This window comes from Mycoplasmoides gallisepticum (genome assembly GCF_900476085.1).
GTDB lineage: Bacteria > Bacillota_I > Bacilli_A > Mycoplasmatales > Mycoplasmoidaceae > Mycoplasmoides > Mycoplasmoides gallisepticum.
Genome location: NZ_LS991952.1, coordinates 519,042 through 749,727 on the forward strand (window position 1 = coordinate 519,042; position 230,686 = coordinate 749,727).

At 32.0% G+C, this 230,686-nt stretch carries 175 protein-coding genes, 4 tRNA genes and 4 pseudogenes (2 of these 183 only partly in view); 30 read left to right on the forward strand and 153 right to left on the reverse strand.

Features of this window, described 5'->3' with window-relative positions; genetic code table 4:
• The 7 genes in view from dnaG to D2833_RS02235 are tightly spaced (at most 8 nt apart) and all read right to left on the reverse strand, a layout consistent with a single transcriptional unit that may run on beyond the window.
• Positions 1 to 1,879, reverse strand: the 5' portion of a protein-coding gene (gene dnaG / locus D2833_RS02205) for a DNA primase (RefSeq protein WP_011113636.1). Its footprint begins 110 nt before the window's first position; the window shows 1,879 of its 1,989 coding nt (coding positions 1–1,879); the start codon lies at positions 1,877 to 1,879; the stop codon falls past the left edge of the window.
• Positions 1,872 to 3,263 carry a glycine--tRNA ligase gene (locus tag D2833_RS02210; protein WP_011113637.1) on the reverse strand — a complete coding sequence of 464 codons (1,392 nt, stop codon included), beginning with the start codon at positions 3,261 to 3,263 and terminating at the stop codon, positions 1,872 to 1,874. Before D2833_RS02210 ends, dnaG begins: the two co-directional genes overlap by 8 nt.
• Before the next feature lie 7 nt (positions 3,264 to 3,270).
• Complete coding sequence (gene recO, locus D2833_RS02215; protein WP_027333174.1) at positions 3,271 to 3,996, reverse strand: DNA repair protein RecO; 726 nt, start codon at positions 3,994 to 3,996, stop codon at positions 3,271 to 3,273.
• Positions 3,984 to 4,886, reverse strand: coding sequence for a GTPase Era (gene era, locus D2833_RS02220; RefSeq protein ID WP_011113639.1), 903 nt, complete (start codon positions 4,884 to 4,886; stop codon positions 3,984 to 3,986). Before era ends, recO begins: the two co-directional genes overlap by 13 nt.
• Positions 4,850 to 5,344: an rRNA maturation RNase YbeY gene (gene ybeY, locus D2833_RS02225; protein ID WP_011113640.1), complete on the reverse strand. Its 495-nt coding sequence runs from the start codon at positions 5,342 to 5,344 to the stop codon at positions 4,850 to 4,852. The genes era and ybeY overlap by 37 nt, the downstream gene beginning before the upstream one ends.
• 8 nt (positions 5,345 to 5,352) lie before the next feature.
• Positions 5,353 to 5,778, reverse strand: coding sequence for a hypothetical protein (locus D2833_RS02230; RefSeq protein WP_011113641.1), 426 nt, complete (start codon positions 5,776 to 5,778; stop codon positions 5,353 to 5,355).
• Positions 5,714 to 7,711, reverse strand: coding sequence for a cysteine peptidase family C39 domain-containing protein (locus tag D2833_RS02235; RefSeq protein WP_011113642.1), 1,998 nt, complete (start codon positions 7,709 to 7,711; stop codon positions 5,714 to 5,716). Before D2833_RS02235 ends, D2833_RS02230 begins: the two co-directional genes overlap by 65 nt.
• A 367-nt stretch (positions 7,712 to 8,078) precedes the next feature.
• Here D2833_RS02235 and D2833_RS02240 point away from each other — a divergent pair, with 367 nt between their 5' ends.
• Positions 8,079 to 8,624 (forward strand): hypothetical protein, encoded by a 546-nt coding sequence (locus tag D2833_RS02240; protein ID WP_011113643.1) that lies wholly within the window; start codon positions 8,079 to 8,081, stop codon positions 8,622 to 8,624.
• A gap of 414 nt (positions 8,625 to 9,038) precedes the next feature.
• Here the strand turns inward: D2833_RS02240 and D2833_RS02245 are convergent, their stop codons facing one another.
• The 9 genes from D2833_RS02245 to D2833_RS02285 all read right to left on the reverse strand — a co-directional run bounded on the left by D2833_RS02245 (position 9,039) and on the right by D2833_RS02285 (position 17,715).
• Positions 9,039 to 10,424: an FtsZ/tubulin family protein gene (locus tag D2833_RS02245; protein WP_011113644.1), complete on the reverse strand. Its 1,386-nt coding sequence runs from the start codon at positions 10,422 to 10,424 to the stop codon at positions 9,039 to 9,041.
• Positions 10,424 to 11,713: a hypothetical protein gene (locus D2833_RS02250; protein ID WP_027333175.1), complete on the reverse strand. Its 1,290-nt coding sequence runs from the start codon at positions 11,711 to 11,713 to the stop codon at positions 10,424 to 10,426. The genes D2833_RS02245 and D2833_RS02250 overlap by 1 nt, the downstream gene beginning before the upstream one ends.
• Before the next feature lie 3 nt (positions 11,714 to 11,716).
• Positions 11,717 to 12,658, reverse strand: a complete 942-nt coding sequence (gene rsmH / locus D2833_RS02255) for a 16S rRNA (cytosine(1402)-N(4))-methyltransferase RsmH (RefSeq protein WP_011113646.1) — start codon at positions 12,656 to 12,658, stop codon at positions 11,717 to 11,719.
• On the reverse strand, positions 12,645 to 13,073 hold the full coding sequence (gene mraZ, locus D2833_RS02260; protein ID WP_011113647.1) for a division/cell wall cluster transcriptional repressor MraZ: 429 nt from the start codon (positions 13,071 to 13,073) through the stop codon (positions 12,645 to 12,647). Before mraZ ends, rsmH begins: the two co-directional genes overlap by 14 nt.
• Before the next feature lie 213 nt (positions 13,074 to 13,286).
• A complete protein-coding gene (scpB, locus tag D2833_RS02265; RefSeq protein WP_011113648.1) occupies positions 13,287 to 14,162 on the reverse strand; it encodes an SMC-Scp complex subunit ScpB in 876 nt (291 codons plus the stop codon).
• A 9-nt stretch (positions 14,163 to 14,171) separates the two neighbouring features.
• Positions 14,172 to 15,950: a segregation/condensation protein A gene (gene scpA, locus D2833_RS02270; protein WP_027333176.1), complete on the reverse strand. Its 1,779-nt coding sequence runs from the start codon at positions 15,948 to 15,950 to the stop codon at positions 14,172 to 14,174.
• Positions 15,951 to 16,081: 131 nt separating this feature from the next.
• On the reverse strand, positions 16,082 to 16,879 hold the full coding sequence (locus tag D2833_RS02275) for a lysophospholipid acyltransferase family protein (protein ID WP_011113650.1): 798 nt from the start codon (positions 16,877 to 16,879) through the stop codon (positions 16,082 to 16,084).
• Positions 16,879 to 17,214 (reverse strand): holo-ACP synthase, encoded by a 336-nt coding sequence (locus D2833_RS02280; RefSeq protein ID WP_011113651.1) that lies wholly within the window; start codon positions 17,212 to 17,214, stop codon positions 16,879 to 16,881. The genes D2833_RS02275 and D2833_RS02280 overlap by 1 nt, the downstream gene beginning before the upstream one ends.
• A 72-nt stretch (positions 17,215 to 17,286) precedes the next feature.
• Complete coding sequence (locus tag D2833_RS02285; protein ID WP_027333177.1) at positions 17,287 to 17,715, reverse strand: hypothetical protein; 429 nt, start codon at positions 17,713 to 17,715, stop codon at positions 17,287 to 17,289.
• A 68-nt stretch (positions 17,716 to 17,783) separates the two neighbouring features.
• On the opposite strand from D2833_RS02285, the gene D2833_RS02290 reads away from it, so the two are divergent.
• A complete protein-coding gene (locus D2833_RS02290; RefSeq protein WP_011113653.1) occupies positions 17,784 to 18,779 on the forward strand; it encodes a ribonuclease HIII in 996 nt (331 codons plus the stop codon).
• Between the two features lie 159 nt (positions 18,780 to 18,938).
• On the opposite strand, the gene D2833_RS02295 is transcribed toward D2833_RS02290, so the two are convergent.
• From D2833_RS02295 to D2833_RS02355, 15 genes are all read right to left on the reverse strand, one after another.
• Positions 18,939 to 21,221: an MSC_0775 family lipoprotein gene (locus D2833_RS02295; RefSeq protein ID WP_011113654.1), complete on the reverse strand. Its 2,283-nt coding sequence runs from the start codon at positions 21,219 to 21,221 to the stop codon at positions 18,939 to 18,941.
• Positions 21,166 to 22,035: an MAG4940 family membrane protein gene (locus D2833_RS02300; RefSeq protein ID WP_011113655.1), complete on the reverse strand. Its 870-nt coding sequence runs from the start codon at positions 22,033 to 22,035 to the stop codon at positions 21,166 to 21,168. Before D2833_RS02300 ends, D2833_RS02295 begins: the two co-directional genes overlap by 56 nt.
• A 213-nt stretch (positions 22,036 to 22,248) precedes the next feature.
• Positions 22,249 to 22,923, reverse strand: coding sequence for a LemA family protein (locus D2833_RS02305; RefSeq protein ID WP_011113656.1), 675 nt, complete (start codon positions 22,921 to 22,923; stop codon positions 22,249 to 22,251).
• 18 nt (positions 22,924 to 22,941) lie between these two features.
• Positions 22,942 to 25,539, reverse strand: a complete 2,598-nt coding sequence (locus tag D2833_RS02310; protein ID WP_027333178.1) for a hypothetical protein — start codon at positions 25,537 to 25,539, stop codon at positions 22,942 to 22,944.
• Positions 25,540 to 25,772: 233 nt separating this feature from the next.
• Positions 25,773 to 25,922, reverse strand: a complete 150-nt coding sequence (locus tag D2833_RS04085; protein ID WP_011113658.1) for a hypothetical protein — start codon at positions 25,920 to 25,922, stop codon at positions 25,773 to 25,775.
• Between the two features lie 111 nt (positions 25,923 to 26,033).
• Complete coding sequence (locus tag D2833_RS04260; RefSeq protein WP_011113659.1) at positions 26,034 to 26,411, reverse strand: hypothetical protein; 378 nt, start codon at positions 26,409 to 26,411, stop codon at positions 26,034 to 26,036.
• Positions 26,412 to 26,563: 152 nt separating this feature from the next.
• Positions 26,564 to 26,905, reverse strand: coding sequence for a hypothetical protein (locus D2833_RS04265; protein WP_011113660.1), 342 nt, complete (start codon positions 26,903 to 26,905; stop codon positions 26,564 to 26,566).
• A 56-nt stretch (positions 26,906 to 26,961) separates the two neighbouring features.
• Complete coding sequence (locus D2833_RS02320; RefSeq protein ID WP_011113661.1) at positions 26,962 to 27,255, reverse strand: hypothetical protein; 294 nt, start codon at positions 27,253 to 27,255, stop codon at positions 26,962 to 26,964.
• Positions 27,256 to 27,496: 241 nt separating this feature from the next.
• Positions 27,497 to 28,282 (reverse strand): 5'-methylthioadenosine/S-adenosylhomocysteine nucleosidase, encoded by a 786-nt coding sequence (locus D2833_RS02325; RefSeq protein WP_011113662.1) that lies wholly within the window; start codon positions 28,280 to 28,282, stop codon positions 27,497 to 27,499.
• A complete protein-coding gene (locus D2833_RS02330) occupies positions 28,236 to 29,330 on the reverse strand; it encodes a nicotinate-nucleotide adenylyltransferase (RefSeq protein ID WP_011113663.1) in 1,095 nt (364 codons plus the stop codon). The genes D2833_RS02325 and D2833_RS02330 overlap by 47 nt, the downstream gene beginning before the upstream one ends.
• Positions 29,331 to 29,337: 7 nt before the next feature.
• Complete coding sequence (gene yqeH / locus D2833_RS02335) at positions 29,338 to 30,435, reverse strand: ribosome biogenesis GTPase YqeH (RefSeq protein ID WP_011113664.1); 1,098 nt, start codon at positions 30,433 to 30,435, stop codon at positions 29,338 to 29,340.
• Positions 30,428 to 32,818, reverse strand: a complete 2,391-nt coding sequence (parC, locus tag D2833_RS02340) for a DNA topoisomerase IV subunit A (protein ID WP_011113665.1) — start codon at positions 32,816 to 32,818, stop codon at positions 30,428 to 30,430. Before parC ends, yqeH begins: the two co-directional genes overlap by 8 nt.
• Positions 32,818 to 34,707, reverse strand: coding sequence for a DNA topoisomerase IV subunit B (gene parE / locus D2833_RS02345; protein WP_027333179.1), 1,890 nt, complete (start codon positions 34,705 to 34,707; stop codon positions 32,818 to 32,820). Before parE ends, parC begins: the two co-directional genes overlap by 1 nt.
• 71 nt (positions 34,708 to 34,778) lie before the next feature.
• The gene (locus D2833_RS02350) at positions 34,779 to 35,078 is read right to left on the reverse strand and encodes an HU family DNA-binding protein (protein WP_011113667.1); all 300 of its coding nucleotides are present in this window, start codon (positions 35,076 to 35,078) and stop codon (positions 34,779 to 34,781) included.
• Between the two features lie 29 nt (positions 35,079 to 35,107).
• The gene (locus D2833_RS02355; RefSeq protein WP_027333180.1) at positions 35,108 to 37,519 is read right to left on the reverse strand and encodes a hypothetical protein; all 2,412 of its coding nucleotides are present in this window, start codon (positions 37,517 to 37,519) and stop codon (positions 35,108 to 35,110) included.
• 363 nt (positions 37,520 to 37,882) lie between these two features.
• Here D2833_RS02355 and D2833_RS02360 point away from each other — a divergent pair.
• Positions 37,883 to 37,956 (forward strand) — tRNA-Thr (locus D2833_RS02360).
• 209 nt (positions 37,957 to 38,165) lie between these two features.
• Here D2833_RS02360 and D2833_RS02365 read toward each other — a convergent pair.
• From D2833_RS02365 to D2833_RS02390, 5 genes and pseudogenes are all read right to left on the reverse strand, one after another.
• Positions 38,166 to 40,226, reverse strand: a complete 2,061-nt coding sequence (locus D2833_RS02365; protein WP_011113669.1) for an FIVAR domain-containing protein — start codon at positions 40,224 to 40,226, stop codon at positions 38,166 to 38,168.
• 278 nt (positions 40,227 to 40,504) lie between these two features.
• A complete protein-coding gene (locus tag D2833_RS02370) occupies positions 40,505 to 42,505 on the reverse strand; it encodes an FIVAR domain-containing protein (protein ID WP_027333182.1) in 2,001 nt (666 codons plus the stop codon).
• A gap of 306 nt (positions 42,506 to 42,811) precedes the next feature.
• Positions 42,812 to 44,860, reverse strand: a complete 2,049-nt coding sequence (locus D2833_RS02375) for an FIVAR domain-containing protein (RefSeq protein ID WP_011113671.1) — start codon at positions 44,858 to 44,860, stop codon at positions 42,812 to 42,814.
• A gap of 317 nt (positions 44,861 to 45,177) precedes the next feature.
• Positions 45,178 to 47,271, reverse strand: coding sequence for an FIVAR domain-containing protein (locus D2833_RS02380; RefSeq protein ID WP_027333183.1), 2,094 nt, complete (start codon positions 47,269 to 47,271; stop codon positions 45,178 to 45,180).
• A 352-nt stretch (positions 47,272 to 47,623) separates the two neighbouring features.
• Positions 47,624 to 47,884 (reverse strand): annotated as a pseudogene (locus D2833_RS02390) (hypothetical protein); the annotation flags it as partial.
• A gap of 302 nt (positions 47,885 to 48,186) precedes the next feature.
• Between D2833_RS02390 and D2833_RS02395 the strand changes: the two are divergent.
• The gene (locus D2833_RS02395) at positions 48,187 to 50,370 is read left to right on the forward strand and encodes a hypothetical protein (protein WP_231992395.1); all 2,184 of its coding nucleotides are present in this window, start codon (positions 48,187 to 48,189) and stop codon (positions 50,368 to 50,370) included.
• A 227-nt stretch (positions 50,371 to 50,597) separates the two neighbouring features.
• A pseudogene (locus tag D2833_RS02405) lies at positions 50,598 to 51,857 on the forward strand (IS256 family transposase).
• Positions 51,858 to 52,151: 294 nt separating this feature from the next.
• On the opposite strand, the gene D2833_RS02410 reads toward D2833_RS02405, so the two are convergent.
• The 6 genes and pseudogenes from D2833_RS02410 to D2833_RS02430 form a co-directional block, all read right to left on the reverse strand.
• Positions 52,152 to 54,416: a GA module-containing protein gene (locus D2833_RS02410; RefSeq protein ID WP_117274041.1), complete on the reverse strand. Its 2,265-nt coding sequence runs from the start codon at positions 54,414 to 54,416 to the stop codon at positions 52,152 to 52,154.
• Positions 54,417 to 54,807: 391 nt separating this feature from the next.
• On the reverse strand, positions 54,808 to 56,994 hold the full coding sequence (locus D2833_RS02415) for an FIVAR domain-containing protein (protein ID WP_027333299.1): 2,187 nt from the start codon (positions 56,992 to 56,994) through the stop codon (positions 54,808 to 54,810).
• A 44-nt stretch (positions 56,995 to 57,038) separates the two neighbouring features.
• Complete coding sequence (locus tag D2833_RS04355) at positions 57,039 to 57,173, reverse strand: hypothetical protein (RefSeq protein ID WP_265736593.1); 135 nt, start codon at positions 57,171 to 57,173, stop codon at positions 57,039 to 57,041.
• Positions 57,174 to 57,326: 153 nt separating this feature from the next.
• Positions 57,327 to 59,308, reverse strand: a pseudogene (locus D2833_RS02420) (hypothetical protein).
• Between the two features lie 559 nt (positions 59,309 to 59,867).
• Positions 59,868 to 60,563: a hypothetical protein gene (locus D2833_RS02425; RefSeq protein WP_011113680.1), complete on the reverse strand. Its 696-nt coding sequence runs from the start codon at positions 60,561 to 60,563 to the stop codon at positions 59,868 to 59,870.
• Between the two features lie 7 nt (positions 60,564 to 60,570).
• Positions 60,571 to 61,635, reverse strand: coding sequence for a hypothetical protein (locus D2833_RS02430; protein WP_011113681.1), 1,065 nt, complete (start codon positions 61,633 to 61,635; stop codon positions 60,571 to 60,573).
• Positions 61,636 to 61,793: 158 nt separating this feature from the next.
• Here D2833_RS02430 and D2833_RS02435 point away from each other — a divergent pair, with 158 nt between their 5' ends.
• Complete coding sequence (locus tag D2833_RS02435) at positions 61,794 to 62,465, forward strand: potassium channel family protein (RefSeq protein WP_011113682.1); 672 nt, start codon at positions 61,794 to 61,796, stop codon at positions 62,463 to 62,465.
• Positions 62,466 to 62,478: 13 nt separating this feature from the next.
• Positions 62,479 to 64,896, forward strand: coding sequence for a leucine--tRNA ligase (leuS, locus tag D2833_RS02440; protein WP_117274043.1), 2,418 nt, complete (start codon positions 62,479 to 62,481; stop codon positions 64,894 to 64,896).
• A gap of 91 nt (positions 64,897 to 64,987) precedes the next feature.
• Here leuS and D2833_RS02445 read toward each other — a convergent pair whose 3' ends face one another.
• The 3 genes from D2833_RS02445 to D2833_RS02455 all read right to left on the reverse strand — a co-directional run bounded on the left by D2833_RS02445 (position 64,988) and on the right by D2833_RS02455 (position 67,187).
• Positions 64,988 to 65,656 carry a YbhB/YbcL family Raf kinase inhibitor-like protein gene (locus tag D2833_RS02445; RefSeq protein ID WP_011113684.1) on the reverse strand — a complete coding sequence of 223 codons (669 nt, stop codon included), beginning with the start codon at positions 65,654 to 65,656 and terminating at the stop codon, positions 64,988 to 64,990.
• 21 nt (positions 65,657 to 65,677) lie between these two features.
• Complete coding sequence (locus D2833_RS02450) at positions 65,678 to 66,253, reverse strand: YbhB/YbcL family Raf kinase inhibitor-like protein (RefSeq protein WP_011113685.1); 576 nt, start codon at positions 66,251 to 66,253, stop codon at positions 65,678 to 65,680.
• Positions 66,254 to 66,347: 94 nt separating this feature from the next.
• Positions 66,348 to 67,187, reverse strand: a complete 840-nt coding sequence (locus D2833_RS02455; protein WP_011113686.1) for an aldo/keto reductase — start codon at positions 67,185 to 67,187, stop codon at positions 66,348 to 66,350.
• Positions 67,188 to 67,475: 288 nt separating this feature from the next.
• Between D2833_RS02455 and D2833_RS02460 the strand changes: the two genes are divergently transcribed.
• Positions 67,476 to 67,841: a hypothetical protein gene (locus tag D2833_RS02460; RefSeq protein ID WP_011113687.1), complete on the forward strand. Its 366-nt coding sequence runs from the start codon at positions 67,476 to 67,478 to the stop codon at positions 67,839 to 67,841.
• A 66-nt stretch (positions 67,842 to 67,907) separates the two neighbouring features.
• Here D2833_RS02460 and D2833_RS02465 read toward each other — a convergent pair whose 3' ends face one another.
• From D2833_RS02465 to D2833_RS02510, 10 genes are all read right to left on the reverse strand, one after another.
• Positions 67,908 to 68,318: a hypothetical protein gene (locus D2833_RS02465; RefSeq protein WP_011113688.1), complete on the reverse strand. Its 411-nt coding sequence runs from the start codon at positions 68,316 to 68,318 to the stop codon at positions 67,908 to 67,910.
• Complete coding sequence (locus D2833_RS02470) at positions 68,308 to 68,769, reverse strand: hypothetical protein (protein WP_011113689.1); 462 nt, start codon at positions 68,767 to 68,769, stop codon at positions 68,308 to 68,310. Before D2833_RS02470 ends, D2833_RS02465 begins: the two co-directional genes overlap by 11 nt.
• Positions 68,739 to 70,229, reverse strand: a complete 1,491-nt coding sequence (locus D2833_RS02475; protein WP_011113690.1) for a C1 family peptidase — start codon at positions 70,227 to 70,229, stop codon at positions 68,739 to 68,741. Before D2833_RS02475 ends, D2833_RS02470 begins: the two co-directional genes overlap by 31 nt.
• Positions 70,229 to 71,869, reverse strand: a complete 1,641-nt coding sequence (locus D2833_RS02480; protein WP_117274046.1) for a C1 family peptidase — start codon at positions 71,867 to 71,869, stop codon at positions 70,229 to 70,231. Before D2833_RS02480 ends, D2833_RS02475 begins: the two co-directional genes overlap by 1 nt.
• A gap of 7 nt (positions 71,870 to 71,876) precedes the next feature.
• A complete protein-coding gene (gene smpB, locus D2833_RS02485) occupies positions 71,877 to 72,308 on the reverse strand; it encodes an SsrA-binding protein (protein WP_011113692.1) in 432 nt (143 codons plus the stop codon).
• Entirely contained in the window at positions 72,308 to 73,048 is a 741-nt protein-coding gene (locus D2833_RS02490) for a hypothetical protein (RefSeq protein ID WP_117274049.1), read from the reverse strand. Before D2833_RS02490 ends, smpB begins: the two co-directional genes overlap by 1 nt.
• Before the next feature lie 5 nt (positions 73,049 to 73,053).
• Complete coding sequence (locus D2833_RS02495) at positions 73,054 to 74,115, reverse strand: aminopeptidase P family protein (protein ID WP_011113694.1); 1,062 nt, start codon at positions 74,113 to 74,115, stop codon at positions 73,054 to 73,056.
• Positions 74,115 to 74,276: a 50S ribosomal protein L33 gene (rpmG, locus tag D2833_RS02500; protein WP_011113695.1), complete on the reverse strand. Its 162-nt coding sequence runs from the start codon at positions 74,274 to 74,276 to the stop codon at positions 74,115 to 74,117. The genes D2833_RS02495 and rpmG overlap by 1 nt, the downstream gene beginning before the upstream one ends.
• A 1,435-nt stretch (positions 74,277 to 75,711) precedes the next feature.
• Positions 75,712 to 75,788 (reverse strand) — tRNA-Arg (locus tag D2833_RS02505).
• Positions 75,789 to 75,835: 47 nt separating this feature from the next.
• Complete coding sequence (locus D2833_RS02510) at positions 75,836 to 77,206, reverse strand: arginine deiminase family protein (RefSeq protein ID WP_011113696.1); 1,371 nt, start codon at positions 77,204 to 77,206, stop codon at positions 75,836 to 75,838.
• Between the two features lie 77 nt (positions 77,207 to 77,283).
• Here D2833_RS02510 and udk point away from each other — a divergent pair, with 77 nt between their 5' ends.
• Together udk and D2833_RS02520 are read left to right on the forward strand one after the other, a co-directional pair.
• A complete protein-coding gene (gene udk, locus D2833_RS02515) occupies positions 77,284 to 77,928 on the forward strand; it encodes a uridine kinase (protein ID WP_011113697.1) in 645 nt (214 codons plus the stop codon).
• On the forward strand, positions 77,918 to 78,202 hold the full coding sequence (locus tag D2833_RS02520; protein WP_011113698.1) for a hypothetical protein: 285 nt from the start codon (positions 77,918 to 77,920) through the stop codon (positions 78,200 to 78,202). The genes udk and D2833_RS02520 overlap by 11 nt, the downstream gene beginning before the upstream one ends.
• A gap of 2 nt (positions 78,203 to 78,204) precedes the next feature.
• Here D2833_RS02520 and obgE read toward each other — a convergent pair whose 3' ends face one another.
• The 4 genes from obgE to D2833_RS02540 all read right to left on the reverse strand — a co-directional run bounded on the left by obgE (position 78,205) and on the right by D2833_RS02540 (position 81,862).
• On the reverse strand, positions 78,205 to 79,509 hold the full coding sequence (gene obgE, locus D2833_RS02525; RefSeq protein WP_011113699.1) for a GTPase ObgE: 1,305 nt from the start codon (positions 79,507 to 79,509) through the stop codon (positions 78,205 to 78,207).
• Between the two features lie 4 nt (positions 79,510 to 79,513).
• A complete protein-coding gene (locus tag D2833_RS02530) occupies positions 79,514 to 80,116 on the reverse strand; it encodes an MPN565 family protein (RefSeq protein WP_011113700.1) in 603 nt (200 codons plus the stop codon).
• Between the two features lie 102 nt (positions 80,117 to 80,218).
• A complete protein-coding gene (locus tag D2833_RS02535) occupies positions 80,219 to 80,500 on the reverse strand; it encodes a hypothetical protein (RefSeq protein ID WP_011113701.1) in 282 nt (93 codons plus the stop codon).
• Between the two features lie 24 nt (positions 80,501 to 80,524).
• Positions 80,525 to 81,862 (reverse strand): leucyl aminopeptidase, encoded by a 1,338-nt coding sequence (locus tag D2833_RS02540; RefSeq protein ID WP_011113702.1) that lies wholly within the window; start codon positions 81,860 to 81,862, stop codon positions 80,525 to 80,527.
• A gap of 149 nt (positions 81,863 to 82,011) precedes the next feature.
• Between D2833_RS02540 and D2833_RS02545 the strand changes: the two genes are divergently transcribed.
• Positions 82,012 to 83,127 carry an SLAC1 family transporter gene (locus D2833_RS02545; protein ID WP_011113703.1) on the forward strand — a complete coding sequence of 372 codons (1,116 nt, stop codon included), beginning with the start codon at positions 82,012 to 82,014 and terminating at the stop codon, positions 83,125 to 83,127.
• A gap of 185 nt (positions 83,128 to 83,312) precedes the next feature.
• On the opposite strand, the gene D2833_RS02550 is transcribed toward D2833_RS02545, so the two are convergent.
• From D2833_RS02550 to D2833_RS02585, 8 genes are all read right to left on the reverse strand, one after another.
• On the reverse strand, positions 83,313 to 85,136 hold the full coding sequence (locus tag D2833_RS02550; RefSeq protein ID WP_027333212.1) for an FIVAR domain-containing protein: 1,824 nt from the start codon (positions 85,134 to 85,136) through the stop codon (positions 83,313 to 83,315).
• Between the two features lie 275 nt (positions 85,137 to 85,411).
• Entirely contained in the window at positions 85,412 to 87,160 is a 1,749-nt protein-coding gene (locus D2833_RS02555; protein ID WP_011113705.1) for an FIVAR domain-containing protein, read from the reverse strand.
• A 183-nt stretch (positions 87,161 to 87,343) separates the two neighbouring features.
• Positions 87,344 to 87,976: a diadenylate cyclase CdaM gene (gene cdaM / locus D2833_RS02560; RefSeq protein ID WP_011113706.1), complete on the reverse strand. Its 633-nt coding sequence runs from the start codon at positions 87,974 to 87,976 to the stop codon at positions 87,344 to 87,346.
• On the reverse strand, positions 87,967 to 90,141 hold the full coding sequence (gene rnr, locus D2833_RS02565) for a ribonuclease R (protein ID WP_011113707.1): 2,175 nt from the start codon (positions 90,139 to 90,141) through the stop codon (positions 87,967 to 87,969). The genes cdaM and rnr overlap by 10 nt, the downstream gene beginning before the upstream one ends.
• A 30-nt stretch (positions 90,142 to 90,171) precedes the next feature.
• Entirely contained in the window at positions 90,172 to 90,405 is a 234-nt protein-coding gene (gene secG / locus D2833_RS02570; protein ID WP_011113708.1) for a preprotein translocase subunit SecG, read from the reverse strand.
• Between the two features lie 44 nt (positions 90,406 to 90,449).
• Entirely contained in the window at positions 90,450 to 91,337 is an 888-nt protein-coding gene (gene whiA, locus D2833_RS02575; RefSeq protein WP_011113709.1) for a DNA-binding protein WhiA, read from the reverse strand.
• Positions 91,338 to 92,279 (reverse strand): thioredoxin-disulfide reductase, encoded by a 942-nt coding sequence (trxB, locus tag D2833_RS02580; RefSeq protein ID WP_011113710.1) that lies wholly within the window; start codon positions 92,277 to 92,279, stop codon positions 91,338 to 91,340.
• An 80-nt stretch (positions 92,280 to 92,359) separates the two neighbouring features.
• Positions 92,360 to 93,133: a helix-turn-helix domain-containing protein gene (locus tag D2833_RS02585; protein WP_011113711.1), complete on the reverse strand. Its 774-nt coding sequence runs from the start codon at positions 93,131 to 93,133 to the stop codon at positions 92,360 to 92,362.
• Between the two features lie 69 nt (positions 93,134 to 93,202).
• On the opposite strand from D2833_RS02585, the gene D2833_RS02590 reads away from it, so the two are divergent.
• Complete coding sequence (locus D2833_RS02590; protein WP_027333211.1) at positions 93,203 to 94,321, forward strand: hypothetical protein; 1,119 nt, start codon at positions 93,203 to 93,205, stop codon at positions 94,319 to 94,321.
• 81 nt (positions 94,322 to 94,402) lie between these two features.
• On the opposite strand, the gene metK is transcribed toward D2833_RS02590, so the two are convergent.
• The 25 genes and pseudogenes from metK to D2833_RS02725 all read right to left on the reverse strand — a co-directional run bounded on the left by metK (position 94,403) and on the right by D2833_RS02725 (position 126,566).
• Positions 94,403 to 95,527: a methionine adenosyltransferase gene (metK, locus tag D2833_RS02595; RefSeq protein ID WP_011113713.1), complete on the reverse strand. Its 1,125-nt coding sequence runs from the start codon at positions 95,525 to 95,527 to the stop codon at positions 94,403 to 94,405.
• 108 nt (positions 95,528 to 95,635) lie between these two features.
• Positions 95,636 to 96,598 carry a tRNA (adenosine(37)-N6)-threonylcarbamoyltransferase complex transferase subunit TsaD gene (tsaD, locus tag D2833_RS02600; RefSeq protein WP_011113714.1) on the reverse strand — a complete coding sequence of 321 codons (963 nt, stop codon included), beginning with the start codon at positions 96,596 to 96,598 and terminating at the stop codon, positions 95,636 to 95,638.
• A gap of 28 nt (positions 96,599 to 96,626) precedes the next feature.
• Positions 96,627 to 98,030 carry a type 2 periplasmic-binding domain-containing protein gene (locus D2833_RS02605; protein ID WP_225306267.1) on the reverse strand — a complete coding sequence of 468 codons (1,404 nt, stop codon included), beginning with the start codon at positions 98,028 to 98,030 and terminating at the stop codon, positions 96,627 to 96,629.
• A gap of 13 nt (positions 98,031 to 98,043) precedes the next feature.
• A complete protein-coding gene (locus tag D2833_RS02610) occupies positions 98,044 to 98,889 on the reverse strand; it encodes an ABC transporter permease (RefSeq protein ID WP_011113716.1) in 846 nt (281 codons plus the stop codon).
• Positions 98,882 to 99,811 (reverse strand): ABC transporter permease, encoded by a 930-nt coding sequence (locus tag D2833_RS02615; protein WP_197713252.1) that lies wholly within the window; start codon positions 99,809 to 99,811, stop codon positions 98,882 to 98,884. Before D2833_RS02615 ends, D2833_RS02610 begins: the two co-directional genes overlap by 8 nt.
• Positions 99,804 to 101,312, reverse strand: a complete 1,509-nt coding sequence (locus tag D2833_RS02620; RefSeq protein WP_027333210.1) for an ABC transporter ATP-binding protein — start codon at positions 101,310 to 101,312, stop codon at positions 99,804 to 99,806. The genes D2833_RS02615 and D2833_RS02620 overlap by 8 nt, the downstream gene beginning before the upstream one ends.
• Before the next feature lie 354 nt (positions 101,313 to 101,666).
• Positions 101,667 to 103,151: a hypothetical protein gene (locus D2833_RS02625; RefSeq protein WP_011113719.1), complete on the reverse strand. Its 1,485-nt coding sequence runs from the start codon at positions 103,149 to 103,151 to the stop codon at positions 101,667 to 101,669.
• 63 nt (positions 103,152 to 103,214) lie between these two features.
• Positions 103,215 to 104,996 carry an HDIG domain-containing metalloprotein gene (locus D2833_RS02630; RefSeq protein ID WP_014574543.1) on the reverse strand — a complete coding sequence of 594 codons (1,782 nt, stop codon included), beginning with the start codon at positions 104,994 to 104,996 and terminating at the stop codon, positions 103,215 to 103,217.
• Positions 104,997 to 105,013: 17 nt separating this feature from the next.
• Positions 105,014 to 106,069, reverse strand: a complete 1,056-nt coding sequence (recA, locus tag D2833_RS02635; RefSeq protein ID WP_011113721.1) for a recombinase RecA — start codon at positions 106,067 to 106,069, stop codon at positions 105,014 to 105,016.
• Between the two features lie 606 nt (positions 106,070 to 106,675).
• Positions 106,676 to 107,914: an IS256 family transposase gene (locus D2833_RS02645; protein ID WP_202795021.1), complete on the reverse strand. Its 1,239-nt coding sequence runs from the start codon at positions 107,912 to 107,914 to the stop codon at positions 106,676 to 106,678.
• Between the two features lie 3 nt (positions 107,915 to 107,917).
• Positions 107,918 to 109,177, reverse strand: a pseudogene (locus D2833_RS02650) (IS256 family transposase).
• 293 nt (positions 109,178 to 109,470) lie between these two features.
• A complete protein-coding gene (gene msrB / locus D2833_RS02660) occupies positions 109,471 to 109,932 on the reverse strand; it encodes a peptide-methionine (R)-S-oxide reductase MsrB (protein ID WP_011113725.1) in 462 nt (153 codons plus the stop codon).
• A gap of 102 nt (positions 109,933 to 110,034) precedes the next feature.
• Positions 110,035 to 111,639: a chaperonin GroEL gene (gene groL / locus D2833_RS02665; protein ID WP_011113726.1), complete on the reverse strand. Its 1,605-nt coding sequence runs from the start codon at positions 111,637 to 111,639 to the stop codon at positions 110,035 to 110,037.
• Positions 111,639 to 111,932 carry a co-chaperone GroES gene (groES, locus tag D2833_RS02670; protein ID WP_011113727.1) on the reverse strand — a complete coding sequence of 98 codons (294 nt, stop codon included), beginning with the start codon at positions 111,930 to 111,932 and terminating at the stop codon, positions 111,639 to 111,641. Before groES ends, groL begins: the two co-directional genes overlap by 1 nt.
• Before the next feature lie 9 nt (positions 111,933 to 111,941).
• Complete coding sequence (gene pyk, locus D2833_RS02675) at positions 111,942 to 113,468, reverse strand: pyruvate kinase (protein WP_011113728.1); 1,527 nt, start codon at positions 113,466 to 113,468, stop codon at positions 111,942 to 111,944.
• 8 nt (positions 113,469 to 113,476) lie between these two features.
• Entirely contained in the window at positions 113,477 to 114,475 is a 999-nt protein-coding gene (locus D2833_RS02680; protein ID WP_011113729.1) for an ATP-dependent 6-phosphofructokinase, read from the reverse strand.
• Between the two features lie 37 nt (positions 114,476 to 114,512).
• Entirely contained in the window at positions 114,513 to 115,508 is a 996-nt protein-coding gene (locus D2833_RS02685) for a lipoate--protein ligase (protein ID WP_011113730.1), read from the reverse strand.
• Between the two features lie 59 nt (positions 115,509 to 115,567).
• Entirely contained in the window at positions 115,568 to 116,953 is a 1,386-nt protein-coding gene (lpdA, locus tag D2833_RS02690) for a dihydrolipoyl dehydrogenase (protein ID WP_036447271.1), read from the reverse strand.
• A gap of 16 nt (positions 116,954 to 116,969) precedes the next feature.
• A complete protein-coding gene (locus D2833_RS02695) occupies positions 116,970 to 118,286 on the reverse strand; it encodes a dihydrolipoamide acetyltransferase family protein (protein ID WP_014574332.1) in 1,317 nt (438 codons plus the stop codon).
• A 157-nt stretch (positions 118,287 to 118,443) separates the two neighbouring features.
• The gene (locus tag D2833_RS02700) at positions 118,444 to 119,421 is read right to left on the reverse strand and encodes an alpha-ketoacid dehydrogenase subunit beta (RefSeq protein WP_011113733.1); all 978 of its coding nucleotides are present in this window, start codon (positions 119,419 to 119,421) and stop codon (positions 118,444 to 118,446) included.
• Positions 119,422 to 119,445: 24 nt separating this feature from the next.
• Positions 119,446 to 120,525 (reverse strand): pyruvate dehydrogenase (acetyl-transferring) E1 component subunit alpha, encoded by a 1,080-nt coding sequence (pdhA, locus tag D2833_RS02705; RefSeq protein ID WP_011113734.1) that lies wholly within the window; start codon positions 120,523 to 120,525, stop codon positions 119,446 to 119,448.
• Positions 120,526 to 120,585: 60 nt separating this feature from the next.
• A complete protein-coding gene (locus D2833_RS02710) occupies positions 120,586 to 122,004 on the reverse strand; it encodes an FAD-dependent oxidoreductase (protein ID WP_011113735.1) in 1,419 nt (472 codons plus the stop codon).
• A 169-nt stretch (positions 122,005 to 122,173) separates the two neighbouring features.
• Positions 122,174 to 123,340 carry an acetate kinase gene (locus D2833_RS02715; RefSeq protein WP_011113736.1) on the reverse strand — a complete coding sequence of 389 codons (1,167 nt, stop codon included), beginning with the start codon at positions 123,338 to 123,340 and terminating at the stop codon, positions 122,174 to 122,176.
• A gap of 120 nt (positions 123,341 to 123,460) precedes the next feature.
• A complete protein-coding gene (locus D2833_RS02720; protein ID WP_011113737.1) occupies positions 123,461 to 125,227 on the reverse strand; it encodes a TrkH family potassium uptake protein in 1,767 nt (588 codons plus the stop codon).
• 1 nt (position 125,228) lies between these two features.
• Positions 125,229 to 126,566, reverse strand: a complete 1,338-nt coding sequence (locus tag D2833_RS02725) for a hemolysin family protein (RefSeq protein WP_027333137.1) — start codon at positions 126,564 to 126,566, stop codon at positions 125,229 to 125,231.
• A gap of 176 nt (positions 126,567 to 126,742) precedes the next feature.
• On the opposite strand from D2833_RS02725, the gene D2833_RS02730 reads away from it, so the two are divergent.
• Both D2833_RS02730 and D2833_RS02735 read left to right on the forward strand, forming a co-directional pair.
• Positions 126,743 to 127,390: a deoxynucleoside kinase gene (locus D2833_RS02730; protein ID WP_011113739.1), complete on the forward strand. Its 648-nt coding sequence runs from the start codon at positions 126,743 to 126,745 to the stop codon at positions 127,388 to 127,390.
• Between the two features lie 2 nt (positions 127,391 to 127,392).
• Positions 127,393 to 128,019 (forward strand): deoxynucleoside kinase, encoded by a 627-nt coding sequence (locus D2833_RS02735; protein WP_011113740.1) that lies wholly within the window; start codon positions 127,393 to 127,395, stop codon positions 128,017 to 128,019.
• 54 nt (positions 128,020 to 128,073) lie between these two features.
• Here D2833_RS02735 and D2833_RS02740 read toward each other — a convergent pair whose 3' ends face one another.
• From D2833_RS02740 to D2833_RS02785, 10 genes are all read right to left on the reverse strand, one after another.
• On the reverse strand, positions 128,074 to 130,227 hold the full coding sequence (locus D2833_RS02740; protein WP_011113741.1) for an ATP-dependent Clp protease ATP-binding subunit: 2,154 nt from the start codon (positions 130,225 to 130,227) through the stop codon (positions 128,074 to 128,076).
• Between the two features lie 105 nt (positions 130,228 to 130,332).
• Positions 130,333 to 132,300: a ribonuclease III gene (gene rnc, locus D2833_RS02745; protein WP_117274053.1), complete on the reverse strand. Its 1,968-nt coding sequence runs from the start codon at positions 132,298 to 132,300 to the stop codon at positions 130,333 to 130,335.
• Between the two features lie 67 nt (positions 132,301 to 132,367).
• Positions 132,368 to 133,411, reverse strand: a complete 1,044-nt coding sequence (gene plsX / locus D2833_RS02750; RefSeq protein ID WP_011113743.1) for a phosphate acyltransferase PlsX — start codon at positions 133,409 to 133,411, stop codon at positions 132,368 to 132,370.
• Entirely contained in the window at positions 133,354 to 135,078 is a 1,725-nt protein-coding gene (locus D2833_RS02755; RefSeq protein WP_011113744.1) for a DAK2 domain-containing protein, read from the reverse strand. Before D2833_RS02755 ends, plsX begins: the two co-directional genes overlap by 58 nt.
• An 8-nt stretch (positions 135,079 to 135,086) precedes the next feature.
• On the reverse strand, positions 135,087 to 135,359 hold the full coding sequence (locus D2833_RS02760) for a hypothetical protein (protein ID WP_011113745.1): 273 nt from the start codon (positions 135,357 to 135,359) through the stop codon (positions 135,087 to 135,089).
• 21 nt (positions 135,360 to 135,380) lie between these two features.
• A complete protein-coding gene (locus D2833_RS02765) occupies positions 135,381 to 136,373 on the reverse strand; it encodes an RluA family pseudouridine synthase (RefSeq protein WP_011113746.1) in 993 nt (330 codons plus the stop codon).
• On the reverse strand, positions 136,343 to 137,182 hold the full coding sequence (locus tag D2833_RS02770; protein ID WP_011113747.1) for a TrmH family RNA methyltransferase: 840 nt from the start codon (positions 137,180 to 137,182) through the stop codon (positions 136,343 to 136,345). Before D2833_RS02770 ends, D2833_RS02765 begins: the two co-directional genes overlap by 31 nt.
• Positions 137,154 to 138,140: a DHH family phosphoesterase gene (locus tag D2833_RS02775; protein ID WP_011113748.1), complete on the reverse strand. Its 987-nt coding sequence runs from the start codon at positions 138,138 to 138,140 to the stop codon at positions 137,154 to 137,156. Before D2833_RS02775 ends, D2833_RS02770 begins: the two co-directional genes overlap by 29 nt.
• On the reverse strand, positions 138,125 to 139,315 hold the full coding sequence (thiI, locus tag D2833_RS02780; protein WP_011113749.1) for a tRNA uracil 4-sulfurtransferase ThiI: 1,191 nt from the start codon (positions 139,313 to 139,315) through the stop codon (positions 138,125 to 138,127). Before thiI ends, D2833_RS02775 begins: the two co-directional genes overlap by 16 nt.
• A 17-nt stretch (positions 139,316 to 139,332) precedes the next feature.
• Positions 139,333 to 140,184, reverse strand: coding sequence for an MPN551 family DNA-binding protein (locus D2833_RS02785; protein ID WP_036447267.1), 852 nt, complete (start codon positions 140,182 to 140,184; stop codon positions 139,333 to 139,335).
• 33 nt (positions 140,185 to 140,217) lie between these two features.
• Between D2833_RS02785 and D2833_RS02790 the strand changes: the two genes are divergently transcribed.
• Together D2833_RS02790 and D2833_RS02795 are read left to right on the forward strand one after the other, a co-directional pair.
• Complete coding sequence (locus tag D2833_RS02790) at positions 140,218 to 140,736, forward strand: hypothetical protein (RefSeq protein WP_011113751.1); 519 nt, start codon at positions 140,218 to 140,220, stop codon at positions 140,734 to 140,736.
• A gap of 49 nt (positions 140,737 to 140,785) precedes the next feature.
• Positions 140,786 to 140,862, forward strand: a tRNA-Arg gene (locus D2833_RS02795).
• A 219-nt stretch (positions 140,863 to 141,081) separates the two neighbouring features.
• Here D2833_RS02795 and D2833_RS02800 read toward each other — a convergent pair.
• The 4 genes from D2833_RS02800 to D2833_RS02815 form a co-directional block, all read right to left on the reverse strand.
• Positions 141,082 to 146,901, reverse strand: a complete 5,820-nt coding sequence (locus tag D2833_RS02800) for an EAGR box-containing protein (RefSeq protein ID WP_231992400.1) — start codon at positions 146,899 to 146,901, stop codon at positions 141,082 to 141,084.
• Positions 146,902 to 147,056: 155 nt separating this feature from the next.
• Complete coding sequence (locus D2833_RS02805; protein ID WP_011113753.1) at positions 147,057 to 148,427, reverse strand: DEAD/DEAH box helicase; 1,371 nt, start codon at positions 148,425 to 148,427, stop codon at positions 147,057 to 147,059.
• Between the two features lie 84 nt (positions 148,428 to 148,511).
• Positions 148,512 to 149,939, reverse strand: coding sequence for a phosphopyruvate hydratase (gene eno / locus D2833_RS02810; RefSeq protein ID WP_011113754.1), 1,428 nt, complete (start codon positions 149,937 to 149,939; stop codon positions 148,512 to 148,514).
• Between the two features lie 222 nt (positions 149,940 to 150,161).
• Positions 150,162 to 151,541: a hypothetical protein gene (locus D2833_RS02815; RefSeq protein ID WP_117274055.1), complete on the reverse strand. Its 1,380-nt coding sequence runs from the start codon at positions 151,539 to 151,541 to the stop codon at positions 150,162 to 150,164.
• A gap of 30 nt (positions 151,542 to 151,571) precedes the next feature.
• Here D2833_RS02815 and D2833_RS02820 point away from each other — a divergent pair, with 30 nt between their 5' ends.
• Positions 151,572 to 152,012 carry an HIT family protein gene (locus D2833_RS02820; RefSeq protein ID WP_011113756.1) on the forward strand — a complete coding sequence of 147 codons (441 nt, stop codon included), beginning with the start codon at positions 151,572 to 151,574 and terminating at the stop codon, positions 152,010 to 152,012.
• Here the strand turns inward: D2833_RS02820 and D2833_RS02825 are convergent.
• The 21 genes from D2833_RS02825 to D2833_RS02915 form a co-directional block, all read right to left on the reverse strand.
• Positions 152,009 to 152,665, reverse strand: coding sequence for a DUF5453 family protein (locus tag D2833_RS02825; protein WP_011113757.1), 657 nt, complete (start codon positions 152,663 to 152,665; stop codon positions 152,009 to 152,011). The two genes, D2833_RS02820 and D2833_RS02825, sit on opposite strands and share 4 nt — an antisense overlap.
• A gap of 3 nt (positions 152,666 to 152,668) precedes the next feature.
• Entirely contained in the window at positions 152,669 to 153,061 is a 393-nt protein-coding gene (locus tag D2833_RS02830; RefSeq protein WP_011113758.1) for a transcription antitermination factor NusB, read from the reverse strand.
• Positions 153,061 to 153,381 (reverse strand): hypothetical protein, encoded by a 321-nt coding sequence (locus tag D2833_RS02835; protein WP_225306271.1) that lies wholly within the window; start codon positions 153,379 to 153,381, stop codon positions 153,061 to 153,063. The genes D2833_RS02830 and D2833_RS02835 overlap by 1 nt, the downstream gene beginning before the upstream one ends.
• A complete protein-coding gene (gene efp / locus D2833_RS02840; protein WP_011113760.1) occupies positions 153,362 to 153,928 on the reverse strand; it encodes an elongation factor P in 567 nt (188 codons plus the stop codon). The genes D2833_RS02835 and efp overlap by 20 nt, the downstream gene beginning before the upstream one ends.
• A 689-nt stretch (positions 153,929 to 154,617) precedes the next feature.
• Positions 154,618 to 154,705: transfer RNA gene (locus D2833_RS02845), tRNA-Ser, on the reverse strand.
• Between the two features lie 28 nt (positions 154,706 to 154,733).
• Positions 154,734 to 155,282, reverse strand: coding sequence for a hypothetical protein (locus D2833_RS02850; protein WP_011113761.1), 549 nt, complete (start codon positions 155,280 to 155,282; stop codon positions 154,734 to 154,736).
• Positions 155,261 to 156,037, reverse strand: coding sequence for an ATP-binding cassette domain-containing protein (locus D2833_RS04415; protein ID WP_408633948.1), 777 nt, complete (start codon positions 156,035 to 156,037; stop codon positions 155,261 to 155,263). Before D2833_RS04415 ends, D2833_RS02850 begins: the two co-directional genes overlap by 22 nt.
• A gap of 329 nt (positions 156,038 to 156,366) precedes the next feature.
• Entirely contained in the window at positions 156,367 to 157,755 is a 1,389-nt protein-coding gene (locus D2833_RS04420) for an ATP-binding cassette domain-containing protein (RefSeq protein ID WP_408633949.1), read from the reverse strand.
• On the reverse strand, positions 157,748 to 159,079 hold the full coding sequence (locus D2833_RS02860) for an ABC transporter ATP-binding protein (protein ID WP_011113763.1): 1,332 nt from the start codon (positions 159,077 to 159,079) through the stop codon (positions 157,748 to 157,750). Before D2833_RS02860 ends, D2833_RS04420 begins: the two co-directional genes overlap by 8 nt.
• On the reverse strand, positions 159,079 to 160,218 hold the full coding sequence (locus tag D2833_RS02865; protein ID WP_011113764.1) for an ABC transporter permease: 1,140 nt from the start codon (positions 160,216 to 160,218) through the stop codon (positions 159,079 to 159,081). The genes D2833_RS02860 and D2833_RS02865 overlap by 1 nt, the downstream gene beginning before the upstream one ends.
• A 4-nt stretch (positions 160,219 to 160,222) precedes the next feature.
• Positions 160,223 to 161,146, reverse strand: coding sequence for an ABC transporter permease (locus D2833_RS02870; protein WP_231992401.1), 924 nt, complete (start codon positions 161,144 to 161,146; stop codon positions 160,223 to 160,225).
• A gap of 48 nt (positions 161,147 to 161,194) precedes the next feature.
• Positions 161,195 to 161,428: an ABC transporter permease family protein gene (locus tag D2833_RS04270; RefSeq protein ID WP_231992402.1), complete on the reverse strand. Its 234-nt coding sequence runs from the start codon at positions 161,426 to 161,428 to the stop codon at positions 161,195 to 161,197.
• Positions 161,429 to 161,547: 119 nt separating this feature from the next.
• Positions 161,548 to 164,241: an MG321/MPN456 family lipoprotein gene (locus tag D2833_RS02875; RefSeq protein ID WP_027333133.1), complete on the reverse strand. Its 2,694-nt coding sequence runs from the start codon at positions 164,239 to 164,241 to the stop codon at positions 161,548 to 161,550.
• A gap of 436 nt (positions 164,242 to 164,677) precedes the next feature.
• Positions 164,678 to 166,045, reverse strand: a complete 1,368-nt coding sequence (locus tag D2833_RS02880; RefSeq protein WP_011113769.1) for an ABC transporter ATP-binding protein — start codon at positions 166,043 to 166,045, stop codon at positions 164,678 to 164,680.
• Positions 166,046 to 166,047: 2 nt separating this feature from the next.
• Positions 166,048 to 167,232 carry an ABC transporter ATP-binding protein gene (locus tag D2833_RS02885; RefSeq protein ID WP_323749057.1) on the reverse strand — a complete coding sequence of 395 codons (1,185 nt, stop codon included), beginning with the start codon at positions 167,230 to 167,232 and terminating at the stop codon, positions 166,048 to 166,050.
• Positions 167,233 to 167,261: 29 nt separating this feature from the next.
• The gene (locus D2833_RS02890) at positions 167,262 to 168,338 is read right to left on the reverse strand and encodes an ABC transporter permease (protein WP_027333132.1); all 1,077 of its coding nucleotides are present in this window, start codon (positions 168,336 to 168,338) and stop codon (positions 167,262 to 167,264) included.
• A gap of 9 nt (positions 168,339 to 168,347) precedes the next feature.
• Positions 168,348 to 169,400, reverse strand: a complete 1,053-nt coding sequence (locus tag D2833_RS02895; RefSeq protein WP_011113772.1) for an ABC transporter permease — start codon at positions 169,398 to 169,400, stop codon at positions 168,348 to 168,350.
• An 8-nt stretch (positions 169,401 to 169,408) separates the two neighbouring features.
• On the reverse strand, positions 169,409 to 172,513 hold the full coding sequence (locus tag D2833_RS02900; RefSeq protein ID WP_117274058.1) for a periplasmic substrate-binding domain-containing protein: 3,105 nt from the start codon (positions 172,511 to 172,513) through the stop codon (positions 169,409 to 169,411).
• A gap of 38 nt (positions 172,514 to 172,551) precedes the next feature.
• Complete coding sequence (locus tag D2833_RS02905; RefSeq protein ID WP_027333130.1) at positions 172,552 to 178,053, reverse strand: PDxFFG protein; 5,502 nt, start codon at positions 178,051 to 178,053, stop codon at positions 172,552 to 172,554.
• 673 nt (positions 178,054 to 178,726) lie between these two features.
• Positions 178,727 to 179,698: a 30S ribosomal protein S2 gene (rpsB, locus tag D2833_RS02910; RefSeq protein ID WP_014886154.1), complete on the reverse strand. Its 972-nt coding sequence runs from the start codon at positions 179,696 to 179,698 to the stop codon at positions 178,727 to 178,729.
• Between the two features lie 99 nt (positions 179,699 to 179,797).
• Positions 179,798 to 180,391 (reverse strand): FMN-dependent NADH-azoreductase, encoded by a 594-nt coding sequence (locus tag D2833_RS02915; RefSeq protein WP_014886155.1) that lies wholly within the window; start codon positions 180,389 to 180,391, stop codon positions 179,798 to 179,800.
• A gap of 808 nt (positions 180,392 to 181,199) precedes the next feature.
• Here D2833_RS02915 and D2833_RS02920 point away from each other — a divergent pair.
• Positions 181,200 to 182,078, forward strand: coding sequence for an MG_279/MG_280 family protein (locus D2833_RS02920; protein WP_027333129.1), 879 nt, complete (start codon positions 181,200 to 181,202; stop codon positions 182,076 to 182,078).
• A gap of 69 nt (positions 182,079 to 182,147) precedes the next feature.
• Here the strand turns inward: D2833_RS02920 and D2833_RS02925 are convergent, their stop codons facing one another.
• A complete protein-coding gene (locus D2833_RS02925; RefSeq protein ID WP_027333128.1) occupies positions 182,148 to 183,389 on the reverse strand; it encodes an AAA family ATPase in 1,242 nt (413 codons plus the stop codon).
• Positions 183,367 to 184,188 (reverse strand): 16S rRNA (cytidine(1402)-2'-O)-methyltransferase, encoded by an 822-nt coding sequence (gene rsmI / locus D2833_RS02930; RefSeq protein ID WP_014886158.1) that lies wholly within the window; start codon positions 184,186 to 184,188, stop codon positions 183,367 to 183,369. Before rsmI ends, D2833_RS02925 begins: the two co-directional genes overlap by 23 nt.
• A gap of 64 nt (positions 184,189 to 184,252) precedes the next feature.
• On the opposite strand from rsmI, the gene D2833_RS02935 reads away from it, so the two are divergent.
• Positions 184,253 to 185,563, forward strand: coding sequence for a hypothetical protein (locus D2833_RS02935; protein ID WP_027333127.1), 1,311 nt, complete (start codon positions 184,253 to 184,255; stop codon positions 185,561 to 185,563).
• A 64-nt stretch (positions 185,564 to 185,627) separates the two neighbouring features.
• On the opposite strand, the gene D2833_RS02940 is transcribed toward D2833_RS02935, so the two are convergent.
• Positions 185,628 to 186,041 carry an OsmC family protein gene (locus D2833_RS02940; protein WP_027333126.1) on the reverse strand — a complete coding sequence of 138 codons (414 nt, stop codon included), beginning with the start codon at positions 186,039 to 186,041 and terminating at the stop codon, positions 185,628 to 185,630.
• 89 nt (positions 186,042 to 186,130) lie between these two features.
• A complete protein-coding gene (rpmB, locus tag D2833_RS02945) occupies positions 186,131 to 186,325 on the reverse strand; it encodes a 50S ribosomal protein L28 (protein ID WP_011113782.1) in 195 nt (64 codons plus the stop codon).
• Between the two features lie 77 nt (positions 186,326 to 186,402).
• On the opposite strand from rpmB, the gene D2833_RS02950 reads away from it, so the two are divergent.
• Positions 186,403 to 187,041: a hypothetical protein gene (locus D2833_RS02950; protein ID WP_027333125.1), complete on the forward strand. Its 639-nt coding sequence runs from the start codon at positions 186,403 to 186,405 to the stop codon at positions 187,039 to 187,041.
• 86 nt (positions 187,042 to 187,127) lie between these two features.
• Here D2833_RS02950 and D2833_RS02955 read toward each other — a convergent pair whose 3' ends face one another.
• The 6 genes from D2833_RS02955 to D2833_RS02980 all read right to left on the reverse strand — a co-directional run bounded on the left by D2833_RS02955 (position 187,128) and on the right by D2833_RS02980 (position 194,198).
• A complete protein-coding gene (locus D2833_RS02955) occupies positions 187,128 to 188,216 on the reverse strand; it encodes a hypothetical protein (RefSeq protein WP_027333124.1) in 1,089 nt (362 codons plus the stop codon).
• A 130-nt stretch (positions 188,217 to 188,346) separates the two neighbouring features.
• The gene (gene fusA, locus D2833_RS02960; RefSeq protein ID WP_014574525.1) at positions 188,347 to 190,428 is read right to left on the reverse strand and encodes an elongation factor G; all 2,082 of its coding nucleotides are present in this window, start codon (positions 190,426 to 190,428) and stop codon (positions 188,347 to 188,349) included.
• 14 nt (positions 190,429 to 190,442) lie between these two features.
• The gene (gene rpsG, locus D2833_RS02965) at positions 190,443 to 190,910 is read right to left on the reverse strand and encodes a 30S ribosomal protein S7 (RefSeq protein WP_011113787.1); all 468 of its coding nucleotides are present in this window, start codon (positions 190,908 to 190,910) and stop codon (positions 190,443 to 190,445) included.
• Positions 190,911 to 190,919: 9 nt separating this feature from the next.
• Positions 190,920 to 191,345, reverse strand: a complete 426-nt coding sequence (gene rpsL, locus D2833_RS02970; RefSeq protein ID WP_011113788.1) for a 30S ribosomal protein S12 — start codon at positions 191,343 to 191,345, stop codon at positions 190,920 to 190,922.
• Positions 191,346 to 191,364: 19 nt separating this feature from the next.
• The gene (gene rpsD / locus D2833_RS02975) at positions 191,365 to 191,988 is read right to left on the reverse strand and encodes a 30S ribosomal protein S4 (protein ID WP_027333123.1); all 624 of its coding nucleotides are present in this window, start codon (positions 191,986 to 191,988) and stop codon (positions 191,365 to 191,367) included.
• Between the two features lie 353 nt (positions 191,989 to 192,341).
• Entirely contained in the window at positions 192,342 to 194,198 is a 1,857-nt protein-coding gene (locus tag D2833_RS02980; RefSeq protein ID WP_027333122.1) for a hypothetical protein, read from the reverse strand.
• Between the two features lie 285 nt (positions 194,199 to 194,483).
• Between D2833_RS02980 and D2833_RS04275 the strand changes: the two genes are divergently transcribed.
• The 5 genes from D2833_RS04275 (at position 194,484) to D2833_RS04360 (ending at position 196,501) form a co-directional block, all read left to right on the forward strand.
• The gene (locus D2833_RS04275) at positions 194,484 to 194,681 is read left to right on the forward strand and encodes a hypothetical protein (protein WP_225306150.1); all 198 of its coding nucleotides are present in this window, start codon (positions 194,484 to 194,486) and stop codon (positions 194,679 to 194,681) included.
• On the forward strand, positions 194,668 to 194,832 hold the full coding sequence (locus D2833_RS04280) for a hypothetical protein (RefSeq protein WP_225306151.1): 165 nt from the start codon (positions 194,668 to 194,670) through the stop codon (positions 194,830 to 194,832). Before D2833_RS04275 ends, D2833_RS04280 begins: the two co-directional genes overlap by 14 nt.
• Positions 194,833 to 194,966: 134 nt before the next feature.
• Positions 194,967 to 195,584 carry a hypothetical protein gene (locus tag D2833_RS04285; protein ID WP_225306595.1) on the forward strand — a complete coding sequence of 206 codons (618 nt, stop codon included), beginning with the start codon at positions 194,967 to 194,969 and terminating at the stop codon, positions 195,582 to 195,584.
• A gap of 74 nt (positions 195,585 to 195,658) precedes the next feature.
• Positions 195,659 to 196,075, forward strand: coding sequence for a hypothetical protein (locus D2833_RS02995; protein ID WP_231992403.1), 417 nt, complete (start codon positions 195,659 to 195,661; stop codon positions 196,073 to 196,075).
• 291 nt (positions 196,076 to 196,366) lie between these two features.
• Positions 196,367 to 196,501: a hypothetical protein gene (locus D2833_RS04360; RefSeq protein ID WP_261974301.1), complete on the forward strand. Its 135-nt coding sequence runs from the start codon at positions 196,367 to 196,369 to the stop codon at positions 196,499 to 196,501.
• A gap of 152 nt (positions 196,502 to 196,653) precedes the next feature.
• Here the strand turns inward: D2833_RS04360 and D2833_RS03000 are convergent, their stop codons facing one another.
• Together D2833_RS03000 and dnaK are read right to left on the reverse strand one after the other, a co-directional pair.
• Positions 196,654 to 198,813 (reverse strand): MIP family Ig-specific serine endopeptidase, encoded by a 2,160-nt coding sequence (locus D2833_RS03000; protein WP_027333120.1) that lies wholly within the window; start codon positions 198,811 to 198,813, stop codon positions 196,654 to 196,656.
• Between the two features lie 282 nt (positions 198,814 to 199,095).
• Positions 199,096 to 200,877 carry a molecular chaperone DnaK gene (gene dnaK / locus D2833_RS03005; RefSeq protein ID WP_027333119.1) on the reverse strand — a complete coding sequence of 594 codons (1,782 nt, stop codon included), beginning with the start codon at positions 200,875 to 200,877 and terminating at the stop codon, positions 199,096 to 199,098.
• Positions 200,878 to 201,062: 185 nt separating this feature from the next.
• On the opposite strand from dnaK, the gene D2833_RS03010 reads away from it, so the two are divergent.
• The 3 genes from D2833_RS03010 (at position 201,063) to D2833_RS03020 (ending at position 204,747) form a co-directional block, all read left to right on the forward strand.
• On the forward strand, positions 201,063 to 202,226 hold the full coding sequence (locus D2833_RS03010) for a lysylphosphatidylglycerol synthase transmembrane domain-containing protein (RefSeq protein ID WP_027333118.1): 1,164 nt from the start codon (positions 201,063 to 201,065) through the stop codon (positions 202,224 to 202,226).
• 605 nt (positions 202,227 to 202,831) lie between these two features.
• Positions 202,832 to 204,031 carry a potassium channel family protein gene (locus D2833_RS03015; protein WP_027333117.1) on the forward strand — a complete coding sequence of 400 codons (1,200 nt, stop codon included), beginning with the start codon at positions 202,832 to 202,834 and terminating at the stop codon, positions 204,029 to 204,031.
• A 53-nt stretch (positions 204,032 to 204,084) separates the two neighbouring features.
• Positions 204,085 to 204,747: an MscL family protein gene (locus tag D2833_RS03020; RefSeq protein ID WP_011884781.1), complete on the forward strand. Its 663-nt coding sequence runs from the start codon at positions 204,085 to 204,087 to the stop codon at positions 204,745 to 204,747.
• Between the two features lie 54 nt (positions 204,748 to 204,801).
• On the opposite strand, the gene D2833_RS03025 is transcribed toward D2833_RS03020, so the two are convergent.
• The 4 genes from D2833_RS03025 to D2833_RS03040 form a co-directional block, all read right to left on the reverse strand.
• Entirely contained in the window at positions 204,802 to 206,556 is a 1,755-nt protein-coding gene (locus tag D2833_RS03025) for an APC family permease (protein WP_027333116.1), read from the reverse strand.
• A gap of 96 nt (positions 206,557 to 206,652) precedes the next feature.
• On the reverse strand, positions 206,653 to 207,018 hold the full coding sequence (locus D2833_RS03030) for a PTS sugar transporter subunit IIA (RefSeq protein WP_225306608.1): 366 nt from the start codon (positions 207,016 to 207,018) through the stop codon (positions 206,653 to 206,655).
• Positions 207,019 to 207,111: 93 nt separating this feature from the next.
• On the reverse strand, positions 207,112 to 207,936 hold the full coding sequence (locus D2833_RS03035; protein ID WP_027333114.1) for an NAD(+) kinase: 825 nt from the start codon (positions 207,934 to 207,936) through the stop codon (positions 207,112 to 207,114).
• A complete protein-coding gene (locus tag D2833_RS03040; RefSeq protein ID WP_014574510.1) occupies positions 207,893 to 208,372 on the reverse strand; it encodes a Spx/MgsR family RNA polymerase-binding regulatory protein in 480 nt (159 codons plus the stop codon). Before D2833_RS03040 ends, D2833_RS03035 begins: the two co-directional genes overlap by 44 nt.
• On the opposite strand from D2833_RS03040, the gene trpS reads away from it, so the two are divergent.
• Together trpS and D2833_RS03050 are read left to right on the forward strand one after the other, a co-directional pair.
• A complete protein-coding gene (trpS, locus tag D2833_RS03045; protein ID WP_080512219.1) occupies positions 208,358 to 209,497 on the forward strand; it encodes a tryptophan--tRNA ligase in 1,140 nt (379 codons plus the stop codon). The genes D2833_RS03040 and trpS overlap by 15 nt on opposite strands.
• 2 nt (positions 209,498 to 209,499) lie before the next feature.
• Positions 209,500 to 210,366, forward strand: a complete 867-nt coding sequence (locus D2833_RS03050) for a Cof-type HAD-IIB family hydrolase (RefSeq protein ID WP_011113805.1) — start codon at positions 209,500 to 209,502, stop codon at positions 210,364 to 210,366.
• Positions 210,367 to 210,744: 378 nt separating this feature from the next.
• Here the strand turns inward: D2833_RS03050 and D2833_RS03055 are convergent, their stop codons facing one another.
• The 10 genes from D2833_RS03055 to D2833_RS03100 all read right to left on the reverse strand — a co-directional run.
• On the reverse strand, positions 210,745 to 211,614 hold the full coding sequence (locus D2833_RS03055) for a Cof-type HAD-IIB family hydrolase (RefSeq protein WP_011113806.1): 870 nt from the start codon (positions 211,612 to 211,614) through the stop codon (positions 210,745 to 210,747).
• Positions 211,614 to 212,600 (reverse strand): MSC_0882 family membrane protein, encoded by a 987-nt coding sequence (locus D2833_RS03060; RefSeq protein ID WP_011113807.1) that lies wholly within the window; start codon positions 212,598 to 212,600, stop codon positions 211,614 to 211,616. Before D2833_RS03060 ends, D2833_RS03055 begins: the two co-directional genes overlap by 1 nt.
• Before the next feature lie 46 nt (positions 212,601 to 212,646).
• Entirely contained in the window at positions 212,647 to 218,556 is a 5,910-nt protein-coding gene (locus D2833_RS03065; protein ID WP_117274071.1) for an EAGR box-containing protein, read from the reverse strand.
• Positions 218,557 to 218,623: 67 nt separating this feature from the next.
• Positions 218,624 to 220,066: an MFS transporter gene (locus D2833_RS03070; RefSeq protein WP_011113809.1), complete on the reverse strand. Its 1,443-nt coding sequence runs from the start codon at positions 220,064 to 220,066 to the stop codon at positions 218,624 to 218,626.
• Positions 220,059 to 221,858, reverse strand: a complete 1,800-nt coding sequence (gene lepA, locus D2833_RS03075) for a translation elongation factor 4 (protein ID WP_011113810.1) — start codon at positions 221,856 to 221,858, stop codon at positions 220,059 to 220,061. The genes D2833_RS03070 and lepA overlap by 8 nt, the downstream gene beginning before the upstream one ends.
• Before the next feature lie 16 nt (positions 221,859 to 221,874).
• The gene (locus D2833_RS03080) at positions 221,875 to 222,681 is read right to left on the reverse strand and encodes a DUF1600 domain-containing protein (protein WP_011113811.1); all 807 of its coding nucleotides are present in this window, start codon (positions 222,679 to 222,681) and stop codon (positions 221,875 to 221,877) included.
• Between the two features lie 20 nt (positions 222,682 to 222,701).
• On the reverse strand, positions 222,702 to 223,499 hold the full coding sequence (locus D2833_RS03085; RefSeq protein WP_011113812.1) for a DUF1600 domain-containing protein: 798 nt from the start codon (positions 223,497 to 223,499) through the stop codon (positions 222,702 to 222,704).
• Positions 223,500 to 223,505: 6 nt separating this feature from the next.
• Entirely contained in the window at positions 223,506 to 224,198 is a 693-nt protein-coding gene (locus D2833_RS03090; RefSeq protein ID WP_231992405.1) for a DUF1600 domain-containing protein, read from the reverse strand.
• Positions 224,199 to 224,289: 91 nt separating this feature from the next.
• Entirely contained in the window at positions 224,290 to 227,865 is a 3,576-nt protein-coding gene (locus tag D2833_RS03095; RefSeq protein WP_011113814.1) for a DUF3713 domain-containing protein, read from the reverse strand.
• Between the two features lie 39 nt (positions 227,866 to 227,904).
• On the reverse strand, positions 227,905 to 230,686 hold the 3' portion of the coding sequence (locus D2833_RS03100; protein ID WP_117274074.1) for a DUF3713 domain-containing protein. It continues 671 nt past the right edge of the window; 2,782 of the gene's 3,453 nt are visible here — the last part of the coding sequence; its start codon lies off the right edge, out of view; it ends in the stop codon at positions 227,905 to 227,907.

Genomic DNA, 230,686 nt, shown 5'->3' on the forward strand with positions numbered 1-230,686 from the left:
CATATAGTTCTTTAAAACCATCGATCCCACTCGTACATGATTTTAAATAAGCATTTAACTCTTCTTCATTAACGAATTGATCATGGGCTAATGCAGCATACTTTGAATACTTAATATGAGATAATAACTCATTTTTCAACTTATGAAATAGATCCAAATTTAACCTGTTTTCAATATGTTTTTTCATCAAATAAACAGTATCATCAAACAATTTGAGCTTGATTTTATTGTAAATCCGATCATTTAAAGTATTTTGCTTAGCATTTAATAAATAAAGATCATTCACCTTTCTAAAGATTAGATCAGTAAAACCTTCAAGAAATCTTTTAGTAAAGTTGTAACAGAATAAGATCGCTTCTAACTGTTCATTGGTGGTTAAACTTTTCATCACTTGATTGGTTAGAGTGATCTGTAACATCGTATTAAATAAGTATCTTGTTGGTTTGTAAAGATTAATCTTACTTAAGATCTTCAATCTCACGTTTGATAGATCTTTGTAGGTGAGATATTTAAAACTAATTAAATAATAACGACAGATCTTGATTACTGCTTGGATAAAATTTCTTAACTGTTCAGTGATTCTTTTATCCAGATTGTAATCAATCAGTGTGGTGATATCAACCTGATCATCTTGTTCAGGTTTAATCTCATTTAGTTCTTGATACAGTTGGGTTGATAATTGTTTCTGATCATCATACTCAACGTTTTCTTGTTCTTTTTGGGTTGATAATTGCTTTTTAATCAACTCTTTAAGTTGATTTTCACCATCAGGTGAATGATAGATCTCATCAAGATCTTTTTGTTTAAGATCACTATAATCTAGTTGATAAAGATTATGAACTCTTTTTCTGGCTAATAACTTAATACATGTGATTGTGGCTTTTTTACCAGATTCATCATTATCTAAAGCTAATACGATCCTTTTAATTTGATTAAGTTTAGCTTTAATCAGTTCAATTTGTTGGTCAGTAAGCGCAGTACCCATGATTGCTACAGCATTCTTAATACCGATCTGATATAAAGCAATAACATCCATATATCCTTCACACAGATAAATGGTGGAATTATTCTCATCAAACTCTAATGAAGAATAATTATATAAGTTATGACCTTTGATGAAATAATCAGTTTCAGGGGTGTTTAGGTATTTAATTTCGTTATTTTCATCAATAGCTCTACCAGAAAAACCGACAACTTGCCCATCAGCATTTTTAATCGGAAAGATTACCCGGTTACTAAAATAACAAACGTTTTTTTCTGAAATGTATTTGATGTATCTAAGATTACTTAAGATGATCTGATCATCATAAGTTTTATTTAAATGTTTTTGATAAAAAACCTTTAAATCTTCCACTAATTTATTAAGTGAATAACTCTTGGGATGAAAGCCGATCTGGAAATTATTTAATAGTTCTTCATTGATCAACCCTCTTTTATTTAAGAACTCATTTAATTTGGGGTTGGTACTAAATTCTAGACGTAAGTTGCTATGAGCTCTTCAAGCTAAAAACTGATTTAACTTATAAAATTCTTGATCTGATTCATCAACAGCTTTTTGCTTATTAAAGTTTAATGAATAACCGATTGCAGCTAAATCGATCCCTTCAAGTTCTACGATCTTTTTAACTGCTTCAACAAAATTAAGGTTTTCTTTTTTTTGAACAAATTCAATCACCCCACCACTTTCATTACAACTAAAACACTTTCAAACCTGTTTAGTGTCATTAACACTAAAAGAAGGAGTGTTGTCATCGTGAAACGGACAAAGCGATTTATAATTTGATCCCTTTTTTTCTAGATCAAGATATTTTGAAATGATCGAAGATACACTGATCTTCTTACGTAAATATTTGGCTAATTGATTTAAATCATTACTCATGCAAATTATTTCTAATTCATTGCCTTAATTCAGAGATTGGTATTTTAATTTGTTCCATACTATCACGTTCTCTGATAGTGACAATACCTTTTTCTAAAGAATCAAAATCGTAAGTTAAACAGTATTTTGCACCGATTGCATCATATCTACGGTATCGTTTACCGATTGATCCAGCGCTATCAAAATCAAATCTTAAGTTTGCATCACTGATCTTTAATAAATCTAGATATAGTTGATAAGCTTGATCTTTTAGTTTATTAACTAATGGTAAGATTGCTAACTGATAAGGTGATAATGAAACGGGTAATCTTAAGACTTCTCTACTATCATTATCAGCTAATTGTTCGACATGATAATGAGCACAAAAAATCGCATATAAGATTCGTTCGATCCCTAAAGAAGGTTCAATCACATCAGGGATAATCTTAGTTTTTTCTATCTCATTATGATAATCAAGGGTTTTACCTGATTCATTTGAATGAGCAGTTAGATCAAAATTACCACGGTGAGCTAATCCCCATAATTCAGATCAGCCATGAGGAAAATTAAATTGGAAATCGATCGTTCGAGATGAATAGTGAGCTAATTCATCTTTAGCAATTTCATGACGCTTAATTAGTTGCTTATTAATTAATAGTTTATTAATTAAAAAATCTTCAATCTGGTTGATGTATCAATCAAACTTTTCTTTAACTAATTCAGGTTCTAGGAAATATTCAATCTCAAATTGTTCAAACTCTCTTGTTCTAAAGATGAAATTACCTGGGGTGATCTCATTTCTAAACGCTTTACCAATTTGTGCTACTCCAAACGGTAATTTCATTCTTTGCGTTCTAACAATATTCTTAAAGTTAATAAAGATCCCTTGAGCTGTTTCAGGTCTTAAATAAATTGTGTTAAGTGAATCCTCAACAACACCTTGAAACGTCTTAAACATCAGATTGAACTTTCTAATCTTAGTTCAATTAGTTGATTCACACTTCTTACATTCAACCTTCTTATCAACTAAGATCTGTTCTAAATAACTAGGGTCAGTATTTTCAGTGATCTTAATTGAATCATCATTCAATTCTTCAATTAACTTATCAGCTCGATAACGTGATTTACATTTTTTACAATCAACTAGTGGATCAGAAAAATTATCTAAATGACCTGATGCTTGTCACACTAAAGGATTTAAGATAATTGAGCTATCTAATAGTTTCATATCAGGTTGAGAAAACACGAAATGTTTTAACAACAACTGCTTAATATTATTTTTTAATAAAGCTCCTAAAGGCCCATAGTCCCATGAGTTGGCTAACCCATTATAAATCTCAGAAGACTGATAAACAAAGCCATAGTTCTTTAAGAAATTAACAATCTGATCTTGTTTTAATTCCATGATGCTATTATTTTAATTTAATTAAATAACTAAATACTGGTTCTAAATAAATGCCAGCATTATGATAAATTGCGCTGGCTAACCCCTTTATTAAAGATATATATTTTCTACTTTCTAAAGTAGAAACTTCATAGTCATTTTTATATATTAACCAAAAAATATTACGCATAAAGTTTTTGTCATACAAAAATTCATGTTGCTCATAAGCACACTTTTCACATAAGCCATACATCTTTTTAAATGATAAAGTGATTACTTGTTTACTATTACAGATCCCACAATTAAGTAGTTGGAAAGCAATCCCTTCAAGGTTGATGATATTTAATAAGATGTAGATAATAATCGTTTCGTCACTATATCTTTGCTTGATGACATAATTGATCACATCATCATAAAAGTTAAAAAAGTTATTTTCTAACTCACCACTTTTCTTATTCAAGTAGTAATGCATAATCACCATTGGTAAGGATTCACTAATCGTAGCGTCCTTAGTGTCAATCTCATGGATCTTTTTGAGTTTTGACAGTCGCTCAATTGAGCGCGCTTGAAAAAACTCAAAATCGTGTAATGATCCTAGTGTGATGTATCTCCCGTTTTTAGATAAGATCTTTTTACTGCCCACACTAATTAAACTAGTTAAGGTGTTATCATCAAATAAGATTTTGATAATCTGATCGTTCTCATTATGATCGAAGTGATCAATAATATAGCCTTTTTTGGTTATAGAACTCATTTTTTATGACCTAATGATTTTATTAAATAATCATCGTTACGTCATTCTTTTTCAACTTTAACAAAGAGTTTAAGATTAATCTTACAATCATAGATATTTAATAGTTCATTACGGGCTTGAGTACCAATCTTTTTGATCATCGATCCTTGTTTACCAATGATGATCTTTTTTTGAGATTCACGTTCAGTTACAATCGCACATTCGATATTAAACAACTTTTTTTCTTGATCATATTTCTTAGCTTCAATAATCACTGCTACTGAGTGAGGCACTTCTTGAAAAGTGTTGTTTAAGATTTTTTCACGGATAATTTCTTTAATTTCGAAATTATCTTTTTCATTTTCATCTAGTTCAGATTCTGGTAGTTGATAATTTTCATCTAATAGTTGTTCTAACCCTTCATCGATCTGATCATTTAAATGATCTGATAATAAATTAGCTTTGATCATTTTAACAACTTTAAACAATTCGTTGATTAATTGCTGTGCTTCATTAATGTGATCTTCATTTTTAATTAGGTCGATCTTTGAATAGATCACGATTAAATCGTTCATTTCGTATGATTTCATAATCTTTAACAGATTTATGAAATCATCAGTTGGTTTTTTGGTACTATCAACGATTAGAATACAAGCATGAGCATGTTTATAAGCTTGTTTAATCTCACTATTTAAAAATAAACTTAGCTTATTAAAGCTCTTATGAAATCCAGGGGTGTCTAATAATAAGTAATCGATCTTATCATGAACGATTTTGTGAGCAATAACATTTCTTGTTGTTTGATCATATTTTGATATGATCGCAACTTTGCTATTGGCAATCTTATTAATTAAGGTTGACTTTCCAACACTTGCTAACCCAGTAATGACAACAATTCCTGATTTTTTCATATCTTCTTTTTCGCTGTTTTAATCACCTTATTAACAATCTGTTCTTGAATCGTTAAAGTGACATATTCATAAGCATCGCTTTGTTCATGATCAAACTCTAATAGGTGCAATAATCCGTGAATAATCATTCTAATTAATAAGTATCAAAAATTAACATCATACTTAATTGCATCTTTAGCAATCTTTTTTGAACAAATAAAGATTTCACCTAGTAGTGGGGTTATGATTTCAGCATTTTCTCATAAACAAACACTAATTATATCAGCCACGTACTCTTTATTTCTTAATGAAGAGTTAAGTTGTAAACTTTGTTTTTCACTAACAAAACTAAGTTCGTAAAATAGATTATTTTTAACTTTAAAATGTGATGAAAAACACTGATTAATAATCTTTAATATCTCACTAAAATCTTCTTTGATACTTGGTGGAACTTTTTTTAAATCAAAATGATTAATCATATCGTTAATTATAGATTAATCCATTTTATTAGATGATGATACAACGGGCTTTTACCTAGATAAAAGCTAATCGTTCCCACATTCTGATCGATTGCTTGGTTAGATAATAAAATTGTTTGGTTTTTATTATTTTCTTCAATCATGAACTTAAGAGCGTTTGAGTTATTTTTATAATAGCCAATCAAGTATTTGGCTTTGTTGGTTTGAATAAATTTGGCTAACTGTGAATCTTGAGTGAGATTGACTTGAATTTTCTGATCTTGTTTGTGAAAAACATAACTTTCATAAAGGTTGATTCTCACAAGAAAGATGATCGCTAAAAAAGTAAGTAAAACAATAAACAAACTAATAATCGTGCTGTTAATAATCTTATTGGTATTCATGTAGGTTAATCTGTTTTTTAAAGTATTTACTAAAGCTATGATCATGTTCAATCATAATCGTTAGATTATTTTTGATGATCTGTTTAATCACGATCTGAAAAACTTGATGTTTGATCGCTTCATCGATGTTATTTAACACCTCATCTAGTAAGAACAATTTATTCCTAGAGTTATATGAATGTAAGAGTTTTAATACTTGATTTTGCCCTGAACTTAAATTGTATTTATCAGCATCAAAAAGTTTAAAATACTCGACAATTTCTAATAATTCAGGTCGTTTATTCTTCTTAAGAAATTCTATTAATCATTCATTACTAAGCTCTACATTACTTTTTTGATCTGATAGATAGATCACATTATTTAACAACCACTGATTAGAATATTTATTAATATCCATTTCATTAATAAAGATCTCACCAGAAGACAACAATTGGCGTTTAATAATCGATTTAATTAAAGTTGATTTACCACTAGCGTTTCTAGCAGATAGAAAAACTGGTTCATTGATCATTAAATTCAGATCATTAAAGATCGGTTTAGCGTCAAAAAATAAGTAAACATTTTTAAACTGAATCGATTTAATCTTTTTAGAGTAATTTATTAAAAATTGCGGTTCTTTTTGCAATAAAAGAATATTGTGAATATTAGTTTTAGCAATCCTGAATTCGTATGATTCATTAATAAATTTAATCAGCCCATCAATACTACTAATTAATAAACCTTGTAACGTACTCACATAGATTAAAGTTGCTAAATCAATTGTGTTTAAATTAAGGATTAACGCAATTCCAGAAACTAAGGTAATACACGTTATAAAATATTTGATTAGTTCAAAAATTGCATTACTAAAATTTGCACTTTGATTTATCTTCTTATTTAAATTGAGATTATCACTAAATACCTCTTTTACATCTTTGATTCATTGTTGATAAAAACTTTGGTGTTGAGTGTTAATAATAGTTTTGTGAAACTCATATAAATAGGTTTGTTGTTTAATCTGCAATTCTCTAGCTTTTTGTTTGTATCCCTTGAATCAAAATAAGTTTAGGACTAAATAAACTAATGAAACAAAGCTTTGAAATAAAGTAATAAAAAGAAAGAAGATGTGAATTCTATAAAGCAAGATTATTGCGACAACAACAATTAAGATGTTGTTAATGAAAGCTGCAATCTTTTTTATATAGAACTCTAAACAATTTAATAAAAAGTCATCGTATTTATAGATCTTTCCGATATCATCTTTAATCAACTTTATTGTTTTAGGCAAACTAAAGGTTGATAGTAACTGCGATCATCAGTATTGATACTGATTCTTAATTAATTGTTGTTGCCAAATACTTAATAATCCTGATCCAGTTAGATTAATTACTTTAATCAAGATAAAAGTAACAATGATAACCAAAATGTTATTAATTACCGAAGTATTGATCACATCATTAATTAGAATCTTGAATAAAAACGTCAGACCAATACTAGTTGCAGTGATCAATAATTCAATCAGTAAAAAGATAAAAATATATTTAAAACTAATTATTCTTGTAAAGCTAAATTTGGTGTCATAATCAGGTTTTGTATAGTTAAGATAATCTGGACTAACTTTAATAATAATGCCAGCAAAGCGTTCTTCAAATTCTTTATAAGTAATTATCTGGACATTATTACTACCTGGATCAAAAACTACAAAGCTTGAGTTTTTCTTTTTAACAATAACAAAATGATTAAAATCTTCAGCTTTTAATAAACACACCAAATACTTTTCGTTTAGTTTTAACAGTTCATCAAAACTAGCCTGATAAGATTCGCATAATAAATGATGTTTACTAGCAATATTTTCAAACTGGTTGATATTAATACCACTACTAGAAATATGTGTGTTAGCCTTGATTAAAAAATCATTTAAGTCGTGATCGAAATAATGGTTGTATAGCATTCTGATTACAGCAATGCCGCAATCATTATTTTCTGTTTGCTTAATTAATCTCACTATTATCTTCTATACATAAGAAGATATGTCTTTTTTGTTTAAAAGAAAGAAAAAAATAATTTTAGTTGTTGAACTCGAATTTAACTTCAACCAGAGATAGAATTATTTTTACGCTTCAAATATATGTATTCTCAAAAAATACATCATTTTTACCGTATATTTTGCATGATTTATTCATTTTATTTGTTAACAAATTTCTCACGAAACGATTCACTTTCAAAACCACCCTCACCTAAATTTTCTAACTTTTATTTATCTTAAAAATCCCTCTACCAAAAACTAAACAATCTCACTAGCCTTTTTAAATCTTCACTTAATTTGGTATAATTTTATGCGTTAAATATCAAAAAGGATTTATCTAATTCTTATGTCAAATAACGATTCTGAAATTTTAAAGAATAATAACGACAACAAACAAGTTTCAAACAACCAACCATCACAACGAGCTCAAAATCCAAGAGTAAATGAACTAAAGGATTTTTTAAACCGTTATAAACGCCGAGTTCATAAACCAATCATTGTGTTCTTTATTTTACACATAATAGCTTTCTTATTCCTAGTTATTACTGCAGCTCTTGTAAGTGTTGGCGTTGTTAAAGCTGGTTCATCTGATAGTGACTCAGGTGTTACTGAATCTTTCAATAGATCAGTAATCGCTGGTGGATCTTTATCTCTTGTAAGCTTTGTTTTATTTGGGATCATAAGTTTTGCTTTTGTGATCTTATTCATCATGGGAGCTTTTTATACAGCGAACAAAAAAGTTGACGGATTAATGGGTTCAATGATCTTATTCATCATTGCGATCTTCTTCCCATTCCTAGGATCAATTTTAGGACTAATTTCATCAATCTTAGCTAAGAAAAATATCGAAAGACAGATTGCTGAACTTGAAGGTAACGTATCAGCTTTATAATTAAACCAATTAACTAATTAATAAAACCCATTAACCTTAAATGTAGTTAATGGGTTTTTCTTTTTAATTAACCTATCACAAACAATTAAAAAACCCATCACTCTTAAGCAAGATTAATGGGTTTTAGTTTATTGATGACCTTTAATTAATTAAAGGTTTAACTTTGGCTTTAGTTCTGACACACAACTGATCAACAAAGTGTTGTTATATACATAAAAATATAGAAAAATAATAATAATTAAGAAAGAAAATACATATGACAATTGAGGAAACATGAATAAACAATAAAAAACCAAAATAGAAAAATTTTAATCATCAATTGTTAATGTCAGCTTAATTTTAACCAAAGTTTAACTACAAAAAGGAGATTAATTTATTTATAAAAGGAGAATAAAGGTAATGCGAAAAAAGAAATTATTCGTCTTGATCCAGTAGATTTAAGATACTACTGGTTTCAATCTTACCGTCAGCACGATTAGTATTCTTAAACGTGTTTTGGGTTTGATCTTGATTAATTGCGGCTAGTTTTTGTTCTAACAGTTTAGCTTGGTTTCACAGATAATCATCTGTTATCACATTTTTAATCTGTTGATCAGGGCGACTGATTAAATTATATGGATCGTATGCTAAAGTGTTATTAGCATGGATCAAACTACTAGTTTTTTTGCCAAGAATCGTAATGATATTATCATCGCCATCAACATACTTTGACCCAAACACAATATGGGCGTTTCTGTTAACCGAAGCTTTGATCTTAGCATTAAGCTCATCATACAACTTTCCGGGTAATTGTTTGCTGAGTTGATAGATGACAATCAACTGGTTAGCATCTAATCAATCATCACTTAATAGTTTTTGGGCTACTAAGTTTTCTTGGCTACTTGAGAGTTTAATCTCTTTCACCAAGAACTCATAGGCTAACTGATCCTTCTTTTGGAAAAAAGTGATCAGATCAGCATAATCTAGGTTGTAAATCGTTTGTTCATTAATTAAATTAACGATCGTTTTAATCGACAAACCTATATTATTGCTGATCTCTTGGTTGCGTTCAACAACAGATAGATAATTCAAGTTCTTATTAATATCATCCATTCTTAGTTGACTGATCGCATTAGCATCTTTTAATAGATCATATAAAGCATCAGTCGCTTTTTCATAACTTAAACTACCTTCAGTATTTGGTGGGATCACTACATATGCTAAGGTGATGATTTTTTTAGTGGCTGCTTTATTAATAATATAAGTTGAACCAGCACTACCAGTTCCCTTACCAAGTCCTGCAATCACAATACAGATATCACACTCATTTAAGATCTCATCTACTTCTTTGTCAAAGTATTGTGAGATCGCTAATCTAGCTTTTTGAACATCACCACCAGCACCATGACCATCCGTATAAGGTGAATCAATCAGATATCTAATTGCTTTAGAACGGTTTCTAGCTAACAGGTTTAGGTGTTTGGAATCAGTATTTAGTTGATAAAACATTAAGTTTTCACTAACTAAATCAGGATATTGTCTTAAGATATCTTCAACGATATTATTCCCAGCACCACCGATCCCGATTACTTTAATCTTGTAGTTCTTTTTATACTTACTAACAAAATACTCGATCCTTTCTTCTTCAGGTTGAGCTTGTGGTTCTACTAAAAATTCTTGATCATCAAAATAACCTAATCTAATCTGATTAGCAGCACGATCTTTCATCAACACTGCTTGCATCTCTTTTTGCAGTTTGATTAACTCTTCTTGCATCTCTTCTAGACTTTTTTCAGGTTTTTTATCTCTTTGATCAAACATTATTTAAAGCTTATCTTAGCTAGGATATTATTTAATTCTTTGTTGATTGAAAGCAACATTGCTTTCTTATCACTTTCATGATCATAGTTGTAATCATGTGGTGTGATTACATAGTTATCAATCTTATTGATTGAACTATCAACTTCATATTGTTTTTTGATCGCTCAATAAGCTTGCATATATGAACTCTTAGCACATGAAAGTTTAGGTGAATACAGTTTACTGATCTCTACATCATTCACTAGTTCACTTTCTTTATTTAATAGGTTATTAGCAATCGCACTATTGCGATTGGTATTAACAATAATCTGCTTAATCGTCTTTTTAAAATCACGCTTGATTAGTTCTAACTCTTTATTGATGTAATCAATAATCTGAACTAATTGCTTTTGAATACAACTATCAAGGTCTTGTTTTGATAGGTATTGATAACTTAAGAATTGCACGTTAGTTTTAATTAATAAGTTATATGAACTATCTTCATTAAGTGTTAATAAGTTGTTATTAAAGTACTGATCAACGATCGTGATCAGATCTTCGTTACGGTTTTTAGCATTTAACTTATTAACGACATTTTGTTTAATCTGATTAATCCCAAGATTAATCTTCTTATTAATAATGTATCTGTTATTTAGATAAACACCAATATTTGTATGATCATCTAAGATATCAACCATTAATGTGTCGGTAATATCTTTTAGTTGTTGACTAGTTTGATAGTTCAACTCTTGAGTTGAGATATTAGTTATTGTTAGATTTAATTGATCTAATAGCTCACTGATCTGTTTAACTAATGATGATTTAGTCGTATAAATTAAGATTACTGCATAATAGTTTTGATCAGCCACTAATTCTTCAACTGGTTTTTTAGTTGTTTCATCAAGGGTTTGATAAACTTGATAGTTGACTAATTGTTCAGTATTACCATGTGATTTTTGGTGATTTAAAACAAACTTTTTAATTTCATTATCAAACTGCTGCGCATTTAAATAATTAATAGCACCACTATTAATCTGTTTTGATTTAAGATCATTAATTAAAGCATCAAAATTAAGAATTACTTTTTGGATCACTAGTTTATGACGTTGTGTGATCTGATCAATTTGGTTTTGGATCTTTTCAAGTAATAATCTTTGATTAAGGATCTTAGTGTTGTCATATAAGTTATTGTTCTCAATACTTACTTGACGTAATAAATGCATTGATTGGTCGTTATGTGTTGATAGGACTAGATCAATCTTTTGTTTTGAGAGGTTTAGGGTGCAGTAAGTTTGTTTTAAATTGTACATACTTTAATTATTGATCTTTTCAAGGACGAATAGTTTGGCTGAACGTGAACGACGGTTAGTCTCAAGTTCACTTTGAGTTGGACTTAGCCCTTTATTAAAGTGGTTGTGATATTTTTTAAGTAATTCGTTATTAATTGGCAGATTGTTAAGTGATGATATTGAAGCTAGGTGTCGAAAAACCTTTTTAACGATCTTTTCTTCAAGTGAATGAAAGGTGATGATTGCGATCTTACCACCTTTATTTAGATAAGAAGGAAGATAACTTAAGAGTTTTTCTAAGACTTCTAATTCATTATTAACAGCAATTCTTAGAGCTTGGAAATATCTTCTTGCAGGATGTTTGTTTGCATACAGTTCAGCTTTATTTACATGTTTTTTAATTAGTTCAACAACTTCAAGAGTATTTAATTCTTTTTTCTCAAATGCTTTTTTAAGAGCAACTACAACCCGATAAGGATCTTTAATCTCACCATAGTTTTTCATGATCTTAACTAGTTCACTTACTGTTGAATTCTGGATCAGTTTTGTCGCATCAACTGCTTTATTTTGATCCATTCTCATATCTAGTCGACCTAATGAATGGTAACTAAATCCGCGATCAGCTTGATCTAGTTGATAACTCGACACGCCCAGATCAATTAAACAACCATCGATGTTATCAATCTGCATTAGTTGCAGATGTTTTTTTAGATTAACGAAGTTGTCATTAATTAAGCTCACATTATTAAATTCACTAAATAATTGATTACAATGTGCGATTGCTTTTAGATCTTGGTCAAACCCGATCAATCTAGCTTTTTGATCTAATATCTTAATAATGTTGTAACTATGACCGCCAAACCCAATCGTGAGATCTAAATAAATTCCATCCTTTGTTGTGATTAAGTTTTCAATCACTTCCTTTAATAAAACCGGATAGTGAATCTGATTATTAATGATCATCATCCATTGATTCAGCTAGCTCATTAAACTTATCAAAGTTAGCTTCATTAAACTGTTCATAAGCATTAATATCTCACAATTCAATGTGATCACCCATTCCGATGATTACAACTTCTTTACTAAGATTTGCCATCTTCTTAAAGTTTGCTGGAATCAAGATTCGGTTGGCACTATCGATCTCCACTGTTAGTGAGTTAGCAAATAATAAACGTTTGTAATTACGGTTTTGTTGTTTATTATTTGATTGACTTAAAAATTTATTTGCGTAGTTTTCAAACTCTTGATTAGTACGTAATTCTAAACAGCCATCTAAACCTCTAGATAGCACAACACTATCTTGAATTAAACTTCTTAATTTAGAAGGAATGCTTAATCTACCCTTAGGATCGATATTATGTTGATAGTTGCCAATAAACATCTGTATCTCACCTCCTATTTGTAGAACTATTACGTACTAATAATATTTTAAATCATTTTTTCCCACTTTGTCACACTTTTTAACACTTTTCAATTTAGGTATTGTTAAAACCCTTTATTTTAAAGGGTATTAGACAAGAATTTAAGTGCTTAAAAACAATAAAAAATGACCGAATTTCGGTCATTTTTTCTTATTTGTGGGTTATGGTGGGAACTATTCGTTCTCATCATAACGGTTCGAGTCAAAGAAGTCACCTTCTTGATAAGAATCGGGATCAAAATGCTTGATTTGAGGAAGATCATCAATTGATTCAATCCCAAACAGATCAAAGAATTTTTCTGAAACATTATATAAGAAAGGACGACCAGGAGTATCAGCACGACCAACTTCAACAATCAACCCTTTTTCTAATAAGTTATCAACCAAACTTAATGAGTCTACCCCTCTGATCTCATTAATTCTTACTCTGGTACACGGTTGATTGTAAGCAACGATTGCTAAAACTTCCATTAAACTCTTGTTTAGTGGGTTTTTAAACCGTTCAGAAACATAGCGTTGCATATCTTTTTTAACAGCTGCTTTAGTTAAGATCTTATACCGACCACCATAGTTTTTAATCGTTAAACCAAAGTTCAGGTTTTGATCATAACTGTAGATCATCTCTTCTAACTCTTTAAACAACTGATCTTGATGGATCTTAGGTAAGATCTTATTTAACTCTTGAAGCGTCATCCCATTTCTTCCAGCCACATACAATGCTGCTTGGATAATCGCTTTAGCTGATAACTCTTTTTGTTCATATGAATTTTTAGTTAGTTCACTTTGATCTAAATCATCAACGATCTCACTGGTTTTTTCAATTGCATCCCTAACTGATTCATAGAACTTATCATTATCTGATGTTTCAAAATCAACGATTGAACTACCAATGTCTTCAAACGTTGGTTTTTGTTTTTTAGTCATTAACTTATCAACTGCTTGAGAAAACTCTTTTTGTTCTTCAATCAGCTCTTGAGTTGATAGTGGTTTGACTTCAGTGTCCTTTTTTAAGTTAAATTTCTTAGTTATCTTTTTGATCTTTGTTTTCATAGCTAGTGATTATTCTTCTTTAATTAGATCTTGTTCTTGTTCATCATCTAGTTTTATTAAACCAGTATGTAAAGCTTCAAGTTCAGCTTGGGAATCATAGTCTTCTTGCTGATCATTAATCAGATCATCAAGTTGTTTGATAATCAGATCAGCTTCATATAAGATCTGTTTGGCACTTGGTTTTTTTGTCTTTAGATCGATGATCTGATTATTTTCATCAACAAGGTTTTGGGCTTTAGCTTTATTAAGTTTTTCTTGTTCATCAATCTTGCGTTGGTTAATTCTGATATTGATCTTTTCTTCAGGTGTAAGCTTTTGATACTGTTCACGAGAAACATAATATTCACCATATTTCTTTTTTAAATATTCTTCACGTTGTTTAAAAAAGCTTTGCTTACGTTCTTCTTGGATCTGTTTGATCGATTCTTTTAAGGCTTTTTCGTCTTCTTGTTGACGTTGAATCACTTCTTGGATTGATTCTTGACTATTAACAATCTTAGTTGGATCAACTAAACAAGCAGAGATTGATTCATCATCGTTTTTTTGATTTAGATCAATCTTTTGTTCACGTACTAAGATTAATAAGCAAACAAAGCTTGTAACAAAGTACCGTAAGTTTAATTTCTTGGGATCAATCTGTTCAAAGATCTTTTCTAGATCAATAAAACGATCATATTGATTATTTAATAATTTCTTGATAATTGATAAGATCTCATTTTTAACATCTTCGATCGATAACTCTTCGATCACGATCTTGTGTTCGGTGATCGTTTTAATCTTAAGTTTTTCAAAGACGCGTTCCATCGCCTTTTTTAACTTCTTGGGATTAACATAATCTGGTAACGGAGCTTCTAGTAGATCATTACTAGTTAATTTGAAAACATCCCAATCATCTTCTTCTTTAGCAAACAGTGAAAACCGTTCTAATTGCATCTTTTGTAATGATGGTAATAGTTCTGAATAACGTTTGTATTCAATGATTCGTTTAACAATCCGATCACGCTCATCATCATTATTAAGATCAATCTTGGTCTCATCTTCAAAGTTGGGAATTGATAGATCAGATTTAATTCTTAACAGCTCACAAGCCATATATAAATAATCTGATACTAGATCAAGATTGATCATATGCTTATTGATATAAGCAAAATACTGGTTGGTTAGTTCAAATAGATCTAATGCCATAATATCCATCTTCTTATCTTTAATCAGATGAAGTAAGAGATCAAATGGCCCACTGAAGTGCTTAAATGATAGGTTTAAGAAATCATCATTTAAGTTGATATTTAATTCTTCAATTAGATCTTCTGGTTTTTTGGTGTTTGGTTTACGTTCTCAATACTCAACAACAAATTGGTCGTATTCTTTAGTTTGCACCAAACTAAAGTCATCATAATTAAGATTAACAAAAAGATCACAACCATAATCAGCATTAAGTTTGGAGATCACTAATTGATCTGCATACTTAATCGCTTGTTCGATTGTTTTCTTACCCCCAATAATAAATAGATCAACAATACTAAAATCAATTAAGGCTTTTTTCAGATCTGAATATAAGAATAATTCATTCTTATTTTTTAATTCGCGCTGATGTTTTTTACTGATCACAATATTAGCTTGGTTAGCTAAGATCTTGTTCATAGCAAGATAGGTATTATACCCCATGATGATCGGGTGATTGGTGGTAGTTTGATGGAAATGGTTTAGTTCCTCATCGATCTTTCAAGGGATTTGGTTGTTCTTAGCAATTCCATGATTAAGATCTTCACATCAGATAAGTTTGATCATAATTGTTAATTTGTTACTTAAATTTTTAACACATTATATTTTTAAAAATGGTGTAGCTTTTCCTATTTTTATTTATAAAAATAACAAAACAGTTACCAAGAGTCTTGATAACTGTTAAATTAATTTGTTGTTTATCTTTGGTTGTTAAATTCAGCTAGTTGCTTCTGATAGGTTTGCTGAATCAACTCCCTAATAATATTAATAATGAACGTTGATTCAGATCGAGAATAATCGATTGGTTTTAATGGTTTTAAGAACTCAATATAGATCTTATTAGTTCTAGCTTTTTGAAATCCCGGTTGTACTGGTCTGTCACGATCTGAGATCGTTTCCATTCTACCTTGGGTGTTAAATAAACTAAAGGGCACAATCGGACAGAACGCTTTGTATGCAGCTTTAATTGCTCCTGGTTTAAACTCACCTAGTTGATGAGAAAACACTCTAGTTCCCTCAGCAAAAACACAAACTGAAGTATTTTTTAATAGTTCAATCTCATTTAAAGTGGCTTTTGCGGTTTGTTTAATACTATTGCGATCAATAAAAATCACATCAATTAGTGACATGATCTTACCGATTGATTTATTTTTTAATTCTGCTTTAGCAACAAAAGTTAGTTCAGTAATATCTTTTAAATGGTTAGCTAACCAGATCATGACAAACGGATCGATATTTGATTTGTGATTGCCAATAAACAAAACTGGTTTTTTGGGAATCAGATCTGCGTTTTTGATCTCAATCTTTACACCCTTAAAAAAGATCACCCGACAAGCTAAGATATATACGGTCTTAAAGCGGTTTTCTTTGGTGTAAAATGACTCATTATTTTTATAGATATTAGCTTTAATTAAAGCAATCAGGTATCTAAAGATAAATTCAATACCGACAAAAGGAAAGATTAAAAAGCTTAATAAACGGAGAAAAAGCGGCATTAAATTCTTTCAGCTACTGCCATTGCTACTAATCTTTGACCTTCGTGAGAGATAGAAAGGTGTAGCTTAATTTTTTCGTTTAAAGAGCATTCATAAGCACCGTGAATTTTACGAATTTCTAATTGAGTGAATTCATCTCAAGTCTTAAGCGCTTTAAAAATCGCTTCTTTTAGTGATCATCTGATCGCTAAGAAGATGTTTTGGTTTGATTCACCAATAACAGTCTTATATTTGTTTTGTTCGTGTTCTGTTAAAAGTTTCTTGATGAATTCATCAGATTTCTTAGCTTGAAATCTATCAATACTTACAACGTCAATACCAACACCGATTATCATGTTTTTTTTCCTTATTTATGAAATATTTTTCTACTCTTATTATTATATAATAAACGACTTAATTCGTAAAACTTATCGCTGATGAGATAAAATTTTTTTAATCATGTCGACTTCACTAAAAATTCTGGATACCATATTCTCCATTCTAGTAACCTGACTTGCAATCGCAGATAAAGACATTAAAGACTTTTCTAACTGCGTTGTTTTATTCATGAAAGCAACGCGATCATAACCATTATCGCTCATCTCTTTAATCTGCACGCGTTGATCGCCATTGATTTGTTTTAATCTTTCGATGTCATCTTGCAGCTTTTTTACGTGTTGTTCGTATTGATCCAGTCGCTTAACTTGGTTTTCATAAAATTTCAAACTATCGATTACACAATCTAAGATTTTATCAACTTCTTGTAAATCATATTCACCTTCATTGTTATATTTAAAAGAAATTTTTTCTAATTCTCTAGCAGTAATTAAATCAATTTTTTTGTTGTTTTGAGCCATTTTAAATTTTAATTAATATAAACTTTTGTATATTTTAGAATATCAAAAATCTTTTTAGGATCAGATTTATGTCAAACAACACTTATTCAATTAAGAACTTGTCAAATGAGACAATCAAGCGTTTTGTTAATCAATTAAAAACCTATGAGATTGATAATAATAATGAATTAATTTACAAGCGGTTTAATTATTTAGACTACTTAATTATTAGTGTTTATAAATCAAATAGCATCCTAATTCAATTAACTAAATTAGCTAATTCATCGCACTTAGATGAATTTATTGATAAGTATTGTTTTTGAACGAATAGTAATCAAAATAAACAAGTTAAAAAAACCACTAATAATAAAAAAAGTAAACTAACCAATAATAAGCTGAATTTATCTAACGTAAGTTTGATTGGTTGTGATGAGGTTGGTGTTGGCGAATATCTCGGTCCGATCGTTACATGTTGTGCTTTAGTTAGTGATGATCAAATTGATCAAATCAATCGTCTTGGCGTAAAGGATTCTAAACTACTAACTGATGATAAGATTGTGAATATTGCTAATGAATTAAGAAAATTAATTAAGTTTCAAATCTTTTGTTTTGATCCTAAAAAAGGCGCGCTTGAATTTAACCAAATGTATGACCAACTAAAAAATATTAATGCACTAAAAGCATATATGCACAATGCAGGATTAATTTTATTTAAGCAAAAATACGGAATTAACAATATAATTGTTTTGGATCAATTTGTTAATGAAAAAAAATACTACGAGCACTTAAATAATTATAAAGTTACTCCGATGATTAAAATTGATGTGATGGAAGAAAAAGCTGAATCTAAGTATTTAAGTGTAGCAGTAGCAAGCATATTAGCTAGAGCTTATTATCTAGAATTATGTAAGAAGTTACTAGATAAGATCAATTATCAAGGCGATTATAAAAAGATGTTAGGCGCTGATAATAAAACCTTTGAGCTAATCAAAAAACACATTAAAGCTAACCCTAGTTATAACTGAAAAAAAGTCTTCAAAGTGTTTTTTAAGCCATTTCAAGAATTCTTAGAATCATTAAAATAATAATAACTTGCTATACAAGATATCTCTTAATTAACTAAAAGAAATAAAAAATCATTTAAATCAAATGATTTTTATTTTTTATAGCTAAGTTAAAGATCATAGTGCTTGATTTTTAAATGAAAAACAGACCTGTTGAACGTTAATTCAACAGGTCTGTTTTTATTCTTGTAATTTCGGTTCGTTTGGAAACGATTCTTTGAAATAATCTCTTAGTTTAGCAATGTAAGTATCTTGGTTTCTAAATTGGAAAAGCAAGTTTGGATCTAATAAACCTCTGGTTTCATAACTTTGGATATTAATATTCTGATCAATGAAGGGATCATTATTAACTAAAACTTTGGTTTGTTTACCATCAATTTCTTGCATTATCTCATTAGCGTTAGGATCGGTTTTATAATAAGTTGTTGATCCGATTCCAAAAGCAACGCCTGGTACTTGGAAGAAAGGACGTTTAGCAGGATTGTTAATTCGATCTAAATTTCTTGGACTTAAGTAATTATTTCGATCGGGATATACATATCCGTTAGGATCAGTTATTAAACTGCTATCAGCCATCAAAGCAATATGAGCATGAGGTAATCAACCACCATTTTGATCAGATTCGCCTACCACAGCAAACGCATCATTTGCTTTTAAACTAAGCGGGTTATCTAATGTAATATCTAAATAAGAATCCTTTTGGTTTTTATTGATTCAGTTTAATTGTCTATTCACATTAGCTTGATTATTTAAGATCTGGTTTAATTGGTTTTGTGTTTTTTGACCATCTAAATGAATAATACCTAGATAAACATATTCAGAAGAGGCAAAATAATCTTCATAAACACCTTGATCAATCATGTTACTTAGATCTTTTGCTTTAATTCTTAAAATCACAGATGTCCCAATACCTGCACCTATATTATCAGATTTGCGGTCAAACACACTAACGACATCAGCATCAACCGGTGATTTTAATAAGGTGTTAGCATTAACTAAAATATCTTCGCCTAAATGAAGTTGGGCTGGGGTTTTATTGCTAGCATAAAAACCTCTGATCTGTGCATAACCACCAGCAATTGCATTCGTATTATTTAAATATGTAAATAGATCACTACTAATCTTAGATAGTTGTTCTTGACCTAATAAACCTGTATGAAGATCATAGATCTTAGTTGATTGATCAACTTGTGGATCACTAAACAGATTAAGATGTTTTTTTACCCCATAGATTTGTTCTAAATCTAGGTTGTTAAGTTGTTGTAGATCAGAACTTGTTTTGACCTTAAATGTTGCATTTTTATTTTGAACTGAAGGGTTAATTGCTTGAATTATTTTAAATTTAATTAAATTTTCATTTTTAGAAAATGGATAGAAATCATCAACATTAAAGTTGGCAAAATCGTAGTTGGTGATTGATGAAAAATCAGCTAATTGAATATTAAGATTGGCTAAAGCAATTTTTTGATAATCTTGTTCAGTTAGCTTTAGCTCTTTATTAATATCTTGATCAAATTGCAGATCTTCACCATAAGAATTAAAATCATTATTTCATTGATATGAACTAAAACCATATGCGATTCTTATTGTGAAATGCAGTTTTTTTAGATCATCTGAAATCTTTACACTTTTAACAAAAGCACTATATTTTGGTGTAAATGTTTTCTTAGAACTATAAGTATTAGCTTGATCAATTTTTTCTTGATTACTTAAACCTTGATATAGATCAGAATTATTGAAATCTTTAAACTCAATTTTTAAACTCTTAAGTTTTGCTTGCGAATATCCTAATAAATCCCCGAGATCAAGATTGTCTAAATGAACTTTTTGAATTGGATGGGCTGCTTTAAACTCTTTAATTTTGTTTTTATATTCATCAAATCGAGCATACTTATTATCTGGTTTAAACCCAGCTAAGATAAGATTATATACATGACCTTGATATAGATTGCTAGAAGTTAAATTTGATAATTGCACTTTTCTTAATATTTCAGTGGGTACTACTAACTGATCGGGATTGTTGCGATCATAAAACACTTCATTGTACTTGATATCAAAGCTGTAATTAGCTAAATCATTTTGGCTAACTTTATAATCATCAGCTAGAATTTGTTTAATTTGATCAACTTTTAGTTGTAAATTATTCTTAATAAACTTATTTTTTAAGATATTACCAATTTCCATCTCTGAAGTTTTTGACTCAGGATCTTTTCATTCTAATAGATCAGTAGCATTGTTTAATTTATCAAAGCTAGCCAAATTTATCCCAATTTTTGGTTCTTTATTATTATCTTGTGGTGGTTTAGAATTGTCTTTGGGTGCATAACAACTAGCTAGTGTAGTAAAAGCGATTGGGCTCATAACTACTGCAAAAGATTTAAATAAAGTTCATATAATTTTTGATTTCTTAGATCGTAACACGGTGTTGTCCTTGGATAAAAATTTGATAAACGATGATTGCAAGAACTATTGCAATTACCAACGTAATAATTAATGAAATTAAAAAATGCAATCAGGTGTTTTTTAGCTCAGTTTTAATCGTCTGTTTGTCGCTATTCTGGTCAATTAATAAAAAGAATGTTGAAAAGATTGCAAAAGCAAACGACAATAAGATATCAAACGTATAGAATTCAAAAAACGATGATAAATAAATGATTACGAATAAAACGATCATACTAACTATTAGATAGTCGATTCGTCTTAATCCTGAAGCGACAGGATTGATCAAACTAATCATCGGAATAACTGCCGTATAAATTAAGATAAAAATAAAATCTTTAAAAGCAAAATAAACCGTTTTTTGATTATCGGTTTTAAATAAGATCTGATTAAAAGCAACTGTTTTGATATATGTTTGTTTACTTTTTGTTATCAAGATATAAAAGATATAAAAGCAAACAAAACCACTCAAAATTCCAACTAACTGCATTGGTAAGATATAACCAAGCCCTTTTAGTGAATCGGTTAAATGACTATTACTAGAGTTTTGTAAATTAACCATCTGCACAATTGCATCAAATATTACATTGATTGGGTTCAAATAAACAATTGGAAATGAGTCCATTAAAACTCTTGCTCATGCTCAGGTGGAGATTATGCTAATAAAAACGACAAAAACAAAAAATGAACTGATGACTAATTTGTTTTCGATCTTTTTACTACGAATAATCACGAAAACAAACATGATTAAAAACGCCAAAACAAAATTTGCACCAAATTCTGTGATTGCAGTTCCATAATCTCACGTTTTCGTAAGAATATTTAAGCTTCTCATCAAACTACCTTAATCTTTTTTTAACTTATAAACAGATTAAATTTATATTAAATTTAAAGCAACCTTATTATATACCCATCTAAAATAAAAGTTGTTTAAAAACAACAACTAAATAAAATTAAGGTTGCTCGTATTTAAACAAAATAAAAAAATGTGGTTATGAATTTAATCTATGTAAATTCATAACCAACTTAATTTAAGTAATTTAGAGCTTTTTTACAGATCAGATAAGCTATCCATTTTTACATCTTGTTTAGCTTCAACTGAAGCAACAAACAATGGTAATGAATGACAATTCATTTTCTTAGCTTTAACTGAAATAGGGAAACTTACGATCTCTTGGTTGAAATCAGTTACTTTAGTGTTATACAGTCTTCTGCTTGCTGAGATTTCAGCTTCAATGTATTGACTACTACTCATTAGTTCAGCCACGATTGAAGATGCTTTTAGGTTTGGGTAGTTTTCAAACTGCAAATTGATATCACGTGATACTGAGTTAATAATATTTTCAGCATCATTCATTTTGTTCACATCAGTTGTCCCATTAGATAATGAACGTAATTTGGTAATGTTTTCAAGAGTACCTTTTTCAAACTTCATGTAAGCTTTAGTTTGTTCTAGTAGCTTTAATAAAGTATCTTTTCTCTTAACTAAGTTAACATCAATACCACTAGCAGCTTGATTAATTTCAGTTTGCTTGGTTCTTAACATATTACCCCATTGGTATCATTTAACTGTTAAAATGATTCCTCCAATGATTGTTAACCATGATAAACAGTATAAAAACCATCATAAAGCAACATCGCCAGATGAAGCTTGCGCACTAAACGTGCTATTATCAACGTTGGGATTAAACCCTTCAGTAGTTTGTTTTGATGGATCTACTAACATATAATCTTATCTTTGTTATTAATTTTCTAACTCTCTTAATTCTAATAAATTGTTTTTTAATTTAGCAAGTGACTTCACAAAGTTTTCTTGTTCAAGCTCTTCTTGCTTAGCGCTATTAACAAAGATGAAATAACCATCATCATTAGCTTGAACGTGGATCTGATTACTACAGTTATTTTGGATCTGTTCTAATAGATCTAAATAAGCTTGGTTTTTAGGATCACTTAAAAACTGATAAGGGTTTTGTACCTCAATACTGGTGTGGGGATTTAACTTAATCTTATCAAGATTAATTATGGGGATATTAGCTTTTTGAGCTAGATCAAAAAAACCATCCCATTTTTTATTACTAATAATGAAATTGTTATTCTTAGCTCGATTCTTAGCTAAAAAATAAACCGTTTTAGGTTCAGAGATCGGGTAGTATCTTGTATAAGGCACAGGGATCGTTTGAGCACCAACATGAACTCCGACTACAACAACATAATCAATCTCTTTAACAGCACGATATGATTTATGGGTAATCTTATATTTTAAGAAGTGGTTTTCAAGATCAAGTTGGTTGATCTCAAACCAACTTTTAGTTGAAGCTTTATTCTGATTAAAGTAAACTAGATCATTCTGATAAACTTTTGATAATAGATAACTATAGCTTGGTTGTACTTTTGTTGATTCGTTATCATCAAAAATACCAGAATTAGCAATCTTATAATTATGATCTGATGAATATCATTCCCGGTTGATTACTGGAGATAATAAGAATGGGGTTACTTGTTCAGCTCAGTCACTAAGATAATATTTAGCTGTTTGTTTAAAGATCTCAATTAGTTCACTAACCGTTTGTTTTTTATTAGATACTAAATGTTTTAAACTGAACTTATTAATATGATAAGCCACATTTAGATCTAATGAACTGTAATCATATAAAGGGTTTTCTAAATGCTTCTTACTTGCTTTTTTAGGTGGTTGGGTTAGTGAATCTAATTCAGAAGCTGAATCAATATAATCATTAATTAAATAACGACCGTTTTTGGTGATATTAAATTCGTGGTTTAATTCTTTAGCTCACTTTAAGTAGTCTTCTTGAGATTTAATCGTAAAGAACTCTAATAGTTCAGCACTAATTTCGTTCTTATCATTAGTAATGCGCATCTTTTTTGAAAACTCTTTGTTTTCAAACATGATGAAGTTTTTAATCTTAGTCTTATCAGATTTTGTTTTTAGGTTGGTTGTGAAATTGAACTCTGGTTTAAAATTAGTTTTTAGTATCTGGAAGTGCTTATCATCAAAAAACGGTGTTTTTTCATTATGGTAACCAACTAATGTTTCATAGCGAGTTACTCTTCTAGTTGCTAGTTGTCCATTTGAAGTTGTGTAAGTTTCAAAGTCGATATAAGGAACTTGGATCGCATTCGAAGTTGTTACCATCCTTCATTCTTTATATGTAGCCACACAATCTGTGATCTCAGTATTTTTATATTTAAAGTTGAATGTACTATGTAGGTTTAAGAAGTTGTCCATACAGTGACTTATAAATTGATAAGTATCTTGTGAACAGTAATTACTAAACCCTAGATTAAGTTTATTTGTAATAAACTTAAGCATCTCATTAAAGTTTAGTCGTGAAGCAAACTGAAGACTTAAACTATAGCTTGCTCATCATAATTGATCTAATTCATTTTGTCTTATCGTTCTATAAGAATCAAACTCTTTAATAATCTTTTTATTTTTTAAAAAGATTGGAATTAATCCTAAACCAAAAATTAAGAAGAATGAGATGATGATAAAAACATTAGCCACCTTACGACCCAAAATCTTTTGGGTTTTATAAAGGTTCTTCATGTTTTTTTCAATATTCTCAGATTCAGTTATCAACACTTGTTGTTGTTTTAGCGGTTCATGGTTTTCATTAACAAGTGATTTAATATAATCATCGACTAATGGGTTAACTGAATCTACGATCTTTTGATAGAAGTTATTAATTGGATCAACAGTAACATTTGCATAATTCAGATGATATTTATCATCTGCTGCTTGTTGTGTGTTATTTGTATAGTTGTTAAAGGCACTAGGGACAGGAACTAATGCTACATTAGATTGATCTAATAATTTTTTAATACTTAATAAAGTTTTTTCATCTAATGCAGGAATCTCTTTAACAGCTTTTGTATCTTGAGTTTTTTCTATTTGTTCTTCAGCTTTAGATTCAGCTTTTTGATCTTGAGTTTCAGCATCAGCTTTTTGATTTTCAAAATTGGTTGCACCAGGCTCTGCTTCTAGTTTAGAATCAACCTTTTGCTCTTGGGGTTTAATTTCATTTTTTTCTACTGGTGCTGAAGTTTTTTGATCTTCTACTTTAGGAGTGTCAGCTTTAAGTTCTTGTAGATTAGTCTCAACTTTTTGAATCGGCGCACTCTTGTTAAGAAGTTCATTTTTCTCTTCTTGTTGGTTAACTAAATTGCTTTGACTAGAGCTCTTATTTGTTTGAATATAATCGAAAGTATAATCATCAGCTTGATGATTATTTTCTTTTTGTTCGTTAATCTGATTTGATTGATCAGTTTTTAAATCAAACTTATCTTCTTGTTCGTTGTTAGATCCAAATTGTTTATTCATAAATTCAATTCTTCATTAAGATATTTTATCTTAAAATTTCACCTAAAATAAATTTTCCATAAATATTTATAGAGATTAGCGAGTTTAAACTCATGAAAAATTTGACATAAATTTTTTGTTATAAGAGGCGAGAATTATAGGTAATTTCGTTTAACCAATAACTCTTTATTAGTTATTTCTAACTTAATTTATCCACGCTAATGAAGAGAATTTAACCTAAATTTTTACGAGGATTAATTACCTGATCTTTGTTCTAATTGCTCTTGTTTATTTTCAGTTCTACTAAGAACTTGTTTTTTAATAAAGAAGATTCAAGCAAAAGGAATTAAGATCACGATTTTGGTCCATCTAGAATAGATTCCAGATTTTAAATAAAGTAACAACCAATTTAAATAAAAGCTAGCAAATAATAAATTTGCTCATAATATTGCACTTGGGATTGTAGAGATGTAAAAACCACCACTATAAGTAAGTTGAGCTCAGGTTGTAGAAACTTAATCGTTTATGTCAAACTGATCACTTGGATAACCAAAGCTGCTAAAGTATTTTCACGCAAAAAAGATAAATAGTACTTGAACCAGTTCAATTATTACTAAAATAATTACTAATCTAACCTTAGTTTTTCTAATAGCATTAGCAAAAAGAAAAGTGTCATTATCTATAACTATTCCTATGAGAAACATAATGGATATAGCAACTAACAAAGTAAGAACAAAATTTTTCATTGTATCAAACAATAAAATATGTTCGTTGCTAGAAAGGCTTTGATAAATTAATGAATAAGCATCATCAACTGTATCTGAAGGTTTAATCAGATAACTAAACACATCAGTTAATGAGATATATGATCAAAAAGCTATAAACCCAACCATAGATCCAATGTAGATTAAGGTTAAATAAATAATTATAAATCTTAATTTGATCTTAAAAACAACTTGGTTTAAAAGTAACAGTTTTTGATACCATCTTAAGTCAGTTTTACGCTCGTTTTCTAAATTTAACTGATTTGGTTGGTTAGAGTTAATTAATTTAAAATTAGTCCTAAAAATGGAACTAATGACAAAACTCTTAGCTTAGATTTAAAGCTACTCAGTTTTAAATAAGGAAGTAACAAAGCAAGATATAAACTTACATAAATTATGTTTCAAAAAGTTAATGAATCCTTGTTATAAAAATAGGGTAAGATAGTTGCATAACTTAATAGTGAAAGTTTAAGATCAGCAAAGAAGTTATTGTTGATTTTGATAAAAGATGCTAAACCAGAACGAATTGATTTGTTAGCAAAATCTGCTTTAGCTACTTGTTCTTGATAAATTTGCGTAAGATTTTTATTAATCGGGTAAAAATAAGTAATTAAAAACAGCAAGAAGATTATCCAAGAAAATAGTTGAACAATTTCAATTAATAAAAATATTCCTTTAATTAAAATTTTCGACTTAAAAGTTTATCACCAAACTGATAACTTTCTTTACCTGACACTAGAATAAATAATGCAATTACAGAAACTAAAATAAAGAAAATCAGCGGTAAAAATAGCGGAATTTTAAATTTGTTTTTATCGTAAATTATGTAGTTATTCTGCCCATTAGCTGTTGTTTGATTCATTAAAATCAAAATAGATAAACTAGCAAAAATAATTGTGCCTAAAAATAGTAGCAAGATGGCTAATTTCCTTCTAGTGACATTAACAATTTTATAGATGTCTTTTATTCTCATTTTATCTTCTTATACATTAAAGGATTATTTTGAATTTATGATCAGTAAATTTCTTAAAAAAGTTTCGATTTTTGTTAATAGTATTTTTCAACAAATTAGCAACTTTCTTTGTTATACCTATTACTAAAATGTTTAAAAAATGCGGTAAATTTAGTAAAAAAAACTAAACTTAAATTTAAACTGTAAGGCTAAAATTTAAAAAAAGCCTAAACTAGCCAAATTTATTTTTAAATAAAAATCACTAACTTTTGTGATCAAATTTATCTTCAAACCAATTGAAGATAGTTTGATAAGCGTGATTAACTAATTCTTCACGGCTAACAAGAAGTTCTTGATTAGTTTTTTGATCATAGACTTTAAATCTAAAATCAACCTTATCTAAAACATATTCACTAAACTCATCAGATAATGGATTATGTGATTCATTTAGTTGAATATAATCAGATACTACTTTGTAAACCTTAAGGTTTTTAAAATTATTAAGATGGCACACTTGAGCTATAGCGCAAGCCTCCATCTCAAATAGATCTATGGGTTGATTTAATTTTTGAACAATCTCTTGATAATTAAACTTACTAATAAAACTATCTGTACTAACACAAGTAAATTCACCAGATTTTAAACTATAACTTTCAGGTAATTTGGGGATCTGACCAAACTGATAATTAAAATAGGTGACATCAACATCACCATAGATCAGCTTATTAACTTCAACTAGTTGGGCTGGTTTTAATTTTGGGTTTAAACTACCAGCTATACCAATATTAATAATCTGTTTATAACAATTTAGGTCAAGAATATTTTGAATGCAACTTGCTGCATTAGCTTTACCAATACCACTAATTGCTAGATCAACATCAGTTAATTCTGGTGAACTGTAAATAAAAATTGAATCACGTTCTTTTTGGTAGTGATACTTTTTAATAATTGCTTCAACTTCTTGACTCATTGCAGCAACAACTACATAACGTTTGGTTGGTTTATGATTCTTGTTTTTGACTAAGTTGAAGATATTTCCTAATTTCATCGTGTGTTAATTTAAATGCTTGATGAATGTTCTTAAAAGCCAAAGCTTTGGCTTTATTAATCTTAAAATAACGATTAATCTCTTGTTTAACCCGATCTGGTTCTAACTTATCAGCTAAATATACGATCTTATCTAATGGTGTGGGATCATCATTGATAATCGTGTGATAATAGATTGAATTAATTAGTTCACGATCGTCATAACCAAATTGATGCTCTAAGATTCAAGCGCCAACATAACCATGTAAAACTCGATAATTTAAATCTTTCTTATAAGGCTCTGGGAACAGTTTAGGATCAAACTGATCCCGATAACTTAACATCGTTTTTTCATCTAACTCTTTAGCTAAATCGTGATAACAACCCGCAATATAAGCTTTTTGAGCAAGATTGGGATAATTATACTGTGCTAGTTTTCTAGCCAGCTGACCAACCCTTAAACAGTGCTCAAACCGTTCATCTGATCTTAAAAAATGTTTTAAACGATCATTAATATATAACCCATGCTCGTTGATATAAGCCAGGTTTTTATCACTGACACAACCAATAACTTGTGTGCCATTTCTAATCTTGGTTGATGAGATCTGATAATTATCCCCATCGATTTTTAAGAAATTAAATTTCTTAATATTTTCATGATCACTAAACTGATTATCCCTAAGATAATACAACATCTGGCAATCTTTTGCCATCATCTCAGCTTCATCTCAGAGATGAAACTTCTCGAGATTATCACTACCGATTAAAAAGTAGATTTGAGCATTAGCAAACTTCTTTTTAAAATACTTAACAGTAAGATAACTCTTCTCATTTTGGATATTAAGTTCATACCAATTAAAATGAAACCGATCATTAAGTTTAATGATATTTTGAATCATCTTTTTTCGATGAATATCACTAATATTAAATGCTTGTTTAAACGTTGATTTATAGGTTGGTACAAAATAAATTCGATCAGCTTTAATCTGTTCTAACGCTTTGGTTGCAATATTGACATGGCCATTATGAATTGGATTAAAACTTCCACCAAAAATGATTATCTTTTTCATTGTTAATTTATATTAAGGCAGTTTTTAACAAATACGTATGAACTTTATCTTTTTGATAAAGTTCAACTTTATCAATCCCTTTATTAAACTTGATTAAGCAAACTCCATTAACTAATAAGTTATCTTGATTAAGTGTGATCTGATACGTATTTGTTTGATCGTTATTAAGATAACTAAACGTTTTAAGATCACTAAAGATCTGGGTTAGTTTTTGATCGATTGACTGTTCGTTCTTACTTGAAGTGCGATGGATCCTTAGTGCTGTAGGACAATAGAACGTAATCGAGGTTTTAGTAGTATCTTTTTTTAGATAGACTTTTAGTTTAAAAAAGTCTTCGCAATAAAAGATCTGATTAGAAGTAATCTGGTAAGTGACTGGGTTTTTTCACTGGTAAGAGACTAATCGTTTGATTCTTCTAGGAACAAGATCAAAAAAACCGTTCGTCTGATCTAAATACCCAGGGGTGTCAAGTAAACAAAAGTCCCGCCTTTTAATCTGGTTAATCTGTAGGGTAGTATTTAAGTAAGGTGAGGTGGTAAGGGCTAGTTTTTTATCAATATTATTTAGTTTTAATAACTTATTAATTAATGAAGATTTGCCAACATTTGATTGACCAAGAAAGATCGCTTTCTTACGTTTTTCATAAGCTTTTTTCATTAAGCGATCGATCTTTCTTAGGTCATAAGTTAGATAGATCGAATTAAATAAGATTTGGTTAGGACTAAAGTTAATCCCATGATCTTTGAAGTTATCAACTAACCGTGATTTAATCACGGATAGATTATTCTTTTTAGCTAAATAATCGATCTTATTAAAGATCAGATAAAACTGGTTAGCATTCATTGAGCGCTTGATCATCTCTAGATCAAAGATAAAGTTCGTGGGATCAACCAGATAAAAAACGCAATAGTTATCTAAAACTAAACTGTTTAGATAGTTTTCGATATCGGCTTTTTTAACAGTTAGTTTTTGATCGATCTTTTTGTAGTGTTTAAACTGAAAACAACGTTTACACAACTCAAACTTGCTGATGTCAAGACAATATCCTAGATCATTAGGATCAGTTGATAAATAGTTACCACAACCAACACACTTTTTATTCATAATTTAGCTTATTTAAGAAAAAACCCTTGAATTCATCTTTTCAATTATGATATTCAGATGATAAATTACCCACCATGATCTGGTTTAATTCTAGATTAACTAATTCATTATCACGATTAAAACCGTATAATGCAGCTTTTTTTGTGTTTAATAAATAACCATTTACTAGTGGTTTTTTATCCTTACCAAGCCCTAAGCTCTTACCTTGATTGGCTCGTGATTGGTTTTCAATCAATGAAACTTTGAGTTTTTTAATCTGCTTGTTTTTAACTAAAACTAACTGGTCAATTGAGTTTTTAATCTGATCAAAACCAATTACTTGATCATTGGTTTTAAGTTTAATTGCTCTCACCCCCATTGATTTAAGTCCAGTTAGATTAACTTCATTGATAAAAAATCTTAATGCGTAAGCATTTTTGGTAATGATGATCAGTTCAGCATTAGGATCACTAATCAGATTAGCACACACCAGCTCATCATCATCTTTTAGACTCATACAAGTTGTTGGTTTAGTCGATTTGATATTAACTAGATCATTAACACTGATCTGTTTAATCATCCCATACTTACTAACTAAAACGATCCGATCATTCTGATCTGATAACTCAACTAGTTTGACGATCTTTTCATTATCTTTAATCGTGGTTAGTTCATTAATATCCATCCCAATCTCACGTGGTTTAGCTTGCTTAATCTTATGGGCATTAATCACAACCACATTACCATAGTTCGTAATAAAAGCCACCTTATTAAGTGAACTAACTTTGATTAGATCACTTAAATAATCATCTTGTTTGATCTTTAAACTAGTTGGGTTTAATTGCTTATTTTGATCATAAGCAATCGTTTTGATCAACCCATCAACTGAACTGACTAAATATAATTCTTTCTTTTCAATGATCGAAGCTTCATTGATCACTAACTTTTCAATATTACCACCAATAGTCGATCTTCTTTTGGTGTTAAATAACTTCTTATAAGATCTTAAGATTTCTTTAAGATGATCGTTTAAAGCGTTTTGATCTTTTAATAATAACTGATACTGTTTGATATTAGTATCTAAACTCTTCTTTTCTTCTTTTAAAGCTAAGATATCAGTATTAGTTAACCGATACAATCTTAAAGAAACGATCGCTTCAGCTTGGATTGCTGAAAACTGATACTTATTGATCAGATTATTGATCGCATCTTGCTTATCTTTAGATTTTTTAATGATCAAGATAATCTGATCAATAATACTAGTAGCTTTAATCAACCCGTTGATCACTTCTAGGCGTTTTTGATCTTTTTTAAGATCAAAACTAATCGCGTTTCTTAAGATCGTATAAGCGTGGTTTAAATAACTATCCAAATAGTTAAAGATCGACATTTGGATCGGTTTTTTCTGATCAATTACAACGTTGTTAAAGCTGTAATTGATCTGTAGTTGGGTGTATTTGTATAGGTAGTTTTTAATCGTTGCTAACACCTTTTCATCTTTGGTGTTAGTTTGCAAAACAACCCTAATCCCAAACCGGTCAGATTCATCTCTAACTTCTTCTAGTTGGGGAAGTTTGTTTGCTTCTAAGATCTCTTCAATCGAACGAATAATACTTGCCTTATTCGTTTCAAACGGAATATCAGTAACAACTAATTGATCGTTCTCATTAACAATCTTAGCTCGAATCACGATCTTACCCTTACCAGTAAGATAAGCATTCTTGATCCCATCATCATCAAGAATGATCCCACCAGTGGGAAAATCTGGTCCTGGCATTAGTTTAAGGATTGATTCTAACTTACAGTTAGGTGAATCAATCCTGTGGATAATCACATCAATTAACTCTTTTAAGTTAAATGGTGGGATATTAGTTGCATACCCAGCAGCAATCCCAGTTGAACCATTAACGAGTAAGTTAGGTAATAAACTAGGTAAGATCGTGGGTTCAACTTCACTATCATCAAAGTTATTAACAAAGTTAACGGTCTCTTTGTTAATATTCTCAAGCATTAGATTACCATAATGTGATAATCTAGCTTCAGTATATCTCATCGCAGCAGCATTATCCCCATCGATCGAACCATTATTCCCTTGCATATCAATCAAGGGAATATTGTTCTTCCAACTTTGGGTCATTCTTACTAAAGCTTCATAGATCGATGAATCACCATGAGGGTGGAACTTCCCGATTACTTCACCAACGGTCGCAGCTGATTTACGATAAGACTTATTGTAGTACAATCCTAGATTGTACATCCCATACAAAACCCGTCTTTGGACGGGTTTTAATCCATCTCTGATATCAGGCAACGCCCGTTCTTGAATAATGTACTTAGCATACCGACCAAAGCTAAGTGACATGATATCATCAAGATCTTTTTGAAATACCTTTTTCTTATCCATTATTCTTCAATACTAAAATCAACGTTTTCGTTGATTCAATTTTTTCTAATTGAGGCATCATCACCCATTAAGATACTAACCTTCCGTTCAGCTTGGGCAGCGTTTTGAATTGAGACTTGGATTAGTTGGCGTTTAGATGGATCCATCGTTGTTGTCCATAACTGTTCTGAGTTCATCTCACCAAGTCCTTTATAACGTTGGACTTCGTATGAACCATACTTAGTTCTTAGTTCATCGAGTTGGTAATCATCCCAAGCAAAGGCTGATTTGTTTGAGTTTTTAGCACTAATCTTATAAAGTGGTGCTAAAGCAATATATACCTTACCTTGTTCGATTAGTTCTTTCATATAACGATAAAAGAACGTTAATAATAATACTTGGATGTGAGCACCATCTGTATCAGCATCGGTCATAATAATGATCTTGTGGTACTTTAGGTTTTTAATATTAAAGTTGTTGCCAATCCCACAACCTAAACAGCTAATGATTGATAAGATCTCTTCGTTTTTTAAGAGATCTTGTAACCGTGATTTTTCCACGTTCACCACCTTACCTCTTAAAGGTAAGATTGCTTGAAACCGTTTGTCTCGACCTGATTTAGCAGTCCCACCAGCTGAATCACCTTCGACTAAAAAGATCTCGTTTTGTAATGGGTTTTTTTGTTGAGCTGGGGTTAGTTTACCATACAACACCCGTTCAGATTTAGCACTCTTGAGTTTTTTGGTGTTCTCTTTAGCTTTTTTAGCTTCTTTAATCAGTTTAAACCGTTCGATTAACTGCTTAGCATCAGCTTGGTTTTCTTCTAAAAAATAAAACAGTTGTTGAGTTAAGATCTTAGCAACAGCCACCTTAACTTCTTGGGTAAATAACTTGTTTTTTGTCTGACCTTCATAAGCAATGATCTTCTCAGGGACTTGGACACTTAAAACCACACTTAACCCTTCTTTAAGATCACTCCAATCAAACCCCTTATCTTTGTTGTTGATTAACTTATATTTCTTAGAATAATCATTAATTGTTTCAAGCATTGCTTGCTTGAAACCATTCTCATGACTTCCACCTTCAGAGGTTTTTACTGAGTTAGCAAATGAAATAATTAGTTCAGATTCATTATCAGTGTATTGAAAACAACCATCAACTACGATCTTTTCATAATCACCTTTAAAAGGGATAATCTTTGAGATCGTTTTTTTATTTTCATTAACATATTTTAAGTATTCTAAGATTCCGTCTTTGGCAATAAATGTTTGAGATAGTTCAGGGTTATTCTCATCAACAAAAACGATCTTTAAACCCTTAAATAAGAACGATGATTCGTGTAACCGTTCTTTAATCATATAAGGGTTAAATTGGATATTTTTAAAGATCGTAGGATCAGGTCAGAACTGAATGATTGTGCCGTGTTTGGTACTACTTCCCATCTTTTTTAGGGGTTGGATAATCTTCCCACCATCTTGGTAGATCGATTCATACATTCCACCATCACGGTGCACGGTAACAATTAACTTTCTTGACAACGCATTAACCACAGAAGCACCCACACCATGTAAACCCCCTGAGACCTTATAAGCTTGGTCATCAAATTTCCCACCAGCATGCAGCACGGTATACACCGTATCAACTGTTGATAGGTTGGTAGCTAAATTTTTACCAACCGGAATCCCCCTGCCATTATCAGTAACAATGATTGAACCGTCTTTTTTGTGCACGACTTCAATCTTGTTAGCCGACCCATTTAAGGCTTCATCAACAGCATTATCAAACAATTCCCATACTAAGTGATGCAACCCACGAGTATCAGTTGATCCGATGTACATCCCTGGGCGTTTTCTAACTGGTTCTAGCCCTTTAAGTACTTTAATATGTTTTTCGTTGTAATTTGATACCATAAATCTTATTATAAAAAACAAATACTTTTAATGATCGCCTCATTAAAAGTATTATATAAGATCTTTATTAACTATTTGTGCGAATCTACTGCATCAGTTAAGATCTTTGAAACAGTTAGTTTGATTTTCTTCCCTGCTGGGATCTGAATCTTTTGTTTGGTTTTAGGGTTGATTCCAGTTCGAGGTTTAGTTGCAACTAATTTGAACTTACCAATATCAAATAATCTTACTTCACCAGTAGTAGCTAGTTCTTTAGCTAATACTTTTTGTAAAGAAGTAACAACTAAACGGATATCTTGAACCTTAAGGTTAGTTTCGTCTGCCATTTCTTTAAGGTATTCAGCAGCACTTAATGATTTGATTTTTGCCATAATATATATATTTTAGATTATTTTATAGATTATTGAATCCGTTTTGTTAATTTAATTTCGGGATTTCAACTTAATTCATCTTTTGCCATCTTTTGGTGGAAGAGATCGATCGTTGCTTGTTTTTTAGTTGATGGTGAAGTCGGTTGATCATTTAGTTCATTTTTATGGGTTAACTCTTCAGGTAAAGAACTAACTTCTTGATTAGTTTTCTTTAATCTAAACTTTTTAAACTTGTTTGATAAGTTAACTTTCTCTACTTGAACTTCTTCAGCTTTTTTACTCATCAATAAATGATCATTAATTGAAACAGTTTTTGCTAACTCTTCTTGGGGTTGATCAATTGCTTGTGCTGTTAGTTTTTGTTTAATTGTAGCCAATAATCTTGGGTACTTTCTTTGGATCAATAAGAAGTAGATCAATGCTGAAGCAATTAACAGTAAAACGACTAAAGCAATAATCACAACCGGAATAAACCACCGTTCAATTGATAACTTAAAGTTTTGATCAAACGTTAAGAAGTTATTACTTACAGTTGGTGAGACAATAGCAGCTTGAGTCACTAGATCATCTTTTTTAAAGTTAGCTTGGATACTATTATCTTTAATCGTTAAGAACTTAAAGATAAAAGTTATATTCCCTAAAACTGAACTATCTTTGATCTGAACATCATAAGGTAGTTGTTTATATTTAGGATCAAACCCGTACAGATCAAAGATCGCTTGTTTAGTTTCTAACACCGTTCTAGAATCATCTAATAACCGTTTGATCTCAGTTGGTGTTTTATCTAATAGTGGTGAGTTCTTATTGTAATTAACTTTAATATCACTAGCATTAACTTGTTCAAACCCAAATAAGTTCCGATCTAACAGATTAAGTTGTTTTTGTTCATACAATAACTTAATCTGTAGATTGATCGTACCTAAATTCTCATCGGCTTGATAAGATAGGTTTCAATAATTATCTTGATTAATCTTTGATTGGTTTTCAAGTTTCTTATAAAACTCAGGGATTACTAAGAACTGATCAAAGTCATGTTGACTTTGAGTTTTAGCATAAACTGATGCAAAACTACTTTGATAAGCACTAGCGTTCATCTCATCAATTAGTTTAACCTCATCAACATAGATGGGCACTACATCTGTGTATAGATCTGATTTGTTCTTAAAATCAGCTAAACTAAATTTAACCAAACCATCTGTGTAGATGTTGCTATTATAAAAGACCGAGAACGTTTGGTCTTTTTGATCAAAGACTAGATTGGTAATCTTATCATTATTCTGTTTAAAGAAGTCGTTCGTATAACTTGAAGCAACATCTTTAAACGTTGGTGCTGTTAAGATCCGGTCTTTTTCAAACGGGTATAGGGTTAGATTACTTTTTTGTTTATTCACCCCAACAATACCCTCACCTTTAATAAAGATTAGATCTGAGAAGTAATTCTCATTTGGGATCGTACCAATCTGACCAAATTGGTCGATTGGTGATACTGAATAATACCACATTCTTGTGGTGTTATCATTGCTAAAGTAATATTGAACATAGATCGCATTATGATCAGCGTCATAAACCATTGCATTAATCTGACGGTTAATATCAAAACTAGCACCACCAGGAACATACGTGCCATTTTTGATATTAATGATCTGTGAACCTACTAGTTGGTTATCAACATCATAGAAGTTAATCCCTGTAAATAATGAACCATTAATTGAATAAGATTTAACGATCTGGATATTATTAAATGCTTTGTTGATTGCTGGGATGTTTTGAACAACAAAACTACCATTTTGGTTATAAACAACCGCTTTCAGTTGGTTATTATCAACACTAAAGCTAACGATCCTAGCATTTCTAACTAGATCGTTTTGTTCATCACCCTGGGTTGAAAGATAAGCTGCAACATTACTAGCTGGTCTTTGGGTGGTGATGGCTCAACCATGCTCTTGGTCGATTAAACCAGTATTTAAATCAATCGGGTAATAAATCGCATTGTGTAGATCGTCTGTAGCAACAAATCCTTTGGTTGGATCATTATCATCAACAAAGTATAGGTGTTTATAATCATTTGTTAAAGTGATTGCTTGTAATTCGTTGTTTAACGAATCATAAACACCTACTGTTGTTTGTTGGACTAGTTTTCTTTGCTCATGATCAAAGACAACTGTATTATTTAATCTAATGTAGTTCTTACCTAAGAATAAGGTTTGATCGTTATCGATCTTCTTATATTTAGATAGGTCGTTACTTCATTTTTTTAGTGGTTGGTCTTGATTAGTAGAATCTTCAACTAAACTAACTGCTTGGTTAGTTAGATTGTAGTTGGTGTTAGTACTAGTTTTATTAACCATTAAACCAGCTGAGACACCAATTAGTGGTAGTGTTGCTAAACTACCTAATAAAATATTTTTTGCGATTTTTTTGATTTTCATACTTGTAATCATATGGTTGATCGTGTCATTATTATAATGTTGAAAAAATCGCTTTTCAAGGGGTTTTGCTTGGCTTTTTTTCTTAATAATATTAGATATATTATTAATATTTTGATCGTTAATTTAGCTTCAATTTATCAGATGTTTTCTGGTTAAATTTTCCTTCTCTATATAATTTAAGGAAGATAAATACCTCATAAATCTTGGGCTGGTGGTTGTGATTAACTAGTTATCTTGTTTTGGTTTTGTTTAAGCTAAAAGGTGGGTACTAACTTAAGAAAACAAGTTGCTTAAAATAGAAATCCTAGTTAAGCTTAAAAACTAAATCTTATCTAAAGTTAAATTAGTTATAATTAATTATCAAAATTAATTAGCGCCGAATTAGTTTAGTGGCAAAACAGATGCATGGTAAGCATCAAAGACAAGTTCGATTCTCGTATTCGGCACCATTATTTGATTAACTATTATTTAACCCATTCAGGTGTTCCTGAATGGGTTTTTGTTTTTGTATGGATGATAAGCTAGTAGTTTTGAATTTGTTTTTTAATTTAGTTAGGTATTTTGTTTTCTTTTTTGGTAAAGAAAAAAACATCAGACTAATCTGATGTTTAAATCTTGAATAACCTAACCAACTTAGCGTCTTATAACTATAAGAATTTTATTTTGCATGTTCAGTAGAAGTTCTTTCAGCAGGTGTGTTAGTTTCAGAATTAGGAGTTGTAGTCATTAACTTAAAAGTTAAATTACCAATGTCAGGAGTGTCGGTATTATTTGCTGTTCCCCCTGTAATCACAACTTTATTTAATCCTGATTTTAATTTTAAAGTTGTTTTGTTATTACTACCTTGAGTAACAGTAATACCTGTCATCATTGTCGATGTATCAAATTTTCCTAAGGTTTGTCAATTATCTTGTCTTAAACCAGTTATTGTAAGAACATTATTAGTTTCGCCTGTAGAAAATTTTAAATCTCTAGCTACATTTGTAAGGTAAGATCCGCTTATATAATACTCTCCTTCTACAGGTGCATTTATGTAGATTGCAAGGGTTCTTTGTTGTCCTTCTATTGACGGGTTTCTAATTATATTACTAACATTATCAACAGTTCTTTGTCCATGTCCTGCAATAAATCCTACTAAATAACTTGGCTTTCTTGTTTGTGAATCTGAAGCTGTTTGATTTGCTCCAGTTAGTCGTTTAAATTCTCCAACATATGTTGATCAACCAGAAGCAAGACTGTATCCTTTTAATAGATCAACAGTAACTGATGTAGAGCCATTACTTGTATTTCCAAAGATCTCATTATAAATTTTTCTTTGGTTCTGATCGTTTGAAGTAATATACATATTACCAATCATTGGAGCAACTTTAGAAGTACCCTCCTTAGCGGTTGTCGGAACACTAAATTCAATTGTGTTAGTCCCAAAATTTAAATTAGATAAAGTAACCTTAGCTATATTAATATCAGCTACAGTTGGAGTAGGATTCATTTCGTTATTCGTAGATGTAGCTTCATCAGCAACTAAAGTTTCAGAAGATGATCTATTTTCACTGCTATCTGTAGTTGTAGTTTCATTAGTAGTCGAATCAGCATTTGCAGGTTCTGTTCTAACTGGTTGAAAATTGATTAATTTTGGACTAGTATTATTTAAATTGTATTGAAGAGCTACTGAACTAGAGTCGGCACTTTTAACTAACTTATAAGGGAAATATAAAAATGCCGTTGATGGACCATAATAAGTAAACTCTAATGTGTATTTAGTACCTTGCCCGGTTAAACTGTAAATTCATGATACATCCGTTGGAACTGTAGGGTTAGCTACTAAATCGATAGAACCATTATTTCTAGCAGCCTCAGATGTTCAAACTTTTCTTTGAGCAAAATTTCAGTTCGGTAGATTTTGCGAATTACTAGCAGAACCAGTTGTTATATCAACACTATAACCTGCAAAACTTCAGTTTGCCGGTTGTTCTTGATTATGAGCTGAATCCTCTCCTGCAGATAATTGAGTTTTAGACAACGGTTTTTTCTCAAAATCGTTAAATTTATCTGCATTATCTTTTCAGTTCTTCAACGATTCAGGACTAATAGCCATTTTAATGCTATTGTTAGCTTCGTTCACTTTCTCTAAAGTAGGTCTTTCACCATTAGTAGGATCTAATGTTCTAGCTGTTATTGCACTACCTGCATCAAACATTTCGCTTACATGTTTTTTAATACTACTATATTTATTTTCAGATAATCCTTCTAAACTAGTAGTTTTAGATTGTAGTGTAGTTTTTAAATTATTATATGCAGTTACTAAAGGTTGATTAGCACTATCAAATGCACGTTTATCACTAGTAGCTTTATCAATAGCTGCTTGTAGTGTAGTTGATGCAGATCTTAAATTATCTAAAGTTGCACTTGTATTTTCTGATGCAGTTTTAGCTGTCATATAAGCAGTGCTTAAAGTACTTTGAATTTTGGCATAATCAGCATACAAGGCAACGTTGGTATTTTCTGTACCAAGTAGGTCGGTTAGCGTTTTTCTAGCAGCTGCTAATTGTTGTTCTGGTGTGGTGTTCCCTGGATTAGGATTGTCGCCCATCATACCACCACCATTACTAGGAGGGTTAGGTGTTGGTGTAGTTGCTGAAGTACAACTAGCTGCAGCCAACATCACAAATGAACCAATACCTAATAAACTAACAAACTTTAAAATGTTTTTTCTTTTCACTTAAAATTAAACTAATGAACTTACCAAAATGGCAAATTCTTAAACTAAAAAAATATATAAAGTTCAATAAATAATAAATCGCCATTATTTTCGCTTAAAAATAGTGGATCGGACTACAAAACAGATAGGAGTTTTTTTCTTCTTCTAGAAATAAAGGATTTTAACCGTTTTTTATTTTAATAAAAAATAAAAACATCAGTATTTTAGGTTACTGATGTTTTAACTTTAATAATTTTATTTAACTAACTTAGCGTTTGTTGATAATTTTTATTTTCTTATTAAGCACTTGGAGTTGCAGGTTTCATCAATGTAAATGTCAAGTTACCTAGATTCGGAGCTTTACCGCCATTTGTGCTTCTAATAACAACTTTATTTAAACCTTTATTTAAAGATATAGTTTGATTTGTTATTCTTGAATCTGTCATATTTGTAGTAAATGTTTTTAGTGTATTTCCAGGTCCAGAATTTAAGTTAACAAATTGCATAAAGTTATTTTCATTATTAGCTCATAATCTTAATGCTCTATTCGAACCAGTTGTGTAAATTCCACTCACATAATATTTACCTTCTGTAGGAGCATTTACATAAATTATAAGATTTCTTTTATCACCAATATTTAGAGGTGTATTCATCTGTGTTCCTGTACCACTATAAGTTCTTTTATTACTACTTCCAATGAAACCAACTAAATAGTAATCACCAGCATTCTCACCGTCTAAAGTCGCACCAGTGTATTTAGCAAAGAATGTTGAATAGTCAGCAGCTAGATTGTAACCTTTTAACAGGTCAACAGTTACAGAAGTTGATTCTTCTGATTTAGTAGTTTTGTTGCCAAAAATGTCATCATTAACTTTATCAAGATTATCTTCTGATGCAGTAATGTAAAAGTTACCAAACATAGGAGCTACTTTTTGAGCTGGAACAGTGAAATCAATTGTGTTTTCACCAAACTTAAGATTGGTTAAGATCGCTTTAGCTACATTAATAGTATCAACTGTTGGTGTAAGATTAGCTGTTGTTGCAGGAGTTGTCGTTTCTGGAGTTGTTTGCGTTGTACCAGCAGGAGAATCCATTTCTTCAGGATTCATTGTTGTTTGAGCTGTAAATTCTACAGATTTCGCTTCTGTGCCGTTTAATGAATAATTTAAACCAACAGTCGTACTTTGAGAGCTTTGAACTAACTTATAAGGAAAGTATAAATAAGCAGTTGTAGGTCCGTAGTAAGTGAATGATACAGTATATTTACTGCCATTATTTAAACTATATATTCATGATACATCAGTTAACGGAGCCGTATTGGCATCACCATTTTGATTATCAACTAGGGTGCCATTAATATTAAATACAGTTCTCTTAACGTAGTCTCATGCAGGCAGTGTTGAGCCTGAGCCGTTAACATCAACACTATAACCTACAAAGCTATAGTTTACTGGCTGCGAATTATCTGTAGGAGTTTCATGCTCCGTTTGTACTCCATCAGCCATCATAGGTTTTGGTGCAACTACGCCGCTTTTTACTAATACTTTTTTGCCAAATTTATTGAAGTACATATCAGCATTTTCTTTTCTAGAACCTAGATCGGCGACAGAAGCATTAATATTTGTATTCAAGTTAGTTACTTCATCCTTAGTGGGGCTCATACCTTCAACTGGTACTAATGTCTTTTTAACAACATCAGCTCCTATAGTATAGTAACCTTCTAGATTAGTTCTAATTGCACTATATTGAGTTGAATCTAATCCCATTAGATTATTATCTTTGTTATTTACATTGCTCTTCAACTCTTTGTATGCAGTAACTAAATCAGAATTTTGATCATCAAAGGTTTTTTTATCAGTCGAAGCTGTTTTAATTGCATTATCTAATGTTGATGTTGCTGTTTTAACTTGATCTAAAGTTGATGTTAAACTATCTGAAGTCGTTTTAGCAACTGTGTACGCAGAAGTCAAGTCAGCTTTAATTTTTGCATAGTCTGCATATAATTCAACAGTCTTAGATTCTTCACCAATTAAATCACTTAAAACTTTTTTAGCAGCAGTTAATTCTTGAGCTGCAGCATCCATCATATTTTGTCCACCACCTGGATTAGTATCTCCGCCATTCATACCACCACTAGGAGGGTTTGGCATTGGATCTGGTTTTGGTTCAGGCTTTGGATTAGGCTTTGGTTCAGGGTTAGGAGTTGGTGTAGCTGTTGAAGTACAACTAGCAGCTGCTAACATTACAAATGAACCAATACCTAATAAACTAACAAACTTTAAAATGTTTTTTCTCTTCACTTAAAGTTAAGCCAATAACTTACGTTCACCACGTCTATTATTGCCTAAAGAATATATAAAGTTCAGTAAGTAATAAATCGGGTTTATTTTCGCTCACTAGCTCAACCCGACACTCCTAAACTTCTAAGAACTTCTTCTTCTTCTTCTTCTTCTTCTTCTTCGAAAATAAAAGAATTCTGTAAATATTTATATCTAAACCAGATCTACATTTGCATCTTTTAATTAATAAAAAACCAGAACCGTTCGTCGTTCTGGTGCTAATAATTTTATTTAACTAACTTAGCGACTTATTCAGAGATAAGTGATTTATTGTTTAGGTTGAGAAGAAGCTGGAGCTTCACTTGTGCTATGTTCTGCATTTTCTTGTGTTGTTGTGTTTAAAGTAAATGTTAAATTACCAATATATGGAGTGTTGCCATTTGCAACTCCACTAATAACAATTTTGTTTAATCCTTTTTGTAAATTTAGGGTTTTCTTAGAATTTGTTGGTCTACTAGTTGTAGTCGTAGTATTAGAGGCTGTGTCAAAAGTTCCTAATGTTGTTCAATCAGTTTTTGCTGTAACTGAGATTGTAACAGAGTTATTTGACGTTCCATTGCTTCTTAAGAAGTTCAATGAACGAGCAGACGTTGTAGATATATATGAACCACTTATGTTATACTCACCTGCTGTTGGAGCATTTACATAAATTGTAAAGACTCTATCTTGATTATTAACCACAGGGAAGCTATTCACATTTTGAATAGACGGATCGTTCTTTCGAGCACCATTACCGCCAATTCAACCAACTAAATAAACAGGGTCTGTTGTATGAGCTTCTTGTAAACCAGTAAACCGGCGAATATATATAGAATAACTTGTTGAAAGACTATAACCCTTTAATAGATCAACTGTTATAGTATTATTATCAGCTATACTGTTACCAAAAATACTATTATAGATCTTGTCAGTATTTGCTGGATTAGAAGTCAAGTACATATTACCGATCATTGGAGCTACAATACCATCCCCGCTAGGAACACTGAATTCAATCGTATTTTCTCCAAAATTTAAATTAGATAAAGAAACTTTAGCAACTTTAATATCATTTACTGTTGGAGTTGGATTTGCTTCTTTAACAACAGCCATATCATTATTAGCGACTGACATTTCATTAGAAGAAGCCATTTCTGTTGGAGTGTGAGTAGGTTCAGAAACTGCGCTAGCAGGAGTAGTTGGCGCAAAGGTAATTGCTTGGACACTGCCTTCGTTTAATTTATATTGAAGACCAACTTTATCGCTTTGACTGCTGTTAACTAATTTATAAGGAAAGTATAAATAACCAGTTCTAGGGCCAAAGTAATTAAAAGTGAAACTGTATTTAGCTCCCGTACCTGTTAAATTATAAATTCATGAAACATCTGTAAGAGCTGGTTCTGGCTGAGCCCCATTTTCAGTTGTGGTTGTTGCTAATGGAGCTGTAGCTGAATCTCAAACTCTTCTTTGTGCAAAGTTTCAATTAGGAAGATTGTCACTAGCAGTTACCGCGTTAACACTAAAAGCAACAAAACTGTAATTACCTGGTTGATCGTTAGCAACTTGTGAATCGTTTCCTGCTGTTAAATTTGTTTTAACCAGTACATTTTTATCAAAAGCGGAAAAAAGATTTTCTGCGCTAGTTTTTCTAGCAGCTAATGAACTAACAGCACCCATCAATTCAGTATTAACCTTTTCTACATCTGTTCTCATAAGATCATTTCCAGTAGCAGGTATTAATGTTTTATTTACAATTTCACTAGCTGAATTATATAAAGAATTTAGGTTGTCTTTTATACCACTATACTGAGGATCATTTAGAGATTCTAAATTAGTAGTTTTACTCTGTAATTCTGTTTTTAGATTGTTGTAAAACTTAATTAATTCAGGATTCGATGCATCAAAAGTTTTCTTTTCACTAGCTGCTGCATCAATAGCTGTTTGTAAAGTTGATGTAGCACTTTTAACTTGCTCTAAAGTGGCGCTTGTATTATCTGATGTAGATTTAGCAGTTGTGTATGCAGCTGTTAAGTCATTTTTGATTTTGGCATAATCAGAATACATCTCAACATTTGCGTTCTTGCTAGCTAACAAACTAGTTAAAGCAGTTCTAGCAGCTGCTAATTGCTGAGCAGAATTATCCATTCCTCCGCCATTCCCTGGATTAGTATCTCCACCATTCATACCACCACTAGGAGGGTTTGGCATTGGATCTGGTTTTAGTTCAGGTGTTGGGTTAGGTGTTGGGTTGACCGATGTAGTACAGCTTGCAGCTGCCAACATTACAAATGAACCAATACCTAATAAACTAACAAACTTTAAAATGTTTTTTCTTTTCACTTAAAGTTGATCTGATGAATTCTTAAAAAATTAAAAATTCACAATGTAAGAATATATAAAGTTCAGTAAGTAATAAATCGGGTTTATTTTCGCTCACTTGCCCAACCCCATACCCCTAAACTTCTAAGAACTTCTTCTTCTTCTTCTTCTTCTTCGAAAACAAAAGGTTTTGTGAGTTTTTATAGTTAAAACCATCACAACTTATAACTCTTAACTTACTGAACAGAAAACCAGAACCGTTCATCGGTTCTGGACTAATAATTTTATTTAACTAACTTAGCTTCCAATGTTGATTTAACAACTTTAATTATTTGGGCTTAAGTACTAGAGCTATCTTGACTTGCATTTGTTGAAGAATTATTCAGAGTAAATGTTAAGTTACCAACAAATGGTGCATCACCACTATTAGTAGTTCCACTAGCAACAATAATTTTATTTAAACCTTTATTTAAGGTTAATGTTTTCTTCATCATATTATTTGCACCATCAACCTGAGTAGTTGTTTTTGATGTATCAAAGAAGCCTAGAGTAGTTCAATTATCTTGTTTTAGATTTGTTACTGTAACAACATTTTGAACCATGTCACCTGTTGAAAATTTTAAACCTCTTGGCTGTGTTGCGCCTGAAATATATGAACCACTAATATTATATTCACCACTTTGTGGAGCATTAACATAAATAGTAAGTGTTCGGTTAGAACCAGTTGTTAAAGGCCTTCTGGTTTGACTTCTTACATTATTAACATTACGAGGGTAACTGCCACCAATGAATCCAATTAAATAATTAGGTGTGTTTACTTGCGAATCTGTAGCTTGAGCACCAGCATTTGTTAAACTAGTAAATTGACCAACGTATACTGCAAAACTAGAAGCTAAACTATAACCTTTTAATAGATTAACTGTAACGCTTGATGAGGTTTGGTTAATTGTTTTGATATTTCCAAAAATATCATCATAAATATTTTCTTTACTAGAAAGATTTGAGGTAAGATACATATTACCAATCATAGGTGCTACTTTAGGACTTTGTTCTCCTGCAATTCTTGGAACACTGAATTCAATTCTGTTTTCACCGAACTTTAAATTAGATAAAGTAATTTTAGCAACGTTAATATCTCTAACTGTTGGAGTAGGATTCATTTCGTTATTAGCAGATGGAACTTCATCAGCTACTAAAATTTCAGATGATGCTGTATTTCCAGCATTACCAACACTTTCAGTTCGAGCGTCATTTGAACTAACATTTTCAGTTGCTCTTGTAGTTGGTCTGAAATTAATTTCCTTTGGACTTTCTTCATTTAAGATATATTGAAGTCCGACATTATCATTTTCATTAACTAATTTATAAGGAAAATATAAATTAGCTGTTGATGGACCATAATAAGTGAAATGAAGCGTATATTTAGCTCCTTCACCAGCTAGATTATAAATTCATGCTACGTCTGTTGATTCAGTAGGGTTTTGTACTAAATCAGTAGAACCATCAGCTCTAGCTGACCAAACTTGTCTCTGCGCAAAGTTTCAGTTGGCTAAATTTGTTTGATTACTAGAACCAGTATTTAAATTATTGCTATAACCTACAAAACTTCAGTTTCCAGGTTGTGTTTGGCTGTTTTCTGAAGAGAAATTTGCTCTTAAAAGAGATTTTTTTTCAAAATTGTTAAACTTATCTGCATTAGTTTTTCATTCCGTAAGTTTTGAAACAGCAGTCGTTATATCTTCGTTTGCTTTAGTAACAGACAGAACTTCAGGAACAGTTCCCATAGTAGGATCTAATGTTCTAGTTGTTATTGCACTACCTGCATCAAACAATTCGCTTACGTGGTTTTTAATACTACTATATTTATTTTCAGATAATCCTTCTAAACTAGTTGTTTTAGATTGTAGTGTAGTTTTTAAGTTATTATATGCAGCTACTAAAGGTTGATTAGCACTATCAAATGCACGTTTATCACTAGCAGCTTTATCAATAGCTGCTTGTAGTGTAGTTGATGCAGATCTTAAATTATCTAAAGTTGCACTTGTATTTTCTGATGCAGTTTTAGCTGTCATATAAGCAGTGCTTAAAGTACTTTGAATTTTGGCATAATCAGCATACAAGGCAACGTTGGTATTTTCTGTACCAAGTAGATCGGTTAGCGTTTTTCTAGCAGCTGCTAATTGTTGTTCTGGTGTGGTGTTCCCAGGATTAGGATTGTCGCCCATCATACCACCACCATTCCCTCGATTAGTATTTCCACCATTCATACCACCACCAGGATTTGGCATTGGATCTGGTTTTGGTTCAGGGTTTGGCTTTGGTTCAGGGTTTGGAGTTGGTGTAGTTGCTGAAGTACAACTAGCAGCTGCCAACATCACAAATGAACCAATACCTAATAAACTAACAAACTTTAAAATGTTTTTTCTTTTCACTTAAAGTCGAATTGACGAATTTGTAAAACGAACAAGTTCATCAAGAAAGAATATATAAAGTTCAATAAGTAATAAATCGGCTTAATTTTCGCCGATCAAACCAGCCCAAAACTCCAGAACTCCTAAGAACTTCTTCTTCTTCTTCTTCTTCTTCTTCTTCTTCTTCTTCTTCTTCTTCTTCTTCTTCGAAAACAAAAGGTTTTTATATTTTTTTTTAGTTAATCCACAATTAAATTCATTGCAATTTGAAACATAAAAAAACAACAAGATCATTTTAATAATCTAGTCGTTTAATAATTTTATGTAACTAACTTGGTGCTTTATTCAAATTTTTGGATATTCTGATTGGTTATTATGCTGCTGGGGCTGTATTATCGTTACTTTCAGAGGTATTGCTTGTTGTTTGAACATTGTTTAAAGTGAAGGTTAAATTACCAACAAATGGTGCATCACCATTATTAGTAGTTCCACTAACAACAATAATTTTATTTAAACCTTTATTTAAGGTTAATGTTTTCTTCATCATATTATCAGCTCCACTAACCTGAGTAGTTGTTTTTGATGTATCAAAGAAGCCTAAAGTAGTTCAATTATCATGTTTTACATTTGTCAATCCACAACCTAACCAAAATTCAGCTACCGAATCTCCAACTTCGCCATCTTCTCAGCCGTTACAAAGTTAATTAATACTAATATAAGATATCTAAAACTAGCTATTAAATAGTTTTTATCTTCAAATAGGCAATTCAGTATCCAAAATAAGAAAGATCATTTTAAAAATAAATATATTATTTTAAGCTAGATAGACAAATAACCGATTATCTGAATATAAATTTAATTAATTTTAATATTTCATTTTTATTTTAATAATTAGGTTTATATATAATATTTAAGTTAACGAAAAATATGAAAACGATGAAATATATAAGAATTGCTAGTTTGCTAGGTCTAGGTTCAATTATGAGTTTAGGGGTGACTAGTTGTTCTTTAGTCGTATCAAAAAGCATAAAGGCAATTAAAAAGCCGGATGACCCTTCTAATAAATTACCAAATAAAGATGACAATAATATCAATATTGACACTAATCAAATAACAGATTTACAATCTAATAAATTACCAAATAAAGATGACAATAATATCAATATTGACACTAATCAAATAACAGATTTACAATCTGCTAAGACTATTTTAAGAAATTTAATTACCAACCAATCAGCAACCACTGAATCATTTGATGATTATGCCAAGATAAAAAATTCATTATCTAGCGCATATACTTTAGCCAATAATGTTAGCAATAACTCATCTGCATCTGTAGATGAGTTGAAAAATGCAATTAGGGATTTGCAAGCAGCGATTAATTCGGCTAAAAATGAGAAGCAAGATTTTGATAATAAACATCCAAATCTAGTGCAAAGATACAATGCAATAAAAACATCTTTAAGTTATCAACAAGATATTTTAGATCGATTACAAGATGCAAACTATAGTTTGATAAAAGCTCATGTAACTAATTTATTTAGTCAAGCACAAGTAATTATTAATAATACCTTAGTTCCTGTGAATGATGCTGACGCACCGATTTTAGAAAACCTTCAATCATTAAATAATAAAATTTTATCATCAGCAAGACAAGAACTTATCACAACACAAATAAATAAGGTAGATAATTTAGTTAATAGATTCGAAAAGTTTGCATTAAATAAACAAGGTTTAAGCGGAGTTGATGCTACAAGAAACAATCCCCAACCTTGGAACTACGGATTTGGTGGATATAGTGTAGATCTTGGCACTGGAGAGCTAACTCAACCAAAATCTAATACAATAAGCACCAAATCAGTTCTTAATTATAGTTATTATAGAAGGATGTTTTGGCAAGATAATACAACATTATTATCAAACCAAGATGGTTTAACTGATGTTTCTTGAATTTATGGATTATTTGGTTCTGACGCTAAATATTCATTTACTTTTAACTACTATGGACCAATAACTACAGGCTATTTATATTTCCCATATAAGTTAGTTAAATCTGGTGATAGTGTTGCATTGCAATATAAGTTAAACAACTCTGATCCAATAAGTATTGATTTTAGTGGTCCAACAACTAATCCAGCACAGACGGGTGCTGGAGCTGCTGGCTCTGGAACTAGCAATAATGGATCTGCTTCTGCAAGTGGTAGAATGACCAGACAAGCTTCTTCAAGTGAAGCTTCTACAGAAACACCAGCTTCTACAAGTATGGTAAATCCAACCCCGACAGTTAGCAACATCGATGTAGCCACTGTTATGTTAACTAATTTGAGATACGGTTCTAACACTATTGAATTTAGTTTACCAGCTAATGATTCAACTAAAGTAGCTCCAATGATTGGTAATATGTACATTAGTGGATCGGCTAATAATAAAGATAAAGTGTACAATGATATCTTTGGTAATCAATCTGCGCAAGAAAGTAATAGTATTATAGTTAACTTTGCAACTGGTTATAATCTTGCATCTGATTATTCGACCTTCATAGTTCCATATACTAGTAATTTAGCAAATATCAGTAATTCGCAAACAACTAAACAATTTTTAATTGATTTTGTCGGTGGTTCAACTGTTAGAGGTTTATCTAACAACAATAGTAATAGTTGATATAATAATGGAATTAATCCGCAAAAAGCACCAAGTTCAACACGTGCTAATAGAACATTTATCTTTTATGTTAATGCACCTCAAACCGGTGATTATTCTCTAAGCGCTCCATACTATACATCAAGTACGAGAAATTTAAGTTTTTCAGTAAATAATCAAACGAGAGATAATAATCTGATAAATATAAACAACTTATTATCATCAAGACAAAAAAATCCATGAAGACGAAAAAATGGTGCTTTAAGACAGTTTGATACTAGTCAAGCAAATGGCGACGGAGATGCTAGACAAAGTGTTAGTGATTCTACTTTAACATTTTCTCATTCAACATTGCGCTTAACAAAAGGTATTAATAAGATTGTGGTTAATGGTGGTTCTAATGGTAATCATGCCCCGTCATTTGGTAATGTGACTTTTAGATACGTATCATCAACATCTAGAAATGGTGTTCGTTCATAGATGGTGGAATAACTTTAGATTAGGCTTACCAAGAAACTATGATTACAATAATTCAATTTAAAAAAAGAATTATTGTTTTTTTTATGTCAAATTTTTATTTATAAGGAACGAATTAGATTATTTTGAAGCATTGAAAGAAGTCAATGCACCTAATTTAATTTTGTATAAAATTGTCGATTAAATTTAAAAAAGAAAGGTAAATATAATTTAATAAACGGTAAACAAGAATAAATTCAAAAGACGAACAAATGAAACAGATTCAAAAATTAATTGTCGATTTGTTAAACAATTTGGTCCTAGTAGTGGAAAACAACTATTAAACATCACTGATTATATTGCTAAGCCTGTTTTACAGGCTCTGGTTGATGGTGAACATGTTGGCAAACTAGAGTTATTGAGAGAAAATGCTGACAATGATGAGAACGTGTATCAAAACGGCTCATACACTAGAAATGTTAAGTAAGGTCAAGAAGAAATTCCCATAAAAATGAAAAGAATTCGTGGTGAAAATCAAGACTCTCAAATTATCCCGAAATATCAAAGAATTATCCATGATAAGTTTATCTTAGATGTTCTTTCTTTAGCTTCTACTCGTTTGTCAAACAATCAAATCGCTGATCAAATAACGTCAATGTATGGGTTCAAAGTAAGTCCTAGCGTAATCTCAAATTGTATCCAAACTGTTCAAGATGAGATGCGCGATTGGCACGAAAGACCGCTAGAAAACAACTACCCAATCATAATGATTGACGGTAAGGTTTTTAAGATCAAAACTGAAGAAGGCGGACGCTCAAAGTACGTAAATAAAACGCTTTATGTCGTGGTAGGAATCAATGCGGATGGTCAAAAAGAGCTTATAGCACTATACGTAAGTAACACCGAATCTGCTACAGAATGAATGAACATTCTTGATAATTTGAAAGAACGCGGCTTGTCTGAAGCATGTATTATTGTTTCAGATGGTTTAAAGGGTTTGAAAGAAGCGATTGAAAACGTTTATCCAAAAGCAATGCATATTACTTGCACGGTTCATATGATTAGAAATGCTGCAAAATATGTATCTCATTCTATGAAGTCCGATTTTTTAAGAGACTTAAAAAACATATATGGAGCAGACAATTGAGAAAGTGCAAAATACAGCTTCGAATATTTAAAAAATAAGTGAGGCGGTTCGAACAAGCGCGCAGTTGAAGTTGTCGAAAGAGCGATGGACAACATAGAAAAACTCTTTAGCTTTTCTAAAGCTTTACGGACATTAGTTTATACCAGCAACATAGTTGAAAATTATAATTCAGTAATTGGGAGTTTCCTAGCTGCTAAAAAGTCTTTTAATAACATAAATCAGCTGTTATTAGACCTATATGTACATTTTGGTTACAATCCAAGATATAAAAAAACTAAATCAGAAAAGTAATAGAGTGAGAAATTGATATAGAATATATGAAGAGTTAATGGATGTATTTCCGAACTTACTTAATAAAAACTAAAAGTTCGAAAAAATCCAATTACACAAAATTAGCTTCGTTACCTTATTTTCGCGTAAAAACTGTTGATTATACTTCAAAACCAATAAGAGCTTCTATCTTCTTCTAGAAATAAAGGTTTTTGAACGTTTTAATATTTTATTCCAAAATAAAAGATTGTTTTTTTGTAAAAAAAACATCAGAATTTAACTCTGATGTTTGATATATATTTTGTTAACTAACTTGGCGTTTATTTTATTATCGATTTATTGTCGCGGTACACTATCACAAACTGCATTAGTTGAAAAACTAAAAACCTTATTGAGCTTCACTTGTTGAAGCTGCTCCTAATCTAACATCTTGTATAGGTCTTACAAATTTAGTTAATGGAATTCTAATTAAGAAAGTATTTAATCAACCTTCCCTGGTTACACCGTTAACTGCAAAATATACTGCACTTGAGTCTCCATTAACTTGTTGTAAGAATACGTTGTTGTCGTTTAAATTTCCTATTCTAAGTTCTTTGTTGTTATGAACTTTAGTTATAGCAACTCCGTCATTATCTGTTACAAGTCGAGCTTTAAATTTAGGGTCAAATTTGTTAACGTAGTTAATTATTGCTTGTAATAATGAAGTTTGAGTGTTATCTCTTACTAATAATTCTTTGAATTTAGTGTTAAGGTCACCATCTAAATTTGAGGTTCCGTTAATTGAAGTATTATTTTGAGATCCTACTTGAGGGAGCTCTGCATCTAACTCAATATTTGGCCCGGTGTAGTTTAAATACACATTAACATTTTTTATAACTGTTGCATTATTTGGTTCAGTTGGACTTCCTGGCGCTGCTGAAAATGAAGTTCCTTGTGTTGCAAATAAGTTTGTATTTGGATCTGTTGCTTTATATATATTTCTAATAGTTAGTGTAACTGTTTCAGAAGAATCACTTGCTTTTTTATAGCCTTCTTTAGGAGTTAAGGTAAAAGTTACTTTTGGTGTGAGAATAGTTCTTTGGTTCATGACTAATTCATCCCAAGAAATTGTAGGATTTGATAAAGTCATATTCTTGAACTTTTCTTCACCTAATTTTTTTGTCAGCTGCTCTGCTACAAGACTTAGTTTATCTTGGTTTTGATTAAATCATGTAGTTAATATTAATGCGTTTCTTACTTTTCAAAAAGGATACGCGCTAGTTGGAGATTCATTATATTCTCTATTCATTGTCGCAACAGCAGTAGGTAGAGCTGTAGTTACAATTTTAGGCATAAACCCGTCTCAATATAGTGTACGACCCTCAACTAGTTTGTAGTATGCTGTCTTATTAGTTGTAGTATCACCATTTAGTGCTGCAGTTTGCGTTTTAAGATTTGTATCTAAGGTTTTTAGATAAGAAACTGTTGATGCTAAATCAGCTGTTGGAGTTTGTGCTGCAGGAGCAGTTTGCATAGTTGAAGTTTCTTCTGTTCCTGTTGCAACTTTAACTATAGCTGATGCTGTCACGCTAGGTGAAGTTTGCGTTGTTGTTGGAGTAGCTGCTTGAGCTGGAGCCATTACGAAGTTTTGTAGTTTGAATTCTGATTTGTCTCTATCTTTGGTTCAAGCTCTAGGGTTTGGAAGCGCGTCTCCTTCTGGAGCAGGAACCATAATTGATTTAGCTGTTCATTGGAATGCTGGAAATACTGATGAAGCTTTTAATAATGCATCGTCAAATGCGCTTTTGTTATCTGCGTCATAGTATTTTTGTGGGTAGTCCACTTGCATTTTTAGACCATCTGATACTAAAGTTTGAAGAGATTCTAGTGATTCTTTTAACGATGTTAGGTTAGCTAACATTGTTGTAGCTTCAGTTGCATGATCTTTAGTTAAAGCATCTACTTGTGTTTGTAGTTCAGCTTTTAAAGCTGGGCTTACAAGAGATTCAAGTTCTGTAACTTTAGCTGCAGCGTTTGTTTTAGTTTTAGCAAAAGTAAGCTCTGGCATAAGTGCGCTAACTGCTGCATCTAGAGCTGATTTTGCAGATTCTAATGTAGCTTTTGTTGTGTCTAAATTGCTTGAAGCATCTAGATTTTTAAGTTTTGTTCCATCTTCTAGTAATGCTGTTGCTGCTGTTAATTTTGCTTCTAAAGTAGTTTTAAGATCTTGGCTTACATTTGTGTATTGTTCTTCAGCTTGAAGTGTTTTAGCAGCAGTAACCGATCCGCTTAATGCTTTTACAGCTGAAACAAGAGCTTCTGCTTTAGTTTTTAAATCTCTGGCTGCAGGTCCTGTTGTAGTTGCATCAACTTGTCTTTTTAATGCTTCTTTAACTGAATCTGATAATTCTGCTGAAGCATCAATAACAACTTTAGCTTCTGTTTTAGCAGCTGCTAATTGCTGAGCAGAATTATCCATTCCTCCACCATTCCCTGGATTGGTATTTCCACCGTTCATACCACCTATCATACCACCACCATTACTAGGAGGGTTTGGATTAGGTGTTGGGTTTGGAGTTGGTGTAGTTGCTGAAGTACAACTAGCAGCTGCTAACATTACAAACGAACCAATACCTAATAAACTAACAAACTTTAAAATGTTTTTTCTTTTCACTTAAAGTTAATCTGATAAATTTTTAAAAGACAAAAATTCATCAAGAAAGAATATATAAAGTTCAATAAGTAATAAATCGGCTTAATTGTCATCCATAAAAACAGCCTGAAAACTTAAAACTTCTAAGAACTTCTTCTTCTTCTTCTTCTTCTTCTTCTTCTTCTTCTTCTTCTTCTTCTTCTTCTTCGATGTTTAAAGGTTTTTAGCCATTTTATATAGTGAATACAACAACTAAATTGCTTGCTTAAACAGAACAAAAAAAACACCAGAACCGCTTTAACGATTCTGGGCTAATAATTTTATGTAACTAACTTAGCGACTTATTCAAATATAAGTATTTCTTTCTTACTTTTCAGTTTTATCATTTTGTTCTAAACCAACATAATTATGATTAAGCAGCAACTTGAACACCATTAGATGAAGGACTACCACTAGTTTCTGCTTCACTAGCCGTATTAGAATTAGAAGCAGGCATACTAGTACTTAATGTAAATACCAAGTTTCCAATATAAGGAGTGTCCTTATTATTAGTTCCTCTAATAATAACTTTATTTAAACCTTTATTTAGGCTAAAAGTTTTATTAGCTGTTTGCATACCAGTGTTTCCAGTAGTGCCATTCGTGATATTTGTATTATTAGCAGTATCAAAAGTTGCCAATGTGTTTCAATCACCTTTACCTTTAAGATTTATTTCCACAGCGTTATTATCGCTTGTTGAGAATCTTAAATCTCTATTATCTTTTGTAAGATATGAGCCACTAATAGAATAATTACCAGCTTCTGGTGCATTTACATAAATGATAAATGTTCTTTTATCACCGGTTTCGTTAGGAGTAGTAATATTTTTTGGAACACTATCAGCATCTGTGCGAGGTTCATTACCGCCAATTAACCCAATTAAATAAACGGTTGGAGATTTCATAGTAGCGTTTTCACTTACTTGAGTTTCTTTATTCAAATATGTAAATGCACGAATGTATTCTCGATAACTAGCTGCTAATCCATAACCTTTTAATAGATCTACTGTTACAGCATTGTTTTCAGCTACACTGTTACCAAAGATATCGTTGTACACTTTATCAAAATTATTAGGATTTGAAGAAAGGTACATATTACCAATCATTGGCGCTACTTTAGTAGAATCACCTGTTGGAACACTGAATTCAATTGTGTTTTGACCAAGCTTTAAATCTGTTAATGTAATTTTAGCTACATTAATACTATCAACTGTTGGAGCTTCGTTCATTGTAGTAGTTTCAGACATCGTCTTAGCAGCAGAACTAGAGCCTTGTTGGTTGGTTTCAGAAGCAGCTTCTGGTGATTGTTGTCCTGCAGGTGCTGCTGCTGGAGCTGATTGCTTTTGTTGTCCTGTAGAACCAGGAGAAGATGCTGAACTCGCATCTGAAGATCCTGATTGAGTTGTTGTTATTTCTTTGGTTGCTGCAGGCTTAAATTCAATAGCTTTAGGAGCAGTTCCATTTAATGAATATTGAAGCGCAACTTTATCCTCTTTTTTAACTAACTTATAAGGGAAATATAAATAACCATTTGATGAAGCACCATAATAATCAAATGTTAAAGTGTATTTAGCATTTGTACCACTTAAACTATAGATCCATGATACATCAGTTAAAGGAACTGAATTCTGAGATTCGTTGTCTAAAGGAAGATTATTACCACCTGTATTAGTTCACACTATTCTTTTAGCAAAACTTCAGTTAGGACGAGCATTATTAGAACCTGTTGTTACGTCAACACTATAACCAACAAAGCTGTAATTTCCAGGTTGTTCTTGATTATTAGTTGTATCAATTCCTGTTAATTTATTTTTAACTAAAACCTCTTTAACAAAACCTGTAGCTAAAGTATTAGCATTTGCTTTTCAGGTTTCAAGTTTTGAAACAGCATTACTAATATTAGTATTAGCTTGATTTACAACTTCAACTTGAGGGCTATTTCCCATCTTAGGCTGAAGTGTTCCTTCAACAAGCGTTTTAGCAGTTTGATATAAACTATCAAGATTGTTTTTAATTGCTGCGAATTCAGCAGCCATTACAGAATCTAAATTAGATTTTTCATTTTTTAATGTTTCTTTTAAAGCATAATATGCTTTGATTAATTCAGGGTTTTTTTCATCAAAACTGGTTTTTGAATTAGCAGCATTAGTTATTGCAGTTTCTAATTTTGTTTTAGCATTATTTACTTCTTGTAAAGTTGCATCAGATTTATCTGAAATTTCTTTAGCTGCAGTGTAAGCTTTTACTAAAGTATCTTGAATATTTGCATAGTCAGAGTACAAACCAACTTTTTCACTTTCGGTATTTAATAAAGTGGTTAAAGCAGCTTTTGCGTCTGCTAATTGTTGAGCAGCATTGTCCGTTCCTCCACCATTCCCTGGATTAGTATTTCCACCCATCATACCACCATCAGGATTTGGCATTGGATCTGGCTTTGGTTGAGGATTTGGTGTTGGGTTAGGTGTTGGGTTGACCGGTGTAGTACAGCTTGCAGCTGCCAACATTACAAACGAACCAATACCTAATAAACTAACAAACTTTAAAATGTTTTTTCTTTTCACTTAAAGTTAAGCCAATAACTTACGTTAAACACGTCTATTATTGTCTAAAGAATATATAAAGTTCAATAAGTAATAAATCGGCTTAATTTTCGCTGATCACAGGATTCCCAAACCCCATAACTCCTAAGAACTTCTTCTTCTTCTTCTTCTTCTTCTTCTTCGAAAATCAAAGGTTTCACTAATTTTTATAACAAATTCAGAGAAATGTTTTTTAAAAAAATTCAAAATAAAAAAACATCAAAATCCCGATTGATTTTGATGTTAAATGACAAACAAAATAACTTATGTAAAATACTTAACTAACTCAGCTTGATTATATATATTTTCTATTACTAAGATGGATTTGAAACATTAGTAGTTTTAGGTTGGCTTTCATTAAGAATGAATTCTAAATATCCAAAATTTGGAGCATTACCCATATCTGCAGTAGCTCCACTAACTACTATCTTATTTAATCCTTCTACTAGAGTTAATGTCTTTCTACCAGTAGGATCAGTTGTAACTTGGGTAGGTCCTGTTGTTGCAGAGGTATCAAAGGTTCTTAATGTAATAGTAGAATAATTACCTGTAGACAATTGTTTTACAGTTACATTATTATTATTAGAAAACATATCTCCGGTACTGAATTTAAGATCTCTACTAATCCCTGAAGTGAACACTCCTTTAATATAATAAGCACCTGCTTTTGGAGCATTTACATAGAATGTATAAGTTCTTGTTTTTGGAGTACTAGCTACTGGAGATCTTTGCTCGTTTGTTTTTTCTGTTATCCCAGTAACATTACGAGCGCCAGTATTACCACCAACATAACCGATTAGATAATATTTTTGATCAGGCATCATTTTTCCATCTAAGGTTAATTGTTGGTCTGTATACCTTCCAACAAATGTTGATCAATCAGAAGCTAAACTATAACCACTTAAAGCATCAACTGAAATTATTGTTCTATTATTTTCAGTTGTAACACTATTACCAAAAATACTATTTTCGATTTTTTGTTTATTAGCTTCATCAGCTGATGAAGTAAGATACATATTACCAATCATCGGAGCTACTTTTTCTGCAGGAACACTGAATTCAATTTTGTTTGCTCCAAAATTTAAATTAGATAAAGTAACTTTAGCTATATTAATACTATCCACTGTTGCAGTTGGACCGTTGGCATTTTGCATATTACCAAAAGTGATTGCTGTTTCAGTAGGAATATTATTTAACTTATATTGTAAACCAACACTATCACTATTTTTAACTAACTTATAAGGGAAATATAAATAACCTGTTGATGGTCCATAGTAGGTGAAATCTAGCGTATATTTAGCTCCATTACCTGCTAAACTATAAATTCAAGAAACATTTGATAAAGGTTGAGCTGGAGTTTCGTCTGAAGCTGCAGGAGTATCAATCTTAGTTGGTTGATCACCACTTGTGAAAATCGTTCTCTGAGCATAGTTTCAGTTAGGAAGAGCTGTTTCTGAACCAGGAGCTGTAGTAGTTCCAGTTACATCAACGCTATAACCTACAAAACTATAGTTTGCTGGTTGTGCTTGATTATGAGTATCATCAGTTCCCATAATTTTTTCTTTAACTATTGTATAAGCTTTGAAATTAGCAAACTGATCAGCGTTCTCTTTTTGCGACATAAGAGTTTCGCTATTTATTACTTTTTCGATATTAGCAGTTCCATCTGTAATCATCTTAGATGTTGGAATCTCACCACTAATTGGATCTAATGTTTCTTTTATGATCTTTTCAGCTTTTAAAGATGCAGAGTTAATTTCATTTAAAATTGCGCTATATTTTGAATCTTTTAACTCCATTACAACAGCATCTTTTTTACCAACTACAGTTTTTAAATTCTTGTAAGATGTTAGTAACTCGCTGTGATCTTGATCAAATTTTTGTTTATTGCTATTAGCTGTATTAATAGCTGTTTGTAAAGTTGATGTAGCGTTCTTTACTTGTTCTAGTGTAGCAGATGAATTTTGAGAAGTTTGTTCAGCAGTTGTGTATGCAGCTGTTAAGTCGTTTTTGATTTTGGCATATCAGAATACATCTCAACATTTGCGTTCTTGCTAGCTAACAAACTAGTTAAAGCAGTTCTAGCAGCTGCTAATTCTTGAGCAGCATTGTCCATACTTTCACCACCACCACCAGGATTTGGCATTGGCTTTGGTTCAGGGTTAGGTGTTGGATTTGGCTTTGGTTCAGGGTTTGGAGTTGGGGTAGTTGCTGAAGTACAACTAGCAGCTGACAACATTACAAATGAACCAATACCTAATAAACTAACAAACTTTAAAATGTTTTTTCTTTTCACTTAAAGTCGATCTGATAAATTTTTAAAAAATTAAAAAATTCACCAATTAAGAATATATAAAGTTCAGTAAGTAATAAATCGGGTTTATTTTCGCTGATCAAACCAACCCCAGACCATAGAACTCCTAAGAACTTCTTCTTCTTCTTCGAAAACAAAAGGTTTTACCTTGTTTTTATCGTACTTACAACTACTTATCTTGGTTAATTTTAAATAAATCATATAAGAACAATAGAACCGTTCCCATAACCTAAAAATAAAAATAAAAATAAAACGATAAGTTATCCCATTTTTTACTACCCTAACCATTTCTAAACCCACAACCTTAACTAGATCTATAGCTTAACTAAACCTTAAAAAACATCTAAAATAACAACCCTTTAACTCAACACCATCATAAAACAACCAGCCCACAACCTAAACATAACAATTGATAAACCTAAACTAACTATACACCAACCCAAACCACTCAACCAACTTAACAATCAAAAAATCACCTCAACCAACACCCTAATAAAAGCTTGGTCAAGGTGAAATCATTCTTAAGATCTAACTAGTTTTTCTAACTAAAATAACTCCTAGATCTAGCTGCTAATAACCTCTGGTTATTGCTAACATTCTTTTTCTTTAACTTCTTTTGTTTCTTCTCTAACTCTTTTAAATAAACCCCATCATCACATTGAAGCACAAAAGAGAAGAAAGAAAAAGGGTTAATCTGGTTACGGGTAATTCTAATCGTGTTAAAGACTACTTCTTTAAACTTTCGATAAACAAAACTATACCAATAGATTAAATACAGATAACTAAAGAATAAGAAGATCCCAAAATTACCGACCATAAATAATGAGATAAACCTTTTTTGGTTATTTAGATCACTAATCGGATAAAAGTTATCAGTTAAAAAGATTAATAAGGTTACCCAAATCACAAACGATAATCAAACTGATAGATAAAGAATTAAAAAGATTAACCAATTATCCCCACCTGATTTCAGGTATTGGTTTTTTAGTTTGTTATAAACTAATTTTTCATTAGCTTTCTCACTCTTAAGAATGAAATAAAAAAACCCAAAGATTGGTACAATAAAAAACCAATTAAAGATCGTTTGCCTTAAATAGTGCTTAGCTTGCTTATTAGCACTATGATAAAAAAACTGTTGCCAGTTTAGATGATCTGCTTTTTTGATCTTGGCTAACTTATTATCTTGCCAGATCTTAGGTAAACGATTATTAATTGGGACTAATCTTTGTGGCACCATATCAGCTTTATTTTTTTATTACATTCTGTTGTTCATAATAAGAAGCATTAAAGAAGTTAATTAATACAGGTATCACCCATTGATAAAAGTAATGCTTAATATCATTCTTTTCTAGTTGTTTATCATTAATGATACTATATAAGATTGATGTAATTGGAAAACTAGGAATCTCTTGGGTCTTGTGATCAGGTATTTCTTCACCTAGATAATCATAATAGTTCTTAGTATCTGGTGAGTTAGTTTTCACATAGATACTTGTATAAGGACTAAGTGCTCCAGCTGATGATTCTAAAAAGATACTTGCATTAGTTAGTACTAATCCTTTAGTATTAGGATCAATGATCAGTTGAGAGTTAGCTGCTGTTCGAATCGTGATTCCTACTTTAGTAGGCACATTACCAAACAGTTTATGTATCGCAATTAGATCAGCTTTAGTTACTGAACTAAAGGCGAAATTATTTTTATCAACATAATAAGCCCCATCGATCTCAGCATGGTACTGTTTAAAAAACCCACTAGTGATCCCAATCTTTTGGTACCTATATAATAAGATTCTTTGGGTTAGTTCACTTAACCATGATTGGTGATAGATCGGATAAAACGACATGAACGAGTTTAGTAGATCTAAAAATAGATCGCGATCCATATTTTTATAAATATATTCATTAAACTTAACCCAATCACTTGGATCAATATTAGCACTTTTTAACCGTTCAACTAATTTAAACGGGTAATTGTCATAAACCGTTTTAACAATTCCATTATTCTTATCACCATCAGTCTGGTTAGGTGAATGGAAGTCTTGAACGATATTTGGGATGATCGCGTGAGGGTTATCTTTTAATAACTTCTCTTTAGAAGCTGCTAAAAACAACTTCTCTTTAATAATTCTTTCGCGCGTCTCGTCGTTATTCTTTTTATTATTATACAACCCAAATAGCGGGATATTAGCTAACGGCACAGTCGTAGCAACCACTAAAAAACCCATCAATCCTAATGTCACCTTAACTGGTTTCTTAATCTTGTTTTTTCTAAGCTTTTTATTAGCTGATCTTTTAAACATAATGCTCATTGTTACTAATAACAGTTATTAAAAAAGGTTCAAGTTAATTTCCTTAAGATGTTAACGATAATGGTTGTCAATAGTTTTTGTTAAGATATCTTATTATATATAAAAATTAAGTAATCTACGATTTTTATTATATTAATATTTATAATATTATTTAGATTATGAAACGGGCAGATTATTGCGTAATTGGGATCGGTCGCTTTGGGATCAAAGTGGCCTCTAAACTAAAAGAATTAGGTTGTAAAGTACTAATTCTTGATAAAAGTAAAGAAAAGATTAATTTAGAAGCAAAACGGTTTGATTTTGCGATCCATTTAGATGCTACTGATATTATGTCGCTAGCAGATGTGGCAATTAATAACTTTGATACGGTGATCTTATCAGTTAGTAGTATTGAAGAATCAATTATTATTGCCACCAACCTAAGAGAGCTTAAGGTTAAAAATATTATTGCTAGAGCTAAAAACGATGTTCACAAACGGGTCTTAAAAACCTTTGGAGTCAAAGAAGCTGTGATCCCTGAAGAGATCGTGGGTGAAAATGTAGCGATGCGAGTAGTACACAGTATTAACAGTGAGATTATCTCGATTGATGAGGATATCTCTTTAGTTAGGGTGTATGCTAGCTCAAAAGATGTTGTTAATAAAAAACTAATTGATGTTGATGTAAGAAATAAAACTAAAGCCAACATCATCTCAATCACAAGAGAATACAAGAGTATCTATCCGATTACTGCTGATACAGTAATCTTAAAAAACGATCTGATTACAGCAGCTTGTAATAATGCTGATATCTCTAAGTTTTTAAAACTGATGAGTTCAGATAATTCATAACTAATTTGAATCGATGTACAACCATAATTTAATTGAAAAAAAATGAGCTAAGATCTGAAATGATCAGAAGATTTATTCTTTTCAGATTGATAAGAATAAACCTAAATATTACATCCTTGATATGTTTCCCTATCCTAGTGGAAAGGGTTTACACGTTGGTCATGTTAAAGCTTACATGGCCACTGATGTGATCTCAAGATGGAAAAACGCTTTAGGGTTTAATGTTTTACACCCCATTGGTTGGGACGCTTTTGGTTTACCAGCTGAACAGTATGCGATCCAAACTAATAACCATCCAGCTAAATTTACCCAAGAAAATATTAATAACTTCAGAACGCAATTAAAACGACTTGGGTTTAATTATGATTATCGTCTAGAAGTAGATACAACGAATAAAAACTACTTTAAATGAACCCAATGGATCTTTAAAAAGTTGTATGAACACGATTTAGCTTACCAAGCTGATATCGAAGTTAACTGGTGTGAACAGTTAGGAACAGTTTTAGCTAATGAAGAAGTACTAACTGATGAAAACGGGAATAAGATCTCTGAACGAGGATCTTATCCCGTAATTAAGAAAAAGATGCGTCAGTGAGTGCTGAAGATTACGGCTTTTGCTGATCAGTTAATCGATGATTTAGAAAACTTAAACTGACCTAATTCAATTAAGGCGATGCAAGTTAATTGAATTAATAAATCAGTAGGGGCTAGTATTAAATTTGAAATCGATCAGTTAGACAACCAAACGATCGAAGTATTTAGTTCACGAGCTGATACGCTATTTGGTGCTAGTTTTCTTGCATTAAGTTTTGATTATCCTTTAGTTAAGCAAAAACTAATCACAGATAAAAATAACGCGATCGAACAATTTATTAAAGATAATAGTATTGATCAAAGAGTAAGATATCAAGGGATCAATACTAATTATTTTGCTATCCACCCAATTACCAAGAAAAAGATCCCGATCTATTTGGCTGATTACATCCTCAGTGATTATGGTACTGGAGCAGTGATGGGTGTACCAGCTCATGATGAAAGGGATTATCAGTTTGCCAAGCAATATGATCTAGAGATCATCCCTGTGATTAAGGCTGATCAATATCCTTATCTATTAGATGGTGAACATATTAACTCTGAATTTAATAACGGGTTAAATAATGAACAAGCGATTCAAAAAACAATCGCTTATTTAAGAGAACATAATCTTGGTGATCAGAAGATTAATTACAAATTGCGTGATTGGATCTTCTCACGGCAAAGATACTGGGGTGAACCTTTCCCAGTTTTATTTGATGAAGAAGATAATATCTACTTATTAAAAGATAGTGAACTACCAGTAGAATTACCCCAGTTAAGTGATTTCTCACCAAATAAAGATGGTTTACCACCACTAGCTAATGCAGACGATCAATGGTTGCATCCAATCATTGATCAGAAGAAATACCGTCGTGAGATTAACACGATGCCCCAATGAGCTGGTTCTTGTTGGTATTATTTAGCTTACTTATTAAAGTTAACTGATCTAAATCAAGCTGATGGTGATCAAAACTATTTAGCTTTAAATAGTGAAAAAGCTAAAGAACTATTTGATCACTTTATGCCAGTTGATCTATATGTCGGTGGGCAAGAACATGCGGTCTTACACTTATTATATGCAAGATTTTGGTATAAATTCTTGCATCATATCAAGATCGTTAGTTCAACTGAACCATTTAGTCAACTAATCAATCAAGGAATGATCTTGGGTGAAGATAATACCAAGATGTCAAAATCAAAAGGGAATATTATTAACCCAGATGATTTAGTTTTATCTCATGGAGCTGATACGATTAGAACGTATGTGATGTTTATGGGTCCACTTAATGCTAGTCTAGCTTGGAACTCAAACGCACTAAATGGTACTAGAAAGTTTTTAGAACGAGTTTATAACTTATTTGATCGAGTGGAAATTAATGATTCAATTAATCAAAACCTAAATTATGATTATCATAATTTCTTAAAGAAGATAAACAAACACCTAGAAAACTTCGAATTCAACTTAGTTGTCAGTGAGATGATGATCTTTATTAATGCGTGTTATAAGCAAACCCAAGTTAATAAAGAGATGATTACTAACTTCTTGATTGTCTTATCATTCTTTGCTCCTTATTTAGCTGAAGAACTAAATAGCAAACTCAATAACCCAACCTTACTATATAAGATGAGATTAGCTCAATGAGATGAAGCTTATTTAGTTAAAAACACAACAACGATCTCATGCAGTATTAATGGTAAGTTTAAATTAGTTCATGAGTTTGATCTTGATAGTGATGAACAAGAAGTAGCCAACTACTTCTTGAATCAAGATCTAATAAAAAGAAATCTAGAAAACAAGAAGTTAGTTAAAACGATTTTTGTGAAAAATAAAGTAATTAACTTCATAATTAAATAAGAGCTAAAAAAAATATAAGCAGGTTTATCTGCTTATATTTTTTATTGTTTAATTTCTATTAGAAATTTGAAACCAAAGAAGGATAAATTAATTAACCAACTTTCTTGTATTTGAAGTGTAAGGTGTGCTTACCAACAACGTGTTTGTGAATTGCTTGCATGAAATCACCTACATAATACGGCTTGTTTAAGTGGTATTTTTGCGTTCGGTGGTTCTTGTGGTAAGTTAATTCACTAGCATCAACATCTAAACCATAAACAACTACGGTGTATGTGTGGTCAGCGTTTGGTGGATAACAACCAAAGTACATTAATGAATTTTCAAGTGATGTTGAAGTGAACCCTTCAGGTAAGATTCCCCCTAGATCTTTATTAGTTTTGTTGTTAGCTACCAAAGTCTTATTAACACTTGAGTTGTGACCTTGTCATAATAAGTTTTCACCGTATGCTGATTGCTTAGATTCTAATCACTTATTGTGGTCAAGATATGATTGGTTTTCAGCAATGTGGTTAGTTTTAATATTAACTGCGATCCAGTGAATGAAACTAAAACCAATTACTGCAGCTGCATCAAAGTCTTCAACGATCACTGCATAACTTTTCGCATTAGGGATCTTTTCTCATGATAGATCTAATGAGAAAGAAGGGAATGGTGTTTGGTTTTCATTCTTATGACCACCACCATGTAAAGCTAGATAACCATCTGCTCCAACCATCTTTGATCAGATCTTGCTATTATTACCAATTGAATATTTTTTCATTATTCTTATACCCCGTCTCTCTTAATTTGGTTTGTACCAGAAGTGTAGTTCATGTTCACCTACAGTGTGGCGGATGATCTTTTGGTTAAGATCTGTTAAACTAAAGTGTTTAGGTAGATCTACATGATCAACATCTAATCCGTACACTCTTAATGTGTATAGGTGAGTGTCATCTGGTGGTAGAGGTGGTAAGTAATCACTAGCAGCTTCAGCAGTGTTTTTAAACGCCCCTGGAACACACTCAATAATTACACCTTTAGAACTTTCAGTTTGTCCTTGTGCTGTTGAATTTAATCCTTGAACGATACTCTTATTATTAATATTAGCTGCATAAGCTAATTTATTTTCTTTTACATTAGCCACAACTCAATGAATGAATGATTGCCCAATTACACGAGATGCTTCGTAATCAACCATTACGACAGCATAGCTTTTAGCACCTTCAATTTTATCTCACGTTAAATCTAAACTTTCATAACGATTGTTATTTAATTTAACGGTTTCACTTTTTAAATAAACACCATCACCTGTTTCTGTAAAACAATTTGATCAAATGGCGTGTTTCTTTTTCATATCCATATTAATTATTCACCTCAAATAATTATCAAAATAATAATTTAAATTAAATATATAGCTTATATATTTTTTTATCTAAATATTGCTTGCTGTATAACTAATAAAGTTTGCTCAATTAAAAATCAACTTGATCAGGGTGTAAACCTAACCCACCACAATCGTTTAATTGATCAATTACTTTAAGATCAGCTTGGTTAATCCCGAAGTTAAAAACATCAAAGTTAGATCTAATCCGTTCTGGAGTTTTGGATTTAGGTAACGGAACGATATCTTTTTGGATGATCCAATTAAGGATCAATTGTGCTACGGTAACTTCGTATTTTTTAGCTAACTGAACTAGGGTTTTATTTTCTAGAACTTTTGATTGGGAAAACGGTGATCATGCTTGAACAACGATATTGTTCTTTTGGCAATATTCAACGATCTCAGGTTGTAAATACCCAGGGTGGAACTCTAATTGGTTCACCATTGGTAAGATCTTAGCACTTTTTTTAAGTGCTTCAATATGGTGAACTAAAAAGTTACTTAACCCAATTGCTTTAATTTTACCTTCGAGATAAAACTCTTCCATCGCTTTTCAAGTTTGGGCATTAACTTCTTGCCAATTATCTTTAAAACCCTTACCGATCGGTCAATGGATTAATAAGAGATCTAAATATTCAAGGTCAAGATCTTTTAAGATCTTATGAAAGGCTTTTTTGGTTGATTCATAACCCTTATCATCGTTTCAGATCTTTGAGGTGATAAAGATCTCTTTGCGATTAACACCTGATAACTTAATTCCTTGACTAACTGATAGTTGGTTTTCATAGATCTCAGCACAATCAAGATGACGATAACCAACTTCTAAAGCAGTTTTAACTGCTTCAACAGTTTGTTTACCATCCTCTAATTTGTAAGTGCCAAAACCAATGCTGGGCATCTTATAATTATTAGCTAATAGATTGTATTTCATTACTTTTATTTTCTTAGTGGTTAAATATATTTAATTTGTAACATATCATAAGTTTAAACCACTTAAAGGTTGCTAAATCATATTCAAATCTCATCTAGTAGATATTAGCTATAACTAAAACTTGGTATTATATAAGATTTATTTAAAAAAAATAGCAAATATCCTTTATAATAAATCAAGAAAGTTATTAAGTTATTGCTAAGTTTAGAATGATCTAGTTAAATTTTAGGTCTAAAATTTAATATTTAAATTTAGAAACAACTAATAATTAACTTATTAATCCCAACTATGGTCTTTAATAAATCTAAAGATTTACTAATCAGCAAACCCAGGATTTATATTAATTTAAAAAGTAATATGATCTCCAAACTTGTTCGGGTTGATTTGAATAGTGTGATCTTACAAATCGAGTACAACTGAGCTACTGAAAGAAAGCACAAAAGAAATCTAATAAAAAAGATCGATCGCTTAATTGATGAAAGTTGAAACAACGATCTAAAAAAAGTGATCAGTAAGTTTAAACGCTTACACCGTTGAGACCGTGATGAAATTGATTATTTCACCTCAAGAATTATCAACTTACAAAAAAACGAACTAAACTTATTCTTAAATAACCGTAGACCTGATCAGTTGTTAGCAAGAAAAAAGAAGTAAAATTAAATCAAGATAAAAAATATTAAGCCTTGTTTGGGCTTAATATTTTTTATTGTTTAAGAGCTCTTAAGATAAGTTCTTCTTATCTTTGGGAGCTGAGATTGGCTTATCTTCTTTCTCATCATCTGATTCAGCACCATAATCGTGATTGAAGATCGCATCCCCATACATACTTTGTAATTTTTCCATAAACTCAGCCATCTTTCTCACATCATCTGATGCTCTGGGGTCGTTGACAATATCTTCTTGGATCTTTTCAAAGATCCCATCAAAGCTATTGGCATTAAGGTTGTTTAAGTCGATCTGTTCAGATCCAACCAGGTTTTTAGTGTAGTTTAAAAGATCATTATAAGCAGCTATCTTATCAAAACCAAGTGCTAATAGTAGTTGTGATTCGCTGACATCATCTGAAACGTTAAGCCGTTCTTTTAACTCTTTTTTAGTCATTTTTAGTTTTTCAGCTAATTTATTTAACATCTTGATTGATACTACTTTCTTGAATTTCTTTAATTAAAGCTTTGGCAATAATTAGTTGTTTGATCTGGTATTTAGTTATTTTAAAAAAATAATTATGTTTTTTCAAGAATAAATTTGTTTTATAAGCCAGATCTTGAAAATTATTTCGTTCTTTGATGTGTATGAAAAACCCAATCATCACAAACCCAAAAATGATGATAAAAGCGATCAAAAACAACCTTGAAGCTGTTGATTGAATTGAGTTTTCTACTCTGGTGTTCATATCGTTTGTTTTTAAAGAACGATTAATATTATTTGAATCAGGATTAGATAAGCTAAGATAGATCCCAATGCCAAAAACGATCATCCCAATAATAAACCCAACCAAGATCAAGATCATTGGTTGTTTTTTATTCTTAATACTGTTGTTAATCTCGTCGATTATTTGGCTAGGGTTCCAATTGGATCTCATGGTTCTAATAATCTTACTGGTTTATCGAATTCTTTGGTTAGTTTTAATTGTTCAACTAGTTGGTTAAATAACTGTCGGTTGATTGCTACTTGATATGTGTATCTCTTGAAATAAGAATCTGAGATCACAAAATACCCAGCATGACCAAGATCTTGTCCCCAAGAGTTTTCAATCTTTCATTTATGAATAGTTAATTGATCCATATGTTCAACTAAATATTGGTAAGCTTGTTTAGTCTTATTAGCTTTAACTAACTGATTAAACTCTTGATCGATCTGATTAAATTTCTCTAAATCTAAATCAACCCCAGTAATTAACATCGCATGGTTGATTGATGACAATCAATAATCTAATTGATCGTTCTTAGATAATGATAGATCAATATTAAATAGGGTTTGATAATCAAATGATTGATCATCCCAGAACGTTTTAGCTTCGTTTAAGTAGATATTTTTAACTTCACAACCAAACCATACTGGTTGTTGGTTAACTAGTTGTTTAATCGTTAGATAACTAAATAATCCTTGTTCTAGATTGTAGTGTAAGATCTCATCTGATTCAATGACGTTGTTTAAATATTTAACACTGAAAGTTTGGTTAAATGGTTTGTTATTTGCTGGAGCATTAATAACTGAAACAAACCCTTGTTTTTCAACTAACTGCTTAAAGTATTTTTGATAAAAAGTTAATGGTGTGAAATTAGTTTCAACCACTTTCTTAGGTAAGTAATTAAAGTGTGATTCAGATCTATCAGCACTGTCTTTTTTAATTACTTTAGTGTAGCTAAAATCAAATTTAGTTGGTAACTCTCCATAGATTGAACTTAGTAGATAAAACACTTCATCCAAAGCTTTGGTTTTAATCTTATTTAGTTCAGCTACTGGTTTATCCTTATTATCAAGAATCTTACTTGCTGCTTGATTTAACTTCAAGTTAATCAAGTAGTTAAGTTGGTTTGTTGATGCGCTATTTGCAGTATCAGGCATTATAGATTTAGGCACTAAACCATACTTCTTAATTAAGTTGGTTAACATCGTTCACTGCCCACCATCAGCTACGCCATTCTTAAGGATAAATGATAAGGTTCGATCATTTACTTTCTTATCTCTTAATTCAGTAACTGTTTCTAAAAAGTAATTAGCTTTTTCAAACTTATCTCAGAATGCTAGATAACTTTGTGATAACTCTAGATCATCAATATTTAACTCTTTAGCTAGATGATATCTTAATAGATTAAGTCCAGCAAAGATCCAACATCTTCCCGTTTGGAACTGGTTGGTAATTGGTTGAGCACTTAGATCAAGATTAAATGATAATGAGTTCTTACTAAAGTTATAACCGTTATATGATACACTCTTAACACCAACGGTGTTTAAGATATTTGTTAGTTGTTTATTAAATTTTGAACGTGATAGGTTGTTTAGTTGTTTTAGTGAGTCTTTTAATTCTAATTTTGCCATTATTTAACTCCTTTGTTGTTAGCACCTAATGGGTCATAACCATCAATTAAGATCGGTTTAGTATCTAAACCAGCTTTTAAAATCTCTTTGGTTTTTAATTGTTTAACTAAACCAATTAAATCTGGATCGATAAATTTTGGGTTCTTAAAGAAATCATCAGCTGCTTTAGTTGAGATCACGATATCAATTAAATAATCATTAAATCATTGATCGTTCATGTAATAAAATCCTTTATTACCAACTTTTTCACCCCATGAGTTTTCAATCTTTCATTTCTTGAAAACAAAGGTTTGACTTAGATCTAAAACAAATTGGTACTGATCAAATTTTTTTAGGTTCTTATATTTTTTAACTAACTCTTTTTGTTTTAGTAAACTCTTAGCTTCGTCAAAATCAACCCCAGATAAAGTCATAGCATGGTTAGATGAGATAAAGTGCGATCTTACTTGTTTATTTCGATCAACACTAAAGTCGATATTAAATAGACTTTGATAATCAAATTTTTGATTATCAAATCCCCCGGTTTTATTGTTACGGTAGTGATTAACATCACAAGCAAATCACATCGTTTGTTTAGCTACTAAATTAGCTAAAGCAAAGAATTTAAGAATATTACGATCAACATTTAAGAAATTAAAATCACTAGCTTCAAAAAGATTATTTGAATCTTTTAAGCTATATCTTTGGTTAATTTTGTAATCAATAGTATTACCAATCGTTCATAGATCTAAGAAATCATATTCTTGGTAATTAACGTATTGTTTAAAGAATTCAAGCGGAGTAATTTGCTTGATAAAACTAAACTCGGTTTTAATCTCTTTTAATTCTTGTTTAGCTTTTTCTTCTTCTTGTTGAGCTGGGGTTTTTACTTCAGTCTTAGTCTTAGTTGATTTCTCTTCTTTATTAGCCAACTCTTTATTTTCTTCATCTTTTTTAGCATCAGCTACATATTGTCAATCAAATTTTGATGGAACAGGACCATATGCTAAAACTAGCATCTCTAGTACTTTTTTAAGGGTTGCATCAACAACTTCTTTTTGTTTTTGGCTTGCTTTTTTATGAGCACGAATCTCTTTAGTTGCTTTAATTAAAACAACTTGAAGTAGTTCATTAAGAATAAAAGTGTTGTGCCCAGAGAAACTATCAGGCATTACTTCTTGGGGAACTAAACCATATTTGTTTACTAGATTTTCAAAAAAACCATACCAACCACCATCTTGACCAGCTGATTGTAATTCAGCTTTCAGATCACGATCATCAAGCTCAACATCAGCTTTTTCAATCATTTTGTTTAAGAAAACATTAGCACGCTCATATTTGTCCCAAAAATCCATATAGGTTTGTGAAAAGACAAAATTAGATACTTTTAGTTTTTCAGCTGTTTGTCTTCTTAGTGGGTTTAATCCAGCAAAGATCCAACAACGACCACTCATATCTTGGTTGGTAATAGTTAATGTTGGTTTGTGAGCATCAACTAAAAACTCAGTAAGATTTTTATCAGGGTTAAAAACATTAGCTGCCATTAGATTAATATCATTAGCTACTAGTGCATTTCTTGTTAGTAAGTATTCGCGTTTTTTTTGATAACTTAAGTTTTTCTTTAAGTATTTTTGAAAATCGATTTTATTATTTTTATTCATATTTGATTTAATACTTTCTTATCTTTTTATTGATTTCGCGTTCTTTGATCGTTTGTCTTTTGTCGTAGCGCTTTTTAGGTCTAGCAAGATAGATACTGACCTTGATTTTGTTATTAACAAAATAGATCTGATAAGGAATGATCACAAGTGAATGTTGTTTTTTAATCAGATCGATCTTTAAGATCTCGCTTTTATGTAAAAGTAATTTTCTTGTTCTGGTTTCATTTAACACCTTAGAGGTGTCAAACTTATATTTGGGAATTAATAAATTAAGGAGATATGCTTCGTTCTTACGGATAATTACATAACTATCATCAAGCTTACCATGGTGTAGTGCTAATGATTTAACTTCATTACCACTTAAGCTGATGCCAGCTTCGTACTTATCAAGTAATTCGTAGTTGTATTTAGCCTTCTTGTTATTAACTAATAATCGCATTAATGCTTAGGTTGTTTCTTCTTAAATAGATGATCAGTTAGTTTAGTGTTAAGTTTGAAAAAACTGTAGATACTAGCAAGATTAAAAATGAAGAACAAAACAATTAATAAATAACCAAATAGATCGATTCCTAATTGATAAAGATTTGGTGATAATTCTTTAGTAATCTTAAAAGCATAACCAAATGATTGATTAATAGCAATTGGTCTAGAACTATCTGGAAACTGGGTAAAGTCAGTTACCACTAACCCAAGAATAAAGATGATCCCACTAACTAGGATAAAAAAGCTATAACCAAAAGCCTTGTAATTAAAGATCGTACGTGCTTTTTTATCTAAATTTAGGTAATTTTGATCTTTGAAACTATAACCATAATAAAATAGCACACTCACCATATTGATTAGAAATAAAGATAATACACTAATCCCATATGATGTTAATTGCAATGAAGCACTCGTACGCATGAATGTGCCAATTAATGGATCATTATTAGGTTGATAAATTCAAAATAAGCCAATCATGTTTTGGCTATTTGAAACAAACTGTTTGGGATAAACTACTCCAATAAATATTAATAAAGATAGGATTAATAAGCTTAAACTAAAGATAGCAGCACTGATAAACCTTCATAGATCAACTTTAAGAACAGTTAGTAACTTTGAAGGTTTTCTATTTTTTTCTAATTCTTTTTTTAGCTCACTAATCTTACTATCAATATCTTCGTGTTGGAATTTAAACATCTTAATTAAAGTTTCATTCTTTTAATATCTTTAGATAGCCAAATTGATTTATCTGCTTTGACTTGAATCATATCTTCGATTCTGATTCCACCAACATTAGGAATATAGATACCTGGTTCAATCGTAACTATTGAATCAACTCCTAATTTATCAGTATAAGAGGTTGCTACATTTGGCTTTTCGTGAATATCAATTCCCACACCGTGACCAGTTGAGTGAACAAAAAGACCCTTGAATTCAGTTTCATCAATGATCTTACGACAAACTGCATCAACTTCTTGTCCAGTCATATCAGCTTTAGCTGCTTTAATACCTGCTTGGTTAGATTTATCAACTAACTTATAAGCATTAATTAATCTTTGGTTTTTTGGTTTATTTAGTACTCAAGTTCTTGTAATATCTGAACAAAAACCTTGATAAATTGTTCCAAAGTCAACTGTTACAAAGTCACCATCTTTAAACTTACGATTAGTTGGATGGTGGTGTGGTTTAGCTCCATTTGGTCCAGATGCAACGATCGGATCAAATGAGTTTTTTTCACCTCCAGCATCAATTAAAGCAAAAGTTACTAATTTAGCTAATTGAATCTCGGTCATATCAACCTTCATCATACTAGTTAATTTATTACCAACTTCTTTGGTAATATCAATAACTTTTTTAAGTTTCTTAATTTCAGAAGGAGTTTTAATCGCTCTTAGACTTTGGGTCTCAATCGGTGTTTGTTTTTCACTAATACGATCTAATATTGATTGGTATTGATATGTTAGATAATCGCCTTCAATCAGTAAGTGTTTAATCTTTAATTTCTTAGCAACATCACTAAGTACATTAGCTGCTAATAACACTACTTCAGTGTGCTTGATTTCTTTGCTTGCAGCTAAGTAGTAACGAGAATCGATTACTAAAACTGATTTCGTGTTAGTAACTAATAAAAAACCAGCTGAAGATTTAAACTCTGTAAATCATAAACGGTTTTGATCAGATGTGAATAAGATAGCATCAGCTTTGTGTTGCTTTAATGCTTTTTTAATAATGTCATGCTTAAATTGAAAGTCTGCGGTTAACATTATTTACGTTTCACCTCTTTGTGAACTGTAGTTCCGCGGCATCTAGAACAATATTTGTTTAGACTTAGTTTTTCTGGGTTTTTCTTTGCATTCTTTCTAGTAATGTAATTAATTTCATTACAGTCATTGCAACCTAATCTGGTACCACGTTTTTGTGCCATATTTATAATATTTCCTTAATTGATTCTTATAATGTTATAAAACATTAGTATATTTTAATTTTTTATAAAAAAAATTGCAAACAAAACAACAGTAACAACTGGTTTACAGAAGTTAGTACAGTTTTATTTATCTTTATTTTATTAAATTAATCCAAATCGTTAAGGGATTTAAACTTCGTTAACTACTTGCATCATAAAAACATCTTATATTTTGCTCGTGATTAACAGCGACCTTTCTTGGGCAGTTAATGAATATAGATTAGAACGTATATCAAATAGTTCCTATCAAGGACTGTTTAAATCATCAGCATTTCGTTTATTAAACAACGAATAATGTAAACATATATTCGACTAATATACAGAATTATGGTTTTTATAATTTTTAGCTTTTTATATTAAATTTACCGTATATTTTAAATATTTTTAAAAAATTAATCATTTTTAGTAGTCTGTTATGGTATTAAATAACACTTATAGTTATGTGTTAAATTAATCAATATTTTAAACAATCTAGTTAAGGTTAAATCGTAAAAAAGCTTAACCGTAAATTCAAATATTCATAATTCTGATTAATTAGCTGATGATCAGTCGTATTTATAGCTTTGTTTTTTCTATAGTTGTTAATTAAAAGAAATGCTACAACTTTTTATCAGGACGTTTTAAATGTTTAATAGAATTTAAAGGTTAGTCTAGTCATAAAATTACGCTCATTGTTTTTAAAGTTGAATATAAAAAATAGTCATTTTTACCGTTTAATATGATTTTTTATAAATCTATCCTAGGGATTTTAAACATACTTTTTTTAAGCCGTAAATTCAAATTTATTCTTAAAAAAATATAAGCTTGTGCCTATGTATTGGTGTTAAATTAAGAAAACTCATTACTTACTTTTTAAAGCAAAAAATGGTTCTCTTTTCTGAAATAAAAAAAGTTGATTATAAATGCAACTACAAATACTCTTTTTACTTTAAATAAACTTACCCAGAAGATATCATAAGTTAGATTCATAATATATCTATTTTTTTATAACGTTTATAAACGATAATATCAATAAACCAATTTGTTAGAAAACTATTAGAACTTTTATCTTAGATGAGTTTGAGTATTTTTTGGACTAGTTTTCTAGCCTAATACGAACTCGCAATTATCTTGAATTACACTTCTTATACAAAACATAGTCAACTCTTCATTTCCAACAAAAATGCAAAATCCAGCGTAAAAACAATAAAAAAAGATTGATCTACATAAGAGATCAATCTTTATAAGAATAAAAAACGGCTGATTACTCAGCCGTGAAAATTAAAAAAACGAATTTAGAATATAAAATTTTATGACAACAATTACGATGACAATCGCAACTGCGATAACCACAAATAAAGAAAGGATTAATTAATAAATATGAACTGTGGTTTTAATTTAATTATATGAATTTTAATGGCGCGCCGAAAGGGATTCGAACCCCTGACAACAGGCTTAGAAGGCATGTGCTCTATCCAACTGAGCTACCGGCGCAAATAAGGTAATTTTATACCTCTAATATTATATATTATTTTGTCGTTTTATTCACGAATTAACGGGATTACAAGGTTATTTACACCAGCATTAGTCCGAGCCAATTCAGCTGATGGTAAGTAATGTACTACTAAACCTTGTTGTAGTAACAACTGATTGGTAATCTTATTACGATCATACACAATAACTTCAGTTGGTTTAATCATTAATACTTCTAGTGCTGAATTATTGGCTTCACTAATCCCATTAAGTTCATCGCCACCACCCGAAAGAATGAATTTAGGTCTTCTTTTAATAATTAATTCGATTAATGATTCAAAACTAATGTCGATCTCTTTGAACTCTAATTTGTTTAAACCATCAATATCTTTTTGTTCTGAATCTAATAATTCAAAAAAGACCATTTCACCAAGTGCTTTTTGGTGAACGATAAACTTATCATAATCAAGTGATGAGATCAATTGATTCATTCTAATAAATTGATCACTATTCTTTCTTGCACAAACAATAATTCTTAAGATCTTATTCTTAGGATCGTTGTATAGATTACGTGCAAAAACTTCGATCCCTAAGATATTAGTGTGCTCAGATACACTAATCAATAATGTATCTTGATTAATTAATAAGATATCATCGCTTGATAGATAACACTTATCAGTGTTTCTTGAGAAATACAGATTAACATTGTTAAATCTCGGGTGGAACTTAACTAAGTATTCATAAAACAATGTGTGACGGTTAAAGTAATCGTCATTGTGTTGGTAAATCACAACTCCATTACCAATCGTGCCAAAATATTTAGCTTGTAATAAGAAATCAGATAGTGGCTGGATATAATAAGCACTATCATCTAAAACTAAATCGCTAAAGCGATTAATAATTAATGAAGGTACTTCGTTTTTTCTTACCCCTGCAATCATCGCATTAATCATCTCTAGATTACTATCAAAGCTTCTAAAGTAATTAAATAAGGTGTTAAATGCAGATAAACTAGTTATCTTAGCTTCAAGAATAAAACGTTGGATAAACTCTTCTTTTAGTTGTTCATCTAACTGATCAAGAGCTGATGCTAACATTAAGTTTAAATATTGCACCTTAACATCATTCTTTTGTAAGATCGCACTTAAGATATCATGCTCTCTTTGAATTCGTTCTAAGTGCTTGGCACTACTAAAAGTAGTCTGATTTTTCTTGATGATACGTTCTACTTCAATCCCAGGACGGTAAATAATTACTTCTTTTAGTTTTGATGAATTATTATAAACATTAAAGTCTAGGGGTGTTTTTGCTTTTAGTCTTGCATCACGATCATCTAAAGTGGTTAATTGGTTATTAACTTTAACAATAGGTTGATTATCTACTTTTTTACTAGATACTTTAACTGATCGTTTTTCCGTTTTTTTCTTTTTAACTGCCACTTTTAAATCTTAATTATACAAATAACTTTATTATTATAGTATTATTAAAAATAAATAATAATAATACTTATTATTAGATGAAAAACGTGCAGCCAATGATCATTGCAATAGCTGGTGGTAGCGGTTCTGGTAAAACAACAATCACCCAATCAATTATTGCCAAGATTAAAAGTGATACCAACCTAAAAGTGGCAACTGTTTGTTTAGATAATTATTATAAACCGTTTAGTGATCTAAATCTTGAAGCTAGAAAAAAGCTGAACTATGATGATCCCAATAGTTTTGACTTTGATCAAGTTTATTATGATCTGTTAGCTTTAAGCAATAACCAAACAATCAAGATGCCAATCTATGATTATAAAAACTACACTAGATCAGATCAGTTTACTGAGATTGATCCATCTGATGTAATCTTATATGAAGGGATCTTATCTTTATATGATTCAAGGATCTTGGATCTATCAAAATTTAAGTTATTTATTGATACCCCTTCAGATGAACGATTAGCTAGACGGATCGAACGTGACTGTTTAGAGCGTGCTAGAGATATCAAACAAGTCTTAAACCAATGACGTTCACAAGTCAGAGTAATGCATCGTAAATACGTGCAAAAACAAAAAGAGGGCGCTAATCTCATCTTACCTTGGTACACCTTAAACCACGAGGGGATGAGTATTATTCAAAACGCAATTATTAAGATCGCACAAGGCAATGAATTTTAAACTTACTCACCACTCACGGATTAGAGCAGTTCAACGCTTAGTTTTACAAGAAAAAAGTGAACTTTTCATTGATCATGAGATCAATGAAATCTTAAGAGATCTAATCCCATATTATGTTGATAAGAAGAATTTTGCTTATTTTGAGATTCCCAAAAAATTCTTAATTGATCGCCATAAAAGAACATATGCCATTGTTGATCAGAACAACGGCATCATTACTAGTATTACACCGATCTCACCAAGTAAGTTTATTAAGATTTATAGTATGAATTAAAACTATTCATCAATTAAATATTCATAATCACAGATAACGATTACATCATTAGGTTTGGCACCCATCTTTTTTAGTTGGTCTTCAACACCTAATGATTTAATTTTTTGTCCTAATCTGGTGATATTATCTAATGTAGTTTGAGGGATCTTCTTAAATCAATAAGTTAGTTTTTTTGATGAAACGATCCAACGGTTTTCCCCGTCTTTAATTACATCTAAAGGATCGTCATCAATCGTTTTTTCACCATCGTAGTAATAAACTTTTTCAGCAACCATCGGGATCGAAAACGGATTGGTTTCAGTTGTTGTTGATAAGGTTTTTTGATAAAGATCAAAAACCCGATCAACTAAGTTATTGACATCGCCATTGATCGCTGAAATGGAACTGATATCAATCCCTTTTTTAGCTAAATAACTTCTTAGTTTATTGAAGTTTTCACTAGCACCTTCAACGTCCATCTTGTTAGCTACTACTAACATCTTCTTATTAACCAGTAGTTGGGAATATTTTCTTAGTTCAGTCATGATCTTTTCATAAGCATCGATCACATCATCATGGTCAAGTGGATTCATTGAGATTAAATGAATCAACACTTCACACCGTTCAACGTGACGTAAGAAATCATGACCTAATCCATAACCTTCACTGGCATTTTCAATTAATCCTGGGATATCAGCAAACACTAAGCGTTTGTCATTATTTTCAACGATCCCCAAGATTGGTACTAACGTTGTAAACTGGTAGTTAGCAATCTTTGGTTTGGCATTCGATAATTTGGAAATCAACGTTGATTTTCCCGCATTGGGATAACCCACAATCCCCACGTTGGCTAAATATTTTAGTTCTAACCTAACGGTTTTCTCTTCACCTTCATCACCTAACTCATATAAGTTAGGTGCGCGTAAGGTTGATGATTTAAAAGCCGCATTACCTCGACCACCCTTACCACCGTGACAGATAATATATTCTTGTTTATCTCTGATCAGATCAACGATTACTTCATTGGTTTGTTCATCATAAACGGTGGTACCAATCGGAACTTTAACATACTTATCCATCCCGTTTTGACCTGATGATAGATCTGGCTTACCATTATCACCATTACTTGCACGGATGATCTTTGAATATTTCAAACTTAATAAGGTTGATTGGTTGTGATCAGCTACCAGGATGATATTACCACCCTTGCCACCACTTCCACCAGCAGGTCCACCCTTATCATAGTGCGCTTCTCTTCTTCAGGCAATGATCCCATCACCACCATTACCAGCAATTAGTTTTATTTGACATCGATCGATAAATTGCATATTCTTATTTATTCTTATCAGAGATTGTTATCGTTGAACTTTCTGGTTTTTTTAATTGCTTAATCTGTTCACTACGTTTATTCTTATTTTGGTTTTCTTCAAGTAGATCATTAAGATAAACATAATCGTGTTTTAGATCTAATCTAATCATTAGTTTATTAATGATAAAAACCAAAAGAAAAAAACTGATACTAAATACTACGATCACCAACACGATCCGGCCAAAGATGATTAATCCTTGGTTGGCAAACTTAAATAGTCCAGATAAGATGATCGTGATTAAGGCAATACTAAAACTATAAGTTAATGGAATCAGATCATAAGCTGTTTGTTTGAACAGATATCTTATTAATAAGATTAATAAGAAATACACCCCAAGTGGGGGGAAGATAAAAGCCAAGATCAAGGGATTAAAATTACGTTGGTTAATCATCTGATCTTGGGTAATAATCACCCCTTCACCCAACAACCAATTCAGTTTTAAAAGATTAAACTCACCAAACAAAACTCAGATAACAACATAATAACCAACCACAAAAAACAATAAAAACAACGTAAGAATTAGGGGGTTGGTTTTTTTGTATAGCGAGCTTTTAAAATACTCCATAAAATACTTACTAATTATATAAAAATATCTGATCAAACTAGTAAGTTTGAAATGAAAAAAAAATCAATCGGCTTCTAGCTGATTGATTTTGTCTTAATTGGTTTAGCTTTGTTGAAGACCCATACTTCGCGCAGCCATCACAGCAAATACCGCACCAACAATACTTCCAACACATAATAAGATTAAAAAGATGATAATTAGAATCTTGGTTCATTTGGATAATTTATCAAGTTTAGAATTACTTTGGTATTCATAAACTTCATTGTGCTTATCTGTTTTTTTTTCAAGATCTAATTGTTCTTGTTCTTGAATTAATTTGGTGTGGCTTTGTTTTACCTGTTCAAGGTCAGGTTGATTAGTTGGCTCGTTGTGTTCTTTTAACATAGCTTATTTGTTTAAGGAATTTAATTACTTTTGGTTTTTTGCTTGTAAGTATAAAGCACGAATCATTGGTGATAAACCAAGTCCAGCTTTATCTGATCCAGTACCAGCAATATCACAGTGGATTAGATCAACACCTTCAGCAAATTCATTTAAGAACATTGCCGCTCTTGATGAACCAGCATATGGCGCATTAGTTGAGTTAGCAATATCAGCTAAAGGAGTTTTCAGCATTTCTAAGTAATCGTTGTGCATTGGTAATCTTCAAACCGCTTCACCAGCTGAGAACGCATTGTCTTCAAATTCTTTTCAGAACTTATCAGATGTTGAGAAAACACCAGTGTAAGTTTTACCTAGGATGTAGCTCATTAATCCAGTTAATGTTGCTACGTCAAAAATTCTAGTTGCTTTAACATCAAGTGCAGCATATGAGATCGCATCAGCTAACACTAAACGACCTTCTGCATCAGTGTTATCAATTTCAACAGTTTTCTTGTTGTAAGCAACTACGATATCATCAGGACGTTGTGCTTTTGGACCAATTAAATTTTCAGTTAATGGCGCAAGTGCCACAACATTAGTTTTAATTTTGTTTTTAGCTAACGCTAAAACTGTTGATACAACGATTGCTGCACCTGACATATCATATTTCATATGTCTCATGTGAGGACCAGTTTTTAAGTTCATCCCCCCTGAATCATAAGTAATTCCCTTACCAACGTAAGCAAATTTTTCTTTTGATGATTTGTTGTTTAAGTATTCAACAACTAAGAAACGGCATTCTCTTTCTGAACCTTTATTTACTCCGTATAAAAGGTTTAGTCCCATCTTTTTGATCTGTTCTTTGTTGTATACTGATAGCTTAACGTTCTTAAGGTCTTTGAATTCAGCTTTGAATAGATCAACAAAAGTTTCTGGGTATAACACATCAGAAGGAGTATCTTGTAATCTTCTTGATAATGTAAGAGCTTCAGCCACGTTTTTAGCAGCATCATAAGCAGCTTTAAATTCTTTAGAAACTTTAACAATAAAACTTGGTTTAGTATCTGGTTTAGTTTTTCTTGTAAACGGAATGACACTAGCATATTCAATTGCACAAGCAACTAATAATGCTACAGTTTCACTATCAGCATTAGTTGCTGTTAAAAAGCTATCAAGATCTACTTCAACTTTTTCTTTTTGTGAGCAGAACATCTCAACTAGTTTGTTGTACAACTTAACACCATCATAGTGTGAAGTAAATTCAAACAGCACAACCCCGCCTTCAGTTTTAAAAGTGTAATCTTTTAATTTGTTATTAACCTTGGCTTGAACTAATAACATCTTCTTTGAAGAAGAATGAGTTTTTTTCGTATTTTTTTCCATTATTTATCTTTCTATCAAATTAAATTATCAATGTGTGGTTATTTAATTTAAATTAAAATATATCTATATTTTATTAAAAATTTTAACATTTAAAAAACGTAAGTTGACATAATGATAATTAAATTTAAATAAAAATCGCGATTCATAAGATGTCAAAAAAACTGATTAGTAAAAAGTTCGAGCAAGTGCCACTAGCCTTGAGCGGACTGACGTTGGGTACGATTGGGCTTGGTTTTAGTTGAGAAGCACTACTTACCCACTTTAAACAGGTAAGTTCTGATCCTGAAACTTATAAAACAGCAACCTTAGTAGTGCTATTCATGTTGATGTTATTATCGCTACTATATGGAACGATCGTTGCTATTAAATATTTAACCAATAGAAAACAATTTGTTGGTTATTTAAGAACACCAAACCAAGCAGGTTTAGTCTTTCCTTTTTTTATGGCCTTGGGGTTATTTGGTAACTTTCTAGGTTATTTAAATGTCAATTATTTACAGACCAACTTTGCTTTTAGTGTGGTCATCAACATTATTGTTGTTTTTTCAACACTATGTCATGTTTTGTGTCTGATCTATTTTGTTAATGTTGTTTTAGCAAAACATGATCTTGAAAAAGATGAAGTTTACACTTCATGAAATATGCCATTAGTAGGCTTGGGAATTAGTTGTAGTTTTTATCCGAATTTAGGACTAAATAATGAATATTATTTAGCTTATTATCAGATCTTATGATTAATCTGTTCGTTCTTATTCGTAGGTTCTTATTTTTTATTTGGTTATAAACAATTATTTAAGGGTTTTGCCAACAAAGAAGATATTGGCACAATGTCAATTATGGCATCACCACCCAACTTATTATTAGTTGGGTTTTTAAAAATCTTTAACCCAGCAGTTCACCAACACGCATTACTAATTAACTTTTCAGTAACTGCATTTAATATCCTTACTTATAGTTTTATCTTCTTTTCAATGGTGGGATTATTTATTTACTTCTTAACTGCCATTAAGTTATTAGTAATGCGTAACTTTGGGTTTGCTTGAACTGCATTTACGTTTTCAGGCACAATCAATGCTAGAGCATTATTAGATACAGTTAATCAAGGCGGATTACCTGATAGTATCTATTACATCTTACTTGGCATTAGTATTGGTTTAATTAGTGTTGTTAGCTTAATAGTTAGCTTATTGACGATAAAAACCTTCTTCAATTTTAAAACCTGGTTTGAGTATGAAACTAAAGTTCATACAAGCGGAATGGTTTAATAGGTAATTTAAAAAAAATAAACCCAAGCTTTGAATATGATTCGAGCTTGGGTTTTTTATTGAACTAAAATCAAATCCTAGTAAGGCTCTCTTGATTACACCAACTTAGTTTTAAAGGGATAAAATAAAACACATCGAAATTAATTCGATGTGTTTTATTTTTTTTTGGTAAGTTTTGAAGATTCTTAAGAAGCTAATCTGAAAGTAATATTACCTAAATTAGGCGCAGCTTGACTATTTAATCCAGTTACAAGAATTTTATTTAATCCTTTGGTTAAGGTTAATACTCTATTAGTATCTTCAACTGTAGTTGTTTCAGTTTTTGCTGTATCAAAAGTTTTTAGGATGTTTTGTGCATCAGTTGATCCTGATGATAAGTTAGTAATCTTAACAACACTAGTTGATTGTGCTTGACCAGTTCCTGAAGTTGTTTTAAACTCCAACTCGCGACTATCAGATGAATTATAAATTCCTGAGATATTATAAGAACCAGCTTGTGGAGCATTAACATAGAACGTATAAGTTCTAGTGTTTGGACTGAACGTACGTAATGCGTTTCGTGATGCCCCTTCCCCGCTTTGGTCACTTCCACCTAAATTACCTATTAAATAGTATGGTTTATTTTGAGCTACACCATCTAATGTTAATGGTTTATTATTAACATTTGGATTAAATTGTCTCATTACAATCGTTGAACTACTTGCTAAACCATAAGCTTTTAATACGTCTACTGTAATCTCTCTTGGATTATCTGGAGAAACGATATTACCAAAGATATCATTATAAATCTTATCTAAAGCATTTGTATCACCATCTGGAGCTGATGAAAGATACATATTACCAACAACTGGGAATGGTAAATTCTTATGTGATCTAAGTGTAATCGTATTCATTCCATATCTTAGGTTAGTAATTGGTAATCTAATTACGCTAATACTATCAACACTTGGAGTTGGAATAATTAAGTGGTCTCTAAAACTGTTATCACTTGATTCTTGGTGGTTTAAAAGGTAATCAAAAACAATTCGGTTACTAAGTGAGTTAATTGATTTATAAGGGAAATATAGATAAGCTACTGATGATGGTCCGTAGTATTCAAAATTAAATTCGTATTTAGATTCAGCTTGTGCTGCTGGTGTTAAACTATAGATTCAACCAACATTGGTTAATTCGCTTGAATTACTAACGATCGCGCCTTCACTTCTGTTTGTAATCTCGTGCGGATAAACTCAAATCTTAGGAGTGGCAAAATTATATGAATAATTATTAATATTAGCACTATAAGCTACAAAGCTATACTCTTCTGGAACAGGACCAGTCTTAGCAAATGTCCCGATTAAGTTTTCTTTCTTAACATCAAAACGCTTGAAAACAGCATATTCATCAGCGTTTTGTTTTTCACTAACTAATTTTGAAATGCTCTGAGTAATATTTTCAATATTAGTGATCGTAGCTTTTTCGTTTTGTCCAAATGATTGTAAAGTGTTAGCGATAATTACCTTTGCTTGATCATAGATCGGTGTAATGTTAGTTTTAATCGCACTGTATTTTTCTTCATTTAGTGATGAGATGATTAAACTTGCACTTTGCATCTGTGCTTTTAGACGATTATAAGCCATCACTAATTCAGAATGTTGGTTATTAAAAGCAGTTTTATCAGCACTAGCTTTACCAATCGCATTACGAAGTGTTACAATCGCTGCTTCTAATTGTTCGGGTGTTGAATTATTACTATCACTAATGATTCTAGCAGCTTGATAAGCAGCATTTAACGTGTTGCGAATATTCTTGTAGTCTTCATACATTTGAAGGGTTGTAGGTTGACTATCAATTAAATTGTTTAGTTGTCTTTTTGTCTGCTCACCAGTGTTAAGCTCTGGTTGTCGATTGATTGGATCAACCGGTTTTTGTTCGACTGAATTTGACAGTGATGTACAACTAGACAGTATTAAGCCTAAAATCGAGCCAACACTTAAAAAGCTAACCACTTTTAATAAATTCTTTTTCATTGTTTCTAATTAATTACGATCTATGTACCATAAGGTTTTTTATTAAACAAATTTCAACTAATATTAATTAATCTTATATACATACATAACATATATATGTGAATTATAACACCAAAAAAATTGAAGCTGTTTTACACAATATTAGTTATTAAAAAATAAGAAGGCCAGAATTAGTTAATAATTCTGGTCTAATTTAAAGGTTGATGATTAGTTAAGATAACCCGGTTTTTGCTAAGTTAGCTAAAAATGGTATTTTTTGAGTTAAAAAACAATCATTAACCTTTGAATGTAAAGGTTACATTACCAAGGTTTGGCGCGTTACCTTCAAATGAAGTTCCGCCCATAACCACAATTCTATTTAAACCTTTTTGAAGGGTTAGAGTTTTATCATTACCCATTGTCGCTGTATCAAACTTAACTACTTTATTCTCACCACTATTCGGAAGACTGCTAAGAGTTAAAGTGTATGTTTGTTGTGGGTTTGGAGGAAGTGGAGCAGTTTTAAACACTAGATCACGAACTTCGTTTGCATTAGTATAACCACTAACATTATATGCACCTGATTTTGGCGCGTTGACATAGAACGTATAAGTTCTTGAAGTATTGTTGATCGCGTTGGCTGACATAGTATTATTACCAGCACTTCCACCTAATCAACCAATCACGTAGTACGAATTGCTTTCAGTAGAATCACCTAAAGTAGCACTAATTTGTCTTAGTAAAGTTTTTGAATTATCTGCTAATCCATAACCATCTAAGAAATTAACTGTTACTGAGTTCTTATCTTCTGACAAGGTGTTACCAAAGATTGAGTTATATACACTATCATCATTATGATCTGATGAGCTAATATAGAAGTTACCTACCATTGGTGTAGTTGTTCCTTCAATCGAACTAAAAGCAACTTTATTTCTTCCAAACTTTAAGTCATCTAATGGCACTTTAGCAACTTGAATACTATCAACTGTTGGTGCATTAATAATTACTTTTCGTTCAATGGCAGCATTTCGATCATTTAATGAGTAATAGAATGAAACTGTTTGATTTGTTTGTTTAGATAATTTGAACGGGAAGTACAATCACGCTTTTGAAGGTCCGTAATAATCAAAACTAAATTCATAACCATCATTAGCTTCTCGCCCAAAGTTGTAAATCCAACCAACATCAGTTAAAGCTTGAACTTCTTCAGAAGCATTAGTTGCATCGCCAACTTTAATCTTATTCTTTGCATATTTGTATGATGCATCAACTGCTACAGAAAAAGCAGAAAAGCCAAAATCACTAGGTTGTTGAGTGTTATCATTCGCAATCGGACCAACGAAGTTAGTAGGTGATAATGCAAACTTTTTAAAGTTAGCAAACTGATCAGCATTTTGCTTTCATTCTGGTAATTTTGCTAATGCTGCTGATAGATCACTACTAACCTTTGTTGCGTATGGCAAACTAACCGCTGAACCCCCAGCTGTTTGTAAACCGTTTTGTAATACAATTATTGCAGCTTGATAGATCGGTCTTAATTTAGCTCTAATTCCGCTGTATGCAGCTCGATCAAGTGATTCATTGATCCCTGAGATCTGTTCTTTAATCTGGTTATAAACCCCGATTAATTGAGCATTATTTTGATTAAAGCTATCTTTATTTCTTTCTGCTTGACTAATCGCATTTTCTAAAGCAGTTTTAGCTTCATTTAGTTGTTCAGAAGTTGAATTGGTATTATCAACAACTGCTTTAGCAGCTTCATAAGCACTTTTAAGTCCGGCTTGAATCTGTTTGTATTCGTTATACATACCAACTTGATTAGCTTGCTTATTTAACAATCCGCTTAGTTGGTTTCTAGTTTCACTTTGATTTGAAAGACCACCTTGATCACCGTCTTGGTTATTATTTGATCGGTTTGAATCATCTGGAACGGTCTCTGTGTGGTTAACTGAACGAATCAAAGAGTTACAGCTTGCTGGAACTACAGCTGCAAACGATCCTGCCCCGATCAGACTAGCTAGTCTAAATAAACTTTTCTTTTTCATTATATATGGTCTAATTTAATTAAGAATTTATTACTATATTAATTTGCAACAAATAAAATTCAAAATTAATTAAGTTTGTATTTTTCTTTAATTTTGAGTAATCAGTTATCTAAAACTGGTTGCTCTCACTACTATTATAATTATTGAAATAATTATTTTTTCTTTTTAACTACTAGATATAGCTTAAAAGAAGTCACGTGGTTTTTTATCATCTAAAAGCTTGATAATCTCATCAAATAACCTTTCGGGATTATTTGATAAGCGTTTAATCCGACCTTTTTGGGCCACTGAGATCTTCCCATTAGTTTCACTAACAATAAAAACGATCGCATCAGATTTTTCACTCAAACCCACCCCAGCCCGGTGACGGGCACCATAAGAAACATCTAATAACTGTTGTGTCATTGGGAAATAACTTGAGATCGACACCATCTTCATATCACGAATAATGATCCCACCATCGTGTAGGGGTGAGTTTTTGTTATAAAAAACCGAGATGATAAATTCGGGAGAAAACTCGCCCATAATCTTATAACCAACATTGATGTAATAATCTAAGTTGTCTTCTCGTTCAATCGCAATGATTCCACCAATCTTATCAGCTGATAATTTAAGTAGTGAGCTACTTAAATTATCATAAAAGTCGTTTAATGAGCGATCATCTTGTTTCTTTTTAAAGATCTTTTTAAAGAAATTAAAAAACGATTCTTTTTCAGCTTTTTTAGTGAAGATGAAGATAATAAATTGAATGATACTTATAACCATTATCACTAAAAAAGCTATTAAGATTAAGATCAGTAAAGTTGTTATTTGCATTTATTATCTTCGTGGATCGCAAAATCAATGCGTTTTAAACGCTTATCAGCTGATAATAATTTGACATCAACAGTATCACCGATCTGGTATTTCTTGTGGTTATTTCTTCCGATTAAACTATCAGTATTGGGATCATAACGGTAATAATCACCGTTAATATTATTCAGTCTTACCAAACCTTCAATCCCGTTATCTAATTCAACAAACATCCCAAAGTTGGTGATCGCGTTGATCGTTACGTTATGATATCAATTACCCAAGAAGTTACTCATATACTTAACGTATAAGAACGCATTAACATCACGTTCACAATCAACAGCTACTAACTCTTGCTTATTGATTAGATCACACCATTCAACTAGGTGTGATTTTAGTTCGTTTCTTTGTAGATCTGTGTATGCTTGTGGATCAAAAACAAACATCCACAAGATCCGGTGAACGATATTATCAGCATACCGTCTGATTGGTGAAGTGAAGTGGGTGTAGTGTTTTGAAGCTAACGAGAAGTGGCGGGTGTTTTCAACTGAATAGTACGCCTTATTCATTGAGCGTAATAAGAGCTTATTAATCAACTTGATCTGTTTGTGATCAGCATTATTAGTTAACCACTTTTGGATATCAGTTGATTTAATACTATTTAAATCACCAAAGATCTCAAACTCTAGTGTTCTAGCTCAGTTAGCAAAACTGTTTAGTTTGTGGACTGCTGGTTTGGGGTGAACTCTGTAGATGAAATCTAAATTGTATTTGCTAGCAAATAAACATACTGCTTCATTAGCTGCCACCATGAAATCTTCAATCATCTCTTGAGCTTCACCGTGTGGTTTTTTCAAGATATTAATCGGTTCAAAACGATCATCTAATTCGATTGAAGTTTCATCAACATCAAACTGTAAATAACCACGTTTTATCTTCATCCGTCTTAAGATCTTAGCTAACACCCTAGCTTCATCTAACATCTGACGGATTGATGGATCAACATCTTTTAGATCATTTGTAGCACTAAAATACTCATTTACTTCTTCATAACTAAAGCGTTTATGAGAGTTAATGATTGCGGGGTAAAACTCATGACTCATGATCTTACCAGTACCATCAATCATTAGGTCACCAACAATAACGAACTTATCAACCCCTGGGTTAAGTGAACAAAGATCGTTTGATAGTTCTTCTGGTAACATCGGAATCACCTTATTAGCCAGATACACTGATGTTGCTTTAGTTCTAGCCCCACGATCCATTGGCCCATCAAATTTAACATAGTGACAAACATCAGCGATCGCAACCTTTAAGTTGTAACTATCATCATCGATCTTTTTCACATAGATCGCATCATCTAAATCAAGTGCACTAGCTGGATCGATCGTAAGAAAACTAAGATCTCTTAGATCTTTACGGATCTCTTTTTGGTGATCATCTAATTCGTATTTTAAACTTTTAGCTTCATTAATGATCTCTTGACTAAAGGTTGGTTCGATCAGATGATTGTATGCGATCGCATCAATATCGATCCCTAGATCTTCTTTAGATCCGATCTTTTTAACTAAAGCTGCTCTAATCACACCTTGTTTGATCTCAATAATCTCAAACAAGATCCGGTCGTGTTCTTTTAGTTCTAAATAATGTCTATCTAAAACGACTTTATAGATTAATTTGGGATCATCAGGTAAAACTAAATATTCATCACCCGTATCTTCATAAGTACCAACATATCTAGTTCTAGCTCGTTCAAGCACTTTTAAGATACAAGCATCAGTCAGATCATGCTTGTATCAATCGTTTTGAACAGTTAAAGGGGCAAACTCAACTAAGTCGTTATTTAAAGCGTTATTAAGATTGGTGTTATGAACATAATATTTAGATAACTCTTCATTTTCTAACTTAATGAAGCCATTACCGTTTGTTCCGATTGCTAATCTTCCCACCATGATCTTACTTAGATCAGGTGCTGAATTCTGATAACCTAAGACAACCTTATTATTAGCTAACTTCTTTAATTCACCATTAGCTAACATCTTATCAATCTCTTTGTAGATTGCTGTTTTGGTGTACCTATTATCAAGTTTTTTAACAATGATCCCTGGTGGGATTGGTTTTTTATCTTCCAATCTTACGATCTGTAAGATATCATTAATTATCTTTCGCCTATTGTTGTTATTGTTCATATCAGCTCGTTTCTTGACAGATCATTATGATTATTTAATTACGAAATGATAAATTAGTCCCAGGATTAAAAATAGCAACATTAAAATAAACATCACGATCTGTAAGATCTTAATAATCCCACGGTCTTTGGTCTTTTTAAAGATCTCAAGATCTTGTCCAGATAATGAAGCTAATCCACCAGTTGTCCCAGAGTTAGACAGCCCCAGTCCGACGATTAAAGCGATGATTGCTAGTACAAAAAATGTTATTTCAGTTGGATTCATATCGTAATTAAAATTTATTTATTTCGATAAATAATTATAATAATTTAATTTTTTAATTGTTTATATAGCGTCCTGACTTTTTTGTTGTAGTGACCCAAACCCGTTCTTGTGATCTGATATCCTTGTTTAGTTAACAGTTCACTTAATTCAGCTAAAGAGGCTGAAGGGTGGTTAAGTTTAGTGTAACAATAGCTTTTAAACAATGGCTTTTGTTCGTGAAAAGCTTGATCATTAACGATCATTTCAATCATCGGAATCAGTTTATTGTTCAGATCGATCGTTTTAGTTAGATTGACAATATCAAGGTTATTAGATAGTTGGACTTTTCTTACCAATTTACGTTTAAGATTACTATCTTCATACCTAAACATACAACTAAAAGCGTTGATGTAAGCTAAAAAATCAATGATCTCTTGGGTCTTTTTTAGATACAAAATATACTTATTTTTACGCGTAATTAGTTTGAAATTACTAAACCCATTTTGCACCAACAAGTCGTGGGTTAATAGTGCTTTATGTTCATAATTGAAGATCAATTCTAAATGGTGATCTTTAGCACTAAACTTTGATAGATTTCCCACACTTAAAAACAACCCACCAAAAAAAGCCCTAAGCTGTTGTTCTTCTAGTTCGTGATTATCTAAACTTAATAAGCTTTTATCTAATTTAAAAATTAGTTCATACTCATGCTTTTTTAGTTGGTTAATCCGATGGGTGTGTCTAATCTCGTTTTTTAATTCTTGATTAAGTAAGATTAAGATCTTTTTTAAAAAGATGATCGTTTTTGGGTGTTGGGAAGTATAACTTTGGTAAGACTCATCAACCAGTTGCAACTTATCAAAGATCATCCCGTTTAAAAAATACTTAGCATTCTTCTCATCTAAGGATTGATCACAGATCTCACTTTTAACCTCTTGACTAAAGGTGACCATCTATTTGTGTAGTTTGAAAAAGTCATTAACAGCTAAAGCTGCAATTGTTCCATCTGAGATCGCAGTTGAGATCTGTCTAATCTTTTTATGCACACAGTCACCTGCAGCATATAAACCATCAACACTAGTTTTTTGGTTAGCATCAACTAAAACATAGCCTTCTTCATTTAAGATATTAAATGGTTTTAAGAAACTTGTGTTTGGCACTGCACCAATATAAGGGAATAAACAATCGATTGTTAGATCAGTTAGTTCATTATTTTTTAAGTTTTTAACTTTAATTCCTTTAAGTGTTTGATCGCCAAGATAACTATCAACAACGTGAGATAGTAAGAAATGGACGTTCTTCTTTTCTTTTAATTTAGCTACTGCATAACTATCAGCTCTAAATTCATCACGACGGTGAACTAAATACACCTTATTACAGATCCCTGATAGGTATAGTGATTCTTCAACAGCAGCATTACCACCACCAACCACAGCAACATCACGGTTCTTATAAAGTGGACCATCACAGATCGCACAATATGAGATCCCTTTAGTTTCAAATTTAGCTTCATTAGCTAAACCTAATTTACGTTCAAGTGTTCCTGTCGCTACGATTACAGCTTTAGAAAGTAAAGTCTTACTATCTAAATACGTAAAGAAGTAATTTTCTTGTTTTTCAATCGCATTTACTTGAGAATAGAAGATTGGAACTGATAAGCTGTTTAATTGGTTAAGCATATTTACAGCTAAATCAGGCCCTTTAATTGAACTATAACCTGGGTAGTTATCAATAAACCCAGTTTTTAAGATCTTCCCTCCAGGTGCTGAACCTTCAACAACACAAACATTAATGTTTGCACGCTTAGCATAGATCGCTGCTGAGATCCCAGCAGGACCGCTTCCTACGATCACTAGATCAAATAGATCGTTTTTTCCATCAACTCGATATGACATAATTTTCTATATTTTTACATTCTTTAAAAAAGCTTGAAGATTTTTAATTAAAAATCTTCATGGCTAGTTTGGATCTTAGTTTATTTACGACCGCGCTTAACTAACGTATCGTTTTTGATTTTAGATTCAATCCTTGATTGATAATCATGGAATTCTAACTTAACATCAAGACTGTTAATCTTAGAATCTGGTAACAAGTGGAAGATCTTAGAGATCGCTAAGATCTCGTTTTCAATATTAAAGTAAACAGAGTAGGTTACTAAATAGTTATTATTTAACTTATTTGGTTTAATAAACTCTTTTACTGGTCCCATATCAGTACACACCATTGAGATCTGTTTGTGTCTAACAATTGGTTGACCATTTTCAGCAAACATCACGAAGTCTTGGAACGACATTGCGTTAGTATTGTGATAAACCAGCAATTTACGGTTTAACAATACTTGGTTAACAAAGACAACTTCCTTATTTTGGTCATAATAAACCACTTGGTTAACCTTAGGGAAGGCTGATGATAAAAAGTCATCCTTATTTGATAACTCCTTAAACATATTGATATCGTACTGACTAAATGGGGTGCGATAAAGTTCTGTGTGATCAAAACTGATCACTTTATCAAAATCTAAGAAGTTAATAAAAAAACCTGTTTTATAATCTTTATGAACGAAATAACCAGGTTTTGTATTATTGTCCAAGACGTTGTAATTACATAAAACCGAGAATACCTTGCGAATCAGGTTGCGTGAAAGTCCAAATTTAATTGATAACTGACGCTCTGAAGGTATTCTCTTATTTGGTAGCCACTGCTTTGATTGAATCTTTAAATAGATATAAAGTAAAACAGTATTATACATGGTTTTTTAATGAAATATTGACAATTGCTGGTTAGATTATAAAATTATTTAGAAAAATTTTATCAATTTATGAATCCTTTCTCACAATGGATTAAATTAGTTGAAAAACTCCACTATGATAGTGGTTATGTTTTTTGTAATATCGTTGATTTAGTTTTAATAAATCACCTTAATTTTCATAAAGTTAGTACACCGTTAACATTTTTTTTGATCTATGATCAAAATTTAAATGAACTATCAATCTTTGATAATAGTAATGGTTTTAGTTATTACGAACTAATTAGTTTAAGTAATTTTTTTCAGGGTGATAACGAGCAATACCATGGGTATTTTCGCTCGTTAATTAAGTTAGCATACCAGTTCGAATTTTTTAACCAAAGTGCTAGTGAAGAGGTTGGTTATTACTTTAAACTACATAATGTTAACCAACAGTTAATCTTTAATGACCTAAAGCAGATTCAACGTGGGGAGTATTATAATCGCACTAGTTTTGCTAATGGGACATTAATCCGGCTAAAACAATTAAAAGCGCCTTATGAACTTAATGATTTTAAAGTTATTGCTAACCAATTAAAATTAATCTATCAAAAGTTTATTAACACGGATAAACTAAAGTTTTATATCTTATATAAAAAAGGTCAAGAATTCTTTGATCTTTCTACTAACCCGTTAAATAAACTAACTACTTTAGATAAAGCTAAATCACTAGCTAAAACTAAAAAACCAGCTCTAGCTAACCTAAAGAATGGGAAAAAACGGATCTTAATTCAAGAAACGATCGATTGGAACAACCAAAAGATCTACTTAAGTGGTTATCTAGGGGTTTTAAGTGAACCTGATTTTAAAAAAGCAGGACTTTATCTATATAACAATAACAAACTAGTAAAAGGGATTAATGTTTATGATCGTTATCGTCCTGAACTATTGTTTGGTAGTGCTAGCCACTTAAATAATGCTTATTTATATGGAGAACTAGAACTAGCTAACCTATCAACCGGTCTATCTAGCGACATATTTGAATACGACGCTAGATTTGAAAAACAACTACTTAAGATCTTATTAAGTATTGTTGGAGATCAACGTTATAATCAAACTGATAAGATTAGTGGGCTAATTAAGGCTTTAGCCAAACAAAAGAAGGCTAATCGTCCTCCCACTAAAGTTACCAACAAAGAAAAAATGAAATAAGTTGATCCTGCTTAAAGCTAAAGCAAGATTAAAAAACCACATTTCATTTATCGACAAATGAAATGTGGTTTTCTTTTATTCTTATTCTTTATTAACGATCTTTAAGATCTGATCAAGATAGATCGTATCTTCAAAACGGTATTGTTTTTCAGATTTACCAAAATGGCCATATACTGCTAACCCAGAATAATTCGTTGTTTTAAGTTTTAATAGTTCAATAATTGTGGCTAGATCATGATTGAAGATCTTTTTAACGATCTGATTAATTAAATCAAGCTCTACAGTGTGCGTATTAAAACAATTAACAACGATATCAAGTGGTTTGGTTAGTCCGATCGCTCATGAGATGATCACTTCACATTGACTAGCAAGTTTGGCTTTAACGATATGTTTAGCGATCCATCTTGCATAATAAGCACCGGAGCGATCCACTTTAGTGTAATCCTTACCACTATAAGCACCACCACCATGGTGAGCATAGATCCCAAAACTGTCTACTAACAGTTTTCTACCAGTCAAGCCCGTATCAGCAGTTGGACCACCACTAACAAACAATCCAGATGGGTTGATTAGTGCTTCATAGTTTTTGTTAAAACCATATTTTGTGGCAACTTCATCCATGATAAATTTTTTAACAAAAAGTTTAAAAACACTCAGATCAACATTCTCTTCATGTTGGATTGACATTAAGATTGTTTTTAATTCAACTTGGTTATTATCTAGATAATTCAAGCTCACTTGAGCTTTCATATCATATTTAGCATGATTAAAAGTCTTATTATCAATTAATTCTTTAGCTAAACGCACAAGATCGTGTGCCATCATTACGGCTAAAGGCATCTGATTTTTCGTTTCATCACAAGCATAACCAACAGTGATCCCTTGATCACCAGCACCGATCTTGTGATTTTTTTGATCAACTGATTGAGCAATCTCAGATGATTGCTGATTAATATTTGCAATGATCGTAAAATCACTACGATCATAACCAAATTGGTTAACGACTTTTCAAGCTGTACCAACATAATCAACACTAGCTTTGGTACTAATCTCACCTGCAATAATAATCAGGTGATTACAAGCCATAACTTCACAAGCAACACGACTGTTTTGATCTTGTTTTAAACAAGCATCTAAGATCGCATCAGCGATCTGGTCACATAGCTTATCAGGATGTGCACTACCAACACTTTCAGCAGTATACACACCTTTTCTGTTATGGTTTAAGTTAATAATATTCAGTGTGAAATACCCCTTAATTTTTCATAATTACGGATAAATTATAGGTTAATAAAAAAAATTTATTAAACGATTTTATTCGTTTAATAAATATTGTGCGTAATTAATGATCATAGCAGCATTATCACCTGAATAGATCGGTTTGGGAACAAGGGTTTTGATTGCTAATTCTTTTAGTTCAGATCTAAGATAACTATTAGCACTAACCCCACCACCTAATAAGATCGTTTGGTATTTTGAATCGGCTTTATTGATCACATTTTTAATCCGATCAATGAAATCATCGATGATGAATTTTTGGAACGATGAAACAGCCTGAACTAAATTAAAATCAGGTTGATTTTTATTTAGTTCGATATATCGTAAAACAGCTGATTTGAATCCCGAATAACTAAAAGCTGATAGTTTATTTGTTTTTAAAAACTCAACCGTTTCAGCTTGTTCTGGGTTGTATAACTGATCGATCTTAGCACCAGCAGGGTATTGCAACCCAAGCGCTCGGCCAACTTTATCATACACTTCGCCGATCGCATCATCTAATGTTTCATCTAATAAAGTGATCTTAGATGGTGATTGGACATCATAAATTGCTGTATGTCCACCACTTACTACGATCCCAAGTGCGGGGTAGATCAGATCACTTTTTTGATACAAACAATCACCATCATCAATCATCGGTGAAAAGATATGGCCATATAAGTGATTAATTCCTTGTGCGGGGATCTTTAGTAGATAACCTAAGGTGTTAGCAAACACCTTAGCTACATGTAAGCAGTTTAATAATCCCGGGTTTTCTGTATATGTAATCAGATCGATCTTATTGATCGTTAGATTAGCTTCAGTTAATGCTTCATTAAGAGTTTGATGCAAGATCTCTTCATGATAGCGTGCAGCAATCTCAGGGACAACACCACCATAATTAGCGTGAACACTTGATGATGATTTGGTTTTAGTTGTGACAATCTTATTATCAATCGCGATCGCGATTGATAAATCGTCACAACTAGATTCGATCCCCAAAATAACTTTGTAATACATAATTACTTATTTAGTTGTCTGTATTATTTTACCGCAATCAATTATTTTTAAATCGAGCAAATGCGTTAACTAAACTAGCTTTTTGGATATCATTAAGCGGAGCTTCGATGAAGTTAGTTACGTTTTTAATATCTTGGATAAAGTAAGCTGAATTAATGTTGTTTGATAGTTCTTCTTGGTCAGCAACTTCTAATCAACCTTCAACAGCCACCAAACCGTTCTCTGGATCTGAGATCTTTTTTAGTGGTGAGGTGTATTGAACGTAATTGAAATTCTCAAGCGGTCCGTTTTTATAAATTGTTTCAGGTTTTTCAGTTAACACTGCTTGAAAATCAGCTAACGTTTCATTAACCCCTTCAAGACCAACTTTTTTAATTACTTGATAAGCTTGATCTAAAAATCCAGGGAACTGTTCGATATTTAACTTGTTCACCACGATTAGATCTAATGCTAATGGGGTGTTAACTGGAGTAACGATGTGAAAATCTTCACTTTTTGGTTTTAGTGGATCATCCTTCTCTGCATGAAATTCCCCACCTTGTGCTGAAAAAATAGCATCCCCATTATACATGATCCCGCCATCGATTCTGCCACTATCTAAGTTGTTTAAAATCACACTTGAGTCAGAGTTTAATAAAGCAGTCGATCGGTTGTTAGTGGCAAGGTTACGATAATTAATCCCAGCATCTGCGATCTCTTGATAAACGTTATAAAAATCAGATAATGTCAGTTGACTTGGTGGCGGGTTTACTGTAACTGTCTGATTTTCTTTTGTTGTTTTAATCAGATTAGCAATCGAATAAAGTGAACGTTCGTCTTCAACGATCCCTAACTTATTGTTATTAAAACGATCACGGTACTGTTCACTACTAATCGTGCTTAAAATATCATACCAACTACTTTGATGATCAACTAAAGAATCGATCTTAGCCCCACGATAAGCAAAAACTAACGATTGAAAAAAGTAAGGCACAGCATAATCTAATAGATTAACTGGTTTATTATCAATTGAATAGCTTGTTAAGATCTCTTGAACTTCGTCAGTAAATAAACCTAATGCGTCATTAGCATTATGGATTGGCACTTCTTGATCTTGATCGTTTAGATAACTAAGATTGAATTTTGATCAATCTAATTTTTGCAAGATCCCTTGATGAATTAGATCTAAAACAGCATAAGTTGATAATGTCCCAATCGTATAAGTTTTATTCTTAAAATTGGTAAGTGCTTTTTCATTTGATGCAAAAGCATCAAATTGCAAATTATTATATGTTTGTCTTAATTCAGATTGCAAATTTGGTGACATGTAAGATTCAAAATTTGCATAAACGAAATTACGGTTTAATAAGTTTGCTCCCGCTTCACAACTAGTTACTAAAACTGATGATAAAGCTAAAGCAGAAACGATTAATTTTACGGGTTTTTTCTTCATTTTTATACATACATTAGTTGTGAATTGATCGAGCAACTTTTTCCTTATAATTAATTCTTTCAGTAATCGCTTTTTTAATTACTGAAATTGCTGTAGCCAAGATCCCAATGAAAACTAAGATTGCCCCAAATGCGATTGCTCAACCTTTAATTCCTTTCGCAATTGAATATAGTTCAGTTGCAATCGTTCTAGCTGAACCTCTTACATAAGAAGTGATAATGAAATCATCAAATGATGTGGCAAAAGCAATTAGACCACCAACAATTAGTGCGGGTGTTAAATAAGATAGAGTAATCTTAAAGAACGTTTGGATTTTGTTGTAACCTAAATCTTGTGAAGCTAAGATTAGATTTGGGTTCATCTTTAGCATTCTTGGATAGATTGATACTAGTGCAAAAGGGGTACTAATTGAGATGTGTGAGATGATAATTGTAAATAGACCAAGTGGTTGGGCTAGAGACACTCACACCGCAATAAAGAAGATAATTAAACTCAAACCAGCAATAATATCAGGAACAACGATCGAAGTGTTTGATGCTGAGATCATTAGTTTTTGATAAACCTTCTTATTTCTTCAGATCCCAAAAGCTGTAATCGTGGCAATAAACACTGAGATCGGTGTTGAAACAAAGGCAACGATCAATGAAGTCGTTAAAGGTGTTAAGAAATCACCTTCAGCTAAAGCTAAATAAGTTTCAAACGCCTTATTGGGGTCGAATTGACTAAACGTTACGTTAACGTTTCCTCTTTCAGTCACACCATTGAATGATAAAACCACAATGATTAATAGAGGTAAATAAATAAACAATAAGATGATAAAGATATAACTTTGTCTTAAGATTGATTTCAATTTATTCATTATGATCTACCGCTGCCTTAATTTTATTTTTTAGTACTGATCGTTTTTTCAGATAACCAAAAATCTTAGGAACTACAAAGAATAAAGTATAAAAGACTAAGATTAAGATTGCTAAAGTAAGACTTAATGCACTCGCTTGAGAGATCGCTACTCGTGATTCAAGTCCGTTAGCACCTAACGAAAGTAAATAACCACCGATCAGTTCAGCATTATTAGCATTATTAACAAACCGCCCGATCCCTGCTGTTGTAAATGAAGGCAATAATACTAATGTTACTCCTGAGATGATCGCATTCTTACAATAAGGAATCACGATCTTAAAAAAGCTCATGAAATAGTTATACCCCAAGTCTTGTGAAGCTAACATGTAGTTCTTTGGCATTGAGATTAATACGGTGTAGATTGGTAAGATCATAAATGGCATGAAGATATACACAAGCCCTAATAATGATCAACCATCACCAAACGTACTGTTAGCTTCACCAAAAATTAAATCTAATAAAGATTTAAGTCCAATTACTTTAATTAAGAAACTATTTCAAATTGGTGCAGTTACTAATGCAACCACACTGTATTTGAACAACTTGCTTTTAGTTATTGATAAGATGTAAGCAAATGGAAAAGCAATTACTAAACAGATAATCGTACAAGCAATAGCTAAACCAAAAGATTTAAGCATCTTAGTAATCGTAAAACTATCGATGATTGAAAAGTTTTCAGAAACATCAACAGGGATCGTTTTACCATCTTGGGTTTGCACACTAAAAGGTGAAAACGCATTAACTAAAACGATAATTAATGGGATGATAAAAAGAACCAATAATAATAAAGAATAGGGAAGAATTAACCAGGTTTTTTTAGGAGCCTTAAGGGTTTGGGCGATCGCATTAAAATTTTTGATTGATCGAAAATTTTTAAACATCTTCTTCTTCTTCTTTCCTCATCATGTGAACATCCATTTCGTCAAACTTTAATCCGACAATAGCTCCCACCTTAACTTCGTCGATGTTATCTACTTTGATCTTAGTTTTATCGCTCATTAAACATTCAACTTCTCATAAAACCCCTTTATAAGAAGTTTTAATTACTTCAACGTTGAAAAACCCTTGGTCTTTTTCAACAACGTCAAAGTCTTCTGGACGGATTAAAACACGAACGTTGTCACCTTTTTTGAATTCGTATTCTTCATCAGTGTCAATAATATCACCTGAGTTTAGTTCGATCTTATAGTCACCTAAATATTTACCATCAAAGATATTAGCAGCCCCAATGAATTTAGCTGTTCATTCGTTGATTGGTGAGTCATAGATTGCGTTTGGTTTACCAACTTGTTCAATATCACCTTGAGACATTACCACGATCTTATCTGATAGTGATAAAGCTTCTTCTTGGTCGTGGGTAACTAAGATAAAAGTAATATTTAATTCTTTATGAATTCTCTTAAGTTCGTTTTGTAATTGTTTTCTAACCTTAGCATCTAACGCACTTAATGGTTCGTCAAGTAATAAAGTTTCAGGTTCAATCACTAAAGCACGAGCTAAAGCAACACGTTGTTGCATCCCACCAGATAGTTCTGATGGGTATTTATCTTCTTTACCAGTTAAACCAACAAGTTTAATCATATTGTTGGCTCTTTCTTCGATCTCTTTTTTAGTTAAACGACGAGTTAACACTTTGTTTTCAAAGTGTTCTTTTTTCATAATTGGATAAGTTTCTCAATATGAAGTTCACCCATCAGCGTTTTCTAATTCTTTTAAGACCTTATCGTACCTATTATCGATTGGGATCTTCTTTTGGTAATTAGTTTTTAGTTCAACAATCTCTTGGTTAAGTTTATTGATTTCAGATTGTTCGTAAGCTTCAGATAATTGTGCTTCTAATTTGATCAATTCTTCTTGGTACTGAGCAAAACGCATTTCGTCGTTTTCTAGCATCCAATCATTTTTTTCGTATTCTTTACGAATCTTATCTAATTTGTTAGATAGATCATTTTTCTTTCTACTAAGATCCTTGATTTTGGCAGCAGCTTTCTTTTCAGCTTCTTTCTTAATATTTTCAGCTTCAACAGCTAATTTAGGGTCGGTATTTTCTTTAGGAACACGCATTATCTTAAGTCCATAACAAACGTTGTTATAAACAGTCATATTAGGGAATAATGCGTAGTCCTGAAAAACAGTCGCAAATGGACGTTTGTGAACGGGCATATCTTTGATATCAATCCCATTGATCTTTATCTGTCCATAAGTTGGTTGTTCGAACCCAGCTAATAATTTTAACGTTGTAGTTTTACCACATCCTGATGGTCCTAACAATGTTACAAATTCAGACTTATTAATATCTAGATTTAGATTTCTTACGGCAACAAAACCATCGTCGAAAGTTTTATTGACGTTTCTTAGCTGAATAAAAACCTTATCTTCCAATTCCAGTTAATCCTTTCAATTTATCTTTAAATTTTTCTTATTTGAAAATACAAATAAAATTATAAAGTTTTTTTTGCAAAAGATTTCAAAAAATATATAGAATTTTTTTTCTAATTTTTCTTGCAAAAAAAATAGTGACGAAAAAAACGGTTTAAAACCTTTTAAAATAAAGGTTTTGTTAAATTTTTTTATGATTCAATTTTTCAGCTTTTTTAAGAAAATTTTTACTTAATTTTTTGACAAAATTTTATGTTTATTTTTTAAACAAAAATTTAGAGGATTTTTTAGCTAAAATTTGAACGAAAATTTAACTTTAATTTTAGGAGATCTTTTTGTTGGAATTTGTTATCAAATTTATCTAGATCTATTTTGTAGTAGAAAAACAATAGCGAATAATATAGCCGCAATAGCGATCATAATTAATACTAAAACTAAGAATACTACTCAATTTATTCCACCATTTTTTCGCTTTCTAGCCTGTTTATTTCCTACGTTTCTTATAGGTATATGAGATTCTGCGTTTGTGTTTTGTATTGGTGGATCATAATCATTGGGATAAGATCTTTCTTTAACTTGTTTTTTTGGTTGTGCTTCTTTTTTGATTCGTTCATCAATATCTTTAAAAACTAAAGCGTTATTATCTTTTCTATTTAAAACCAGTTTTAATTCTTCAGAATCTGCTGCATCGGTTCTATGTTCAATGCTTTTATCTTTTTCTTGTTTATAAACAGTTTGCTTTAAAAAATTAGCAGTTGCTAAATTACTATTACCTGTTTTGATATAACGATAAAGATTACTTTTATCCCCATTAGTAATCTGATCAATATCGGATTCAATATTTTGCATATTCACTGTCATTTTTCTAGGAATAACAGCTGGATCATTCTCAAGAGAAAGTTGAATTCTTGAATTAGTTTCAGTTAAATCCTCATGCTCTTTTTGAAAACTGATCTCTTTGATTAAGTAATCGTCATCACCTAAATCAAAGTCAATCCCTGTAGTTTTTTCAAACTTATCGTCGCGATAATTTGGTTTACTAACTAAGATCTCTTTATTATTAAATTCTTTAATAATAGAAGAAGATTCAAAAATATTGTTTTTAGTAACTGGTTTACTAACTAAAGTATCAAGAGTTTTAGAATCAAAATCTAAATCATGATCCTTAAGGATCTGATCTTGTTTAACTGAATCAGATTGAAGCACTAAAGGGTTATTTAGCTTACTATTATCGTGATTAGTTGGCTCTAATTTAAACTCGACTGTACTTAACTTCTCAAAGTCAATCTCATCAAGAACCTTTTTCTTTTGGATTGGTTTATCAGCTTTTTGAATTACGGGTGGTTTAGCTGATTTGATAACCTTATGTAAGCTTGGAACAACTTCTTGGTTTTTTGGTGATAAACTAAAACTATTACTTTTTTCTAGATCTATTTCATTTCCACGTTTAACAAATGAAACATCATGAACACTCATCGTATTAAATGTTCCAGTATTTGGACTATATAGATCTGTGATGTGTTCAATATTTAAATATTCTGTAGCAGTTTTACTATGCTTTTTATCAGGAACGATAATCTCAGATGGCACATTCAATAAATCTTCATCATCATATTCTTCTGTGATTAAGATCCGATCTGTTGAGTCAAGTGGTTCAGAACTACCATTATTAAAAAATGAATCTTGATTAAAGCTTTCGCTAAAAGATCCATCTTTTAAATTTTCATCGTTTTTTTTGACATCTTCATCACTTAAAATATCATCTTCTTCAATTAAGAAGTCTTCAGTTCTATTGATTAATGCATCACCAATTAAGCGACTTTTTTTCTTGTTGTCATCCATAAAACATTACCAAAATTATAATATTTCAAAGAAATTTATCACCGTCTAAGGTACCAATTTTTATTAGATATCTTCATCTAAAAATTCAACTGTGCTTAACTCTTCATCGTTAACTAATTCAGCCTTGTCTTCTGAATAAATTTCAACAGTTTTTTTGGCATGAGCGATCGCATTTGTTGTTTCGCTTCTAGTAATATTTTGAACGTAAGTAATGGTGATCGGATATTTAGATAGTTCTTTATCAGATTCAATATCTTTTTTCAGATCAAGGGTTAATTGACTATATTCGCTTTCAGTTATATCTGGATTGATCATTAGATTAATGTTGTAACCATTTTTTAAAATCTTGTAAGTGCTAATGATCTTTTCATCAACGTACTTGGTTAAGATATTACTTATTGTGTCGAAACGTCTTTCAATATCATTATCTTTAACAAATCTTACACCAGGTCTAGCTGCTGATAAGAAATCGGCTATCTTTGTTATTTTTGCATAGAAATTTTTTGATTTTTCATAAATCTTTTTTCTACCGTGGTGACAGTTAATTGCATCGATAATATCAATATCAAACTTATAGTACTGAGCAATTGCTACACCAGCACTAACGTGGTCATTAGCTGCATATTTAAGGTTTTTTCATTTACCTTCACTACTAACACTTTCTTTATCGATTGCTTTACCGATATCATGCAGTAAGGCACAAACCTTGGCTTTTTCTTTATTTAGGTTAAGTTGATCAGCAATACTTTCAGCAATTTGAGCTGCTTCAATTGAATGAGTTAAAACGTTTTGGGTGTTAGAACCTCTAAATTTTAATCGACCAATGAATTCAGAAATTTCTTTTGTTGGGATAAAAGCAGATTCATATAAACCTAATTCTTTAAGCGTTTCTTCACCAATTCTCTTAGCTTCTGCTGAGAATTCATTTAGTGCTCCATATCAACTTTTTCTAATTAAACTTTCGTCTAAAACATGAGTTCCTTGATCATTTACAGCTTCAATAATTTTGTTTAATGCATTATAAGCAACCTCTAATTTAATCGTATTAAACGAAGAAATTGAGATTCTTGATGATTCGGGTTTAATAATAATTTCTACATTGAATAATCTTTCAATGTATTCTTTGTTTCTAGCTTCTTTACCAATTATCTTTCCAAAAAAATCGTCGGTAACTTTTTTAACCTTAATTGGATCAACATCGACGTATTCATACTTTATTGTTTTGACTGTGTTCATTCTTACAGTTTCTGTAAGTAAAGACACATTACCCATTGCATTAATAAGAAGTTTATTTAACTCATTTGTAATGGCATTTTTCTTATCGTTGGCAGCTTTTTCTTCTTCTTTAACCATCTTATCAAGATCATTTCTTACATAACCTCGATATTCTTCTAGAAGTCTTTTTTTAGCTTCTTCATGAGTTAGGTTCATCTCTTTTAATAATGTAATTTTCTCTTCGACTTTTTTTGCGTCTAGTTTTGTTTTAAGTTCTTCGTTTTCTTTTTTCTTTTCGATGATTTCATTAGACAATAACTTCTTTTTGTTTTCTAACAAAATCTTATCGCTTAATACAGCGATAAAGAAATTTCTAATCTCTCTTAGATCTCTTTTTGTAAAAACTTTGTGGTTACTTTGAAACAGATAATGTTCTTTTAGTTTTTCTTCAAGTTCTTCTTGCTTGTTAATCTTTAGAATTTCTTGTTCAAGTTCACGTTGATATGTTTCAGTTTGTTTAAAAAATCTGAATTCGTAAAATTTAAGTAAAATGAAGACAAAAATTAAAACTGTTAACGCGGTCAATAAGCCCACGATTAGGTACATTAATAATATAGAGATGGTTATCATATACCTAATATTATATATTATTGGCAATCTTTTAACTTATTTAATACCTCTGTCTTGATTAGTTTGTATAACTCTTCAGATTCACCTAATTTAGTGATTAAATTCGCTTTCCCTTGAGCTATTTTTTCTTTTTGGTATGAGAATCAACTACCTGATTGTTCAATAATTTGATAATCTATTGCTAGGTCAATAATTTCATTAACTTCACTGATTCCAGATTTGAAATAAAAGTCAATGTAAGTTGTAGTCATAGGTGTTGAAAGCTTGTTTTTAGTTATTGTCGCTTTTGATCTAATCCCTATTGCATTATTTGCAGCGTCTTTAATAATTTCAGCTCTTCTTAGTTCTAGTCTTGTTGACGAATAGAATTTCAGCGCTTTTCCACCAGTTGTAACCTCGGGATTACCAAACATAATTCCAACTTTTTCTCGTAATTGGTTAATGAAAATAACCGATACATTGTGTTTAGCTAATAATGGTTGAATTCTAGAAAGACCTCTAGACATCATTCTTGCATGTGTCCCCATTGTTTGGTCTTCCATCTTTCCTTCGATTTCAACTTTTGGCACTAAAGCAGCCACTGAGTCAACCACAATTAAATCGATTAGTTCAGTTTTAATTAAAGATTTTATGATTTCAAAACCTTGTTCACCATAATCTGGTCTAGCAATAATTAATTTTGTTAAATCTATTCCTAAACGTTTTACATATCTTAAATCTAATGCATGTTCAGCATCAATAAAAGCAACGCGCATATTTCTATCAATAGCCTGTTTAATTGTTGATAGAGCTAAAGTAGTTTTACCGCATGATTCGTTTCCATAAATCTCTACGATCCTACCTTTTATAAAACCATCTGTCCCTAGTGCATGATCTAATTTAATGCTTCCTGTAGAAATTGCTTCTAGGTCTTTTAACTCATCTTTTTCATTTAAATATATATTTGTTTTGCCAAATTTTTGTTGCAATAACTTTAACACATCGTAATTAGTTATATTTGTAATTCTGTCATTGTTTCTTTTACTGTTTTTAATGTTATTCATAATTTTGTCGTAATTCTTTTTATTAAACATATGTACAAAGTAACTTGTTAGGTAGGAAAAATTTTTGAATGCGTTCTGGTTAAAAAAAGATCAATTCTAAAAGCGATTAAAATTCAGGTCCTTGGATTTTTAAGGTTCTTTATAGAAGATCAAATTTAAGAAGAGTTTTTGATCTTATTAAATTCTTAACTATTTTATTAATTCCAAAAGAATAAACGGTAAAAATGTTCAAAAACAAAAAACTACATTTTTTGATCATTCTATGTGTGTATGTACCATTTTATAGATGACTCTTTAAATAAATATTTTAGAAATAGAAATACAATCATTTTAGATATAAAATCATTAAAATAATTAGTTGAAAAATCTCACTTTTACCGCACTTTTTTAAAATTTTTAGTTTTTTTTTAAAAAGTTTGTATTCATCTAAAAATAACTATATTTTTAAATTCAATTTTTTGATATTAAACTTCAGTGAACTAATATGATAAGATGTGGATTTAGTAGTTCTTAAAAAAATGGGCTTTTGAACATAAGGTGTTTTATTTACATAGTTCTTATCTTTAAAAAGAATTACTAACATAATCTCGAATCGGTAACGAAGCTAATTTTGTGTAATTGGATTTTTTCGAACTTTTAGTTTTTCTTAAGTAAGTTCGGAAATACATCCATTAACTCTTCATATATTCTATACCAATTTCTCACTCTATTACTTTTCTGATTTAGTTTTTTATATCTTGGATTGTAACCAAAATGTACATATAGGTCTAATAACAGCTGGTTTATGTTATTAAAAGACTTTTTAGCAGCTAGGAAACTCCCAATTACTGAATTATAGTTTTCAACCATGTTGCTGGTATAAACTAATGTCCGTAAAGCTTTAGAAAAGCTAAAGAGTTTTTCTATGTTGTCCATCGCTCTTTCGACAACTTCAACTGCGCGCTTGTTCGAACAGCCTCACTTATTTTTTAAATATTCAAAGCTGTGTTTTGCACTTTCTCAATTGTCTGCTCCATATATGTTTTTTAAGTCTCTTAAAAAATCGGACTTCATAGAATGAGATACATATTTTGCAGCATTTCTAATCATATGAACCGTGCAAGTAATATGCATTGCTTTTGGATAAACGTTTTCAATCGCTTCTTTCAAACCCTTTAAACCATCTGAAACAATAATACATGTTTCAGACAAGCCGCGTTCTTTCAAATTATCAAGAATGTTCATTCATTCTGTAGCAGATTCGGTGTTACTTACGTATAGTGCTATAAGCTCTTTTTGACCATCCGCATTGATTCCTACCACGACATAAAGCGTTTTATTTACGTACTTTGAGCGTCCGCCTTCTTCAGTTTTGATCTTAAAAACCTTACCGTCAATCATTATGATTGGGTAGTTGTTTTCTAGCGGTCTTTCGTGCCAATCGCGCATCTCATCTTGAACAGTTTGGATACAATTTGAAATTACGCTAGGACTTACTTTGAATCCATATATTGACGTTATTTGATCAGCGATTTCATTATTTGACAAACGAGTAGAAGCTAAAGAAAGAACATCTAAGATAAACTTATCATGGATAATTCTTTTATATTTCGGGATAATTTGAGAGTCTTGATTTTCACCACGAATTCTTTTCATTTTTATGGGAATTTCTTCTTGCCCTCACTTAACATTTCTGGTGTATGAGCCGTTTTGATACACATTCTCATCATTATCAGCATTTTCTCTTAATAACTCTAGTTTGCCAACATGTTCACCATCAACCAGAGCCTGTAAAACAGGCTTGGTAATATAATCAGTGATGTTTAATAGTTGTTTTCCACTACTAGGACCAAATTGGGTAACGAAGCTAATTTTGTGTAATTGGATTTTTTCTAACTTTTAGTTTTTCTTAAGTAAGTTCGGAAATACATCCATTAACTCTTCATATATTCTATATCAATTTCTCACTCTATTACTTTTCTGATTTAGTTTTTTATATCTTGGATTGTAACCAAAATGTACATATAGGTCTAATAACAGTTGGTTTATGTTATTAAAAGACTTTTTAGCAGCTAGGAAACTCCCAATTACTGAATTATAGTTTTCAACTATGTTGCTGGTATAAACTAATGTCCGTAAAGCTTTAGAAAAGCTAAAGAGTTTTTCTATGTTGTCCATCGCTCTTTCGACAACTTCAACTGCGCGCTTGTTCGAACAGCCTCACTTATTTTTTAAATATTCAAAGCTGTGTTTTGCACTTTCTCAATTGTCTGCTCCATATATGTTTTTTAAGTCTCTTAAAAAATCAGACTTCATAGAATGAGATACATATTTTGCAGCATTTCTAATCATATGAACCGTGCAAGTAATATGCATTGCTTTTGGATAAACGTTTTCAATTGCTTCTTTCAAACCCTTTAAACCATCTGAAACAATAATACATGCTTCAGACAAGCCACGTTCTTTCAAATTATCAAGAATGTTCATTCATTCTGTAGCAGATTCGGTGTTGCTTACGTATAGCGCTATAAGCTCTTTTTGACCATCCGCATTGATTCCTACCACGACATAAAGCGTTTTATTTACGTACTTTGAGCGTCCACTTTCTTCAGTTTTGATCTTAAAAACTTTACCGTCAATCATTATGATTGGGTAGTTGTTTTCTAGCGGTCTTTCGTGCCAATCGCGCATCTCATCTTGAACAGTTTGGATACAATTTGAAATTACACTAGGACTTACTTTGAACCCATACATTGACGTTATTTGATCAGCGATTTCATTGTTTGACAAACGAGTAGAAGCTAAAGAAAGAACATCTAAGATAAACTTATCATGGATAATTCTTTGATATTTCGGGATAATTTGAGAGTCTTGATTTTCACCACGAATTCTTTTCATTTTTATGGGAATTTCTTATTGCCCTCACTTAACATTTCTAGTGTATGAGCCGTTTTGATACACGTTCTCATCATTATCAGCATTTTCTCTCAATAACTCTAGTTTGCCAACATGTTTACCATCAACGAGAGCCTGTAAAACAGGCTTAGCAATATAATCAGTGATGTTTAATAGTTGTTTTCCACTACTAGGACCAAATTGTTTTACAAATTCAACAATTAATTTTTGAATCTGTTTCATTTGTTCGTCTTTTGAATTCATTTTTGATTACCGTTTATAAAATTATATTAACCTTTCTTTTTTGAGTTAATTAATTGTTTTACACAAAATTGAATTCGGTGCCCTCGAATCACAAGAATCTTTAATAAAACTATCAACAACTATATTTCTTCAAAAAACATCATAAAAAATAAAGTTGTTCTCTTTTAAAAATAATTAAAAACATGCGTAAAATCGATGTTTTTTTTGTTCTATAAAGTTCAGCTAAAAAAAAGATATTTGAATTAAAAAAAAGATCCATTTGTATGGATCTTTTTTTAGTATTAATTTGAATCTTAATGTTTTGCTTCTTGATCTAAGATGGCGATAAATTCTTCATAACCTGCCTTCTTTAAATCTTCGTAAGGGATAAACTTTAATGAAGCAGAGTTAATACAATATCTTAACCCACCCTTATCAGTAGGACCATCAGTAAATACATGACCTAGGTGACTGTCAGAGTTTTTTGCGCGCACTTCTACTCTAACCATATTATGTGATAAATCTTTAACTTCATTAATTAATGATTTAGCAATCGGGTGGCTGAATGCAGGTCAACCACAACCTGAGTCATATTTATCAGTTGATAAAAATAGTGGTTCACCAGTTGTAATATCAACATAGATCCCTTTTTTAAAATTCTGGTCATACTCATTAGTATAAGGACGTTCAGTAGCAGAATTCTGGGTTACATCAAATTGTAATGGTGTTAATTCTTTTTTCAGAACTTCAATTGGCTTTTTTTTGTATTTTTTCATCTTGTCTTTATTATAGGTTTGATTATGAAATAAAAAAAATTAATCTTTAAACAATACTTTGTTCAAAGATTAATTTGTTGATTGGAGATTAATTAATTCCTATTATAGGTGATTTAAGCTTGGTTTTTCTTCTTTTAATTCGTCATTAATAGCTACTTCAGTAGTAATTAGTAATGCAGCTACTGAACAAGCTTTTTCTAATGCAGTTTTGGTTACTTTAGTTGGATCAATAATTCCGTTATTAATCATATTAACAAATTCGTTGGTTTCAGCATTATAACCATAACCTAGTTGTTTACTATTTATGATGTTATTAATAATTTTTGAGCTATTTTGCCCTGCATTTTCAATAATTTGTCGTGCTGGAGCTGTTAATGAAGAACGAACGATCTCATAACCTAAAGCGATTTCAGGATTTGATTCTTTAACTTGTTTTAGTACTTCAATTGCATTCATTAATGCAATTCCACCACCAGCAACGATTCCTTCTTCAACTGCAGCCTTAGTTGAGTTTAGTGCGTCTTCAATTCTTAATTTTAGTTCTTTTTGAGCAACTTCAGTCGCACCACCAACGTGAATTACTGCTACTCCATTTGATAGGTTAGCAATTCTTTTAGTGATTCGTTCTTTATCATATTTAGAAGTTAAATTAGCTGATTTAGCTTTTAAATTATTTAAGTATTTAGCTAAAACATCTTTGTGACAAGCACCATTGATCACTGTAGTTTTATCTTTAGAGATGATCACTTTTTCCGCTGAACCTAGTTTGTTTAATTCAAGATCTTTGAATTCGATTCCTGCAGCACTATCAACTAAGATCGTATTAACACTGATTGCTAGATCTTCTAATGTGTTTTTTTGTGCTTCACCAAATTCAGCACACTTAACACTAACAACATTTAAAGTGCCGCGTAATTTGTTAATTGCTAATGCAGTTACTACATCTTCAGCAATATCACTAGCAACGATTAATAACGGTGCAGATGATTCAACACTAGCTTCAAGTAATGGTAAGATCTCTTTAACTGTATTAATCTTATTAAGTGAAACTAAGATCTTAGGATTAGCTAATTCACTTAACATCTTTTCAGAATCAGTTACCATATATGGTGAAGAATAACCACCCTTGAACTCTAAACCATCAGTTGTGTCTAAAGTGGTATCAAATGATTTGGCATCATCGATTGAGATCACACCACTTGGACCAACGATGTCCATTGCTTTAGCAATCAGTTCACCAATAAACTTTGATCCAGATGAGATCGCACCAACTTGGGTGATCTCATCGATTGATTTAATTGGTTTTGAAACACTTGTTAAGTATTCTGAAACTAATTTAGCCGCATTCTCGATCCCAATTCTTAGATTGACTGGGTTAGTGCCATTATTAATTGCTTCGATCGCTTTGTTAACGATCTCATGAGTTAAGATCGTAGCTGTTGTTGTTCCATCACCCGCAATATCATTAGTTGAGATCGCAGCTTCAGCAATCAGTTTAGCACCCATATTTTCAACGGGATCTTTTAGTTCGATCTCACGTGCAATCGTTACTCCATCATTAACGATTAATGGTGCACCGTATTTTTTTTCAATTAAAGCATTTCTTCCCTTAGGACCTGCTGTAATCTTTACTGCTTTAGCTAACTTATTAATTCCTTCTAATAATTTTGCTCTAGCTTGTTGTTCAAATGTTAATTCTTTTGCCATTATCTAATTACCCCAATGATTTCTTCATAACTTAAGATCTTATAAGTTTTATCATTAACTACGATCTCTGTCCCTGAATATTCCTTAAAATAAACATGGTCATTAACCTTAATTTGATAATCAACTTTTTGTTGTTTAGCATAGATCATCCCATCACCCAAAGCGATTACTAAACCTTTGGTTGATGTCGCTTTGTCAGGGTTTTGAATAGTTGTAATGATCCCTAATTTTGAAGTTTTTGCTTCAGCTAAAACTTCAACTAAAACATTATCGTGTAGTGGTTTAATATTCATATTAGTTTCTTATTTTAGTAATACAAAGTTAGTCTTATTATCTGGTTTAATTTCAAATAGTTCTGAATAGTGTAAGATTGCTTTCTTAGCAACTAGTTGGTAATTACTTAATGCTTTTGTAAGATCATCCACCTTATAAGTGAACACCCCATAATCAACACCATGACCTGTATATACGTTTTGATCATCAGTAACAATAATTACACTAGCAGCCAACTTAGCATTAGATAAAGCAAAGATCTCTTCACGGTTGTTGGTAAAATGCACTAAGAAGTGGGTTGAGAAATCTTCGTTTTCAATCTCACGATTTGGACAGATCTTTTTAGCTATATCTAAGACTCTTTCACCAAAAGCGGTCTTACATACATCTGTCATTGGGAAATAGTGAGTAATTGCACGTTTGTAGTCAAACAATAGTTCTGATTGCTTGTTGATCTTTTTCATTGTTTCAACAGCAATAATCGGATACATCCCATTCGCTGTTTCACCTGATAACATCGTTGCATCACAACCACGTTCAACAGCAAAGAAGACATCAGTTACTTCAGCACGAGTTGGTTGAACGTTTTTTTCTAGTGAATCTAACATTTGGGTGGCTACGATCACACGTTTATTCTTAAAACGGCAAGCTTTAATAATGTATTTTTCCCAGTAAGGTACTTCATAATAAGGGATCTCTAAACCAAGATCACCTCTAGCCACCATCACACCATCACTAACATCAATAATCTCATCAAGATTTTTGATTGCGTGACGTGTTTCAACCTTAGCGATCACTTGAACGTGTTCCATTCCATATTGTTTTAAGATCGCTTTAATCTCATAGATATCATCAGCACTATTAACAAATGATGCTGCAATATAATCAACTTTATTCTTTAGACCAAAGGTAATATCGTTGTAATCTTTTTGTGATAAGAATGGGATCGAATATTTAGCATTTGGTAAGTTGATACGCTTTTTGGTGATGATCTTATGTTCATTTTTAGCGATTGCTCTAATGTATGAAAAGTCTTCAGCCACCTCAATTACTTGTAAGGTTAATTTCCCATCATCAACTAAAACGATCGAACCTAAAGAAACATCTTTAGCCATATTGTATTTCTTAGATGAATCTGAGACAGAAAACTCAGTGGCATTACCAACGATCTCGCGATTAGTATAGATCTTAACGATCTGATCTTTTTTAACGGTATTGTCTGTTTCTGAGATCTGATTTAATCTGATCTCAGGACCGTTAGTGTCAAGCATAATTGAGATTGGTAAGTTTAATTCATTAGCCACACTTCTAGCTAAGATCATTCTTACAGCTTGCTCTTCTTGATTTCCGTGAGAAAAGTTTAAACGGACTGTGCTCACACCATTTAAGAACAGTTGTCTTAAATTTTCCTTAGCTTTTTGCACGATCTCTTGTTTTGATGGATCTTCAAGATCAGCTAAACTAAATAGTTTATATGTAATTGAAGGACCACAAGTGGCTACTATCTTTGTCTTTTTTAAAAAGTTTAAATCGAAATCTTTATGTTTCTTATTCATATCTTAAATTAAAAACCACCGTTTATTCTATTGCTTAAATTAATTAATTTGATTCTTGAAGGATTACGTTTATTTAGTGCTTCTTGGAAATTGTAAGCTACGATCTCATCCCCACTTAAACCTAAAACAACGCCGTATCTTTGTTCGTTAATACATTCAAACGCTTTAATCGCAAATTTCATGGCTAGAATCCGTTCCATCGGTGTGGGAACTTGACCACGTTGACCGTAGGTTAAGATATTAAGATTAGTTTTAATTCCTAACTGATCATTAATCTGTTGGGCGATCGTTTTTAAACTATCCCTGCCATCTTCACCATAAATATGTTCACAAACGATCACAGTAAATGTGCGTTTGTGATCTTGTAACATTCTTTTAGCAGCAAGATCTACGATCTCTTGGGTTGTTTTGATATTTTCTGAGGTAATTACTAGATCAGCTTTAGTTGCAAGTGCTGCATAAACTGCTAAATCCCCACAATGACGTCCCATCACTTCAGAGATCGATACCCGGTTGTGAGAAACACTAGTTGAGATGATCTCTTGAATCGTTCTAGTAATATGTTCTAATGCTGAATAAAAACCGATTGTGTAATCTGATGAAGATACATCATTATCAATCGTTCCAGGCATCACAATCACATTAATCCCCATCTCAGATAATAGTTTTGCGCCTTGATATGAACCATCACCACCGATCACTACTAACGTATCGATTTTTTTTGCTTTAAGGTTACTTACTGCTTTTTTTCTTACTTCAAGATCTTTGAATTCAACTAATCTTGCTGAATAAATAAACGTTCCCGAATCAAAGAAATGGTCGATCACTTCTTGTTGGTTAGCAAGAACGATCTGATCTTCAACTAAGCCTTTATAACCTTCATAAACTAAGTAAGGTTGAATATTATTAATGATCGCTTGTTGAACTAACCCATAAATTGCTGGATTCATTCCTGGAGAATCTCCTCCAGAAGTTAAGATCGCAATTCGTTGTGTTTGAATGGCCATAATATAATGTTTTTAATCCTTTTAAAATTATAATAAATTATTTGTTGTCAAACAATAAGCTCAACAATTCTTCTTTAGTGATAGTTCCTAAATAAAGCGGAAGATCAAATTGATCTAAAACTTGACTGAAACTTTGATAATCAAACTTGGTGTTTTGGAGTTTTTCTTCGATCTCTTCGATCTGTTTCACACTTAAAAAATCACCATTAAATTTAATCTGTTTAATCACACCTTGGTCGGTGTTTAAACTTAGTTCTAACTCACCTCCACTAAAGCGCTTTTTATTATTAAATTTGTATTCTTGTGATGAACCATAGATCCATTCCCAACTTTTGAAGTGGTTATTAGCACGATCTTTAATCCATTGTTTGGCTTGATCGTCTAAAACGATCTTAGTTAAGTTGTACTTTTTAAAGTAGAACTTAATTAGTTCATCAATAAATCAAGTAACTGATCTTTTTTCTTGTAAATGATCAATGATATTAGTAACGCGTTTTTTGATCGAATCAATCCCCTTAGCTTGGATCTTAGCTTTATCAACGTGTAAGTATTTAGCTAACTTACTCATATCAGTGTTATATAACAACGTTCCGTGATGTAAGATCTTATCTTGATAAAGGTATTGCGCTGTTCCTGAGAACTTCATTCCTTCGATCTCTAGATCGTTTCTTCCTTTGAACGTCGCATTAATCTTTAATGAATTTAAGAATTCAATAATCGGTTGAGCGAAGAACTGATAAGCGTTAGCACGTTTTTCATCTAAATAATCAATGTAAGAATAACAGATATTACCAAGATCTTGGAACACCGTTCCTCCACCTGAAAAGCGGCGGATTAGATTTATCTTATCTTTAGTAGTTTCGTTTGTATTAATCTGAGCTAACGTATTTTGGTTTCTACCAATAAAGATCGTATCAGCATTTTGCCAGATATAAATGATTGGTAAAGAAAGATTTAAGTGTTTTAATAAGTATTCTTCAGTTGCTGCATTAATATAGCAATTGTTAGAATCTGATAAGTAAAAATGGGCCATAACTGTTTATATTTGATAAAAAACCCTTGTGCAAGGGCCTTTTATCTGAATGATTAGTTTTAGTGTTTTTTGTTGAAGTGGTTATAAATTGCTTGTTTAGCACATTCTGAGATGATTTCAGCAATTGTTGGGTGTGGGTGAATTGCTTGTTCTAATTCGAACACTGTTAGTTCATTTTCCATTGCTAAAGCAATTTCAGAGATCATATCACTAGCAGTAGAAGCAATCAAGACACATCCTAAGATCTCACCATACTTCTTACCGAACATGAATTTAATGAATCCTTCAGTTGAACCATCAGCAATCGCTTTACCATTAACTGCCATTGGCATCTTAGAAACCACATATTCAATGTTCTTTTCTTTTAATTGTTGTTCAGTATAACCAATTGTTGCGATCTCTGGGTAAGTATAAATACATCCAGGAGTGGTTAGTGAACTTAATTTCTTTGTCTTACGATTTAAGATCGTATCAACAGCATATAATGCTTGGTGGTACGCATAATGAGCTAGCATGATCTGACCAGCAGCATCACCAATCACATAGATTGAATCAGTTGAAGTTTGTAACTTGTCGTTTAATTTAATGCGGTTGCGATCATCTCTTGCTACGTTGAATGATCCAAAAACTTGATCATTAACTACCCGACCAACTGATTCTAGGATATATTGAGAAGGTAGTTGGTAAGCTGTGCCATTATCTTCATAGATAATTGCGTTGTTTTGGTAACCTAAAATCTTGGCATTATAAACAACATTAACGCCTAATGATTTCATGCGTTTAGCAATGAAATCACTTGCATCTTGATCTAATAATTCGCATAAACGATCAACAGCTTGTAAGATCGTTACTTTAGTACCTAATGAAGCGTATAACATCGCAAATTCGATCCCAATTACACCCCCACCGATCACAACTAATGATTGAGGGATTTGTGGTAATTCAAGTGCTTTAGTTGACTCAATGATCACACCTTCAGCACGACCTTGGTCAAACCCTGGAAGTGGTAATTTTCTTGGTGAAGAACCAGTGGCAACGATAATATCTTTTGTTGTAAATGTTTGGTTGTTTACAGTTACTGTATGACCATCAACAATTCTAGCTTCACCTACGATCGTATCAGCTTTAGCTACTTTTAAGATCGTTTTTACCCCGTTAACTAGCTTATTAACAACAGCTTCTTTTCTTTTTAAGATATTTGCTCAGTTAACAGATAATTGATTATTAACTAAATCTAGTCCGTATTCAGCTGCTTTTTCAATGTAGTGTTTAACTTTAGAAGATTGTAGTAATGTTTTAGTTGGAATACAACCAACATTTAAACAAACCCCACCATAAGTTCCACGTTCAATTACTAAAGTTTTAAGACCGTTTTTTGCAGCATGTTCACCAGCTACATAACCACCAGGTCCAGCACCGATAACAATTAGATCGTAATTATACATATTAAGTACCAATTAATTAAATTAGTAAACCGTTAAGATTTTCAACGATTTCTTTTAATGTTTTAGCAAATCTACCGATATCAGCACCATCGATTCATCTGTGGTCAGCTGCAATTGTAATTGGCATAATTTGCTTAATTACGATTTGGTTTTCAGGAGTTCTTGCTAATTTTTCTTCTACTGTACCAGTAGCAATAATTGCAACTTCTGGGAATTTAATAATTGGTGTACCAAATAAAGCCCCGATTGAACCAAAGTTAGTTACACTGATTGTACCATCAGCTAAATCAGCTAAACCGATCTTCTTAGAACGAGCTTTTTCAGCTAAATTGTTTACTTCTCTAGCAAGTTCAATCACTGATTTGTCTTGTGCTGATTTAATGTTAGGAACCATTAAACCATCAGCAGTATCAACAGCAATACCTAAGTTAATCTTTTTCTTTAATACTAAACGGTTGCTAGCTTTGTCGTAGTGAGAGTTGAAAATTGGGTGAGCAACTACAGCTTTAGTAATTGCTTTCAATAAGAATGGTAAGAATGATAATTTAACGTTGTAGCTTGCTAATACAGCATCCTTAACTTGCTTACGGTATGATACTAATTTAGTTACATCAAAGTTGAATGTTAAAACAGTTGCTGGAATTTCTTCGTGAGCAGTAGTCATTGCTTTAGCAATTGCTTTTCTAATTGATGTAATTTCTTTGTAAGTTTCGTTATCGTTTGCAGCTACACTAGCAGCTGGTGAACTTTGTTGAGCTGATGCAAATACATCGCTTGAGAATATTTTAGCACCGTTAGCAGGTGTTACGTTGTGTAAATTTACATTTAAATCACTAGCAACAGCTTGAGCTAAAGGAGTCGCAACTGGAACTGGAGTTGGCGCAAAAGCTGGAGTAGGAGCTGGTGTTGGAGTACTTGCAGCGCGTTGATCACCAAATAATCCAAATAAAGTGTTTGAAACTTTAACTTCACCTACAACTGAAGCACCACCACCACCACCACTAGGAGCAGCTTCAGCAGGAGTAGGAGCTGGTGTAACAGCTGGAGTAGGAGCTACAAAAGCTGGAGTAGCAGGTGCAGCAGCTGGAGCTGATGAACCATCACCGTTTAAAACAAGCATCACTTCACCAACGTGAACAGTTTGTCCTACTGATGCAAGGATCGCAGTAACTTTTCCACCTTCAGGAGCTGGTAAGTCAGTTGTAACCTTATCAGTTTCAACTGAAAACATTGGGTCACCTTCTTTAATTGTGTCACCTACTTTAACATAGATTTGAGCAACAACACCTTCGTGTAGCCCTTCACCAACGTCTGTAAATTTATATTCAAACATGTTTGTTTTATCTTTCTATTTTTATATTATGAAAATTCTATTGTTAATTATAAATCAAATAATTATTTCGAGATTTATTTGCGACTTTTTTACGTAAACAAATATCGTTTTTATTAACGCGTGAGATTAATAAAAACGATAAATATTATTTAAAAAACTAAGCTAGTAATTCGTTAATTGCGTCAACTGTTCTCTTCTTAAGATCAAATTGAATTGCTTCACCTTTTGCTAAAGGAACAGTAATGTCAAATCCAGTTACACGAACTGGAGCTTTCTTTAAGCTGCTGTGTAGTGTTTCACTAACTCTAGCCATAATTTCAGCACTTACACTGAATGATTTAACAGCTTCGTGAACAACTAGTAAACGACCAGTTTTTTGTACTGAACCTAAAACTGTGTTTCAGTCAATTGGTGAGATTGTTCTTAAGTCGATTAATTCAAGATCACCTGCCGGGTATTGGTTAACGATTTCAAGAGTGTCAATTACATTAGCACCGTAAGTTACGATCGTTAATTTGCTACCTTGAGTTAATACGTTAGCCTTACCGATCTCAACAACGTATTCACCAGCTGGAATTTCTTGCTTGAATGAACGGTATAACTTCTTAGGTTCAAAGAACACAACTGGGTCTGGATCGTTAATTGCAGCTAACATTAATCCCTTAGTGTCATAAGGATTACATGGCATAACTACTTTAACACCTGGAATGTGAGCATAGATCGCTTCTAATGATTCAGAGTGGTGCTCTAAAGCTTTAATTCCTCCACCCATTGGCATTCTAATTACGATTGGAGCGTTAAGTTTTCCTCTACTTCTGTTTCTAATTCTTGCAGCGTGACAGAATAGTTGTTGCATTGCTGGGTAACTGAAACCAGAGAACTGAATTTCAACGATTGGTTTTAATCCAGCATATGAAGCACCAATAGCAGCACCAGTCATAGCAGCTTCTGAGATCGGAGTATCTCATACTCGATCAGCACCGTGTTTTTGTTGTAGGCCTTTAGTTGCTCTAAACACACCACCTTCAAAACCAGCGTCTTGACCGTATAATACCACACTCTTGTCTTTTGAAAGCGCAATATCTAAAGCGTTGTTTAAAGCTTCGATATTATTTACGATAATTTTATCACTCATTGTGTATATTCTCCAATTTAAGAATTATTTGTCTCCAAAGTATTTTTTAGCTACTGCTTTTTGTTCAACTAAGTTTTGTGGTAAAGTTGCGTAAGTGTGATCAAAAACGTCATCAACTGTAGTTTGAATGTGTTGAAGCATAACATCGTATTCCTCACTGATCTTAGCTTCGATCTGTTCAAACATTGTTTTTTCTTTAGCTTCGTCTCATAGACCTTTAGCTGTTAAGAATTTCTTAATTCTTGCGATTGGATCTGATTTCTTAGCTTCTTCTTCTTCTTGTTTAGTTCTGTAAACTGAAGGGTCATCTGAAGTTGTGTGAGGACCTTGACGGTAAGTTACAAATTCAACAAAGATTGGTCCCATACCACTTCTAGAGTATTCAATTGCTTCTAACATTGCATCATAACATGCTAATAAGTCGTTACCATCAACTCTTACTCTTGGCATATTAACAGCAATCGCTTTAGTTGATAGGTCACTAACTGCACTTTCTAAGTTAGTTCTTGTAGAGATCGCATATTGGTTGTTGTTTACACAGAAGACAGTTTGTCACTTGTGAATTGAAGCAAGGTTCATTGCTTCATAGAATTCACCTTCAGCAGTACCACCATCACCGATGAAAGTAACAGCAGCAGCTCTTTCTTTATTTTGTTTTAGTGCATAACCAATCCCTGCAGCTTGAGAGTATTGAGCACCAATAGTAATGTTAATTGGGATAACTCTTACACCTTCATCAAAAACGTTACCTTTTTCATTACCGTTTCAGTAAAGCATTAATTGGTAAGGCTTAACCCCTCTGTGAAGCATTAAAGCACCTGATCTGAAAGCTGGTACTAATCAGTCTTTCTTAGTCATTGCAAGTGATGTACCTAGTTGTAATGCTTCTTCGCCTATGTTAGGAGCTAATGTCAACATCTTACCTGAACGTTGTCAAGTTAACATCTTCTTGTCAAGTTCTCTTGATAAGTTCATGTAGTAGTAAGCTTCGATCACTCTTTCGTCTGATAGCTTTTGTACATAACTAGGATCGATTACCCGTCCTTCATTGTCAATTACTCTATGTAAAAGTTCAGGAATTTTGTTTTTAACAATAATTGCCATATCTTGTCTGTTTTCCTTAAGTTTGTATTAATTTAATTGTAATTTAATTATCTTTAAAACCTATTTTTTAATGCTTTCTTTGAAGTAATTTAATCCTAAAGCTTGTAGAATTGCACTAATGATAAAGTTAAATGGTTTGTTGTAGTGAGGTAAGAAGAATACATCAGCGAATGCAACATCAACTAATGTTAATTTTCTTTGAATTGCTAATGCTAATAAGTAAATAACTTCAGAGTGGTTATTTTTAGTTGAACCTACTTGAGCACCTAATAATCTTAGAGTTTTAGGATCATATACTAATTTAATCTTCACTCTGTCATAAGTGTTCATTCATTCTGGACGGTCAGCATCTTCAAAGTATGAAGCTACAGCTTGGATTCCACGAATTTTAGCAACTTCTTCTGAGATTCCAGTTGATGCTAAGTGGTGACCAAATACGTGGATCGCGTTTGTACCAACAACGTTTTCTAACTTAATGTTAGTCATACCATTAATGTGAGAAGCAGCTACCACACCAGTTTTAACTGCGTTAGTTGCTAAGTCGATGTTTTGGTATTCACCAGTTGCTGCGTTCATAATTGCAGCAGCACCACCGATTGCATATACATCTTTAACAGAAGTTTGACAGTATTGGTCAATAATTAAAGCACCGTTTTTCACTTTGTGAGCGTCAGCTAAAAGTGATGTGTTTGGTAAGAAACCGATACATTGAATTACTAAGTCAGCTTCTACTTTAGTTTGAACGCCATCTTTTTCTAAAGTAATTCCACGGATCACTTTTTTGCCACCTTCAGTGTCAACTAAGTATCCCATTACTTTAGTTCCGCATCTAACGTCAACTCCTTCTTTTTTCATAGTTGTCATTAGATCTGTACCAAATTCTTTATCAAAGTAGTTAGCTGCTGGTCTTGGTAACATATCAACTAATAATGTTTTCTTACCTTTTTGGTGAGCAGCTTCAACTAATTCAACCCCAATGTAACCTGCACCGATTACAACGATATTATTAACATCAGGTTTTTTGAATTGGTCAATAATTTCTAAAGCGTGTTGGTAAGTTTTACAAGCAACTAAACCTTCGATTCCACCACAGTATTTTTCAGTGAAAGGAAGACTAGCATCAGCTGTTGTAATTGGTCAAGCACCAGTAGCTAAGATTAGCTTGTCATAACTTTCTTCAAAAGTTGAGTTCTTTTCTAAATTACAAACAACAACAACCTTTCTATTGTGATCCACTGAAAGCACTTCGTGTTTCATGTGAACTTTTGCACCCATTGATCTAAGTTGTTCTGGGTTTGAGTAGAATAAATCAGTTGTATCTTTAACTACACCACTAACAGCTAAAGCAATACCACATCCTAAGAAAGAGATATTGTCATTGCGGTCGAATGCTACTACATCTAATTTAGGATTTTCCGCTAACATCGTGCGAATCGCAGACGTACCAGCGTGGTTAATTCCTACTACAATAACTTTCATTTTTTATTTTTTATCCTTGTGAATTTCTATTCTAATAAAATTTTAATAATAGATATACTAAATATAATTTAATATTATTTTTAAACTAGTTTTTTTCAAAACAAAGTATGAAAATTGGTAAAAGTATCTATCACCTTATTTTCTTATAGATATTGACAAATAAAATAATTTATTTAGACAAACGAACAACATCACGCATAATCATGATCTCTTCGTTTGTTCTTACTTGATAAACGTTCAGTTGACTCTTGTCATCAGATAGTTTTCTATAGTCTGAATACTTTTGTTCAAAAGCTTTTGGATCTAATGAAACTTTTAATAAATGAACTTTGTTAACAACTTCTTGGATGATTAAGCTTGCATTTTCTCCAACACCTGCAGTGAATACTAAACCATCGATCGATGCATTGATTTGGTTTGCATACTTAAGAATGTAATCAGCAACTCTTTGAGTGTAGACATCTAATGTTAGTTGGGTTTTAGGTAAGTTGCTAGTCACATCTCGCATATCAGCATAACTAGATAAACCTAATAGTCCTGATTTCTTGTTTAGATCATCAATTACTTGATCTAGTGTTTTATTTGTTTGCTTAGCAATGTATTGAACAACTGATGGGTCGATATCACCACTTCTAGTACCCATTACTAAACCTTCTAATGGGGTGAAACCCATTGAAGTGTTGATTGATTTTGAATCCTTGATTGCTGCAATTGAAGCGCCATTCCCTAAGTGACAAATTACTAAATTTACCGCTTTTTTATTTAATAATTGTTCAAAACGCTTAGTTACATAACGATAGCTTGTCCCGTGATAACCATATCTTCTAACTAAGTGTTTTTCTTTTCATTCACGAGGGATTGCATATTCATATGCAACTTCTGGCATTGATGTGTGGAATGATGTATCAAAAACTGCTACGTTCTTAGCTTTTGGAATTAGTTTTTGCACAACATCAATTACATCTGCCTCTGGCTTGTTATGTAGTGGCGCAAGCTTGGCTAATTCATAGATCTTTTCTAACACTTGAGGAGTAATTAAAGTTGAATCAGTTCAATAAGCACCTTGTACAACACGGTGACCAACACCAACAATCTCACTTAAGTCATTAATTACCTTATGTTTCTTTAATGATTCTAATAGATGAGTTAAAGCTTCTTTATGAGTGGGAAAAGCTGAATTACCTTCATCTTTACTACCATCTTCAAATTCGTATTTAAAAGCACCATCAATAAAGATTCTTTCACATAAACCTTTAGCTAGTACTTTTTCATTAGCATCGTATAGTTGAAACTTAATTGAACTTGACCCAGCGTTAATTACTAAGATTTTATTCATTGCTATCTTTGTCCTTGTTTGTTATCTTGTTTAAAAATTAATATCTTTAATAATAAAATATCGATTTTTTTAGAACTAATTTTTATCTATTATTGCTTATCTTATTGATAGCAATAAAGTTTAGCCAATCTTAACGTCTTCATCAACATAAGAGTAATTTCACTTAATAGCATCGCTCTTAACCCAAGCAAGAATTGAAGTACTTACCCCTAATTGACCAATAATCATTAGTGCGATTAATAGCACCAGAGGTACTAAGTTTATTGATGTTAGGTATGAAGTAATACCAACTGATAGACCTACCGTACCATAACCTGAAGAGTATTCAAAGAACACGTCCATGATACTAAATCTTACGTCTGGTAGAACAAAATCAAAAGTAATTTTAGTTCCTACAGCAGCAACGATTAAGAAGATCGCACTTAATAAAGTAATTAGATATGCACTATTAATTGTCTCAGATGGGATTGATCTTTTGAATAATCTTACTTGTTTATAGCCCTTGAATTTTTGGAAGATTGCAACCATTACTAAAGCAAAGGTTGTAGTTCTCACCCCCCCTGCAGTTGATGAAGGTGCAGCACCAATAAACATTAATAAGCTAAAGATTAGTTTAGAAACATCAGTTAGGTTATACATACTGATCGTTGAAAAACCAGCTGACCGGGATGAAAAGATCATGAACCACAGGTTAAGCACGTAATCTAATTTAGAGTTTTTTCCATAGATCGTTTGGTACAGTTGTTCTGGAGTTTGAATATTAAGAGAAGGTTCAAACTTAAGGTTGTTTTTTAGTGATTGTTCAAAAATTTGTGATGTAACATTAAACGAACCATTTTTGCTTAAAACTTCAACTGGTGCCACGATTACTATTGGCAGCATTAATAAAATTGCAGATGTTATTAAAGATAATTTAGTGAAGATACTAAATTTGTATTTCACTCGATTTTTATAAAGTCTTTTGTATCTAATCTTTTCGTAGATATCAAAGATTGTAGGATAACCAATTCCACCAATAAAGAATTGAGTTGCAGTGATGAATAATAAAACAATGTGGTGGTCATTTCTAAAACTAGATAAAGAAAAAGGACCAAAAATATCAAATCCAGCGTTGTTTATTGAAGAAACTGAGTGGAAGATTCCAGCTCAAATAGCTGATCCAGCATTATGATAAGTGAAGAATTTTCGATAAGGATTATCAACAGTAATCTGAGAAGCTTTGAAATCAATTAGTAAACCATTAACATCAGAATTTTGCAAATCGATAATATTTTGTTGTTCAAAAGAAGGCACAAAATAGAAGTATAGCGAATAGAAAATTGCATAAATAATCTGAAAAATCATCACTGCAGTAACTGCAACCATGATTGTCTTAGAAGTTGTTGATAATTTTTCACCACCCCGCTCAGATTGAAGTAATAAGGTTTTTTCTAACGATGACTGGTCTTTAAAAATCTTGGCAAAGATTCGTCAAATCAGATATCAGAAAACTACAAAACCAACTCCACCAACTTCAATCAGAATAGCTAAAATAATCTGTCCAAAAATCGTATAGGTTTCTCGTACTACTAGCGTTGATAGACCAGTATCACTGAACGCAGAAGTTGCTATGAAAAACGAGTCGATAAACGAATATTTTGCTTTTTCAATAATTGGTTCAGCAGCAAGTCCTTGGAAGGTAACATTAGTAGCTTTTTCATACGTATCACTATATTTTAAAGAGATCGGTAAATACAATAGAATTGATCCGATTAAAATGAAATAAATGTAGAAATGAGCGATTTTTTGGCTGATAGTTTCACCAGTAAAAATTATCTTTAATCACTTAATGATCTTGTTTCTTTTACTGAGCGAATTTTTGCGATTTTTACCGTTAATTTTTAACATTTTAATAATTTGTGCTTATTTCGGTTACTTGAATTTCGTTTTTGATAATTTCGACAAGTTTAACCTTTGTTTCTTCGTCATATTCTAGATATTTAACAGTCATGAAATCGTCGTGATAAATACCGTCTTCATACCTTGCATTATGTTGAGTGTTGTTATTGATATAGTCTAATAATTTTATATTTTTCTTAACATTAATATTTTTATTTATGTATTTGTGTAAAAAGTACTGTGCGTTTATCGATGAATCTACCATTCAAGTATAGGCATTAATTTCTTGAACTTGACCTACTTCATCTTGTTCGTCGTAGATTTGACCAACTAATTGTTCGAGCAAGTCTTCCATGGTGATAATTCCAATTGATTCATACTCATTGAAATTATTGACGACGATTGCGATTTGTACTCTTTCTCTTTTCATTAGATATAACACTTTATCTAACTTGTAATCTCTTAAAACATAGATCGGTTCACTTAAATATTCAGTTCAATTATCTTCATCCTTATTTTCAACGATACTCAGATAATCTTTTAAGTGTAAGACACCTATCGTTTTATTTTCATCATTAATAATAGGTATTCTTGAAACATTATCTGATAAAAACCGTTTTTTAATTAAACCAATTGAACTGTGCTCATGAACATACACAACTTCTTTTCACTTTGTATATACCTGTTGGATTAAAGTTTCATCAAAATTAATAGCGTTTTTAATTAATAAAGCTTCATCGTTTTCAAGAACACCTTCATTCTTAGCTTCATCAATAAAAAAGGTTACTTCTTTCTCACTAGTTTGTGTTTTTGAATACTTTTTAAAGACCTTAGATATTAAAAAGGTTACTGGAAATACTAAGTAATAAAAGAAAATCATCACAAAACTAAATAAAAGAACTGTTTTAATAGGTCTAAATTTAGCGATAGATTTAGGTGCTATTTCACCAAAAAATAAAGTTATAAAAGTTGTTACGAATACAGCTAGCGAAGAACCTACAGCTTGATTTTCAACAATCCTGTTGAATAGCAGTGTTGAAAGTGTGGAGATAATAATATTCGCTACATTATTACAGATCAGAATTGTTGATAATGTTAACGTAAAATTTTTAATTAACTTATTGATAATCTTCGTTCTTAACTTCTTTTGGATATTGTGCTCTTTTATGTATCCATTTCATTTGAAGCTAGTTAAACTTGTAAATGCTGTTTCTAAAGCAGAAAAAATTACAGAAATGAATAAAAAAAGCAGTATAAGCACCCCATATATTATATATATGGCTATAGAACTATTATCCGTGACTATGGAATTATTATCCGTGACGGATGAACTCTCTTCAGATGTCATATAATTTAATCTTTAAATTATAGGTAATTATATTATATTTAGTCCTTAGATTTTCCTTATAGAGATGTAAAACGCTATTTGTTGTTGTCAAAATTTTACAAAAGATTATTAATTCTTAGATTAATAATGTTTATAATTATAAGGCTAACTATTAAACAATCAAAGGGGTATTTAAGTTGTTAATCGGAATAAGTGGCATGGTTGCATGCGGTAAAAGCGTTTTGTCTAAAAGAATACACGAACACTATAAGACCTCTTTATTCTTAAGAGAATTTAAAGAAGACGATGTTGTTTTTAATAAGTTCTTAGAATGACTTTATGAAAAACGCCCAAATACAGAAATAAGTTTTCAAGCTTATATTTGTGAAAATCATTCAACAAAGATGAATGAAATTTGAAAAAATTATCGATCTGAAAACAAAGATTCTAAAAAAGATCACATTATTATCGATCGCTTTTGTATCGAACATAACATTTTTGCTAGACTAATTTTGGCTAAAAAAGGCGATAAATTTTTAAATGCTTACCAAGCGATGTTTGATATGATGATTGATAAAAATGAGATTCCAGATATTGCCATTTTTTTAGATGTCAATTTTGAGAATTTCAAAAAAAGATTATTTAAGAGAAATCGCAAAGTAGAAGTAAATAATTTTGATGAAAATTTAGATTACTGAAAAGAATTACATCAAAATTACCGTAAAAACTTTGAAATTTTGTGTGAAAAATACAAAGTTAATGCGTATTATATTGACACAAATGATATGACTGAAATTGAAGTTTTTAATAAGGCTGTTGAGATCATTGATAACCACAATAGATAATTATGCTTGTTGCTATTAGTGGAATGGTTGCTTCTGGAAAATCTACACTTTCTAACAATCTGCATTTACATTATAAAAACTCAAAAATTCTTTATGAGTACGACGAAAAAGATGAAGTTTTTAATCAGTTTTTAGAATGGCTATATAATAAGAATGCCGTTGTAGATTTTGCTTTTCAATCTTACGTTGTACAAAATTATTCTAGACATCTTAAACAAGCTTTATCTCAAAATTATGACTATATTTTTTCAGATCGCTTTAATCTAGAACATTTTATTTTTGCAAAAAATAAAATATCTAAAAAACCTAAAAAATTTATAAATGCTTATGAAGCGATGTTTGACGTTTTGGTTTCAGAAGATAAAATTCCCGATCTGGTTATTTATTTAGATTTCAATTTTGATGAATTCAAAAAAAGAATTTTTAAGAGAAATAGAATTGTAGAAACATCAACATTTAACGATAATATAGATTACTGAAGAAATCTTCATAGCATTTATAAAAAAGAGTTTATAAATCAACAACAAAAATATAAATTTAAAGTTGTTTATTTAGATACAAATAACAAAAACGAAGAAGATATTTTTAAGCAATCTGTTGAGATAATCAATCTATATAGCGCAAAATAAAAAACGAGATAATATCTCGTTTTTTTTATCATTTTTACCGTGTATTTTTAATTTTTAAGATACAGCTTTTCTTAAATTTACAAGAGTATATTCATTTGTTTCTGCATTAAATGTACAAACATAAGATTTGTTCTTTTCAAGCTTGTTTTCGATTATTTTTTTTGCTAAAAAATTCTCTACTTCTCTTTGAATATAACGTTTTAATGGGCGAGCTCCAAAAACGGTATTAGAACCATGCTTAACAACGTTTTCAACAATCTTTTTATCAAAGGTAATATTTATTTGTTGCTTTTTAATACGGTCACTTAAATCACTCAGTAATTTTTGAGCTATTGCAGATAAATCTTTGTCGTTTAATGCTTTAAACGTAATTAATTCATCAATTCTATTTAATAATTCTGGTCTGATTTTTCTTTTTAACTCTTCAATTGTCTTAGCTGGATTATTAGCTAGGATATGTTCAGCACCAATATTAGATGTCATTATGATTATCGTGTTTTTAAAGTTTACTAATCTATTGTGATTGTCTGTTAATTGACCATCATCTAATATTTGAAGTAAGATATTTAAAACGTCTGGATGTGCTTTTTCAATTTCATCAAATAATACCACTGCATAAGGTTTTGTTCTAATTGCGTCTGATAAAACACCAGGTTGATCATAACCAATATATCCAGGAGGAGAACCAATTAGTTTATCAACTGAATGTCTTTCCATAAATTCAGACATATCAATGCGAACCATTGCTTTTTCATTATCAAATAAACAATATGCTAATTTTTTAGCTACTTCAGTTTTACCTACACCGGTAGGACCTAAGAATAAGAATGAGCCAATAGGACGATTAGGATCATTAATTTGAGCTCTACCTCTTAATACTGCATCTGAAACATTTTTAATTGCATGATCTTGACCTTTAATATATTTAGAAAGATCGTTTTTAAGATTTAATAATTTTTGCTGTTCGGAAGCAACTAATTTACTTAAAGGGATTTTCGTTGCCTGTGAAATTACTTCAGCAATTTCAACTCTAGATATTGAAGTTTTTATTAAATTGTCGGTAAATTCGCTCAATTCTTTAGTTTTCTTTTCAATTTCTTCTTGGCGTTTTGGAATTTCTAAATAAAGTAATTTAGATGCTTGAGTATATTCACCTTTAGCCTGTAATCTTTCAATTTCAGCCGTTAGATTAGTAACTTCTTCTTTTAATTTATTTATACATTCATAAATTGTTTTTTGTTGAGTTCACTTAACTGTTAATTCATTCTGTTTATTAGTGAAATCTTTAATTTCTTTTTTTAATTGTTCAATTCTTCCAAGTCTAACGTTAGAGTGATTTTCTTTCTTTTCACGTTCAAGAGCAGCTAGCTCTGTGCTTAAGTGAATAATTTTTTGCTTAATGTTATCTAATTCAGGTGGTAAAGAATGAATTAAGGTTTTGATCTTAGCTGCAGCTTCATCAATTAGGTCGATTGCTTTATCTGGTAAGTATCGATCAGAAATATAACGCGCAGACATTTCAACAGCTGCTACTAATGCATCATCAAAAATTCTTACCTTGTGGAATGCTTCTCATCTTTCTCTAAGCCCACGCATAATTGTTAATGCTTCTTGCTTTGTAGGTTCATCCACTAGAATTTTTTGCATTCTTCGTTCTAACGCACCATCTTTTTCAATGTACTTACGATATTCATCAATTGTTGTTGCACCGATTACTTTAATTTCACCACGAGCCATCATTGGTTTTAAAATATTGGCAGCATCCATTGCTGAATTTGACGAATTCTTACCCATACCTACAAGTTGATGAATCTCATCAATAAATAAGATCACCTTACCGCTTGAATTCTTCACTTCTTTTAAGATCTTATTTAATCGTTCTTCAAATGAACCTTGAAATTGCGTACCTGCAATTAATGAAGATAATGATAATTCCACTACTTCTACATCTTTTAAGTTATCAGGAACATCACCATTGACGATCTTTCTAGCAAAACCTTCAACGATTGCTGTTTTACCAACTCCGGGTTCACCGATTAAGACAGGGTTATTCTTATTTTTTCTACTTAGGATTTCAATCAATCTTCTTATTTCTTCTTCTCTACCGATCGTAGGATCAATTGCGTTTCTAGCAATTTCATCGTTTAGATTACGAGAATATTTACTTAAAACATTTTTTTCTTCTGTTGGAGTAAAACTAGCAAACATATGTACACCTCTTTTCGTCTAATAGATTTATTATAACAAAAAATTAGCACTTGAGCTATTAGAGTGCTAATTTTTTAAGAGGATTGTAATTTTAAGGCTAAAGCCTTATTTTTCTAACTTTAGTAAGCCGCGAAATTTGCTAATCGCCTCTTTGGCTGCTTTTATTTCTGCTTTGTGGGTGCTTGAATCCTTACCTTCACCATACATGATCCCGCCTGCATAAAGACTTACTGTATGAAGGTTCTTTTGTCGATCATAGGTTCTTTCGTAATGGATTTTCATATTCAATCCTGTTGAGTGAATAATTTCTTGGAAAATTGACTTATAATCAGTGTTTTCAGTTAATTGACCTTTTTGGTAATAACCTATGATCGTATAATTTAAGATCTTTCTTACTGCATACTCACCTTGATCTAAATACATAGCTCCAATAAATGCTTCAAAGATATCTTCAAGGATCTTTGGTGATAAAGGAGCAATCTTTAATCCCTCACCAACCCTAATATAATTAATTAGTTCTAATTGGGTAGCTGCTTTAATCAGTGTATTAGATTGAATGATCTTTATACGATCTTTAGTCATTTCACCTTCAGATGAATCTGAATGGTTAAATAAATACTCTGCAACTATCTTATTAATGATTGCATCACCTAAGAACTCTAATCTTTGATAGTTGTATTTTAAATGCATCTCATTAGCGTATGAGTTGTGTGTTAGCGCTTCTTCATAAAGTCCAATGTTGTTTGTCACAACTTTGAATTTCTTTAATAATAATTCAAGATCTTTATCTTCATAGTTAGCATAAACAATAAGTTTGTCATCATCAAGATTACTATTAAAGCCAAGACGATTCTTTTCTTTTAAATCAGCATAAATGACTGGGTAATTATCTTTAATGTAATTGCTGATCTTAACAATCTGTTGGTCAGAGATATTTTTATTTATTAATGGAATGTTGTTAGATTCGTTTTTTGAATCTTCTTTTTTTTTATTGTTGTTGTTTGGGTTTAAGTTTTCTTGTTTTTGGTTTGCTTCTGACTTTTTTTTATTGTTATCGTTTTCTGACTTATCAACAGAATTTTTTTGATTATTGTTATTAGTTTTTTGTTGATTATTGTTCAAATTTACCGCTTTAATTTGCTGATTTTTATTTTCTTTCGGTTGCTTTTTTTTAGTTTGATCTTGTTTTTGTTGGTTGGTTTTAACTTCTAATTTTTTTACTTGTTTATTAGACTCTTGTGGTTGTGAATTTTCAGCTTTCTTAGCTTTAACTTTTTTAGAATCTTCTTTTTGAGTAGGTTTTGGTTGGTTACTTGTAAAATTGGGAGTAAAAGGTAATTCTACAATCGTGCTCTTAGATAATTTTGATTGGTTTAAAGGTTTTGTTGGTTGTTTATTATCGCCCTTATTACCAGCATTGTTCTTGTTGTGATTTTTTTGATTATTTACAAAATTATTATATGGTTTTTTAACTTCTTTTTGGTTATTATTTTTAGCAGCTACATTTGGCTGTTGCGGCTTATCTTTTTTATTGGGATTTTGCTTTAAATTAGGAGCAATTAAATTATTTTGTTTTAATGTTTCAAAAGTTCTCTTAATAATTAAATTTATAGCTGTTTTTGCCGTAGATTTTTCAGAATTAGGGATAGCCTTTACTTGATTATTAGCTGCTGGTTTTTGCTTTCAATTCTCTGGTTTTTTGTTATTTTGGAAGTTGTTATTATTCCCTTTTTGTTTTTTGTTTTTATTAGCTTTTTTCTTAGCTTGCTTATTATTATTTTGTTTCTTAGAATTATTGTTTACAACTTCATCTGATCTGATTTTTTTAGCTTCCTTAGCTTGGATTTCTCTAATCTTCTTTTCATAATCAGGATCATTTAACGGCACGGGTTTTTCTGTGTGCTTTCTTCCAGTAACACCTAATTGATGTAAAAATTTACTAGATTTAGGCGTCATCTTAAACATCCGCGGTGTCGGCTTGTCTTTAAGTTCTTCGGTTTTATCTTTATTATTTTTTTTAAAATTATTTGGTTTTTTGATCTTCTTTTTAGTATTTTTCTCTAAATTTTCCATATAAGAAATAGCATTAATGCTTTTTGTATAAATCTTAAATAAGTTGGATTAGAATTTACTAATTAATTTAATTCAAAAAAGTCGAACATTCTTTTGTGATTTTTTCAATTAAATTATTTAATAAACTTTCGTGCGCTAAACGAATTGTTGAATAAAATTGTTTAGCATCAGCTGATCCGTGAGTTTTTAAAACTAATTTGTTTAGTCCTAACACGACAGCACCAGCATTATTTTTATAATCAAATGTTTTAGTAATTTGATAAATAACGTTCGCTGAGAACAAAGCTCCCAGTGGGTTTATTTTATAATTTTTCTTTAAAATTTTACCAACAGATTTCAGTGCTCCTTCTAATGATTTAAGCACTAAATTACCAGAGTAACCATCACTAACTAATAGGTCGCATTCACCTTTAATCAATCCACGTGGTTCGATAAACCCTAAAAAATCTACGGTCTTATCATTTTCTAATAGGTTGTAAACAACTTGGTGGTATTCAAATCCCTTATTTTTTTCAGCCCCAATATTAAGCACACCTAATCGAGGTTGATAATTAAAAACACTAGTAATAAACGTATTAGCCATCTTACCTAGATAATACAGTTCTTCACCAAGATATTCTTTATTAGCACCAACATCTAAGAATCAGAATCCCCTTTTGGTGACTGTTGGCACATATGACATGAATCCCACTTTAATCTTATGGTGGATCTTGCCGATTAAATTGTATGTTAAAGCAACATAAGCACTTGATGATCCAGCTGATATAATGGTGTCAACTTCGTTGTTTTTTAATAGTTCAATCGTTAGGTACATTGAACTATCTTTTTTGCGATAAGCAGTTAAAACCGAATCGCTCATACCAATCTCATTTGTAGTATGAACGATTCGATAATTCAAGTATTTCTTATTTTCAACAAGCGGTCGGATCTGATTTTCATCACCAACCAAAACAAAGGATAAGTCTTTGTGCTTTTTTGCGTATTTAATTACTGCTTTAACAGCTTCACTAACTGAGTTTTCAAAACCCATACAATCAACCGCGATCCTAAACATTATTGCACACCTATGTAATATTGATATAGTTTTTGTGATCCGTTGATCGCTTCACAATAGATTCCAAACTTCTCTGAGATCAGTTTGACGATCGTTCTTACTTCTGAACTTGAAGTGTTCTTACCATAGATGATTAAAACTAGTTCGGGTTTTTTTACTTCATCGATCAGTTGGGCTACTGTATCTAGTAAACATTTGTAAATATCGCTATCACTGACGATAATTTTTTTTTTCATTACCCCAATGTAATCACCTTTGTGAACTTGGAGATGAGGATATTTAATGTTTTTTACTGATGTTGAGATGAAAGCTGATCCCGTTGATTTAATTATCTTATGTAAAACTTTAACGTTACTTTTTAAGCTATCAGAACGCATGTAACCACTGATCGCGCTTAGTGCTTCAATGAAGTTTTGACATGAGATCAATTCGCAATTAATATGTTTTTTTAATAATGCGATCGCTTCTTTAGCTGATAATAATAAATTCGTATCATCAACAACGATAATCACATTCTTAGATTTAACACTGTAGATATTCTTAACGAAATCTTTGATCGTAGGATTACCTGTAGCTGAAGTATCAATAAACTGATCAACATCATAGTTTTGCACGATCATCTTACCAAGAACTCTTGAAGGAACAGTGGCAATAATAGCTGTTTCAGTCTTAAAGTCCTTAATCTTAGATAGATCAATATCCATTAAAAGATCGATCGGTTTGTTTGCTAATTGACCCAGGTTACTATCATCTTGCTTACGTTCAGTAACCTGTTTGTTCATATTTTCGATCTTAACTTTTAAGAACTCACCATAAGGTTGAGCATGTTTTAAGACCAAATCAGGTGTTAAAGTGTGAGCGTGAAGCTTCACGATCCCTTCTTCTTTATCGTTGATTAAAACTAAAGATTCAACGTCTTTACTAATCTCTTTCTTAAACTTTTCTTCGTTAAATTTGATCTTAGTTTGATCATCTTTTGCTTTTAGTCCAAGTTTTAATAAGAACTCCGTACAATAACCGTGCCCTTCTTCAACTAGTTCTTGTTCAGCTTTAGATGATAAAGCTTTCTTATTAACGAACTGCTTATCATTATTAAGTCTAGAAAAATCCTTAGTCAGTTCAGTCAACATTCCTTCTAGGAATGAAACTAAACCAAACCCGCCAGAATCAACAACATTAGCTGACTTTAATGCTGGTAACATTTTGGGGGTTTGCTTTAGAGCATCTTTAGCAAACTCAGTTGCCAACTCAAATAATTGTTCAACTGAACTGATCTCATCTTGTTTTTGCACAAGCTGATCTGCTGTTAATCTAACTACAGTTAAGATCGTCCCTTCAACCGGAGATTGGATCACACTATAAGCAACTTCTTTAGCTTCTTTAAACGAATTGATTAACTGCTTAATCCCAACTTCATCACCATCAGGTAATGATTTGGTAAACCCTTTAATGATCTGGCTAAAAATCACCCCCGAGTTCCCACAAGCGTTCATAAAAAGCCCAGTCGCAAATACCTTGCCCAAGCTTTGTAATGAATTAAACTCTAGATCACTAATCGCATCCACACCACCTTTAGTAGTGATCTTCATATTTGTTCCCGTATCACCATCAGGTACGGGGAAAACATTTAGGTTATTAATGTATTCATAACGATTAAAAATCACATTATAACCTTCAATGAACATCGATTGAAGTTGCTTGGTAGTTAATGTATCTGAAGCCATAAAAAAATCTATCCTTTAATTTCTTTAATAATTACATTGATAAAATACGGATGATGATCATCCCAGCGCGACAATTCATAATAGATCATGCTTTGAGCCATTAAACATACCTGATAGGGTCTAATGCCTAGCTTGCAAACAACTGTAATCGTAATTGTGTCCTCATCGATCTCAATATCATCATCACTCAGTTCACTAGTTATCCCTGGTACTAACTTGATGATCTCTTTTAACCAACCCTTGATGAGTTCATCATTATATATTGTTTTAGTTGTTTCCATTTAAGTACTATTTTACCAAATTTATTTTTCTTCGTAAGGATTGGGGTGCAGTTGGCTATGAAACCAAGCTGGTGACTTGGTTTGATATTGATTCTGGTCTAAGTACTTCAAGATGAAATCTTGATCATAGTTAGCTAGATCAAAGATGATCTTGTAACTATGTAGTAGTTGGTGTTTAAAATTACCTTGGTTATTTTGGTATTGCTTTTTAGCATACTTATAATCACCCACCACTGGGTGATTGATGGATGCTAAATGAGCTCTGATCTGATGGGTTCGTCCCGTAATTAGTTCAACATCTAATAGAGTGTAGTTTTGTTTTTTAAAGTAATAAAGGGTCTGATAACGGGTGATAATTATTTTATTATCGTTCGTTTTTTCTTTTTGGATACTAACTAAAGATCGGTTGGGATCTTTAGTTAGATAAGCTGTTAGTGTTGCTTTTTTGGGATTAATCTCACCGTGAACTAAACAATGATAAAATTTTTTCAGATCACGGTTTTTAATGATTTGGTTGAGCGCTTGTTGAGCTTTAAGATTTTTTGCTCCTAGCATAATCCCAGTCGTGTAGGTATCAAGCCGATTAACAATACTTGGTAAATAAGCTTGATTATTTAAATAATCATATTGGTTAGACTTAACCAGATAATGAACCAAGCGATTTTGCATATGGTCATATTGGCTTGGTTCATCAGTTTGTTGGGCTGGGATTCCCAATGGTTTTTCAAAGATCACCAGATTCTCATCTTCATAGATCAGATCTAATTCTGGTTTAGCTTTGAAAAACTCTGGCACTTTTTTCTTATGATCTGTTCTTAAGAAATCATAATAAGTAATCTTATCATTCACCTTTAAGATGTAATCAAAATCAATTCGTTGATTATTAACCGTAATATCTTTCTTACGGATCATCTTATAGATATTAGTTCTTGTGTAGTTTTTTAAATACTTAAATAAGAACTTATCAATCCTAATACAATCATCTACTGATTTGATAACGATCGTTTTTTTCATAACTTATTTAGTTCATATAAGATGATCCCACTACTTGTAGCCACATTTAAAGATTCGGCATACTGATTATTAATCACGATCTTGATCGTTTGATCAGCTTGATTTAATAATTGTTCACTCACACCATTAGCTTCATTCCCAAAGATAATGATATTTCCCAATTGATGATCAAACTGATCAAGTGGGGTTGCATCTTCATGGTTAGCAGTGGCTACTAATCTTAATCCCTTCTTTTTAATTGCATTAAGAAATTGATCTAGGTTTTTAATTAAACTAATTTGGTTACTAAAGATCGCCCCAGCTGAAGCGCGAATTAATTTGGGATTATAAAGATTAACTGAATCATGGATCAAAACTTTGGTAAGATCAAATGCTGCAGCATTTCTTAAGATCGTACCAAGATTACTTGGATCTTGGATATGATCTAAGAACAAGTAATTATGTTGATCACTTAGATCAAAAGTTGGATGATTTAGATCTTTTAATAAATAATAAAAATAACAATCTCCCGCTTGGGTGTTGATTGCTTTTAATTGATCGTTCAATTGATCTGAGATCATGATCCAACGCACTTTGTGTTGTTTTAATTTACTTTTGATATTACTAATAAGCTTTTGATCAAAAGATTTACTAACAAAGATCGTGTGTGGGAGTCAATTATTATTTAAAGCAATCAGGTTATTTTTAATCCCACCAACACAAAAATAATCACTAATCTGTTTGTTATAACCATTTTTAAATGCGATCTTTAAATCTTTAAAGATCGGATTGTTCTTGGCATTAATTTTGTGAAAGTTGATCATTGTCAATCGTTTTTAGATAATCATCTAAAACCTTAATTAGTTTATAAAAGTCCTGCTTGTTGTCTAAACTAAAACCACTAGCAAACTTATGCCCCCCACCATTAAACATAGCTGCAAAATGGTTGATCGGAATATCATATGATCTGATCGATCCCTTTCATTTTTGGGATTGATCATCAAAATAAATTGCCGTTCAGATCTTCACCCCATCAATATTATTTAGCGCGTGCACCATCGTCATTGGTGATCTGATCCCAAAGCGTTTATGTGCGCCTTTTCTGACAGCTATATAAGCTAAACCATTTGGTGTGATCTTAGCATGGTTAACGACATAAGAATAATACTTATGTTCTAAGATCGGTTTTAGATAAACCGCATCATGAACTTCGTTACGGTTAAACCCAGTTGCTAAGATCTCAGCTGTCATCATGAATGTACTTGGGGTAGTTGCTAAATATAAAAATCTACCTGTGTCAGTAATAATCCCTGCATAGATATACTTAGCAATAATCGAATTGAGTTTAAAACCCATCCACTTGATGAACCATCCGATCATCTCAGCTGTTGATGAAAAGGTGGGATCAACCCATTCGATCGAACCAATAATCTCAGTTTTAGGATGATGATCAATTCTGATAATCTCTTTAACCAATTTGTGCTGACCTGTTAAGATTCGTTCAGCATTCGCAGTATCAAAAACGATCCCTAGTGATCGTTCTAAAAACTCAATATCAACAGGTTCTTTTTCAAACGGAAATAAACTTGCTCCTAATTCTGGATCAAGTTTATATGTCCCCATGACATATACCTTTTTTTCTGGGAACATATTATTAATTAATTCTTTAAATGCGAATGCTGAACCTAAAGCATCAAAATCTGGACGCTCGTGCACAAAGAAAGTCAGGTGGTCAAATTCCTGGACTTTAGCTCAGATCTGATCGTGGACTTCTAATTGTTGTCTCATTGTTTATTTAAATCAAATTGAATAATATCGTTAGTAATTGAATTATCAATGACTATATCTAAAAAATCTAATTTAGCTTCGATCTTATCGATAATTTCAATCCTTGGGTTGGTAATTGGTTTTTTAGGCGCATATAATGAACAAGCATCAGAATAAGGTAAGATCGAAATCTCATATGTCTTGATCTTCTTGGCGTGTTCAATGATTTGGCTTTTATCATAACACAATAATGGTCGTAAAACTAATAAATCTTTGCTGGCATTCGAGATTGCTTTCATACTGTTGATCGTTTGTGAAGCAACTTGACCAAGTGATTCACCAGTAGCAATGCAGTCATACCCATACTGATTTATTAGTTTATTAGCAATCTTATAAAAACAACGACGCATTAATGTGATTCGGTAGTTTTCATATTTGGTGTGTGAAATCTCTTTGAGCACATTGGTGAAGTTATGAATAAAGATCTTAGCATCGCTTACTTCGTTGTGCTTACTAACAGTTTGGGCTAATAATACGGTTTTATCTAAAGCTTGCTTTGAAGTGTGTGGAGGAGTAATAAACGTTAAGAAATCAACGTGCATTCCCCTTTTATAAAGTAGATCACTAGCAACAGGTGAGTCGATCCCACCTGATAATAGAACCAAGACTTTGCCTGAAGATTTCACTGGTAATCCGCCAGCCGCACTATATTTGTGCAAGTATAAAATGAAATAATTCTTGACTACGTCAATACTAATCATTTTCGTTGGATTGGTCAGATTAATCTTAATCTGACGGTTTTTTAAACAATAAGCTGATAAGGTCTTTTTTAAATCAAGGCTGGTAAGTTCATAACTTTTATCTTTTCTTTTGATCTCAAAAGCTAATTGATCATGATCATTAACCATCTCTAGAACTAAATCTTGTAACAGATTTAGATCACGTTGTAATTGTTGAACTAAACAAACGTAACTAATCCCAGGTATTCTTTTTAAGATCTCGATCAGTTCAGTTTGATCTTGCTTGTGGTAGTTCGTAATTAAAAAATGATCGTATTGTAAATTGAGCTTTAACTCAAATTTACTAATTGCTTGCTGTAGATTAGCCTTTAATTGGTTAATAAAGTTGATCCTGTTGTTATTTTTTAGTCATAACTCACCGAATTTGATCATGATCTGATAGTTACTAGTATTCATATTTAAGATTTTAGCGATTAAATAATTTTATGTAATTTCAAAAACTCTAGATCAGATCTTGTCATCTTTGGACTAATCCCTTTAATGATGTGGTCTTGATATCATTGGGTTGCTTGTTCAATGTATGGCTCAATACTTGATTTTTCGACTTTCATGTCAACAACATCGATTAAGCGTTGACTTAAATCGATTGCTTCTGGGTTCTGGTAATCTTCTGGTCGTAAGAAGATAACCCCAAACCGACCATACTTTGCATTTCTTAGATAAAGATAAAGTGAAAGTTGCAACACATACTCCTTTTTTACTTTAATCTGCTTATTTTCATCATATCATTCAAAGTATTTTTCACGCTTAGCTTTAACGATCGGTAAACCCGATTGATCAACCATCATTCTTAATAAGCCATCAACTTTTTTATAACTCAACTTATCGATCGAGGTGGTTTTAATCTCCAACATTGGGTGATTCTCATCATATAAAAGATTACCATCTTGATCAACTGGTTCACCATCGGGAATCCCCCCAAAGATCTGATTATCTTTAAAAAGATCAAAGCCAACTTTGATCGGGTCATAAGTCTTATAGTTGATCTTGAACTTATTCATAATGTACTCTCTAACTTTTGGCTCAATCACAACCCCAGCCTTAGATAAAATTGGGTCCATTGTTTCATAATAAAGGTTAACCATCTTCAACCACTCGATAAATGGGGTGTTGAACTCATTAATCCCTAAAACATTGGGAAAGCGACTTCCTGTGATTTTTTTAAACTTACTGCCATACTCCTGTTTGTATTTCTCAGATAGAACTAATTGGTTATCAACGATCTTAAAACAATCTGAGAGATTTAAATCTTTCTTAAAAGGCATATTTTTATTTATTAAAATTATTATATAAAAACCATGTTTAATAAAAGATATGTAATTAATCAACATTTAGAGCTAAAAAAGATTGATAATTACCAAATTAATGAGCTATACGATTTTTTAAATAGCTTAAATAACGAACACCATTTAGGGTTTAGCAAAAGCGAAGTTGATTTAGTTAATTTAGAAGAATATATCGTTTTAGCTAAAAAAAGATGGACTGAAAAAAGTTCTTACTTTTTTGTTATCTACCTAGATAAACAGATCTTTGGTTTAATAAAGATCAATGTCGATAAAACTAACGGTCAGATTAAATACTTATTACAAACTTATGATCCCAAGATCATAGAACAACTAATTGATTTCTTTATTAGGGTAGCACAATCAACTAACCTAAAATGGTTGTATCTCAAAGTTGAACAAGATAATAATCAATTAGATCAGATCTTAAATTCTGTTTGCATGTATAAGCTTAATTCGTTGGAGTTAAAAGAGATCAATATTGTTAGATCTAATACCAAACTAATTGACAACTATTGAGCAAAACGTGTTTAAATATATTTTTATATTTAAATTTATTTTATAATACTACCGAGTTATTAATGCGCCCATAGTTCAATTGGATAGAACATCTGACTTCGGATCAGACGGTTATAGGTTCAAGTCCTATTGGGCGCGCCATTAACTTAACACTAATAAACTAACTAACTTAGAACGCCAAGTAATTTATTACTTGGTATTTTTTTGTTCAAGTGAACTTAACAAGAATTTAGGTTCAATTTTTTTGTTTAGTTCTTAATTAAATGGTTTAAATTGTTAAGTCATATATTGTCAAGAAAATAAAAAAAACAATAATTCTGCAAAAGAATTATTGTTTTTGTTTTTTAATTGGTTTGATGATTATTTATTGGCTTTTTTAGCTTTCTTGTTTTTCTTCTTACCAGAAAGTAAACCAAAGTCATCATCTAGATCTTCGTCAGATTCTTCATTTTCAAAGATTGCAGAAGCAGCATCTTCATCAAATTGTGATAATCAGTCATCAGCGTCAACTGATTCAGTATCAACACCTTTTAATGCAGGAATATCTTCTTCAACGTTAACTTCTTCTGGTTCACCTTGAACGTATACGAATCAGTTACCTTTTTCATCAAAGTCACCTTCGTATCATTCTCATTCACCATCTTCTAGGTAATAACCAAAGTTTTCATTACCGATGTAGTTATCGAAGTTGATTTCACCATTTTCATCAGCATAAATATAGTGTTCACCTTCAACCTCAACTTCTTCGATCCCTTCTGAAGCAGCTTCTTCTTGAGTTGATTCAGCTTCTTCAGATTCTTCAGAAACTGGTTCTTCATCTGCTACTGCTTCATCTTCATTCTTAATGAAGTTGTTATCTTCATCGAAGTAGCCAGCTCAAACTCATTCACCGTCTTGGTCATAATGACCATAATGTTCATCACCAACGTATTGTTCTCAGAATTCAGCTTCTTCAGCTGGTTCTTCAACAGCAGGTTCTTCTTCATGAACTTCTTCCTCAACTGCAGGTTGCGGTTCAACTTCTGGTTGTTCTTCAGCAACTGATTCTTGTTCAACTACAGGTTCTTCTTCTGCTACTGCTTCTTCATGAGCTGGTTCAACTTCTTCTTCGACAGCAGGTTCTTGGTGAACTTCTTGTTCAGATTCACTGCTACCACTAAAGTCAACGATTTCAGGTTCTGGTTGATCGTCTTCACTAATCTCTTCTAGTTCAGCTTGATCATCAAATTCAACAGCTTGAGTTGGTAAAGTTTCTTCTTCTGCTACTACTGGTTCTTCTACGTGTTCAACTTCTTCTGGTTGATCAGCTTGTTCACCATCTTCGTTTCTGAAGAAGTTGTTATCTTCATCAAAGTAACCATCTCAGATTCATTCTTCATTTTCATCGTAGTGGCCATAATCTTCGTTACCAACGTATTGTTCTCAGAATTCAACTTCTTCTGCTTCTTCTTCAGGTTGAGCTTCCACTTCTTGCAAGAATTCTTCAGCAGGTTGTTGTGCTTCAACTTCTTCGTGACTCTTAGCATTAGCACTAAAATCGATGATCTCAGGTTCTGGCTGTTCATCTTCAGTGATTTCATCTTCTTGAACAACTTCTTCAGGATATTCAGATAGATCTTCACTACTTGGAACTAAATGGTCGTCTTCTACATTTGAAGCCAATTCAACTTCTTCTGGTTGATCAAATCCTTCATCATTTCTAAAGAAGTTTTGGTTTTCATCAAAGTAACCATCTCAGATTCATTCTTCGTTTTCATCGTAGTGACCATAGTGTTCATCACCAACGTATTGTTCTCAGAATTCAACTTCTTCATCAACTGATTCAGCTTCAACTTCTGGTGCTGGGTGTTCTTCGACCACTTCTTCATGAACTGGCTCGTCAACTACTTCGTGAACTTGTTCTTGAACTGGTTGTTCTTCGAACACTTCTTCTACTTGTGGTGCTGGGTGTTCAACTGTTTCTTCATGAGTTGGTTCTTCAACAAGTTCAACTACTTCTTTAACCGGTTGTTCTTCGACAACTTCTTCAGCTTGAACTTCAACTTCTGGTGCTGGGTGTTCAACTACTTCTACAACTTCAAGAACTTCTTCGTGAACTACTTCTTGAACTGGTTGTTCTTGAACTTCAACTTCTGGTGCTGGTTGTTCAACCACCTTAACGAATTCTGGTTGTTCTTCAACTAATGGAACAACGTCAAGTTCTTCTAATTGAACTTGTTCAAATTCTACTACTGGTTCAGATAAAACAACTTCTTCGTGAGCTCGTTGTTCAATTACAACAACAGGTTCAACTTGATCTTGAGCTAAACTGAATTGACTATCAGCTAATTCAACGCTTGAAAGATCAACACTAACAACTTCGCTATCACTAGCTTGGTCTGCTAATTTAACTTCAACATTAGATAGGTCTAATTCTTGTTTAGTGAACAGATCAGGTTTACTAATCTCAACTACTGGAGTGCTGATCTCTTCACTGACAATTGCAGGGATGATCTCAGTTAAAACTAACTCTTCTTTAAAGTCAAATTGAGGTTTAGCTTGTGGTTGTTGACTGAACTGATCAGCTGAGAACTGTTCAGCTGGTAGTTCAACTTCTTTAGTATCAACAACGATCGCATCAACAGAATCAATCAGTTTGTCTTTAACAACAAACTCAACTTTTTCTTCAACTACTGATGGTTCAAACTTAAATTCAGCTGTTTTTAATGTTGGTTGAGCAAATTCAACTGGTTTTGTTGGTATTTGACTAAGCTCAGAAAGCCCACCAACGAATTGGTGAATTGATTTGTAGTTATCTTTATTTGGCTTGATGAACTTAGTTGCTTTAATTTGTTTGAACTGTTCAGCAAATTCTTGTTCTTTCAGCGCTTGTTTTTTAGCTTCTTCTTGGTTTTTAAGCGATTGTAGTTTTAACTTAAGAATCTCTTCTTTAAGTCTGATCGCTTTTTCATTTAGTGATTGTTCTCTTAGTTTTAGCGCTTCTTCCTTAGCTTGTTGTTCTCTTAAGAACTGATCACGTAGTTCTAACTCTCTTTGGATCTGTTCTTGAACTGCTTGTTGTTTAGCAGCAAGTTCACTTTCAACTTTAGCTTTTAGTAAATCTTGTTCTTTTTGTTGTTCAGCTGCTAATGATACGATCTCATCTAATAATTTGTTGTTCTTAGGTGCTTCATCTGGAACGAATTGGTCATATTCATTGAAGTAACCACTTCAAACCCAAACGTTCTTATCGTTGTAATAACCATAGTTCTTATCACCAATAAATTTAGTAAAGAACTCTTCTTCTACTTTTTCAACTACTGGTTCAGTTTTCTTAGCTTTAGGTGTGTAAGATAAGATCTCTTCTTTACTTGCTGGTTTGAAGTACTCATCTAAGTTAGCATGATCATCTAAGATTGAAGTCTTAGACACACCACTGGTTGGTTGCTTAACTTCTTCTTGAACTCTAGTTGAAACAAACTCATATTGTTCATCGAAGTAACCATCAAAGATCCAGTTACCTTTGGCATTGTAATGACCGTATTCTTCATTACCAACAAACTCTAGTCAGAACGGTGCTTGTTGAGCTGATGATCCCTCTAATACAGAAGCATCAACTATCTGATCGTCATGGATCTTAGACTTATCATAAGTTAAGATTCCTAGATCTTCATCAGTAGGTTTTTCATATTTACTCTTCTTGATCAGTTCGTTCTTAGTAGCTTTAGAACGTGCTAACTGTTCTTCTTCAACGTGGTGATCATCAGGTTGTTCTTGTTCATTAACATAAACAACTTTAGGTTTAACAGTTTTGAATCGTTTTGATTCAATCTCATATTCTAAGTTGTTTTGGTTATTTTTCTTTCAAGAATCAAATAGGGTTGAGAAGTTTGATTCAGATTGAAGGTTATCTGAGATAACTTCTAGATCAACCTTATCAGGTTTGAACTCACCATTGTCATCAAAAGTACCAGTTCAGATCCAAACACCATCGTTGTCGTAGTAACCATATTCTACGTTACCGATGTGTTTTTTGTATCTTGGATCATCCAATAACATCTTGTGTAGATCAGAGTCTGGAGTGATCTCGTTAGTTTTTAGTACTTTTGGTGCGTTAGTTTTCTTACTTACGTCTTTTTTCTTAGGGAAGCTTTGTTTTTGTTTTTCAACTAAAACTTCTTCTTCAGTCTTAAAGTCGTGAGTTGGGTCTGGGATCCAATTTAATTCTTGGTCAAACACCCCGTGTCAGATTCAAACTTTTGAACTACCTTCAAAATGACCATAAACTGGATCATCGATTAGTTCTTTTCATAACTTCTTACGTTCAGAAGCTTTAATTGATGATAAGATTACATGCTTAGTTCCATAGAACGGCACTTCTTCATCACTAGTGAAGGGAATTCACTTTTGTAGTTTTGAGAATTTCCCTTTTCAGTTTCAAGTTTTATTATTATAAAACCCGTATTCAGAATTACCAACATAAGCTTCTCAGAATCTTCTTGCTGGATCACTCTTTTGTTTGTCACCAAACATCTTGTCCATTACTTTGGTTGGAACGATACTATTCTTGATCCCTTCAGGTTGTTCTTTAGCTAGATCTAATAGTTGGTTTGGTGTATAGATCTCTTGACTGTCTTCTAATCCTGGTACTTCAAGATCGATTTCTAGATCAAATTGTGCGCCTTTATCTGCTACTGGTTCTTCACTTTTCACATCTTCTGGTGCAACTGGTAGTTCGTATTTAATCTGAGGTTGGATCGTATTAGTGATATCATCATCTAATAAACTTAGATCTAGTTGATCATCAAGACTAGTCGCATCAAACTCTTCAAAAGCAGCTAGCTCTTGATCTAAGTTTTCTGTATTGATCAGATCATCAGCTTCAAGTGATAAGATATCAACTACTGGATCATCTGATTCAATATCATAAATATTAGTTATTACTTCAACTTCAGCTGGTTTTTGAACTACTTTAGCAACCACTTCAACTTCAGGTTTAGCTTCTTGTGAACTGGTATCAGCTACAACTGATTCAAAATTGTGTTGTGTTGTTGGTAAGAAATCTTCAGTACTTAATCTTGCTTCACCAATTAAAGCAGTAGTTTTTTCTTCAGTTAATTCGATTACTTTAGTTTGTAATCGTTCGATCATTTCGTTTTGTTTAGAAACGATACGAAGCTGTTCTTTCATTCTCTTATTGAAAGAACTAATAATATGACTTAACTCTGATTGTTTTTTGTTAACAACAACTAGATCGTTCTGATTTGGAGTGATCACGTTGTAATTATTAACAGGAACTAATTCAGTCGTAGTTGCAAAAGGATCGAAGTCTAGAAGTTGTTCTGTGTAGCTATTTTGTTGGGGAAATAACTCTTTTTGTTGTTGGTTAAAATAAGGGGGTTGTTGATTTAAATACGGTGGTTGTTGGTAAGGATTTGCATTAGGTCTAGCAAATCCAGGGTGCATTGGCGGGTAGTAATATGGCGGAACGAAATATGGATTAAAATAAGGATTAAATGGTGGACGACCATAAAGGTTCATTGGACGAACATAACCCTTAGGGATGTACATTCTTGATGGGATTGGTTGGTTGAAACGTTCGTTACTAAAACGATCAAGATTGTTATTTAGTGGGCTTGCTAATTTTTGCTTACTTGGTTTATTAACCTTATTTGATTTGTTTAAATCAAAATTTAATGATGAACTATCAACATCAAAATCTGGTAGGTCATCATAATGATTAGCTTCTACTACATGATTGAAGCTTGGATGATATTGGTTTCTAACAACGAACTCACCTTCTTCTTCTTTTTTGTTATCGTGTTTCATTTCATTTGAAATCACTACATTTTTCTTATCGATATCTTTCATTTCTTTAAAGTGATCGCTATAACTTTCGTCCTTCATTTCTTTAGTGTAGTCTAAAGCAGATTCAGCATAAAATGCTTCAGCTTTAATCTCATCCTTAATTGCTTCTTTATCTTTGATCGTATCAATAGATGTCTTTTTAGCCAATAGTTCAAAATCATCTTTTTTAGATTCTAGATACTTCTTATAATAGTCAGAATAATTTAAAGATTCTAACCCCTTTTTAGAAACTTTTTTCTTACTATTACCATCTAATGAAATAGAAGCTGGCTCATTGTCATGAGCGCTTTTATTCTTAATAGATTTTTTTTCAGGTTTTTTCTTTTCAACCATATTTCTCAAATGTTATAAATAAATGATTATTAAAAACAATGATCAGAACAAATATTCTGAATCAATAATTCAAATATATTTTAAATTAAAAAACTTTTTAAAACCGTTATTTTCTTCTGTTTTTGTCTCTAAAATTCTAGCTCAAAACTCAGAAACTACTCAGTTTTAAGCTTGCGATTTTTTTTCTTATAAGAACTAATTAAGCGTTGTTTAACTTTAGCTTCGATCGCTTCACGCTTTGCTTTAGATTTGATCTTGTTAATCTGTTCTTTGATCTTCTTTTTATAACCTGGTTGGACTTTTTTAGGGGCTGATCTTAAGACTTTTTTGATTTCGTTAGTCAGATGATCATCAACCCTTTTTTTATGTTCAGGTTTAACTAGTTGATATCTGGTTAAAGATAGATCACGATTAATCTTTAACGGGATAAAAACTAGTTTTTTATTTTCTAGCCGTTTTAAGATTGCTTCATCATCTGGATCATAAAAGACATAAGATTCACCTTCTTGATCGCCCCTAGCAGTTCGTCCTGAACGGTGGATATATCAGATATCATCTTTAGGTAAGTTTCATGAAATAACATGTGAAACTGCCTTGAAATCAATCCCCCGAGATGAAAGATCAGAAACGATCGCATATTTAACTTGATTGTTTTTGATCAGATCAAATTGTTGTTTTCTTACTCTTTTATCTAGTTTTCCGTGTAAAGTAGCAAAACCAATCTGGTTTTGTTCAAATCAGTTTTGTATTGGGGGAATATCTTTAATCTTATTAACAAAGATTAAACACAGATAAGGATCAATATTTTTAATTACTGCATGCAAAGAATCTAATTTGTCTAAACTCTTGTTTTTGATCAGATAGTGTTTAATCTTTTCATTCACCCAGATTGAATCTGAAACATTAATCGGAGTGGCATTTTTAATAAAGCGCTTAATCTTGTTGATCGCATCAAGGTGTAATGTTGCACTAAATGCTGCAATACTAACTTTTTTATTAGCATTAAAGATATATTCCTGGGTTTTAATTAGATCACTAAAAAAACCTTGGTCGATCATCATGTCGATCTCATCATAGATCAAGTACTTAGTTGATTTTAAGTTTCAATTAACAGCGTGATCGATCGCTTGATTAAAGCGACTTGGAGTCGAGATTAAGATATGTGGCGGGTTGTTTTTAATACTAATAATCTGTTCATCAAATTGTGTGCTCCCAACAAATGATTTGATTCTGATCGCTTTGTTTGTTTTTACAAAGTTGGCTAAAACACTCTTAATTTGATTAGCTAATTCTCTAGTTGGCACGATAATTACGGCTTGAATCAGATTTTGGGCAAAATCTAGATTTTGTAAGATTGGCAATAAAAATGCCAATGTTTTACCTGTTCCAGTAGGTGCAACACCGATCAGGTTTTTTTGCTTAAGTAGTGGTGGTATTGCTTCTTTTTGAATCTTTGTTGGTTCATGAATCCCCATCGCTTTTAGGGTTTTTGCAATAAACTCTTTTCAAGGATATATCTGGTTCATAATTCAGTTTCAAAATTAAAAATAAGAAGTTTTTGGATTGAACTTCTTATTTTTGTCTAAGTTAGTTATGAGTTAATTATAAAATTATTTTTTTGATTTTGCTTTTGTTGTTTTTTTAGCTGGACTCTTTTTAGGTGTTGCAGCAGGTGTGCTTAGGTTATAGAAAGTTTTACTTCCTAGATATTTAGCTTTATTACCTAATTGCATTTCAATTGCTAATAAACGGTTGTATTTAGCAATTCTTTCAGATCGTGACATTGAACCAGTCTTGATCTGACCTGTACTTAGAGCTACAGCTAAATCAGCAATGAAAGCATCTTCAGTTTCACCTGAACGGTGAGAAACTACAGCCGTTCAGTTTGCTTTTTTAGCAATATTAATTGTTTGGATCGTTTCAGTTAATGTTCCGATTTGGTTTAACTTAATTAATACTGAGTTAGTCGCTGATAATGAAACACCCTTAGAAGTTAATTCAGGGTTTGTACAGTAAGTGTCATCACCAACGATCTGTACTTTCTTACCGATCTTTTTAGTTAGTGATTCCATCCCTTTTCAGTCGTTTTCATCTAAACCATCTTCGATTGAAACGATTGGATATTTCTTAGTTAAATCTTCTAAGTAACTAATTAATTGTTCAGTTGTTTTAGTACCTTTTTCTTCAGAAAGAATTCCAGCTTTTACTGCTTTTTTAAAGACATAAGCTTGCTTTTCTTTGCTGTAGAATTCACTAGCTGCACAGTCAAGTGCAAACGCAACATCCTTACCTAAAGCATACCCAGCATCAACAACTGCTTGACTCATTAAATCAAGTGCTTCTTCAGCTGATTTTAAGTTAGGCGCAAAACCACCTTCATCACCTTTGTTAGTGTTAAACTTCTTAGCTTTAAGTAGTTTTTGTAGTGAGTGGAACACTTCACTAGCCATTTGTAACGCTTTAGCCATCGTTTTTGCACCAACTGGCATAATCATGAACTCTTGGAAGTCGATTGTGTTATCAGCGTGAGCTCCACCGTTAATTACGTTTAACATAGGAACTGGTAAGATGAAATCAGCACCCTTAACTTTTGCCACTTTCTTAGCAATGTATTGATATAAAGGTAGATTTAATGATTTAGCAGCTGCTCTACATACAGCCATTGATACTGCTAAGATTGCATTTGCACCTAATTTAGCTTTAGTCTTAGTACCGTCTAATTCAATCATGAACTCATCGATCTGAGTTTGTAAAGTAGCATCAACACCTAAGATTTTTGGACCAATCTTTTTGTTAATATTATTAACAGCTTTAGTTACACCTTTACCATGATATTTAGTGCCACCATCTCTTAATTCTAAAGCTTCCTTTTCACCAGTTGAAGCACCAGATGAAACCATTGATAATCCTTTAGATCCGTCGTTTAAAACAACTTCACAAGCAACTGTAGGAAAACCTCTTGAATCAAATGCTTGGTATGCAAAAACACTCTTTATTTCTAATTTATTGTTTTTGCTAGTACTGTTTGTCTTTGCCATTTTATTTTCTTCTTTTTGTTATTTTTTATTGAAATGATTTCTTTATTTATTTTATAAAAATAAAAACAAATCTATAAAGATATTCGCAAGTTTTTTTCTTGTGGTATTTAAATAAACCAGAAAAGTTTTTTTTAGTTGATAAAACGATCTATAAAAATATAAATCTGATCAGTAGAAACTTTTCGGTCTACTGATCAGATTAGCTTTTTTTATTACCTAAATTTATTCCTTAGAATCTTTAATTTTCTTAAATAAGTTCTTTAATTCTTCTTTTTGTTTTTCTGCTTGGTTAATTGATTTAACCCCAATCCCATAATCTTCTTGTTTAGGGGTATTATTCTCATCAACTGAACTTGTTTCTTTTTGATTATTAATCTCGTTAGTTGCTCATAATGGTGATTTAAACTTAAAGATATTTTTATATAGATCAGCTGGACTAACATTAGTTGTTGATGTCGAACTAGTTTGGTTAACTTCTTGTTCAACTGGTCCTGTTTGATTATTAACAGTCTCAGTTTTAGTGTAACTGTTCATCTTTTTAAAGATATCTTTTAATGAACTAGTTGGATTTTGATTATTATTAACTTGAGTTTCTTGAGTTGGATTAGCTTGTTGGGTATTTCAAACGTATTCTGTAGTTTGTTGAGCCTTAACTGTAGAATCATCTACTTGGTTAGTTCGAATATTTGGCTCAACTGATTGGGTTTGGGTAGCTGATTTATTAAAAGGTTGCTTATTAAACTTTTTAAATAAATCATTAAGATCAGCTTCTTGGTTGATCTTAGTTGTTTGAGTTGGTTCAACTTTAACTTCTTCTTTAATCGGTTCAGCTTCAACATTAATCTTGGTTGAAACTTGAACTTTTTCTTCTAGTTTTGTTTGCGCATTTAATTTAATGATCGCTCTTCTTAACTTATCTAGTGAACTAAAATAATTGTATTGCACACTAAACACACTATAAACTAAGAATGAAGCGATCAACAGAATTAGTGCCAAACAAAATGAGATCCCTAAGATCGCACTAATCAACGTTTTCGTATTAACGATCGAATCGGGTTTAAGCATATAATCAAATGCTTGTTTTCTCTTAATCGCATTATGATAATCATTTGAATAAATAAAGAAGGTGAAATATCCAAACGAGACTAAAAAGATCGCAAAACAAGCACAGACCAAACTAATCCGGTTAATAAAATTAACCGGTTTTTTAATCTCTTTAATTGGTGTGTCTAGCTGTTTGTAGTTGTTAAAATAATAACCAAAACAGATTAAGCTAATTAAAATGACTAAACTGATTAATAATAAACTAACTAACACCTTACTAATTAATCAGTTTGTCTCAAACTGTGTTAATAATAGTTTGACAGCTTCTTGATCATCATAATCGATCTTTTGATGATAAGAAGTCCAAATAATAACAAAGACATTAACTGTTAGTAATAAACCTAAAAAAGCACTTAGAAATAAAAAAGCAAAACTGCTGGTGGCAAAACTATTTTGCTTTTTTATTAAAGAACAATGCTCTTTTACTTTAGCATTATTTAGGTTAGAAAGGTAATTCGACAATTTTGCTAAAATTACTGTACTATTATCATTAACCATATAAAATTAATATTATTATTATATTAATATTTGTTTACCAACAGTTTAGAGAAAATCAATATGACAACGACTAATTGTGTCTTTTGTAAGATTATTAATAACGAAATCCAAGCTCATGTAGTGGCGCAAAACGATTTAGCAATCGCTTTTTTAGATGCTTTTCCTGTATCAAACGGACACACCCTAGTGATTCCTAAAAAGCACCACCAAGATTTTAGTCGCACTCCTAAAGAAGAGATGCATGCTGTGACTGATCTTGCTCAAGAAGTCGTGAAGCTTTTAGATCGTTCAGATCTAAATGTTCACGGTTATAATTATTTATCTAATCAAGCATCGATTGCTGGTCAAGAAGTGTTTCACTTTCACTTACATATAATCCCTAAATATGCGACTAAAGAAGGTTTTGGGTTTAAAACTAATAAGGTCAATATCTTAGATCTTAAAGAAGTGATGAAACTAATTAAACCTTAAAGTTCATTTAATCCACCTGATGGTTTTTGATCAGCTTTTGGCCCAACTGGTTGTTCTTTAACCAGATTGTTGTTCTGATCAAATGAGATGATTACTGACTTATCATCACTATTAACTGGTTTAGGGTTTTCATCAGTATTGTTTTTTCTTTTATCTAGTGCTTGTTCAATAAACAGTCGTGCTAATCGAATAATGACAAAGTTGACGATCGTAATTGCACTAGTGATCCCAATTGAGATGTAAATTAGATTTCTTGTGATCGTGAAATTAGTTACTAAGCTGTTCGCACTAGTCAGATCTGCTTGACGATAAAAATAAACTGATAAGACTACAAACAACATCCCAAGGATGATGTTAAATAGATAAACTGAGATCCCACCGATATACATTCTGGTGTATTTTTTATCGTAATGAAATTTCTGATAAAAGAAATCCTTGATAAAAAACTTGATATCAAACCCAATAAAAGCAATCCCCAATAACCCACCAATCAGTGCGGTGATAATCATGATCTCAGGGCTTAGTGCAACTCTACTATTATCAATTGGGTTGATCTCTCGAAGTAAGATTGCATTAATACTAAAACCAATGAAAACAAATAGGTTAGCTAAAAAAGTAATGTAATGGTTTCTTCATTTTTTTCACTTCATCATAGCTTAAATCACCTTGTTTAAAATTGCACTAACCAATTTAATACTGTTAAGATCACCATACTCTTGGATGAGTTTGGTTGCTTGAGAGATTAAAATTGCCTTCTCAGTTTTTAACACTTTAGCTTCAGTAATTACCAGATTAAATAATGCTTTAATCATGTAATCAAGGCGGTTTCAACTCCAACTTTCTTTTAAGTGAGCTGAAACGATTGTGGGAACTTGATTAATCAACCCAGTTCAGTTCGTTAAAAACTCTTGATCTTTAAGATCTTCTAACTGACTGATCGCTTGATAGATCTCATCAAGATTTAGATCAAGCAATAATGCTTGATAGATAAAAGTTAAGCGATCATACCTAATCTGGTACTGCGATCTTTGGTTAGCTTGTTTTTTCATTAGAATTGTTGGATAAAATTAACAGAAGTAATCACTAAACCCAGTTCAACATTGATCGCATTAGTAATCTGTTTTGACAGATTCTTAATCAACTTATTATCATATTTCTTTTTTAGATACTTGACATAAATATTAATCTGAGCGTTCGTATCATCATAAAAATGATAAAGATCAACTTTAATTAGTTCGATCACCTTGTTATTTTCAAGATAAGTATCAATCTTATTTTTGATAAAGCTTCTAAAAGCTTTATCAGTTATCTTGATACTACCAAACTTGTTATAAAGGATACTTTTGATATTAGTTTGCTCTTGAGACATATTTACCGTCAACCGTTGATACGATTACTTTTTCTTTGGACTTAATAAACTGGGGAACTTCAATTACATAACCAGTAACTAAAGTCGCTTTTTTTAGTGCATTATTAACACTATTCCCTTGTACTGCGTCTTCAGCATAATCGATCTCAATCACAACTTGGTCAGGTAAATTTACCCCTAAGATCTCATCTTCATAACGCATGATTAATGCTTCAGTGTTCTCAGTAATGAAATTCTTTTCATACTCTAGTAACTTAGCAGGTACTTCGATCTGTTCATAAGTTTCATTGTTCATGAAAACAAAACTGTTTTGATCTTGGTAAACAAACGACATTTTTACTTTTTCAATGTTAGCTTGTTCTAGTTTCATCCCGGTTAATACTTCTGTAGTAATCGAACCAGTCCGTAAATTTTTCACTTTACATTTAACAATGCCTTCGCGCATTGCGGTTTTGTTAAATGAGTTTTCAATCACCAAATAAATTTTGCCATCTAAAGTAAATGTATGACCACTTCTAAGGTCTTTTGCGTGAATAATTGATGCCATAACAACTTATCAAATTCTAATATAATAAAAAATCTCTTTGATTATATCGGATTATTGTTTGATTGTCTCACGTTTTAAGCGAAATCTAATAATAAGAAAAAGGTTAGTCTATTGAAATTTGACCACTTATTTTTTATGAGGTGTATAAAATTAGTAGGAGGAAGAATTAACTATGCTTTTTAAAAACGAATGTAGTTGCAAATGCAAAAACAAATGCACTTGCAAAGATTGCACTTGCAAAAAATAATTGCGCAAGCAAATAATCTTATAAAAAATAAGAAGTAGTTCTAGAGGGCGCTAGAACTACTTTTATTTTTTTAGCTAGTTAATAAACAAGAGATACTAATAAAAAAAACAAAGGTTTGTTTGTCATTTTATATCAGGTAATAAACTGAATTCCAGGAAGAATTAATTATGCTTATTAACAATGAGTTGTGTTAACTTTTAATTTAAAAGTGATTACACAGCTTTTCTAAATTAAAGCAAGAGCGATCTGAATCAAAATTCATTCTTGATTTAATTATATTTATTATAAATAAAAATTAGGAAATTTGCCAAGTGGATTTGAGCAATGTGAGTATTGATTACTTGCTAGCTTAATGTTTTTTATCACAAAAAACACCTTTATAAATAATAAAAAGTAGTTCTTTAATTTAGAACTACTTTTATATTTAAAATTAACTTATTAATGGCGGAAGCAGTGGGATTCGAACCCACGCACCATTGCTGATCTAACACCTTAGCAGGGTGTCCTCTTAACCACTTGAGTATGCTCCCAATTAGATCCTAAAAATTTTAACATTTTTTAAAATAAACTAAAAGAAATTATTACTGACGCTAGAAATCAGATTGCATAGATTAAAAAGCTAATATAAAAAACTTTAAACGATGCTTTGTTTTTTTCAACTGCATAAGTTAGATAATCTTCATAGCTTTTAATGTAGTTCGTCGCATTGTTGTGGTCGTATAAAAAATCGCGTTTTTCCCGTTGTTTTTTTAAACTAAAGAACAGTTCAAGTTTTTTAAACTTAAACTTTAACATCATAAAGATCTTTTGCCGGTTAATAAAACCAACTGCATGGAATAAAAAACCGATTCCACTTGAGATCGTTGTTGCATCCAAGATTTGAGTTTTTGGTGGGACATTTCTTTTAACAATGATTAAAAGAAATAAAGCAATAACCACAATAATCAAACAAAAAGAAAAACCAAATCAGCCCCTAGGGTATTTTAGGCCTTTTTGGTTGATTGTATTGTTAATCTTATCGTCTGTTAAATCGTTCTTATTTAACGAATTAACATACTTACTTGAATAGTGGTTATAACCAGTTTTTAGCGCTTTTGATTTACCCATAAATCAAATTGCTCTTTCGTACAGAACACCTCATGATTATCAGACACTTGATAAAATGATGGTTTATTAATTACTGAATAATCTTTGTAATAGTTAAGCCCTTCATCAAATGAAGCTAGATCTAAATGGATATTAGACAGTTTAGGTGAAGCTTTCATTAATGATTTCGTGTATGGGTGGATCGGGTTTTTAAAGATCTTATCAACGTTTCCACGTTCTAGGATCTTACCGCGGTGCATAATGATCACATTCTCACAAGCATAGTTAACCATCGATAGGTCGTGGGCAATAAACAAGAAAGTTACACCACGTTTTTCAACCATCTCTTTCATGATGTTTACGATCTGTGCTTGGATCGAAACATCTAGTGCTGAGATCGGTTCATCAGCAATCACGATCTGAGGGTCTGTAATCAACGCTCTAGCAATCACCACTCTTTGACGTTGACCACCTGAAAATTCATGTGGGTATCGATAAGCATGTTCAGGTTTTAACCCAACTTGGTTTAATGCATCAAACACCTTATCACGGATTAAGATTGATCTTAATGGAAATAAGTAAATTCAATTTAATCATTTTGGCAATTTTAAGAATAAATTACGGTAAATATTCTTATCTTTAGTGGTTACTTTATGTTCAAAATCAACAGCATCCATTGATTTAAAACGTAATTTAATTGCCGCAATTAAGACCTTAAGATCTTTATTGTGTCAGTGATTAGTTCTAGCTAAATGATGGATCTTTTCTTTTACCAATTTATGGAATCGATGCTTGGTGCTTAGATAAGTTTCTTCTAGTTTTTTAACTTCTTGAGTTAAGTTATTACGGTTAGCATAGATCTCTGGTAATTTATTCTTATAATCTTGGATTGCTTGATCACGTTTGGTTTTTTTATCTAACGTAACTTTTTTAAGTTGTTCAAGCTGATTAATAGAATCAGATTTATTACTAATTTGATATGATTGGTAATTTTCACTAATCTCATGGTTTAATTGTTTGATCTCTTTTTTCAGGTTGAAAAGATCAACATTCTTTTCATTAACGATCCGTTTTGATTCTTGTTTGTGTTGATTAATCTCATTGATTAAACGTCAAAGTTTTTATAAATATCATTTTTTCATTGATCAAAACTACGATCTAAATAATTAGCATCAACAAGATAGTTATGTAAATTAATTAATGAACTGATCTGATTGATCGTTTCATTAACTTTTTTAAGATCAAGCTCACGATCAATCGAATGGAACAATCTTTTAGCTAGATCTAAATAAGTATTGGCTTGATTAGTTAACTTATGAGTTTTTAAGATATCTTGATTTAATTCAACTGAAAAGTTGATTACAATACTAACAAGTGGTTCGAAAATATCAGCAAAATGACCGTTAATTTTCTTAATTAATAGATCAAGATTCTCTTTTTCAAAAAACTTATCTTTCTTAATTAATTTAATGATATTAAGTTCAGCTTTTTTCCAATAATAATTGATTCCAGCATAAACATAATCTAATGGCTTATTGGCCATTATCATCTTGTATTTAAAACTTTTTACTTCAGATTCAACGGTTGTTAATCAACTTAATAGTTCTGAGAAATTTCTAAACAGATAAAGCTCATTAAACTCTTTAATTGTTTGTTTGTATAAAGCTTTTTTAGCTACTTTTTTCTCTTTAAGATCTAAAACAGGTTGGGAATACTTTAAGATCTTAGCTTTATTACTTTGATTAAGTTTAGCTTGATCAAATTCTAGATCGATCGGATCATATTTTTTTAGATCATAATCTAAGATGTAATCATCAATGATCTTCTTATAATCTGAGAAATATTTCTTAGATAATTCGATATTGCTTTGAACTTTTTCAGATCAATCATCTAATAAGAAAACTAGTTCTTTATAACCAGTAGTAAAATCAGATGAACTTAACTGGAAATTATTAATCTGATTAATTGCTTGCTGATATTGATCAGTTAGTTTTTGATAATAATTTCTTTGATACTGATTGGTTAGATCAAATTCTCTAGCTTGAAAAACGTAATGAAAATAAGGTTTGATATAAGTGATCTTTTGATAAAGCGCTTTGGTTTTCTTATGAATCATCTTATTAATCATAATTGGTTCAGCCACCAACTTTAACACCGTCTTAATCGGGTTAAGTGAGCTCATTGGATCTTGAAAGATCATCTGAGCATTTTGGTGTAATCACGACTTATCAGCTCGCGATAATTTCTTATTCCCAATTAAACGACCATCAAGATTAATCATCCCCCCACTAAGTTTATTTAGTCTAACTAGGGTCTTACCAATCGTTGATTTCCCACTACCAGACTCACCAATAATCCCAAAGAAGTCACCCTTATTAACTTTAAAAGAAACGTTATCAACAGCAGTAAACTGAGAACCCCTAGAGTTGAAAACTACTGATAAATTAGCGACATCTAATAATGTTTTAACTTGTTCGTCTTTTTTATTACTCATCGATCTTCTTCTCTCTAATATCAAATACGTTATAAACTACTTCAGGGGTTTTATCTTTATCATGAATATTAGCTAAATCTGATAGTGATTTCTTGTAGGTTTCAATCTTTTGTTTAACCAATTCAGGTAACTCAATCTTAGGCGCATCTGGGTGTAATAATCAAGTTGCAGCCTTATGGGTATTAGTGATCTCAATTAATGGTGGTTGGCTATTAAAATCTAACTTAATTGCGTATTCATTTCTAGCAGCAAACGCATCTCCTTTAGGTGGTGAGATTAGATTTGGAGCTGAACCTGGAATGGATCTTAGTTTACCTTCAATTCCCTCGTCGGGAATTGAAGAGATTAACGCCCACGTATAAGGGTGGCGTGGATCTAAAAAGATATCATCAATATTACCTTGTTCAACGATCTTACCCGCATACATCACATAGATATAGTCACAAAAGTTTGCCACCAATGCGATATTATGTGAGATAAAAATAACCGTAATCTTGTAGATCTGATTAATTCGTTTAATCAGATCTAATACCTTAGCTTGGATCGTTACATCAAGCGCTGTTGTTGGTTCATCTGCAATAATTAATTTTGGTCTAGAAGCAATCGCAATCCCAATCACGATTCTTTGTCTCATCCCACCTGAAAACTCATGTGGATAAGCATTGATCTTATTTTTGATATCAACAATACCAATAAATTCTAAGATCTGATAGATCTTAGTTTTAATTGATTTTGCGCTTTTTTCGTTACGATATTTATCTTTGGCTTCTTTAAGTTTAGTTAGATGATCAACTCTTAATTGTTCAAGATGTTTGAATAGTTCAGCACTATTAGAGTTGGTTTTTTCTAACTCTTGTTTTTGTTTTAGATATTGATCTTTAAGCTGTTCAACTTCTTGGCGGTACCTTCTTTTTTCAGCGATCACCAAAGCTTCTTTAATCTGTGCACCGATCTTCTTAGTTGGGTTTAGTGACATCAATGGGTCCTGAGGGATATATGTCACGTGTTCACCTCTTAAATGGCACCAATCGCGGTTTTTAATCTTAGTGATATCAATATCATAAAGATTTAAGTTATCAGCCGTAATTTTGGAATTATCATTAAACCCAATTAAGGATTTAACACAAACTGATTTCCCACTACCAGATTCACCAATAATCCCGATGATCTGACCTTCTTTAGCTGAGATTGAAACTCCCCTAACAGCTTGAAGCATCCCATCTTTAGTTTTAAAAGAAACGTTGAGATTATCAATATCAACCATATAACCTGGTTTTAGTTTCTTATTAGGATCACTGACCAAATATCGTTCTTTAAAGCGCATTATTTTCTACCTATGATTCTTGGATCGACAGCATCATTGATTGCATTAGCAATAATCTGTAATGAGATCGTAAATAATGAAAAGACGACAATCGGTGGTAAGGAGATATGTAATAGATCTGGTGACACGTTTTGATATGTTGATGATAAGATCGTTCCTAACGTAATATCTTGACTTGATTTAAGTCCTAAGAAAACTAACCCTGCATCAACAAAGATTGCCACTGGAATAAAGTTAACAAAGATCACAGCTAACCGACCAGAGATATTGGGAATAAGGTGATAAAAGATAATTCTTCACTGACTAGCTCCAAGTGTTCTAGCAGCTTGAACATACTCAGCATCCTTAGATTTAACAATATAAATTCTAGTCACTTGAGCTGGTCCAGTTCAATATAAAGCAATTAAAGCCGCATTAATTGAACCAATACTTAAGTTTCCACCAGAAGTAGATCGGGTCCTAACAAAGATCTGTGCCAAGATAATGATTAAGATGATTGAAGGTAACCCACCAATAATCTCCACGATTCGCATCATTACCGTATCAATTCATTTCCCAGCAAAACTACCAGAGATAGCACCATAAATCACCCCGATTAAGCTTGCAAACACAGCCACAACTAGTGCTGATTGTAATGAAGCTGCCATCGCTTGTCACAGATTAGTCCAAACATCCACCCCACCTTGAGTTGTTCCCAAGATCGGATAAACGTTTCTTAACTCTTCTAACATATATGGGTGAAACCTAATTAAAACGGTATTATTACCCATATCAGTTTCACTTACAATCGTCCCATCATAAATAAATAAGAGATCTCTTGGGATGATTAGATCTTTGGTGGGATTAGTTCCAAAGATCCTAGGTGGTAAGTTGAAATAGATCTCATCAATTCCCAGGGGTTGGGTCGCACTGTATTGTGACACTAGTGGTGCAATAATTGATAATAGAACGATGATAATTAATAAAACACTAAAAACTCCAGCAGCTGTGTTTTTAAAAAACCGTTTGATAATCTCAACAATATAGTTAGTTGGTTTACCGATCACCAAACTTTGTTTACTTAATTGTTCGTTAGCATCCACTCGATCAAACAGTTCTTTCTCAAATTGATAGTTCTTACTTAATTCTGATATTGTCATCTGTTTAACCTAGTGCTTTCTCTAACTTATACAGCCTACCTTCAAGAATTAAGTATTCGATATTAGTTGGCAAGCCAAATTTCTTATCAACCACAACTTTGTGTTTAGATAGATCATTATTATCTTTAATTGAATCAATTAAAGATTGATCCTTATCTTTTGATAAGACATAAGCGTTGGTTTCATTAACCAAGGCTCATAGTTTTTTGGTTTTGTTTCTAACAATACTATTGTGGATCCAACGAATGAAGATAAACGAATTAGCTTCAGCTAACCGGATTCTTGGATCTACTAATGTGTAGATGAAATCTAATAAGATCTGTAACAAGAACCCAAGTGAAGAAAAGAACAACACTTGGAAAGCTAACATATTAACTTCGTTTCTTTGGATTGCAGCAACTAATAAGGATGCTGTCCCTGGAACACTGAAGAACGTTTCAATAATAAATGAAGATGAGATTAATCCCAAGATTGAAGGAACAATGATCGACAAGATTGGGATTGAAGCATTTCTAAAAGCATGCTTAAAGATGATTGCAGACTCACTTAACCCTTTTGATCTGGCAGTTTTGATGTAGTCTTGTTGTAAGACTTCAACCATCTCATTTCTCATGTAATAAGTCATGCTTGAAAACCCACCCAAACTTAACGATAAGATCGGTAAGGTTAATGAAGCAATAAACCGCCCAACCGTATAACCATTTGATCCAGGTGCGACATATCTTGTTGGAACCCCGGTGTTTCTAAAAATAATTAATAGAACGATCGCGATCACAAAGCTTGGCACAGAGACAAAGACCACAGATAAAGTACTAAGGGTTGTATCAAGCGCTTTACCGCGATACACAGCTGACAACACCCCAAAACTAACCCCTAAGATAATTGAGATTACAAATGATATTGCAGTTATCAACAGTGTATTAGGCACAGTTTCAAAAAACCATTGCCCAATATTAATCGCACTATTTGAATAATACTATCCTAGTGAATGATTCACAAACAGATCATGAAGGTATTTGCCATACCTAACAATGATCGGTTCATTAAAACCAAGTGCATCAACCCTTCTTTGGAAAGCAGCTGGGGATTCATTTTGTCCAGGGCTGATTGGTAAATAGGGCAATAACCCTGTTAATAAATATGTTAGTGTTAAAAGAATGAAAACGGCTAGTGCTGCAAAACCAATTCTTTTTAAAATATAAGTTAGCATTGTTTTCTTACATAAAAGAACAAATAACTAAGTTAACCTTAGTTTTTTGTTCATCAACTTTTTTAGTAGATGAAAAATCTACTAAAAAACGATCATAAAAATTATAATAAACTATTTTTTTAGTTGTTTTGATTATTAGTTCTTGTTGGTTGAAAATCAGAATATGGTCTTCTTAATGAACCACTATAACCATTTACTTTAAATGCCGCTGGCAGTTTGTTTTCTTGAATCGCTAAAACAGCATCATGTAATGGAACTGTAGCAAATAAAGTATTATCAGTTAGTGATCGATATGGAATTGAAGTGTATTGGAACGTTCCCCGACTTTGGACAACTTGTGCTAGTCTGTATCAATTAATTAAGTTAACGATTCCAGCACGGATGATTCTTGAATCATCACTGTTTCAATTTCTAAAGATATTTCTGGTTACAGCATCTTGATATTCAGGCTCACCACCTTGTGGGCTAGCAGCTCAAACAGTGTAGTTCATCTGTGAAGAAGGAGTCGTTACTTGAGATGATCAATAGAACTGTCTGTATCTAGCAGTAGTTGAGGCGCTGGTGATACTACTTCTAGGCACAGTAAGCTGAGTTGGACTTGAATCATCATCACGATAACCTTGGAAGATTATATCTGCGCTTCTCTTACCACCAAAGTTGGTAATAGCTTTTTGTACAGGAGTTTTATTAGCATAATAATCTGCACTAAATGCTTTTTGATAATTCGGGTTATAAGTTTGGGTGAATTGGTTAGCAGAATAAGCACTTAGATAGTATGAACCAGAATAGTATGCATTGTTTAGGTTTTGGCTACTATCAGATGCGCTGATATAACCAAATAATTTAGTTCATCCTGTTTTTTCTTTATCGATTGACGAGTCGGCATTAACCATTATTTCACCTGGTACAGTTCCTTCAGTTCAGTTAGTGCTAGCAGTAGTTTTGAATTCGGTGTTTGTAGTACCAAGATTACTTACAGTACTATCAGCTTGACCTGAGATTCTTAAAGCTCTTACTCGAGTATCTCAGTAAGGCATCGGTGTTAGGAAACTAATTTTAAAGGTTTGCATAGCAAACGCATAAGGTTGTTTTAGATAGATTCTAAATGTGTCATCCGTACTTGTGAATTTACCAATATCATAAGTTGAAGAAGTGATTTTCTCAGTTCCTGGTGTTACAGTAACTTTGCCATTACTATCTGAAACTGTCCCGTTAACTGATTTTTCTAGATCAACACCTAATAGATCTAAAAGATAACCATTAACAGTGTAGTCTATTCCAGCTGCTAATCAGAACGATTCAAGCCCTCTTTCAAAGTCACGACCAGATAAACTGGCTACAGGGTTTTCATTTTGATCAGTTCATTTCACATTGTGATCGATCAATCAGTCATATCTAACTGCTTGATCAATGTATTTTTGTAAATTGCTATCAACTTCAGGATCAACCACACCTGTTTTTGAGATATAAACATGTGGATTTTCTTTTTTAGCTTGATCTTCAACACTTTTAGCTCACATCTCAGCACCAGTACCCGTTGTCGGACGTAGAACAACTGCTAATAATTTATCATTAGCATCATAAAGTTTTACTCCTTTAGCACCTTCTAGTTTATAAGTTCCAGTAAGATTAGAAGTTCTTGTTCTAGTGTTTGCATCATAATTAATCTCACCAGTTGTTTCAGATGAAATTAAGTATGAGAATGAGCCTGGGAAATTTGAAGTATTTCCAGGTGAAAAGGCTTTTTGAAGCGCAAGCTCCTCACCTTCAGCTGGGTTCTCAGGCAATTCACTAACAAACCCTTGGTTAGCTGGACCATTTGAGTCTCTTAATAAAAGTTCTCCTGCTTTTCAATCAGTTCGAATTTTTCATTCTGGACTTTTAACTAATAGGTGGTTAATTGTTGTATTGTTTGAAGAAGGTAATGGAATAAATGAGAACTGATCATCTAAGAAAGAGTTCAGATACAACGCACGCGGAGTGTTACTTGCTGTTCATTCTCCTAAATACTTACCAATTGAATTTTGGAAATTATCAAGTGTAGTTTGATTGGTTGTTAAAACCTCTGCTAGTGTTTTACCTTTAAATATATTCAAATAATCCATATCACTAGCTGATGATGATTGTGCTGGTTCACCTTCAGTAGCTGCTGGCATCGTTGGTGCTTTTAATTGGGTTAAATTACTTTTAATAATTGCTTTAGCTAAAGATGCAGTTAGATCAACATATTGTTGGGTGTATTCTTGTACATAAGCTGCAGGATTATTAGCTACATCAATTATTCTTTGAACTAAATATTGATCAACTTTAGCACCTTTGGTGTTGGCAATTCAACCTTCAATGAACGAACCAACCGCAGGATAGTCCACAGTTCAAAAGTAGGTACCAGCAGTCGTATTAGCTCTAAGAAAGTACTCGCTAACAGAAGGTGTCGTAGAACCTCTTAAACGAAAATCATATTCGATTAAGCCATCAGATAAAGATCTTAAAGCAGCAGTCTTATTATTAATCATCGTTCTTTGGTCATCGGTTAGTGTTGTTATGCTTAATGACTTGTCAATGATTCTTCATGGATTAGCTTTAGTTGCTCCCATATTTTCTAAAGCTTTAACAAAGCTTTCTTTATTTAAAGCTAGATCTCTGATCCCGTCTGCTGCCTTAATTTTAACGTTATCGTTATTTTCAAAAACATATCCTCTAGCAAAATCATTGTTTGTGCTGTTATTAACACAAGATGCTAAAGCACTTGTTGATAAAACAGCAAACGAAAGTAACGATCCTATTTTGATTATGGTTTTATTTCTATATCTCATTGCGATTCTAATCTTTCTTAATTTTTTCCTTAGTTATTATGTTATTGATCGCTTAAAAAGAAAAATCGTGATTGGCAAGCAATCACGATAATTTACTTTATGATCTTAGTTTTTAAACTTCAAACGATTGCTTTATTTGGTTATTATGGTTTTGGATAAGCAATCGATACAAATCTATGATTCAATACTAGAACTACTCATCCGACTCAAGCTTGGTCGTAACAATATTGTTAATACAAAACTAGAAGAATTACACTTATTCTTCTTAAACGTTTGCTTATTAATCTTGTCAAAACTTTGAGTTAATCTTTGGTTAGTTCTTAACATAGTAACGAGTTAATTATACACCGATCTTAAAAAGATGTATAAATTTATTTTGGAATTAGGGGTAATAGATAAAAAAATCAACGTAAAGATTTACGTTGGCTATTTGATCTTAAGCTTCTTGATATTTCCCTTGTTTTCAGTCTGCTAGCTCTTGATCAGTAGCTAAAACAAAGTGGTTATCATTAACTTTTTGTCAGACTGGTTGGTTATTATGATCATATCCGTGGATACTTGGATCATATTTATAACCAACCAAACTACCCTTATGACCAGCTATTGATGGTACAGCATCTAATAATGATTTCGTATAAGGGTGTAGTGGGTTTTTCATAATCTCTTGAGTAGTCCCCACTTCAAGTAATCTTCCCTTGTTCATTACTGCGATCCGATCTGAGATGTATTCCACCATTCTTAAGTCGTGCGCAATAAATAAGATCGTTAGATTGAACTTTCTTTTTAAGTCGTTAAAGATATTAACAACTTGAGCTTGAATTGACACGTCAAGTGCTGAGATCGGTTCATCAGCAATCAACAGTCTAGGTCTTAAGACCACAGCTCGTGAGATCCCAATCCGTTGTTGTTGACCACCAGAAAACTCTAGTGGGTAACGTTTTAGGACTGATTCATCTAGTCCTACTGAAGCTAAGATATTTCTTACTAAGATCTTTTTACAATCAACTTCACTTAACTTATTTAGTTCGTTACGTTTTTCTTGTTCTTTAGTTAAGTATGCAACCGCTTCATTTAGTTGGTTAAACTCTTTAAGCTTATTAATAAAGCCGTGATAGATCGCATCATATGCAGTAATTTCGTCTTTATTAATTAGTTCTTCTAGTTTGTGTTCATAACCACCATAGAATGCTTGCTTAATTTGGGGATCGTTCTGATCTAATCATTGTTCATAAACGTGTTTAATCACATCTTGATCAATATTATAAAGATAGATCTCTTTGGCATTTTTTAAGTTCGTTAAACCTTCTGAAACGATACTTTCCACATTCACGTGGGGGTTAAGTGAGTTAGCAGGATCTTGGAAGATCATCTGCACTTTATTAACCATGAACTTTTCAATCTCCTTATATTCTTTTAAAGCTTTACCAAATTTAAAACCACGAGTCATCTTTTGGGGTAAAGTTTTATCAAGGATATTAATCTTACCAAAGCTGTGTGGTACTAATCCGATGATTGCTCGACCAATCGTTGATTTTCCACTACCAGATTCACCCACTAAACCTAGCACTTCACCAGTGTAGATATTTAGATTCATATCCACTACGGCTCTAAACGCTTTAGATCCCACTCCATAAGTGATATCAACATTACGTAATGAAGCTAAAACTTCTTTGTTTTCAGGAACTTTTAGCATCTCTTCAATCCCAGGGGTATTGAATCTGGCATAACGTTTCTTAAAAAATAACAGTTTTTTCTTAACTTCAATATATGGTTTAGAATCTTTTTTGTTTTCAACTGTACTCATAATTAGCTAGCTTTAAATGAATCTCACAATTCTTGAATGTGTTTTGGTGGGGTGTATTTTTCAGTTCTTTCATCTAATAATGCTGATTTCACCCGGTGGGTTGGTGAAACCCAATAGAACTTAGGTTCTTCAACGAAGTCAATCCCTAGTGCATAGTCATTTCTAACTGCAAATGCATCACCAACAATATTATTTAGGTTAGATGGTACAGATCCACGGATCGTTGCTAAACGATCACCTTGGTTTAGATCTGGCATACTTAAGATTAACCCTCAAGTGTATGGGTGTTGAGGGAATTTTAAGATCTCTTGTGCTGTTCCTTCTTCAATGATCTGACCAGCATACATAATTGAGATGTAATCACTAATTGAAGCAACCACTCCCAAGTCGTGGGTAATGAACACGATTGATAAGTTTAGTTTTTGTTGTAAGTCTTTGATAACATCTAAAACTAATGCTTGAACAGTTGGGTCTAGTGCTGTGGTTGGTTCGTCCATTACTAAGATCTTAGGTTCAAGTGAAACGATTGCAGCAATCACCACTCTTTGAATCATCCCCCCACTCATCTCGTGTGGGTAAAGTTTCATCACTGCTTCAGGGTCTGAGATCTTGGTTAGTTTTAAGAATTCAACAGCACGTGCGTAAGCTTCTTTTTTATTCTTAACGATCTTGTTGATCAACATCCCTTCCATGATTTGTTCACCAACTTTCATCGTTGGGTTTAGGGTTGACATCGGGTTTTGAAAGACCGCTGATACGACCCGACCACGGTAGTGTGATCGTTCTCAATCTCTAAAAGAGAACTTCTCAACATTATTATTGAATAGTTTGACTTCACCACTGTCGATCACAGCATTATCCCCAGTTAAACCATAAAGTAATGAAGTAATAACTGATTTTCCACTACCAGACTCACCAATGATCGCGTGTACTTTACCTTCATAGATCTCAATTGAAGGTCCACGTAAAACTTTATTCTTTTCACCTGGTCGTGATGGGTTTAAGAAAGATAGTTCAATATCTTTTATCTCAGCAACGATCCTTAGTTTTTCCCCGTTTTCAAACTCTTTATAGCGAACGTTTTTACTAAACTCTTCCCAATTAAAGACAAACTTTCTATTGGTAATAAACCCAAAAAGATTAGCAAAATAATCTTTTATGCGATAACCAAAACTCTTTTTATTCATCTGTATATCTTTCATAAGCTAATCTTTTTTTATCTTTGTCTTCTTAATGAGTCTTGAACGGTAGCCCCGATTAGTTGCACACTAGTTGTGATTAAGATTAAGAATGTTGCAGGAATAAACACGTATCTAGCGTAAGTTGGGAACAGTTTTTGCCCTTCAGAGATAATATTACCTAATGTGGGAATATCTTTAATTGCTAAACCAATGAAAGCTAATGATGTTTCAGCTAACACCACACCAGGGATCGTGAACACTAATTGGGTAATTAAGATCGGTAAGATCACTGGTACGTAGTTTTTTAGAATCTTTCACGTTGGTGTTCCCAAGATTCTAGATGCCATCACCCATTCAGAGTGTTTAGCCCGTTTAACCTGAGCACGGATCTGGTTAGCCATCCCCGTTCATGAAGTTAATGAAAGCGCAAACACAATTACCCAAAAGCTTGGGGCAATAATAATCGTTAATAGGATCAGAATGATGATTGTAGGTACGATCGAGATCACTTTAATGATGAAAGTCATCACCTTATCAAAGAACTCAAATTGTCCCATCATGATCCCGATCGTTAAACCGATGAACACTTCGATCACAGTTACTGCAAAAGCTAATGCGATCAAATATCTTAACCCCCATCACAATCTTGCTCAGAAATCCCGACCAAGATCATCTGTTCCCAAGAAATGATAGATATTTCTTGAGTCAGTTGAGTTAAAGATTAAATTACGATCAACAATATTAGTCGTATTAGGATCTTGGGTGAAAAACGGAATAAAGATCGCTAATAAAACGATCAATACTAACATCACCATTCCAAGCACCCCAGCAAAAGAACGTGAATAACGGTTAACGAACTCACGGAACGGTTTTGCTTGGGGACTCATATGTTGATCAGCTTGGAAATCAACAATCTTCCCAACTAGTTTTCAAGATTGATAATTAAACGGTTGGATGATCGGATTTGGTGCTGATTTGGGATCAACAAATTCGTCAGTTTCAACATCAGAATGGCTCCTGATCTTATTAGCAACTCTAGCTACTCAGTTTTTAAATTTAGTTTTAAATCCAGGTGGTTTAGTTTTCAGATTATCTTCTTTAAATTTCGTCATATCAATTTATTAACTTGTTCTTCTACGTATTCTTGGGTCAATTAGTTCATACAAGATATCCCTGAATGCATATGATAAGACCGTAATTAATGCAAACATCACGATCAAGAATAAGATTACGTTGTAATCTTTAGTTTGGATTGCTTGTAATAAAGTATCACCAGAACCAGGGATTAAGAAGATCTGTTCGATGAAAATACTACCAATGAATGATCCAAAAATTACTGCTGGAAAAAAGGTCGCAATTGGGAATAAAGAAGGTTTTAGTGCGTGTTTTCACACAAAGCGATCTTTTGATACACCCTTTAAGTAAGCAAACTTGGCATGAACTGAGTTTAGTTCACGGTTAAGTTCAGTTCGGATATATTTAATGTAAACAATAATACTTCCCAATGATAAAGCTAACCCTGGTAAGATGTAAGTTACAAAGTTAGCTTGATCATACACATAAGGGATCCCCATAGCTCGACCAATAAACACTAACAATAATGCAAAGATAATTGATGGGATTGATGAGAAGATACTTACAAGGATCGTTGAGATATTATCAACTCAACCACCAGGGTTTTTACCCACCCAGATTCCTAATGGGATCCCAATCACAACAGTTAGTGCCACTGAGAAGATCCCAACTAAGAACGATTTATAAAATCGTGCTCAGATAAAACTATTAATTGATTGTTCGGGGAATAGTGCTAATGAGATCCCAAAGTTTCCCTGGAACAATCCCCTTAGATATCTTAAGTAGCGTTCAAACAACGGTAGATCTAAACCATAACGTTGTTCGATCGCTCTTCTTGATGCTTCATCTAAACCTTGAGTTAAAGGGTTTTCTCCAGGGACTGAATTAATCAAGAAGAATGTGATCGAAATTACGATCAGACCGATCACAAAAAACTCCAAGATGATCTTGAAGAACTTTCATAAAGTTCTTAAGACTGGTGAGTCAATTGCTAATAGTCTTTGGATTAAAGTTAACTCTTCAACCCGTTTCTTTCTAAAAATGACTGCATTATCATTAAGCTGATAACTTTTGTCATCTAATATTATTTTCTCTGTCAAACAGTTTCTTACGCCTCTCTTGTTCTTGGTAAACCGTCTCGTGGTGGTCTAGTGTAGTCATACGCATATTGTAATGAGAATGTGAATAAACTTGACACCCCACCAACCCGAGTTACTTCTCAGTTAGTATCAACTTCCATCAACGGAATAATTAAACCAGAATCACGGATAATTTTTTCAATCGCACCAATGAATTGGTACACATAGTCTAAACTTCAGTTTTCTTTTAGTTCTTCATCAGTAAAGTTCCCTGAGAAGAATGATGATAATCTCGATGTATAATCGATCGTACTTTCATTAAATCGATTTAAAGAAAGTTCGATAAATTTCTTCCAGAAATTAGGTTGGACTTTCTTAGTATCAGATCCAACTTGATCAAGAGTATCGATCTCAAGTCGAACTCTTGTATCATCTGTTAATTGGGCAATCTCATCAACCGTTTTAAATGAAGGTAAGATCAAGTTAAATGCTGTGTGTAATCTTGCGGTTGCGATATTCTCATTTCTTCTTTGGTTGAATTGATCAGGATCTCTTCTTCAATTAGTAATGATCATGTAATCTAATAATGCATTAACATATTGATTAGAGTATCGAGTGTTTTGAAACTCTGGGTTAACTTGATTTAATCTAGCGATGATTGCAGCTAAGTGATCTGTACTAAACGTATTTAAGTTAAATGCGTTTAATGAGTTAACAGCATTATTATAAGCTGCTAGCATAGCTGGATCGCCATTGATGATCATCATAATCCGATCAATATCAGGTTTTAAGATCGTTTGTCTTGTAAAATTTGGATCAGTTTTTTGGAGTGCTTCTAATACTAAATTAGATAAGTAATCTAGATATGTGTATGATCCGACTGGGTTTTCTTTGAACCCGATATTTTTTTGTCTGAAACTATCAATCCCATCGTTTTTAAAGAAGGTTAGTACCCCATCTTGTGGTTGGCCACCACTAAAACGGTCGTAGTTTTGATAAATGATATCGTACTGACCTTTTTCAATGTAGCTGGCAAAGATATTTTCTGGTAATGATTTTTCTTCAATATTGACATACCCACCAAACGCTTCTAGCATCGCTTGTTTTAGATAAGTTGCTCCACGAACTTGTTCGTCACTACTATTATCTAAGAAGTTTAGGGTTACTTGTTTTAGTTCTGGGTGTTTAGCTTTAAAACGGTCTAGATAAAATCTTGCTGTTTTTAAATCATGAGCTAGATCATGACGAACGGTCTTTTCAAAGTTAAATCTTTTAGATAAGTGAACAACAAAGTCATAGTTTAGTAGATCAAATTCTTTATTGTTCTTAGTTTTAGATTTTTGGCCTTCAAAAAATAGTTCTAGATTTCGACCATCATAAGCTTTGTGGGTTCCATAAGCTGTTCACGTACTAGTTGGGAAACTGAAATCTCAACCAACAAATCTTAATACATCACTACGGTTAATCGAATAATAGATCGCATTTCTTAGATCTTGATCTTGGATATAACTATTCGCATTTGTTTCAAGATCTAAGTTTAATCCATAAGCGATCGTTCCAAACCCTTGGTTTTTATTTAAAAATTGTTTAATCTCTGGGTCGGCTCAGTAACGGTTAATCCGGTTAGCTGGTATTAACGTTTGTGAGATTAAACCATCTTCAAAGAACAACGCGTTCGTATTAGGGTTTTGTGAGAAGAAGATCCGAATTCGGTTTGAAATCGTGTTCTCAGCATCAAAGTAATCTAAGTTTTTAATTAGATTAATATAACCGTTTGGTCCTAATAAGATTCCATTATCTCTTGGAATCACGAACGGACCATTAGTTAAGAACTTATCAGGTTCTGAACCATAACGGTCAATCCCTCCACCAACCGTTTCAATGTACCTGCGGTTAACTGGATATAGATTTTCAAGGATCGTTCCAATTAAGAATGATAGGTTTGGTGTTTGGTTCTCATCAAAGATTAAGGTAAATGAGTTCTCATCTTTAGATAATGGTTGTAATGATCCTTGAAGATCTGGAGTGCTTAGATCAAATTTTTGGTACGGATTCACGTATGGGTTTTTAACTAATTTGATCGTCATTGGTTGATTATCACTAGTCATCACCCTAAAGTCTTGCACTTCAGAATCCAAACTAAAGTTTGGATTCATACTTAAAAATCTTGCCACAAAACTATTGTCATAATCTAAGAATAATTGACCAGTATAAAACCCTAAATCTTTAGCGGCATTTTTAATCGCTTCAACTTCTTTAGTATCAAGTGGTTGATTACGATCATCAACTGTTTGTGATTGGTAAAGATCAGTTTGGTTTCGGTCTTGAACCCAGATCTTTAGATCTTGGTTAAAGACGTAGTTTCTGCGACCAAATGGGTTTTTATAACTCTTATTAAATTTAGCTAAATAATCACGTTGAGCATCAATAAACCGGTCAACCCCACGGATCCCATATCTTCTGATCGTATCTAGTTTTTGTGAACCTGTGTTTAGATCTAAGATGTATTCTAAGTAGTCCCTAATATCTTGAGAAGTACTAAAATCACCATTTGATCAACGATTCTTCTTCACGTTAGTATAACCCGTCAGTGCCATGAAGTTGTTGGTGTTACGTGGGTTTCTAAACGCGTAGATCGTTGACCGACTTCTTAGATCATCCCCAACACCCGAGTCATCAGCAGTCCCACCAACGATATTAAAATCATCTAAGGCATAGAATGATGATCCAATCACCCCAGTTCCATTATCTGATTGGATTGTCTCTAGATTAGTTTTATAGTAGTTATCAAAGTTAGACGTACTTCGATCTTGAGGGATATTTAGTAAGCTGAAATTATATCTTCTTTTAGCGGTCAACACCCGTTTAAGTGCATCACTTGGACCGTTTTTAAGATACGGGTCAACTAGTGAAGGTAAAACTCGATCAATCGAGTTGTACTTAACATAGTTAAGGGTGTTAAGCGGGTTGGTTACCAAACCTAAATCATAATCGTTACGATTGACATTTGATGAACCACTAAGAACTGGTTGGTCCTTACTTGGCGCTGCATTAGTACAAGAGCTAAGCACAAACGAAAGGGGCACAACTGCTAGACCTACTAATTTAATTACTTTTTTAAATCTGAATTTCATTTTTATCTATATATTTTCTTGAGTCTTATTTAAAAATATTAGTTTGTCACGTTAAATTGGAAATCAATACTAATTACCGTTTTAATTCTCTTATTACCATCGACAGTTGTGTTTTGATTTTCGATCTTCACAGGTGATTGTTCAACAGCTTTAGCGTTCTCTGAGATGTATTGAACATCACCAAGATCAACTGTTTGTAAGAAGTTATGATTCTTATCAACAAAATCAACGGTATAAGCATTACCTGGTCTTAATAGTGCATCTCGATATTTACCCATTAATGCATAATCTGATAATCATGAGGTGTAACCATAATCTTCGATCGTTCTTTTACTATTAGGATCACCTTGTTTTTGTAACCAGAAGATATTGTTAGTTCTTTGGGTATTAACTTTTAGATAAACTGCTTGGTTAGTTAATACGTTAGTGAATCTTAGATAACCGATCTTGCTTGCCAACTCTGTTGGCACATAACCATATAGTGCTAAAGCATCTAAGCTTTGGTTTCTAAACAGCCCTGAAACCATTCTTTTAGACACACCATAGTTATATAGTTGTGATAAGAAGAACGCTTCTGGACGTTTGTTCACCTTATTTCCATTAAAATCAACCGTTCTAATGTTATTATCAATTACGGGATTAAGGTTATCATCGTACAATTGGGCACCGATCGTTTGCTTTTCAAAGTGATCTTTGAAATACCCGTTGTTCTTAGAGATGAACTGTCCAAAGTAGCTAGATGTTCTTCTTTCGTTTGTTTGGAAGAAGTTATTATCATTGTTCTTGAAGAACATGCCACGAGCTTTAGCTTTTAGTTCATTTAAAACATTTTGAGCATCTGTTACTTTTTGTCTAGCGACAATTTGGTTAGCAAGTGCTTGAGCAATCGCATTTGTATCATTTGGAGTCGCTTGACGAAGTCTAGTCACTTCATCACTAGCTGCAAAGAACTCATATACTGCATCATTGAATTTACTAACCGCATCAGGTTGAATTTTAATTAACTCATCATAAAAAGCAGTATATTTTCGTCCTAAATAAACGGTTTGTAAAGCTTTAGCTAAATCTGTTTGTGAAGTTCTTGTGTCATTAACCTTATTAATATTAGTTGCATCAACAATGTAGTCTAAACCACTCATCGCTTCAGATAGCCCACCTAAGAAATTAGGTACGTTTTCAAATTCTTTGATGTTAGGTGCATAAGTTGTTTGAACATAATCTCTTGTTAGGGTTTCTGCAATATTATAAACATAATCAGTAAACTTATCAGCTAATAATGGTTCAACTCTTGTTGCATTATAGTTAATCACATCATCTGATGATAACCCAGGTGAGAAATACCCAAAGATGAAACTACTTAAAGTTAGACCAACATTACCATTATTAGCGTAATATACGATATTACCAGTTAATAATAATAGGTCGTGGAAACTTAGTTGACTTTGAACAGCTTCTAATTTGTTATCTTTAACAAATTTAGCAAAGAAAGCTTGTAATCTCTTAGTATCAAAATTAACACCATCATCTAGTTCTAGAGTTAAATCTTCAACATAGTATCTGGTGAAGTTTCTATCTAACATAGTAACTCCGTATAGTTGAGAGAAAACTGCACGGTTTTTAACTAGGTCAGTAGCTGGTGAGAAGTCTTTAACACTCATAAATAAGTTAGAGTGTCTAAACAAGTAGATTGCATAGTTAGCAAGCGCTTGGTTTTTGGCTGTTGTATTTGTGCCAGCTGCTGTGATTGCGGCTCTTAGAGTTGCTGCTGCAGGTAAGTTGGGAGCAGGTAGTTTTTCGATTGCATTTAAATCAAATTTTGTTTTAACATAGTTAACATCCCAATTATATTGTTTTGTTTGAGAATCATATGTTGCTTTAGAGTAATCCAATGAGACAAAACTTAATAGTTCACTTAAGTTCTTGCTGTTAAACGTGCTCATTGTTTGAGTTTGAGCAGTAGAACTAGCAGTAACATTAATTTTTTTGTCAGTAGGTACGGTTGCTAACAACGAACGATCAGATGCAGTTAAATCTGTTCCAAAAGGGTTTACTACTAAAACGTTTTCGTCATCAAGTTTTGCTATTCCCGTTGCCGCTTTATCTACATCACTCATTCCAGTAGAAGTTGCAGAATTAAGAACGTCTGCAATTTTTCTATAAAAGGCAGTATCGCCCTCTAATACATAAGAATTTTGGGCATTAGATCCATTCTGAGTAGAAGATTTTGTAGCGTATGAAATTAAATTATTGCGACCTTGTGGCGCAAAAAGACCTAACGCAGTCAGTATTGTGTTTGTAAAATTAAGATTATATAAACCTTGAGTTGTTCTTAACTGATTATCTGAAGCAATACCATTAATTCCTTTAATCAATCCGTCGTCATCAGCATTAGAAATTTCCCCTAAGAATTTGTTTCCTCTAACAAACGGGAAAACGTAGGTGTCGAAATTACTGAACTGTTTTGGACTGGCAGTAGTTTTTTCAACAGCAACGATCTTATTAGCATCAGATCTTATATAACTAGCGCTTGTCCCTTGTCTAGATCCTGCCCGTTGTTGAGTGTCAATATCACTAAAACTAAGATAATTATTTATCAAAGTTACTAATTGAAGTGATAAACTATTTTCAAGAGCTAAATAGCTAAACCCTTTACGACTTTTATCATCAAATCTATTAGCAAACGGACTTAGTTCGCTTGGTTGAGATCTTGTTTTAATTTTTTCAACAAGTGCACTAACACCTTCAGATTCGATTGCTGAACCAACTGAAGCAGAGATCTCTCCACCTAAAACAGTGCCTGCACTATCTCAACCATTATCAGCTAAATTCTTATTAATGGTAGCACTAATTGAATCAGAGATTACTTTTGCTTGTCTTTGAACATAAGCTAGTTCTGCTGGACTTAGTTCCACATTAAGTGGAACTTGAATTACAGGTGAGCCATCCTTATTAAACATATTGATCCTAGTGATCACATTAGGTTTATTTGGTTCAGTTTCAAAGATTCTAAATGACAGTTGGTCATTTTGTGAAACAAAGACAGATCTGTTTAATAATGGGTTGCCAGCACCATCAGTTAGTTGACTAATAATTGAAGCAGCTGTCACTGGTGCTCATTTATATTCAGATGTACCACCTTCAGTTTGTGATTTAACAAACGCTTTAGCTAACCCTGAAATTGATGGGTTGATCGTTCCAGAATCAGAGTCAAATGAGTTAGCAAAGAATAAATCTCTAATCGCAACATTTCTTAATTTAGCAGCTTCAGTTAACCCACTGAAGTCTTGTAAGAAACGGCGTTTCTTATTTCTTAAAACTTCAGATAAACTATCGTTAGCATCAGCTGTACCTCAGATATCTTCTAACGGTTCAGTTTCATATCTTAATACGTTACCATTTTCATCCAAGATCCCAAATCTAAAGCGAATGAACTTGCCAGATGGGGTGATTTGGTTATTAGCATTAACCCTAACTACTTCTAGATTACTTCTAGCATCTAAATAGTTAATTAACGCACGGTAAGAGAAGAATGAAGCTTCACTAGCACCATTTCTAGTTGATAGACCACCAACGATTACAGGATTATCACGGTCAATGAATGCTTGACCTTGATCTAGAGTGTAGTGGTGACCGTATTCGTGAGTCGCTACGTATTTTAAGAAATCAATTGGTAAACCATCAAACCCTGGTACTAAAGCTGCTAGAACTGTTGGTAAACCGATCCGATCACTTGGTGTAAACCCTTTAAATGGCCCTTCAACAACTTGGTATTGGAACACCCCATTAGAATCAACTGTTCTTTGAACATTTGGACCATCTAACTGTCTTAGTAAGTGTGGGTATTTTTTAACAACTTTCTTAATTAAGTTGTTATAAACAGAAACATATAATTGATAACTTCTAGAATCTAATCCAGTTAATGGATTACCTTGTTCATCTCTTGCTTGGTTATCAGTTGGTGTGTAGAATAATGAAACTGGATCGATCCCACCTTGGTAGTTGATTGCTTCTAAGAAATCATCAAACCCTTCTGGAGAATAATCATTAGCTTTGTTTGCGACAAACTCTAATGACGAACTTGCTCCTTCTTGTAAGTTTTCTAAGACTTCTTGAAGATTAACTTTTAAGCTATACTCTTGTGCATTGTTAGTTTTTTCAAAACTAACAACTTTATACTTCTTAACTCTAGCTTGTTGTTCTTCTAGACTACTAAGTGCTTTAAGATCTGGATTTTCATTAATCGCTTCAACAAACAGGTTGTAGAAATGATTTAACTTATTATCATCTTGATATAGATAAAACTCATTATTTAGGTATGAGTCCATATCATAGAAGTTTAAGTAATTACTAATATTATCTTGATAAGCTGATAATAATGTTTTGTATGAAACATAACGGCTGTTATTTAAACTGTTTAGATCAACATTAAGGTTAAGTGTTGTTTCTGAACCAGGTTCAGCAACCGTTAGATCAAGTGCTGGTTCGGTGTTGTTTTGTGTTGGTGCAGTTACTTTAACAGATTTAATTTGGTAAGTTTTAAATAGATCTAAAGTTTGACTATTTAAAACTGGATATTGTGTTTTAAGCTCATCTAGATCTGTTTGTGTGAAGTTTTCATTAACAATAATCGGACTTCGATAAACAGGGGGTGCATTACGGTTCTGTTGATCTGTTGTTGGTGAGCCAATCGCAATCTTAAAGGTTTTATTAACTAGTTTGCTAGCTCGATAAATCTCACCAAACCCAACTGTTGAATCTGAATTACCTTCTCTTTGAATATCATTTTTAAGCGCACTTGTTAAAGGAATATTCTTTAAGAACTGATCTAGATCTTTCTTAGAAGTTTCATTTGAAAACACACTATAAGTTAATGAGTCAACCTCATTACCAGGTCCCGCAATCGTTGAGTGAATTGGTAATGAACCAAAGAAAGCATCTGGGAAGAACTTAATCTCACTCACTTCTTTATGTAAAGTAGAGTGTGAACCTAAAGTAATCGCGTTCCCATTTTGTTCTACCCCTGGAACTAGTCTGAACGAATCCAAGGTTAATAGATCAGGACCTCAAGCTACGTTAGTAATAAATCAATTAGTGAACTCCAAGAATTGCTTTGGTCTAACCGCTAATACGTACTCATCAAAGAAACTAAATGAACCATATTTAATTTCTAGAACAAAGGGTTCGTTAAAACGCTTGTAATACTCGCTAAAGAACTGATCAAAGTCATACTTCTGATTTGGATTATCTAAGAACCAGAATTCAGTAGCATCACTTGAGATCCGCCCTGTTTGTGCTGTCTTATTAGCATTAGTGATCGTTAGTTCAGGATTTAAATTACCATTTTGGTCATAAATTTTTGAATAATCATTATCAAACAACTGCTTGTTTGCTGGAAATAATTGCCCATTTTTTTCTGCTGAGTTTTCAGCAAACCCAATCATAGAACCAATTATCACAGCAGACGCTAAGCTAATCACACCTAGGGCTAATCCAGTTTTTAGTAATAATGATTTAGATTTTAATGATCATTTTTTTAACATTGATCCTGTTCTTTCCTTCTTGTTTGTTCTTTTTTGACTTACGTTAATTATATTAATAAGAAAGTGATTGCTTTACCTTGCAATCACTATTATCCAACTGTAGCTATTTAAATCTTCTTGTTATTTAAAAATGATTGCTTAATCTTTATTTGGTTTTTGAATAAGCAATCTACTATTAATTTTTAGTCTTATTATTGAAATTACTTATTCAGCTGAATCTTGCTTACCATAATCTTGGTATTAATGCGATTATTAACATAGCAAATATTAGAAGTCTTTCATGTCTTCATAATCCTTGTGTTATCAATGTTGTTAAAACGTTGTGTTAATAATTCGTAATTTCTTAACATAATATCCATATTATTATACAAAAAAACTTGAAAACTGTAAATTTAATATTACTAATTGATCGATTTAAGAATCTATTATAGATCAGATCTTATTCAGATTTATTGATTCTTAATCTAGATCTAAAGACATTATTATTTTGATCTAATTCTTAGTTTGTCACGTTAAATTGGAAATCAACACTAATGATCGTTTTAATTGTTTTTCTACCATCAACAGTAGTGTTTTGATTTTCAATCTTAACTGGTGATTGTTCAACAGCTTTAGAATATAGATAAAAAACTTCAAGCAGTAATTTGCTTGAAGTTTAATTATTGACGAAATTTTATTTTTCAGCTTTCTTCTCAGCTGGTTTTGCTGATTCTTCTGCTTTAGGTTGCTTTTTGTTAAAACCAGCACGGTCACGGTTAACAACGGTTCTAGTTTCTTTCTTAACTAATTGAGGAATGTCAATCTCTTCATCAGGTTTGAAAGCAAACTTAGCTGGGTTACCTTGAGCTAGTGCAACTGCATCACCTAAAAGGTTAAGTAATAAGGTAACTGAGCGAATGTTGTAGTTATTAGCTGGGATTGGTAAAGTAATAACGTTAGGATCAGAGTTTGTATTACATAAAGCAATAACTGGGATTCTCAGTTTTCTTGCTTCAGTAACTGCATTCTTTTCTTTAATTGGGTCATCAATCACTAAAACGTGAGGAAGGCCTTGCATATCTTTAATACCACCAAAGAACCTTTCAAGTTTAGCTAATTTCTTCATGATCATGATCTGTTCTTTTTTAGTGTACTTAGTTAGATCATTATCACGAGTGTGAATTAATCTCTTTAATTGATTAATTGAGTTGCTGATTGTCTTGAAGTTAGTTAGTGTTCCACCTAATCATCTTTGATTAATGTAGAAACTGTTAGTTCTTTCAGCGATTGATTGAATTAACTCTTGAACTGCTTTAGATTTAGTTCCAACGAATAAAATATTCTTTTTAGCTTTAGCTGCTTCAGTTAAATAATTAAAAGCTTCGTGTAACTTAAGATTTAATAAATCTGAGTTAATTAAATCGAATTGAGCACTAAATTGAGCAGCGTTTCTAGGAATGATGTAGTGCTTCATCTTAGGGTTTCATTTACGTTTTGCTACCCCGTTAAAAGCCCCAACGTCTAAAAGCTTTGTGTGTGTTACTAAAACTTTGTCTGTTGAATTTGCAGGCACTTGTTCTTCTTTAGATTGAACTGTTTGTGCAGGTGATTCTTCTGCTTTTGCAGCTTGTGCTGATTCAACATTTAAATCTTCAAATAAAAACATTTAAATAAATGTTCACCTTTCTATAAATATGTACTGTATCAAAAAAAATCTATTTTAATTAATAGACCGTATATATTTTATACTAATTAATCAAATAGATTAGAAATTTTTTGCTTTTTCTTTAATAAGCGCTAGATTAGGTTCTACAATTTCTTTTGGTTGCTTGTTTAAGTATTCAACTTTTGTTCCTGCAACTTTGATACTGTCAACCTTAGCACCAATGAATTCAAACACACCCTTTAGTAAAACTGTTACGTCAGCAAATGCGTATCAACCTTCAGGTGCGCCTTGGGTGTTAATAATCATTACTTTTAAGTGATCAATTAAACCAATTGATCCACCTTTTTTTGAATATTTATAGCTAAAGGTTTTGTTAGCTACACAAATTTTATCAAGTCAATTCTTAAGAGTTGCTGGATAATTGAAATTAGTCATCGGAGCAATTACTACTAATTTATCAACACTTTTAATCTGGTTAATTAATGGGTCAACGTTTTCATCCTTAAAGTGTTCCTTAGAATTTTTAGAAGTTAAAGTCATTGATGCTTTATCTAATTCGTTTAGGTCCAATCAGCTAACTTGATCAGATGGGTTTAGTTTTAAATATTCAGATTCGAATGATTTTGCTAATTGATAAGAAAAGCTAGCTTCGTTAGCTACTGGAGAAGCATTAATGAAAAGTACTTTGCTCATGATTCCTCTTTTTAGTAAATTAAAAATTAAGTTAAGTACCTATATTATACGACGAAGCAGTTAATATTTTTGTTTTGTACATTAAATTCTTAAGGTTTTTGTTCACTCATCATAAATTAGAAAATTCGATGCTCTAATTAAGCATATGTCCCTCACATTTACTCTAATAAAAACCTATTGGTTTTTTTTGGTAAAAACAAAGTTAGTATTCAAAATCTATTAAAAAAAACACGGTAAATTTAATAAAAAAAGAAGTATTTATATTTAGTTACTTTAATTAATTTTTACGGTCGTAATTTTGCTTTTCAGTTAAATAATGCGTTTGAAAGGTAAGTTCTTCAATTTAGTAATATAGTTCTTTGCAAACCATTATATAATCGACATCGATATTCACTCACAACTAAATATTGCTTTATTACAACTCTATCCATTAGATATCTTATTCGAATATTTCTTTTAGACTATTAAACATAAAAAAAGGTTATTTTTACCGTATTTTTCTAAAAAATTTAAAATTTTTAATGAATAAAAAACACATAGTAATAAAGCGATCTATCTAGAATTTTCGATATAAATATATCCTCTAAAAATTGAGTTTGCTGAACGACTAAATACTTATAATTAAGCTTAGTTTTTACTGTAATGGATTTAGTGCTGTGTGATTGTTAATTTGTTATAATTAAACATTACTAGCCATATTAAGAATATTCAGTTGTTAGGCTATATTTGATAAATAATTTTTTATAATCTTGATATTCAAAGTTGTTACTGAAAAGAAATTAACAAAAAATTAGATATTTGTTTAAACATGGTTAAATTTTTTAATAAAGTAATCAGAAGATTAATATATATTGTGGGAATTGTCGTTGTGTTACTAATGGGCGGTATTGGCGTAACGGGTTATGTCTTTCATGATAATATTTCTACTTATTACAAAAATTTTCAAGATAGAAATAACAGTTTACTTAACCAAACTCGCCAAATATTAATTGATGTTCAAAGAATAACATCTAATCCTGAAATAAACACGATTCCAACGAGGATTAATAATGCGATAAATACTGTTGATGAGAGTTTAGGGCGATTCAAAACTACAATAAGTAACACCAAAAATAACGTAGCTTCAGTAGAACAATCTATACAAGAAATAAAAGATTCTTTAAAAAGAAATGAGCTTACTTTCAGAACTTTTGCTCGTAGAGAATATGACGATGTAATGCGTAGATTAGATGAATTCCAAACTACCGCAAGAAATCTAAATAACGAAGTTATTCCAAATGCTGAGAAAATTCTAGATAATGTATCAATGGGTCTTGATGGCGCTAGAAAACTACATGACATCATTAACATTTCAGAACTACTTAAGAATGTTGATAAAACTGTAGTGCCAATTAGCAATATCATAAACGGATTACTTAAAATTAATAACGCTGTTAGTTCTGATCAATTCTCTGAAAACTTAAAATTAGTGTCTTTAATCTTAATGACTGTTAGCTTATCATTATTATCTTTAGGTGCCCTTACTTTAATATTAAGACTTATCTTCTATAGATCTATTAATGGGTATGTTGTTAAGAGATCTAAAGCTAAACAACAATTAGCAGATTTTTTTGAAAAGGCTTGCAAAATTTATCCAGAACTTTCTAACGAAATTAAGAAAGATGTAGAACACCTTCAATCAAGTTAATAAAAACTTGAGATAAATAAAAATACCCTATAAAAGGGTATTTTTTTATGCCTAAAAGAAACTTTTTGACTATTTAGCTTTTCTTCATTTTAACCAATAATCATTCATTAACTTCTCGTTATAGTTGTGGGCTTGCTTAATATAATATTTTTTATTCCTAATTTCTCTAGGTAAATAATCCTGGCTTACCCAGTGGCTGTCATAGTTATGAGGGTTTTTGTATTTTTGCATATTATTCAATGGGCTTGATAGATTAATTGGATTCTTCTTAATATGTCAAGGAACATCTTGAATATTACCATTAGCAACTTCTACTAAAGCATCAGAAATCGCCTCGTAAGCACTACTAGATTTTTCAGATAAAGCCATCTCTATGACAATGCTACTTAAAATTTGGTTAGCTTCTGGGAACCCCACCTCTTTTGCTGCTTGAGTAGCTAAATAAACCCGTGAACATAAATCAGGATTTGCTAACCCTATATCTTCATAAGCACAAGCGATTAATCTTCTAGAAATTGTTATTAAATCTTTTGTAGCAATTAGTTGAGCTAAATAGTAAACAGCAGCATCTGGATCAGACCCTCTAATAGATTTTTGTAACGCAGATTTAAGGTCATGAAAAGTGTCACCATATGATGCTAAAGAAACATTGTTGTCAATGACATTTTTTAAAATTTCTTGGGTAATTTCAATATTTTTATAATAAATGTCTAACAATTCAATAATGTTGATACCTTTACGTAAATCACCGTTAACCATGTTAGCAATTTTATACAAAATATCATCGTTAATTGTTGTGATATTTTTTTGTTGAACAATCTTTTTATATCCTTCAAAAAGTTCTATACTTGTGGGGTTAACTAATTCAATAGTGTGAACTCTAGAACGGATTGCTGGATTGATAGTGAAGTAAGGATTTTCAGTTGTTATCCCAAATAAAATGAATGACTTAGCATCTAACCCTTTAATTAGAAGATCTTGCTTATCTCTATGTAATCTATGAATTTCATCTATGATGATTATGCATTGATTTAAATCCTTAGCCTTGCTGATAAACTGTTTTAGTTCTTGTAAACTGTCACTAGCAGAATTAAACGAAAAACTAGGTAAGTTCATCTCTGAAATCAAAATATTACATAAAGTTGTTTTACCTATTCCAGGTTCACCAGTCACTAATAAAGAATATGGTTTTCTAAGCTCAATCATTCTTCTTAAAATTCCATATTCATGTAATAAATGTTTTTGACCAATAATATCTTCGATAGATTTAGGTTGATAAAAAAGTTCTTTATTTTTCGATACAAAAAGCATATAGTGATGAACTCTTTAAATTATATTTATCAGCTAAATATTTGCATGCATCCTTCGACCGCATATTGTACTTAATTAAGGTATTTAACTCTCTAATAATTTCTTCGTTTATTTCGTTCTCTTGTTTAATATTTCTTTTATTAATTAAAATTACAAATTCACCTTTATACTCAATTTTACCGATGATTTCGCTAATTTTTCCAAAATAAAGCGATTCAAATTTTTTTGTTAATTCTCTGGCTACACAAACTTCTAAATCAGGGAAATTCTCGTTAATAATTTCTAAAGTATTTTTAATTCTATGAACTGATTCATAATAAATCAGCGTGGTGTCGTACTTCAGTTTTTCATTGAGCTCGTTAATGATTTCTTGTTTCTTGTAACCAAAAAAACCGCCGTAATAAAATTGGGAACTTTCAAAACCGCTAGTTGCTAATGCACACAAGGCCGCATTAGAACCATTAATGCAAATAATCTGGTTAAAATCGATACTTCTTAAATAACTTACCAGTTTTTGCCCTGGGTCATTTATGCACGGAAACCCAGCATCACTAACTAATCCAACATCATAATTTTTTAACTGTTCTTGAATCATGCTAAATCTATTAGTTTCATTAAACTTGTGATAACTAATCAGCTTCTTATCTCTAAAATTTATATTTAGCAAATTTAGTAATTTTTTAAAATTATCCGTATTTTCACAATAAATGATCTCTAATTGATTTAATATCTCTAATGCTCGATGATTAATTTCACTAAGATTACCGATAGGTAATCCCACTAAGTACAAGGCCGACATATTATAATTTTAGTTCTAAAAAATTTAATATTGATAAAATCAAATCGCTGTAAATTGTTTAACAATGACAAAATATATCGAAAATAATGCGCTTAGTACCTATACATTCAACCCAAAAGGTTTAAAAGCAATTATTTTTATAGGTGTCTTTAGTTCGTTAATTTCAATCGGATTTTTAGTAATAGGTGGCGACGTTTCGCTAGGATTTAAAGTCTTCTTTAACTTTATCTGATATCCCTTTATTGGTTTGGGATATTGTATCTCCGCACTAGCTATTGGTTTTGATGTCTATACCCATAGACATCTTACTTTTAAACAGTACGTTTATAAAAACAGGTTCTTTTATCTCTGTTTTTATTTTTGTGCTGCTATTAGTATTATCGTTTTTATCATCACCTTATCGGTTTTAAGAAGTACTAATAGTCATCTGGTAGAACTAGGAATTTTGGCTAATAAAAATGATCCGTTTTTAGGGTGAGGCACTAATCCTAAAAACTGATATGGATTCGTCTTTTTATATACATTAGTGCCTCTAGCTAACTACAATGTCATTGGGACAACATTCGTAGTCACGTTGTTTTGATTCAATTTATTTGGATTCTTAATTATTAATTTCCTAAATAGAGTTGGCTTTTTCTGAAACACATTCCTAATTGTTATCTTAGTTACATATTGTTTTTTCTCTCACCTGTGCTTATCTGTAGCAACTGAAAACACAGAGATTGGTAAGAATAACCCATGACTTTTTAAAATCTTTAGGTATAGCGGAATCATTAACACTATGACCTTATTTTACTTTGGGTTGTACATGATAAAATACATGAGGATTTGAAAATTCAAATACTCTGTTGCAACATTAGTTGTTTTAATCGTATCAGCAATCGTTGCTCAAACTGTTTTAGACTTTACCTACTATAAAAAGATCGCATTCGATTTTATCTTAGCTAACGCTTATGCTTCACCATTAATCTTAATCTTATCTTGATTATGATTAAATACCTTTTTAGGTTACAACTTAGAGAATAAGAAATCTAAGTCGAAGTTTATCCATCGATTCAACCGGTTTACTAACCATATTGGTTTTTGCTATCCAATCTGATTCCAACTAGTGGGATGAACATCAACCTTTATCTTTGGTTATTTATTTATTAATATCATCGCTAAGGTTGATATCAACCCTTCATGATACCAAGGTTTGCGATTATCATTTAAATTAAATGCTTATCAGAATAATGTGATCTTTATTAGCTTAATGTTCTTTAATATGTTCGTTGTGCCGGTGGCATATTACTACCCGGCTAAGTTTATGGTTTATCTTTTAAATAAGATTGATCATAAGATCAAAACCAAACATAAAAACCAAGTAAATAAATAAAAAGATGAGCTTTTGATAGCTCATCTTTAGTTTTTATTAAATCTGATTGGTAACTTTTAAAATACTATTTTAAAGTGAATTTCTCATCAACTACGATTCTTCCAGATAATGAGTTGAATACTGGACAAACCTTGTGAGCGTATTTAATAATTTCTTTTACTTCTTCTAATGATTTGTTAGATTTAACAACTCATTCGATTTCGATCTTTCTTAAACCGTAGTATTCATCTTGAGGTTCAGGGTCTCTTCAAGCTTGAACTTTCATTTCTAGATCTTCAAGTTGTAAACCGAATAGTTTTGGACCATAATAACTGATCACACTTAGTTCGCAACCCATTAAACCGTTCATCATTAGTTCTAATGGAGATGGTCCTTTAGTTGCTGATGAATCCATTAATAGTTCATGCTTGGGAGTTTTACCTGTCACTGTGCGATCAGGATTTAATTTTGCTGTAAATGCGTATTCTTTTTTAGCCATAATATATAATTTTTCTTATTTTTTTATAACATAATAATAAAAAACTAGCGTTATATTACGCTAGTTTTACTATTTAATTTAAATGAAAACTATGCCAATAGGTCTAGTTTTCTTAATGTTCTGATCGTTCTAGCTGAAACTTTAACAGTTAATGTACCACGATCAGTTTTTACTTTAACTTTTTGTAGGTTTAAGTTTCAACGACGCTTGGTAATGTTTAAAGCATGAGAACGATTATTTCCTGCTAAAGGACCAAGCCCGGTTAGATCATCTCTACGAGCCATATTTAATTTATTATTTTTATACCTTAACTATTTTAACATATCAGCAATAGTTTTTTTAAATATTTTAAAATCTTCTTATGCTTAAGAAATTAACTATCAACCAGGTTGATCATAAACTAGTCAACCAGATTGCAAAACTTATTTTTAATAAGTTTAACCTACATAAGAATATCATCCCGTTTTTATTAAAGCATAAGATTGAAAAACTATTTACTTACTGAGCTTTAATGAAAGCAACGATGGTTATTGTTGATCAAGCTAATAAGAACATCTTAATCTATTCAGATAACCCTGATCAGATTAATAAGAAATACCAGCAAGAATATATTAACTTAATGAACACTTTTCAATACGTTGAAACCAACGATGAGAAAAGTGCAACGACATCAATCATTCACCGTTTTAAATCCTTATTATCACGCTATGAAACATTGATGTTAAATCAAGAAGTAGCAACTGATATCAAAAACTTGAATCAGATCTTATTATTACTGAGTGATGATCAGTCGTTCTTAAATAATGCTAAAGAACTAATCCAATCTGAACAAGAGCTATTTGCTTTTAGTGCTTCACATCTTAATTATCTTGATTATGAAAATAACAAGATGTATCAGATCATCAATATCCCTTTAATGATTAATAATATGCAAATTAAAGATGTCAATCAAGAAGATGTTGTGATCTATCTTTATTCAACAAAACAAGCGGTTGATTAATAAATTTACTTACAAATAATAAAAAAAAACAGTTCATTTTCTAGGAAATGAACTGTTTTCAAATTTAGAGCTAATCTATTGGTTAATTAAGCTCGATTTGGTCCTCCATTTGGTCTTGGACCCATTGGCCGTGGGCCTTGAGGATTATTTGGCTTTGGACGTGGTCCTGGCTGGTTAGCTTGTGGGCTGTTAGGTCTGACACCAGCTGGTTGAGGACGAGGATTGCCTTGAGGGTTCATTGGTCTTGGACCTTGTTGGTTTTGTGGACCATTTGGCATTGGTCTTGGTTGGTTAGATCTACCAGCTCCCATTGGACGTGGGCCAGCTGGTTGAGGACGTGGTTGAGAATTTTGTGGGCTGTTAGGTCTGACACCAGCTGGTTGAGGACGAGGATTGCCTTGAGGGTTCATTGGTCTTGGACCTTGTTGGTTTTGTGGACCATTTGGCATGGGTCTTGGTTGGTTAGATCCACCAGCTCCCATTGGACGTGGGCCAGCTTGTTGAGGACGTGGTTGACCTGGATGAGCATTCATCGGACGTGGTCCGTGTTGTGAATGACCAGCTTGGTTTGGACCTAATAACTTAGGACTACCCATTGGTAAAGGAGCTGGACGCATTCCCGTTGGTTGTTGACTAGGAGGTAATAAATCACCTTGAGCTTCTTCAGTACCTGCAGCTTGAGTAGTGCTAGCTACATCAGTTGTTACTAATTGTGTGCCAATTAATCGTTCAGTCTTAACTTCAGCTTGTTGAGTTGGAGTGGCTTCAACATTTTCTTCAGCTTGTTCTTCTTGTGCCACTTCTTCTTCTTCAGCATCTTGAAGTGCAGTAAGCATTTCATTTGTTTTACGTCTAGTTTTAACAAAGAATGTTGCACCTAATGCAAGTAATACAATCCCTACTACAAGTCCAGCAGCTGCTCCTGTAATCTGTAAGTAACCAAGTGTACTTAGTTGGTAATTTGGTAACATGTTGATTAAGAAGGCAAACGTACTAATCTTTTTAGTTGTTGTGACTTCTTGGCCATTCATCATCTCTGTAACTTCTACTGAGTTAATTGGGCTTGCTATAACTGCTGTTAGTGCAATCCCTGACAATAGAATAAGAGCCCCAATAGCCATTAAAACCATCGATATGATCTTATGTTTTTTTAATTTATTTAACTCTTGCCCCATTTTAGTATGTTTCTTGTATCACTATCTGTAATTTTTTATAGATACGCTATCTTGTAGATATTCTAAATAATTAAAAAGATGTTTTGCACAAAAATTCGAAAATATATAGATATTTTTGTCCTTAAAATAGCTATGCTGTTTTATTCTTTTTAGCTTTGTCTTCAATAACCTTTTCAACAACTGATTTTGGTGCTTCAGCGTAGTGTGAGAATTGCATGATGTAATTACCACGACCTTGGGTAAATGATCTTAGATCAGTCGCATAACCAAACATCTCACTTAAAGGAACTTTAGCTTTAATTACTTGAACATTATCACGTGATTCAGTTCCTTCAATCATTCCTCTTCTTGAAGAGATATCACCCATTGTGTCTCCGAAGTACTGTTCAGGAACAGTTACTTCGATCGCCATAATTGGTTCTAATAATGCTGGTTGACAACGTTTACCAGCTTCTTTTAATGCCATTGAAGCAGCAATCTTATAAGCCATTTCATTTGAGTCGACATCGTGGTATGAACCATCAAATAAACTAGCTTTAATATCGATCATCGGATAACCAGCTAATGGACCGTTGTTCATAGCAGCCTCTAGACCTGCTTTAACTGATTTAATGTATTCTTTAGGAATCTTACCACCAACGATCTTATCTTCGAATTCAAAACCTTTATCGTGGTTAGGTTCAAAAGTAATCACAACGTGACCGTATTGACCACGACCACCTGATTGCTTAATGTATTTACCTTCAACATCAGCTTTGGCTTTTAAAGTTTCACGATAACTTACTTGTGGAGCACCAACATTAACATCAACTTTAAATTCACGTCTTAAACGGTCAACTAAGATATCAAGGTGTAATTCCCCCATCCCAGCAATAATCGTTTGACCAGTTTCTTCATCAGTGTATGTTCTAAACGTTGGGTCTTCTTCAGCTAACTTAGATAATGAGATCCCCATCTTTTCTTGGTCAGCTTTTGTCTTTGGTTCAACTGCTAATGAGATAACAGGTTGAGCAAAGGTCATTGATTCTAATGTTAGATTTTGGTTTTCTGAAGCGATTGTATCACCAGTTGTAGTATCTTTTAATCCCACGATCGCACAGATATCACCAGCGCGAATCTCATCGATCTCATCACGTTGCTGAGCGTGCATCTTCACAATTCTTGATACTCTTTCTTTCTTGTCTTTAGTGGTATTAATCACATAAGAACCTGAAGTTAGAACACCAGAGTAAACTCGAACAAAGGTTAGACGACCAACAAACGGGTCAGTAGCCACTTTAAATGCTAGACCAACAAATGGTGCATCATCACTAGTAGGGATCTGTACTTCTTCACCAACTTTATAACCTTTTGCTGGAGGTACATCGATTGGTGAAGGTAAGTAGTCAACCACAGCATCTAATAAAGGTTTAACCCCTTTATTCTTAAATGCAGTACCACATAAAACTGGGAATAAAGTTGATGAAACAACACCTTTTCTAATACAAGATTTAATCTCTGCTTTAGAGATCTCTTGACCATCTAGGTATTTTTCCATTACTGCTTCATCAAAAGTCACAATCTCATCTAACATATGATTGTGCGCTTTTTTTGCTTCTTCTAAGTATTCTGCAGGAATCTCTTTAGTTTCATAGTTTTCATTCTCACCACCATCAAAGAAGTAAGCTTTCATCTCAACTAAATCAATGATTCCAACAAAATCATTTTCAGCTCCAATTGGTAATTGGATCGGAACTGATTTAACACCTAGTCTTGAGTGGATTGAGTCAACTGATCTTTGGAAGTTAGCCCCGGTTTTGTCCATCTTGTTAACAAACACTATTCTAGGTACTTCGTATCGACTAGCTTGACGTCAAACTGTTTCAGTTTGAGGTTCTACACCCATTTGGGCATCTAATACTGCTACTGCACCATCTAACACTCTTAGTGAACGTTCAACTTCAACCGTAAAGTCAACGTGTCCAGGAGTATCAATTAAGTTAAGTTGGCAGTCTTTTCAAGTAACTGAAGTCGCTGCAGATGTAATAGTAATCCCACGCTCTTTTTCTTGGGCCATCCAGTCCATTACTGATGCCCCATCGTGAGTTTCACCGATCTTATGGGTTTTTCCAGAGTGGAATAAAATTCTTTCAGAAGTTGTTGTTTTACCAGCATCAATGTGCGCCATGATACCGAAATTTCTGAACTTTTCTAAAGGATATTGTCTTGCCATAAATATTTCTTAAATTACATTCTCATATGAGCAAACGCTTTATTAGCTTCTGCCATCTTGTGCGTATCTTCACGTTTTTTCACTGAAGCTCCAGTGTTATTTGAAGCATCAATAATTTCGTTAGCAATCTTATCTAACATTGTTTTTTCATGACGTTTTCTTGAAAGTGTTACTAATCATCTAAGCGCTAAAGTAACTTTTCTTTCAGGACTTACATCAGTAGGCACTTGGTAGTTAGCACCCGCAATTCGACGAACTTTAAGTTCAAGTCTTGGCATAATGTTTTCTACTGCTTTGTTGAAGATTTCTAACGGATCTTTTTGGGTTTTTTGAGCAATTAGATCAAATGAACCGTATAAAATCTTCTGAGCAATCCCTTTTTTACCATCCAACATGATCGCATTGATTGCTCTAGTAACCAGTACTGAGTTATAAACTGGGTCTGGTAATACTTTTCTTTTTTCTGCTCGATTCTTACGCATATCTTAGTCCTATTTCTTCTTATCTGCCTTTGGACGTTTTGCACCATATGCAGAACGTTGTTGTCTTCTTTTATCTACACCAGTTGTATCTAAAGTACCACGAACGATATGATATCTTACCCCTGGTAAGTCCTTAACACGGCCACCTCTGATTAGAACAACTGAGTGTTCTTGTAAGTTATGACCTTCACCTGGGATATAAGCTAATACTTCCATACCATTAGTTAGTTTTACCTTAGCGTACTTACGTAACGCCGAGTTAGGTTTTTTAGGTGTCATGGTTCCCACACGGGTACATACACCACGTTTGAATGGTGATGATTTACTAGTCACCTTCTTTTCAAGAGTGTTTAAATTAACTTGCAAAGCAGGAGATTTGGATTTCTTAACCTTGTGTCTTCTTGGTTTTCTAATTAATTGTGCAATTGTTGCCATCTGTGTATTTATCTCCTAACTATTTAACTAAACGTTTGTAGTACTCTACAACGTATGTTTCATTAACATCAGCAGGTAGTTCATTACGTTCTGGATATCTAACATAAGTTCCTGATAACGCTTTTTTGTTAACTTCAACAAATGGAGCTACAGCTTTAGATTCTAAAGCTAATTTTACTAATGGTAAATTGTGTGCTCTTGGTTTTAGTTCAACTACTGAACCTAAACTAATTAAAGCACTTGGAATATCAAAGGTTTTGCCATTAACTAAAACGTGACCATGACTAACTAGTTGTCTAGCCCCTCTTCTAGTTGGCGCAAACCCCATTCTGAAAACTAGATTATCTAATCTAGATTCTAGCGTTCTAAATAAGTTCATGGTTAAGATCCCACTCATCTTTTTAGATACGGCAAATAATCTTCTGAACTGACGGTCGTTTAAACCATACATGAATTGCATCTTTTGCTTTTCTTGTAATTGTTCACCGTAGTTAGATAATTTAGGACGGATTAAAGACCCGTGTTGTCCAGGAACTTTAACACCTTTTTTTGATTTATTATTCGTAAATTCTTTACCAGATTCAAGAATTGAAAAATTCAATCTTCTGGCTTTACGATAAATGCTGCCTGTATAACGTGACATTTATATGAAAATCCTTGTTTATGTGAATTGTTTTTAGTACACGCAAACAAACAAGATATATAAAACTAATTCTTAAATAATAAAAAGGTGTTAAGCGTTTTCAGTATAATCAGCCTACCTAGTAACGAACGTAATAGCTTGTTAATTGTTAAGCTATTACGCACCCTTTGTTTTAGTTTAATATTAGTTTGCTGAACGTGCAGTATATATTATATAACAAAATGCTATTTCTAATTCAAATATTTACAAATTTGAATTAGTTAATAATCCCTTGATCAAATAAATTAGGAATTATTAGCTTATTTTAATTTTGTTATTAGAGAGTTTTAATAATATAAAAGATCTTTTAATGATTAAAGTGCAGTGTTAACGTAGAAGCTAAATTCTTGAGCACCTTCACCCATAGAAGCTAATCTAGCTTGGTTATCAGATGTAATTGATCTTACCATTTGGTTTAGGTAGAATGCAGATCTCTTGTCTTGACCAGCACCGTTTTTAGGTAAGCTTGCAGTTGCAGCTACTAATCTCTTAAGTTCAATTTTAACTTCAGTGAATAAATCTGTATCTGCTGCATCAGAAGTGCTAGCAGCGGTTAATTTATCAATTTCAGTATCGTTTAAACCATTTAGAGCTTGACTGTTAACAAAGATACCAACACCTTCCATTCATGTTGTGTTAGTCATTTTGTAAACATTGATGAAGTCGCTTAAGCTAGTGTAATTTGCAGAAACTAGAGTTTTAACATCATCTAATTGAGTTTTAAGATCGTTTACAGAGCGGAATAAACCTTTAACAGCAAATCCTGGCATGTTGGCAGAATTACCATAAAGAGCGTTCACTAATCTTGTTAATATAGGTTTTGAAGTTTCATTAGCTTTAGCAGCAGCCATTTCTAATTTAGATTGTTGGTTGTTTGTTTTTGTAACGATTGGACTATTTGCTCATTGATCAGTTTGTGCTTTAACATCGTTTAAAGCTTTAACAGTTTCATCGTATCTTTGTTTGATTGTTGAATTTTTATTAACGTTAGTTAATAGTAAAGTTTCAAGACCTTCTCTATTAGTTGAAGGTGTAGTTAATAAAACTGCATTAATTGCACCATCAATAATTCTTAGTTCACGGCTGATTAATAGAGCAGTAATGTTTCCGAATAATTGGAAGACGTTTTGATCTGTTGTATTCATAGCAAATTGCCCACCTAAGAAACCATTTAAAGCTTCAAAGAATCTAGCTAAGTCGTTGTATGAATTACCTGCAACTGGTTTAGCAAAATTATAAACATCTACGTTCATTAATTTATAAAGAGTGCTTAAACCTTGATTAGCTTCAGCTAATTCTTCAAAACTCTTCTTAGTTGTATCAAAAGTTTTAGATTGACCTAGTGCTGTCCCCAATGCGTTGTAAACTGTAAATAGAGCTTTAGCCTTAGTTTCTAAGTCAGTCTTACCTGTTCTTAAATCTTCTAATGAAGCGGTACCGTCTCTTAAGTTTTTACTACCTTCAAATTTTAATACTTCATCAAATTTAGCTTTGAAATCCGTATAGAATTTCATTAATCCCATTTCTGCAGTAGTTTTTTCACTATTCATCTTAGCTTTTACAATTGCATCAAAATGCTTTCATACACCAGAAAGCATTGTCATCATAGCAGTCTCAGATGTTGATCCGCTAGCTGCAGTTCCAGCAGCTGCGCTTCCTTGTGTAGAACTACTTTGACTGCCACTATTTGAAGAAGATGCACCACTTCCACCAGCTGTGTTAGCTTGTGAAGAATCGCTTTGACCACTAGTATTTGAAGATGATCCGCCGCTTCCAGTAGATGTAGTTTCTCCTCCTTGAGAGCCACTTCCAGCACTGCTACTTGCAGAAGATCCACTGCTTCCAGATCCACCAGCAGCAGCAGTTCCTGTACCACCAGTATTACCAGTTCCTGTAGAAGCTTCAGCTCCAGCAGCTTCACTACCAGCAGCACCTGCAGCAGGAGCCATAGTAACAGTTGGAGCAGTTTTTGGCAACTGTAATGAATTTTCTACAACGTTTTTAACTTGGTTAATTGTTCCGATATTACCAAATGCTGCTTTTCTAAAATCAGCGTCTGCAGCAAAGTTGTATTTAGTTCTACTCATAGCTTCTGCACACGAAGTTAGTAAAACTCCACCCGCAAGAGGTAAAACAGCCCCTAAACTAAAAAATATTTTTGATCTTTTCATATTTACTATTATTTATTATTTTCTTATATTTGTTAATTAATTTCAAAAATTTGTTTACTTAATAATGCCAAAAAACAAAATTCTTTGTAACAATAAGCATATTCTAATCAAATATTGCTTCAGTTTGTATGAATTATTAAGTAAATTATACTCATTTAATATTCATTCCAAATTATCTATGATTTGATCTTTTAGACAGATAAATCTGATGAACATAACTAAATTATAGCAACATTATTCAGGTTTTTCAAACAATATATACATTATCTATATAGATAAGAAAAGTTGGTTTCATGTGGAAATAAAAATGAAACAAAAGAAGACAGCACAAATGAAACAGTAAAAACTGAAAAGACTTTAACTAATAAGAATGATGAAGCTGCAAGTGAGAACCAAAATCCAACTAATGAAGGCAGTTCTTCAACTAGTAATGATAAAAACACTAGTGAACAACCAAAACTAGTAAATAATGAAGCTTGTTAGTGAACAAAACAACGCGCAAACAGCTCCATCAGCTAAAAATAATGCTGAAAAAACTTTACTACTAGAATGAGTAGGACAATATGTCCAAAAAGCTAAAAACTTAGTTAGTGTAATTAGTTCTCATAGTGGTAGCGAAGAAAAAAAAGATTAGCTGATCAAATTAATTTATATTCGCAGATTCTTGAATCACAATATAAGCAAATTGGTTCAGCTAAAGATAGTGAAGTTGGATCATACAAATCAAATCTAAGTGCATATACAGCATACATCGATTAAGCATACAACTTGTATTCAAGTGATGTTAATTCTTCATCTGATCAAGGCAGACCAAAATCACAAGGAGAATTAGCCCTTGAAAAAGCTGAATCATGAGTTAGAGAATTAAAAATTAAAGCTCATCAGGTTGGAGATGCGGTTCAATATGCATCAGTTATGCAAAACATAAAGGCAATTGAAAATTCATTAGCTGATTATAAAGATAACCCTTCTTACCCAACAAACAGCGCTATTCTTAACGTTTACGTGTCAGATAGAGGACCAACCTTTAACACTTATCATGCTACCTTAGATCAAATCAATAAATATCAAGCATCAGTTCAAAAAGAAGTAGCTGCTCAAAAGGCTGCTGAACAAACATTTAACGCGATTCCAACAATCACTGGAAATAATAAAGGATCTGTTCAAACCCCTCAATATCAACCAAAATACAATGAAATTTTTAATGCTTTACTTAAAACATACGGAAGCGGTGAGCAGGGTGGTCTGTATAGCGATAGAGATAAATACGCTTACTACGACTCATTTATTAACGATCCTAAATTTGTTCAAACCGTTAATAAATATAAAGAGATGTTCAAAAAAGAACTTGAGGCTGGAAGAGGTGAATTCAGTAACTCGCTTTAGGGCAAATTAAATTAGATCCAAATGACATTGAAGTATTTAGACCACTTATTGCTTTTAATGATCATTATTCACATATGCGAACAGCTAACTACAACAAGCTTAGAGAAAAAATGAATCTTCCTTTATTTAAAGACTATTCAAAAATCTTTACAGAAGAAGATAAAGCAAAACTAATCTTACAAGGTCTATTAGGATCAATAAGAGGTGATTTAATTAGGGATAAAGCAGTTATAAGAGGCAGAGTTGTAACTACAGGTCACTCATATAATATTGGAACTGATAACGTGATGAAAAAACACCACCTTCTATATAGTGAAAACTACTATGGAAGTTACAACACACCAACTATTTCAACCAGAAATGTTGGACTTAGTGATGGTCTTTTAGCAACTAGAATGTTTAAAACGGTTTTAGGAGAAAAAGACTCTTTCAAAAACACCAGTTTTATCAAGGCGGGAAAGATACTTCAGATAACTGAGGTCACTTACTAAACGCTGTTACAGCTGAAAACGTTGGAGTCTATGGTACTGTTATAGCTCTTATAACCAAAACAAAAGATTATAACAAAGAATATCAAAACGGTTATGACGTAACGATTAATGATATGACTTTTAAAGCTTCACCAAAATAAAAATAACCTAACAAAAAACTCTACCAATTAAAGTAGAGTTTTTTTATTAATGTTTCATTAGTTCATCTAAGTTATTGTTTGAAGATATCAAATATAGTTACTTTCAATAAGCTCGAATTTTTTAAAATTAAACTATTTTAATTAAAGATTAATGTTTACAATTTGTATTATTTTAAGCGTAAATCCACAGCTTTCTCAGATCAATGCTTCACCTCTGTACATCACCTCTCCCAACCAAAACGCTTTAAACACTCATTACAACTATCTAAACCAACTTTTTAAGTAATAAAGATCTCAACTAACCAATATAAAGAGTAACTTCACTACCAAATTAAACAAATGATCTGAACAATCATTGATCCCAAGATCTCTTATCGATACAAATCTTATATAAAGATTTAAATTAGATCTTTATATTTTTTTCTCACACCTTCTAACCTAAGGATGACTAAATAGATATGTGCTATTAGAGAAGTTATTGTTTTGTGATCAAACTAAATATTTAGCTAACGCTTCACGGTAAGAATTAGTTTGATTAGGGTATTTTTGCTTATTAGTTCCATCGATTAAATTATATGGTTCGATGTTAATCTTAAATCTTGATGCTCGGTTTGGATTACTGTATCTAACATTTATGTTAAGTGACTTTTTGGTGTCGTTAGCTAAATAATCAAAAAGACCTCTGTTATTTTCTTCTTGTTGTGGATCACCACCATTATATCCACCCCAAAAGATTCCAAATGGTAAACCATATTTAGAATAAACAACACTACCACTTGAACCAGATCTTAAAGATGAGCGTAAAACTTCTTGGGTAATTCCATATTGGTGGTAATACTTATTATGATAAGACTGGATTAAACCTGTTATATCTTGGGTTTTATTAACTAAGCCAGAGTTAATATTTGGTTTTAACTGATAGTTTGGATCTTTGTTTAGATTATTTTGTACCCATCTAAAGTTTACTCTTGAACTATTACTAGAGTCTTCTACTCCTGGATAACCTGCAATATAAGCTTTATTAATCTCTTCAAAGCTATAAGCATTAGGTTGGTTTTGATCTATTGAAGGATAATCTAAATCTACGTATGGTAGATCTTGATTAGTTAAGTTTAATTGTCCTGGGAGTTTGGCCAATCTTGATGATTCGTTTAGTTCATGAATGGCTTCTAAAACATATTTACGTAATAATCTTGAACCATTGTATCTTTGAGCTGTTTCGTTAGCTAACATTTTTGGACTAAGATTAACAACAACACTAAGAACAGCAAAATCTTTATATAAACCGATTCCTTGTTCTAGATACTTATCAGCAATCTTAGTTCTAGATTCAGCATCTTTTGGGTATGTGTGTTCTAACAGATTCTTATCATCTAGTCTGTTGTTAACAAACTGAGTTTTGAATTGGTTAGCTCAGTATGATGAAAACTCTTGTGTTGTTTCTTGATCATTAACAAAGTCTACTGCAGCAAAAACAGTTTGGGGAATTGTTAATCTTTGACTACTAACTCTTCACGAATTAGCTCGGTTAGGAACCCTATTATAAAAAGCGGTATTATCTAGTAATGTCGCATACTTAACGACACTATTATTTAAGCTAGAATTTTGCGCACTAAACTCTACTTGATCAGATTTCCCTAATGAAAAACCAATCGTTTCAGGTGCTGATTTTAAATCTGTAACAGGACGATCAAAATCATTCTTATTTCATAAAGTTTGAGCAACATGCAAGTTAGTAGCTAAAAACAAACGATAAAGATCTGGGTTTTGTGGACTAACTTGATAATCTAATAATCAGCCCGTACCATTGTTTAGATAATAAAGTTGTTCAATATTTGAATTTGAACTATTCTTTCTTGTATAGCGCGTATAAAATTCCAATGAGAACGTTCGATCATAGATCTTTTTATAGATCTCTTGATCACTAAAAACTCTTAATTTAGTTTCGCTTGAAGAAGGTTCTGGTTTTTTAGTTTCATCAACTTTTTTAGTTTCATCAACCGTTGTTGGTGATGAACTTTGATCAGTTGATGATTCATCAGAAGAGTTTAGGTTTTTTTCTTGATCAGTTGATGGTTCATCAGAGGTTGGGGGTGGTGTAGTATCAGTTGATTCATCATTATTAGAATTCTCAGGCTTCTTGACATTATCTGTATCATTCTTAGGTTGACTAACAGGTTCTTGCTTTTTTAAGAAACCATTGATCTCTAAACTAACTTGTTTAAACTCTACCGGATTACTATTCTTCTTTTCTAAAGTGACGATAAAAGATAAGATCCCATTAGAATCATCAGCACTAAACCCACCTACTTTAATATCAACTAAATTATTTAAATCTTGTTGCTCATCAGCTTTTTGAACTAACTTTAGTTCAAAATATCGCGAGAAATTTGAACTAGTAATATTACTAGCTAAAAGATCATTATGTGTTAACTTGTCACTAACAGTTAGATCGTTACTAGTTATATTACTAAGCTTAATCGTATCAGACTCATTCTTGAAAGAAAAGAAACTTTCAGGGTTAAAACAAGATGATGAAATCACACTTAGCCCACTTAATGAACAGAATAATTTTAATCAAGTTGTTTTTTTGGCCATAAACGATTGGATTTAATCTTAATTAAGTAATTATAGAATATCCACACTTATATGTATAGATATTTGCTTTCTGTTTTAGAGATAAAAAAACTAGTTTGGGTATTTAGTATCTTAGTTTTATCTTGAAATTAATCTCAAGATCTCTTTTTTATCAAACACTCCAGGAAATTTTATCTATTTAATATAAAACTTTGAGATATGAAAAACAATAATTCTTCGCATATGGAATGAATTATTGTTCCACTTTAATTTAGAGGGGGTTATTTTTGAACTTAGATCTCACTATTTAGGTTCGGCTGGAGCTTCGCCACCACCGTATTTCTTAGACATGTCATCACGTCATTTCTTGAAGCCGTCGATCTGTTCTTTAAGTTCATCTCATTTTTCAGCTTTAAGAGCACCGTTAATTCCATCAACGATCTTAGTAAGGCTAGCTTTTTCTTGAGCAGGTAGTGCTTCTGCTTCTTTAGAACCAAGGATTTCGTTAATTGTATTAACAATTCCTTCACCTTCATAACGCATTTCGATTCTTTGTTTAACGATTGCGTCACGTTCTTTGTTAGCTTCAGCATCACGGATCATTCTTTGGATTTCGTTTTCATCCAATTCACTTGAGTTAGAGATCGTAATACTGTTTTCTTTACCAGTTGTTAAGTCTTTAGCCTTAACATTTAAAATCCCGTTAGCGTCAATATTGAAAGTAATTTCAATTTGTGGTTTACCCTTAGGAGCTGGTTGAATTCCTCCAAGTGAGAAAGTTCCTAATGATTTGTTTTCTCTAGCCATTGGACGTTCACCTTGGTAAATTGAAACGTCAACTGATTCTTGGTTATCTTGAGCTGTTGAGAAGATTTGTGATTTAGAAACTGGAATAGTTGTGTTTCTCTTAATAATTGGAGTTGCTACGCCTCCTAAAGTTTCAATCGCAAGTGTTAAAGGAGTTACGTCTAATAATAAGATGTCTTTAACATCCCCACGTAATACCCCACCTTGTACAGCAGCACCGATCGCTACTACTTCGTCAGGGTTAATCGTACGGTTTGGTGCTTTATTAGGAATCATTGATTCAACTAATTTTTGTACTGCAGGCATTCTTGTAGAACCACCTACTAAAAGAATTTCATCAACTTGACTAGGATCAACCTTAGCTTCTTTTAATACGTCAGCAATTGGGTTTCTTGTTCTTTCTAGTAAGTCTTTAGTTAATTCTTCGAATTTAGCTCTTGATAAAGTTAATTCAGCGTTTACTGGACCTTCAGGAGTAACTGCGATGAATGGTAATGAGATTAGTGTTTCTAATTGAGCTGATAGTTCGATCTTAGCTCTTTCAGCAGCTTCTTTTAATCTTTGCATTGCCATCTTATCAGACTTAAGGTCTAATGATGGGTGATCTTTTTTGATTTCAGCAATGATCCATTCAATAATCTTATTATCTCAGTCATCACCACCTAATCTGTTATCACCAGCAGTAGCCATAACTTCGAAAGTACCATCAGCAATATCAAGTAATGAAACGTCAAACGTACCACCACCAAGGTCGTACACAAGAACTTTCATCTCACGGTGACCTTTATCAATACCATAAGCTAATGCAGCTGCTGTAGGTTCGTTAATAATTCTTTCTACAGTTAAACCAGCAATCTTACCAGCAGTTTTAGTAGCTTGACGTTCAGCGTCGTTGAAGTAAGCTGGAACAGTAATTACAGCTCTTGAAATCTTTTGACCAGTTTTCTTTTCAGCGTAATCTTTAAGATAACTTAAGATGCTAGCAGAAACTTCTTCTGGAGTAAGTTCTTTTTCTACACCTTTGTCATTAATCTTAACTTTTTTACTTGTTCCCATTAAACGCTTAATAGAAACAATAGTATTTGGGTTAGTTAGCATTTGACGCTTAGCAGCATCACCAACAATAATTTCACCGTTTTTGTATGAAACTACTGATGGAGTAGTTCTTTTACCTTCTGGGTTTTCAATTACTACTTTTTGTGTACCTTCCATTACAGACACACAAGAGTTGGTGGTACCAAGATCAATTCCAATAATTAATCCATTATTATTAGACATTGTTATTTATATCCTTTCAAATCAATTGTTAAAGTTGCAAAGCCAATTATTTAAATTTTGGTTATGTTCTATGCAAAATATTATATAAAAAGATTAGCACTTTTGCAAGTAGATTGCTAATTTATTTTTTGGTTCGAAGCATTTTTGGGTAATTGTTTATAATATAAACAAAGAAATCAAAAAGTTTGAATAAACAAAATATTTTAGAAAAAAATAAACCAAATATTAAACGAATAAGCGTTACAATTGTTAGCTTTATTGTTTTGCTTATTGCTGTTTTGACGTTTATCTTTTTAAAAAATATTAGTTTTAAAAAGATTTTTGATATCTTAAGAGATCCATCTGATACCAGACAAAAAGTATTTATTTTCTTAATTTTTGCTTGTATGGTTTATGGGTTTTTGTGACAGTTTTTAACCCTTTATATTATTGCTAGAAGATATAAAGTTAAGGCCAGATGATATGATTGGCTTATCTATGCACTTGTTAGTACACTAATTAATAATGTAACACCCTTTGCTGCTGGTGCAGAACCTTATAAGGTTTATTGGTTAGTTAAAAACAAGGTTAAATTATCAGATGCAATTACGGTTGTAGGGGCAACAGCAATCTATTGATCGATCGTACAGATTACTGTAACCTGACCTAGTTTTATTTATATATCTACTAATTACAATCTTTTAATCGAATCTAAAAACGGAATAATCGCTTATTGATTCTCGTTTTTTGGAATGTTAGTTGACTTCGGTATTTTTACTACCTTTGCTACAGCAGTTTTTAGTGTTAAATTCCACCTATTTGTTTATAAAGTAGTTAATAAGATTAGAAAGTTACTAAAACTTAAAGATTTAACTGAAGACAAGCGTTTGGAATACGTAAATCAAAAAAAGGCATTTATTAAGGAGTTTAAACACTATTGAGTTGTGATCTTTATGTTTTTGTTCACAGCTAGTTTAGTAATTTTTCAATATAGTTCAGTTTATATGTCTTTAGTGATTTTGGATTCTAAATTAACTTATTTATATAACTTTATAAAAGTTTTCAATTTTAGTAATGTAGCTATAACTGCTAATAACTTTATTCCAATCCCTGGTGGTGAAGGTACTATTCAAGTAACTTTAGAATTATATTTCCAGTCGTTAGTTAATCCTTCTTTACTATCTAGGGAATTTATTAGGTATTTTGATTCTAAAGCATTTAATACCGATATTAATAACACGATTTTTTTATGAAGATTTGCTTTATTCTACTTACCAACAATGATCGGAATTATCCCTTCACTTTATGAAATAATTGTCTACTTTAAATCGTTACATAAACCAAAGAATAATACTGTAATTATTACTTAGATAAATCTCGATTAAATTCTTCGTTTTTATCAAAATCTGCGGTAAAAATTGATATTTTTTAATAGGTAAAATTATTTTTTATTCAATAACACTTTTACTTCTTAAACTTTCAAACTAGTAATTTAAAATGGTTATTTTCTTTCACAAAAAAAGTAAAACTTTGATAAAAAGTTGATAACTCAGATTGAGCATAAATGTTTTGGGAAGATTCTTAACTAACCTAAGTGAATTACACTAGTTGCTAGCATTTTTTTGTTAACTATTTTGAAGCTGTTAGACTTTTGTCTTGCTCGTCGTTAAATTAGAAAAATCTCATTTCAGATTAATCTTATTGAAAATCATCGGTAAAACTAACGAATTTTAAAAGGCCTAAAGATAATCACTTAGTTAATTCTTCTACTTAAGAAATCAACTAAGCAACTATAGAGATTTGAAAATCCATTCTTGCGTTTCCTATCATATTTCTTTTACTGATAGTATTCTTGTCTTAGCTGTTAAAATATATAAGAATAAATAGAAATAGATATTAAACCAATACAATTATTAAAATTTAATTATCGATTCCATAATTAATTAAATAAAAAATAGGCTTATATAAAATACGTATGAATTTAGGGTTTAGCAAATTTAAAATTGGCCGAAATAAATTAATGAGGATTCTATCGATTATCGTTTGATCTAAATCAGATATCGATGAACACCTAGTTCAATATGAAAAAAGAATAAAACTTTTTAGAGGGATTTATGCCCTTATTATTGTTTTTGCTTCTTTGATCAGTTTTGTAACATTAGTAATTACGCCAAAAACTGATAATAACAATATCTTTGCTCAATTTGCAAAAGTAACTTTACTTTTAACATTTTTTGTTTTCATAACAGACTGATTGGCCCATGCATTTACTTACAAGTATGCAACAGGACAACCACAGATAAAATTTATTAAAGCATTCTTAAAATACTTTTTCACATTTAATAGTATTGTCATTATTATCTGTGTCCTTTCATCCGGTCAAGCAATTAAATTCTTTGTTACCAACTTAAGCGCTACCAACGAATTAATCTTTGCTTCATTTCAATCACTAGCTTTAGTTAAAACAATTAGATTGTTCATGGTTTTAAGTTTATTTAAACCATTTGGTGCAATTACTAGTGTCTTTGTTACTCAAAAGAAACTATTAACTTCAGTTTTTTTAATTATCATTGTTTTAATTATCTTGTTTGCAATCATTATCTGATCACAAGAAACAGTTGAATTACTTCGTAAGCGAGCTGCTTTCTTAGCTCAAGTAAGTGATAACTACTTAAATTTCCCTCAGTTTGCAGTCTTTATTGACCTAAACAAGCTTATGCAAGGATCTGGACAGTATGAAGAAGCAATCAACAAGATCACAGATGCTCAGATTCAAGCAGCAGCAAGTGCTTTAAATTCAGTTGATGCATCTAATTTTGCTAGCTTAAGTTCGGGATATGTTCAAAACTTTACTGAAGCCTTTTATTTCACAACAATAACATTAACGACAGTAGGTTATGGTGACTTTGTTCCCCATGCACCAATCTCACGGGTGATTGTTAGCTTTATCTCTTTATTAGCTATTTCAATTATTGCAATCCCTTCAGGGATTATTGCTGGTTCGTTCTTAACTGAAATGCAAAAATCATCTGAAAGAAATAAAGTAAAAACTAAGAAAAACCCTGATAATAAAAAAGATAATTTCTTTATGATTCCTAAAAAGAAACAAGCAGAAACTAACATTAAGAAAAAACCGTTGGATCAGTGTGAGCTAATTCCAATTAAACAAAATTAATAAAATTATTAAAATACTATACAATTTCAATTGGTCAAAATTAAATTCAAAATATGAAAGATCTTTTTAATAAGGATAAACAAGTGTCGCTAAGTAAGAATGCGATGAAAAATGCTACCCAAGTTGTTAAACGTGGGAACATTTTTATGTTAGCAATTGGTCTATTGCTAGGGACTAGCTTCAATGCTGTGATCGCATCATTAGCAAACGACGTAATTATTGCAGCAATTGCTAAATTATATAACGTTCAAGATTTGCAAAAATGACAAGTTCAAGGAATTTTCATTGGTAAATTCTTTGCTGCTTTACTTAGCTTTGTAATTATTAACGTCATCTTAGTTTCAGCACTATTTGTTTCTTATTACATAATCGAAGTCCGTAAGGCAATAAAAGCTAAACAGTTACTTGCTGAAGGAGTTAATCCAACTACTACAAAACCTATTGAGATCAACAAAGACGAAAAGATTATTGAATTACTAGAATATAACAATATGTTGTTGCAACAACAAATTGAGATCTTTGGTAAAGCTCATAATATGAAAGTTGAGATCTTATCTAAGAAGTTTAGTGATTCTGTTATCAGTGTTCCATTTGATATTAATAAACCAGAACCTCAAAGTGTTGAAGCAGCTAACCTTGAAAAGATGTTAAGACCTAACGCTCAAAATGCTGTAAGCACTAGCAACTGAAGTGGTACTGAAGGTTTAATCGGATAAATTAAGAAAAATAAAACAATAAGGAGATGAAATCATTTCATCTCCTTATTTTATTTAGATAATTAGTTCGTCAACTTCGACGTTAACTTCTTTTAAAGCAGCTTTTAAATCATCATTTAGATCTTTGGTTTTTAAGGTTTCGATGTAATCTAATAACTCTTGCTTAAAGCTGGTTTTCTTCACTTCGGATTTAATTCTTAATTTAGCCAGTTCTCCTTTAGAGACCGATCCATACCTTTTAATCATCAACTGATTCTCGATCAAGATCGGAATAAACATGATGAATAAGAAAACAAATAAAACAAGTACTAATAAGATTCTTGAGATATAAACGTTTTTGTATTGATCATTAAATGGGATATTATAAAGCAATAATGCATCGGCTATCGGTTGGAAAAACGTTAAACTAACTGAAACAACCATCGTAAAAATGGCACAGACTGCACTAGGAACAAAGATCTTGGATTTATTTACTTTAATCTTATTAGTTTTTCGATTAGCCAGTCCACCCATGATTGCTATTACGATATAAACAAACGCGATTACAGATGTCCAGTTAGCCATTAGATCAGAAAAACTATAGATCCTTCCCACACCTGTTCCATAATCAGCATCTGAATAACTATTATCAATATAACCCAAACCACCAATCAGACTAGCAATAATCACAACTGGAACTGCCAAAATTAAGTTATATTGCATCCCTACCACTACTTTATTTGGTGAGATCTTATTAATTAGTTTCATACTAAAAGGTAGTTCAAACTTTTTAATTAGATCTTCCATAAATCGGTTAGCTCATAAACTAAGTCCGTTAATGATTCCTAGGATTCCCACACCGATTGTGATTTGGAACGCCGCATAAAGCGGTAATAGATCATTTCTTGCGAAATATGCCTTAAACCCAAATGGTGAACCATCAGTAGAACCTAATGACATGGCAATAGCCATGATTAGATAAACTAAAGTAACAAACAATAAGCCGATTAAAATTGCTAAGGGTGTCTTTTGGGGTTTTTTCATCTCGGTTTGGATCCCAGCAGCATAATAAAACCCATCATAAGCAAAGTAGATCCCACCAACTGAGATAAATAAACCAAACCCAGGTGATAGATTACTAAAACTATATTTAGTGGCTAAATCAGTCGTTGCACTATTTTGAAACCCTAACCCAATCTTGGGGTTGACAGGTTTAGAACCATTATGATTAAAGATTACAAACCCTAAGATGATTGCTAACAATAATGGTAGAAACTTAACAACTGAAATAATTAAATTTTGAAAATTAGCCGCTGATGAACTAATCCCTGACACCACAATAAAATAAGCTGAAATCCCAACAGAGACAAGCATTAAAATTGCTCAATCTGCTTTGGTATTTAGTCCATGATAATTCTCATTAAATCCCCTAATCCCATCCTGGATTGATAAAAGAAAGAAAAATGGCATGAAAAAATATGTCAATGGCACATAAATATAGACCATGAAATTCTTACACGTTTTATACACGTAATGATTATTAAACGTTTGACACCACCCAATAATTGATAAATTATCATTACGTCCGCTTGAGATCTCTACTAAAGCTAGTGCCATCGAAGTCACAGAAAAAGCCGCAAATAACCAACTAAAGATCGCAAACGCTAATGAATAATGCGAATTCTGTAATACTGCTTGAGCTTTAAAAAAGATTCCTGCTCCAATTGATGAACCGATCGCAATCGTAATCCCTGAAAAAAATCCAATCTTCTTGGATTTAGGCGCATCTTTTAACGATCGGTTCTTTTTGTTCATTCTTATGATAGGCATCGTTATGTTTTTTTAATAAAAATTTAGCTTATCTAAGATCTAGATAAGTGTTCTTAATAAAGATTAATGATCTAACTAAAAAAATGATCAATTTTTTTATCGATTTTTTAGTTGGTTAATCTGTTCAGATAAACTGCTAGCATAATCACCACACACCAAAGATAAGTCGTTACTAGCTCACATAATCCCATTAATTTTTAAGCGACTTTTAATCTGATCTTGGTTAACTTTGGTTTTATCAACCACGTTGATTTTAATCATATTCAACGTGGCTTGGGTGGTTTGAATATTTTCAAGTCCACCTAAGATATTAATCAATTGGTCAAGATCAAAGGGAAGTTTTTCTGATTTAATTAATTCATGATTAATCTGACTTGAAATTCTTTTAGCTTTTCTCGTGGCTACTAGTTTTAGAATACCAAAGGTAATAATGTTTAAAAAGATTCAAGTAAATTTATTCATTTTGAAATACAAACAAGTCTAATAGAATTAATCAAAAATATATTAGATATTTTTTCTAATTATAAGCTTTTTAATTTTAGCTAACCACTAGAATTAGTAAATGAACGTTTTTTGCAATCTTTGCATGTAGCTTCTAAGATCAGTTGTGGCAACATAATCTGCTTGAGATCTTGTTGCACTAATCTCAATCGTCGTTGAACTAAGTCCTTGTCTAATTACAGCTCCATCAGCCACAATTCTTGGACAAGCATCATGATCGCAGTAATTTTCTTTAATCTCGATTCTAATCTTCGTATCAATCGGTAAGATAATTGGTGATTGAATCGTGGTAAAACTCGAATGTAATAATGGGTATAGTTCAACCATCTGGATCGCTTTAATCCTAGGGAATAAGATTGCGCCATTTGCTGATTTATTAATCCCAGTAGATCCAGTGGTTGTTGAGATTAATAACCCCGTGCCCCTAAACTTTTGATAAAACTCATTATCAATAAAGATGTCATAACCATAAGCGGTTGTCGAATTAATATTAAATTCGTTTAGAGCATGATGGATCTGATCATCGATCTGCAACCTAATAAAATCTAATTGCGTGTATTTTAACTGATCTAAATTATTGACAATCTGATCAATGTTGGTTTCATTAAACGTCGTATAAAAACCCAGACTACCACCATTGATCCCAATGATCTTTAAGCCAGCACGGTCATATTTGATTGCATTTTTAATAAAAGTGCCATCACCGCCATTAATAAATAAGTAGTCTGCTACAGTTGGATCATCAACTTCAACTAACTTTTTATTTAGTTCTTTTTTTATTAACGGTTTTAGTGATTCTGATTTTGGTGCTAATGAAGAGATTAAATAATATGTTTTATTCATCTTCTTTTCTTGAACTTGGTGAACTTTCATCATCAAACCAGTATTCGTCTAGATAATAAGCTTTTACATCAGCTACTTCTCTTAAAAAGACCCGAATATCAGTTGAGTTGTATCCCACCATCAATCTTTTAGGAATCCCTGATTTATCATACTGTAAGATGATCGGTCTTTTTAAGATTGATGGGTGTTCATTAACTAAAGTAATTAGTTGACTAATCGTCAGTTCGTCAATATTAACTTTATTGTTTTGTAAATATTTAGATCTAGTGGAAATAATATCAAAAACACCATTTTCAGTTAATGACAAAATGTCATTAAAATATTTTTCTTCGATCGCTGTTTTATAAAAATTAATCTCTTTGTGCTGGATATTATACTCTCTGAAGAAACGTCTAACTCTCGTACAGCCAATACATGATGCTGTAATGAATAATACTATATTGTTCGTCTGGCTATTTTGATTATTCGTCATGCTATCGAAATTGTCACAAGATCGTTTTATATTTATATCTTTATAATATATCTTACATATTGTAATTATATAATGATTAAGATAATATCAGGAATTCAGTCAACCGGATCTTTACATATTGGTAATTATTTAGGTTCGATTTCAAAGAATATTAATTTGCAAAACAAATATCAACTAAACTTATTTGTGGCAAATTTACATACGATTACAGTCGATTTTGATCCTACTCAAGCTAGACAAAATATCATCGAACTTGTGAAAATTTATTTAGCAAGTGGTTTTGATACAAACAAGAACAACATTTTCTTACAATCTGAGATTAATGAACATGCTGCACTAGGGCATGTCTTGTTGTGTCATACAACAATGGGTGAATTGGAAAGAATGACCCAATATAAAGATAAGAAGCAAAAGTTTGTTCAGAGTAATCAAACGATTAAGATTCCCACAGGGTTATTAACTTATCCCACTTTAATGGCTGCTGATATCTTACTTTATCAATCTGATTATGTATGTGTTGGTGATGATCAAAAGCAACACTTAGAACTTACCAGAGATATCGCAATTAGAATGAATAAGAGATATGGTGAACTCTTTAAGGTGCCAGAACCAATTATTGCTAAAGTTGGTTCAAGAATTATGGATCTAAATGATCCTAGTAAAAAGATGTCCAAATCATCTTTATCTAAAAAAGGGATTATTAATCTAGATGATTCTAGAGAAGAAGTGTTAAGTAAGATTAAATCAGCCAAAACAGATAACCTCAATAAAGTTAATTTTGATTATAAGACTCAACCAGAGATTTCTAACTTAGTAAGTATTTATTACGGGGCTATTAATGATCACTTTAATCTTGGTTTAAAGAGTGCAAAATTTAATAAAGCTTTAGATGAAGAAGTAGTTCCTATTGATATCATCAAGCACTTTGAAAATAAATCCTATAAGGATTTTAAAGAAGAGCTATTCGAACTGATCTGAAATATCTTAGATAATATTCAAACCAATATGAAAAAAATAACTGATGAAGACGTTATGAGAGTCTTAAAGAGCGGTAAAGACAAACTCTTACCAATTGCACAAAAAACCTTATTAAAGGTATATCAAAAACTAGGAATGGTTATTTAATCATGAAAAATAAAAAATTATTAATAATATCAGATTTGGATGGCACACTTTTAAATAATGAAAGTAAGCTAAGTTACCAAACGATCAAAGTGATCAAGCTACTTAATAAATTGGGTCACCACTTTTGTATTGCAACCGGAAGACCTTCAAGAGCTTCTATAGATATCTATAACGAATTAGGTTTAAACACTGTAATGGCAAACCTTAACGGGTCTTATATTTGACATCCAAAAGATCGCTTCTTTAAAGCCATTAATTTAAGTTTTTCTAAAGATATAGTAAAAAATCTTTTACATAAAACATCAATTATCAAGCTGGTTGATAATTTCATTGTTGAGAATAACGAAGGCACTTACATAATGAATAAACCAGTTAGTAGTAGAGAACATGATGAGTTGTTACAGTGCTTTCATATTGATGGGAAGGATAATTGCACATTCGGACAAGATAAGATCCTAAACTTAAGACGAGATCCAAATGCAATTTTGTTACAAGTTAAAAACCCTCACAACATTGATGAAGTAGTCTTTCAATTAAAAGAATGTTTTAGTACGTTTGTTGTTAGAAAATGATCATTACCTGTATCAGGAATTATCATTGAAGTTAATACTGTTTATGCTAATAAAGGAAATGCGTTAGATTATCTAAGTAGCTATTATGGAATTCCAAAAGAATTTGTTGTTACTTTTGGTGATGGTGAAAATGATATTGAGATGTTACAAAAATCTCGTTTTGGTTATGCGATGAAGAATGCTATTTCAAGTGCCAAATTATTAGCAAGATACATCACCAAATACAATAATAACGATCACGGTGTTGCGTTTGAACTTTTTCATAAGATTATTAAACGTTCACTTAAAAATTCGTAAAATAACCGGTAATTTTTATTATTTTTTATAAACAATATTTTTGATTAAAATAAATATCCCTTAAATAGGTTTGTAAATACTGAGATAAATATTGTTATCAATTTTATCTCAGTATTTTATTTTGATTTCTATCTTTTTTTCTTCGCAAAAACCACGCATAAATTTCAAGATATCTTCTTAGATTTTTTTGGCTCTTAGCTATACCTTTTTCGCAAAAACATATCGCATCCTGTATAAGAATTTTATTCGTCTATTAAAGAGTTATTCTCTCACAATCAACTTTAATCGGATCTTGCAACTAGATAAAAAAAAGACAATAATTATTGTTCAAATGAATTATTATCTTGATTAGATTTTGAGTTTTATCTCAAATAACTATTATTTTTTCTCATCATCAACGATCGCGATCGTTTTTTGAATAATTTCTTTAAATTGATTGTGTCGTCTTGAACTAGCTATATATGTTGAGATGTCTTTTAATTTTTTATTAGCTCGCTTCATCGCAAACTTATATGAAGCGATCTCAAACATCGAATAATCATTAAGTGAATCCCCGATGACAGCGGTTTGTTCTAAACTAATATTTTCTAAATCACAGATACTTGCTAAAGCAAATGCTTTATTAATATTTTTAGTCGTAATCTCTAAAAAAGTCGGGTAAATATTAGCAATTTCTAAATCATCGGAATAATTTTCAGAAACAAACTGATTAAATCTTTTTAATCGTTTGTGGTTAGAGCTAATCAGATTAATCTTATAATATCTGCCATCAACAAAATCTTTAGAACAAAAACTCTTGTTTTTGTTAAAAGAAGCAATTAATCTACCACTAAAATTATCTGATAAGACTATACTACGATTAACTTGATCAGTAACTAAATAACCTTGAAAAACGATCTTATTCTTTGTGCAATAATCAAAGATTGCTTTAGTGGTTAGTGAATCAATACTATGTTCATCTAATTTAATTAATTCAGATTGCTCGTTAATTTTAAATAATACTGAACCATTATAAGAGCAAAGATAATTAATCTTTACTCCTGCTTCTTGTAGTTCATTGACAACCCGTTTAGCGCTTAGATATGATCGTCCAGTGATAATTGCAATCACAATATTGGGAAGTTTTTTTCTTAGTTCTAATAATGAACCAATTACTTTTTTGGTAACTTTTTTACGAATTGATAATAAGGTACCGTCCAGATCAATGCCAATTAGTTTTAATTGTTTGTTCTTATCTAAGTCACTCATTATTTTATTGATATAACTTTCTTCTTATTAATCGCACTTAGTGATCCAGTGATGATCTTTTTCACTAATAAAACCACTAAACCTATGATAATTAGATAAACTAAAAAGATCTTGAAGTTTCTTTTATTCGCTGCAACAATTGCGCGGTGCATATCTTCTTCTTCAATTGGCATCTTACCATAGAAGTTTTCAATAGCTCTAGCTCTAATTGAACTATTAATAATTAAATAGATCTGTAAAATCAGTGTCCCAATACCTATTGTTCCATTCACAATAATTGAATATAAAGGTCACTTATCTAGTTCACTATTAGCTTTTAATACGTATAGATAACCAAAGGTTTTAGCCGCATTGATTTGCTCTCTAGTGAACTCCTGGTTTAAATTGGCAATCGTAATTAAATTAATCGCAAATGCAGAGACTAACGTTACAATAATTGCAATCGTGATCGTAAGATAGATTGCAGCTGATAACCAGTTCATATTAACTGGGATTAATCTTAGATTCTTATAAGCACGTTTGATATTAACTGCGATCTGAGCCTTACTAAAGATATATTCGTGCTTTAATCCGCCCTTAATATTAGCATAGCTGCTAATCGTGCGATAGCCAATAAACAACGCTAAGATCCCAAACGGAAGCGCTGCTCAAACAATATGTCATGACTTATTGTTGAAATAAATATATAGACACAATAAGATCAGTCCAGTACCAAACCCAAGAATAACTAACAACCCAAAGATTAAATCTAGAGTGTTATAAAAGATCTCCCGCTTATAAAATCAAGGAATTGATCGTTCTAAATTATTCAGGCTTTGAGCTGATTCTTCTTTAAGGTTGGTAACCTCTAATGAGCCTGGATTAAAAACGCCGCTGTACTCTTTTTCTTGGATCTGAGCAGCTCTTGAAGGCGCATTAATACTACCATAACTATTATGGTTAGCATTAATCCCTAAGTCTAGCGTTTTAGTTTGCTCATTATTCATGCTTGTTTTTGAGTTTTGCTATTAATGATATATTATACAAGGATTTCTAAAAATCAGTATCGAAATCAATATCAAACGAACTGTTGAATTCCATATCATTAACTAAATTACTTGGTTCAAACGGAGGTAATCTTAACTTATCCATTCCATAGATTGCATCGATATCATTAAAGTTACTTGTTAGTTCGTAATCATTAATTCTAAAGTTTTCATCTAGATAAGTATTACGGTTTGAATAGATTAGATCATTAGAACTGAAGATATCATTATCAATACTTTCAAGTTCACTAAAGAACTCTCTTGGTTGGTGGTTAGAGAAGTATTCATAACCGTGGTTCTCAATTAATGGATCATAACGTCTGAAGTTACCATAATTAGCATTTACATTTTGTTGTAATTGGTTACGGTATAGTTGTTCGTAGTTACCTTTGATATTTGGTTGAGAAACTCTTGCAGTTTCAAAACTTTGAAGTGCTTGATCGATGTAATCACTAGATACTTTACGTTTATTAGCTAGATCACTAATCTTCTTGTAATCAGATTTAATCTTTCTAATTTGTTGTGCGTAAATTGATTTCAGATCACTCACCTTCTTGTTGTAGAAGCTGATAGCTCTAGTTTTATTAGCGTGTTCAGCACGTAACTCTTGAATTTGTTCTTGAACAAATTTATAGTCACCACGGTTAAGTTGTTTAGCTCTTAAATCGTGTTGTAACTTATTAAGTTGTGAGCTGATGATCGGTAGATCTTTTTGTAATAAAGTGATCTCGTTTTTCAGTGTTGATAAGATGTAGTTGTAATTCTTAGTTGCTTCTGCTTCAGAATTTTTCAGAATCAGCTTGATATTATAAACACTTTGTTTTACTTTAGCTTGGTATTCTTCAGCTTTAAACAGATTACTTGATGTTAATGGAACATCTTCGTAATTAATGATACGATCTAATAATTCATATAAATCGTAGTTATTTCCATTAACTAATGATAATGAGTTATCAAAATCGAATTCACTAGTTGGTTCACTAAAGCCATGAACACCTCTTTGTTTTCTTGAAACTTTTGGTGCTGAAGGATAAATTTCTTCGGTAATTTCAGAAGTTAATGCTAATTTGTTAGATCTAACCTCATCACGGATTTCATTCATCTCTGAACGTAGTTCATTCTTGATTTGGTTGAACGATTCCATTTGTAGTTTAGTTAATTCTTCAAATTTACTAAAGTATTGTTTGAATAGTTCTTCTGAACGTTTTTCTAAAAACTCTTTCAATTCTGCCATATCCTTTTTGTACTCTTCATTGGTTACAGCAATTTGGTTTACGCTTACTTGTTCTTGAACTACATCAGTAAGTAGTTCATCATCGCTTTCAACGATTAGTTGATCAAATCCTTGGTTTTCATCTAATTCGATGAACTTATCATCAAACTTCGTATCTAAGATTGGTTCTGGTTCAGTTTTTAGTGGAGATTTGCTGAATGAATGAATCTTGGTTGATCGGGTTTGGGTAGAAGAAGTGATTAAATCATTAGTTTCTTCTAATAATTGATCGATCATATCTTTTGAATCAGCTGGAGTTATAGTAGTTGAGAATTCGGCTTTTAATTCTTCGTATAACTCACCATTAGCTAATGGTTTTTCTAAACCTAAATCAAGTTCAGTTTTCTCAAAAGTTGGTTGAGCATTCAATTTAGGAGGAAGATAATCATCTAATAATGATCGTTCTTTATTAATTCGAACTGGTTCAAGTGGTTTGATTACATCAATCGGTTCAACTTTTGGACGATATTCTTTATTTACTGTTGGTAATTTGAATTCAACCTTGCTGAATAATCCTTGATCATCAAACTTAGGCATATAATCATCTAATAATGATCGTTCTTGCTTAAATTGAAGTTGTTCAATCGGTTCAAGATCATCGTTGTATTTAGGTTGAATTACATCATCTTTGATTAATGATGGTTTAACTTCAAACTTAGGTGTTAAGTCATCTAATAATGATCTTGATTGGTTTAGTTGAACTTGTTCAAGTGGCTTAATCACATCAACACGTTCAGCTTCAATCGCTTCAGCTTGTTTTCTAACAGCTTGCTGAGTTAATTCAACTTCTTTCTGATCAGCTAAAACAGTTAAGCTAGCTTGTGGGCTTACTGATTTATCAGTTTTTTTAGCTAACAATAGGTGTGGATCTTGTTTTAATAACTGATCAAGGTTGCTGATCGTTTCTTCTTTAGCAACTTGAACAGGATCAGCCTTCACTTCTTCTAAGAAGTGTAATGGTTTTTTAACGAACTGTTCTTCTTTTTTCTCAAACCCAGAGAACACATAATCCATACCACGGTGAGATGTTGATGCGTTGTATAGATTAATTACATCTAGATCGCGGATCTTACTAAAGTTATCAAACTCTTCTCTTTGAGTTTTAAGTTTACTTAGTTCATTACGTAGATCATTTACTTCTAACTTATCTTCTTGATAAACGATCATTGAATTTTCAACTTCTTTAGCTGGATTTAGTAACGGACTTCCTTTTGGAACGAAGTTTCTTAGTGTAGCTACTTCTTTAGCTTTAATCGCTTCTTGTTGAACTTTTAGTACTTCTTCTTTAATCTTAGCTACTTCTTGATCTTTTAATTTAGTTGATTCAAGGATCGCTTGTTGTGCTTGAGCTAGTTCTAATTCAAGTTCGTGAATACGTTGTTTTTGTAATTCGTCTTCAATTAGTTTTTCTGATCTCTTAGTTCATGATTGATCAGGGACAAACTGATCATTTTCATCAAAGTAACCGTTTCAAATTCAAACATTCTTATCATTGTAATAACCAAATTGTTTATTACCAATGTATTTGTTATAGAATGGTTCACTTGCTTTTTTAGCTTCAACTTCTTCAGTTTTCTTGATCGCTTCTTGCTTATTGAATTCTTCAATTAGTTGATCAACTTTTTGGGTTTTACTATCTTTGTCTGAAACGAAATTATTTTGGTCATCAAAATAACCAGTTCAGATTCAAACGTTTTTATTATTGTAATAACCGTATTGTTCATTGCCAATGAACTTGTTGAAGAATGGTTCTTCTTCAACTAAAGTTAGTTTGTCTTCTTTTTCAACTACAACTTCACTAACACTTGGTTTAGGTGAATCAAACTTAACGATCTCTTCAACTGGTTTAGCTTCAACATCAACTAAACTTACATGAACTCCAGTTACTAATTTAGGTTCATCTTTTGGTAGTTCGACAGTAATAGTTTCAACTGGTTTAGTGTTTAAGATCTTGTTGATATCAAAATCAGATGCTTCACTAGTTGTAGGAGTAACTTGAACAATCGTATCAGTTTCAGATGTTGTTTCATCAATTGCATTAACGCTTACTGATACAGTTTCATCGGTATATGTTGGTTTTTGAATAGTTGAAACTGGTTTAGTTACAATTTCTTGTTGTTCAAAGATCTGAAGATCAATCTTTTCAGATACTGGTTCAATGAATTCGATCTTCTTAAGTTCAACAGCAGGTTTCTTAACAAAGATATCTAATTTAGAAGGCTCAGAAGCAACTTCTAGAGATGGATTAATTTGGATAGGTTGAACATCAACATCTGATGATGTAACATTAACATCCATCTTAATCTCATCAGTTAGATGAGTAATCTGATCAAATTTAGGTTGACTAACTACTGGTTGTACTAACTTGAATTGATCTTGACTTACAGCTTTAGGAGCAAATGTTGGTTGTGATAATTCAGGAACAAAACCTTTTGTATCAACACTAATTAGATCATCAGCAACAACATCTTCTAAAACTACAGGAGTTTGAGTTACTAACTGATCAAAATCACTGCGTTTTGAATAATCAACTTGTGGTTGAAGACTAACTTCATTAGCAAGAACCGGTAAATTCAGTTTTTCTTCTTCAAAGACAGGTTTAATATTCAGCTCTTGTGGTTGAACTGGTGTTGATGCAGGGTTTAATAAACGACGAACCACTAATTCTTCACCAACATCAAACTGACTTTCATCAACTTGTTGAATGGTATCTTCAGAGAACACATCAGGTTCAGCTACCACTAAAGCGTTTTGAGGGATCTGATTTGTTAGATCAGTTGGTTTAGGTACTTCAACTGGTTTAACACCTTCTTGTGGACTGTAAACTAAATTACCATCGAAGTCAAAGAACTTACCATCTTTATCGAAATGTCCAGTTCAAATTCATTCAGATGACTCGTCGTAGTAACCAAAATCAATGTTACCAACAAATTGTTGCGTATCAAATTCGAAAGGTTGTTCTAAAGCTACAAGATCATCGCTAACTGTTGGTACAACTGGTTCAGATTCAACTTCTTCTTCAACTTGAACGATCTCATCGCTTGCAGTTGTTTCTTCAATAACTTCTTCTTCATTTTGTTCAGCTAAATCAGCTGTTTGTTCTACAGGTTGTTCGTCTACTGGAATTGAGTCGGTGTAATCTTCTTCCTGAGGAATGAACATTCCATACTCATTAAAGTAGCCTTTTCATACTCATTCGTTATTTTCGTCGTAGTATCCGTAATCTTCGTTACCAACGTAGTTGCTTCAATTGATTTCATCACTAGAAACAACATTATCAGTTTGAATCTGTTCTTCTTCAACAGCTTTATCTTCAACATGAGTAATTTCGTCATAATGCTCATCAATAGCATCAGCAAAAACTTCTTCTGGTTGTTGTTCTTCTACGTGTTCGTAAGCTTGAACTTTTTCTTGTACTTGTTCAGGTTGAGTTTCTTCTGGCACTTGTTCAACAGCTACTTCTTCTACTTGAGCAGGTTCTTCTGCTACCTGTTCTTCACTAGCAGGTTCTTGTTCTTCACTTACAGATTCAGAGTATTGTTCTTCACTAACTGGCTGAGCATACTCGTCATAGTATTGATCTGGAACAAAGTTATTGTTTTCATCAAAGTAACCTGTTCAAACTCAGTCATTGTTTTCATCGTAATAACCATAGCCTTCAACACCAACGAATTGTTCTCAGTATTCGCCTGATCCTTCTTGTTCAGGTTGTTGTTCGTATTCTTCTTGGACTTGTTCTTGTTGAGCTGAATATTCTTCTACTTGTTCATCACCAGCAACTGCTGCATCTTCGTCATAGTATTGATCTGGAACAAAGTTGTTATTTTCATCAAAGTAACCTGTTCAAACTCAGTCATTGTTTTCGTCATAATAACCATAACCTTCAACACCAACGAATTGTTCTCAGTATTCACCTGATCCTTCTTGTTCTGATTCTGGTTGTTCTTCGTATTCTTCTTGGGCTGCTTCTGCGTATTCTTCAGCGGCAACTTCTTCTTCAGGTTGCTCTTGAGAAACTGGTTCTTCAACAACTTCTTCAGCTTGAACTTCTTCTTGTGGCTCTTGTTCAACTACTTCTTCAGTTGCTTCTGACTCTTCTTCTAAAGCTTCAACTTCAGCAGGCTTTTCTTCTTCATTAGGGATGAATTTATTGTCTTCATCGAAGTAACCAGTTCAAACTCATTCTTCATTCTCATCATAGTAACCATAACCTTCGACACCAACGAATTGTTCTCAGTATTCACCTGATTCTTCTTCTTGTGATGTTTCAGCACCTTCAACATGATAATTTGCAAAGAAATCAAAAGGATTACCTTCTGCATCGTATAAGGCAGACACATCTAGTTCATACTTTTCATATGGCTCTATGAAAATTTCATTCTCAGGGTCATATGAAATGTAATAAGCATTATCATCTGCATCAAAGGCTACTTGAATTGAACCATCTTCAGGTAATTGGCCGTTTTCATAGGCTAATGACGCTGGTAAAACTTCATCAGCACCATCGTAGAGATTACCAAATATTGCTTCTGATTCTTCTTCGTTAATGTCGTTAGTAGTTTGTATATCTTCGAAATGATTTTTTTTCTTATTTTTAGTCTTTTTAGCCACAATAAATTCCGTGCCTTTTATCATTTTAGGCAAAACATTTAATATTATTATAATCTACTAAAAAATTCGCTTAACCGAATTATTGGATTCGTTTATCTTTTTAAATACAAGATTTAAAAGATTTGATTCAAAAAATAGGTTTGAGCTTCTTATCATGATCGATCCAACTATTAAAAAAGTATAAGCTTAAACCTGCTAAAACTGTACCTATTAAGATATATGAAATTACAGTATTAGCTTTTGCAAAATCTGAAGAGATCTTATCTCTTATAAATGTTGTAAAGAAATTAGCTGATGTAATTGCAATCGATGCCATTGTTTGGTTAATCCCGATTGGGGTGATCTTATTGTTTTTAAAACCATAAGATAGTGCATGGGCTATTAATAAGTTATATAAGATGCCATAACCAAAACCTGAGATTGCTTGAATCCCTAAATAGATTCCACCTTTAGTTAATGTTGGAACTGAAGTTGAATTAATTAATAAGATCATTGAAGTGTTATACAAGACAAAGAATATACTACCAATTAGTGCAACCATTCATTTGTCAAAATATTTAACACCAACAACGCCCATTAAGACCCCGCCGAGTAGTTGAGCAGCACTAAACACACTTGATAAATAACCTTCATATGGAGCACTATTACTATTACCTACTAATTGTTGTAAAGTAATTTGTGCAATTCCGTCTGCAGTAGCAAACTTGGTAAAGATGACAATTCCAGCAAATAAGATCACAACAATAAAACAGTATATCTTGTTTGGTGATCCATCGATAATATCTTTTGGATCGTGTTTTTTTAGACCAACAAATTGTGGATTTTCCCGTAAAAATCATCAGAAAACGATATTTATCAAGATCACAATTAGACCGATTAATCACAGGTATTTTGTAATGTTTACATCTGCTGTTCTTTGTGTTGTAATTGCAAGCGTACGAACTAGTGATTGAACTGGAGAAGCCACAAAATCAGCAATTAATGGTGGAATTGATAAGATTGAGATCGCTAAAAACGGCTTTTCTTTAGCATGCTGTTCGTTAAATCAAAGAGAAAAAGAACCAATACACGATGCTGCAATTCCCACACCAATTGTTTGGATTAAATTAGTAGCAAAACTAGGTTTAATAATAATCGGAATAAAAGTTGCTAATTGTAATAAAAGTGCGGCAAAAACAACCTTTTTTCGTGATTTAAATCTGATCCCTAAATAATCAAAAAGCGGTCTGAAAAAAATCCCAACAAAACCATATAAACTTAATGGTAAAAATAATAAATTACGATCTAGTGCTAGATCATTATGTAACGTTCCGCGATAGCTTCGAACCAGAAAGATCGGTAATCAAAAAATTGAATAAAAAACAAAGAGTTTCTTATAACCCTTGTTTTCAAATTTGATTCTTCAAAAAAAGATGATACTTATTATTAATGCAAATAAAAATAAGACTACATTAATGATTAATGAAATCTTATACCTTTCTGATAAAACTATGCTAGCTTGGTTACTTAGTTGTACTAGTAACCAATCGAATTGATTATTCATCGTCTTGTAATAATTTTGAGAATGTTTCTTGCGGGATCTGAACTGATCCGATTGCTTTAAGGCGCTTTTTACCTTCTTTTTGTTGTTCTAGAAGTTTTTTCTTTCTTGACACGTCACCACCATAACATTTAGCTAAAACGTTTTTGCGCATCGCTTTAATTGTTTCACGCGAGATGATCTTAGAACCAACTGCAGCTTGAATTGGGATTTCAAACAAGTGTCTTGGGATTAAAGTTTTTAATTTTTCAACGATTTTCTTTGCTTTTTGATAAACAAATTGGGTGTGACTAATAAATGATAAAGCATCAACTTTTTGTCCATTTAATAAAATATCCACTTTAACTAAATTAGAATCACGATAACCAATTAGTTCGTAATCTAAAGACGCATAACCCTTGGTAACAGATTTAAGTTTATCAAAGAACGAATAGATAATTTCAGCTAAAGGAATCTCATAAACCAAGACTTTTCTTGAACTATCAATCTCAGATAATTCCATGTATTCTCCACGGAAATTTTGACATAATTCCATGATTGGTCCGATAAATTCATCGGGTGTTGAGATACTTAATTTAACATAAGGTTCAAGCATGCTTTTGATTCGGTTACGTTCTGGCATGTTTGCTGGATTATCAACCTTTAACTCTTGCCCATCAGTTAAATAACACTTATACATAACTGAAGGGGCTAATAAGATTAGTGGGATATTATATTCTCGAACAATTCTTTCGCGAATAACGTCCATATGTAATAGACCTAAAAACCCACAACGTACCCCAAAACCTAAAGCATTAGAAGTTTCGTATTCATACTCTAGTGCAGCATCAGTTAAAACGATCTTTTCCATTGCCACTTTAAGGTTTTGATAATCTGCAGTATCAACTGGATATAAACCAGCATAAACCATCGAACTAACCTTACGATATCCAACCAATGGTTTATCACATGGGTTGTTAGCATTAGTAATCGTGTCACCAACATGCACATCGCGAATCGTTTTAATAGAAGCAGTAACATAACCTACTTCACCAGCTTCTAAATAAGCACGGCTTTGCATATTGGGATTTTTAATCCCAACTTCGGTAACAATGTATTTAACATTGTTAGCCATAAATAAGATCTCATCACCAACCTTTAATTTGCCATCAAAGATCCTAATAAAACAAACAACCCCTTTGTGTGGATCGTAGTAACTATCAAAGATTAAAGCTTTTAAAGGATCGTTATCATTAGCATTTTTAGGTGATGGAACTTTTTTGATAATTACATCTAAAACTTGGTCGATATTTAAACCAGTTTTAGCTGAGATCAGTGGCACATCTGAACAATCAATCCCAATTTTGGTTTCAATCTCACGCTTAACCCGTTCAACATCAGCTGAAGGTAAATCAACCTTATTAATAACTGGGATAATTTCTAAATTATTTTCAAGTGCTAAATAAACATTTGATAGCGTTTGGGCTTGAACACCTTGGGTAGCATCAACCACTAGTAAAGCAGCTTCACAAGCTGCTAAACTTCGTGAAACTTCATAAGTAAAGTCAACATGACCAGGGGTGTCAATCAAATGAAAAGTATAGTCTTGATTATTTCTTTTAAACTTTAGTTGAACCGCATTAAGCTTGATCGTAATCCCACGTTCACGCTCAAGTTCCATACTATCTAAAAGTTGGTTTTTCATCTCTCTTTTAGATACGGTTTCAGTGATCTCAATTAATCTATCAGATAGGGTCGATTTACCGTGATCAATATGGGCAATAATACTAAAATTACGTATGTTTTTTTTATCCATATTTACTATCTAAGGATTATGGCTTCATCTCGAACTTAATGAATTTGATTGATCTCTTTCTTAAAGATGCAGGGTAATCAATGTATTTTTTAGAAATCTTTACATAAGAGATCCAAACGATGAAATAACTTAATGGGAAATAACCAAATAAAAGTGCTATGATCGCTGCTCAAGCAATCTTAGGATTTTCAATCACATTAGTCACCCCACCATAAACAGAATAAACTGAACCATCAGCTGTTTTATAAAGATAAGGAACTAAGATCACATAGATTCCATAGATAATTGGATAAATAATCCCAGGGATTAAGTAGGTATGAAACTTACCAATTGTTCTTGCTGGTGAATAAACAAAAGCTAAAAAACCCGCAATAATAAAGGTTACGGGGTTAAATAAGTGTACCATCAACCCTCTAGCTAATTTAGTGGGGTTTGTAATAAACCGATAACCTAGTCTGCCAAATTGCAAGATAATATTATAACCAAAAAAGGTAAATAAGATATAAACGATACTAGCAACTAAAAACTTATCTTTTTTAAGAAAACTATGTCTTGGTAAAAAGACATAGAAAAATGAAAAGACTAACAAGATAAAGTTGCTTTGATTGGTGAACTTATCAAATGTTTTATAAGCATCAACAAAGTTGTTTAGGTTATTCACACTATTAACATTTGATAATAGTTCAGCAACAACTTCTTGCACAATAAAGATTACTGTTGCTAAATTTAACCAAAACACAAAAAAGAAGATCTTTTGTGCTTTAGTTAGTTCGTATTTAAATCAAAAGCTAAAGCTTTTAGGTTTCTTATCAATTTGATTCATACTATCTTATCCTTATTAAACTAGTTTTGTGGATTGATCACCACTTGGTTTTGTTCGTATTTCTTTGAGATCTTCCTAGCCCCAAACCAAGTTAAATACGTCGTGACTGGGATTAAGACCAATAATAAGAAGAACACCACGGGATAGGCAAATTGTGGATAATCTTTGGTGTTTGTAGAAACATTATAAACTGAATAAGTCATCCCGTTTTCTTGTTTATAGATAAACGGAGCCACAATCACATACACACAATAGATTGCTGGATAGATCATCATTGGTAGTAGATAACTACTAAATTTCTTTAGTTTTAAGTTTGGATCATGAACAAACTTAAAGAACCCACAAACAATAAAAACGATCGGATTAAATAGGTGTTTAAAGAGATCAATAAATAATAAAAAAGCCGTGGCTTTTGAACCATAACCAATTCTTGTATAACTTCAAGCTAAGATCGATTTTGGTGCAACGATCACAGCTACTGCATTAGTAATACTAACCAGGTTATAAACAAAAAAAGTGATAAAGATATATGTGATACAAGCGATTAAAAACTTGTCGTTTTTAAGAAAGCTGTGTTTGGGAAAAAACACATAAAACAACGAAAAGAAAAAGATTAAAATGTTCGTTTGATTCGTAAACTTATCAAGCGATAAAAACCCATCACGACCTTTGAATAAAAGGGCAAAAAGACCGTGAAATACTAATAAAACACTAATTGCGTTTACAATAAAAGCAAAAAAGAAGATTTTTTGCGATCTAGTTAATTGGTTCTTATATCAACTTTTAAAGCTGACCTTTTTCAGTTTTAATCGATTCATCGGCTTTTATTTGCTTTTTAGACCTAACCGAGCTCTTATTTGAGCAACTCGATAGTAGTGGTCATTAAACCTTCTAATAAAGAAGATGATAAAGATAAATGATCCAGGGAAATAGACAAATGTCATTAAAACACCGATCGTAATTGCCATAGTACGGTTAGTAATGACATTTGTGTAGTTGCCATAAACTGAATAAACAACATTATCTGGTGTTTTATAAACCAACGGAATCGTTAATACATAGATCATATAAATGATCGGATAGATCATTCCAGGTAAGATAAACTTCGAATAACCTCTGATTTTTTTAATCGGGTTGAAGACAAATCTTAAATACCCACAGAAGATGAACACGATCGGGTTAACGATCTGTAAAAAGATTCCTGAAGCAAGACTAGCGCGACTAAAGTTGGTGCGGTTAGCTGTTTGATCAACTAAATTTTGAAAGATTCCCCCTGTAAGAAATGTAAACAGGGTATAAGTCATACAAAAGACTAAGAATCTTTCATTTTTCAATAAGCTATTATTCGGATAAAAAACAAAAACAAACGAGAAGATAAATAATAAAACGCTAGTTTGGTTGGTAAAACTACTGATCGTAGTAAAACCATTCATAAATGGTGAACCAAATGCGTTTGTTTGTAAACTAGAAAAGAAGTTATAAACAACAAAACCCAAACCAGCCGCGTTAAATAACAAAACTACCAAAAACACCCTTTGTGATTTTGTTAAAGTTTGGTGATATCAATTTCTTATACAGAATTTTTGTTTTGTGTCAGTCATTCTTTAATTATGATAATTTTCTACCAAAAATTGTGCCTAGAGCGTTGTATAAGCGTTGATCAAAAACAGTTAATTTGTTATTAGCTGTTAACTCATTAATTGCTTGAATCTGTACTGTTGAGTTGTTTGCAGTCATTGCAACTACAGTTAATAATTCAGATGGGCTTAAACCAAGGGCTTTAGTTGAATCTGTTAATCAACCTGCTCCTAGATTAGTTAAATCGTTGTAACTTACTTCTTTAACATAAGCAGCTACTCTTCTTAAACTACCTTGTAAGTATAAACTGTGGTTTAGTTCGAAATTAGTTGATTTGGTTGTACCAATATAACCAACATAACGTTCAAATACTTGAGCTGGAATCATCTCGATCATCTTTTTGATCTCAACAACTTTTTCATCAAACGTTAGTGGTTTGTTATCACTATTATTACCAAAATAAGTATTATTTGGTACTCTAGTTTCATTGGTAATTGAACGTGCTAGTTCATCTAACTCACGTTCAGTTTTAATATTGTCAACATAAGTTAGTAAATTAGCTTTGCTACCAAAACCATAGAAAGCACCTTGTTCACCTGATGAACCATAAGTTGAGAACAGTGCTGATTTTAATTCGTTACTAATTGGCGCAGAACTATTTTTGAATACTAAACCAGCAAAACCGTATTGAGGTGTGGTTGGTGTGTTTTCTGAACTTGAAACATTATAAGTTAGTGAACTATTGTCTCAATAGTTAGGTGCACTAATCTTGCTTGCTTCAGAAGCCACCATATTTTGTCAGTTAGCTTGAGATGAACCTAAGATCCCATTTGGATTTTGGTCAAAAGTAATTAGTGGGTTAAATGATTGGTTGTTAGCTTGAGCATCAACTGGTTGATTATTAGAAGCTGGGGCAACTTCAGCATTAAAATTAATCGGTAATGATCATGTTGCAAAAGCAACATCACCAGGACGCATATTTAACATTGCAACATTTTTAAAGTTTTGCAAATTGTTTCTTAATAATCATTGGAATGTGTATAAGAATCTGTAGTAACTAAATCTTAGATCACTTCCTTGTTGCGCGTTTGCAAGTTGTTCATCTCACACCTTATCAATAATCTGATTTAACGAACTGAAATTAGTATAAATTCCATAAGAAGTCTTATCACTTAAACCATTAAATGCGCTTAGTTTAAAGACATTTCTAATTACATCAACTAATAGTTGTTGATTAATCCCTTGGAAACTAAATACTTGATTGTTAGCAACATTAAAGAACTCTCTAAAATTAGGATTTGATCTGATGTAATCAATTCTAATTTCATTTGTTAGTGTTGAAGTTGAGATGATCGAACCAACTGCTAAGTTGATCGCTAAATATAAACCTGATCACTGATTAAGAGTTTGATCATCTGATTTAACTTCAACAAAAGTGTTCTGACTTTCGTTGTTCAATAAGGTTGTTTGAACTTTTAATTTAGTTAACAAGTTATCGATCTCAGTATCTCTAGCAGTTTTTTTATCTGCTAGATTTTTTGAGATCTCTGCAACCGTACCTTTACTAGAAGTAGTTGGTTGTAATCCATACAATGATAAGTAGTATTGTTCTAGTCCATTAAATGAACCATCAACAGCTCTTACGTATGGTAATCTAGCTGCTATCCCGTTGTTAGCTGTTAGATTTGTTCTTTGATTATCTTCAAACCCTTTAGCACGCTCATAGATCTTAGCTCTAATATTTTTTACTTCAGCATCTAAGTTAAGCGCATTTTGATAAGCCACTTCTGCTTTAACTAAATTGTTAACTAAATCATAAACTTTCTTAAAGCTAGTTCTAAAACTAAAGTTAGTATTGTCTTCAATGTTGAAGATATTGTTCTTATCAGTTGGTTTAGCAACTGCTTCTTCATACATCTTACTTAAAGCTAAGTAAAGATTTAAAGTTTTGTTCTTATTGAAATGATTTCTGATCTGAGCGCTTAGATCAAAATCATATCTTTCATTTTCAGATAAGTTAACTGAAGATCTTAATAATGAACGGTAAGCTAGAAACTCTTTTTGTTTTGTTATATTTCTAGTCATACCACTTTGGTTTAAGTAGTAATCCCCACCATCGATCGCCATCACATGGATCCCATCTCGACCACGAGAAAATAAGAACTTACTAGCGTTCATATTTTTACTCATTACGTTTGTTGATGAATTATCTGATTTCGAAGAATCAACTGTCTTCATCCCATTTCATTCAAAGATTTCATGGATATCTTTATTTCCGGCTGCTAAATCTGCATAAGCATTGTAATATGGATCAGTAGTTCGATTCGTTTCACCTGTTTTTAATAATGAATTATTAGTAATCTTTTGTGAGTAGGTGTTGGCTGTGTTACCATTTCCCTTAGCTCTAATAAAATTATTCATCAGATTGATCTCATCAATATCTGATTGAACTACACCAACGTTATCGCGGTTAGTATTATTAGTTTGTTTTAAATATTGTTGAACATAAGCTGCACTAAATGATACGTCAAAACTATTGAACATATCAGAAGCAGTCATTAACAACTTACCACCAGAATCTGATGATAAGTTGTTGGGAATATTAATCCCTTTAGTTGTACTATTTACATAACTGTCCAACCCTCTAGTAATGAATTGGTTATAAGCTCTCATCCCCTTGTTTTCATCAAAAGGTTGGTCTTTGGGATTTTTAAATGCTTGGAAATTATAACTTGCTACTAATGCTGTTGAGCTAACAGTACGATCATTAAAGATCGAATTTAGTCCATCTTTAGGAGTATCGCTGGTAAAAACAATTCTTGAAACTAAATTAGGGTTTTCTTTAGTTACTCACTGATTGAAAGCAAAAGCTTGGATCTGAGCTAAGAATTCGTTATTAGTTTGTTCGTTATTAGTTGCACTAAACCCACCATCAGTAAATCTAATGTTGGCTCAGTTAGCTGGGTTACTTAAAATCGTTCTTGAAGGGATCTTAGTTAGGTTTGAATAAACGACAAAACCATCAGCGTCAGTTGACATTGTTGGCGCATAGTTTAAATAAGAATCCTTAAATAAAGAGTCAAAAAAGTCGTTGCTAATCTTTTGGTTTAATTGGTTTTGAAGATAACTTTCTTTTGTTCCCCCATTAGGATCAAATAACTGGGATTGGATTAGATCCATGTAGTTATTCCCATAGATTCTCTTATTATCTTCGATTGAGGTGTTTAGTTGATCGTTAATATCATCACTAAAGTTTTGGTACTTATTACTCAAAACTGATGATTTAGAGTTCTTATAATAATCAGCTAAACTACCAGATAATAATGATGATAATAAGCTTTGGAACCCTTGATTATTTTTAAGTGCAGTAGCAAGCACAGTTCTTGCTTGATCTTGTTGCCCACCTAAAATGTTCCCATTACCAATAAATCCTAGGTTTTGGTTATTACCATTGGTTCTAAACCCGGTTTTAAATTTGTTCATTAGTAGTTGGTTAGCATTAGCTGCAGCACCACAAGAACTAACAAGAACCCCAGCTAAAGAAATTAACGATAAAAATGATACTTGTTTAACGATTCGATATTTTTTGTTTTTGCTCTGAGACATTAGCTTTTCTCCGTTTAAAATTTTACTACTTTATTTAATTTATGAATTCCTTAACACCCATCTTAATCCTAGTGCGTCATATAAGCGTTTATCGTTAACATCAATCAAGGATTGTTGGCTAATGATGGCTAATTCAGCATTATTCTGATAAGAGTTATCAAATGCGTATTTGGCAACAATTGATAGTAGTTCATCAACTGATAAATCTAAACGATTGCTAGGGTTTGTTAACCAAGAAGCACCACCTAAGTTAGCCACTTCTTTAAAGTTGATCTGCTTGATATAAGTTGTTCAGTTCAGCAATGATTTAGCTGCTGTAAATGGAACAAAACTATCAGGTTGAGTTGTTAGATCAGTTGAACTAACTTTGTTTTGACCAACATAACCAACAAACTTCGTATAAACATCAGCAGGTAAGATCTTAGTATCACTTAATTGACTAATTAAGTTAGATCTTCTTTGCTCAGCACTTAAAGCCATCCCATTAGCATCGGTATCAAACAAGTTGATATTAACTTGCGCTCTTCTTAATAGTTCAACAAAAGCATCCAATTCACGGTTAGTTGTTAATGTGTTCACATAATTAACAACATCTTCTAGTGAACCACCAAATGCATATAAGACCCCGTTCTGACCTGATTGTTCGAAATTATCAAATAAAACTGAACGCACTTCAGTATTTAAGTTCGTATTATTATTAGCATTAGCAATACTTAAACCATTAAACCCATACACTGTTTGGTTATTATTAGTAGTTGAATAATTAAGGTTATTAGCTTGTGAATTTGGGTTATTATCAGTGGCTTTATTTAGGTTAGCTAAATTGAATTTCGAACCTTGTAAATAGTTAGTGTTAACAACAAAGTTAGTAAAGTTAATCTTATCTTGAGTTGATGCAATATTACCATTATTATCTAACTTTGTACCATTAGTTAATGTTCATGAAACATTAGCGCTAACCCCTCTGGTTATTTGGGTTGATAAGATTCTCTTAAACTCAGCTAAATTATCTTGGATAAGATATCTAAATGTATTTAGATATCTTAGATAATTTAATCGAGCATCATCATTAAGGTTACTAATCGTTCTTTGGTTATCAAAGTAGTTGTTTAAAACGTTGTTATATTCAGCTTTAGTAGCTCAAGAACCATACTTAACTTTATTTGCTTGACTTTCTCACGTACTTTGAATAAAGTAAAAATTAACAACGTTTTTAATCTGATCAGCTTTTAGTCCTTCAAAGTCTTTGAACTGATTTGTTCTTGGATCATAGAAGTTCGTAAACCCTTGGTCGTTTAGATAAAACTGACGTTTAAAATCATTGGTTGAGGTTGGTAGTGCAATCGTTGTGTTGATCGCTAAATTAGCTGCCAAACTGTATTGTGGATCATATCTTGAACTCACAAAAACGTTTTGTGAGTAAGTATAAGAAGTTTCTCCATTTAGCAATAATCCTTCAGCTGCTGTTTTAGCAGTTTGGAAATATTTAGCTTTAGTATCATTAACAACTTGATCAAATAGTTTGCTTAACCCTTGATCTTTGGTTGTTAATGTATTTTCTGGTAATAACTTATTCTCAACTAATAGATTTTTATAATAACTTTCAATCCCCACATAAGAACCATCAGCAGCTGCTGGGTGAGGTAATTTACCTGCAATCCCAATTGCTGGGGTCTTATCAGTTTTAATTAAGTTATCAAAAGTACCAGCCCTTTCAATGATCTTTTCTCTAGCATTGATCGCATCATTTTTTACTTTAAGAGCAAAATCATAATCAACTTTAGCTTTAACTAAATCTTTAAGGATTGAAGATGCTTTAGTTAATGATCCTAATAAAGCTTCATTCCCTGGTTTGTGTAAGAATGAATTTTGATCGTCAATTGCATTTAATAAGAACTCAATTGTTAAAGTAATATTATTTTTATCATAGTATTTCTTAACTGGATCTAGAACGTTGAATTGGTAAGATTTTTCACTAAAAAATCTAGAGAAATCAGGGTTGTTTACTAATTGATTTCTAAATAATAAGAACTCTTTTTGTTTCTCAATATTTCTAGAACTACCAGTTAGATAGTAATTAGCCCCATCAATCGCCATGATGTGGATACCATCTTTTCCACGAGATAAGATGAATTGTTTTTGAATCTCATTTGAATTCATATCAGACGAGGTTGGTCTGATGTATTCGTGAAGACTTGCTTTTCCTTCTGCGTATTGTTTGTATATGTCGTAGTAACTATTATCAGCAATCTTATCAACTAAGATACTTGATTTAATCTTCTCTGAAAGTTCTTTTAATTGGGGATCATTTGAAGTTAAATCTAAGGTTGTTGAATAAGCAGAATTTGCATTAGCTTGGTTAGCAAAAATGAAATTCTTCATTATGTTGTTAGGATCTAATGTCACTGATGCAATCGCATTATCCTTATCAACATTATTAGTCAAATCTTGGTATTGCTGCACATAAGCAGTGCTAAAAGCCACGTCAAATGAATTGAACATGTCGCTTGCACTCATTAACAACTTACCACCAGAGTCTGATGAAAATTGGTTTAAGAAATCAACAGTAAAGTTAGCTGGGTTGTAATAATTTACTAAACCATCGTTAGCTACTAATTGTCTGAACCCAGTTGATAGCTTAGGTGATGTTCTATCGATCACCTGATCTGGGTTAGTAAATGCTTGGAAACTATAACTAGCTTTTAGTTCATCACCTAAAACTTTTTTATCAAAGATCTGATCTAATCCACCGTTGATATTTTCATTGGTAAACACTATCCGTGAAACTAAGTTCGGATTTTCTCGTTTAACTCATTGATCA